The following is a 184,558-nucleotide window of genomic DNA, read 5'->3' on the forward strand; positions in this document are numbered from 1 at the left end:
TCGCCAGCTTCCAGGAGCAGCACGGAAACATCAGGATCTTCGCTCAGGCGGTTTGCAAGCACGCAGCCGGCCGACCCGGCGCCGACAATGACATAGTCGAAAGTTTCCCCAAACGGCATGCACTGTCCTCGGGAGAAGACGGCCCCGCCGAGATATGAGCCGTCAAAGAAACAACTGCGGTACTCAACCATCGCGCAACTGGTGTTGTCAACCACCGGGCGCAGATGTAGATTGGTTGAGTTGGTTGAGTGCTGTTCTCATCGATTCCGTGTCACAACTTGATATCGGGACGTCGAGTCGACCGCTGCCGATCAGACAGGAGATTTGGTTTTGAGCACATTCGAGTCGCAGGTCGTATCGTCGGACCTCGACGACATCATCGCAGCGGTCCGCCAGTTGCAGCAGGGTGGCGGCAAGCTTCCTTCCGAGCGTGACCTTGCCGAACATCTCAACGTGAAACGTCATCAGCTTCGCAAGGCGCTCGAGATGCTGCGCCAATCAGGTGATTTGAAACCGACGCGCGCCAGGCGTGCGCCGACCGCCCTGCCCCGATATGGCGAAGAACTTGTCAGGGTAACCAACCCCATCGAGGTTCTGGAGTTGCGCCTGCTCATGGAACCGGGCCTCGCCCGGCTGGCATCGCTGCGCGCGTCCTCGTTCGAGACGGCCCGGATCATCGATGCGGCAACCACGCCGGAGAATGCCTCGTCTGGCGCGGTCGATTTCGCTTTTCATTCCGCCATTGTTGCTGCCGCCCGCAACCATCTTGCCGCCGAATTCTACAAGATGCTGCGCCAGGTCGGGGTCGATGCGCGGGTGAAGGTCGCACGGACCGCAGCGCCCACCTGCCCTAAGCGGATCGCCGAGCGCGACGGCGAACATCGTCTGATCGCGGAAGCGATCTCGAAACGCGACCCCGAAGCAGCCGAAGCGGCCATGCGCGCGCATTTGCTATCCGTGCAAAGACGAATCACGGAACGGTCGAATGCCGGCGCTTTTGCGGCATGAGCGTCTCGCTTTCTAGCCAGACAGCCTGCTCGCGGGAATTTTCAAATTGATGGGTCATTTCGACGTGCTGGTCGTCGGCGCCGGATCTGCCGGCTCGGTGGTGGCTAGCCGGCTAAGCGAGGACAGCTCGTGCCAGGTCGGCCTGATCGAAGCCGGGGCCATGCCGTCCGATCCCGATATCGCCGACCCTTTGAAATGGACGATGCTGCAGGGCCGCGCTTATGACTGGGCTTATCGGACGGTGCCGCAACCCTTTACCGCAAACCGCGTCCACGAATGGCCGCGCGGAAAGATCGTCGGCGGTTCTAGCTGCCTGCATGCCATGGCCTATGTGCGTGGCCATCCCGATGATTTCCGGCCCTGGGCAGTAGCAGGCGGCGAGCGCTGGTCCTTTTCGGGCTTGTTGCCGGGCTTCGTCCGCAGCGAAGCTTTCACCGCCTTCGACGCGCCGTCGCGCGGCCGCAGCGGACCGTTGGACGTCTATCTGCCGGATGCGGAGGTCAGCCCCGTCGTCCGCGCCTATATAGCCGCTGGACAGGCCATGGGGATCCCCGCCCTTACCGACCACAACAGCGGCGAGCTCGCTGGCACGAGCCCTAATTCGCTGAACATCCGCGCCGGCAAGCGCCTGAGCGTCGCCGACGCCTATCTGCCGCCGGAGGTCATGGTGCGACCGAACCTCGCTCTGCTCACCGCTCACGAAGTCGAGCACCTCGTGCTGGAAGGCCAGCGGGCCACGGGTGTGGCTGTCGTGTGCGATGGGGAGAGCATGACGATCTCCGCCGACAGGATCATCCTTTGTGCCGGCGCGGTGTCGTCGCCGCTCATCCTCATGCGATCGGGCATCGGCGATCCGGATACGCTGAAGCGGGCGGGGATTCGCTGTCGTGCCGACCGGCGCGATGTCGGCCGCAATCTGCAGGACCATCTGCTGGCCCTTGGGAACGTCTACAGCACGAAAAAGCCGCTGCCCCCGTCGCGCCTGCAGCACTCGGAATCGCTGATGTATCTGCACGGCAGCGACCCGACCCGTTCGACGGGAAGCCCCGATATCGTACTCGCCTGCGTCGTTGCTCCATCGGCCGCAGTGGGCTTGGATGCACCGCCCTACGGCTCGGCTTTCACGATACTATGCGGCGTCACCCAGCCGACCAGTCGTGGGCGCATCGCACCGAGCGGGCCGGGCCGAAACGATGCACCGATCATCGATCCGCATTATCTCGAAACCGAACATGACCGAGCCGTTTTCCGGATAGCGCTGAAGACGGCGCGCGCGATTGGCCATCATCGAGCGCTCGACGAGTGGCGCGATGTAGAAATCCTGCCGGGATCACAGGTGCAGTCGGACGACGGGCTTGACGCTTTCATCGCCAGCGCTGCCTCCACACATCATCATCCTGCCGGCACGTGCAGGATGGGCGGGGATGCCGACGCAGTCGTCGACCCGGATTTGCGGCTGAACGGCTTCGACAACGTCTTCATCGTCGACGCGTCGGTGATGCCGACGATCCCGAGCGGACCCATCAATGCCGCGGTAGTCGCCATAGCGGAAACCTGGGCGTCAGCCCCGCCTAAAGCGCGTCGCGTTTGACCGCCGCATTAGCGGATGATCCCAAAAATCGGATCGGCCGGGCATGGCCCGAATCGGATCGATGCCAAACGGCCTATTCCGCCCACAGTTCCCGGCGCAGTTCGCGCCAGCTTGCTTCGTCCGGTGCGACAAGAAGGCCACCGCCGACATGCGAAGGCCGATAGGTGGTACCGTCGAAACGCGCGGCGTAACCACCTGCCTCGGCATGGATCAGCACACCGGCCAGATGATCCCACGGCATCAGCTTGTTGTAGACGATGAAGTGGGCGTGGCCGCTCGCCAGCAGACGGTATTCGTGAGCCGCGCAGCGATAGCCGAATTGCGACAAGGATTTCGTCTGGTTGCGCGCCAGCCGTGACCGTTCCGGCTCGGGCATATATTGCCAGGAAACCGCGCCGGTCATTTGCGAGAGCGGCGCAGGCTCGGCGACATGCACCTTCTCCAAAGTGCCATGCGCATGCCGTATGTGGCTGCCAGCACCGCTGGCGCCGATCAGCCAGTCCTTGCCGATGGGATCGTGAATGATGCCGGCGACGGTCTCGCCCTTCACCACGACGCCCAGCATGACGCCGAACAGCGGCACGCCGGAGGCGAAATTGAAAGTGCCGTCGACCGGATCGATGACGAAGGCGAGATCGGCTTCGCCGAGGCCCTGGAGCAGCGCCGGGTCGTCGGAGCAGGATTCCTCGCCGACGATCATCGCCTGCGGGTAGCGTTCACGCAGCCTGACGGTGATGAGCCGCTCGGCACTCACATCGGCCTCCGTCACCAGATCGGCTGCCGAGGTCTTCTGGCGGATGTCACCCTCATCCAGCCGGCGAAAGCGCGGCATGATCTCGGCAATGGCAGCGTCGGACAGAAGCGTGGCGAGCCAGTCGATCGCGGTATCGTCAAATGTCATCGGGAATGTCTTGCCTTGCGGTCGGGGTCTCGTTGAGGGCGGCGAAATCGAACAGCTTTCTGTCGAGCAGATGCGAGGGCCGCACATTGGTCATGGCGTGGATCATCGTGTCCTTGCGGCCGGGCATGCGCTTTTCCAGGTCGTCGAGCATCGCCTTCATCGCATTACGCTGCAAGCCGTCCTGGCTGCCGCACAGATCGCACGGGATGATCGGGAACTTCATGGCGCCGGCGAATTTTTCGAGATCGGCCTCGGCGCAATAGGCGAGCGGCCGCAGCACCATGACGTCGCCGTCGTCGTTGAGCAGTTTTGGCGGCATGGCGGCGAGGCGCCCGCCATGCAACAGGTTCATGAAAAAGGTTTCGAGAATGTCTTCGCGGTGGTGGCCGAGCACCAAAGCCGAGCAGCCCTCCTCCCGCGCGATGCGGTAGAGATGGCCGCGCCTGAGCCGCGAGCACAGCGAACAATAGGTGCTGCCCTGGGGAAGCTTGTCGGTCACCACCGAATAGGTGTCCTGATATTCGATGCGGTGCGCAATGGCGTATGTGTTGAGATAGTCGGGCAGAATGTGCTTTGGAAAGTTCGGCTGGCCCTGGTCGAGATTGCAGGCCAGCAGGTCGACCGGCAGCAGCCCGCGCCATTTGAGGTCGAGCAGCAACGCAAGCAGGCCGTAGGAATCCTTGCCGCCGGACAAGGCGACCAGCCAGCGATCGCCGGGCCTGACCATCGAAAAATCGTCGATCGCCTGACGGGCGAGACGCAGCAGCCGCTTGCGCAGCTTGTTGAATTCGACGGAGGACGGCACATCGGCAAACAGCGGATGAAAGCCGCCTGCGGCGTCAGTGATCGGTTCGATTGTTTCTGGCAGCATGTTCATGGCGCGGCGGCCCCAAAAATCCTTGTTGCTGCCCGGAGTAGCGCATCGGCCCGAAAATCGAAATCGATTTTCGGAGCCCCAAAGAAAAGGCCGCCTCGAGGGCGGCCTTCGATGATGTCGCAGATGAAAAAAATCGATCAGCGCGAATAGAATTCGACGACCAGGTTCGGTTCCATCTGCACGGCGAAGGGAACATCCGACAGCCCGGGGATGCGCCCGAAGGACGCCGTCATCTTGTTATGATCGACCTCGATGTAATCAGGCACGTCGCGCTCAGCCAGGCCTACCGATTCCAGGACGATCACCAGCTGCTTCGACTTTTCGCGCACTTCGATGACATCGCCCGGCTTGCAGCGGTACGAGCCGATGTTGACGCGCTTGCCGTTGACATTGATGTGGCCGTGATTGACGAACTGGCGAGCGGCAAAAATGGTCGGCACGAACTTGGCGCGGTAGACGACCGCGTCGAGACGCGACTCGAGCAGGCCGATCAGATTCTCCGAGGTGTCGCCCTTGCGGCGGTTCGCCTCTTCATAGACCTTGCGGAACTGCTTTTCCGACACGTCGCCGTAGTGACCCTTCAGCTTCTGCTTGGCACGCAGCTGCAGGCCGAAATCGGAAAGCTTGCCCTTGCGGCGCTGGCCGTGCTGGCCAGGACCGTATTCGCGCTTGTTGACCGGGGACTTCGGGCGGCCCCAGATGTTTTCGCCGAGACGGCGGTCGATCTTGTATTTCGCGGATTCGCGCTTGCTCATCGCATTCCCTTTCAAAAAGACACACCCGGCACCTCATGGTCCGGGTGAAGGAAACGCGCCCTCCTCTGGCCCCCGTTTTCGAGACCTGACAGGGTTCTCCCACGCAACGCGGCGGAAAACCCACGGGACACGTCATTCTAGACAAGACTCCGGGAGGAATAGAGCGGCTTCCCAAATGTCTTGCGCACATAAAGAAACCACCGGACATTGCGGCCCGGTGTTGGTGGGCTGATTAAACGGAGATTTAACTGGTGTCAAGCTCGCGGCAGTTCGCGGCTGGCGTCGGTGATGGCAGCCGCGGCCCGTGCGCGCGTGCTGGACCGCGGCTATCCAAACATGGGACCGATACCGACCTCGGCTGCGGACGAGCGGCTAGTGTTTCGATTTCTTCTCGGGCAGGCCCTTGCGCTTGGTCTCGGCGAACTCCTCGAGCTGCTTTTCGCTCATCGATTTGTACATTCCCTTCGAAGCGCCTTTGAGCTCGCTCTTCTTGGTCTCGCCACGCTTAGCGGACAATGCCGCTCCGGCGGCTTTCTGCTGGGCTTTTGAAGTGGCTGGCATGATCGTTTCTCCCGTCTTGCGACGAGGGAAAAACGCAGCGGTCGGGATGATGTTCCCAGATATCAGGAAATCGCCAGCCCAAACCCCTGCATCAGGCGGCGGGTCGGGAAATCGACCCGCTTCGAGGTGAAGACAGCAAGGTCGGCGCCTTCCGGCAACGTCTCGCCGCGGTGGCTGGCCTCGGCATGCGCGAGCAGCGAGAGCGCCCGTCGCGCGATCGCCTCGGCGGGATCGAGCCAATCGACCGGCCAGGGTGCCGTCTTGCGCATGCGATTGGCCAGAAAGGGATAGTGGGTGCAGGCAAGCACGACGATGTCGGTCCGCAGTTCGTCATGTTCGACGAAGCACGGCGCGATCTCGGCACGCACCGCCTCTTCATCGACAAAGCCATCGCGCATATAGACTTCGGCCAGTCCCGCCAGACGGTCGCTGCCAACCAGGCGGACATGGCATTTTTGCGCCCATTTGCCGATCAGGTCGCGGGTATACTGGCGCTTGACGGTGCCGGGCGTCGCCAGCACCGAAACGAGCCCGGAGCGCGTGCGTTCCGCCGCCGGCTTGATCGCCGGCACCGTGCCGACGAAAGGATGACCGGGAAATCTTTCGCGCAACGCATCGATGACCAGCGTCGAGGCGGTATTGCAGGCGATGACCGAAATGGCCGGCGAAAAACGGTCGAGCAGCTTGCCGAACAGCTCCAGCACATGTGCCCTCAGTGCCGCTTCCTCCCAAGCCCCGTAAGGGAAGGCCGCGTCGTCGGCGACATAGACGAAGCGGCGGTCGGGCATCAGCACCCGCGCTTCGCGCAGCACCGTCAGGCCGCCGATGCCGGAATCGAACATCAAGATCGGGCGGGTGCTTGAAGGATCGGTCATTGTCATCGTCTACAGGAGAAGGCGGAGAAGGCTGCGGGCCTGCGGCGGGAAGATGATCACAAATCCCTGATCCATCATTTTTGGGATGATGGACCACAGCAAATAACATTCGGTTACGGCTAAAAGCCTGTCTCTTAGGCCTAGTCCTTGTCTGTCGCCTTGGCGACGCGGGCCGCTGCCGGAAGCCGCCTTGGATCATCGCCCGGCGATCCGTCGCCGCGCGGCATGGCCGGCGAAAACCTGTCCAGCGATGATATTATCCCCCGCAGCACCTTGAGCTCCGGCTCGGCGAAGCCGGCGCGCGTCAGCACCGCGCGCAGATTGTCGACCATTTTCGGCTTCTTCGCCGCCGGGCGGAAATAGCCGCGCGCTTCGAGCGCGCCTTCCAGATAGGCGAACAGGCCGTGCAACTGTTCCTTGGACGCCGGCATCATGTCGGGACTGGAAAAATTGGTGTTGGTCTCATCTTCCAGGCCCGATTTCATCCACTCATAGGACATCAGCAGGGCGGCCTGGGCGATGTTGAGCGAGGAGAAGGCGGGATCGACCGGGAAGGTGACGATCTCGTCGGCGAGGCCGACCTCGTCATTATAGAGCCCGAACCGCTCGCGGCCGAACAGGATGCCGGTGCGCTGTCCGGATCGCTGCCGCGCTCTCAGCGCCCTGCCCGCCTCGACCGGTCCGCGCACCGGTTTGAAATTATCGCGCGCGCGCGCCGTGGTGGCGAAGACGAAGTTCAGGTCGGCGACCGCCGAGGCCAGATCGTCATATACTCCAGCGGCATCGATGACGTGGTCGGCGCGGCTCGCGGCAGCGCGCGCCTTTTCGCTCGGCCAGCCGTCGCGCGGATTGACGAGGCGCAGTTCGGACAGACCGAAATTCGCCATGGCGCGCGCGACCATGCCGATATTCTCGCCGAGCTGCGGCTCGACCAGGATGATCGCCGGGCCGGGGGCTGGAAGGATGTCGTTGCTGACTTGCATTGTCTCAATGAACTGCTGTTTGCGGCATTTCAGCGTCCCCTGCCATATCCGGCCGCGAAAATGAAGCTTTGGCAAGCAAGGCCCGATGCCAGGGGCGAGCCCGCTGGCGCGGATCGCCGTTTGCGCGGCCAAAAATGCTTTGATATACGGGCCGCATCCCCGGCCAAAGCCATGCGGGCAAGGCCGTTCCGATCCCCAACAATGAGGCATTCTTTCCATGGCGAAGATCAAGGTGGCGAACCCGGTCGTCGAACTCGACGGCGACGAGATGACCCGCATCATCTGGCAGTTCATCAAGGACAAGCTGATCCACCCCTATCTCGACCTCAAGCTTGAATATTACGACCTCAGCGTTGAGCACCGCGACGCCACCAACGACCAGGTGACCATCGATTCGGCCAATGCCATCAAGAAGCATGGCGTCGGCGTGAAATGCGCGACGATCACCCCCGACGAGCAGCGTGTCGAGGAATTCGGGCTGAAGAAGATGTGGAAGTCGCCGAACGGCACCATCCGCAACATCCTCGGCGGCACCATCTTTCGCGAGCCGATCATCATGAAGAACGTGCCGCGGCTGGTGCCCGGCTGGACCAAGCCGATCATCGTCGGCCGTCATGCCTTCGGCGACCAGTACCGCGCCACCGACTTCCGCTTCCCCGGCAAGGGCAAGCTGACGATCAAGTTCGTCGGCGAGGACGGCAAGGTGATCGAGCATGACGTGTTCGATGCGCCGGCCGCCGGCGTCGCCATGGCCATGTACAACCTCGACGACTCGATCCGCGAATTCGCCCGCGCCTCGCTCAATTACGGCCTGCTGCGCAACTACCCGGTCTACCTCTCGACCAAGAACACCATCCTCAAGGCCTATGACGGCCGCTTCAAGGACATTTTCCAGGAAGTCTACGAGGCAGAGTTCGAAGCCGAGTTCAAAGCCAAGAAGCTCTGGTACGAGCACCGGCTGATCGACGACATGGTCGCCTCCAGCCTGAAATGGTCGGGCGGCTATATCTGGGCCTGCAAGAACTATGATGGCGACGTGCAGTCGGACACGGTGGCGCAAGGTTTTGGGTCGCTCGGCCTGATGACCTCGGTGCTGATGACGCCGGACGGCAAGACGGTGGAGGCAGAGGCGGCGCACGGCACCGTTACCCGTCATTATCGGCAGCACCAGAAGGGCGAGGAAACCTCGACCAATTCGATCGCCTCGATTTTCGCCTGGACGCGCGGCCTGGCGCACCGCGCCAAACTCGACGACAATGCCGAGCTGATGCGTTTTGCCGAGACGCTGGAAAAAGTCTGCATCCAGACCGTCGAAGCCGGCTTCATGACCAAGGATCTGTCGCTGCTGATCGGTCCCGACCAGCCATGGCTTTCGACCACCGGCTTCCTCGACAAGATCGACGAGAATCTGCAGAAGGCGATGGCCTGACCAGCGCTGTGAGCAGGCCCGTTGTCTACGGGGCGGACTACAGCGTCTATGTGCGCATCGTCCGCCTCGCACTCGAGGAAAAAGGCATCGGCTACGAACTCGTGCCGGTCGACATCTTTGCGGCGGACGGCATTCCGGGCTGGTATCTCGACCATCAGCCGTTCGGCCGCATCCCGGCCTTCGAGCATGACGGGTTCCGCCTCTTCGAGACCAGCGCGATCGCCCGCTATGTCGACGAAGCCTTCGAAGGCCCCACGTTGCAACCGGCCGAAGCCCGATCTCGCGCACGTATGAACCAGATCATCGGCATGCTCGACGCCTATGCCTATCGGGCCATGGTCTGGGATGTCGCCGTCGAGCGGCTGGAGAAAACGACGCCTGACGAGGCTTTGATCGCCAATGGGCTTCTGCAGGCGGCGACAGTGCTTCGCGCACTCACTTCACTGAAAGCCGCCGGGCGGTGGCTGCTGGGCGAGCAACTGACGCTGGCCGACCTGCATGCAGCACCCATCATCGGCTATTTCGTCAAGGTCACTGAGGGGCAAAACCTGCTGGCGGAGTTTGCCGACATTCAGGATTGGTGGATGCGCATCGCAGGGCGTGCGAGTTTTGCGAAGACCGGGAAGGCCGGGTGACAGCAGGGGCCCGTGCCTGCCCGCTGGTGCGGCGCTCCCCTTCTCCCCTTGTGGGAGAAGGTGGCCTCGCGAAGCGAGGTCGGATGAGGGGNGGATGAGGGGTGTTCCAGCTTGGCACCAAAGCGCTCCGGCCAGCACCCCTCATCCGTCTTGGCGCTGCGCGCCAATCCACCTTCTCCCACAAGGGGAGAAGGCAAGACCCAATCAGGCCGCCTCCAGGGCCGCTTTCACCGCAGCGATCGCGTCTTCGGCCCTTGAGGCGTCCGGGCCGCCGGCCTGGGCCATGTCAGGCCGACCGCCGCCGCCCTGCCCGCCCAATACCGCGGACGCCACACGCACCAGATCGACAGCGCTGAAGCGGCCGGTCAGGTCGTCGGTGACGCCGACCACGACGCTGGCTTTGTTGTCCTCGCTGGCGCCGACGAAGACGACAACGCCGGAGCCGAGCGACTTCTTGCCGGCATCGGCCAACGGCTTCAGATCCTTCGGCGCGACACCCGACACCGCCTTGCCGAGGAAGCCGACACCGGCAATGGTCTCGTTCTCGGCAGGCACGCCGGCTGGCGATCGGTCGCCCAGCGCCAGTTTCTTGCGCGCTTCGGTCAGTTCTTTCTCGAGCTTCTTGCGCTCGTCGAGCAACGCTTCGACGCGGGCCGGCACGTCGGACGGCGAAATCTTCAGCGCCGCCGCTGCCGCCTTCAGCCGCTTGTCCTGCTCGTCGAGATGCTTTCTGGCCGCCTCGCCGGTCAGCGCCTCGATGCGGCGCACGCCGGCAGCGACGGCGCTGTCCGACACGATGCGCACCAGACCGATATCGCCGGTCGCCCTGACATGGGTGCCGCCGCATAGCTCGACCGAATAGGGCCGGTTGGCCTTGGCGCCATGCAAGCCCGTGCCCATCGAAACGACGCGCACCTCGTCGCCATACTTTTCGCCGAACAGCGCCACGGCGCCTTCGGCGATGGCATCGTCAACCGACATCAGCCGCGTGGTGACCGGACTGTTCTGGACGACGATCTCGTTCGCCATCCGCTCGACCTCTTCGATCNCTCTTCGATCTCGTCAGGCGAGATCGGCTTGTTGTGCGAAATGTCGAAGCGCAGACGCTCGGGCGCGACCAGTGAGCCCTTCTGCGCGACATGGGTGCCGAGCACCTCGCGCAGCGCTTCGTGGATCAGATGCGTCGCGGAATGGTTCGCGCGCAGCCTGGAGCGGCGCGCATGGTCGACCTTCAGCTCGACGGTCGCGCCCGTGTCGACCGTGCCGTCGGCCACCTTGCCGAGATGCACGAAAAGCCCGTCGGCCTTCTTCTGCGTATCGGAGATCTCGATTGAGAACCCTTCGCCTGAAATGACCCCGGTATCACCCACCTGGCCGCCGGATTCGCCATAGAACGGCGTCTGGTTGACGACTACGGCAACCGCCTCGCCGTTGGCGGCGCTGTCGACGATCTTGCCGTCCCTGACCAGCGCCTGGATGAGGCCTTCCGCCTCCTCGGTCTCGTAGCCGAGGAACTCGGTGGCGCCATTCTTCTCGCGCACCGGGAACCACACTGTTTCGGTCGCGGCCTCGCCGGAACCAGCCCAGCTCTTGCGCGCCTCGGCCTTCTGCTGCTCCATCGCATTGGTGAAGCCGGCAAGATCGACCGAGATGTTGCGCTGACGCAGCGCGTCCTGCGTCAGATCGAGCGGAAAGCCATAGGTGTCGTAGAGCTTGAAGGCTGTCTCGCCATCCAGCATGTCGCCGGCACCCAGCTTTTCCGTCGCCTCCGAAAGCAGGCCCAAGCCGCGCACCAGCGTCTTGCGGAAACGGGTTTCTTCAAGCTTCAGCGTCTCGGTGATCATCTGTTCGCCGCGCACCAGTTCCGGATAGGCCTGGCCCATCTCACGCACCAGCGCCGGCACCAGCCGCCACATCAGCGGATCACCGGCGCCCAAAAGCTGCGCGTGGCGCATGGCGCGGCGCATGATGCGACGCAGCACGTAGCCGCGGCCCTCATTGGACGGCAGCACGCCGTCTGCCACCAGAAAGCAGGACGAACGCAAATGGTCGGCGATGACGCGGAACGATCCGACGGTATCGGCATCCGGACCGCGGCCGAGCGCGGATGACGCAGCCTCGATCAGGTGACGGAACAGGTCGGTCTCAAAGACGCTCTCGACCCCTTGCAGAATCGAGGCCATGCGCTCCAGGCCCATGCCAGTGTCGATCGACGGGCGCGGCAGGTCGATGCGCTCGTCCTTCGTCACCTGTTCGTACTGCATGAACACCAGGTTCCAAAATTCGAGGAAACGGTCGCCATCCTCCTCGGGGCTGCCGGGAGGGCCGCCCCAGATGTGCTCGCCACGGTCGATGAAGATCTCCGAGCACGGACCGCAAGGTCCGGTGTCGCCCATCGCCCAGAAATTGTCCGAGGTCGGAATGCGGATGATGCGATCGTCGGAAAAGCCGGCGATCTTCTTCCAGTAGTCGGCAGCCTCGTCGTCGGTGTGATAGACCGTGACCAGCAGCTTGTCCTTCTTCAGCCCGAACTCCCTGGTGATCAGGTTCCAGGCAAGCTCGATGGCGCGCTCCTTGAAATAGTCGCCGAACGAGAAATTGCCGAGCATCTCGAAGAAGGTCAGGTGGCGCGCGGTGTAGCCGACATTGTCGAGGTCGTTGTGCTTGCCGCCGGCGCGAACACTCTTCTGAGCTGTCGTGGCACGCGAATAGGGTCGCTTTTCCAGGCCGGTGAAAACGTTCTTGAACTGCACCATGCCGGCATTGGTGAACATCAGTGTCGGGTCGTTGCGCGGCACCAGCGGGCTCGACGCGACGACCTCGTGACCCTCCTTGCGGAAATAGTCGAGGAATGTCGACCGGATCTCATTCACGCCACTCATGAATAACACTGCCTTTTAGCTTTAGAGAGAGCCGTCGGCCCGGCCGACGGCAAATGGACATGGCCTTTTAGCCGCCGCGTTGCACCCTGTCCAGAAACACGGAATTGGGCCAATTTGCGGGGCTTGCCGGTCATCTCGGCGCCACCGCTGAAACGCAAACCGCCGGCGCTAGGCCGGCGGTTCGAACGCAACAATACAGAACTCGATTACACAGGCTGGAGGTGATGAGCCGGAATCATGGCCAAACTCCGGCCACTGCCGAAGCCTACATGGCGCCGGCTTCGTCCTCGAAACCGTCGTCTCCGCCTTCGGAACCACCATTCTCGAGGAACTTTTCCGCAATCAGCCCGGCATTCTGCCGTAGTGCCAATTCGATCTCGCGCGCCGTGTCAGGATTGTCGCGCAGGAACAGTTTTGCGTTCTCGCGGCCCTGGCCGAGACGCTGCGAATTGTAGGAGAACCAGGCGCCCGACTTTTCGACCACGCCGGCCTTGACGCCGAGGTCGACCAGCTCGCCGGTCTTGGACACGCCCTCGCCATACATGATATCGAACTCGACCACCTTGAAGGGCGGCGCCAGCTTGTTCTTGACCACCTTGACGCGGGTCTGGTTGCCGACGACCTCGTCGCGGTCCTTGACCGAGCCGATGCGGCGAATGTCGAGGCGCACCGAAGCATAGAATTTCAGCGCGTTGCCGCCGGTCGTGGTCTCGGGCGAACCGAACATGACGCCGATCTTCATGCGGATCTGGTTGATGAAGATGACCATGGTGTTGGAGCGCGAGATCGAGGCGGTCAGCTTGCGCAGCGCCTGGCTCATCAGGCGGGCCTGCAGGCCGGGCAGCGAATCGCCCATCTCGCCTTCGATTTCGGCGCGCGGCGTCAGCGCCGCGACCGAATCGACCACCAGCACGTCGATGGCGCCGGAACGCACCAGCGTGTCGCAGATCTCCAGCGCCTGCTCGCCGGTATCGGGCTGGGAGATCAAGAGGTTTTCGAGGTCGACGCCGAGCTTGCGGGCATAGACCGGGTCGAGCGCGTGCTCGGCATCGACGAAGGCGCAGATGCCGCCCTTCTTCTGGGCCTCCGCCACAGTGTGCAGCGCCAGCGTCGTCTTGCCTGAGCTTTCCGGCCCGTAGATCTCGATGATGCGGCCGCGCGGCAGGCCGCCGACGCCGAGCGCGATGTCGAGGCCAAGCGAACCGGTCGGCACCGTTTCGATCTCGACGACCTGCTCGTTTGCGCCGAGCCGCATGATCGAGCCCTTGCCGAAGGCACGCTCGATTTGCGACAGCGCCGCATCCAGAGCCTTTGATTTGTCCACCGTTTTGTCCTCTACAAGCCGCAAAGAATTCTGAGCCATGATACATCACCCCTTGGTCGTCAATGAAGGCCGGACAATCCGTAATCCTTACTAATTTGTACCTTCTTTGTTCTCGTCTGGCAAGGGGAGCCAAACGATTGAAAAACCGACAGTATCCGGATTGTTCTTTTTTTGTTTCGCGTTTTCATCCCAGGATGTATCCCGCTTCACCCGCAGGATTCTGCTGGGCATCTTCCGAATCGCGCTTCGGGTTGCCGGGTTCCGCCGGACAACCTAGTCTCCATCCGGGCAACAAGGTCATCTCACCGGGCATGCTGAAGTCGCCGACAGTCCTGGCCGCAGGCGGCGCCTATATCGAGCGGCGCGGCCAGGTTTCGGGCGCCTTCGTGCCGGCGGCGTCGAATCCGGGTACGATGCGCGAGGAAGTCGGCGGCGCCGTCTTCAATGCGCTGCGCTGCGCCGTGCGCCGCGGCGTCTCCGGCTCGCTGCTTTCGGTTCGCGGCGGCGATGTTCTGGCCGATACGGTCGCGCGCGCCGTCGCTGCGGCCGGTATTGCCGATCTGTCCGTGGTGTTCCTCGATCGCACGACGCCGAGCAACACAGTGCTGATCGACGGCAACGGCGGGCTGATCGCCGGCCTTGCCGACATGGCGCTCTACGACCTGGCGCTTGCCAAGCAGATCCGCCGTGCCAAGGTACGCGAGGCGATCAGCACCGCCGATGCGGTCCTGTGCGACGCCAACCTGCCGTCGACGGCGCTCGGGCGGCTGATGACGCTTGCCGCCGGCAAGCCGGTGTTTGCACTTGCCGTTTCGCCCAGCAAGGCGGCGCGGCTGACGCTGGTGCTTGAGTTTCTGGCGATGGCCTTCATGACCCGGCACGAGGCCGGCGCGCTTACCGGCGCCGACGTCGATGCTGACGAGCGTGGCATCGTCGACGGCTTAAGACGCGCCGGCCTGAAAAGCGGCGTGGTCACCGCTGGCGACGGTCCAGTGCTCGGTTTCGACGAAACCGACGCCTTCTCGATCCTGCCGCCGAAAAAAGTCACGGACGGCGCCGCCGATGCGCTGGCGGGCGCAACGGTCGCCGCCCTGCTGCGCGGCCTGACGCTGCGCGCAGCGCTGCGCGACGGCGTTGCCGCGGCAATGCTCGCGATCGAAAGTGCCGGGCTTGTGCCGGGCTTAACGGCGGCAGACTTTGCGGACGCGCTGGCCCTTGTGCCCGAGCCGCAGGAATTGGCATGAGGTGACGACCAGCAGCTACTTGCCGGCCCGCAGCCCCGCCTCATAGGCCCGCCGCGCCCAGACCGCCATCTCATCCGGATCGTCGAAGGCGCTGTCGGGAACGCTCCAATACGGCATCGACACCAGCTTGCCGTGCCGCGACCCCGTATAGGTCCATTGCCGGCAGCCGGCCGCCTCGAATTCGGGCGCGCTTTCCGCGTCGGCTTTCAGCATCAATTCGTCACGAATGACGATGGCGACGATGACGCCGTCGAAATAGATGCCCTTGCCACCGAACATCTTGCGAATGCTGACCGGGCCGAGGCCTTCGAAAAGTTCGGCGATGCGTTCGTTGTCCATGCCGCGATCATGACATCCGGATTTTCCCTTGTCATCGCCGCAACCAGCACCATCCTGACAAGTTGAAAGCCAATTTCGTCGGAGTTTTTCATGCCACTTCTGCTCAAAGGGTCCTGCCGGTGCAATGCCGTCCGCTTCGAGGTGGAAAGCCACACGCCGGTGCCGTTCATGCTGTGCTACTGCTCGATCTGCCGCAAGCAGCAGGGCGGTGCTGGCTTTGCCATCAATCTCGGCGCCGATTTCGAGACGCTGAAAATCAAGGGCAAGCGCCATCTTGGCGTCTACCAGGCCGAGATCGAGGACGACGAGCATCCGCAGTGCGAGATCTCGTCAGGCGAGCGGAACTTCTGCAGGAAATGCGGATCGGCACTGTGGCTCTACGACCGGACCTGGCCGGAACTGGTCCACCCCTTCGCCTCGGCGATCGACACCGACCTGCCGAAACCGCCTGAAAAGGTGCACCTCATGCTGAAATACAAGGCGAACTGGGTCGAGCCCGTGATCGGCAAGGACGACAAGACGTTTGAGGTCTATCCTGAGGAATCGATCGCAGACTGGCACAAACGGACGGGAATGTGGGTGGATTAGGTCTTTCTCCCCGTGAACGAGGAGAAGATGCCGGCAGGCAGATGAGGGGCGGCGCTAACGTTGCAGAAGCTGGCGCTGCCCCTCATCCGGCCCTTCGGGCCACTTTCTCCCCGTAAACGGGGAGAAGGGAAATCAGGCCGATGCGCGCGCCTCGGCCAGGGCCTTCAGATCGGCCGGCTTGAGCTCCACCGATTCGCCGCAGCCGCAGGCCGAGCTCTGGTTCGGGTTGCGGAAGGTGAAGCCGGTGCGCAGCGTCGTCTGCTCGAAATCCATCTCGGTGCCGAACAGGAAAAGCGCTGCCTCAGGCGCGACATAGACATGGGCGCCGTCGCGCTCGATATGATCGTCCTTGGTGTTGGGCTCGGTCACCAGATCGACCGTATATTCCATGCCGGCGCAGCCGCCCTTCTTGATGCCAAGGCGAATGCCATGCGCATTCTCACGGGTCGCGACGATCTCGCGCACCCGGTCGGCAGCCTTTTCGGTCATCGTGATGACGGCGAAGCGTCCCATTCTTTTTCTCCGCGTTCACGCAGGTTCAAGGCCTGCGGAATGAGTCTTCACCTAAAATGGTGAAGTTTTCTGCCTGGCGCAAGTGCGCCTCAATACCAGCCCACCGCGACCTGCGCCTCTTCCGACATGCGGTCGGGCGACCAGGGCGGATCGAAGGTCATGTTGACCTCGACGCCGGAAACGCCTTCGACGGCGCCGACGGCATTTTCCACCCAGCCCGGCATTTCGCCGGCCACCGGGCAGCCCGGCGCGGTCAGGGTCATGTCGATCTTGACCGAGCGGTCGTCCTCGATGTCGATCTTGTAGATCAGGCCGAGCTCATAGATGTCGGCCGGGATTTCCGGGTCGTAGACCGTCTTCAGCGCCGAAACGATGTCGTCGGTCAGCCGCGCCAGTTCGTCGGCGGGAATGGCCGAGGTGGAAACCACCTCATTGGTTGCCGTTTCCGACGTGGTCTCAGCGGTGTGGCCTGCATCATCCATGATCGTCATCCGAAGAACTTTCGCGCTTTTTCGAGCGCATCGGCCAAAGCGTCGACTTCGGCCCTGGTGTTATACATGCCGAACGATGCCCTGCATGTGGAGGTTACGCCAAAACGTTTCAACAGCGGCTGGGCGCAATGGGTGCCGGCACGGACGGCGACGCCTTGCCTGTCGATCACCATCGACACGTCGTGGGCATGAATGCCCTGCAGCTCGAAGGAGATGATGGCTCCCTTGTCAGGCGCATCGCCGAAGATGCGCAGCGAATTGATGGCGCGCAGCCGCTGATGGGCATAATCCCTGAGATCGGCCTCGTGGGCGGCGATGCGCTCGCGGCCGATCTTTTCCATATATTCGAGCGCCGCACCCAGCCCGATCGCCTGGACGATCGGCGGCGTGCCTGCCTCGAAACGGTGCGGCGGATCGTTGTAGGTGACGATGTCTTGCGTCACCTCCTCAATCATCTCGCCGCCGCCCATGAACGGGCGCATGCGCTCCAGCATGTCCTTCTTGCCATAGAGCACGCCGATGCCCGAGGGCCCATAAACCTTGTGGCCGGTGAAGACGAAGAAATCGCAGTCGAGGTCCTGCACGTCGATCGGCATGTGCACGGCGCTCTGGCTGCCGTCGACCAGCACTGGAATGCCGCGCGCATGCGCGATGCGGACGATCTCCTTGATCGGCGTCACCGTGCCCAGCGCATTCGACATGTGCGTGATGGCGACCAGTTTTGTGCGGTCGCTCAGCCGCTTCTCGAACTCCTCGATGTGGAAGATGCCGAGATCGTCGACCGGCACCCAGACCAGTTTCGCGCCCTGGCGCTCGCGGATGAAATGCCACGGCACGATGTTGGAATGGTGCTCCATGATCGACAGGACGATCTCGTCGCCCTCGCCGATATTCGGCATGCCGAAGCCATAAGCGACGGTGTTGATCGCCGCGGTCGTGTTCGAGGTGAAGACGATGTTGTCGGTGCTTGGCGCGTTGAGAAATCTCTGCACTATCTTGCGCGCGTTCTCAAAGGCATCTGTCGAGGCATTCGACAGGAAATGCAGGCCGCGATGGACGTTGGCATATTCCTGGGCGTAGGCGTGCTGGATGGCGTCGAGCACGGCCTGCGGCTTCTGCGCCGAGGCGCCATTGTCGAGATAGACCAGCGGTTTGCCGTAGACTTGCCGCGACAGGATCGGGAAGTCGCGGCGTATCGCCTCGACGTCGTAGGGAATGTTTTCGACTTTCTGGTCCATCACGAAGTCCTTGCCGCTCTACGCCGCGTTCCTTCCAACACCCTCATCCGTCTTGGCGCTTCGCGCCAATCCACCTTCTCCCACAAGGGGAGAAGGAGAGGCGCTCTTCCTTCTCCCCTTGTGGGAGAAGGTGGCCGAGCGGAGCTCGGTCGGATGAGGGGTGTTGGCCGAAGCGCCAAAACCCTCACCCACTGTCACCCGTGCGCCGCGAACCAGCCGTCGAGCCTCGTTTCCAGCGCCTCGACGATCGCCTCGTCGTCGAGTTCCTCGATCACCTCGGCGACGAACGCCTTGACCAGCAGGCCACGGGCGGCCTTCTCGTCGATGCCGCGCGCCATCAGGTAGAACAGATGGCTATGGTCGATCTCGGTGACGGTCGCGCCATGGCCGCAGACGACGTCGTCGGCGAAGATCTCGAGCTCAGGCTTGGTCGAGAACTCGCCGTCATCCGACAGAAGCAGCGTGTTGCAGGCCATCTTGGCGTTGGTCTTCTGCGCGTATTGGTGGACGTTGATGCGCCCCTGGAAGACGCCGCGCGCTCTTCCCGTCACCACGTTGCGGATCACTTCCGTCGAAGCCGTATGCGGCACCGCATGGTCGAGCACCATGGTCACGTCGGTATGAGTGTCACCGGCCAGCAGGTTGATGCCGCGCAGCGTGAAATCGGCACCTTCGCCGGTCGTTCTGACCACGATCTCCTGGCGCACCAGCTTGCCGCCGGCGTTCATCACGAACAGCGTCAGCTTCGCATTCTTGCCGAGATGCGCCTTGAACTGGGCAAGATGCGTCGCCGTATCCGGCTGCTCCTGCACGATCAGCCACATCACCTCGGCGCCCTCGTCAAGCAGAAGCTGGCTGACCGAGCTGACCAGTGCGGCGCCCTCGCCCGCCTGGCGCTCGACGATGACGGCCTTGGCGCCAACGCCGACGCGGACGCTGAGGCGCACATGCGTCTGGCCGCCGGCCTGCAGGTTCTGCAATTCGATCGGTTTGTCCAGTTCGGTACCGTCGGCGATGTCGACAAAATAGCCGTCGGCCACGAAAGCCATATTGAGCGCGCCGATGGCGTCGTCGGCGCCGTAGGGATCGAGGCCCGGTGCGATGCTGCCGTCGGTCAGCTTCTCCGACAGGCGCTGCACGGCGATGCCCTCGATTTCAGGCATTTTCGCAATCGACACGCCGTTGAGAACCGGCAGGACAGCGGATCCTTCGACGACAGGCGCAATGGCTTTTGGGGCGGCTGCGGGATCGAAATCCGGAACCGAAGTCAACAGGCGGCGCAGGTCGGTGTAGTGCCAGGATTCGATGCGCCGCGTCGGCAGGCCGCTCTTGATCGCCTCGATGGCGTCGTCGCGCTTCAGCATCACCGTGCCGTCGCCGGGCAGCAACGACAGCCGGTCGCTGAAGGCGTCGATCAGCGCCGTTTCGGCCGGCGTTCGCTGGGGTGTCGTATGTATATTCATCGGTCTCGCCTTGTTTGGCTTGCCTTCTTGGCCTTCTGGCATCTCACGCAGCTTGGCCGATCACGCCGGCATAGCCATTGGCCTCGAGGTCGAGCGCCAGCGACTTGTCGCCGGACTTGACCACCTGGCCTCTGTACAACACGTGCACACTATCCGGCACGATGTACTGGAGCAGGCGCTGGTAGTGGGTGATGATGACGATTGCGCGGTCCGGCGCGCGCAACGCATTGACGCCTTCCGAGACGATCTTCAGCGCATCGATGTCGAGGCCGGAATCGGTCTCGTCGAGCACGCACAGCTTTGGCTCCAGAAGCTTCATCTGCAGGATCTCGGCGCGCTTCTTCTCGCCGCCGGAAAAGCCGACATTGAGCGGCCGTTTCAGCATCGCCATGTCCATGTCGAGCAAGGCCGCGGCGTCCTTCACGCGCTTCAGGAATTCCGGGATCTTCAGCGGCTCCTCGCCGCGCGCCTTGCGCTGCTCGTTCATCGCCACTTTCAGAAATTCCATCGTCGCCACACCCGGTATCTCCATCGGATACTGGAAGGCGAGAAAAATGCCTGATGTGGCGCGCTCGGCAGGGTCCATTTCGAGGATCGACTGGCCGTTGTAGAGAATGTCGCCTTCGGTCACCTCATAATCCTCGCGCCCGGCGAGGATGTAGGACAGCGTCGATTTTCCCGAGCCGTTCGGCCCCATGATGGCGGCGACCTCGCCGGCTTTCACCGTCAGATTCAGGCCGCGGATGATCTCGGTGCCGTCATCGACGATGCGAGCATGCAAATTTCTGATTTCAAGCATTTCTTCTTTTCCTGAAAATATTTGTCCGGTCAGCCGACCGAGCCCTCGAGGCTGATCCCAATCAGCTTCTGCGCCTCGACCGCGAATTCCATCGGCAGTTGCTGGATGACGTCCTTGACGAAGCCGTTGACGATCAGCGCGATCGCCTCTTCTTCGGGAATGCCGCGCTGCATGACGTAGAATTTCTGGTCCTCGGAAATCTTCGACGTCGTCGCCTCATGCTCGAACTGCGCCGTTGCGTTCTTGGCTTCCATGTAGGGCACGGTGTGCGCGCCGCACTGGTCGCCGATCAGCAGCGAGTCGCAGTTGGTGAAGTTGCGGGCGTTGGTCGCCTTGCGGTGCGCCGAGACCTGGCCGCGATAGGTGTTCTGCGAGAAGCCGGCGGCGATGCCCTTGGAGATGATGCGGCTCGACGTGTTCTTGCCGAGATGGATCATCTTGGTGCCGCTGTCGACCTGCTGGTAGCCGTTCGACACGGCGATCGAATAGAACTCGCCGCTGGAATCGTCACCGCGCAGGATGCAGCTCGGATATTTCCAGGTGATCGCCGAGCCGGTCTCGACCTGCGTCCATGAAATCTTCGAACGGTGGCCGCGGCAGTCGCCGCGCTTGGTGACGAAATTGTAGATGCCGCCCTTGCCTTCGGCGTCGCCGGGGTACCAGTTCTGCACCGTCGAGTATTTGATCTCGGCATCGTCGAGCGCGATCAGTTCGACAACCGCAGCGTGAAGCTGGTTCTCGTCGCGCTGCGGCGCCGTGCAGCCTTCGAGATAGGAGACGTAGGCCCCTTCCTCGGCGATGATCAGCGTGCGCTCGAACTGGCCGGTGTTCTTCTCGTTCATGCGGAAATAGGTCGACAGTTCCATCGGGCAGCGCACGCCCTTGGGCACGAAGACGAAAGAACCGTCGGTGAACACCGCCGAATTCAGCGTGGCGTAGAAATTGTCCGAGGTCGGCACGACCGAGCCGAGATACTTCTTCACCAGATCCGGGTGCTCGCGGATGGCTTCCGAGATCGAGCAGAAGATGACGCCGGCCTGCGCCAGCTCCTTCTTGAAGGTGGTGACGACGGAAACCGAATCGAACACGGCGTCGACGGCGACGCGGCCCGACTTGTAGACATTGTCGCTGGCTTCCTCGAGTTCCGACGCGTCGGTCTTCTGCACACCGGCGAGGATCTCCTGTTCCCTCAGCGGGATGCCGAGCTTTTCATAGACCCTCAACAGTTCGGGGTCGACGTCGCTCAGCGATGTCGGTCCCGGCGTGCTCTTGGGCGCCGCATAATAGTAGAGGTCCTGGAAATCGATCTTCGGATAATGGACGCGCGCCCATTTCGGCTCGTCCAGGGTCACCCAGCGCCGATACGCTTCCAGGCGCCATTCCAGCATCCAGGACGGCTCGTCCTTCTTCGCCGAAATGAAGCGGATAATGTCTTCACTCAGGCCCTTTGGGGCCTTGTCCATCGCGATTTCGGTCTGGAATCCGTATTTGTATTGGTCGACGTCGATCTTTCGGACCCGATCGATCGTGTCCTGCACAGCAGGCATCAGCGTTCTCCATCCACGCCGGGGTCAAGGCCCGGCAGTTTTCAAACTATGGCACCGCGAAACGAGTACCCGCGAGGCACCCGAGGCGGCGTAAGTTCCATATAGTGCGTCCCTGCCGGGAATTCACCCGGCCACCATGAAACGCACGGCTCTACCAGGCCAAAAAGCCTGCGTTTGTTTGCCGCGCTCAGGCGGCTTCTTCCCTGCCTGCGCGGCGTGAGGCAATGCCTGCCAGCGCAGCGCGGAACAGTTCGATGTCCTGCGCGCTCGTTGCGTGGCCGATGGACACGCGCAAAGCGCCAAGGCTGTCATTGTATCCCATGGCTTTCAGTACATGGCTCGGGCCGACCTTGCCCGACGAACAGGCGGAACCGGCCGACAGCGCCACGCCCGCCAGATCGAAGGCGATCTGCGCCGTCTCGGCCTTGATGCCCGCAATAGCGAAGAATGTCGTGTTGGCAAGCCTCGGCGCGCCGGTTCCGAAGATCTCCGCAACCGGCACCAGCGTTTTCACGATGGCCTCGATCTCATCGCGGCGGCTGCCGACCGCATCGATACTCTTCAATCCGATCAGGGCCTCCCGCGCCGCCGCGCCGAAGCCGGCGATCGCGGCCAGGTTTTCGGTGCCGCCGCGATGACCCTTTTCCTGGCCACCGCCGGCGATCAAGGGCCTGGGCATCATCAGGTCCGAGGCGGCGATAATGGCGCCAACGCCCTTGGGACCGCCGATCTTGTGCGAAGACAGAATCAAGTAATCGGCATAACCCGCTGACATATCGAGCGGAATGCGACCGGCTGCCTGCACGGCGTCGACGACCAGGATGCCGCCTGCCGCCTTGACGATTTCGGCGATGCGCCCGACCGGCTGGATGACGCCGGTCTCGTTGTTGGCGGCATGGATCGCCACCAGCGGCAGGCCGTCCGCCTTGTCATGCCGGCCAAGTGCCGCCGCCAGCGCGTCCAGCCTGACAATGCCGTCGGCGTCGACGCCGATGCGTGTTACCCGGGCTGCCGGAAAGCGCCCGCCGTTCAGCACACAAGGATGATCGGCTTCGCAGACATAGAGCCGGCTCATGCGGACAGTGCCGCGCCCCATCTGCCAATCCGGCGTCAGCAGCGTCGAGGCGGCTTCCGTCGCACCGGAGGTGAACACGACATGCTCGACGCCGGCGTTGACCAGCAGCGCCACATCGCGCCTTGCATTCTCGATCAGCCGCCGTGCGGCGCGGCCCTCGGCATGGACCGACGACGGGTTGCCGGCGGTGTCGAGCGCGGCAATCATTGCCGCGCGCGCCGCGGCAAGCAGCGGGGCGCTGGCATTGTAGTCGAGATAGGCGCGTCTTCCGGCCATTTTCGTTTCGATCGGTCCCTTCAAGAGCCATTCCGCGAGGATAGCGCGTTATTTCCTTGAAATTGCAAGGCAAGCCGTCCTATTTACGCGAATTGCGGCGCGGATGGCCGAACCACGACGTTTTGGCCACCCAGTTTTGAACAATTCTAAACTAGCTTCTAAGAAGACGCTCGCCCTGCGTCAAGGCCTGCGGAAGACTGGGGCCAGAGGAAGAGTTGTTCCGGGCGCCGCGCATTCTTATGCCATGTGGAGTATTTTATGCCTGAGGTCATTTTCACCGGTCCGGCCGGCCGCCTGGAGGGTCGCTACCAGCCTTCCAAGGAAAAGAGCGCGCCGATCGCCATCATCCTGCACCCGCACCCACAGTTCGGCGGCACGATGAACAACAAGATCGTCTACGACCTCTTCTACATGTTCCAGAAGCGGGATTTCACCACGCTGCGCTTCAATTTCCGCGGTATCGGCCGCAGCCAGGGCGAATTCGACCACGGCACCGGCGAATTGTCGGATGCGGCCGCGGCACTTGACTGGGTGCAGTCGCTGCATCCGGATTCCAAGAGCTGCTGGGTCGCCGGCTATTCGTTCGGCTCGTGGATCGGCATGCAGCTTCTGATGCGCCGGCCGGAGATCGAAGGCTTCATCTCGATCGCGCCGCAGCCCAACACCTATGATTTCTCGTTCCTGGCGCCCTGCCCGTCGTCCGGCCTCATCATCCATGGCGACGCCGACAAGGTCGCGCCGCCAAAGGACGTGCAGGGGCTGGTCGACAAGCTGCACACGCAAAAGGGCATCACCATCACCCAGAAGACCTTGCCCGGCGCCAACCATTTCTTCTCCAACGATGCGGACCTCTTGCTCCAGGAATAGATCGGAAGAGCACACGTCTNATGCGCGGACTATCTCGATCGCCGTCTGGCGGGCGAGTTGTCCGACCCGCGGCCGAAACGGTTGAGATAGGCCGAACAGCGAAGATTATCTCCGGCATCTCCGTCGGGCTCTGTCGCAGGATATGGCATTCGATTCGAAGCCGTGCGGCGCCGTTACAGCGGTCTGGTGGAAAAACCGGATTCCCCTTTTGCTGACCGCGCTTGGATGCTAAACGCCCGCGTTCACGCATGCCACGCCCGATCCGCTTCGGTTGGGCGCTTTCGGGAAAGAAAAAATGTCCGCCTTCAAATCCGATTTCCTGCGCGTAATGAGCGAGCGTGGTTTCATCCACCAGATTTCGGATGATGCCGGCCTCGACCAGCTTTTCGCCAGGGAAACGGTGACCGCCTATGTCGGCTACGATGCCACCGCGACCAGCCTGCATATCGGCAATCTGATTTCCGCGACCATGCTCTACTGGCTGCAGGAGACCGGCCACCGGCCGATCGCGCTGATGGGCGGCGGCACTTCGATGATCGGCGATCCTTCCTTCCGCGACGACCAGCGCAAGCTTTTGACGCCTGAGGCCATCGCCACCAACATCGAGGGCATCAAGCGCATCTTCGGCCGCATCCTGCGTTTCGGCGACGGTGCGGGCGACGCGATCATGGTCAACAATGCCGACTGGCTGATGAAGCTCAACTATGTCGAGTTCCTGCGCGATGTCGGCCGGCATTTTTCGGTCAACCGCATGTTGACCTTCGACAGCGTCAAGCTGAGGCTCGAGCGCGAGCAATCGCTCTCCTTCCTCGAATTCAACTACATGATCCTGCAGGGCTATGATTTCGTCGAGCTCAGCCGGCGCTATGGCTGCCGCCTGCAGATGGGCGGATCGGACCAGTGGGGCAATATCATCAACGGCGTCGATCTCGGACACCGCATGGGCACGCCGCAGCTTTATGCCCTGACCACACCGCTGCTGACGACGTCGTCAGGCGCCAAGATGGGCAAATCGGCGAAGGGTGCGGTCTGGCTGAACGGCGACCTCCACTCGCCCTATGATTTCTGGCAGTACTGGCGCAACACCGAGGACGCCGACGTCACGCGTTTCCTCAAGATTTTCACCCGCCTGCCGCTCAGCGAGATCGCGCGGCTCGCCGCGCTTGGCGGCTCCGAGATCAACGAGGCCAAGAAGGTCCTGGCCACTGAAACGACGGCCATCGTGCACGGCCGCGAAGTAGCCGAGCGAGCCGAGGAAACCGCGCGCAAGACGTTTGAAGAAGGCGCGCTGGCCGAAACGCTGCCGACCGTCGAGGTCGGCAAGGCCGATCTGGAAAGCGGCGTCGGCATATTGTCGCTGTTCGTTGCCGCCGGGCTTGCCGCGTCCAACGGCGAGGCGCGGCGACACATCCAGGGCGGCGCCGTGCGGCTGAACGACCAGTCCGTGTCCGACGATCGCCGGTTGGTGACGCTTGAGGATCTGGGTCCGGAACAGGTCGTAAAGCTGTCGCTCGGCAAGAAAAAACACGTTCTGGTGCGGCCGGTCTGACCAGCGCTTGATCGATCTCGATGGAATCGGGATGGGGCTTCATTAGTCCTTTCCCGAAACCGGTTTCACATCTTGCTGCGCTGACCTTCGGTTCGGGATCACGGCCCAGGTAAAACCTAATCAGGTAGGTACTGAGAAGGGCCGAGATGGGTGAATATTGCCATTCGTCTCATCTATCGGAGCGAGCAGGTAGCGCCATAAGCCGACACCTTGGATACCGTGATCCTCGACGACTTGTCTCACCTCGATAGCGGACGAGATCATTGTTGACGGCGGCGAGCGCGGATTACGACCGCGAAGCGGTCAGAAATCCAAATCCATATCGTGATGATGATGCTCGTGACCGGGAAGCTCCGGCGGCGGCGGGCCAGGCACTTCGGCCACCATCGCCTCCGTCATGATGAGGAGGCCTGCCACCGAGGCTGCGCCCTGGAGCGCCGTTCGCACCACCTTGGCTGGGTCGATGATGCCCTTTGACACCAGATCCGCGTACACGCCCGATTGGGCATCGTAGCCATAGGCGTTGTCGTCGTTTTCGAGGATCCCGGCGATGACGACCGAGCCTTCCAGGCCGGCATTGATCGCGATTTGCCGAGCCGGCCAGGTGATCGCCTTCCTGACGATCGCGATGCCGACCTGCTGGTCCTCGTTGCTGCCCTTGAGCTTCTTGAGCGCCCTGCCGGCGCGCAGTAAGGCGACCCCACCGCCGGGGAGAATGCCCTCTGCAACCGCGGCTCTTGTCGCGTTCATCGCGTCATCGATGCGATCCTTCTTCTCCCTGACCTCGACTTCGGTTGCACCGCCGACCCGGATAACGGCGACGCCACCGGCGAGCCTGGCCAGCCGCTCCTGGAGGTTCTCGCGGTCGAAATCGGAGGTGGTTTCCGCAAGCTCGAGCTTGATCTCGGCGATGCGGGCCTCGATGCTTTCCCGCTCGCCGGCGCCGCCGACGATCGTGGTGTTTGCCTTGTCGATCATCACCTTCTTGGTGCGCCCGAGCATATCGAGGGAAGCATGTTCGAGCTTGATGCCCAAATCCTCGGAGATCACCGTTCCGCCGGTCATCAGCGCGAGATCCTGCAGCATCGCCTTGCGGCGGTTTCCGTAGGCCGGCGCCTTCACGGCTGCAACCTTGAGAGCGCCGCGCAACTTGTTGACCACCAGCGCCGCCATCACCTCACTCTCGACATCCTCGGCGATGATGAGCAGCGGCTTGCCGGCCTGCACCACCTTCTCCAGCAGCGGCAGTATTTCGTTCAGACTGGACAGTTTCTTCTCGCTGACGAGGACATAGGCATCCTGCATCTCGACCCGCATCTTTGCGCGATTGGTGATGAAATGGGGCGAGATATAGCCGCGGTCGAACTGCATGCCCTCGACGAATTCGAGTTCGGTTTCGAGCGACGTCCCGTCCTCGACAGTGATCACGCCGTCATTGCCGACCCTCTTCATGGCGTCGGCGAGGCAGCGGCCGATCTCCCTGTCGCCGTTGGCCGAGATGGTCCCGACTTGCGCAATCTCGACGTTCGAGGTGACCTTCGTGGCGTTGTTTTTGAGTTCCGCCACGACGGCTTCGACCGCGAGATCGATGCCGCGTTTCAGGTCCATGGGATTCATGCCGGCGGCCACCGCCTTGGCGCCCTCCCGGGCGATCGCATGCGCGAGCACGACGGCGGTGGTCGTGCCGTCGCCGGCCTGATGGGAGGTTTTTGTTGCTATCTCGCGCACCATCTGGGTGCCCATGTTCTCGAACTTGTTGTCGAGTTCGATTTCCCTGGCGACGGTCACGCCGTCCTTCGTGACCCGTGGCGCGCCGTGCTCCCTGCCGATCGCCACGTTGCGCCCCCGCGGGCCAAGCGTGACGCTCACCGCATTCGCCAGGATGTCAATGCCGCGCAGCATTCTGTCGCGAGCTTCGAACGAGAACATGATTTCCTTGGCAGTCATTTCCTTGATCCTTAAGACCAAATCTTCGGGGAACGGCGACGCCTCATTCGGCCGCTCAGGCGAGATTGTCCCGTGGCAGCCCGAGCCGATTCCAGACATCGAACAAAGCTGCCGCGAGCCGATCAATCATGATGTCCTCATGACAGGGTGTCGGCGTGATGCGCAGCCGCTCAGTTCCCTTCGCCACAGTCGGATAATTGATCGGCTGGATATAGATGTCGTGATCGCTCAGCAGCAGGTCGCTCGCCGCTTTGCAATGCGCCGGATCGCCGACTGCCACCGGAACGATATGGGTGTCGCTCAGGATGACCGGCAGCGCAGCGGCACCCAGCGCCGCCTTGACCCGCCGGACGCGATCCTGCTGGCGCTTGCGCTCCCAGTGCGAGGTTTTCAGATGCCGGATCGCCGCTGTGGCCGCGGCGCAGATCGCCGGCGGCAACGCGGTGGTGAAGATGAAACCCGGAGCATAGGAACGAACCGCATCGATCAGCACAGCACTTCCCGTGATATAGCCGCCGAGGCAGCCGAAGGCCTTGGCGAGCGTGCCTTCGATCACATCGATCCGGTTCATGGCGCCGTCGCGCGCGGCGATGCCGCCGCCGCGAGGGCCGTACATGCCCACAGCATGGACCTCGTCGAGATAGGTCATTGCGCCGTAACGATCGGCGATTTCGCAAATGCGATTGATTGGCGCGACGTCGCCGTCCATCGAATAGAGACTTTCGAAGACGATGAGTTTTGGCCGATCCGGACCCGCTGCCTTCAACAATTCCTCGAGATGATCGACGTCGTTGTGGCGGAAGATGCTCTTCTGCGTACCGGACTGACGGATGCCTTCGATCATCGAATTGTGGTTGAGCGCATCGGACAGGATCAGACAACCGGGGATCAGCTTGGCGATGGTCGAGATGCCAGTCTGGTTCGAAACATAGCCGGACGTAAAGACCAGTGCCGCCTCCTTGCCGTGGAGATCGGCAAGCTCGCTCTCGAGCTCTAGGAGCGGATGGCTGGTGCCGGAGATATTGCGCGTCCCGCCGGCCCCCGTTCCCAGGCGGGTAGCAGTCTCCACCATGGCGGCGACCACTTTTGGGTGTTGTCCCATCCCGAGATAGTCGTTGGAGCACCAGATCACGACGTCCTTCGGTCCATGCGGGGAATGCCACACGGCATTGGGAAAGCGTCCGGCGACGCGCTCAAGGTCCGCGAACACACGGTAGCGCCGTTCCTCCTGCAGACGCGCGATCGCATCTGCAAAGAAACCGTCATAACTCGTATTGCCTGGCACCAAGATACGGCCTTGCCCATCGGCCATATCGCCCGCATCTCCGGTCATCGGAGGTCCAAATCGCCGCGGCGCAAGGACGTTCTTTACGCCGCCAGGTTTGCCGGTGTGCAACGCTGTGGGTTCCGCCATCGCCCGATTCCCCTGCTTGCATACGAATTATGTCGAAGCGCGATGCGCGCCGATCCCGCTCGCATAGTTCCTCACGACCCGCGTTCAGGAAGGTCGAAATTGAGCTGCAACATTCGCGCGATGTTTATCAGAATTGTCTCGCAGACCTTATCTTGATTAGGATCCAGATATTTGACAGTCCAGTTTGCCCCGTTCTCCTTGGTTTCGAGCCGCTGAATCACAAAATCAGTGACGTGCTCGCATCCCGGCTCCTTATGAAGATCCGCGAGGATCAATGCCTTAAGCTCCGAAGCCTCCTTTGTATGTCTTTGCATGGCCGCTCTCCTTCCGGATGACAACTTTCTATGGATCGCTTTTCTATGGATCGCTCAACTGCATAATCGTGATGTCCGTCATCCCAGGGCTGGTGTCATCGCACCAGTTCACCCAACCTAGCGGCAATGCCGCTGCTTGGTGTGTCAGAGTCTAGCCCCTCCACGAATTGCCCCTGTGGGTTCATGATGTAGATGTGGGTGCCGTGATCCATTAGGTAGTCGTCGCCGCCCGCCTCGCCCTGGCGCGCCACACCATAGGCGCCATATGCCTCCGAAACCGCAGCGATCTGTTGCGGGCTGCCCGTCAGTCCCACGATGCGCGGATCGAACGCCGCGGTAAAGCTTCCCATCACCTCAGGCGTGTCGCGTTCGGGATCGACAGTGATGAAGAGCGGTTGCAGTTTTGCGGCGTCGGGGCCGAGTTCCTCAATCGCCGCGGCGATTGAGGACAGCGTCGTCGGACAGATGTCGGGGCAAGAAGTATAGCCGAAGAAAACCAGCAGCCATTTGCCGCGATAAGTCTCATCGGTGACCGTTGTCCCGTCCGGCGCCGTAAGCGTGAATGAGCCGCCAACCGTCACGGGCGTGTCAGCCCGCGCGAGCGGTTGGCAGATCGATAGGGCCGCTGCGAATATGATGCAGAAGCGGGATATGGGGGACCGTAGGCCCGGAGCGAGCAGTTCATGCCGTCGGCTCATCAGTACCTCCGGTACCTCGAGAAAGACGCTCCAAAACCCCGCGACGTTTGCAACTAGCAAACTCGCCTAAACTGCCGAACCTTATCATATTTTTTTGCTGAATGGCTAGACATGGTGCTGGTATGGCCCTATTTTTAAAAGTTGCCTCTCATCCTAATGAAGGAGGTGGCGTCCATGACCATTCGCGAATTGATAAGCGGGCTGGCGACGATCGCTGTCGTTGCGATGATGTCCGCGCCTGCGCAAGCCTACGAAGTGGGTCCGGTCACGGGAGGCGGAACGATTGAGGGTACGATCGTCTACCGCGGCGACGTGCCGACAACAAAGATCATCCCCACCAAGGATATCGAGGTGTGCGGCGACCCCCGCGAGGAGCCGCTGATCGAAGTCGGCAGCGATCAGGCCGTGCTGAACGCGGCGGTGCAGCTGGTCGACGTGGCACAGGGAAAGGCCTGGCCAGAGCCCGGAAAGCCGCCTGAGCTTAACAACCTCAAATGTCGCTTTGAGCCCGCGGTTCAGATGATACCGGCTGGTTCGCTGGAGGTGGTCAACAGCGACCCAATGCTCCACAACACCCACGGGTATTATGGCAAGCGCACCGCCTTCAACCTGGCGCTGCCCAATAAGGGCCAGCGGATACCCGTCGAACTGAAGCGGGCCGGCACTGTCCGCATCGACTGCGACGCGCATGGCTGGATGGAAGGCTGGGTCTATGTGGTGGACAATCCCTACTATGCGGTCACCGGCGCCGACGGCAAGTTCAGCATAACCGATGTTCCGCCTGGGAACTACAAGCTCGTGGCGATCCACCCCTTCACCGGGCCCATCGAGCAGCCCGTAACGGTAGAGGAGAATAAGGCCACCAGTCTGACGATTGAACTGAAAAAATAAGAAAATGGGCGACCCACTGATTCAATGGGGTCGCGCTCCTGCGAGAAGACCGACGCTTTAAGAAACGGTCTGCACTGAGGAGGAACCCTGATGTCTGACGAGCTTGACCGCATTCGGCGCGAAATGCATGCGGTGCTGCAGCCGCCCGGAGTACGGCCCGACGACTCGCTCCAAATCACCCGCCGCACCTTCATTCACAGATCGCTGCTGTTCGGCGCTGCTTCCGTCGGCCAGACCTTCGCGTGGTGGCCGCTGCTGAACACCATCGACGTCGCTCACGCCGCCGAAGCGCCCTTCAAGTTTGCCTGGATTTCGGACACCCATCTCTACGAGAGATCCCTCAACACGCGCTTCGTCGACAAGGTGGTGCGCGCCGTGCAAGAGGTCCAGGCCATGGATCCGCCGGCCGACTTCCTGATCTTCGGCGGCGACCTGGCCCAGCTCGGAAAGATCGAGGAACTTGAGCTTGGCGTTGAGCTCCTCAAGGATCTGAAGATCAAGAAGTACTACATCCCGGGCGAGCATGACTGGTATCTGGATATGGGCAAGAAGTGGGGCGAGTTGTTCGGCCAACCCAACTGGACCTTCGATCACAAAGGCGTGCGCTTCATCGGGCTCGATACGGTCAGCCGGGGACCGGACTACTGGACAGCGAAGAAGATGACGCCAGAGGAGCGCATGGGCCACATGGCTACCCTCGACGGCACGGTTGCCGGCGCGTGGGCCGGCGTCGGCCGCGAGCAACTCGACTGGATGCAGAAGACACTCGCCGACTGGGATAAGTCCAAACCGATCGTCATCTTCAGCCATAATCCGCTGTACGAGTACTACCCGCCCTGGAATTTCTGGGTGCGCGACTGGCGCGAAGTGAACGACGTGCTGAAGCCTTATAAAAAGGTCACCAACATCCATGGTCACGTGCACCAGGTGCTCTACAACGAGATCGGCAGCATGCGCTCGATCGGCATGCTGGCGACCTCTTGGCCATGGCCGTATGCCCCGGAAGGCGTCCCCAAGCTGACCAAGCCGATGATCCGGGTCGACCCCGGCGATCACTTCGATGGAGTCGGTTGGGAAACCGTCAACGTCAACGCCGACGATAAGGTCGACGTCGAGTACATCATGTGGGGCCGCAAGGAGGTGCTCGTCCAGTCGCCGGAGGACCACGACAAGAGCATTGAGGAGGTCTTACAGCCACGCATCGCCGACAGACAGTACCCGTGGGAAAATCCATAAAGGGGATGGCTATGATAAACACATCGACATTCCTCTGCATTCTGAGGCGTTCCACCGTCGCCGGAGCAGTCGTCGCAGCTGCCGTCGTCGTCGGCCCGGCCAGTGCCAACAAGGACCCGGTGACGCCAAAGCAGCTGAAGCTCTATCAAGAGGCGTTCATGGAGGAGGTTAGGAAGGGAGACCTCCTGTTCCACGGTGATGCGGCGATGGCGGAGCAGTTGGGCGTCAAGCTGTCGACCACCGGGTGGGCCTGCGCCATGTGCCATCCGATGGCCTCCGATACCCACCCGCATGCGTTCCCGAAGTTCCAGCAGTCGATGGCCAAATTCGCGACACTGCGCGACATGATCAACTGGTGCATCGAGAAACCGAACCAGGGTGAGAAGATCGATCCCGAATCGGAGGCGATGAAGGCGCTCGAGGCGTACATCACCTGGTCGAACACCGGTTCGGTGTTGGTGCCAGGCAAGTACTAGTCTCGTCGATAGCCGGGGCTCGGCTTCACGGGAGCGCGTCCGCCATCGGGGTGACACCTCGATGGCGGGGTTGAAGCAGTCGTGCGGCCCGGGAACCGCGCGGGGAGGTCTATGCGTTGGCAGAGACTGGGATGGAGCTGCGCGGCAAGTTCGCGAATGTGGACCTGGATGCGCTGGTCGACAACCGGGTCGTGCGGACCTGGCTTTATTTCGGCATGTTCTGGCTGATGGTAACGCCATCCGTCGGCGTCCTGATATCGAGCACCTTCAACTACCCCGACTATCTCGGATCGGGGAATCTCGAGCTCACCTTCGGCCGGCTGCGCCCGGTCCACGTCAACGGTGTCATCTTCGGCGCTTTCTCGACGCTTTTCATCGGCCTTTGCTACTATCTCGTGCCGCGTCTGTCGGGGGTGCGGGTAATATGGTCGGAGTGGTCGGTTCTTCTCGCATGGGTCTGGAACGTCGCAACGCTTGCCGGTTTGGTCGGCTTGCTGTTCGGCGACAGTGACGGTTTGGAAGCCGGAGAGTTTCCGCTCTATGCGAAGGTCGCATTCTTCATCGTAGTGGCTGTTGCTACCGCGCAATTCCTGATCACGATCAGTCGAAGGCTCGAGCCGGCGATCTATGTCGCGCTATGGTACTTGATCGCCACTTTCGTGTGGACGACGATGAACTTCGTGCTTGGAAGCTTCATCCTGCCGTACACGATCTCGGGCATCAACAGCGCCGCCTTCCATGGCCTCTATCTCCACTACATCGTCGGGCTGTGGCTAACGCCCGCGGGCTACGTGATCATTTACTATTTCCTGCCGATCAGCGCGCGAAATCCGCTCTATGCCCATAAGCTCTCGCTGGTAGGCTTCTGGTCCCTGGCATTGTTTTACCCGTTCGTCGGCATCCACCACTACCTCTACAGCCCGATCGCGGACTGGGCCGAGACCTTGGCCGTCGTCACGTCGATGCTGCTGATCATTCCGGTGTGGACGGTGCTGGTGAACTTCTTCGGCACCATGATGGGCAAGTGGCATGAGTTCGGCAGGAACTTGCCGGCGAAGTTCCTGATCATGGGCTCGCTTATGTATCTCGTCGGCTGCTTCCAGGGCTCGACCGAGGCGCTGCGGCAGCTGCAGCAGCCGACCCATTTCACCGATTTCGTCATCTCGCATTCGCATCTCACCGTGTTCGGCACCTTCGTCGTCTGGGCGATGGGGGGCCTCGTCTATACTTGGCCGCGGCTGTTCGGGCGCGAACTCTGGTCCTTCAAGCTCGGCAACTGGTCGTTCTGGCTGATCACCGTCGGCATCACGACCATGGGCCTGGTTCTCACAGCGGGCGGACTGCAGCAGGGTTATCAATGGATGAATGGTGTCGAATGGCTCGACTCGCTCGTCTGGGTGAAGCCCTACTGGCTGGCGCGGACCCTGGCAGGCATCAGCATGGATATCGGTATGTCGCTGCTGGTGGTGAATCTGATGCTGACCGCACTGACCAGCCCGGCGGCTGAGGCGCGACGCGTCCGCGGGCCGGTGGAGGCGCCTATCCCGGCCCCGGCGGGGAGGGCCCGCGCAGTGAACGTTCGCTTCTTCGCGCTGTTCGCCGGCGTCTTTTGCATCACCCTTGCGGTGATCACGCAGGGCGTGCTGCCCTTCGTGGAGCCGTCCTCGCGAACTACGCGCGTGACCTCGGTGGTGCGCACGGATTTCGGCCAGCTGAAATGGACGGTTTCAGAGGCGACGGACTACACCGAGCAGCAGCGTCGCGGCCGCAACATTTACCTGCGCGAAGGCTGCTGGTACTGCCATTCGCAATTCGTGCGGCCGGTGACCGGCGAGATCCGCCGCTGGGGACCGGTCAGCGAGGCGGGCGAATACGCCTATGACGTGCCGCACCTGTTAGGCACACGCCGGATCGGGCCGGACCTGACGCGCGTCGGCCTGAAATACAGCGACGAATGGCACCTGGCGCACTTCTACAATCCGCGGATGCTGGTGCCGGACTCGATAATGGCGCCGTATCGCGGCCTCTTCCACGAGCCCGATGCAGCCGTCCGTATCGTTGACGACGGCGCTGGAAATCGGACCCTGGAAAGGACAGAGGTCACCGAAGGCCTGTTCGACTTCGACAGCCAGCAAGCCATCCAGCTGACGCCGAATGCGTACGGGTTGCTGTTCGTGCCGCTGAAGGCGCGCGAAAGAAGGCCGATCATCCTGACGCCGAATGACGAATACACAGGAGAAACCGTCAGCATCGCGGCGGAGACGGAATCGGTGGCGGCGCTCGTTTCCTACGTCCAGAAGCTCGGCACGAACCGGGGTAAATGGCGCGATCTTTTCGAGCCGCAAAGCCTGGAGGTCATGGATGCGACGATGCCGCGCTCCGAGGAATGGATTGCTTATGGCAAGGAAGTCTATGAGCGCCGCTGCATCGGTTGCCACGGTGCCAAAGGCGACGGCAACGGGCCGGCCGCCACCTTTATGTTTAACCAGCGGCCCAGGGACTTCACGTCCGCAGTCTTCAAGTTCAGGTTGACAAAGGAGCCCCTGCCCACGGACGGCGACATGCTGCGCACCATTACTCGCGGCATCCGCGGCACGGCAATGCCCCCTTGGTACGAACTGCCGCTCAACGATCGGCTGGCGGTGATCCAATACATCAAATATGAGCTAGCGGTTGACCGTTCCGATCCCGCCAGTCCTTACGCTTTCTTCGTCGAGGAACCGCCTGGCCCACCGTTGTATATCGGGCGCCCGCCGACGCCGTCCCAGACGATGCTGGACCGAGGTAAGGAGGTTTGGCAGGTGGCGAAGTGCTGGGAGTGCCACGGCCAAGGCGGCAAGGGCGACGGCGAGAAGGCTGCCGGCCTCAAGGATGATATCGGGTTCGCCACCCCGCCGGCCGACCTCACCAGCGGCCAATTCAAGTCTGGCCCGGCCGTCGAAGACATCTTCCGGACGATAACTACCGGCCTCAGCGGCACGCCGATGCCGTCCTATCGGGATTCCTTTCCGGACGAGGACCGGTGGGCACTTTCCTATTTCGTGGTGGCGCTTTCGGCCTATAAAGACCCGCTCTCGCTGCAGCCGCTGTCGATCAAGAAGGAGGCCCGCGCGGCGCTGAACGATCTGGAACTGGTCGCTGACAAGCCTGAGCGAGCCTATGTGCCCGATCCGTCGGTGCCGGCGTCCGGCCCGCCAGCGCCGCCTGGCGAGAAACAAGCACCCGCAGGAGGTTAGCGCATGCTCGGTTTTGAAGTCACCGGACCGTATGCGGGCGCCATGATGATGAGCCTGGCGGCCCTGTTCTTGTTCATCTGGGGCGTCCTATCCGGCGCGTTGAGCGGCACCGACAAAGCAGCCAACGGGTTTTTTGAAAGGGAGATGGAGAATGAGCGATCTGCAGAGCAGCGATCCGGAGAGCCCGACGCACCCTGAACTGGATGTACGTCAAAGCTCGCACCCTGAACTGGAGGACTATGCCGGCGGCCTGATACAGGCGCGTGTGGGATTCATTCCGCTATGGCTTCTCGTCGTCTACGTGCTGCTGTTCGGTTGGGGGCTGTATTACATGTATGTTTATTGGGGCGGGCTCGGCCCCGGCCGTCTGTTCTAAGAGACTTGTCGCAAGGGCTGGTAAGGCAGGAGTGATGGAGATGTTGGTAGCCAAAATTCTCCTTGGGGTCGCCGTATTGAACCTCCTTTTCCTGACCTTCGAGGTGGCGATAAACGTGCTTCGTCTTTATTTCGGCTGACATAGGAGCAGCGGATGCTACAGGACACGGTTTTCAAGCTCGCTGACGCTGGCTTGCCACAGATGCTCGGCTTCCTCATCTATGGCGGCTGCACCGTCGGCTTTATCATCTTTCTTGTCTATCTTGTGCGGCAATAGAGACGCGGACGCGGCGCTGCGAAAACGCCAATGATCTACTACCTCGTGATCTTCGCCGCTGGATTTGCAGGCAGCTTTCATTGCATCGGCATGTGCGGCGGCTTTGCCTGCGCGCTGGGCCGCGATCAGCGAGGCGGAGGCGCAACCGTCCTTCGCCACCTGCTCTATAATACCGGCCGATTGACAACCTATTGCTTTCTGGGCGGGCTCGCGGGTGCGATCGGTCAGGTCATCTGCACCACGCAAGGTCTAACGGCGGCGCCGCTCTTGAACGGCTCCCTCGACACCGCCCAACGAATTCTCGCGATCGTCGCTGGCCTGCTCATGATTGCCATGGCGTTGCAGTTCTTCGGCTTGCTGCAGGTCTTCCATCGCCTTGCGATCGGATTTGGCGGCAGCACATTTGCATTGTCTCTGCGCGGTCTGTTGACCGCCCGGAGCAGCGCAGCACCGCTTGCCTTTGGCGTTTTCAACGGCTTCCTGCCATGTCCCCTGGTCTATGCCTTCGCCGCCCAGGCGGCGAGCACCGCCGGAGCGCTTCCCGGGTTTCTCGTCATGGCATGGTTCGGACTGGGAACCTTCCCCGCGATGTTGATGATGGGCGGCGTTGGCCGGATACTCGGGCCAGCCTGGCGGCGGCGCGGCGTGCGGCTTGCTGGTGGCTTTATTCTTTTGCTCGGTCTCATCACGCTCGGCCGTGGTCTCCTGCCTTCCGACGCGCATATCGGCCTTGCCTGGCTGGGCGGACATCCCGCATGACTGCGCATGGCGATATCCTCTGTAACCATTGTTCGCTGCCCGTCGGCCTGCGCCCGATGGAGCGCAGGCTCAACGGTGAGGCTTGCGCGTTCTGCTGCTACGGCTGTTGCATCGCCTTTCAGGTGAAGAGCGGCAGACACGAAGAGTGGGAAGCCGCCTGGCTTCTGATCCAGCTCGGCGTGGGAGGCTTTCTCTCCATGAATATCATGATGTTCAGCCTCCTCCTCTATTCGGACGCGTTCACCGGCGTCGATGTGGGCGTGCTGCCGTGGATTCACCTTTTGCTCTGGATCTTCGCGACGCCGGCGGTGGTGATCCTCGGCGGACCCTATCTGCGCGAAATGTGGCTCAATGGCATTCAGGGACGAGTGACGTCGTCGGCACTCATCGTGCTTGGCGTCGCTGCCGCTTACCTCTATTCGGCATTTGCCGTGTTCGAGGGCAGCACGCATGTCTATTTCGACACCGCCGTGATGGTGCTGATGCTGTTCACCGTTGGCCGCTATCTCGAGGCTGTTGGCCGCGCCAGGGCGGCGCGCGACCTCGAATCTCTTCTGGCCGCAGAAAGCGAGAGCGCGACCGTGATCGATGGCGCGGCAGAGATCTGCCGTCCGGTGCGGGAGGTGTCGGCCGGCATGCTGGTGCGGGTCCGGCCAGGCGAGCGCATTCCGGTCGACGGCGTGGTTGTCGAGGGGGAATCGAACACCGATGAAGCCGTGATTACCGGAGAAAGCCGGCAAGTGACCAAGGGCGCCGGCTCCAAGGTGATTGCCGGCAGTATCAATATCGACGGCCCGCTCCTGATCCAAAGCAGCGGTGACGGAACTGCAACCCGCTGGGCACAGATTTGCCGATCGGTGCGCGAAGCGTTGGGCCGTCGCAGTCCAACCCAGCGCCTTGCCGATCGCGTCGTTGGCGTGTCCGTGCCGCTCGTCCTCGCCCTCGGCGGGCTGACGATCGTTTACTGGGCGCAGTCATTGCCGTTCGATCGGGCGTTGCTGATTGGCCTCTCGGTACTGGTGGTTGCCTGTCCTTGTGCCGTCGGCCTCGCTGCTCCGATGGCGACATCACTCGGCATCGGCCGGCTGGCGCGGCACGGCTGCCTCGTCCGCGACCCCGGCGTGCTCGAGACCCTCGCGCGTGTCCGGTTGCTCGCCTTCGACAAGACCGGCACTCTGACGGCGGGCAAAGCGCGTCTCGTCGGCGTCGACTGCGAGGAGGTCGGCATCGACGAAGTACTGGCGCGCGCCGCCGGTCTGGAGCGCCTTTCCGAGCATGGTCTGGCGCGGGCCATCGCGGCAGCCGCCGCTCAGCGGGGCATCACGCCGCTCGTCACCCGCGATGTCCGGACGGTTCCCGGCCGTGGCATCCGCGGCAGCGCCGAAGGCCGGCCCGTGGCGGCAGGGAACGGCAGATTGATGAATGATCTGGGCTGGCCGCTTCCCCCGTCGCTGGCCGAGCGTGCGCAGTCGCTGGAGGCGAGCGGTCATTCGGTGGTCTATGTCGGTTGGGGCGAGCAGGTTCACGCCGTGCTGTCGCTCGATGATTCACCGCTTCCCGAGGCGCGGGCCGCGATCGCGGCCCTGCGTGAGCGCGGGCTCGACGCCACGCTGTTGACCGGCGACCTGGCGCCGGCGGCGGAGCGGATCGCGGCCCTGGTCGGGATCAAGGACGTCCAAGCGGGCCTTTCGCCGGAGGCCAAACGGCTGGCCCTGGATCGGCTCCGCCATGACCACGGTTCGGTGGCGATGGTCGGCGATGGACTGAATGACGGGCCGGTCCTGGCCGCCGCAGATGTCGGTATCGCCGTCGGCTCCGCCACCGATCTCGCCCGCGAGACTGCGGCGCTCGTGCTGCCTGCGGACGGATTGTGGATGCTGCCCTGGATCGTCGACGTGGCCCGCGCGGTCCGCAGGACCATCTTGACCAACCTTATGTGGGCGTTCGGCTACAACCTCGTCGCCCTGACGTTCGCAGCATTCGGACTTCTGCAGCCAATCCTTGCGGCGGCGGTCATGGCCGGCTCGAGCATCCTCGTGGTGGTGAATTCGCTGCGGCTGGAGCGGCTGCCTGATCCTGTTCCAGCGCTGATCCCGGAGCAACGATCCGGCGCCGAGGTGGAGCGTGCCCACGATGGCGCCGGCATTTCCGCAATGGCCGGCCCGGCCGTCGAGCGGAGTTGAGTTTCGTTTCAACCAAACACGTCGTGCGTAAAGGCGTCATACCAGCCTTCCGCCGCGCGCGCAGCCTGCCGGCGGACCTCGGAGCTTTCGTCGACCTTGCTGACGAAGCTGATGACGCTCTTGAGCTTCCCGTCGACGGGCTTGAAGCTGATGGCGTTGCTGAACGCATCGTCGGGGGCGAGATAGGTGTAGCAGGTGTTGAACAAATGCGCCGGGAAACGCGCTGATCCGGTGAGATCGGCCGCGATGGCAAAGGCGCAGGCTTTGGCCTGGCTGTTGGCGCAGAAGGCGGATTTCGGCATATCCCCGCCGATGATCGCGTCACCGACCAGATGGACGCCGGGCTGCAGCGCCGATTCGAAGGTGACCGGATCGACCGGACACCAGCCCGACCGGTTGGCGAGCCCCGCCTGCTGCGCCAGGCGCCCGGCCATTTGCGCCGGGATGACATTGGCCACCGCGGCCTTGAATGTTGCGCCCGCGGTGATCACCGACCGGGTCTTCGCGTCGATTGCCGTGACCCCGCCGGTGAACTGAGCCGGTAGCCATTCGATCATTCCCGGATAGTGGCGGTTCCAAGCGTCCTGGAACAGGTCCTGCGCGTTGAAGCTGTCTTTCGCATCGAGGATCAGAATTTTGGCCTTGGGCTTGCTGTGCTGGAAATAGGATGCGACGAGCGAAGCGCGCTCATAGGGGGCCGGTGGACAGCGAAACGGATCCGGCGGAACGACGATGAGGAACAGGCCGCCGTCCTCCATGCTTTCCAGCTGCCGGCGCAGCAGCTTGCTTTGCGGTCCTGCATTCCAGGCGTGCGGCATGATCTCCATCGCCACATCGTCATAGCCCTCAAGCGCCCGGTCCCTGAATGCGATGCCCGGCGCAACAACGAGACGGTCATAGCTGAGCTTCGAGCCGTTGTTCAGCGCAACGGTCTTCGCCGCCGGGTCAATCGCCGCGGCGGACTCATGAATGACGGTGATGCCGTATTGTTTTGCCAGCGCTTCATAACCATGGCCGAGCGATTCGAACGGGCGTAGCCCGGCGAGATAGAGATTGCTGAAAAAGCAGGTCGTGTAGCTCTGCCGCGGTTCGATCAGGGTCACGTCGACGGCCGTGGCGCTGGAGGCGAGATATTTGGCGACCGTTGCGCCGCCGATGCCGCCGCCGATCACGACGACGCGCGCCTTGGCTTGGCCCCGCGCCTTCCGTGGGCTGAGCGCCGTCAACAACCCTGCTCCGGTCAGGCAGCCGAACTCGCGACGCGTCCAGGATTTCATGGCGGGTTACTTTCCCTGCGCTGCGACATAGCGCGCGACGCTCGCGATCTCCTCGTCGCTGAGCGAGAGCGCGATAGCGTGCATGATGTGACTGGGGCTCTGGCTCGCCCGGTAGGAAAGCATGGCGCTGGTGAGCCTCTCCTCGCCGAGCCCGATGATGGGGGGAATGCCTTTGTCGTGGCCATCAAGGCGATGGCAGGACGCACAGGTCGCGGCGAGTTGAGCGCCTTGATTGGCGCCCGCCGCCGCTCCGGATTGGCTGACGAGCAGGACGAAGCCTGTGGCGATCGCACATCCCACGACGGGGCGCATGCTGAACGCCCATCTGTTTCGGAGTTTTGCGGTCACGCTCCCACCCAACTCGTCACACCACAATTCGCGCAGTTCAACTGCCCCACGATCTCAACCAACCGTAAGCTGGTGCGACAATGCATAGACGGCACCGCCGTCTTCTTCCCAGACGAAATCGAGCCGGCCGCTTTCCGTCGCGCACAAGGAAAATTCGAAAAACGGGTTGGCCGAAATCGCCTCGTGGAGATCGACACTGAACACCACGGTTTCGTTGTAGCGGCAGACAAACTTGTTGATGATCTTGCGCGGGATTACATTGCCTTGATCATCATGGCGTAGCCCCGTTTCCATCTCATGGCTGATGATGGTCTTGACCTGAAAAATCTCCCCCATCGCCGCAGCATTTGGCACGATCACGCGTGGTGTCGGGGTGGTCACTGTCTCTCTCCGATCTCAGGCACAGCCATCCGTAGCGACACGGACCCACGTCGTGGTCATCAGCAAGATGCCGTCATTCATTTCAGCGACAGCGACGACGTGTTGCGGTTTGGCAAGCCGGATGCGTGTCGACACGCGGGGCAGACTGCGTTGCGGGACGAAGTGGAAACTGGCCACTTCGATGAGCGGGTTCCGCGGCGCGAACACGCGCATCTGCCTTACATGGTCGGCCTCGGTCATGGGGCTGTCGATGTAAAGACTCATGGGCACGGTGTAGCCGGTCGGGAAGTCCGTCGGCATTATCAGGTGAAGGCGATCCGACACCGTGGCCGTCCGTCCGGTGAGCTGCTCGATGAGATCCAGCGCTTCATCGTTCGCACGCGCGCTCAGCGGCGAGAAGAGCGCGACCCCGGCAAACCCCACACTCCCGGCGATCAACACATCGCGGCGCGTCAAGCTCATCGTCCCGGTCTCCAAACCCTGCCACCTCTTTAGGCCACTCTAAGAACGCATCGGCGGCGGCAGGCGGCGCACTCGGACACATCAGTGCGGCAGCTTCTACCAAATTTAGCACCGACAACCGCTGGGAGCAATCTCGCGGAAGTGCCCATGGCCGCCCTTTAAACCAATGCATTCTGTTTTACCGGCCGTTGGGAGCACGCCGGCGGATTCTGCGACTACCCAACTTCGGTCGCCGGCCTGATCGCTGGAGGCGTTATTGCGGCACCGCTGTCGGGATAGATGGTCAAGGCATTGCGGGAAAGGACGCCATTGCGGGTTGTCGGATCTCTGATCACTCTTGGCCGGCTATCAGATGCTCGAATTAACTGGAGCGCTCGAACCGCGCCAGCGCAATGTCTGATTTACAAGCCTGCGCGACATTCATGATAAGGCTGAAAAAGGACGGGTTAGGGTGGGAAGCGGTCGTTGGTCTCGTCCCAACGAGCAAGTAGCGCCCCTGAGCTGACCCATCCGGGCCGGACCCCGGGGCAGTCTCGCGTGCCGCCCGAGATAACTCGCGAGGCTAAGCCCAGAACGCATCCCAGGCGTAGAGGTCGTAGAAGTGCTCCCGGCCGTCAATCACCTTGCCATTCTTGATGTCGAAGACAATGCAACAGAGCACATCCAGCCGTTTGCCGTTGCGCTCCCCGGTATTGCGATGGACGCCGACCACGCGTCCGTCCTCGCTCGCCATCACATGCAAAAGATCGGCCCTGAAGGTCCCGTTGGTTTCGCCGCCATAGCGGCCGAACTGGCCAAAGGTCGCCTCGCGGCCTTCGTAGTCTCCGGCGATCGGACTTTTCCCCGGAGTATGCCACGTGCAGGATTCGTCGATGATTTGCGTGAGCGTGTCCATGTCTCCCGAGTTGAACGCGGCATAACCGCGCCGAACGAACTCGGAGTTCTGATTCCTTAGCGTCACGTCTGCCATAACTTCCTCCCGTTGCTGACCCGACCCCGCTAGGTCGCGTGAGAGCCTAATGGGCGTCGGCCAAACCCATATCAGCAACATACACCCGGCACGGTGCGCGCGCACGAGGAAGCTTGCCTTCGCTCTTCTCCGCAGGAAGTCAGCTACGGGTCGACTCGAATCCTTGCGCGAAGGTCGGCTCTGGAGAAGCGCCAGGAAAGTAGGCAATTGGCGCGACCGAGCTGGCCGGCGCATGGGCTCGGATTATACCGCGATGGAGCGTTCTAAGTCTCAAAAGGGTGGAAATTTGCCGTCTGGGTCGCTACCGGAACGGGCAAGGAGCGCCACATCTGGGCTTTCGCGGTCCGTGAAACGAAGGTCGTGTCTCGGACCCTTCGAGACGTTTGTCGTCCGTGGCCGCCATTCAACGCTATTATGGCGAAGCACAGTCGGGCAGGCGCAGCGGCTTCTCTATCTTCGCGAGCTCTTCCGCCTTGGCGCAGTCAGGAAAGCCGACGAGCCGCATCGTTTTGATCAACCGCTGGCGCTCCGCTTCATTGAATCCGGGCAGATTGATAAATCCCTCGACGGTCAAATTGGGAAACCGCCTGAGTGCGTCCGCTACTGAGACCTTCGCCTCTTCAGTTCGGCCAAGAGCCGCAAGCGCGCCAGAACGCATCACCCAGTGTTTCCTTCCATAGTTTTCCGGCGTCAAGCGGTCCAGCATCCGCAGGGCATCCTCATACCGGCCCACCATGAAGTAGGCGTGAGCGAAAATCCTGGCACTCCACATCGGGAAACCGGGGTTGAGACTGACTGCCTTGTCGACCAGTTGCGCGACGCGCTCAGGCTCGCCGAAGGTCGAGGCCCAATCGATATAGAAAGTCAGAACTTCGAACTGGCCGGGAGCGAGGCGCAGTGCGGTATCGAACTCTGCCTTGGCGCGTTCGAATTCGCCTCTGTCACCCAAAATCATCGCATACACAGCATGCGCCTCGGCATCGCTCGGGTCGAGCTGGACAGCGCGCTCGGCAGCCTCGGCAGAGAGAGCCCGGTTCTTGTCGCGTTCAACCCCAAAACCGGTCAAGATACCGTGGGAATGGCTAAGTTCGACCCAAGCGCGGGCAAGGCCGGGGTCCAGTTCGACCGCGCGGGTGAGCAGCCTGACAGCCTCCTCGACATCCGCCTGATTGACTTGCTCGAGTTTTTCGGTGCCGAGCAGATAGAGTTCGTAGGCATTGAGATTCTCGGGCGGCCTTCGATGGGCGGTGATGCGGCCCGCCTCCTGGACCAAACCTGCGCCGCCGCCGAGGCGGTTCGAAATCTGCTCAGAAATTTCAATCTGGATTGCGAACAAGTCCTCGTCCGGCCGGTCCCAGCGCTGTGACCAAAGATGTTCGCCCGTTTTGGCGTCGATGAGCTGCGCCGTAATTCTCACGCGGTCGGTCTGACGCTGGATGGAACCCTCGACCACAAATCCTGCGCCAAGCGCCTTGCCCACTTCACTCGGCACGGCTGGTTTGTCCCGGTATTGTTCAGTCGAGTTACGGGCGATCAGCTGGAATTCAGGGAACCCCGCCAGATCGGTGATTATGTCCTCAGTGAGGCCATCGGCGAGGCGTCCGGTCGTCTCGTCGCCGCCATAGTTGTCGAACGGCAGCACCGCTACCGATGGTTTGCCACTTACTGTCGCAGTCGGCCAGAATTGCCAGACCGTCCCGGCCAAAACCAGAATAAGGACTGGCACGGCTGCTGCTGCCAAAACCCAGCGCGGAGGCGATGACCGCGCTGGCTGGCGTGGGGCTTGTCCCTCAAGGATGACGCGGAAGGCCTGCACCGGTTCGGCGATATTCTTCACCTTCTGCTCGCCCAGCGGCTCGAAGCCGAAAGCCAGCTTCTTCTCAACCTCCCTGGCGACCTTTGCCGAGACACAGATGCCGCCCGGGTCTGCCAGCTGCTGAAGCCTGGCCGCGACATTGACGCCCTCGCCATATCGGTCCTCGCCCTCGACGATCACCTCGCCGAGATTGATCCCGATCCTGACCCGGATCCGCTGGTCCTCGGGAACGGCGGCGTTACGTTCCGCCAGCCCGCGCTGCAGCGAGACGGCGCATTCCACGGCGTCCACCACGCTGCCAAATTCGGCTAGCATCCCGTCGCCCATAAGCTTGAAAATCTGGCCTTGATGGCGGGCAATCTCCGGCTCAAACAGTTCCTTGCGTCCCGCACGAAGGCGCTCGAATGTGCCAGCCTCGTCGCGTTCCATCAGCGCGGAATAGCCCACGACATCAGCAGCAAGAATGGCGGAAAGCTTGCGGTCCATTGGTTCGGCCTAACCTCACCGGATTATAGGACTGGTCGCACTTAAATGAAATGACCGACCTCAACAGCGCTTCAGGGGAACCCGCGTTTTATCCAACGCTTCTACTGATCGCCGCAGGCAGTCCCTCGGTGTGGAATGCCCATGTGAGCCCGATTGTTCGTGTGCCTCCCGTAAGTCGTTTGCAGTGTGAGGACCGTCGTCGAACGCAGCCCCACGGATCGGTGGGTGGCAAAGCGGCGCATGGCCTAGCCTTAGCCTAAGTCCATTTCCGCAAGTTTCGAGACATTCGAGCTTGCCTCCCGGAACGGCCGACTTGGGTCAATCCTTCCGGTTTCTCGAACAGGAAGGTAGCGCCATTTGCAGACGTCAGCGAGTGCGGCCACTATGGTCCCAACTCGTGTTCATGTCGGACGTTTCCGGTCTGACGCCGCGCGGATCGGGGCGTCTCCCGCCATCGATGCGATCGAGTTCGCAGCCACCTGGCGGAAAGCGGAAGGTTCTGATCCGCCTTTTAAGCCCAAATTGCTGGATTTGGCAGCCCAGGAAGGATAGGCTTGGTTTTTGGTTCAGGCGATGGAACAGAGACTAGCCGCAATTCTGGCTGCCGATATGGCGGGCTACAGTCGGCTAATGGAGGCCGACGAATCCGGCACGCTCGCACGCCTTCGGACCCATCGCATAGAACTGGTCGATCCCGCCATCGCGAAGAACAAGGGCCGGATCATCAAGACCACCGGAGACGGCATGCTCGTTGAGTTCCAGAGCGTGACCGATGCCGTGAAATGCGCCGTGGAAATCCAACAGCGCATGAAACGGCGCAATTCGGATGTGCCGCAAGAACGGCGTATCGAATTCAGGATCGGCATAAATCTCGGCGACATCATTTTCGACGATGAGGACATTTTTGGCGACGGCGTCAACATTGCCTCGCGCATCGAGCAACTCGCCGACGTCGGCGGTATCTGCGTGACCGCAGCGGTGGCGACCCAAATTGCCGACCGTCTCGAAATTGCCATGGAGGATTTGGGCGAGAAGACGTTAAAGAACATCAGCCGCCCGGTTCGCCTCTATCGCGTTGGGTTTGACAGTCATGTCCTGCCAGAAGTCGAGGCAAAGCGATCCATCTCGAAACCTTCGATAGTGGTGCTGCCATTCAACAACATGAGCGGCGACCCCGAGCAGGAATTTTTCGCGGACGGACTGACCGAGGACATCATCACCGAATTGTCCCGCCATCATGAACTGTTCGTCATCTCGCGCAATTCCAGCTTCGTCTACAAGAACCGCGCCGTGAATGTGCGCGAGGTGGCCGAGAAACTCGACGTCCAATACCTGGTGGAGGGAAGCGTTCGCAAGATCGGCAACAGGGTGCGCGTGACGGTTCAGCTCATCGACACGGCGAATGACGCTCATATTTGGGCAGACAAATATGACCGGAAGCTGGACGACATATTCGCGATTCAGGATGAGGTAACCGCGGCGATCGCAGCCACGCTGCCCGGTCGTGTCGAGGCGGCTCAGCGGGACCAGCTCGCGCGGGCGAAACCTGCAAACATGGCCGCGTATGAATGTGTTCTTGCTGCCAAGGTGCTGCATCACCGAGGCACGATTGAGGATAATGAACGCGCGCAAACCTTGATAGGCAGGGCCGTCGCGCTCGACCCCGATTATGCCCATGCCCATGCCTGGCGCGCCTGCATTCTTGGCCAGGCCTGGGTCCATAACTGGTGCAAAGACAGGGATGCCGTCTGGAACGACATCTTGGCAGCGCTGGACAGGGCGCTGGCGCTGGACGACAACGATGCCGATGTCCACCGCATCCTCGCCGCAGTGAACGTGAACAACAATGAGCTGACCACAGCGCGCTACCATCAAGAGCGCGCCCTCGCCCTCAATCCCAACTACGACCTCGTGGTGGTGCAGCAAGGCGAGTTGTTGACGTGGCTGGGAAGGCCGGAAGAGGGAATTGAATGGATCCGCAAGGCAATGCAGTTGAACCCGCACCACCCGGAGAGGTTCTGGAGCCATCTGGGAAAGGCGCATTTCGCCGCGCGCCAGTATGGCGAGGCGATCGAAGCTTTCATGCATCTGTCAACCATGGACTCGGTTCAGCACGCTTTCGCCGCTGCCTGCTACGGCTGGCTCGGCGACGAAATCGCGGCCGCGGCGCATCTGCGCAAGATCAAAACGCTCGATCCCCAGTTCGACCTCGATTCATTTATCGCCACCCTGCACTATGCCCAGAAGTCTGATGTGCAGCACGTCCGCGAGGGACTGCTGAAAGCCGGTATTGCCAACCTGTAGCCAGCCGGTGACTACGAACCGGATCCAATCGGGGACAGGCAAAAAGACCGGCCCCCACCCAAGGACGAAGCCGCTCGCGCGGCACTGGCGCGCGAGCGGCTCCGTCCAGGGGTCATGGGCGTGAATTCGGCCGGGGCGAGCCAGAGTCCGGCCATGTCAAGACTCGGTCTCTAAGGGATTGGGTTTTGACCTTACCGGTACTCGAAGATCGACCTGAAAATTCCGGGCGCGATCACCGACAGCGGATTGACGTCCAGTTTGGGCTTGTTGGCATTGCCCCTGAGCCGGTAAGTCACGCCGATCAGCCCGCGATCACGGCCATTGCCGAGCAACGCGCCGAACAGCGGCAGTTCGCCAAAGATGCGGTTGATGCCGTAGACCGGCATGAAGGTGCCGGTCATGTCCATGTTGTTGTTCCGGTCATAGAGCGTGCCCTGGAAGGTGGTGCCGATGCGCGGGCCGCGCAGCACGCCATTGGCCAGCTTCAGATAGCCGGCGCCCTTTTCGATCTCGGAAAAGCCGCGCTCGAACTTCACTCTCGACGTGTCGATATTGGCTTTGACGGCTTCGTTGAGGCTGCGGCTGTCACCGGCCGGCGTCGTCGATACGAGCGAGGCGAGTTTCGGCTCGTTGACCACGAAGAAATCATGCGAGTCGACCTGGCCCTTCATCGGCCCATCGCTTGCCCCGGCGAGCGCCAGGGTGATCGAGCCGCCCTCCATATGCTCGTAGATGTTGAGGAACCGCAGGATTGCGCCGGCGTCGGCCGACCGCACGTTGAGGGCGCGCTTGCCGGCGCCGGTCGTATTGCTGATGCTGATGGCAGCACCCGAACTTGCCGTGGCGCTCACCTTGAGCCCATTCACCCTCGAGCCGGCGGCGCTGTAGTCGAGCTTCAGGTTCGACAGCGTCTCGTTGTGGAAGCCGGTCAGCGAATTGACGTCGGCGCTGACCGAAATCGCGTCGGAGCCCGTGGCCTTGGTGGCGGTGTCGACATCGGACGTGAATTGCTTGATCAGCGAGCGCGCGTCCAGCGCGCTGCCGCTGATGTCGATCGCGTAGCCCTTGCCGGATCGTTTCACCGAAACGGCAACGTTGTCTCCCCGGTTCAGCTTGACGTTGCTGAACCGCGCCGAGGACAGGGCGCCTTTGACCAGCACCACGCCGCCATCGATCGAAAAGGTCTTTCCATCCAGGTCGAAGTCGGACAGCGTCGTGGTGTCGCCGGATTTGGCCATGGCAAATGTGACATTGGCTGGAATGCCGGGGCCCTTGCTCCAGCCTGCCCAGGGAATGTCCAGCCTGGCATTGGTCAGGTCCGCCGAAACAGTCTGGTTGCCCGTGCCACTCTTGTCGATCTCAACCTTGACGGTTCCGGAAAGCAGCTCCGACAGGCCAGGCATGGCGGCGGCACGTATCTTGTCGTCGAGCATCAGCGCCACTTTTCGGCTGCGTGGCGGTCCGCCATCCCTGAGCGGTTCGATCAGGTCGAGTTCGGCTGGAATGCCGTTGAGCAGCGCCTTGGCTGATATCACCGCCTTCTCGCGTTCCACCGTGATCGAACCATCCGCGTCCGTCACCGTTTGGTCTTCGAACGGCTTGCCCAGCGACAGGTCTTTGTAATCGAGCGTCACCAGCCAATCGAGTTTCGAGCTGTCGACGCCTGACTGCAGCGGAATATCCGCCTTGACGTGGCCGGTCACCGTGCCGGACAGGTCGTCCGGCAGCAGGCCGACATGGCGCATGGCATTGATCGGCTCGTAGGAGGCGAGCTCGGCGATTGCGGACGCCTCCCCGGCAACATCGATATCGAGCGCGCCGATCACCGGCGGGCGGTTCGCCGCCTTGATCGTCATCGTGCCGTTGCTTGCCGCCACCGTGCGGCCGCTGGCCATATAGACGCTGCCCGAGGACAAGGCGATGTCGACGTCATTACCGTGGAATTCGACGACGCCGACGGCATCGCGTATCGGCGGAATACGACCGGCCGTATCGAATCGCGATCCTTCGACCTGGAACCGGCCGAATATCTCATCCGATGAAAGCGGGATGCCGTTGCCAAGGCGCCCGGGCACGACCTGGAACTGCAGGCTGGCGTCGACGACGCGGCCGCCGAACAGGTTTTTCAGCACCCACAGGCGAGCGTTTCGCGCCGAAAACCAGGGCCACAACTGCTTGACATGCGAGACCGGCATGTCGTGGACGTTGAAGGCTACAGATATGCCCGGCACCTTTCCCCTGGCGAACTCGACAGAAGCCGTGCCCAGCGCCTCGCTGGCGGACCCGGATCTGATCCCGATCTGCTCGGCCACGAGCTTGCGGCTGCGGGTCTGGAAGACGCCGGCCACCCGGGCGATGAAATCGAGCGCAGGTTCGGAGGATTCCGAAGGCGCCAGCGTCGAGCCGTCGCTGGTCAGGTCGTAGCGATAGGACGGCTCCTCGCCCGCTGTTCCAGTCGCCGGCTTCGGCCCGATCGAACCGGCGAACTCGAATGTCGAGCGACCGGTCCTCACTTGCAGCCGGTCCACCTGGACCTTGTTTGCGCCGGCGACAAGCGTCGCAGCGAGATCGACGTCTGCTGGAAGCGAGCCACGCGTGCCAAGATCGAGCACGGCACCGGCGAACGACAACGAGGCCGTCAGCCGCGACGCGTCGTCGCCGGATCCTTCCGATCCCGCCAACTTCAGGGCAATCGCGCCAAGCGTCCCGCCCGGCGCTGCCGCAGCCTGGTCAACCTGTGCTATCTCGACGCTGGCATCCAACGCCGTCACGCGCCGCGTCGTCGTATCGCGGCTGGCTGAGGCGGCGATGGTGAGTGCCCTGCCGTCGACGGCCGCGTCGGATGAAAACTCCATGCCGCCCGGCCCCGACTGCGCAACGGTAGCATCCGCGATCCTGACCAGTTTGACCAACCCGGCCTCGGGCGGAACGAGGTCGACATTGCGCAGCTCGATCCGGCGCATCTGCTCCTCGCGCACCGCATCGAGCGCGTGACCGATGCTGGCAAAGACCGTGCCGGCCAGCCTGTCCGGATCGATGAGGCCGTCATCATTGCGCAGCGCCGCCGTCCAGTCGCCACCCGACGGCAGCGCCGACATCACGATGCGCGCGTCGGAGATCCTGGCGCTGGTAAGCCGCACCTCGCCCGAAAGCAGCGGTATCAGCCTTACGCCGAAGCGGACACGCCCGGCATCGGCCAGCGGCTTGCCGTCGGCGGTCTTGAGGCTGACGTCGCTGACCTGCAGCGCAATGAAGCTCGATCCGTCGAGCGTGAGACGGGCCGGCCCGACCGCGACGTCGAGGTCGACGCCGGCCAATTTCTCGATGGCCGTTTCCGCCTCGGCCCGCAGCCGCTCGGTGCCGAAGCCGGACATGCCGATCGCATACACAGTGGCGGTGGCCAGCAGCACAAGGGCCAAAAAGCCGGCAAACAGCCGCGCAAGAATACCAACGCCGCGGCCCTGGCCGAGCGGCGGTATGCGGCACGCGGACGGGAAGGCCCCCAGGTCGGTGATTTCATCACGCCTGAATCTGATCTTCTCGTGCTGCGGCTGCTCCTGATCCACACAATTTTCCGTTGAACGAACTCGACCGTGGACGACTCCCGGTGCGACAATATATCGATGAGGCTTCGCGCGTAACCACAAACAAGGGCATCGATATGGCTGATCTCGACGTCGGCGACGTTGCGCCGCAGTTCGACCTTCCCCGCGACGGCGGCGGGTGGCTCAGCCTCGCGTCATTGCTGGGAAAGCCGGTCGTGCTTTACTTCTATCCGCAGGACGACACCACCGGCTGCACCAACGAGGCGATCGGCTTTTCGCAGTTGAAGCCGGAATTCGAAAAGCTCGGCGCTGTCGTGATCGGCCTGTCGCCGGACAGTGTCCGAAAACACGACAAATTCAAGTCGAAATACGATCTGACCGTCGACCTCGTCGCCGACGAGGAGCGCAAGGTGATCGAAGCCTATCATCTGTGGGTCGAGAAGCAGCTCTATGGCCGCCGCTATATGGGTGTCGAGCGCGCAACGTTCCTGATCGGCAGCGACGGACGGATCGCCCGGATCTGGCGAAACGTTCGCGTCAAAGGCCATGCCGAGGCGGTGCTGGAGGCCGTGCGCGCGCTTTGACGTCGATTTCGGGACGTCAATTTCGGCTGTGGCCTGAACCGGTGTGAAGCACGGGCGCCGAAGCAATCCGGCTGCAACCCATGGGCTGCAAGCTGGGCGCCAGCAACCGACCGTTAACCTTAATGATGTGTAATCGAGCTTGTCGTTGGTGTCGTAACGAAAGCTTGGTCCTGTGAACGTAGCCAGTCAGTCAACGGTCTTTGGCAGGCGCAATGAGCCCCACACGGTCATTATCGCCCGGGGCAACGAGATCAGGCATTTCACCATACGGCCATGGCTTGCCGCATTTTGCGGCTCGGCGCTGGCGGCGATGGCGATAGGCTATCTGCTGGCGACCTCCTATCTCGTGCTGCGCGACGACCTGATCGGCGCGACCACGGCACGGCAGGCGCGCATGCAGCAGGCCTATGAGGACCGCATCTCCGCACTGCGCGCCCAGGTCGACCGGATCACCAGCCGTCAGCTGCTCGACCAGCACCTCATGGAAACCAAAGTTGGCGAGTTGCTGGAACGACAGACCCAGCTCAGCCTGCGCCATGGCCGCCTCGGCCCACTCCTCGAACGCGCCGAGAGCGACGTCGGAACGCCGCCTGCCGCAGGCCCGGCTGCGTCCGCCATGCCGGATAAACGCGCCGAGGTGACCGACGCCCAGCCGCCGGCCTATGCGGTTGCCAGCGTCGGCGCCAACCTTGGCGCTGGCGACACCAGGCCGTTCTCGCTGTGGTCGACCCGCTCCGATCCGCTGCCGAGTGACACGGCGGCCGATCGTGCCGACAGGCTGTTCGTGTCGATCAACGCCGCGCTCAAGGCCATAGAGAGCCAGCAGCTCACCCGCATCGCCACGCTTGCCGACAACGCCTACAAAAACGCCGATGCGATTTCTCAGGCGCTCGAGGCGGCGGGCCTGCCGGTCGACGGCGATTTCGGCAAGAGCGATGCCGGCGGTCCGCTGATACCACTCGACAGTTCGATGACGTTCGACAGCAAGGTAAGGGAACTCGACGAGGCGCTGGACGCGCTCGACCGGCTGAAGACGGAGGCGCGACGGCTGCCGCTCGCCAACCCCGCGCCCGGCCGCTCGGTCACCAGCCCGTTCGGCGTGCGCCCCGATCCGCTCCTCGGCACCGCCGCGCTGCATTCGGGGATGGATTTCAGGGCGCCGACCGGAATGCCTGCCAAGGTCACGGCGCCCGGCGTCGTCGTCAAGGCCGGCTGGAACGGCGGCTACGGCCGCATGGTCGAGGTCGACCATGGCAATGGCTTTGCGACGCGCTATGGGCATCTCAGCAAAATCGACGTGACCGTCGGCAAGAGGCTCAATGCCGGCGACGCCATCGGCAAGACCGGCAGCAGCGGCCGCTCGACCGGCCCACATCTGCATTACGAGATCCGCCACCATGGCGAGGCCATCGACCCGCTGCGCTTCCTGAGGGTCGGCAAGAAGGTCGCGCGGTATCTTTAGTGGCTGCAGGGGTGCATCTGGCACGTCGTAGGCTTTTCGAACGTCGGTGCAGGACCTTTTCGATGCTGGCGGGACAGCGCCCCCCTCTGTCCTGCCGGACATCTCCCCCATTTGGGGGGAGATTGGCAGCTTCGGCGACAGTGCCCTTTCTTGAACGTTGAAAATTGGCGAAGGCCGAGGGGACGGCCAATCTCCCCCCTTGTGGGGGAGATGTCCGGCAGGACAGAGGGGGGCGCGAAGGAACGCCGAAATTCTTTTTGAATTCCATTTGACTGAATAAATATTCGGTGCCACCCTCTAGTCTCCCAGGGATGCAAGACATGGCACTGCGGGGGACCAATCAGGAGTTTGGGCGGCCTTACAACAGGCGTATCGTCCTTGAGTCCATCCGCCTTCACGGTCCGATCGCCCGCGGCGACATTGCCAAGCGGGTCGGGCTCACCGTTCAAACGGTCTCGACCATCGTTCGCGAGCTGGAAGAACACGGCTACGTTCTGTCGATGCGCGAAGAGCCGCGAGGGCGCGGGCTGCCTCCGGCGACCCTGCGGATCAACCCGGAGGGCGGCTATGCCGTCGGCATCCACGTCACTCCGCTGGGTATCAATGCCGCGCTGATCAATTTGAGCGGGGACGTGATCGAGAGCGCCTACCGCGAGGCCCCCAACGCAACGCCCGACCATGCCTTCGATCTGATCGGCGCGATGGTGCTTGAATTGACCGGACTGCGGCCGGGCGGTCGCGTTCTCGGCATCGGCATGGCGCTGCCCGGCCCTTTCGGCGTGGAGTCGATGAGCTTTGTCGGCCCGACGACGATGACCGGCTGGAAGGACGTGGCGCTTCGGGAACGGCTGGAGGCCTCGACCGGGCTGCCCGCGTTTTTCGAGACCGACATGGCGGCCGCGGCAATGGGCGAGCGCCTCTATGGCCTCGGGATCGGGTATTCCGAATACTACTATCTTTATTTCGGTGTCGGTCTTGGCGGCGTCATGGTCCATGACGGAAGCGCGCTACGCGGCGCCTGGGGAAATGCCGGCGAAATCGGGCACATCCCTGTCGTGCCGGGCGGCGAGCCGTGCCCCTGCGGCAATCGCGGCTGCCTCGAACGATACCTCTCGCTCGAGGCGCTGCAGCGCCGGAACATCAGCGACGCCGATTGGGTTGACGAAGTCGGGCCGATCTTCCGCAACGCCATCACCATCGTCGAGAACCTGTTCGATCCCGAAACCATCATCCTCGGCGGACTGGCGTCCACCGATCTGCTTGAACGGCTGGCCGGTTCGGCTGCCAGGCTTGCCAACTCGATCTCGGCGCGAAGCGACCGCACGGCGCCGCGTCTCACCGTCGCACGCGGCGGCCAGCATGCGGTGCTGCGCGGGGCCGCCGCACTTGCCGTCTCAGGCGTGCTTTCGCCGCGCTTCGGCCAGATATTCACCGCCGAGCGCGAACGCGGGCGAGATATACTGCAAGGCAAGGGGATCGCGGCATGGGCGGAGCTCAGCCTGGCATGAGCCAACCCCTGCTGGTGCTCGACGATGTCACCAAGAATTTTGGCGCGATCGAAGCGCTCAAGGGCATCAGCTTCTCGATCGGCAAAGGCGAGGTGGTGGCGCTTCTGGGCGACAATGGCGCCGGGAAATCGACGCTGGTCAAGATCATCGCCGGCGGCCTGGAGCCGACCTCCGGCCGCATGCTGTTCGAGGGCAAGGAATTCCTCGCCAAATCTCCCGCCGAGGCCAAGGCGGCTGGGATCGAGACCGTCTACCAGGACCTCTCGCTTTGCACCAATGTCGACGTGGTGGCCAATTTCTTCATGGGCCGCGAGATCACCAGGAAATTCCTTGGCGTTCCCGTGCTCGACGAACCGGCCATGGAGCAGGTGGTCGAAAAGGCCTTGGCCAGCGCCGGCACCCGCATCCCTTCGCTCAGAACCAATGTCGAGCATCTCTCGGGCGGCCAGCGGCAGGCCATCGAACTCAATCGATTCGTGCATTTTGGCGGCAAGCTCGTGCTTCTCGACGAGCCGTTCGCAGCACTCGGTGTCGAGCAGACGCGGCGCGGCCTCGACATGATCCGCCAGGTGGCGAGGCAAGGCATCGGCGTCGTCATCATCACCCATATCATGCAGCAGGCCTTCCAGGTCGCCGACCGGATCGTGGTGATCCGGCAAGGCGTCGTGGCCGGCGATGTCGCGCGCAACAAGACAAGTCCCGACGCGGTGATCGACATGATCACCGGAGAGACGCTCGCCGGTGCCGGACCGGCAGGCTGAGGGACAAAATGAGGGGTCCGGCGCAAGAGGAGCGAACGACATGAAGAAAATACTTCTTTCCGTCTTCGGTATCCTGGCACTGGCCTTTGCCACGCTCACGCCGGCATTCGCCCAGTCCAAGGGCACCGTCTACTACCTGGTGCCGACATTGCTCGACGAATTCCAGACCGGCTCGGTGAGCGCTCTGGAGATGTTCCTGAAGCAGGTCGGCTACGAGATGAAGACGCTGAACGCCGACAACAAGACCGACGCTCAGCAATCGCAGATGAACGACGTCATTGCGCTCAAGCCGTCGGCGATCATTCTTGCCGCCGTCGATTTCAATGCGTTGAAGCCGTCGATCGAGGCCGCCCGCGCCGCCGGCATCCCGGTTGTCGAGTTCGATCGCCAGATCACCTCGACGCCATCCGATTTCACCTCGGTGGCGGGAACGGTCGAGATCGGCCAGATTGCCGCCGATCAGGCCGAAAAGCTTTTGAAGGCGAAGCATGGATCGGTGAAAGGCAAGATCCTCCAGGTGCTTGGCGATCCTGGCGACCCCTACACGCTCGACATCCAGAAGGGTTTCGAGGAGAAGATGAAGGCGTTCCCGGACGTCAAGATCATCTCGGTTCCGGCCATGCAATGGGCGGCGGATGCAGCCGGAACCATCGTCAACGACCAGATGCTCGCCAACCCGGATATCGACCTGATCTTCAGCCACGCCGCCCATCTCTCGGTCGCCGCCGTCGCCTCGCTCGAGGCCGCTGGCAAAAAGCCGGGCGACGTCATGCTGATGAGCTCGAACGGTGCGCCGGTCGGCCTCGACCTGATCCGCAAGGGCTGGCTCAACGTCGAAGTCGAGCAGCCGCTCTACGCTCAGGCCGCCGCCGTCGCCATGTTCATGGACAAGGTCGTCAACAAGCAGGAGATCAAGCCGGGCGAGTACGATGTGCTCGGCCTGAAGTCGGCCGTGACGATTGAAGCCTGGGGACCGAACATCAAGATCCCCGGCGCTGCGATCACTAAGGAAAACGTCGACAACCCGGCCTTCTGGGGCAACATGAAGCCGCCCTCGGGCACCGTGAAGCCGGTCGAATAGCAAAGTCGCCCAAGGCTTCGGGCCGCGCTGGCCCGGAGCCCTGGGCGTTCGAACGGACGCGCAGAGCAAGCTGCAGCAATTTTTCCAATCCGCGCGTGATCCTTTCCGGGAATCGATGCGCCAGCCGGATCAGCACATGTCACCCCGCACGCGCCACGCCCTCGAATTCGTCCTCGACAACCTCGTCTGGTTCATGCTGGTCTTCGTGCTGGTGGTCTTCTCCATCTCCATTCCGAACTATTTCCAGCTCGGCATCTTCGCCAACATCATCGAGGCGTCGAGCGTGCTTGGCGTCATGTCGATCGGCCTGGCGCTGGTCATCATCACCGGTCACATGGACCTGTCGGTCGAATCCGTGGCGGCGCTCAGTGCAATGGCGGTCGGCATCCTGTTCTGCTCGGCGGGTATCGGCCTTGGCGTTCAGTTGCACCCGGAATGGCTGATGGTTCCGGTTTCGCTGCTGATTGGGCTTGTCGTCGGCGGCATCATCGGCGCCATCAACGGCTACCTGGTCGTCAAGGTGAAGATGAGTGCCTTCATCATCACACTGGCGTCCTACATCTGGGTGCGCGGCCTCGTGCTGGTCATTTCCGGCGGCCGCTCGGCACAGGACCTCGCGCCGGCAATCCGCTGGTTCGGCATTCAGCGCCTGCTTGGCCTGCCGCTCACCGCCTGGATCGCGATTGCGTGTTTCGTGGTGTTCTCGCTGATCATGGCCAAGACCCCCTTCGGCAGGCACCTGATCATGATCGGCGGCAACGAGACAGCAACCTTCCGCGCCGGCATCCGCGTCAACCGCAACCTCGTCATCGCCTTCGTTCTCGCCGGCGCCATCGCCGGCCTTGCCGGCTGGCTGCTGGCGATCCGCACCTCCGGCGCCACCGCCAATCTCGGCGTCGGCCTGCTGTTCAACGCCTTCGCCGCCGTCGTCATCGGCGGCGTCAGCCTCAAGGGTGGCGTCGGCACCCTGCCCGGCGTCTATGCCGGCGTGCTGTTGCTGTCGGCCATCAACACGGCGATCAACCTCATGGGCCTGCCGGCCAACTTCACCCAGGTGATCCACGGCCTGCTGGTGCTTGCCGCCGTGCTGCTCGACGCGTTCAAGCAAACCATCCGCCAAAGACTGGCATGAGAGGGGGGCTGGCATGACCGGGCGTCCACAGATCGGAAGACTTTCGGACAAGGTCGCGCTGATCGTCGGCGGCGCCCGCGGCATCGGCAAGGGCATCGCACAGCGCTTTGCCGAAGAAGGCGCCAAGCTGGTGCTGGCGGATACCGAGGTCGAGGCCGGGCAAGCGGCCGCGGACGAAGTCGGCGCTGCCTTCATCCGCACCGACATCTCGCAGATGGCCGATGCCGAGGCCGCCGTAGCACTGGCGCTCGACCATCACGGCCGTCTCGACATCATGGTCCAGAATGCCGGCATCTATCCCTGGCAATTGCTGGAAAACACCAGCCCGGAGGATTGGGACCGTGTCATGGCGGTCAATTTGCGCGGCAGCTTCAATGCCGCCCGGGCCGCGCTCGTTCCGATGAAGGCGCAGCACTTTGGCCGCATGCTGTTCACTTCCTCGATCACCGGCCCGCACGTCACCAGCCCCGGTCACGGCCACTATTCGGCGACCAAGGCCGGCATCAACGGCCTGATCCGTTCGGCCGCTCTCGAATTCTCGGGCTACGGCATCACCGTCAACGGCGTCGAGCCCGGCAACATCCTCACCGAAGCCATCCAGCTGCATCGCGGCGCCGCCTATATCAAGAACATGGAGGACTCCATCCCGCTCGGCCGCCTCGGCAGCCCGCGCGACGTGGCCAATGCCTTCCTGTTCCTGGCTTCGGACGACGCCAGCTACATTACCGGCACGACCATCATCGTCGATGGCGGGCAGTTGCTGCCCGAAGGCAAGGATTTCCGGCTGCTTCCGCCATGATCCGCGCCCGATCAACTCGATTCGCCGCCCAATACTTCAACATCGGTTTACCCGAAGCTGGTAACAGCAGCTACGCTGGTTTTCATGATCAAGCAAAGGGCCTGCCTTGCCGCTGCGTTACAGCTCTCCTTTCGACCACCAACGGAGCGAGTGCAATTGTAGATTGCATAGCTGCGGGCAGTTGCCGTTCGCCGCGATGGCCAATGGGGAGCCGGGCCTTGCTATTGTCTGGAAACGCGGGGACTCTGGTGCCGGGAGCCGGGCTTGAGCGTCATTCGCGCCCTGGAAGGTGCCGATCTTCCGGCAGTCGCAGGCATGTTCCAACGCGTGCTGCGCAAGGAGCGGACCGAAGCACCGGCCGCGCTCATCGACTATATGAGACGGTTTTATCTGGAGGCGCCGGGTTGCGGAGGCGATCTGCGGTCGCTTGTCCATGTCAACGACGCCGGCCGCGTCTCCGGGTTCGTCGGCGTTCACGTGTTGCCGATGCAGTTCAACGGCAGGCAATTACGCGCCGCCATCTGCAGTTCGCTCATGGTCGAGGATCATGAACGCGACCCGATGGCCGGCGCCCGCTTGTTGAAGGCTTATCTGGATGGTCCGCAGGATATCTCGTTCAGCGAGACCGCCAACGACATTTCCACAAAATTGTGGACCCGGCTGCGCGGCGTTGTCCTGCCGCAATACAGTCTCGACTGGGTGCGCGTGATGCGGCCGGCGAGCTTTGTGCTCGGCCTTTCCGCCAGTCGCATGAACCTTGCCCGAATGCTCAGTCCGTTTGCCAATACCCTCGACCGGTTTTATTGCAGGCGAATGAAGTCCAGCGAACGACGCTGGTCCGGCGTGGCGGCAGACGGGGCAGGCCATGGAGCCTTTCGGACATCGCAAATCGACGGCGACGCATTTGCCAGGCTCGTCGAACCGTTGACCGCCCAGTTCGCCCTGCGCCCGAACTGGGCGGCAGGCCAGATCCATCATATGCTGACCGATGCGGCACAAAAACCGGAGCTGGGCGAGCTTGTCTATGTTTCCGTGGCATCGCCGGTCGGCACCAATGTCGGCGCATTCGCCTATCACGCACGGGCGGGCGGAATCGGTCGCGTGCTGCAGATCCTCGCCCTCCCCGGCCAGGCGGGTGCGGTGATCGACTGCCTGATCGATGATGCCGCCGTACGCGGCGTCAGCGGCCTGCGCGGCCGCATTCAACCTGCACTTCTGGAAGCAATGCTGGGGCGCCGCATCGCTTTCCTGACCGTTGCCTCGACCGTGGTGCATTCACGCGATCCAGAGCTTTTGAACGCCATGAAGAACTCGCAAGCTTTCCTGAACGGGCTTGCGGGCGAGCAGTGGAGCCGGCTGGGCCGCTTCACCTGAAGCGCTTCGCGTGACCTGGATCGAGAGCCAGCTCAGGCACTGATTTCCTCGACCTCATCAACGAGTTGCGGGCGCAGGTGCAGGTAGCGCGTTGCCTTGCGTTTGGCGGCGATGTCGGCCCAGACGCGTTCCACCTGCGAGGCGTCCAGTCCTGCCGCCTGCCCCACCACTTCGGCCGCCACGCCGTTGTTGAGGCCGCAAAGGCAAAGATCCATGCGGTCATAGGGAAGCGAGAAGTAGAACTCCTCCTGCGTCTGCGCCAGCGAGTAGGTATCGGTGGTCGGCGGCCGGCTGCGGATTTCCTCGGGAACGCCGAGATAGGCGGCCAGCGCATAGACCTGCGTCTTGTAGAGGTGGGCGATCGGTTTGACGTCCGCCGCGCCGTCACCGTTCTTGACGAAGAAGCCCTGATCGTATTCCAGCCGGTTGGGCGTTCCAAGAACGCCGAAGTTCAGCCGGTCGGCATGAAAATATTCGATCTGTTTTCGCGTGCGCTGCTTCATGTTGGTGGCGGCGACGATGCCGAGATAGACTTGGAGCGGCATTCTTAGTTTGGTCTGCTTGCCCCCGGGGTCCTGGACCACCAGCGACGAAATATTGTAGCCCCCATGCTCGAGGGCATTCGCAATCACGATCTTCGAGGCCCAGCCTTCGCCGTAGTCCGGGACCAATTCGCGGATGAAGGCGTCGCGACGCTGATAGCAGCCCATGGCGCGCAGGGTCGGCCCGATATCCTCCACAATGGCCTCGACACCGAACGTGCCGGCGACAAGGCGGCCGAGCCGCAGACTTTCCGGATCGGAATCGTTTTCCGGCATGAACAGGCAGAGGACATTCTGAGGCCCGACGGCTCGCGCGGCCAAGGCGACCGAAACGCTGGAATCGATCCCGCCGGAAAGACCGAGCACGAGGCCGCGCTTGCGAATGCCGCGCAACTGCCGGCGCAAGGCAGTCACGATCCTGTCCGTTTCGGTGCCGGGGTCGATCGCCAGGGCCTGCGCCAGAAAGGTCTGCGCGTCCTGGGTCGGGCGAACACTCATTGCGCGGCCTCCATCATCTCTGCCGCAAGCCGACGGCTGACCTTGCCCGTATCCGTCTTCGGCAATTCCAAAGGGAATTCGATGATTTTGGGCACCATGAAATCCTCGAGGTGACGGGCGCAGTGGCGCATAACATCCTTTTCGCTGAGCTTCGGGTCCGAGCGTATGACGAGCGCGCCGATCGCATGCCCGAGCAGCGGATCCGGCACGCCGACGACAACGGCTTCGGCGATGCCGGGATGGGCGTGAAGCACGGCTTCCACTTCCTTCGGCGCCACCTTCTCTCCCCGCGTCTTTATGATGTCGTCCTTGCGGCCGACGAAATAGAGAAAGCCGTCCTCATCGGTCCTGAACAGGTCACCGGTGTAGAGGACCTTCTCCCAAGGGTTCGGGCCCGGTCGCAGCGCTCGTTCCGTCGCAGCTTCGTTTCGCCAATAACCCTGCATGACGTGCGGTCCACGAATGACCAGCTCACCCGCCACACCTGGCGGCACGCTCTGCCCGTTGTCGTCGACGACAAAGGCTTCGGTGTTCGGAATGGCTATGCCGACCGAACCCGGCCGGCGGTCGAGCTCCTCGGGCGGCAGATAGGTGCAGCGCTTGCATTCCGTCTGGCCATACATCGAATACAGCCTGACACCGGGAAAAAGGCAGCGCAGACGTTCGATATGGGCCGGCGGCAAGGCCGCCGCCGTGTTGGAAATATAGCTGACGCTGGGCAGGAAGCCCGGTTCCAGGTCACGCATCTGCAGGATCATCGCTGCCATCGTCGGCACCAGCGGAAGACCGGTGACGCCCTCCTCGCGGATACGTTCGAAGATCGCTTGAGGAAAGGCGAAGGATTTTTCGAGCACGAGCGTGGCGCCGAGCCTGACGGCCATCAGCAATTGATAGAGGCCATAGTCGAAGGCAAGAGGAAGGACATTCAGAATGATGTCGTCGGACGTGTTGCGCAGATAGGTAGTGATGGAGTCCGCCGCCGCGTCGCAATTGCGGTGCGTCATCATCACGCCCTTGGGCCGGCCGGTTGAGCCCGACGTGTAGATCAGCATCGCAAGATCGACGTCGATGCCGCGGTGGTCGATCTCCCCGGCTTCGAGCGTCAAACAGTCGGTCAGGGATGCAGCCCCCACCGGGCTTTGGCCATCAGCGCCGACGGTCGAAGCCACGAAGATGCCGGTGTTGCCGCCGCAGGCCTCGGCGACCACGGGCATCAGTTTTGCCTGGGTAAGGATTGCCGAAGCGTCGCAATCGGCAAGGATGTAGGCAAGCTTATCGGCCTTGGTGGATGGGTTGACCGGGATGAAGGTCGCCCCTGCCTTGAGCACGGCGTAAATCGAAACCGCGATCTCCCAGCAATTGTCCATGAAAACGACGACCCGGTCGTTGCGCCTGACGCCGTTCAGGAAAAGGGCAGCGGCCAGGCGGCTCGAGAGATCGTCCAGTTCTTCGTAGCTCAGCCTTTTATGCCCGGTGATCAATGCCGTCTTGGCAGGTTGGGCAGCGGCATTCGCGGCCAGAAAATGTTCGATCCGCACGGATGCTCCTCGCCGATCGCGCCTAGACTGCCGGCGCTTTCGCCTTGACGAAGGACGAAATACGGTCAATCGAATCCAGATTGGCCGGCACGATGTCGGAATCGACCATCGCTATGCCGAAGGTATCCTCGATGAACGCCACGAGTTCGACCACGGCGGTCGAGTCGATGATGTCGTTGTCGATCAGCGAGGCTGTATCTGCAAGTTCGTAAGACGTGTCGCCGAACAAGAAATTGTCGACGATAAAGGCTCTGACCTTGTCCTTGATTGTTATCATCATCTTTTCCCTTCCCTGGATTCCTCAAGCTGCTCTTGCTGCACTGGCTTCTTGGCCGGTGAAATTCTTCTGCCACAGCTGCGTCGACAGGATGCCGACGAAGGCAGCGTTGTCGCGGAATCCCGACGCTGGCTGCGTGCGGCATTTCTCATGAAGGCTGGCCACCGCCTTGGCGTTGAACAGTCCGCCGGCAGCGATGTTCGCTTCACTTAAGCAATCACGCACATAGTCCAGTTCCCCGGCTCCAACGAAGGAGCGGGCTTCCGGCGCCCGGTAGGGCTGCTTGGCACGCTCCCGGATCGCGCCGGGAAGCAGATGCCCCGCCGCTTTGCGCAATATGTGCTTTTCGACCAGTCCCTTCAGCTTCATTTCAGGCGGAAGTCTTGCGGCAAATTCCACCAGGCGATGGTCGAGATAGGGAAACCGTCCTTCGATCCCATGCGCCATGGCCATCCGATCGCCTTGGCTGGACAGGATATAGCCCGGCAGCAGGAAGCGGCTTTCGAGATATTGCGCCTGATGCAGCGGGTGCCATAGCGAAAAAGCCTGGGGCAACCGGCTGACCAGTTCCTCGGCCGCATCATAGCCCTTCAACGTCGCGCGCAGGTCACCGGAAAAGAAAATCTTCGCCGCCGCCGTGGTCTTGAAGCGCGGCCGATGCGAGAACAGCGGATCGTCGAGCGCAGCGTTGCCGGCGCCGAAGAACGCCGCCAAATACTCCACGGACTGCTGCTGCAGACCCGGCAGATAGGGATAAAGCCTGCGGAACAGCTGTGGCCTGAAGCGCGATGCCGGCTGCCGTGCGCAGAACCGACGCACACGCGCTTCCCTGAAGATATCGTAGCCGGCAAAAACCTCGTCGGCGCCCTCGCCGGTCAGCACCGCTTTCAGGCCAGCCTCGCGAACGAGGCCGGACAACTGGTAGAGCGGGGCTGGGGCGGTGCGGATGATCGGCCGCTCGGCAAAGCGGATGACTTCGGGGAAGACGCCGGCGATATCGCCGGCCTGGCAGGCAATGGTTCGGTGCCGGGAGCCAATTGCTGACGCCATCTCGATCTGGAAAGCGCTTTCGTCGTGCTCGGCGCTGTCGAACGTCACCGAAAATGTCTGCAGCTGGAGAGGGGTCATGCCGGCGGCAAGCGCCGAGACCAGGGATGAATCGAGCCCGCCCGAAAGATAAGAACCGACCGGCACGTCGGCGCGCATGCGAAGCCTCACCGCATCGCTCAACAGCGCCTGCAGTTCCTCGGCCGCATCGTCCTCGTTGGTGAGCTTCGACGGCGCGTCCCGATGCGGATAATCGAGGTGCCAATAGCGTTTGACCGTGACTTGCCCCGGTGTCGCGATCATCACGCTCGCCGGCTCCAGCTCGTGGATGTTGCGGAAAGCCGTGCGGGGAGCGATCGGCGCCCACAGCGTAAATATCTGGTCGAGTGCGATCGGATCGATTTCGGCCGAGACGCCGGGGACCTTCAGCAGCGCCTTGATCTCCGACGCGAAGTACAGCACGCCGTCCTTGTTCGTGTAGAACAGCGGCCGGACCCCCATCCGGTCTCGTGCAAGCACCATGCGCCGACGCCTGTTATCCCATATCGCGAAGGCAAAATCGCCGTTCAGGAGCGACAGGCAGTCTTCGCCCATCTCGTCATACAGCTGCAGGATGACCTCGGTGTCGCTCGACGTACGGAAGCGCCGGCCCTTGGCGATCAGCCCTTCGCGCAGTTCCAGGTAGTTGAAAATCTCGCCGTTGAACGCAATCGTCAAATTGCCTGAGACGTCGGACATCGGCTGCTGGCCATCGCCGATGCCGATCACCGACAGCCGCGCATGGCCGAGCCCGGCATCGGCTGCTATAAATTTCCCTTGCTCATCCGGCCCGCGATGGGCGATCGCAGCGATCATCCGCGCAAGCAAAGCTTCCGCATCCCGGATCGAACCGAAATAGCCCCCGAATCCGCACATTGCTATGACTCATATATCGGTGAAATACGGAACATAAGCTCGATAGTTTCCTCAAGCGTTAACCGGATAATTTCGGCTTGCAGGTGGTTAATGACGAGTTATACAGCCATGCACGTCTTAAGATTTCTATCTTGCTGGAGACAGAAGTAGGTTTTAAAGCCAAGTGCAACTCTTGTTCGAGTTGCAGCGACGCGGTCGCATTTGCGGACTACGGCCGGTTCAGTGGTTCCGTCACAGATCGCTTGTTCGTTTGATGGATCTGTAACCCCGAGTCGCCCGCTCCAACCCGACAAACTTTGCGGAATTAACAGAGCCTAGCCGCCCGGAAGTAACCCTGCGCGAAAATCCCGCAACACCATCGTCACGCAAATCGCCGACATTCGAGATTGGCTCCCCCTTCTCCCCTTGTGGGAGAAGGTGGCCGAGCGAAGCTCGGTCGGATGAGGGGTGCTCCAACTTGGCACCGACAGTACTCCGGCCAACACCCCTCAACCGTCTCGGCGCTGCGCGCCGATCCACCTTCTCCCACAAGGGGAGAAGGCAAGATTGCGCTGCCGCCACGGTTGCAAACTCTCACGGACATACGCGATGATGGTGTCGCAGACGGCATTAATAAGTGGATATACCAGAGGGTGACAACGAGTTCCACATTTCCAAGTGTGTCTGAAAGGAAACAGTCTCGTCGGTGCATACTTGTTTTAAGATCGTAATCTGCCTTGCTTATATCGAAGATACTCATCCTTAACGGCAACCCAGAATAGACGGGTTGTTAACTGGCGCCTGCTATACCAAGGTTGCCCAGAAATGTCGTCTTCAAGCAAACTCGGAAAGGCTCTGCTTGTGAGGACACTGGCCAAGGCGTGTCGAAAGCCCGGTTCGGTAGGGTCAAACGGCGGTGGACAGCGGTTCTCCGGGGCCAGAACAACGTCCTGCGGCTTACCGTCCACACCCCAACTAAATCCTCCTTCAACACCGATGTCGCTCGTCCTCAGAAACCTGGGGCTCCGCTTGCTTGACGCCCGCTGGCCAGCATCTGCCACTCCAAAACCCATCGGTTCCTAAGCACGGGTCTGTCATCTTTGTGGAGGACCCAGACTCCTTCTTCAACTCGACGATGTGCTACAGGACCTACCGCGCCTGTGGCACTTTCAACGGCTCGCTCGTTTACAATCCAGTCCTCATCGCCGCGAATGAATGTGACGATGGGCAAACTGGGAGCCTCGGTGTCGAACTCGGCGAAGCTAGTGACAGACGGCTTGAAAGAACCGACGCGCAAATTCCACCGTCGCTCGGCCTCTTTCCACTGAGGCTCGGTAATCGGCTTTGAGTGTTCATCCCATAGCATATCAAACCAAGTTCTGATCTCGGCTGTTCTTTCGATCAGAACGCCCGCTTCGATCCACCCCTCCTGCTCCGATCCTTCCAGAGCGAGACCGTTTATTGACGCATTAGCTGATGCAACGACGGCGTGTTTTCGCCCGATGTAGACCTTTGCATGCAGTGTGTCGCATTGCTTAATTTCGGCTCGCACCTTGCGAAGGGCGTACGGGTTTGTGCCGCCCATCCCCAAATTGGCGACGACTTTACTGTCAGGTCCAGTCACCCAGTCTTCGCTACCCCGCCCCCAGAAGGCGACGGCGGACTTTGATCCCGATTCAGCCAGAATCGACCTGATTACGCGAGTTAGGTCAACACCCAACAAGAATTTGGTCAAATCACACCTCCGATAAATCACTGGGGTTGTCGCTCTGTGGGACCGCCCTGAGAGTCGAAGACAAGCGCGTCGATCTGGATTCGTAATATTTCCGCAGCCAGTTATCCCTCTGGATATATCTGAGACCGAGTGCGGATACCATCGCGATACCCCAACAGGGTGAATCCAAGGAGCAACAGCGCCAGGCTCATATCGCGGTTTTCTATAAGGAGTGGTGGGCGATGACGGGCTCGAACCGCCGACACCTTCGGTGCAAACAATGCTCCCGCCCTTGCAGACCAGCATAAGAGCCGGCTTTACAACGTTACAGACGGGGCCGTGGCGGCAGTCGGGACTGCGGGCTACGCCAGCAATGGCGCTGGCATTACCGTTACAGGCATACGTGCGTGTCCCGTCGTGGCTGGAAAGGCTTATAGGGTGGAACACCGTTGCACCAGCACCTGAGGAACGGATGGTTTGGGTGCGGCGGCAGGCTATTCCGAGATTGAAATTTATACCCGCGTCGAATTTTGGCGAAGAGACTGACTGTAGGTCTCCTAGACAAGCTATTCCCGCCTCATCAGCATACAAAAGCCGGCAGATGTGCTGTTCGTCTCATTCCAATATTTCTTACGGTCCCAAACCGCAAGGATACTGGATGGCGAAAAGTCGTGCCTGATCTCTTTCATGCCCTCAAAAAGAAAGCGCATCCCGGAAGGGGTGGCCCGCCAATGGTCGCCAAAATACGGGCCTTCATGAACAGGGTAGAACCAGGGCATAGCGATGAAAAGGTGGCCGCCCGGCCGAATGAGGCCGGTTATGTTCGGAGCGGCAACCCACGGCCTGTCGATGTGTTCGATGACCGAGTTCGCGATTACCAAATCGTAGGTTCCGGCATCTGCCGGAAGATTCATTAAGTCCCCGTGGATATGGCGGGGGTCATCATGCGGGGCCAAGTCCAAGGTTCTGAAATCCGCGCCGGGGAAATAGTCTTCGTAAACTCGGCCTCCTTGTCTATGTGGTTTGGCTTCGCGCCGAGATTGAGAACCGTTTTTGCCCCCAGCGGTGAGCAAAAGTCCTTCAGGCACCGATAACGTGCTTGCGCAAGACTGTCGTCCGGCCACGTCCGAAAATCCAAATCCGATTAAGCATTTGGCTTCGATAGCACTCAACAATGTGAGGGCGCAAGCCAGCGTTGTTCCTAGAATTCGGATTGGCGCATCGGGCTGTCTAACCTTCGTCAACTCCGGACTGCTCAAGCGCCAAAATCAGATTCTTGGCTTTGCCGAGGACGGGGGCTGCGTGGTTCAGACGGCGGCACCGATTCATTATTTCCTTCCATGGCTTGCCTTCATAGCGCTCGGTATTGCGGTCACGGTAACGCGCAGTTCCATCGCCGCCGCAATAGCAACGCTGGTTCCTGCGTACATTTTCTATAAGCTTTTCGAGCTTCACGGCGTGCTTGCAGGAGTGAAACGGAAGTTCGCTTCACTCGGTGTCAGCGACAATACGGCAAAGGTTTACTGACATGCGCCGCTGGAAACTCTCGGCGGCTGCCGTTCTCTTTTCCATGTCGGCAGGCCTTGCGACCATCCACGCTGCCGGCTGCGCCCCCTATGTCGGCGAGTACAGCATGGAGTGCCCGCAAGCCCAGTGCTGGCTTGAGATCGAGAAGGGGAAAGGGAAGACCTACAACGTCCGCTTCATTGCCGCCGACCGCGTGGATGCCTCCAAAGTCCTCTGTCGGGCGGATATCCCGATGGAAAGGGGACCTTTGAGTTTCACCGCGACGGAACAGTATGAGGACGGTCTGTCCGGCTCTTACGGCGACGACCGGTGCGGCAAATTCGATATGCTCGGCGAGTACACCGCCATCGGCGATTGAGGCCTATTCGAACAACCACCAAAAGACGAGTCCCCACGAGCCGGCCGTCGCGGCCCCGGCAACGAAATGTCGCCAGCGCGCCCATTGCCATTGGAGGTATTCCGTACGCGTCAGGGAGGCCCGCCACCTGTGGTAAGCCTCTTTTTCAGCTTCTCCGTATGCCCTGTCTGCCCGCCAGCCCATGCCCCAGTTACCTGTAGCGTCCCGGATGCAAGATCACGGTTAGCGGATTGCCAGTCAAGTACGCTGGACCATCGCCACCATTTCAAGGCTTATATCGGTGGCGGTTTCGGTGGCGGTTGCCGAGGTCACCGGGAACTGGAAGCTGGTATTTATGTGAATTTCCTTAAGAAATTTGGTGGGCGATGACGGGCTCGAACCGCCGACATCTTCGGTGTAAACGAAGCGCTCTACCAACTGAGCTAATCGCCCGCTCCGGCGCGGACCTTTAAGCAGTTAGGACCGGGTTCGCAAGGCCAAATGAGCGCGCAACGCCCTCGCCACTGGTCGTTTTCGGCGGCAAAATCCGGCTTGTCAAAAAACCTTCTCCTGTTTGCTGTTATGCTGTCGCGCTCCGCTTGACACCCGGTGGCTTACGCCTTATCCACCGCCCCAACGACGAACACGGCTGACCGTGCTCGTCTTGCGCGGGTGTAGCTCAGTTGGTTAGAGTGCCGGCCTGTCACGCCGGAGGTCGCGGGTTCGAGCCCCGTCACTCGCGCCATTTTCAATCACTTAGCTGATTGGAAATGTAAAAAACTCTGAATGCCGGACCGGCAATTCAGATATTCGGGTCGACCTTGGCGCCCGATAAATTTCAGCGCTTGGCCTGATTTTCAGAAACCTGTTCGATCTGGCTCATCNTCGGGTCGACCTTGGCGCCCGATAAATTTCAGCGCTTGGCCTGATTTTCAGAAACCTGTTCGATCTGGCTCATCACCGCTTGCGGATCGACGCTCTGAGCTAGCTGAGGCGGTTTCATCATCTGCCGGCGTTGGTACCTTCAAACGCTCCGTCAGGGCGGTTTCGATCAGTCGCGTGGTCTCATGCTCGTTGAGCAGGCCGATCGGCAGATCCAGCTCGGCGCGGTGCTCGCTCAACGCTCTGCGAGCTGATGCTTGGCACGTTCGCGACCAAGCTCGGGCGCGGTTTCCGTGCAGAATTCCGGCCCCCGTGCTTCGGTGATCGGGTCGCCTATTTTTGCCGCGGGTCTTCCAGGCCGATGCCGATCTGACGGAAACGGCCCGCCCGACGTTCGACGACGGCTTCGGCGAGCGCGCGGGCGGCGTTGCGGACCTCTTCCTGGATTGTCTCGTCGGCATCGAGTTCCTCATGGCTTGTGGCGTACGGCTTCCAGTAACCGATGTAGCGGTCGAGCTCGGCGCTCGGGCCGGCCGGCGACAACTTCATGAAGCGTAGCCAGTCAGCGAGGGAATGCCGCACATTCTCCGCACCTTCGACATCCCCGTGCACAATCACAGAAAACAGCCTGCCTGCCAGATGACGCGGATAGTCCCACCCGGCCAGCTCTACCTCCTTTGCCTTTGCCGCATCCTTGCCTTGTGTCAGCGAGGGGTCTGGATTGCCACCGTCAGCGCAGACAAGCCTGTCCATCATCAGTTTGACAGGCGAAGAAACCTGATACCAATTCACCGGCGAGATGATCATGATGCCATGGGCGGCGACCCACATCGGGTAGATTTCGTTCATCCAGTCCTGAACTTGCCCGAGCGAATGGTTCGGATAGCAGGAACAGGGCCAATGGCAGAGCGGAGCGGCCGTCGAAAAGCACGCCTTGCACGGATGGATGTTCCTCCCGTATTCGGAAGCAAGCCGCGACAGATCGAGAATTTCGACCGCAAGTTTCGTTTCCTTGTCGATGGTCTCATGGGCGATTTCGGCGAGCCGGAAACTCTTCGACATCTCGCCGGGACAGGTATGCTCGCTGCGCGACGACCCGTTGATGATCAACAGACGCGGCGGCGCCGTCAGATCCTCGTACCGACGCTGCGCCTGCAGCACCGCTTCGTGCGCCGCAATCCAATCGACGGACAGATCGTAGTCGGGGTCGCTGAACGCAGGTCCGGCTTTCCTGGTGATCGGGCTCTTGCGGGAATCCGCATAAGCCTGCCAGGCGATCGAAGCGATTTGCTCAATCGACCGGGCGAGCGGTTCGAACGCCGGGTCGACGAATTGCTGCTTGTACCTCGCCTTGAAGGCTTTCTCACTCAGCCTGGGACTAGCCATGCCCTTGCGAGGCGCCGGGGCTTTCCCGGCAAACTTGCCCACGAGACCAGCCATTTCCGAAATTCCTTTCCCGAATCTCGTCCAGGAACGCACAAGATTTTGCAGTGGTTTTATTCACCCGTTCCGTCGGCGCCTCCGTGGAAGAAGGATCGAATTTCCTCCCTGTCGATGCTGTCATCGGCGTCCTCGTCGACGGCGCTGAATATCCGCTCGACAAAGTCCTGAACCTCGGTTTGAGAAAGCGCACCATCGCCGTCGGCGTCGACTATGGCGAACATCATTCGCATCCGCGCGCCATGCATCATCCCGCGTCCCATATGGCGCCCGTCAGGCCTTCGGAAATCGCGATGCCAACGGTCGCCACCTCGCCGTTCTGCTCGCGGGCGGCGATGCTCCTGCATTCTCTCCTCCAGCATCTCAGTCATCATCTCACGCATCGTTTGGCGCATGGAGTCTTCGGTTGGCCCGCCTGGCGACGGCTGTGAACCTTGATCCTGCGCAGGTGCGGCGGGCGCAGGCGAGCTCGTCTGGGATAGCGCCGGCGAGGCCAGCATGGCCAAGGCTGCGGCAATTGCTGTGGTCTTGCTTGCTGATGTCATCGTGTTCTCCTTGGAGAATGGGTGGACCGAACGTGTCGTCATCCAAGCGAAACCCGCTGCTCCCCCGCATGGTTCCTGACGAGTTGGTTGATGATCGCTGCATGTTGGTCCCGGCCCAGAATAAGACCGCTCTGTAGCGATCCTTCGCGCCCCCCTCTGTCCTGCCGGACATCTCCCCCACGAGGGGGGAGATCGGCCGTCATCAATGATTTTGCCAACCACCAATCTTGCAAAAAGGGCGCTGCCCGCGAAGCTGCCAATCTCCCCCTTGTGGGGGAGATGTCCGGCAAGACAGAGGGGGGCGCCTCGCTCCGCGATCAAAGGTATCACCGTGCCGAGCTACTAATACAAAAGCTTCAACTCCCAGTTTCCTGGGAGTTTCGACTTTTTGTATCCGGTGCGTCACAAGCCGGCCATATGCGTTTGAGCATTGAATTTTCCCAGGCCCGGTTCCCATTTTCGGGTCCGATGCTCTAACGGAGAACAAGCCTTGGATGCCCTGAAATCGCTCATCGAATCGCGCCGCTTCGACCTCGCGATCATGGTCCTGATCCTGATCAACGCCGTCACGCTCGGCCTCGAAACCTCGCCCGATGCGATTGCTGCCTTTGGCCCGCTTCTGACGGCCATCGACCGCGCGATCCTCGGCGTCTTCGTGCTCGAACTCGCGATCCGGCTGGTCGTCTACAGGACGCGTTTCTTCCGCGATCCATGGCGCATCTTCGACCTCTTGGTGGTCGGTTTTGCGCTGATCCCCACGACCGGGTCGCTCTCGGTACTGCGGGCGCTGCGCATCCTGCGCGTGCTGCGCCTGATCAGCATCGTTCCTTCGCTGCGCCGTGTCGTCACCGGCTTCATCACAGCCTTGCCCGGCATGGGCTCGATCATGCTGTTGCTCGGGCTGGTGTTTTACGTCTTTGCGGTGATGGCGACGAAGCTCTACGGCTCGTCCTTTCCCGAACTGTTCGGCGGCATACCAGAATCGCTGTTCACGCTTTTCCAGGTCATGACCCTCGAGGGCTGGTCGGACGGCGTGGTGCGCCCGGTCATGGAGGTCTATCCGGCGGCCTGGCTGTTCTTCATCCCATTCATCATCGCGACCTCGTTCACCGTGCTCAATCTATTCATCGGCGTGATCGTTTCGGCGATGGAGGCCGAGCATGAAGCCGTGGAATCGGCCGACAGGGCGACGCTGCACAGCGACCAGGCCATGATCCTGGCGGAGTTGCAGGCGCTGCGGGTGGAGGTCCGCGAATTGACCGGCGTTCGCGGCTAGAGCGCCGCCGCCAGCATTGCAAAAGATTCCTGTCCGTTCGGCGGCTTGTGATGAGCCGTGAAAGAGCCCGCCGCTTCATTTGCGAAGCGGCGGGTCCCCCAATACCCCCTCGATTGCCAGGTCAAGATTGCCCCCGGCTTCGCTGACCATGCAATTGCGGCGCCAGACCCAGTGACCCATTACGGGACACCTATGCCAAAGACGCAAGACGGGTTTGGCGATTCATATTCACTGTGGCTAATATGCCACCGTGGTCGGAACGGACTGATGTCACGACGGTGCAGAACCTTTGATGGCGGAGCGAGGCGCCCCCCTCTGTCCTGCCGGACATCTCCCCCTCAAGGGGGGAGATTGGCAGCTTTGGCGCACCGCTCGCTCCTGCAACGGTGGCGTTCGCGAAGGCGGCGGTGACGGCCAATCTCCCCCCTTGAGGGGGAGATGCCCGGCAGGGCAGAGGGGGGTCGGTTCGACCGGGCACGGCCCCTCGCGGGCGAGAACGCCGGAGCTCCACGCGAGGCTACCCCCTCTGTCGCCTTCGGCGACATCTCCCCCTCAAGGGGGGAGATCGGCAGCTTCGGCCTTGGCGAGCAGCGCCTCGACCGCTTGCAGCGTCGGCATCGACGGCGCCGTGCCGGGCCGCGTCACCGAGATGCCGGCGACGGCGCAGGCGAAGCGGACCGCTTGCAGCGGGTCCACGCCTCTCGCAAGTGCTGCAGCCAGGCCGCCATTGAAGGCGTCGCCGGCGCCGGTGGTCTCGACCACGGGACCGGCATTGATCGCGCCGACATGCTCGGAGCGGCTGGCCGTGTGCAGCAGCGCGCCCTGTTCGCCGAGCGTCACGATAACCGCGCCGGCGCCTTTTCCAAGCAAACGATCGGCGGCGCGGCGGGCGTCGTCGATGGACGACACCTTGATGCCGGTCAGTTCCTCGGCCTCGGTCTCGTTGGGCGTGACATAGTCGCAGAGCGTGTAGATGCGCTCGGGCAGGCTTGCCGCGGGCGCCGGGTTGAGGATGGTCGTCACCCCTGCCCCGCGCGCGATCTCCAGCGCCCGCATCGCCGCCTCGATCGGCTGCTCGAGCTGGGTGACGAAGACGCCGGCCGAGCGGATCAGGCCGGCGTTGGCCTCGATGTCGTCGGGCGAAATCAGCATGGCCGCACCCGGGCTAACGATGATGGCGTTGTTGCCGCTCGTCTCCTCGACGAAGATATAGGCCGCACCCGTGTAACTCTCCGGCGTGTCGATGACGGCGCTCTTCACCCCGGCCTGCGTCCAGGTCTGCCTGGCCATATCGGCAAAGGGATCGACGCCAAGGCGCGTCAGAAAGGTGATGTCGGCGCCGAGACGGCCGGCCGCAACCGCCTGGTTGGAGCCTTTGCCGCCCGGGCCGAGGGTGAAGGACGTACCGAGGATCGTCTCGCCCATGCGCGGCTGGCGGGCGGCGCGGTAGGCAGTGTCGGCGACGAAGACGCCCAATATGACGACAGGCTTGATGACCACAGGCTTGCCTGGCATCCCGCTACTCCGCGTCCGGAGGCACGACGCCCTTGCGGAAGGCAAAACAGCCATAGAAGCGGCGCTCGCCGGTCTGGATGACGCAATAGGCCTTTTTGGCACGTTCGTAGAAGGCGTAGCGCTCGACCGAAATCATCGGCCAGGCCTTGCCCTCCGCAGCATCGATCTCGCCTTGCACTTCCTGCTGCACGGCGGGAATCTCGTCCGGCTTGCCGACGATCTCCATGCGAGCCGCGGCATCGTCGACGAAAGTGTCCAGCGGATAAAGCGACAGCACCGCCTTGACCACGTCAGCCGCCGGCGCATCGATGCGCAGCAGCCGGCCGAGCACGGTCTGGCGGGCGACCGAATCGGAGGGGAAGTTGGTGTCGGCGATGATCAGATCGTCGCCATGGCCCATCGCCCGCAACGCCTGGAGCACGTCGGCGTTGAGCAGCGGATTGATCCCTTTGAGCATAGTTCCCTCCCGAACGGGCTTTTTGATGCGAAGCTGGCGCATGATCCCGAAACGTTGTCGGTTTTCGGACAAGATCATGCGCAATTCAAAGTGTTTTAGAGACGATTGCCGGTCTCTGCGTCGAAGAGATGGACCTGGTCGAGCCGCGGTTTCAGATGCAGCGTGTCGCCCGGCTTGAAGTCGTGGCGCTCACGGAACAGCGCCACCATCTCGCCCTCGCCGAAACGCAGAAACACCAGCGTTTCGGAACCGGTCGGCTCGACGACGGAAATCTTCGCCGGCACGCCGTCGGGGTGGATTTCGAGATGCTCGGGCCGGACGCCGTAGACGATATTGCGCCCGTCCTCCACCTTGCTGCTTGCAGCCATCGGGAACGGCGTCCCGGCGATCTCGACGATGGGCTTGTCGCCCTTGCGCACCACGCCCTTGAGCAGGTTCATCGACGGCGAGCCGATGAAGCCTGCGACGAACAGATTGGCCGGCCGGTCGAACAGTTCCAGCGGCGCGCCGATCTGCTCGATGCGGCCGTCGCGCATCACGACGATCTTGTCGGCCATGGTCATGGCCTCGATCTGGTCGTGCGTGACATAGATGGTGGTGGTCTTCAGCCGCTGGTGCAGTTCCTTGATCTCGGTGCGCATCTGGACGCGCAGCTTGGCGTCGAGGTTAGACAGCGGCTCGTCGAACAAAAACACCTGCGGGTTGCGCACGATGGCGCGACCCATGGCGACGCGCTGGCGCTGGCCGCCGGAGAGCTGGCGCGGATAGCGCTTGAGATAGGGGTTGAGATCGAGGATATCGGCGGCGCGCTTGACCCGCTCGGCGACATCGGCCGGATCGGTCTTCCGCAGCTTCAGCGCAAAGGCCATGTTCTGCTCGACCGTCTTGTGCGGATAGAGCGCGTAATTCTGGAACACCATGGCGATGTCGCGTTTGGCCGGCGGCAGATGGTTGACGACACGGTCGCCGATGGCGATCGTGCCGCCGGAAACGGTCTCCAGCCCCGCCACCATCCTGAGCAGCGTGGACTTGCCGCACCCCGAAGGGCCGACCAGCACCACGAACTGCCCGTCGGCGATGTCGACGCTGACACCGTGCAGGACCTTGACGGTTCCGAACGCCTTGGCCACATTGCTGATCGCGACTTGAGCCATCGGCCCCCCTTTCGTTGCGGTGAAGCTAAACAAGGCAAACGGCGAGGGCAAGCCAGTCTTTTATAGATAAAAAACTCTGTTCGCGTTTGACACGGCACCTGGTTGTGAGAATAGTGAAAGGGCTCGGGTTTTGACCCTGTTCCGGGCGCGCTGGCACGCTGGTCGGACCACGGAAGTCGAAGCGTTGCGGAGGAAAACTTGGGCCGCTATTTCTGGGAGCCGCTGTTGTTGGGGAACATTTCCAGCGCTCCAAACACCGGAACAATCACCACAGAGATTCAAGCACATAAGATTCTGGGAGGAACGAAATGAAAGTCAGCCTTTACAACCAATTCATGCGGGCGGGTGCCACTCGCCGCAATGTCCTCAAGGGCGCGGCCAGCATGGCCGCGATCGCAGCGGCATCCGGCGCCGGGCTTGGCGCGCTGACGCGCCCGGCTTCCGCGGCAAGCGAATTGCGCGCGCAGATCCTGCAGATCCCCGGTGTCGGCAAGGGCCAGCCGACCGATGCCGACTTCCAGCAGGTCGGCGAGCTTTGCCTGGAGGCGACCAAGGCCAGCGTCAAGGAAGGCGAATTCGCCGGCGTCCAGCTCACCTTCATGGGGCTCAACAACCAGAACCTGCACAATGTGCTGTTTCGCGGCTTCCTAAAGCCGTGGGAGACCTATACCGGCGCCAAGATTAACTGGATCGACCTGGCGCAGGCGGACTATAACGCTCGCCTGCAGCAGTCGATCGCCACCGGCACCGTCGATTTCGACATCATCGAGATGGGCGCGCCGTTCGAAGGCGACGTCTGCGGCAAGGGCCTGACCTCCGAAATGCCGGACTGGGTCAAGGACCAGATCGACATGAAGGACGTCGTGGCCTATCTGCAGCCACCGGTCGGCACCTGGGACGGCAAGCAGTACCGCGTGACCGTCGACGGCGACGCGCACAATTTCAACTACCGCACCGACGTGTTTGCCGATGCCGACCTCGCCAAGGCGTGGAAAGACGGCGGCGGTGGCGGTGAATGGGGCGTGCCGAAAACCTGGCAGCAGGTGCAGGCGGTGACAAAATTCCTCAAGGGCAAGCAGTTCCAGGGCCAGGACGTTTTTGGCTATCTCGACGCGCCCAAGGCGTGGGGCGGCTTCGGCTTCTATTTCCTCGGCAGCCGCGCCAGCGCCTATGCCAAGCATCCCGACGACAAGGCCTGGCTGTTCGATGCCGATACGATGAAGCCGCGCATCAACAATCCAGCCTGGGTGCGGGCCATCCAGGACGTGATCGACGCGCTGCCGTCGCAGCCTGCCGACCAGATCAACGCCGACCCGAACACCACCGCCTTCCAGCAGTTCCTGGCCGGCACCGGTTCGATGGTCACCTGGTGGGGCGACGTCGGCTCCAACGTCAAGACCAACGACAGTTCTGTCGTCGGCGACGTCACCGGCTTCTCGATCCTGCCGGGCTCGGACGACGTCTACAATTCCAAGACCGGCCAGTGGGATAAACTGGCCAGCGGCCCGAACCATGCGCCGAACTGCGCCTATCTCGGCTGGGGCGTCTACGTCATGGCTCGTGTCGATTCGGATGAAAAGAAGAAGAAGGCGGCATGGTCGGCCGCGGCCCATCTCGGCGGCAAGGACCTGTCGCTCTGGTGCGCGGCGTATCCGTCCGGCTTCCAGCCTTACCGCAACTCGCATTTCGACGTTCCGGAATGGGTGGCGGCCGGTTACGACGAGGCGTTCATCACCTCGTATCTGAAGTCGGAGGCCGACAGCTACAACCATCCGAACGCCGCCATCGAGCCGCGTATCCCCGGCATCTTCCAATATTACAGCGCCGCCGAAGACATCCTGGCCAACACCTTTGCCGGCAAGATGACGGCGCAAGAAGGCGCTGACGCCATCGCAGCCGCCTGGGAGAAGCTGACCGACCAGATCGGTCGCGACAACCAAATCAAGCTCTACAAGGCCTCGCTCGGCATGTAGGTTGAGATTTTGGGAACCGCGGTCCGGCGACGCAAAGCCGCCGGACCCTAGTTTGATCGGCCAGCCGGTCATAACAGTTTGACCGGCCAGCCGGTCATAACAACTTGACCGGCCAGCCGGTCATAGCAGCCTTCAGTGAACGGACGGGACGCGTGGCTGACCAGACCTTGCCCACCAGTGCGTGGCCGGCAAACGCCGCTCCATCCGATCTGATATCGCCGGGCCGCAAGCGGCTCGGCCGGGCGTTGATGGCCGCTGCGACGCTCGGCCTGCTGGCCGTGATCGCAGTCCAAATCCTTTACAAGTCAGAGGTCAACACTGTCGGCTTCGAGACCTGGCGGCCGGTCGTCTATGCCTATGTGCTGTGGGGTGTTGCACTCGGCGTCGGCCAGGTGCTGACACGCGGGGAAGACGGCCAGCGCGCGCTGTTCCTGCTGCCGGCGCTGCTGTTCACCATCGCCATGGTGATCTTCCCGACGCTGTTCGGCTTCTACATTGCGCTGACCGACTGGAACCTCAGTTCCTTCTCCGGCCGCAAGTTCAACGGGCTCGACAATTTCTGGCAGATGCTGGCGGATCCCTATTACCGCAACGCGCTGTTCAACATGGTGCTCTATGTGCTGGCGGTGCTGGTCGAATACGTCATCGCTTTCGGCCTCGCTTTGCTGCTCAACGCACAGATCCGCGCGCGTAAATTCTTCCGTGTCGTCTTCCTGATGCCGTTGATGCTGTCGCCGGTCGCGGTGTCGTGGATGATCGGCAAGTCGCTGATGGAATACCGCTTCGGGCCGGCCGCGGCGCTGGCGCGCCAGCTCGGCTGGGAAAACCCCGCCTTCTTCTCAAACCCGATCACCGCCCGCATCTCGATCATGGTGCTGGACGCTTGGACGTTCATCCCGTTCATGATGATCATGCTGCTCGCCGGGCTTCAGGCGATGTCGCGCGAGGTGCTCGAGGCGGCCAGGGTAGACGGCGCCAATGCCTGGCAGACCTTCTGGCAGGTCACCTTTCCGCTGATGCTGCCGGTATCGGTGACGGCGGTCATCCTGCGCATCATCTTCAAGTTGAAGCTTGCCGACATCATCATCACCGTCACCTCGGGCGGCCCGGGCGGCGCGACCGATTCGGTGTCGAGCTTCATCTACCGCGAGTATCGCGACCGCTCGAATGTCGGCTACGGCACCATGCTGGCGATGGCCTACCTCATCATCATCATCGTGTTCGTGACGTGGCTGTTGAAATTCGCCAATCGCTTCGTGCGCAACGTCAACTGACAGGCGGCCAGATGAGCGTTCAGACCACCGACTATGCCGCTTCCGAAATCCGCTCGCCGGCGAGCTTTTTCGCCAACCGCGTCTTCATCTATGGCGCGCTGGTGTTCTGGGCCTTCATCTGCCTGTTCCCGATCTACTGGACGATAACCACCTCGTTCAAGACCGCGGTCGATGTCACCCAAGGCCATCTCATCCCGTTCGTCGACTTCCGGCCGGACTGGAAGGGCTGGCGCTCGCTCGGCCTGTCGCCGGATGCGATCTTCCGGACCTCGACGGTGCGCGACGAGTTCATCAAGCGCTTCATGAATTCGGTCATCACCTCGGTCGGCGCATCGAGCCTCGCCATCGTCATTGGCAGCCTCGCCGCCTACGGCCTCACCCGCTTCCGCTATCACTTCGCCTGGTTCAAGAACGAGGACATCTCCTTCTTCTTCCTGTCGCAGTTGATCCTGCCGCCGGTGGTGCTCGCCCTGCCCTTTCTCGTGCTGTACCGGGAAGTCGGCATGCTCGACACGCGCATCGGGCTGATCCTGCTCTACACGCTGATGGTGCTGCCGATCGTCATCTGGATCATGCGCGACCAGTTCAATTCGATCCCGGTCGAACTGGAGGAAGCAGCCCTCGTCGACGGCCTGTCGATCTGGGGCGCCTTCTTCCGCATCGTCATGCCGATCGCGCTGCCGGGCATGGTCGCAGCCTTCATCCTGGCGATGGTGCTGTGCTGGAACGAGTATTTCTTCGCCGCACTGCTGACCTCGACCGACGCAAAAACCATTCCCGTCATGGTGGCGAGCCAGACCGGCTCGCAGGGCATCAACTGGTGGTCGATGGCGGCACTCGCCACCGCCGCGATCACGCCGCTCGCCGTCATCGGCATCGCCCTGGAGCGCTATTTGATCATGGGCATGACCGCCGGCGCGGTGAAGTAGGCCCTCGCCACTCCTTCGAGCGTTGCAACTGTGGATGCTTTTGAACGCCGGCGGGACAGCGCCCCCCTCTGTCCTGCCGGACATCTCCCCCACTTGGGGGGAGATCGGCCGTCACGCCGGTTTTCGCTAATCTCCAACGCCGCAGGAATGAGCGGGGCGCTGAAACAGCGAATCTCCCCCCTTGTGGGGGAGATGTCCGGCAGGACAGAGGGGGGCGCGAAGGATCGCTACGGTTTTCATCCTGCATCCTGCAACGCTCGAAATGGCGCATCCGTTAGCGTGACAATATCGCCCGCATATGCTCGAGGATCATCGCGACGCCCTTTTGCCCCAGTTCCGTCGAGGCCTCAGGGGCGGTCGCCGTATACCATCCCGTATTGTCGGCGAAGTGGCCGGCGTCCACCGCTTCTGGGCACAGCGCCAGCATCAGCGACGTCTCGCCGATGCCGGCATGATCGAAGGGATACTGGCCGTCCGTCACCGTCGGCATCAGCGGATGCACTTGTATCCAGTTGAAGAAATTGCCGCCCTCGGCGTGCTCGGTATAGTAGCCGGCCATCGTCTCGGAGGCCCACCAGCCCTCGCCGCGCTCCTTCTCCAGAAAACGGAAGATCGCCTGGCGGCCAGCGGTCTTGAAGGCGAGATCGGTCGGCATGCCGGCAACAAAGTTCTCGGTCTGGTGGTGGATGATGGCGTGGATGTTGCGAAAACCGATGCGCAGCAGGCTGTAGAACAGTTCCTCCGCGAACGGCGCCAGCGCCCTGCCGCCGACCTGAACCGAGCCATTGCCCTCTGGCGGCGCCACCGCGTAGCTCGCCGCGCCATAGTAGAAGGCTGGCAGGATGGCGATGTTGGCTTCCTTTTCGAACAGCTCCAGCATCTTGACCACCGCCAGCGTATCCATGCCGACGGCCATGTGCTCACCATGGTATTCGAGCACGCCGAGCGGGAGCACGACCGGCCAGTTCTCGGCGATCGCCTTGCGGATCTGGTGCGGCAGCATCAGCTCGTAGCGCATGACGCCTACTCCATGTTGGTGTGGGGGGCGGCGTCGATACGGCTTTCGCCGATCCGAGCCAGCACCGTGCCAAGTTCGTCGAGTGCAATCCTGAACAGATCTGTGCCGGCATTCGTCATGACAGACCCACCAGCTTGCTGCCCTCAAAAACCCATCTGGATTGTTTGGTCACATCTTCCCCGAACAGCTTGTTTTTGCTCATGCTATCACCGTGAAAGTTCGTGTCCAACGGCTCGGAGTGATTTTGCAGCGCCTCAGGCATGATAGTCTCGGGACATACGGAAATAAGGAAACGGCAGCATATGAAGACACGGCATTTCGACCGCATCGGCAATGGCGGCATCGCGTTCACGGAACTTGGCTTCGGCACGGCGCCGCTCGGCAATCTTTATCGTGCCGTCCCCGACGAGCATGCCAACGCCACCCTGGAGGCTGCATGGCGGGTCGGCTGCCGCTACTACGACACCGCGCCGCTCTACGGGCTTGGCCTGTCGGAAACGCGGCTCAATCCGTTCCTGCGCTCGAAAAAGCGCGACGACTATGTGCTGTCGAGCAAGGTCGGCCGCATCATGCGCGCCTGCCCGCCGGACCAGCGCACCGGCATCGGCAAGTTCTTCGACACGCCGTCGCGCCGCGAGGTCTACGACTACAGCTATGACGGCGTCATGCGCTCCTTCGAAGCCTCGCTGGAACGCCTCGGCGTCGACCGCATCGACATCCTTTTCGTGCATGACGTCGACGTCTTCACCCATGGCAGCAAGGAGGCCGCGGACCAGCGCATCGAGGAGTTCATGTGCTCGGGCTATTACGGGCTGCTGGCCCTGCGTGACCAGGGCATCATCAAGGCGTTCGGCGGCGGCATCAACGAATGGCAGGTTGCCCAGACGCTTGCCGAGCGCGGCGACTTCGACCTGTTCCTGCTTGCCGGGCGCTATACGCTGCTGGAGCAGGAGGCGCTGCAATCCTTCCTGCCGCTATGCCAGAAGCGCGGCATCGGCATCGTTCTCGGCGGGCCGTATAATTCCGGCATCCTGGCAACCGGTCCGAAGCCCGGCGCCTACTACGATTATACCGAGGCGCCGCAGGACATCATCGACCGCGTCACGCGCATCGAGGCTGTCTGCAAGCGCCACGGTGTGCGCCTGATCGAGGCGGCACTGCAATTTCCGCTGCTGCACCCTTCGGTCGTGTCGGTGATCCCCGGCGGCCAGCGGCCGAGCGAGGTCGAAAGCAATCGGTCGCTGCTCGACGCGAAGCTGCCATCGGCACTCTGGGCCGATCTCAAGCAGGAAGGGCTGATGCGCGCCGATGCACCGACGGCATAGAGCCCGCCAAAGTGGGCGCGAAAGAAAAGCCGGGCATGCCCGGCTTTTCTGGTCTCTGAAAAGGGTACGAAGGCGCTTAGTTGACTGCGTCCTTGAGGCCCTTGCCGGCTGAAAACTTCGGCACGGTGCGCGCCGGAATCTGCACTTCGGCGCCGGTCTGCGGATTGCGGCCGGTCGAGGCAGCGCGTTTTGACACGGTGAAATTTCCGAAGCCGACAAGCCGGACATCGCCGCCCTTCTTCAGTTCGCCGGTGATGACGGAGAACACCGCATCGACCGCCGACTGCGCGTCACCCTTCGAAATACTCGCGGCGTCGGCGACAGCGGACACCAGTTCGTTCTTGTTCATAAAAATTCCCTTCCATGAGAAACCGGAACGTACGACTCATCCGGCAGGAAACGGACTTTAGAAAGAAGCGCTTCCGCAACCAAGTCGAAAAGCGTCAAAAGAGTCGAAAAACCCCGGAATTCCGGGGTTTTTCACATGAAAGAGCCGGGCTCTAGGCCCGGCTCTCCGTTGTGCATTGCAACTTTAGCACGTGCTAATGAGCTAGCGACTTGCTGGCGTCGTCTCCGGCATCCACCGCAGCCGGCGCATTGACCGGCTCGACCCACTCGATCGCCTCCGGCATACGCACCAGCGCATGGCGCAAGACTTCACCGACCCGCCCGACCGGAACGATCTCCATACCGTTCTTCACGTTGTCCGGAATCTCCGCCAGATCCTTGGCGTTGTCTTCCGGGATCAGCACCTTCTTGATGCCGCCGCGCAGTGCTGCAAGCAGCTTCTCCTTGAGCCCGCCGATCGGCAGCACTCTGCCGCGCAGCGTGATCTCGCCGGTCATCGCCACGTCGGCCCTGACCGGGATGCCGGTCAGCACCGAGACGATCGCCGTCGCCATCGCCACGCCCGCCGACGGTCCGTCCTTGGGCGTTGCGCCTTCGGGCACGTGGACGTGGATGTCGCGCTTGTCGAACAGCGGCGGCTCGACGCCGAAATCGAGAGCCCGCGAGCGGACATAGGAGGCCGCCGCCGAGATCGATTCCTTCATCACGTCGCGCAGATTGCCGGTCACCGTCATGCGGCCCTTGCCGGGCATCATGACGCCTTCGATCGTCAGCAGCTCGCCGCCGACTTCCGTCCAGGCGAGCCCGGTGACAACGCCGACCTGATCGTCGGCCTCGACCTGACCGAAGCGGAAGCGCGGAACACCAAGGTAATCGGCGAGATTGTCCGCCGTGATGTCGACCGTCTTCTTCTTCGTCTTCAGGATCTCGGTCACCGCCTTGCGGCCGAGCTTCATCAGCTCGCGCTCCAGGCTCCTGACGCCCGCTTCACGGGTGTAGGTCTGGATGATGCCGCGGATCGCGTCCTCGCCGACGGAGAACTCCTTCGGCTGCAGCGCGTGGTCGCGGATCACCTTGGGCATCAGGTGGCGCTTGGCGATCTCGATCTTCTCGTCTTCGGTGTAGCCGGCGATACGGATGATCTCCATGCGGTCCATCAAGGGTGCCGGGATGTTCAACGTGTTCGCCGTCGTCACGAACATCACGCTCGACAGGTCGTATTCGACCTCGAGATAGTGGTCCATGAACGTCGAGTTCTGCTCCGGATCGAGCACCTCGAGCAACGCCGACGACGGGTCGCCGCGGAAATCCTGGCCCATCTTATCGATCTCGTCGAGCAGGAAGAGCGGGTTGGATTTCTTCGCCTTCTTCATCGACTGGATGACCTTGCCGGGCATCGAGCCGATATAGGTGCGCCGGTGACCGCGGATCTCGGCCTCGTCGCGCACGCCGCCCAGCGCCATGCGGATGAACTCGCGGCCGGTCGCCTTGGCGATCGACTTGCCGAGCGAGGTCTTGCCGACGCCGGGAGGTCCGACGAGGCACAGGATCGGCCCCTTCAGCTTCTTCTGGCGGCTCTGCACGGCGAGATATTCGACGATGCGGTCCTTGACCTTGTCGAGGCCGAAATGGTCGGTGTCGAGCACGTTCTGCGCGAAGGCCAGATCGTGCTTGACCTTGGAGTTCTTGCCCCACGGTATCGACAGGATCCAGTCGAGATAGTTGCGCACGACGGTCGATTCAGCCGACATCGGCGACATCGTCCGCAGCTTCTTCAGTTCGGCTTCCGCCTTTTCGCGGGCCTCCTTGGAGAGCTTGGTCTTCTTGATGCGCGCCTCGATCTCGGCGGCCTCGTCGCGGCCGTCCTCGCCCTCGCCGAGTTCCTTCTGGATCGCCTTCATCTGCTCGTTGAGGTAGTATTCGCGCTGGGTCTTCTCCATCTGGCGCTTGACGCGCGAGCGGATGCGCTTCTCGACCTGCAGGACGGAGATTTCGGCTTCCATGAAGCCCATCGCCTTTTCCAGCCGCTCCTTGACCGAAAGCGTGGCCAGCATCTCCTGCTTCTCGGGGATCTTGATCGCAAGATGCGAGGCAACCGTATCGGCGAGCTTGGAATAGTCGTCGATCTGGCTGGCGGCACCCACCACTTCGGGCGAGATCTTCTTGTTCAGCTTGACGTAGTTCTCGAAGTCGGTGACGACGGAACGGGCCAGCGCCTCGACCTCGACCTCTTCCTCATCCGGTTCGACCAGTGCTGCGGCACGGGCCTCATGGAAGTCGGGACGGTCGGTGAACGAAACGATTTTCGCGCGCGAGGCGCCTTCGACCAGCACCTTGACGGTGCCGTCCGGCAGCTTCAGCAACTGCAGCACATTGGCGAGCGTGCCGATGTCGAAGATCGCATCGGACTCGGGATCGTCATCGGCGGCATTCATCTGGGTCGCAAGCAGGATCTGCTTTTCCTGACCCATCACCTCTTCCAGCGCCTTGATCGACTTTTCACGCCCGACAAAGAGCGGAACGATCATGTGCGGGAACACCACGATGTCGCGCAGTGGGAGGACTGCGAAGACGCCGTCGCTGGGAGCCTTGGATATTTTGGCCATTGTCCAACCTTTCATGTCGCGACCGCCAATCGGCCAACCGCGATTCTCATATTAACGACCGGGGATGGTTCCGCCTACCACCGTTTGTGACGGGAGTTTTACAGCACAGAATTCGGCGCCACGGTCTTCCACCGTTAGTTGGAGGCAAGCGAGGCAAAGATCAAGGGTCGTCACGAAACCGTTCATCCAATCCGTCATAATCCGTTCATCAAGTCGGGCTGTTCATCACAAGTCGGGCCGTTCATCATAGCCTGCCCAGCCGCAAACAGCAAAACGGCGCCTTGCGGCGCCGTTTTAAGAACTCCACTACAGGGCTGGACGTCAGGCGCTGACGTTGCCCTTCTTTTCCTTCTGCTCGGAATAGATGTAGAGCGGCCTGGCGTTGCCCGACACCACCTCTTCCGAAATAACCAAGTTACTGGAAGGCACCGGCCAGNTTCCAGCGCCGGCAGCTCGAACATCGTGTCGAGCAGGATCGCCTCCATGATCGAGCGCAGGCCGCGCGCGCCGGTCTTGCGCTCGATGGCGCGCTTGGCGATCGCCGACAGCGCATTCTCGTGGAAGGTCAGGTCGACATTCTCCATCTCGAACAGCCGCTGGTACTGCTTGACCAGCGCGTTCTTCGGCTCGGTCAGGATCTGGATCAGCGCCGGCTCGTCGAGGTCCTCCAGCGTTGCCAGGACCGGCAGACGGCCGACGAACTCGGGAATGAGGCCGAACTTCAACAGATCTTCAGGCTCGACCAGACGGAAAACGTCGCCGGTGCGGCGATCCTCGGGCGACGCGACGGTGGCGCCGAAGCCGATCGAGGTCTTGCGGCCGCGATCCGAGATGATCTTGTCCAGCCCAGCGAAGGCGCCGCCGCAGATGAACAGGATGTTGGCGGTGTCGACCTGCAGGAATTCCTGCTGCGGATGCTTCCTGCCGCCCTGCGGCGGCACGGAGGCGACCGTGCCTTCCATGATCTTCAACAGCGCCTGCTGGACGCCCTCGCCCGACACGTCGCGGGTGATCGAGGGATTGTCCGACTTGCGCGAGATCTTGTCGATCTCGTCGATGTAGACGATGCCGCGCTGCGCGCGCTCGACATTGTAGTCGGCCGACTGCAACAGCTTGAGGATGATGTTCTCGACATCCTCGCCGACATAGCCGGCCTCGGTCAGCGTCGTCGCATCGGCCATGGTGAACGGCACGTCGATGATGCGGGCCAGCGTCTGCGCAAGCAGCGTCTTGCCGCAGCCGGTCGGGCCGATCAGCAAGATGTTGGACTTCGCCAGCTCGACGTCGTTGTTCTTGCCGGCATGCGCGAGGCGCTTGTAGTGGTTGTGGACGGCCACCGACAGCACGCGCTTGGCGTAGGGCTGGCCGATGACGTAGTCGTCGAGAACCTTGAGGATCTCCTGCGGGGTCGGCACGCCCTCGCGTGACTTCACCATCGAGGTCTTGTTCTCCTCGCGGATGATGTCCATGCAGAGCTCGACGCATTCGTCGCAGATGAACACCGTCGGGCCGGCGATCAGCTTGCGCACTTCGTGCTGGCTTTTGCCGCAAAACGAGCAATAAAGCGTGTTCTTGGAATCACCGCCGCTGTTGCCGACCTTGCTCATTTTCATGTCCTTTCATAGCCGCCCGCCGATGGTCTGGTTGAAAGGGCGCATATCTCAATCTATCGCGGGAAATCGCCGCCGCCAGTAGTCCGGCTCCCGCAACGCATTCCATACGAAACACATATCAGAAAACGTCGCAATGATTCGCATCAACCCCGCACAAAGCTAAGCCGTCGAAAATCAACATAGGCTTAACGTAGGCAATCGCTCCCGTCGAGGGAACAGCCAATTGTGGCCGAAATGCCGCAAGCGGCATCAAAAGAGTGTTTTCGCACCATCCAGCTGCCACCGGGCTTATGTGGCAAGACCCTCGATCGGCTCACGCGACGAAATGACCTTGTCGATGAGGCCGAATTCCTTGGCCTCGTCGGAGGTCATGAAATGGTCGCGGTCGAGCGTCCTTTCAATCTCGTCGTAGCTCTTGCCGGTGTGCTTGACATAGACCTCGTTGAGACGGCGCTTCAGCTTGATGATGTCCTGGGCGTGGCGCTCGATGTCGGAAGCCTGGCCCTGAAAACCACCGGAAGGCTGGTGGACCATGATGCGGGCGTTCGGCGTGGCGAAGCGCATGCCCTTCTCGCCGGCGGTGAGAAGCAGCGAGCCCATCGAGGCGGCCTGGCCGATGCACAGCGTCGCCACCGCCGGCTTGATGAACTGCATGGTGTCGTAGATCGCCATGCCCGAGGTGACGACACCGCCGGGCGAATTGATGTAGAGGTTGATTTCCTTCTTCGGATTCTCCGCTTCGAGGAACAGGAGCTGCGCGCAGACCAGCGTCGCCATGCCGTCCTCGACCGGACCGGTGATGAAAATGATGCGCTCTTTCAGGAGCCGCGAGAAAATGTCGTAGGCCCGCTCGCCGCGATTGGTCTGCTCGACCACCATCGGAACGAGGTTCATGTAGGTTTCGACGGGGTTCTTCATGGACTATCCCTTATTGAAGATGGGATTCCGGCGCCGGAGATGAGCAAGTCGGGCAGAATCGGTTCTGGATCGTTATCCCTGTAAATAGGATGTCGGCTCACCCTAGCGCAAGGCCGCCCCTCCTAGCCATCCGGTTAAGTCGAATCAAGGTTTCTGCACAGAATTCGCCCGAAGCTGCGCCGGCTGCTGTTGAAGCGGCGCGGCGCCTCCGCCGTGTAACAGTTTCTTAACCGCGTCGCTTAACGAAATGTGCCGAAACCGCTTTCCCGGGACACGGCTTCCCCTACAATTCAACGTTGAGCTTGCGTGGAAAGTTCAAACTGGGGGAGTGCAATGATCGGGAAAACTGCTTCCTCGGCCATCGCCAGCCTCGCCGTCCTCGGCATGGTGTCCGAAACGGCTGCCGGCGGGCGCGCCGTCGAATGCTACGAGCAGGTCAACATCCGTCTACGAGACGGTCTACGAAAACGTGCTCGTCAGCCCGGCCGGTCAGCAGGTGGAATCCGTTCCGGCGATCTACGGGACGCGCGAGCGGGTGGTGCAGATCGCACCGGCGCGTGTCAGCTACGAGATGGTGCCTGCCATTACCCGCACCGTCTACCGCACGGTGAAGGTCGATGGCGGCTACTCCTGGGAATGGCGCGTCATCAACGGCCGCAAGGTGCTGTGCAAGATCAGGCACAAGGCGCGCTATCAACGGCTGGCCGAAACCGTGGTGGTGCAGCCGGAGCGCCAGCGGCGCATCGTCAGTCCCGCCGAGTACGAGAGCGTCGCCGAAGAGGTTCTGGTGCAGCCGGAGCAGCGGCGGATCGTCAATTTTCCCGCCACCTACCAGACAGTGGCGCGCCGGATTCTGGTCCGCGAGGGCTCGTCGCGCTGGCGGCAGGTGCGAATTCCGCGGCACTGCCGGTATTAGGTCAGACCGCTTCGGCCCGCAGCCACGCTTTCAAGCCGCCGACATCGCCATTGCCGACGGTCGCTGCGACACGCCTGCCGACCGCCGCGCCGAACTTGTAGCCGTGGCCGGAGCAGGCCGAAACGACAAGGCATTTGCCCTTCTCATGCGCCAGGAACTTTTCGTCGGCGGTGAAGGTGTAGGCGCAGGTGACGACCTCGGTGACCTTGTATTCTTCGACACGGGCGATCGGCGGCGAAAACAGGTCGCGGATCGCCTCGCCCTCGCCCGCCACCGGCTGGCGGTTCCAGTCGGCATCGCTGGTCGGCACCCTGTGCAGCCCTGAGCCGAATTTCATGCCGGCGCCGCCGGACGGCGGGATCACGTAGCCGTCGACGGCGCCGCCGACATCGAGGATGACCGGGGCCGAATGCCACGCCGCTTTCAGATCCGCCGGCGGTTCGACATAGGCGAGCGCGGTGCGCCAGGCCTTCAGCTCGCCGCCCAGCTCCGGAAACACTTTCAGCACCCAGGCGCCAGCGGTGACGACGATGCGGTCGGCCTGCATCGTCTCGCCGCTTTCAAGCACAAGGCGGCCAGCCTCGGCGTCGACCTCCACCACCTTGCTGTTGTCGTAGACATTGGCGCCGGTTCTCCGCAGCCATTCGGCGAGGCGGGAGGCAATCTTGCGACAATGCAGCGCACCACCCTCCGGCGAAAAATACGCGTAGCGGAACGAGCCGGGCTGCAGGAACCGCCAGCGCTTGGCCGCGGCGTCCGGCTCGAACAGCTCGATCGGGTAGTTCCCGGCCTCCATGCCCTCGCGGTATTCCTCGGCTTCGTCTCCCGGCTCGCGTGAAATGCAGATGAAGCCGCGCGGGTCGAGATGGTTCTCGCCGAGATCGGCCCACATCTCGTCCCAGGCCTCGTAGGCTTCGGTTATCAGCCGGCCATAACCCGAGGCTGCGCCATAGGCGCGGCCGATGATGCGGTGATGGTCGCCCGAGGCGGCAAGCGGATTGGGAATCGGTCCCTGCTCGACGATCGAGACCCGGTGCCCGGCCTTGACCAGCGACCAGGCCGTCGACAGCCCCGCAATGCCTGCGCCAACCACGATCACATTCATCAAGTCAGTCTTTCCGCAGCCGCGCCGGCTGGCTAAATGCGCTTTTGTGCATGTCTGGCGCCAGGCTGGCAAGCCTTGGAGCGCCGCGTGTCGTTGGGGCGCGCAAAGGACGCTCCAACACTTTTGAATCTGCGCATGATCCTTTCCGAAAACCGATTCCGGTTTTTGGGGTCATGCGCTAATGATCCACAATGACCGATTTGGTGCCACCAACTTACCTGGCCTTCGATCCGGCCACCCGTCATGTGCGGCTCGATCCACACGAGGCGGCTTTCTTCCAGAACCCGTACGCGGCCTATGCTTTCATGCATGGCGCATCGAATGTCTTCTTCTGGGAAGAGTTCGGCTTATGGTGCTTTGGCGGCTTCGACGACGTCAGCCGGCTGCTGCGCGACCGGCGCTTCGGCCGCCACAACCCGGCCGGCATCCCTGACAGAAGCGGCGTCGGCGAGGACCGCACCCATCTCGGCAGCTTCGACGGCATCGAGGCCAATTCGATGCTGGAGCTGGAACCGCCCGTTCACACCAGGCTCAGAACGCTGGTCAACCGCGCCTTCGTCTCGCGTCAGGTCGAGCGGCTGAGGCCGCGCGTCGAGGCGTTGGCCAACGAGCTGATCGACCGTTTCGAACCGGGGCAGGTCGACCTGCTGCCAGCCTTCGCATCGCCTTTGCCGATCACCATCATTGCCGAGATGCTCGGCGTGCCGGTCGAGATGGGACCGCAACTCCTCGACTGGTCGCATCAGATGGTCGCCATGTACATGCACGGCCGCACACGCGAAACGGAAGAGACGGCCAATCGCGCAGCACATGATTTTTCGAATTTTCTGCGCGGCTATGTCGCTGAACGACGGAAGAAACCCGGCGACGATCTGCTGTCGCTGCTGACCTCGGCGCAAGATGATGGCCAAAAACTCTCGGAGGACGAACTGGTGTCCTCGGCGATCCTGCTGCTCAATGCCGGCCACGAGGCGACCGTCCACCAGACCGGCAATGCGGTGCGCGCGATCCTCGCGCAAGGCGGCGACCCGCGCCGCTTCTTCACCTCGCCGCAAACGACCACCGCCACGGTCGAGGAATGCCTGCGCTTCGACGCGCCGCTGCACATGTTCACGCGCTATGCCTATGAAGAGATCGAGGTCGTTCCAGGCATTCTGGTGCGGCCGGGCGAGACGATCGGCCTGCTGCTCGGCATGGCCAATCACGACCCGGCGGCCTTTGCCGAACCCTTCGCCTTCCGGCCGGATCGCGCCGACCAGAAAAACGTCTCGTTCGGCGCCGGCATTCATTTCTGCATCGGCGCGCCGCTCGCCCGGCTCGAATTGCAGCTATCGCTGAAAACCTTGTTCGACCGGCTGCCGCGGCTGCATCTGGCCGAACAGCCGCGTTTTCGCGACACCTATCATTTCCACGGGCTGGAAAGACTCGTCGTGCACACCGGGCAATGATCAAAGCTTGATCACATACTCCTTGCGTGTCGTTTCAAGCACTTCCCAGCTTCCCTTAAAGCCCGGCCTGAGCACGAAACTGTCGCCGGCGCTGACGGTGCGCGCCTCGCCGCCCTCCTCTGAAATCACCGAAACGCCCGACAGGATGTGGCAAAACTCCCACTCGTCGTATTCGATGCGCCATTTGCCTGGCGTCGCCTCCCAGATGCCGGCATAGAGGCCGCCGTCGCGTTCCTCGACATTCCAGGTGCGGAACTTTGGATCGCCTGAAATCAGGCGATCCGGCGCCGGCGCGCCAGGTTCCGGGTCAACGCTTTCAACATCGACGGAGAGGAATTTTGGCGCGGTCATGGAAACTCCTTGCAGCAGGGGTCAGACCTTGGCGAGAGCCTGTTCCAGATCGGCGACGATGTCGTTGACATCCTCGATGCCGACCGAGAGCCTGACCGTATCCGGCCCAGCGCCGGCGGCGACCTTCTGTTCGTCGGACAATTGCCGATGCGTGGTCGATGCCGGATGGATGACCAGCGACTTGGTGTCGCCGACATTGGCGAGGTGCGAGAACAGTTCGAGCGCCTCGACGAATTTGATGCCCGCCGCATAGCCGCCCTTCAGGCCGAAGGTGAACACCGCGCCGGCGCCAAGCGGCGAGTACTTCTTCTGCAGCGCATTGTTGTTGTCGCTGGGCAGGCCGGGATAGGACACCCAGGCGATTTTTGGGTGGTTGGACAGCCACGCGGCGACGGTGACCGCATTGTCGCAATGGCGCTGCATCCTGAGCGGCAGGGTTTCCAGGCCGGTCAGGATCAAGAACGCATTGAAGGGCGAGATCGCCGGGCCCATGTCGCGCAGGCCGAGCACGCGCGCGGCAATGGCGAAAGCGAAATTGCCAAATGTTTCGTGCAGGACGAGGCCGCCATATTCGGGGCGCGGCTCCGACAGCATCGGATATTTGCCGGATTTCGACCAGTCGAAGGTACCGCCGTCGACAATGGCGCCGCCGATCGAATTGCCGTGGCCGCCGATGAACTTGGTCAGCGAATGCACGACAATGTCGGCGCCATGCTCGATCGGCCGCACCAGATAGGGCGAGGCCAGCGTGTTGTCGACGATCAGCGGCAGGCCATGCTTGCGGGCGATGTCGCCGATCTTTTCGATGTCGACGAAGACGCCGCCCGGATTGGCCAGGCTCTCGATGAAGATCGCCTTGGTCCTGTCGTCGATCTGGCTTTCGAAGGTCGAGATGTCGTTGGTGTCGGCCCATCGCACCTGCCAGCCGAAATTCTTGAAGGCGTGGCCGAACTGGTTGATCGAGCCGCCGTAAAGCCTTGTCGCGGCGACGAAATTGTCGCCCGGCTGCATCAAGTTGTGGAACACAAGCACCTGCGCGGCATGGCCCGACGCGACGGCCAAACCCGCGGTGCCGCCTTCGAGTGCCGCGATACGCTCTTCCAGCACCGCCTGCGTCGGGTTCATGATCCGGGTGTAGATGTTGCCGAAGGCTTTTAGCCCGAACAGCGAGGCGGCATGGTCGGCATCATCGAAGACAAAGGAGGTCGTCTGGTAAATCGGCGTGGCACGCGCGCCAGTCGCCGGATCGGGCTTGGCGCCGGCATGGACGGCGAGCGTGTTGAAACCGGGCGTGCGGGTCATGGATTACCTCCCCTGAATGCTGAATGGTGAATGGTGAATGGTGAATGGTGAATGGTGAATGGTGAAGACAACGTCGGCCAGCCCCATCCTGATTGCAAGCGGCTCATATGCCGCTGTGGCCGCCTTCCCGAAAAATCCTTCTATTCACCATTCACTATTCACCATTCACCACCTACTTCCGGCGGACGCCAAAACTCTGGAATCCCGGCCGCATCAGCGGCTTCTTCGACGACAGCACGCCTGAGTTGACGCCGGTCCAGCCGATCTCGCCTGACAGCTTGCCATATTCGATCTTGGGGCAGCGGTTCATCACCACCTTGATGCCGGCGGCCTCGGCGCGTGCAGCCGCCTCGTCATGGCGCACGCCAAGCTGCATCCAGATGACGTTCGGCAACGGATCGAGCCGCAAGACCTCGTCGACGACGCCCGGCACCGCCGCGGAGCCGCGAAAAACGTCGACCATGTCGATCGGCTCGGGAATATCGGCGAGCCTGGCGTAGGTCATCCGGCCAAGGATTTCCTTGCCGGCCTGGCCGGGGTTGATCGGGAACACCGAAAACCCCTTGCCCAGCAGGTATTTCAGCACGAAATAGCTCGGCCGCACATCGTTGGCGGACGCACCGACCATGGCGATGGTCTTCACCGAATTGAGGATGCCGGCGATATAGGCATTGTCGTAGGCGTCATGGTTCATGCGGCGTCCTCATACAGAGCTTCGGCGAGAAAACCATCCGGACCGTAGCAGAAACTGCGCATCATGCGGAAATGGTCGTATCGTGGAAAGCCGTGGGAAACGCGGTCAACCCGGCAGCGAGATGCTGCCGTCTTCCGCGATCGGAAAAGCCGGATTATGCGCCACTTCCCAGATATGCCCTTCGGTGTCGGCGAAATAGCCATACCAGCCGCCCCAGAAGGCGCGGCCGGCCGGCTTGACGATCCGGCCGCCGGCCTTCTCGGCCATCGTCAGCACGTCATCGACCTCCGCGTCGGAGCGCGTGTTGTAGGCGAGGTAGATCGCCGACGGCGCCCTACCGAACGTAACGCCTGAATCGGCTTCGGCGCTTTCGCGCGGGAACAGCCCGAGAATGACGCCGCCCATCTGGAAGAAGGCGACGCCCTCGGTGATCCCGGCATGGCGGGTCAGGCCCATCGCCTCGTAGAAGCGCGTGGCGCGCTCGAGATCATCGACGGCAATGGTGATGATGGAGATGCGAGGCTCCATGTCTATTCTCCGTCCCTATTCCTCCGTCCATTCCGGCTTGCGCTTGCCGATGAAGGCGCCGATGCCCTCTTCAGCGTCGCGCGCCAGCATGTTCTCGACCATGACGCGGCCGGTATAGGCATAGGCGTCGGCCAGCCCCATTTCGGCCTGCGCGTAAAAGGCTTCCTTGCCGGTCTTGACGACCAAGGCCGATTTTGCAGCAATGGTTTGCGCGTATTTGGTGACAATCTGATTGAGATATTCGCGCGGCACGACGCGGTTGATCAGGCCGAATTCCTTGGCCGTCGCCGCATCGATGGTCTCGCCGGTCAAAAGCATCTCCATCGCCTGCTTGCGCGAAACGTTGCGCGACAGCGCCACCATCGGCGTCGAGCAGAACAGCCCGATATTTACGCCCGGCGTGCAGAAGGTCGCCTCGTGCGAGGCGATCGCCAGATCGCAGCTCGCGACCAGTTGTGCCCCGGCCGCCGTCGCCAGGCCATCGACCTCGGCGATCACCGGCCTGGGATGGCGCACGATCGCCTGCATCAGTGCCCCGCAGGCGGAAAACGTCTCCTCGAAGAACGCCTTGCCGCGATCGGCATCGGTGCGGCGCGCGGTCATTTCCTTGAGGTCGTGTCCGGCGCAGAACATTTTTCCGGCGGCCGCCAGGACGATGACGCGGACGGATCTGTCGGATTTGGCGCGGTCGAGTTCCGCCGTCAGCGCCGCCATCACCGCCAGCGACAGCGCATTGGCCGGCGGATTGGCGAGCGTCAGGCGGAGCACGCCCTTGTCCAGCCTCGTGACAACAGGACCTTCGGCAACAGCCGGCTTGATGGCGACGATTTCAGCCATTTTTCAAACCTCTTCCCATGTCTCCAACCTCATCATTGGCCAGCGGCATCGGGTTCGCGGGGCCATGGAACAAAAGAACTAGCACGCTGTCGATTGAAGAACAGGCTTAAGGCGTGTTTTCTCAGGCCACGGCACATACAGGAAACCGCCTATGCCTGCGCAAAAAAATCTCAAGCCGGTGCTGACCGCGGCGCAGGTCAATGCGCTGATGGAGACCGTCTATCCGCAGCTCAACGACCAGTTCACCTTCTACGAAGCGATCGAGGTGTTTGCGGGCGGCTGCACGGTACGCCTGAATGCCGACGAGCGGCATTTGCGCCCCGGCGGAACCGTGTCGGGCCCGTCGCTGTTCACGCTGGCCGACATAGGCGGCTATGTCTGCGTGCTTTCGCATGCCGGGCCGGACGCGCTTTCGGTCACCACCAATCTCACCATCAATTTTGTCCGCAAGGCCGAGGCCGGACCGATCGATGGTCATTGCCGCATCCTGAAGCTTGGCAAGAGCCTGATGGTGTTCGAAATCGACATCGTCGCCGGACCGGACGGACACACGGTAGCGCACGCCACGGGAACCTATTCAATCCCGCCGAAGCGGTTTGATCATGTGGTAAAATAATACCTTTATCTCAAACCTTTGTTTTTACTGTGTTTTCTCCGCCCTGTTGGTTTTCATCAGCCTTGACGTGATACCTCCCCCTCGCCTATAAGCCCTCACGGAACAGCGGCCCGCAAAGGCCGCCGTTTTGTTATTGGCGGCGGGCGAGCGCTCGGCGTCAATCCAAGCAACAAGAAACGCCTTTCCTTGTCGTTCGTCGATGGGGAAGGTCCGAACCGAAAGCAACAATCCATGGCAACCTTTTCGCAGAAGCCTGCGGATGTGGTGAAGAAGTGGGTGCTGATCGACGCCGAGGGTCTCGTCGTCGGCCGTCTCGCCACTGTCATCGCCAACCATCTTCGCGGCAAACACAAGCCCACCTTCACCCCGCATGTCGACGACGGCGACAACGTCATCGTCATCAATGCCGACAAGGTGGTGTTCACCGGCAAGAAATTCACCGACAAGGTCTATTACTGGCACACCGGCCACCCCGGCGGCATCAAGGAGCGCACCGCGCGCCAACTGCTCGAGGGCCGTTTCCCCGAGCGTGTCGTCGAGAAGGCCGTCGAACGCATGATCCCGCGTGGTCCGCTCGGCCGTCGCCAAATGAAGAATCTCCGCGTCTATGCAGGCACGGAACATCCGCATGTCGCCCAGCAGCCCGTCACGCTCGACGTGGCCAAGCTGAACGCCAAGAACAAGAAGGTTTCGTAAAATGGCTGAGCTTTCCTCGCTCGCAGAACTCGGAACTGCCACCGGCAACACCAACACGCAGCCGGCTGCACCCGTCCATGTCCAGAAGCTCGACAAGTCGGGCCGCGCCTATGCCACCGGCAAGCGCAAGAACGCCATCGCGCGTGTCTGGGTGAAGCCCGGCTCCGGCAAGATCGTCGTCAACGACAAGGTGTTCGCCGAATATTTCGCGCGCCCGGTCCTGCAGATGATCCTCAACCAGCCGATCATCGCTGCCAACCGCGCCGGCCAGTACGACATCGTCGCCACCGTCATCGGCGGCGGCCTTTCCGGCCAGGCCGGTGCGGTGCGCCACGGCATCTCCAAGGCGCTGACCTATTACGAGCCGGCGCTGCGTCCCGTGCTCAAGAAGGGCGGCTTCCTGACCCGCGACAGCCGCGTCGTCGAGCGCAAGAAGTACGGGAAGGCGAAGGCCCGCCGCTCGTTCCAGTTCTCGAAGCGCTAAGCACTGCTTCAGCTCCAGACAGTCGAAACGGCCGCCTCCGGGCGGCCTTTTCTTTTGGTGAACCTGGCCCAAATTTAGGAACGATCGGCCGGTACCTTGATGAAGTCGATAAACGCCCGCAACGGCGCCGGCACGAGACGCCGGCCGGGATAATAGAGGAACGGCCCGGGGAAGCTCTGCCACCAAGGTTCGAGGACGGGTTCGAGCGCACCGCTCTCAAAGTGAGGGCGAAGCCAGTCCTCGAACAGGCTGACAATGCCGGTACCGGCGATGGCTGCAGCGACGGCGAGATCGGCCGCTCCGCCCAGGGTCACGAGAAGCGGCCCCTTCGGATCGACCCGCACCACCTCGCCGTCGCGCTCGAATTCCCATGGCGGCATTGCCCCGCTGGCGAAGCGGCCGCGCAGGCAGGCGTGGCCGAGCAGGTCGCGCGGGTGTTGCGGCCGGCCATGGCGATCAAGGTAGGCAGGGCTGGCGGCGGTGGCAAAGCACTGCAGGCGCGGTCCGATCGGCACCGCGATCATGTCCTGTTCCAGCCGCTCGTCGTAACGGATGCCGGCATCGCAGCCTGCCGCCAGGACGTCGACAAAGCTCTCCTCGGCAATCACCTCCAGCCGGATGCCGGGATAGGCAGCGAGAAACCCCGGAACGATGCCGGGCAGCACCAGCCGCGCTGCGCTGACCGGCACATTGAGGCGCAACGTACCTGCCGGCCTGTCGCGGAAGCCATTCACAACGTCGACGGCCGATTCCACCTCGGTCAAGGCTGGGCCGAGCCGAGCCAGCAAGCTCGCGCCCGCTTCGGTCAGCACGACGCTGCGGGTCGTCCTGTTGAGCAGCCTGACACCGAGCTGCGTCTCGAGGCGGCGCACCGCCTCGCTCAAACCCGACGCACTGCCGCCGCTGGCGCGGGCGCCACCGCGAAAACCCTTGGCCCGCGCTACGCCACGAAAGCGTTGAGGTCTCCGAGGTCGATCTTCATTGTTCGACATTCCGTACAGCCCGTGCGGAATGTACCCAATTATCGTGAGATCGGACAGCGCCTATCTCAACCTCAACTGAACGGAGATAGACCATGTCCAGCATTGACCTTTCCGGCACGTTCACTCTCGGCGACCGCACCGTGAAGCGGCTCGGCTACGGCGCCATGCAGCTCGCAGGACCCGGCGTCTTTGGTCCGCCCAAGAACCATGGCGCGGCATTGGCCGTGCTGCGCGGAGCTGTTGCGCGCGGGGTCAATCACATAGACACCAGCGATTTCTACGGCCCGCACGTCACCAATCTACTCATCCGTGAAGCGCTCGCGCCCTATTCCGACGATCTGACGATCGTCACCAAGATCGGTGCCCGTCGCGGCGCGGATGGCTCGTGGCTCCCGGCCTTCTCGCCCGAAGCGCTGACGGAGGCGGTGCACGACAATCTGCGCAATCTCGGGCTCGACGTGCTGGACGTCGTCAATCTCAGGATCATGTTCGACGCGCATGGCCCCGCCGAAGGCTCGATCGAGGCGCCGTTCACTGTGCTGGCCGAGCTTCAGCGACAGGGCCTGGTGCGTCATATCGGGCTCAGCAATGTCACGCCGGCACAGATCGAAGAGGCGCAACGGATCGCCAGGATCGTCTGCGTCCAGAACCAATACAATCTGGCGCACCGGGGCGATGATGTCTTGATCGACAAACTCGCCCGCGACGGTATCGCTTATGTGCCGTTCTTTCCGCTCGGCGGCTTCAACCCGCTGCAGTCGTCTACCCTGTCCGGCGTCGCTCAGCGCCTGGGCGCCACGCCGATGCAGGTCGCGCTCGCCTGGCTGCTCGGTCGCGCGCCCAATATCCTGCTCATCCCCGGCACGTCTTCCGTTGCGCATTTGCGGGAGAATCTTGCCGCGGCCGAACTTGAACTGCCGGAGGATGCCGCGAGGGAGTTGGACGGCGTGGCGATGGCGGTATGAGGATTGGCGAAAGCGGCAACGAGCCAATCTCGCCATGATCGACAGGCTGGCGGGACAGCGCCCCCCTCTGCCCTGCCGGGCATCTCCCCCACAAGGGGGGAGATTGGCAGCTTCGCGGACAGCGTCCTTTTTGCAAGGTTGGTGGTTGGCGAAATCAGTGATGAAGGCCAATTTCCCCCCAAGTGGGGGAGATGCCCGGCAGGGCAGAGGGGGGCGCGAAGGATCGCTACAGAGCGCTTTTATTCTGAGCCGCTGCATTCTTCGGCGGATGTCACGGAATGGATCCCAGGGTCTGCGGCGCGTCGCTTCGCTCCTTGCTCCGCCCTGGGATGACGAAGGCATGGTGGCCTGTGGCTAATCCCCAGCGTCAGAGATGGTGGTTGCAGGCCGGCCGGCAGCGCGACCGCCGGTCAAAGAACCAAATCCACGGCGCAGAGGAACTAGTTGATGCTCGCCGTATTCGCCGGCTCCGCCGGCCGCGCCGCATCCGAATAGGGCACGCGATAGCCGTTTGCCGCCAGCCAGTCGATCGCCGCTTTCGGCTCGTCGGTCTGGATGATGGTGGCGCCGCGCTCGGCCCAGAAGCCGTAGGTCTCGCGCGGCAGGCTGGCGAACACCGCCAGTTCATCGCCGCGACCGCCGGCAAGGAAGCCGCCCGGCTTGTTGACGATGGCGTAGGTATTGGCCCAGATGTGCCAGTCGCCCCTTATCGCCGCGGCGCGCATGCGCGGGCTGAACAGCGGACCGCCGGTCTCGGTCAGCGTCTCCGCGCCGTCCCGCCAGTTGATCATCTCGACCGCGCGCGGCGAAAAGGCGCCGCTGACCTTCTCGGCAAAACCGGCGTCGCGAACCGCGTCGTCGGCAATGATCGGCATGAATTGGAAACCGCTGCCGATCGCGCCCATGGCGGCCTTGACAGTGGTGATCCTGGCCGGGTTCCACAGGTTCTCCTTGACGATCACCTGTTCGGCCATGCCAAGGTCACGCGCCACCGCGATCATGCCGGCCAGGCTGTCGACGTCGAGCTTGTTGTCGATGTTGACGAGGATTCTGTCCCTGGTCGCCATCAGCATCTCGCGCAGCGTCGAAACCGGCTCGTCGGTGACGGCGCCGGTGCCTTCGATCACCAGCCTGCAGGTTTTGAGTTCGGCCAGCGTGCGCTTGACCACCTCGCCCGTGCAGTTCGTCGTGCGGTCGAGCCAGCTGTCATGCATGACGACGAACTGGCCGTCCTTCGAGCGCCTGACATCGACCTCGACGATTTCGGCGCCAAGCGCGATCGATGCCTCGAGGGCGGCGATCGAGTTCTCCGCAAACAGCGTCTTGCGGGCCTGCAGGCTGCCGGCGCGGTGTGCCGCCACCATGACATGGTCGCGCCACTGGTTGGCGTGTTCGAAACGGTCGAGAATCTGCCTGGCGCGTGTTTCGCCAGCCAATGCCGAGCCAGTGAGCAGCACCGAGGCGGCGGCAAGCACAAGTTTCAGCCAGGTCGTTCGCATGAGAATCGCTCCTACCGGATGCAAACCCGGATAAGCGACGCGCGTGACAGCCCAGTGAACGAAGCCGGCTTCGCAAATGCCGGAAAGTGAGGTCAATGCCGGCTGAAGCGCCTGTTCTTCAATTCGAACGACGCAATCGACTTGCCGAGATCAAGTACCGCCGTCCTGGCGGTCGGTGGCCGGCTTGGCGTCCTGAAATCTGCTGCGTTCCCCGGCTGACAACCATCCCGCGCAAGGACGGCTGGCTACTTTCGGTTGTATTCATGCATATCTACGCAAATTCCGGGTTGGCCATGCGGGCTCACCTGGCAAGCAAGAAGTTGTGACCGAGTTCGAACGGCCATGGCCCTCGGAAGGGGTCGCATTTCCTGGAATTATATCCAATAAGGTGGCGCTCGACGCACAGGAGACCGCTTCATGCCGAACACCAACATCGACCACGCCTTCACCGCCCGGGCCAGGACGGGTGCGTCCTTCGAGCCGACCTATGCCGGCGCGCTGTCGTTCATGCGACGCAAATACTCGAAGGACGTGAAGGGCGCGGACGCGGTGGTGTGGGGCATCCCCTTCGACGCCGCCGTCACCAACCGGCCGGGCGCGCGTTTCGGACCGCAGGCGATTCGCCGCGCCTCGACCATCCTCGACAACGACCCGCAATACCCGTTCTCGCGCGATCTGTTCGAACATCTCGCCGTGGTCGACTATGGCGATTGCCTGCTTGACAGCGGCAACCACCAGAAGACGCCGGGGACGATCGAGCGCGAGGCGGCAAAGATCCTGAAATCCGGCGCCTTCCTGCTATCGCTCGGCGGCGACCATTTCGTCACCTGGCCGCTACTCAAGGCGCATGCCGCCATCCACGGTCCGCTGGCCCTGGTGCAGTTCGACGCCCACCAGGACACTTGGCCGGACGACGGCAAGCGCATCGATCACGGCTCCTTCGTCGGCCGTGCGGTCAAGGAGGGGATTATCGATCCCGACCGTTCGATCCAGATCGGCATCCGCACCCATGCGCCCGACACCTTCGGCATCAAGATCCTGTACGGCCACGAAATCGAGGACATGCGCGCGTCCGATATCGCCTATGCCATCGTCGACCGCACCGGCGGCAAGAAGGCCTACGTCACCTTCGACATTGATTGCCTCGACCCGGCCTTCGCCCCCGGCACCGGCACACCGGTCGCCGGCGGGCCGTCCTCGGCAAAAATCCTGTCGGTGCTGCGCCAGATCAATCAGCTCGACATCGTCGGCGCCGATGTCGTTGAGGTTGCGCCGGCCTATGATCACGCCGATATAACGGCAATTGCCGGGTCGACGGTGGCCATGCACTATCTCGGGCTGCTGGCGGAACGAAAGGCCCGGCTCGAAGAGATGAACAACGGCAATCACATTGTTGCCGGATTGAACCAGGCAAGTGGCATATAATTTCGAACTATCAGGGAATTCAGGCAGGCAAATGAAACCGAAAATCTTCATCGATGGCGAACACGGCACCACCGGTCTCCAGATCAGGGCGCTGCTTGCCGAGCGCGGCGACCTGGAGATCATCTCGATTCCGACCGAGCGCCGCAAGGAACCGGCAGCCAGAGCCGAGTTCCTCAACGCCGCCGATGTCGCGATCCTGTGCCTGCCGGACGCAGCCGCGAAAGAAAGCGTCTCGCTGATCAGCAACGACACGACAAGGGTTATCGACGCCTCGACCGCGCATCGCGTGGCAGAAGGCTGGGAATATGGTTTTGCCGAAATGGACAAGGCTCAGGCGCGCAAGATCGCTTCGGCGAAGCGCGTTACCAATCCAGGCTGCTGGCCGCAAGGGCCGATCGCGACGCTGAGGCCGCTGGTCGCGGCCGGGCTGTTGCCGCCGGATTTTCCGGTCACCGTCAACGGCATTACGGGCTATTCGGGCGGCGGCCGGCCGATGATCGAGGACTATGTCGCCAAGGGCGAGGAGGCGTCGGAATTCCTGCCCTACGGGCTGACCCTGCAGCACAAGCATGTGCCGGAGCTCAGGACCTATGCGAAGCTGTCACATGATCCGATCATGCAGCCGGCGGTCGGCAATTTCGCGCAAGGCATGATCACCGTGGTGCCGCTGCAACTCGGCGGCCTCGACTATGTGCCGACCGGCGCCGAGCTTCATGCGGCGATCGCCGACCATTTCGCCGCCATCGATGGCGGCGTGGTCGAGGTGGCGCCCTATTCCCATCTGGAGCGCGTGCCGGATATCGATCCGGAAACCTACAATGGCACCAACCGGATGATGCTCCATGTCTTCGCCAACGACGACAGGGCCCAGGCGCTGCTGTTCGCCGTCTACGACAATCTCGGCAAGGGCGCCTCGGGTGCTGCCGTGCAGAACATGGATCTGATGCTCGGCCTCAAGCACTGAATGGACGCTCCGGCATTCCCAGGCCGCTGGAAGGTCAGCGCGCCAGAACTGATTGCCGAGACGTTCAGCAGCCGCATCTGGAAGGTTGTTCGCGAGGACGGCTCGCCGGCGATCGTCAAGGCTCTCAAGGCTTTCGACGACGTCGAAGACGAGTTGCGCGGCGAGCATTTTCTCGCCTGGCGGCGCGGCGAAGGCGCGGTGCGGCTGCTCGGCCGCGACGGCCACTGCATGCTGCTCGAACATGCCGGTGAAACCTTGCTGTCACAGGTTCTCGCCGAGCAGGGCGACAATGCCGCTACAGCAATCGCGGCCGAAGTAATGGCAAGACTGTTCTCGCCATCCGACCACCCTGCCCCACCAGACCTTCAGCCGCTGCGGGTGCGGTTTTCCTGTCTGTTCAACAAGGCGAAGATCGATCGCGACGCCGGCGAAAAGAGCTTTTACGTCGAAGCGGCTGCGACTGCGGAACGGCTGTTGGCCAATCCTGTCGAGGTGCTGCCGCTGCATGGCGACCTGCATCACGACAACATCATGCTGGGAGCGCGTGGCTGGCTGGCGATCGACCCGAAGGGCGTTCTCGGCGATCCCGGCTTCGATGCGGCGAACATGTTCTACAATCCGCTCGACCGCGACGACCTTTGCCGTGATCCCCGCCGGATTGCCGACACGGCCGAAATCTTCGCCAGAACGCTCGGCCAGACGCCGCCAGCCATTCTGGATCACGCCATCGCCTATGGCTGCCTGTCGGCATCATGGCATCATGAAGACGGCAATGCGGTCGAGGAAAGCCGCGAATTGTCCATTGCCACGGCGATCAGGACGGTGCGGCTCAGCCTCTGACGGCGATCTGGTTGGGCATGGGATAAGCGCCCTTGGTGCCGCGCCAATGCGCTGCGGCAAAGCCCAACAGGACAAGCGCGAAAACCTGATGCGTCAGCGCCATGTGCAGCGGTACCTGCATCAGCAGCGTGCCGATGCCGATCAGCGCCTGCACCAGCACCAGCAGAAACAGCAGCGTCGCGCGGCGCGCATGGGTGGTGCCGGGCTGGCGCCGGTGCGTCGCGATCATGTGCCAAAGTGCTGCGACGAAAATAGCGTAGGCGCCGAGCCGGTGGATGAACTGGACCGTCTTCGGGCTCTCGAAGAAGTTGCGCCATGCCGGCTCGAGGATCAACAGGTCGCCGGGGATGAGCTTGCCGTCCATCAGCGGCCAGGTGTTGTAGCTCAGGCCGGCATCGAGCCCGGCGACCAGCCCGCCGAAATAGATCTGGATCAGCGCCAGCAGCACCAGAAAGCCGGCCAGACGCTGGGTCGAGCGGTCGGCCGCGGGCTCGGAATGCGGGGCCAATCCACGCGCGACCACCATGGTCGCGGTGAAGATCAGCGCCGCCAGCGTCAGATGCGTCGCCAGCCGGTATTGGCTGACGGAGACGCGGTCGACCAGCCCGGACGCCACCATCCACCAGCCGATCGCGCCCTGCAGGCCGCCGAGAAGAAGAATGCCCAATAATTTCGGACCAAGACCGCGTTCGATGCGGCGCGTCGCCCAGAAAAACACCAGCGGCACGGCGAAAACCACGCCGACACCGCGCGCTAGGATCCGGTGCAACCATTCCCACCAGAAGATCGACTTGAACGCTTCGAGGCTCATGCCCTTGTTGAGCTCGGCATATTGCGGGATCTGCTGGTAGCGCTGGAATTCCTCCTGCCATTCGGCGTCGTTGAGCGGCGGGATGATGCCGTGGATCGGCTTCCATTCGGTGATCGAAAGGCCGGATTCGGTGAGCCTGGTGGCGCCGCCGACCAGCACCAGCACAAACAGCACCAGGAGCACGACGTAGAGCCAGCCGCGCACCAGCGCCCGGTTGCGCAGGTCGCGGTCGCGGGTCACGAAAGGCGCGGCAGCTATGGCAGCCATGGTCTTGTCCCGGCAGGTTGCAGTCGCGGATTGGTGAACCATCGCAATCCAACTGGCAAGACCGGACAGCGCGGCACGCCGTCGCGCCGCTTCTTGGCTGTTGCGTGCCTCTTCCGTTGGGCCTAAGCGATAGGGATCAACCGGATCGCGAAATGCCCATTCGCCTGAAAAAGCTGATCGGAACAATCCTGCTGGTGGCGCTGGTCATCGTCTATGCGCTGGTCGCATCGATCGTGGCGGTTGCGCAACTGGCGGAATCGGGACCGTGGGCGCATTTCCTGTTCTTCCTGCTCAGCGGCATGCTCTGGGTGCTGCCGGCCATGGGCATCATCAAATGGCTGATCCTGGAGCCGCCGCGGCCGAAGAATTGAAGCTCGCTCGCCGCCGCGGTGAAAGCCTGACGCTTGCTACCCGAGGTGTAGGGCAGCTCAGGGTGGTTTTCTGCCTTCCGTGTCGCCGATCGGAACGCGCCGGCGGCACCAATTGTTGTCGTTCGCTTGCTGCCCACGGAACGACCGCTTTCCACCGTTGCGGTCATTCATGCCGACGGCTTGGTCCGCCCGCGGGTCACTCATTGGGCTGCGTTCATAAACTTGACCGGCCAAGCCACCGGACAATTTCGTAAGCCAGCATAGGGCGGCGAAACCCCTTCAGTGTCAGTTCGCCAACTGGAACGGATTCGACCAATGATTCGACGGCGCCAAGAACCCGTTGGCTGACGAGAATCTGGCGAGACTTGGCCTCCTCGCACAATCGGGCCGCATGGTTCGACACAGTGCCGATGACCGCATAGTCCGCGCGCTGATCGAAACCGATCCGCCCGATGGTGGCGTGTCCCCGGGCGATACCGATGCCGAAGCCAAGCAAGTAGTCCCGTTTACGCCATCGCTCTGAATGCTCGTCAATTGCGTCACGCATCGCCGCAGCCATTGAGACAGCCCTCTCGGTGTGATCGGCACAGGGCAGCGGATCGTTGAAAACAACAACGATACCGTCGCCCACGAACCGCTCCAAAGTCCCCTCGTGACGGACGATCTGTTCGCCGAGACAGGAATGGTACTCGCCAAGAACCGTCATTACCTCCTCGGGCTCGGCAGTCTCGGCGAAGGCTGTAAAGCCGCGCAAATCGCAGAAAACGACGGTCACCTCGCGACGATGGCTTTGAAGAAGCGCGTCGCCATTGCCTGCCGCAACGACAAGGTCGGCGACCTGCGCGGGAAGAAACCGTCGGAGCCGGCCCATTCGCTCGATCTCCGTAACCTGCTCCGCAACTGTTTGTTCAAGAGAGCGATTCCATGCAGCCAATTGTGCTGCCTGACCCTCGAGGAGCCGCGTCTGGCTCTCCACGGTGTCGTAAAGCGCCTTCTGGCGTAGCATCGACCGCACGCGCGCCACTAGCGCTCTGTGCTCGAACGGCTTGGTTAGATAGTCGTCGCCGCCGGCATCCAATCCCTCGACTACATCCCGCGTATCGGCTTTTGCGGTGACAAGGATAACCGGGATCGATCGCAGCGAAACGTCTGCCTTGAGCATCCGCACGACGCTTATCCCGTCGAGCTTCGGCATCATGATGTCGAGGAGGATGAGGTCCGGCCTGAGGCTGCGCACCTTCGCAAGCCCCTCTTCGCCGTCGGCTGCTGTTACCACTTCGTAGCCATTCGCCTCGAGGCGCATACGCAGGATTTCGAGGTTTTCCGGGGTATCGTCGACGGCGAGAATGCGAGGCGGATCGTGCAAGGCCCTGTCTCCTCTAGGAAAGCAACTCCCGGATCTTGGCAAGCAGCTGGCGCGGACTGAATGGCTTGGCAATGTAGCCATCGCACCCGGCAGCAAGGGCTTTCGCCTCATCGCCCGACAATGCGTAGGAGGTGACGGCGACTATCGGAATGTGCCGGAGCGCCGGGTCAGCCTTTATGCGGCGGGCAGCTTCATATCCGTCGATCACCGGAAGCTGAATGTCCATCAGGATCAGGTCTGGCTTCTCAGCTGCAGCGGCAGCGACACCGGCAGCACCGTCCGCGGCCTCGATCAGTTCGTATTCGGTGGTGGCGATGAGATCGCGTACGATCTGCCGGTTGTCCTCGGTGTCTTCCACCATCAGGATTCTCTTGCTCATGTTGCCTTCACATCCTCTCCCACCCGGATCGGTATCGCCATGCGGAATGTCGAGCCTGAACCGGGCACGGATTCGACGCCTATGGTTCCACCGTGCATTTCCACGATACGCTTCGAGATCGCTAGGCCGAGGCCCGTGCCACCCTTCTGCCTGGTGCTGCTGCTGTCGACCTGTTGGAATTCGTCGAAGATGAGCGCCTGGTCTGTGGGTGCAATGCCGGGACCCGTGTCGCGCACGATGATCTCAAAGTGCCCGTCGACCGCATCGGCAAGAATGTCGATCGCGCCCCTCTCGGTGAACTTGACGGCATTGCCGGCAAGATTGAGCAGGACTTGGGTCAGGCGGCGTTCGTCCCCGCGACCCAGCGGAAGATTTTCGGCGACGGTCGCAGCGAGCGAAAGCCCTTTTGAACGCGCCAGCGGCTCCACAGCTGTAACGGTCGATCGAACAATTTGCCCAACGGAATAATCCTCCAGCGCCAGCGTGAGCTGGCCCGCTTCGATCTTTGAAAGATCGAGCACGTCGTTGATGAGCCCCAAGAGATGACGGCCGTTTGCTTGCACGCGCGCAATAGTCGTCTTGGCCTTGTCCGGGAGCTCGCCGTAAATCCCGTCGACCAGCAATTCGGTGAAGCCCAGAACTGAATTGAGCGGCGTCCTGAGTTCGTGGCTCATATTCGCGAGGAACTGAGACTTGTGGCGGCTGGCCGTCTCCAGCTCCCGGCCTTTTTCCTCGATCTCGCGGAACAGCTTGGCATTCTGGATTGCGAGCACCGATTGCGCTGCGAACGTCTCCAGCAGATGAATGATTTGCTGGTCGAATTCACCTGGCTTGCGGCGCCTGACGACGAGCGCGCCGACGAGCTTGTTCGGCCTGAGCAGCGGAACCACCAAAACGCTGCGATATCCGGCGTCGAGGACGATCTTCTGAGCGGGAGACGGCGTTCCTTCGCTGAGATCCGGTACCTGGACAGGTGCACAGCGCCGTGCCGCGTCGCCAATTCCGGGATCGTTCAGCCCGATGGCCTGGTCGGAAATCGCGGCGATGAGTTCGTCGCTCATCCCATAGGTTGCGCGCGGGCGAAATTGTTGCCTGGTGCTGCTGAACACATAGATGGTGCCCGCATCCGTGTCCGACAATTGAACCGCCTTCGCAACGATCGTCTGTAGCACCGTGTCGAGATCGAGCGTCGAATTGACCGCCTTGCTGACTTCCCCGAGCGCCTCCAGTTCGCCGACCGAGCGCGCAAGCTCGGCCGTGCGCGCCTGCACCTCTTGATAAAGCCGCCCCAGCTGTTCGGACGTCTGGTTGACATTGCCGGCAAGCACTCCGAGCTCGTCCCGGTTGGTGACGGCAACCTGTTGGGCAAAGTCGCCGGCCGCTATCTGGCGCAGACGCGTCTCAATCTTCTTGACCGGCTCGATCAACGACCAGGAGATGATGTAGCCCAGCCCCAGCGCCAGCAGGATGCTGCCCACCGCAAAGGAGAGCACAATCAGTCGGGAGGTCCCGTACGCCCCCTCGGTCGTTTCGATTGCCGCCACCATGTCGGCTTCGGCCATATTGACCAGTTGATTGGTCAGCCGCTCCAGGCGGTCGGCCGAGGGCATGATCTCAGCCTGCTGAACCGTACGCGCCTCCTCCGTGCGGCCGGCACGGAAGAGCTCCGCGACATGTGTCACGCCGGCCGTAACCCGTTCGTACTCCTGCCGGACTTCGCCGAGTACTTCCGCCTCACTTTCGGCGACGAACTCCATGCGGTCGAGGTCGTAGCCAAACTGATTGAGCTGGCGCAGCGCCGCATCCAGCATCCGGTCGTCCTGAAGCAAAAGTGCGGTCGAGATGCCATAGAGTTGGTTCGTCGTATCGTGCTGCACCTGGCGATAGGCTGCGATCCTGCGCTGCAGCTTGATCAGCTCGGTCGTCTGATCGTTCACCCCACTCAGCACCTGTAACCCGACAGCCCCGAGCACGATCAGCAGCCCGACGATCGACAGGAATGCGATCAACAGCTTGGTCTGGACGCGCGCCGGCAGCCGCGCAACCCAGCCGACCAGCCGGTTCGTGATTTTATTTGGATTCGTCCAAGAGGCTGAGAAGGTCACCCCGGAACTCCTCCAGGTCGAACCGAACGCCAAGATACTGTACACGCAAGATGCCATCCGGGTCTACGAGTGACGTCAGGAAGGTGTGGTCGACGTCTCCCCCCGTCGTCTTCCTCGCGAAAACGCCATATTTGCGAACCACTTCGCGGATGGCGGCGGGCTCTCCGGTAAGGAACGCCCAGCCCTTGAGATCGGCGCCGAAATTTTCGGCATACTGCCTCAAGACCTCGGGTGTGTCCCGCTCCGGATCGACGGTAATGGAAACGAAAGCGATCTTGTTGCCGAACGCAGATCCCAGCTCGTCCTGAACCCGCACCATCAAGGCGGTCAGGATCGGGCAGGTATCTGTGCAGGAGGCAAAGATGAAGGTGACGGCGACGACCCTACTGCGATAATCGGCAAGCGCTACTGGCCGATTGTCCTGAGAGGTGAGCACGAAGTCGGGCGCGGGGCCGATCACCGGCAACCGTTCGTTGTGCATCGAGTCGTGTGAAAGCCCCTGCGTTGGAAAGACGAGCACGGCCAGCACCAGGACACCCGCCGGCCACGCGCTCACGTCTTCAACTCGCGCTTGATCTCCTCGAGGAAGCGCCAGTCGGTGAATCCGGAGATGACTTCCTTCGGGGTCTTCTTGATCATGCCCAGCTCGTTCAGCCGAAGCGCAAAGAAGCGGACCGAGTCTTCCGGATCGTACTCTCGCCAAAGCCCATAGCGGCTATCGTTCAAAGTCATCAGCACGCACTCGTGCGAGAAACCGAGGGCAGCCATCCGCTGCGCCACCTGTTCAGGCTGCTGGTGACAGATGTCGGTCGCCTTGAGGATGGCACGCAAAGCGCGCTTCGTCGCCACCGGATTAGCCCGCATGAAATCGGCATTGGCGGCAGCCATGCAGCAGAAATAATTCGACCACGGGCGATCATGGGCGATGTTGACGACGACATGACCGACATTTCGCGGGCACGGCTTCTCGGGCCCGAGCGGAAAGCCGATGAATGCATCGACCTCACCGGCGATGAAGAGCTCGGCCTGGCTGACCGACGCGTTCACGACCCAGTTGATGTCGGAGGCAGGTTTGAGCCCGACATAGGCTGCCATCATGCTGACCAGCATATGGTCGGTAGTACCGAAGTCGTTTATGGCTACCCTCTTCCCGCGCAAATCCGCAACACTCTGGATGCTCTGATTGGCACGCAGTTCGTAGCATCCCACCTGGACGCCGGAGAGCACCGTCAATGGCCTTCCAGCGTCCGCCAGGGGCAGGTAGTCGGACCAGGCAGGCATGTCGAAATCGACCTCGCCGTCCGTCAGCATGGCAGCCCCAGTGAGGGGCATCGGCACATACTGAACTTCCCTGAAACCCTCCTCGTGAAGAAACTCCTCGGCCATCACTAGCGGAGCGATACAGGCGGCAGCAGGCATCGCGAGGCGGATAGTGGTCGTCTCGGGTGGCGGCTCGGCCTGGGCTCGCGTCGCGGTGCCGATAAGGCCCGCGGCGCCGACCGCCGCGGCGCCGGCCAGGAAGCGGCGGCGGTTTTGGATGATTTGCATGGGGCTCTCCTTCCCTTGGAAAACGGCACTGCATGCGGGCCACGCCCTTACATCTTCAACTCGCGCTTCAGCTCGTCAAGGAAGCGCCAGTCCGTGCCTGCGGCGATGATCCTCTGCGGATTTGACTTGATCATGCCCGTCTCCTGCATGCGGAGCGCGAAGAAGCGGATTGACGCTTCGGCATCGTAGTCCCGCCAAGTGTCGTACCGGGTGTCGCTCAGCGTTTGCAGCGCGTAGTCATAACTGGGCAGGAAACCTCGATCGACTAGCTGACTGGCACTCCATGACGGATCGGACGCGCAAAGATCGGCGCCCTTCAAGATGGCCCGCAGCACACGCTTGGTTGCCACCGGGTACCTGTTCACATAATCGTCAGTGCCGGAAACCATGCAGCAGAAATGCTGCGACCAGGGGCGGTCGAGGGTCGTGTTGAGGATCGTGTGGCCAATCTTCTTGGCGCGCAGTTTCTGCGGCTGCGGCGGCGTGAAGAGGTACGCGTCGAACTTTCCTTCGGCGAAGCTCTTCGCCGGATCGCCTTGCTCGATGACCCACTCGATATCGTTGACGGGATCGAGCCCGACATAGGCGGCCATCAGGGCAACATAGACGTATGACGGCGTATCGAAGGTCTTCGTGCCCACCCGTTTGCCGCGCAGGTCCGTGATGTCTTTGATCCTGTCGTTGGCGATCAGTTCGAGGCATCCGGAATGCAGTCCGGTAAGGACCTTGATCGGCACGCCGGCCTCGATCGAGGCGATATGGATCGGCGCGTAGTTCACACTGAAATCCGTCTCGCCGCGCGCAATCCACTTCCACTGGTCGACGCTCTTGTCGCCTTGCACATAACGGACGTCGGTGAAGCCCTCCGCGCGCAGCAGCTCTCCGGCGATATACAAGCCGGCCCAGCAGTAGGCGCCATCGATCCACCGCGGCAAGCGGACGGAGGTCGTTTCCGGGGGTGGCTCGGCCCATGCCTGTGTCGCGGTCCCGATGAGCCCCGCGGCGCTGGCTGCAGCCGCGCCCGCCAAGAAGCGACGGCGGTTCTGGATGATTTGCATGGTGCTCTCCTTCCCTGGAAAGGCACTGAGTGCCCGCCCCCCGCTCACGTCTTCAGCTCACGTTTCACCTCGTTGAGGAAGCGCCAGTCCGTTCCGTTGGCGATAATCTGGTGGGGGCTCGTCTTGATCATGCCGGCCTCATGCAGGCGCAAGGCGTAAAACCGTACGGTGTCCTCGGGCTCGTATTCGCGCCACTTGCCATAAGGCACTTCATTCATCGTCTGCAGGGCATAGTCATAGTTGGCGGTGAACCCGTTATCGACGATCTGTTGCGCGACGCGCTGCGGCTCTGCGACGCAGAGGTCTGCCGCCTTGAGAATGGCGCGCAAGACGCGCTTGGTGGCGACAGGGTTGTTCCGAACGAACTCCGCATTGCCAGCCAACAAGCAGCAGAAGTACTGCGACCATGGACGGTCCACAGCGCTATTGACGATGACGTGACCGATTTTGCGGTCGCGCAACTCCTGCGGATCGGGTGGAAGGCCAAGGAATGCATCGATTTTGCCCTCAACAAAGAGCTCCTTTGGCTTGATGGATGGACTGGCAACCCAGTTGATGTCCCTCACAGGGTCAAGCCCGACATAAGTGGCCATACTTGCCAAGAACAGGTGGGGCCCTGATCCTATACTTGGCACGCCTACGGTCCTGCCCTTCAGGTCTGTGATGCGGTGGATCCCTTCGCTCCCGAAGAGCTCGAAGCATCCCGTGTGCACGCCGGAAACCACCGTGATCGGTATTCCAAGATCCATCGGCACGATGAGATTTCCCGCGTAGTTCAGGCTAAAATCCACCTCGCCTGCTGCAATACTCTTCGTCGTTGCGTCACCTAGCTCAACTGCAACATAGCGAACTTCGGTAAAGCCCTCTGCGTGCAGCAACTCCTTGGCGGCGTACTGTGGCGCCATGCAGATGGCAGGGAGTTTTGCGAGCCGGACCGTGGTCGTTTCGAGACCGCCCTCTTCGGCACGTGAATTTCGGGTGCCGACAACTCCGGCGACTCCTGCCGCCGCCATATTGGCCAAGAAGCGGCGTCTGCTTTGGACCTTCTGCATGGATATCTCCATCGTTAGCTTCGGCCAACGGGCAGTCGAGTCATCCGCGGGTCAAATCTGATGTCGGACTGAATCACTGAACGCGCATCCACTCGGCCGCCCCTTCAGTTGGACGCTGTTGTTGGAGCGAGTTGCTGTGCCGGCATCGATTGCGATGACGATGGCACTGGCGAACTCAAACCCGAAATCCGCTTCGCCGTTTGTCATTTTCATCGGCGTATTGACGCCCGCATCCACGTCCACATAGGTGAGGCCGGTAAAGCCGTCGGCGCGCAACAGTTCCTCGGCGAGGTAGAGAGGTGCGTTGCAGGTGGCGGGGGTATGGGTGAAGCGGACGGTGGTCGTATCGAGCAGGGCATTCTCGGCGGATGAATTGCGACCGCCGGCAAGTCCAACGGCGCCGATTGCACTCATACCGGCTAAGAAGCGGCGGCGGTTCTGGATGACCTGCATTTGGGCGCTCCCTTCCGTGGATACGGCACTGCGTGCCGGCCACACGCTCACAGTTTCAGCTCGTGCTTCAACTCGTCGAGGAAGCGCCAGTCTGTTCCCTGGGCGATAATCTGTTGCGGGCTCGACTTGATCATGCCCGTCTCCTGCATTCGCAGCGCATAGAAGCGGACCGAATCCTCGGAATCGTAACCTCGCCACCTGTCGTGCTGGGCCTCTTTCAGCGTTATCAGAGCGAGGTCATAGCTGGGCAGAAAGCCTCGATCGACGAGTTCGCGCGCAGCCGATGCCGGATCCGACGCGCAGAAATCGATGGACTTCAGGATGGCGCGCAATATGCGCTTGGTCGCAGCAGGGTACTTGTCCACGTAATCAGTCCTGCCGGCGACCATGCAGCAGTAATATTGTGACCAGGGCCGGTCGACGGCGTTGCTGATGATCGTGTGGCCGATCTTCTTCGCGCGCAGGCCGGGCAACTCGGTGATGCCGGCGAGGAAGGCGTCGACCTTGCCTTCGATGAAATCCTGCATCGGAGAGATGCCCAACACCCATTCGATCTCGTGAACGGGATCAAGCCCAACATAGTTGATCATCAAGCTGAGAAAGACATGCGGGTGGTCGTTGAACGCCCAAATCCCGACCCGTTTGCCCTTTAGGTCGGCAATGCCGTTGACGCTGTCATTGCCCCGCAGTTCCCAGCAGCCTGTGTGCACGCCGGTCAGGATTTTGATACTTGCCCCTGATTCGATGCTCCGGATGTGCATCGACGGCATGTTGAAATCGAAATCCGTGACGCCGGCGGTAAGCCACTCGGTGTTGTCGACGTTGGTGTCGCCTTGCACGTAGCGGACATCGGTCAATCCGTCGGCGCGCATCAACTCGCCCGCGAGATAGAGCGACGCCCAGCAATAGGAGCCATCGATCCACCGCCCCAGACGGACGGAAGTCGTTTCCGGCGGTGGCTCCCCCGCAGCTTTGGATGGACGAATGTTGAAGAGTTGGGCTCCGCCGGCCGCCGTCAAGCCGGCCAGGAACGTGCGGCGATTTTGAATGATCTGCATGGGATCGCTCCCTCTCCCGAACTGCAAACGACAATTCCGGTCGGAACCGAGCAAAAAGAGGTTCCGGCAGAGGCAGATAGTCTCGTGGGCGCGCCGAACAGCTGCAGGTTGGAGCGCGCCTAGTCTGATGCGGGAGTCTTGCGCTCTCAGTCGCCGGCCCCGTGAGGTCCCAGCCAGCGATACGCAACTATACTCCCGATTGGCCCGCGTAGCGAGGGTAAAGCTCACTCAGCCTCAAACGATTATCCTTTACGCTGCCGCAGCTCCGCCAGACTAGCCCATCTGTCAGCCTACCGGTCGCGACCTCGCGCTGGCACAGTCTCTTCTTGCAAAGAGACCTTCGACAATAGGGCGTTGAACGTCCGCCCTGATAGTCGATTCAGACCTTGGGCGGACGGTTCGGGAATGACCGCCTTGGGTCACGACGTTCCCTTGACCTCCCATCAGGGATGGTCCGCAAAGGGTTTGCCCTCCACCGGAGTGTCTCACCGCTAGATGGTGACGAGCATCTTGCCGGCGTTGGCCAGCGGCGTCGTCACGCCCGACAGCATCGTGCGGATATGGGCAACGCTCTGATAGCGACCGTTGACCGAAATACGCGGCAGCGCGTGCAGGAAGCCGGCATGTTTGGCGCGCAGCACGCCGTGGCGTGTCGTCACCGCCGAGACATAGCCGGCGTCGCGGGCAAAGCCGACTTCGCGGTCACCAACGGCGCTGGCATAGCCATAGGGATAGGCGAAATGGCGCGGCGCCTCGCCAAGCTCGGCCTGCAATATGCCGCTGACGCCGTCGACCTCGTGCCGCGCATCGGCTTCGGAAAGCCGCTTCAGATTGCGATGATTGACGGTGTGCGCGCCGATCGTCACCAGCGGATGCCCTGCCATGGCGCGGATCTCGTCCCAGTTCATCAACAGGCTCTGGCGGTCGCCCAACTCGATACCGTTCGACCGCGCCAATTCGCGCAGCACCGCGCGCTGGTCCTCCTCGCGGACCTCCAGCGTCAGATAATCGTGCAGGCGCGCAAAGGCCTGGATTTTCTTGCCCGGGGTCGAGCAGTCGATCGTCACCGGACCGTTCGGTGTCGTCAAAACCAGCCGGTTGCGCGCGCTGACGATGTCCTCGACCACCTCCCACCATAGATCGGCGGCGCCGTTTATCAGCCCCGGCGCGACATAGATGGTGATTGGCGCGCCGTGCTTTTCCAGCACCGGCAGCGCCTCGGTCTTGTTGTCGCGATAGGCGTCGTCGGCGGTGATCGCCGCGAACTGGCCACCCTTGCCGCCGGCCTTGATGCGCTCGATCGCCTCGTCCAGGGTGACGAATGCATAGCCGTGCGCCTTCATGTCGGCGATGACAGCGTCGAGGAACTCAGGCGCGATGTTGAGATGCCGGTTGACGCTATCAGGCTTTTCCGGCGTGGCGGTGACCCGGTGCAGCATCAGGATGGCGCCGATGCCGCCGACGAACGGCTTGGCCAGCGGGGCAAGACCGGTATAGCGCACGACGTTGAGCGCCAGTTTCCGGATTGCCTCGCCCCCGTCGATCATTCATTCACCTTTTGCGCCTAGGCTCATCCAAGCACGGAATGCGCCTATGTGCGCCCCCAATCGCGGTGAATACGCCCTAAAGGATTGAGGTATGGTTGACGCCACCGCGTCATTTGACGGCAATCGGCTCGAGGCCATGCAGGCGGCGCCGCGCGCGGTACCTGCGGATCATGGCGGCCTGTCGGTGTCGGTCGCCGACGGTGCGGCACTTGCGGCCTATGCCGAGTTCTGCGGTTCAGCGCTGTTCGCGCCGGCGCAGAGCCCGGCCTGGATCCTGAACTGGGCCAGACATGCCGAAGCGGACACCGTCTTGGCGACGCTGAGCGCTGACGGCCGGCCGGTTTTTTGGTTGGCGCTGGAAGTCACCAGCCGCGGTCCGTTACGCGTCGCCCGTTTCATGGGCGGCCGCCATGCCAACGGCAATTTCGCCGCCGCCGACCCGTCCTGGCTGACCAGGGCGGATGGCGCGGCGATCCGCTCGATGCTGGCGGCGATCGCCAGGGCGCGGCCGGACATCGACCTCGTCTCGCTGGAACGGCTGCTGCCCGATCTCGACCGCGTTGCCAATCCGCTTCTGTCCCTCCCGCATTTTCCCAGCCCCAACCTGTCGCTGGCCGTCGACCTGGCGGGAGGTTTTGATGCGCTGCTCTCGCGCGCGAGCGGCAAGCGCAGGCGCAAGAGGCACCGCTCGCAGGCGCGCAAGTTTGGGGCCGTCGGCAGCCACCGCCGCATCGAGGCCCGGACGGCGGACGAGGTGAACAGGCTGCTCGATGCGTTTTTCGAGATGAAGGAGTTCCGCTTCCGCAAGATGGGCATCGCCAACGTCTTCGGCGAGCCACAGGTTCGCGCTTTCTTCCGCGCCTTGTTCGTCGAAGCGCTTTCCGACGAAAAGCCGTCCTTCGTGCTGCATGGGCTCGAAGTCGCCGGCAAGCTTCGCGCCGTCACCGGATCGAGCCGCTCGGGAAAACGCCTGATCTGCGAATTCGGAGCGATCGCCGACGACGACCTTGCCCATGCCAGCCCCGGCGACTTCCTGTTCTTCGACAACATCGAGGAAGCCTGCGAGAGCGGGTTCGATGTCTATGATTTCTCGGTCGGCGACGAACCCTACAAGCGGCTGTGGTGCAATATCGAGACCCGGCATTTCGAGGTCCTGATTCCGCTGACGGCAAAAGGCCGCGCGCTGGTGTTTGTCCTGCGGCAGGGCGCGCGCCTGAAAGCCTTCGTCAAGAACAGCCCTACGATCTGGAAGCTGACCAAGATGCTGCGCCGCAAGACGGCCGGACAGGCTGTGCCAGCAAGGGCGAAGACGACAGCTGAACGCTGCCGAGATTCCGGGACGTAAGTGATTTGGCTCCCCTATTACCGCCACGGCTGCAAACTCTGGTCGCCGACATAAGCGATGATGGTGTCGCAGACGGCGTTCAAATCGCGCAGCACGTCGTCGTTCCAGAAGCGCAGCACACGAAAGCCCCTCGCCTTCAATTCGGCGTCTCGCTCCCGATCATAGTTTGAATCCGCATGCTGGCTGCCGTCGATCTCGACGATCAGCCTGGCCTCGGCGCAAACGAAATCGGCGATGAATCTGCCGATAGGAACCTGACGCCGGAATTTGATGCGGTCGAGCCTGCGTCCGCGCAGTTCGTGCCACAGGCGGTCCTCCGCCTCCGTTGACTCGCGGCGCATCGAGCGGGCGAAACGACGTTTGGTCGGAGCGACGGGCTGATGCGGCATCGGGCGAGATTACCCGGCCTGCGCGTCCAGCACCATCGTCACGCAAATGCTGACGTTCGCGATTGGCTCCCCCTTCTCCCCTTGTGGGAGAAGGTGGCCGAGCGAAGCTCGGTCGGATGAGGGGTGTTCCAGCTTGGCACCAACAGCGATCCGGCCAACACCCCTCAACCGTCTCGGCGCTGCGCGCCGATCCACGTTCTCCCACAAGGGGAGAAGGCAAGAGCACGCTATTGCCGCCACGGCTGCAAACTCTGGTCGACAACGTTCAAGAGAATTATCGAACTGTCTCAGGCGGCGGAGCGCCGTCCGGGTAGCGGCGTCCCTGGCGTCTGATGGCCGACCGGCGTCACCAGCGTCAGGTCGGGATAGCCGCTCTCGATCAGTTCGACCGCGGCCTGCGCCACCTCGTCGTTCGGCTCCAGCAGCGACAGGAAGACTTCTGTGCCCTCGCCGACAAGGCGGCTGATGCCTTGCGCGTCGGTGGGTCCGCATTCGACCACGACCAGATCGTAGGCGGTGGTCAGCGACTGCATGATGATCGGCAGCCGGTCGGCGGCGCGCATGGCGCGAACCGGATCGGCGTTGCCGACGGGAATGACGTGGCAGTCCGAATAGAGATCGGCATGGATCACGTCGCTGAACTGCGCTTCGGAGGCGAGCAGATCGGTGATGCCCGGGAAAAGCCTGCTGTCCAGCGTCGGCCGCGAAGCGGCGCCCGAAGCGGTGAGATCGAGCAGGAGCACGCGCAGGCCGGTGTCGGAAACCTCACGCGCCACCAGCACCGCCGAGGCGGCCGCCTCGTCGCCTTCCGGCGACACGAATATGGCGCGTGCCGCACCGCTTGTGATCAGTTTCTCCACCGCCTTGTCGATTTCGACCTCGCCAAGGCTGCGGCGCGCCGGCCCGACGTCGTCACCAGTTGCGGGGCCAGTTGCTGGCGCCGCGGCAGCCGCTTGCGGCTCTGCCTGGACTTCCGCCATCCGATCCCCAAGGTCTTCGATATCGGCCGATTCCTGATTGGGTGGCTCGTGATCGGGCGGTTCGTGATCGGACGGTTCGTGATTGGGCGGTTCGCGGGCAACCGGCATCGCGACCTGTTCGATCCGCTCGAAGCGGGCGCCGGCGGCCGGCCGCATGGCGCGACCCGAAAACAGCTCTTGCAGAAGCGTCACGATCGCCATGACCAGCAGCGAGCCGACGAAGGCCGCACCGATGATCGGCAGGATTTTTGGATAATAGGGTTGGGACGGCGCCACCGCGCTGGAAAAGACACGGGCGTCGACCGGCGGATAGTTGCTGTCCTTGCGCGAGGACGCCTCACGATAACGGGTCAGGTAGGATTCGAGCAGCTGGCGCTGGGCGGTCGCTTCGCGCTGCAGCGCGTCCAGTTCGACCTGCTGGTCGCCGGCGCGCGCCGATGCGGCCTTTAGCGTGTTGACGTCGGCGACAAGCTGGTTTTCGCGGGCCTGGGCGGTCTGCGCCTGCGTCATCAGCCCTGTCATGATCTTTTCCGCCTCGTTGCGGATCTGGCGGTCGAGATCGGCAAGCTGCGACCTCAGCGCCCGGATACGCGGATGATTGTCGAGCAAGGAGGTGGAAAGGTCGGCGATGTTGGTCTTGAGCTCGACCTGCCGCTCGCGCAGCCGCTGGATCAGTCCGGACGACAGCACCTCCGGTACCGCATCCAGCGAGCCGCCATTCTGCAGCGCCCTGCGCACGCTGTCGGCAGTCGCTGCCGCCGAGGCGCGATTGGCCCGCACCCGCGACAATTCGCTGGACAGTTCGGAAAGCTGTTGCGTGGCGAGCACCGAATTGTTGCCGCCCATCAGAAGATCGGACTGGGCGCGGTAGCTTGCCACCTTGGCCTCGGCATCCTTCACCCGCTTCGACAGGTCGGCGATCTCCGGCGCCAGCCAGTCGGTTGCGGCGGAATTCGATTCGATGTTGGCATTGCCCTGGACGGAGATGTAGGCGTCGGCGATGGCGTTCGGGATTGCGGCGGCGAGCCGGGGATCTTCCGAGGAGAATTCGATGACGATAACGCGAGATTTTTCAACGCGATAGACGTTGAGCTTCTCACGCATCTTCGTCAGCACGCGTTCTTCCGGCGGAATCTCGTTGGGGTCGCTTTTCAGGCCGGCGACGACAAGCAGACGGCTCAACGCCGGCATATCCGCCGTCTCGTCGAACTCGGGCAGCCGCGACAAATCAAGCTTCTGCGCCACCTGCTTGAGGATGTCGGTCGAGGAAATGACCTCCACCTGGCTGGTCACGCCTTCCTCGTCGAGTATAGGCTTGTCGTTGTCATTGGTGCCGTCGGGGCGCGTGTAGACCGATTCGCGCGTTTCGATCAAAAGCCGGGTTTCAGCCCGGTAATGCGGCGTGGCGAGCCAGGTGAGCGCGAACGCCAGGCCGGTTACGACAAGCGCGACGACAAGAATGCGCAGCCAATTCCTCGCAAGGCTGGCGAAGAGCTGCCTGAGATCGACGTCGACATCTGCGGCCGCGGATTGAACGGACATGCATCCTGCTCCGGTATTTTAGTCAGTATACACCGTAAACAAATATGGTAACTCAGCCGTTAATATTGCGGTAAGCACCTGTCAGGTTTTACGCGCACGCGGGCAGCTAAAAGCACCGGAACCGGCCGCCTCCCGTCGGTTGCCGTCGCTTCGGCCGCCCGCCTTTACCGGCCATTAACCCTAACCGGATGATAACGGGCCTCGATCTCCAGCGTTTGCCGCGGTGTTGCGGCGGCCAGTCGAAGGTACAAGTCCGGTCATGAAACCCACTGCTCTCCTGTTCCGTGCGCTGCTCGCCGTGTCATTGCTTGCCGGTTGCTCCAGCTACCGGCCGGCGCCGGCCGCCTTTCATAAAATGCTCGATCAGCCCTATCGCCTCGGCGCCGGCGACCGGGTCCGCGTCACCGTGTTCGAGCAGGAAGGATTGACCAACGTCTACAGTGTCGACCAATCCGGCTATCTGTCCATCCCGCTGGTCGGCGCCGTGCCGGCGCGCGGCCACACCGCACAGCAACTCGAAGGCGAAATCGCCGATAAATTACGCCAGGGTTATCTCCGTGATCCGGACGTTTCGGTCGAGATCGACCGCTACCGGCCGATCTTCATCATGGGCGAAGTCGGTGCTGCGGGCCAGTACTCCTATGTTCCCGGCCTGACCGTGCAAAAGGCGATTGCCATCGCCGGCGGTTTCAGCCCGCGTGCCAACCAGCAAAGCGTCGACATCACCCGTGACATCAACGGCAAGGTCATGACCGGCCGCGTTGCCACCTCCGACCCGCTTCTGCCCGGCGACACGGTCTATGTTCGCGAACGCCTGTTCTAGACCACGTGGCGGACACACTCAGGATCGTCCACTGCTTTCGCTCACCTGTCGGAGGGATTTTTCGTCACGTGCGCGACCTGACCGAGGCGCAGGTCGCCGCCGGGCATGCCGTCGGCATCGTCTGCGATTCGACGACGGGCGGCGACTTCGAGGAACATCTGTTCGAACAGATGAAGGGCATAATGGCGCTCGGCATCCATCGCACGCCGATGCAGCGGCATGTCGGACCGGGCGACCTCGCCTCGGCCTGGCGCACATTTGAGATCATCAAGGAATTGCGGCCGGACGTGCTCCACGGGCACGGCGCCAAGGGTGGCGCCTATGCCCGCCTGTTCGGCTCATTGTTGCGGGCATCAAGGTCTCGCGTAGCCCGCCTTTATTCGCCGCACGGCGGCTCTCTTCACTATGACGAGACCACCGCCACGGGGAAGCTGTTCTTCGCGCTCGAGCGGTTTATGGCGCGCTTCACCGACTATCTTCTGTTTGTCTCCGACTATGAAAGGCAGACCTATCGCAGGAAGGTCGGCGAACCGCCGATCCCGAACAACCTTGTCTACAATGGACTGAGCGCCGCCGAGTTCGAGCCGGTGCGAGCCGAGCCGAATGCGGCCGATGCCCTCTATATCGGCATGATGCGCGACCTCAAGGGACCGGACATCTTCATCGATGCGCTGGTTCTTGCCGGAACGCGGCTCGGCCGCCCGGTGAATGCGGTGATGGTCGGCGACGGCGACGACCTGCCGCGCTACCATGCGCAAGTGAAGCGGCTCGGGCTCGAAGGCCATATGCGCTTCCTGCCGCCGATGCCGGCGCGCAAGGCCTTCGAGTTGGCCGAACTGGTCGTCGTGCCCTCGCGCGCGGAAGCCATGCCCTACATCGTGCTGGAGACGCTCGCCGCCGGCAAATCGATGATCGCCACCGGCGTCGGCGGCATCCCGGAAATTTTTGGCGCCGGCTCCCCTGCCCTGATCCGGCCCGATCCGCGCGAGCTTGCCGACAAGATGAGCGCGGCGCTGGCCGACCCCGATGCCTATGGTAGGCTGATGCCCGATACCGCCGACCTCAAGGCGCGATTCGGCGCCGACGTGATGGCCGCCGCGATCGAGACGGCCTATTTCGCCGCGCTCAAGCGCTAACCCGAAATGGGCGCTAACCCCAAAACGGCGCTGACTTCAAAGCTTCTCCAAAACCTATTTGTTGTTTCAAGGGTTTCTTAGCTCTCTTTCGCTATTCACTTGCGTGAAGCTTTGCGGATGCATCATGAGCGACTTCGATCCCAAACGCCGCTTTTCGAAAGACGCGGTGCGCAATTTCAACGGCCCGGCCGGCGACGATAGCCCCGGCGGCATGAACGACGTCGCCCGTCAGGTGGCGTCGCAATACCGGCGCGACACCATGTCGCCGATCATGGTCAGCGGCGTCTTGCGGATGGTCGAATTCGCACTGCTGTTCCTGTCGGGCCTGTGCATCTATTTTTACTATGTCGGCTTCTTCAACCATCTCGCCTGGCAATATCCGCTGGCGATCGCCGCCGCTTCGTCGCTCGCCGTGGTGCTGCTCGATGTCACCGACTGCTACCAGATCGTCTCGTTTATGCGGCCGCTCGCCAATTTCGGCCGACTGCTGATGGTCTGGGCCGGCACCTTCGCCCTGATGGCGCTGACAGCATTCGCCGTGAAGATGTCGCAAGATTATTCGCGCCTGGTTTTCGGCACCTGGTTCGTCGTCGGCTTCATGCTGATCTTCGGCCTAAGGCTGCTGATGTCGAAGCTGATCCGGCGCTGGGCGCGCGACGGGCGCATGGAGCGCCGCGCCGTCATCGTGGGCGGCGGCACGACGGCGGAAGTCCTGATCCGCTCCGTCGAAAAGCAGCCCTACAACGACATCCGCATCTGCGGCATCTTCGACGACCGCGGCGACAAGCGCTCGCCGCCCATCGTCGCCGGCTATCCAAAACTCGGCACCGTTTCCGAGCTCATCGAGTTCGCCCGCATCGCCCGTATCGACATGCTGATCGTATCGCTGCCGCTGACCGCCGAAACGCGCGTCCTGCAGCTTTTGAAGAAGCTGTGGGTACTGCCTGTCGACATCCGGCTCTCGGCGCATTCGAACGCGCTGCAATTCCGGCCGCGCGCCTATTCCTACATCGGCTCGGTGCCGATGCTCGACATCTTCGACAGGCCGATCAACGACTGGGATTCGGTCGCCAAGCGCGCCTTCGACATCGTCTTCTCGATCATCGGCATCATCGTGTTCTCGCCGGTCATGCTGGCGACCGCGATCGCCATCAAGCTCGACAGCAAGGGACCGGTGCTGTTCCACCAGAAGCGGCATGGCTTCAACAACGAGATCATCGAGGTCTACAAGTTCCGTTCGATGTACACCGACAAGGCCGACCCGACGGCCAAGCAGACGGTGACCAGGAACGACCCGCGCGTCACCCGCGTCGGCCGCTTCATCCGCAAGACCTCGATCGACGAGTTGCCGCAGTTCTTCAATTCGCTTTTCGGTTCGCTGTCGCTGGTTGGCCCGCGCCCGCACGCCATTGCCGCCCAGTCGCACAACCTTCTCTACAATGAGGTGGTCGACGGCTATTTCGCACGCCACAAGGTCAAGCCCGGCGTCACCGGCTGGGCGCAGATCAATGGCTGGCGCGGCGAGATGGATACCAACGAGAAGATCCGCATGCGGACGGAATACGACCTCTATTATATCGAGAACTGGTCGCTGCTGTTCGATCTGAGGATCCTGTTCCTGACACCGATCCGACTGCTCAATACGGAAAATGCCTATTGAGCGCAGTCGCGCATGAACTGTCGCCGGCCGCGGTCAACGCCAAGCTGATCGCGCTGATTGCGTCGGGCGCGGTTTTCCTCGGCGTCTTCCTGTCCGGCTTCGTCATCGCCGAGCCGGCGCCATACGACCTCTATATGGTCGCGCTGATGGCGGTGTGGGCCCTGTTCGGCCTGCGCATATCGCGCGCGGCGGCGCCGCTGCTGGTGCTGCTGGTGGTCATGAACATCGGCGGCATGATCGCGATGACCCAGATGTCGGATATTGCCGGCACCCCGCTCTATCTCGCCGTGTCGCTGTTCCTGGCGTTTACCGCGGTGTTCTTCGCCTCGGTGACATCGGTCCAGCCAAATCTCTACCGGGTGATCTTCCGGGCCTATGTGATGTCGGCGGTGCTGACCTCGCTGCTCGGGATCGCCGGCTATTTCCATGCCTTCCCGGGGGCGGAGATCTTCACCAGATACGACCGCGCCACCGGCGCCTTCCAGGATCCGAACGTGTTCGGGCCGTTCCTGGTGCTGCCCGGCATCTACCTGCTCCATCTCCTGCTGACCGGCCCCGTCTCCCGCATGCCGTTGCTGGCGATGCCGCTGCTGATCATCACCGCCGGGATTTTCTTCTCGTTTTCGCGCGGCGCCTGGGGCATGTTCGGCGTTTCGGCGATCCTGCTCACCGGCGCCCTGTTCCTGCAGAGCGCCAGCGGAAAATTCCGGCTGCGTGTCGTCGTCATGACCATCGCCGCCATTTCGCTGCTGGTCATCGCGATGCTCGTCATCCTGCAGCTGCCGGGCGTCTCGGAAATGTTCTCCAGCCGCGCCCAGCTGGAACAGAGCTACGATACCGCCCGCCTCGGCCGTTTCGCCCGCTATATCTTCGGTTTCCAGATGGCGCTGGAGCATCCGCTCGGCATCGGCCCGCTCGTCTTCGGCACGATTTTCGGCGAGGACACGCACAACATCTGGCTGAAAATGCTGCTGGACTATGGCTGGCTCGGCTTCGTCTCGTTCCTGACGCTGACCTGCTGGACGATAGCGGCCGGATTCCGCATTCTCCTGCGCGACAGGCCGTGGCAGCCCTACCTTCTGTGCGCCTATGTCGCCTTTATCGGCAATATCGCGCTGGGCACCTTCATCGACATCGATCACTGGCGCCACGTCTATCTGCTGCTCGGGCTGATCTGGGGCGCCATCGCGCTCGAGTACCGCCATCAGCGGCAATTTCGGCCGGCGGCTAAGGCATGATGAATTTCTGGGGCAAGTCTAAGTCTTGAAAATGGTCGGAGTCCAGCACTGGGGGCAGCGAGTGGTGGTCTTAGCCATTGCCGTCGAATATGGCGGGAACTCGCTGCAGGGCTGGTGATGGGCATAGGCATAGCCGTCGGCATGGCGCTGGCCGGATGAACTTAGGCGAGCGTTGCGCAATCTAACGTATAGCCGGCAACGCCATCACTACGACCGCGGCAACGGCCGTATCCGGGGGCGAAACGTTGATCGTCATCTAAGCACCCCACCAAACGATGGCTGCACACAGCAAAAACACGAGCATGGCACACGCGATGAACATACCTCTTCGCGTTCGCCACCTTGGCGGCTCAGCCGGCACAAGCCTGAACCGCTGGGCATGCTCCGTTGCGATTTTCAGTAGGGCTGCAGCCGTTTCGCGCGGCGTCCACCCCTTCGCTTCCGAGGCAGTCACCAAGGCTGCAAATGCGGCTTCCAAGGCGACTTCACAGTTGACGTCCCGATCTGGGCTACCCTTTGGCAATATGGGTGGTTGCACGGCTTGGGACATGCACACAAAGCGGCTCCCGGATGAAAGGTTCCCGCGTTTCGAAGCCCTTCACTTTCGAAGGTCGGCTTCCAGGTGCGGTTCCGCTCTCGCTGCTGGCCTTTGTCGTCGGGAATGAACGTGAAGAACACCGGGCGGCGGTCGCGGCCTTCGGCCTTGCATTTGAGCAGCCAAACAGCCCGACCAGATCCTGATGCATCGATCCGTGATCTGATTCGAGCCTGTCGATCAGCGCTTGGCCGCCGATCGTCGGCCCGTTCACGGCGCGATTCGGGCGGCATGGCCCTAGACTGGCACGGCCCAGAAAAGGAAAGGGGCCAGAAAGGCCCCAATTTCTCGTTTTCGCGGCTCAGCTAGTTTCCCCGGATTTCAAATAAGCCTTAGGGTTCTAAGGGCTTATTTGGTCGGAGTGGCCGGATTCGAACCGACGACCCCTTGACCCCCAGTCAAGTGCGCTACCGGGCTGCGCTACACTCCGGACCGGTCGCGATGTATCGTGATAACGCGGTTCGGGTCAACCGAATTCGGCGGCCATCACGCCGATGCCCGGCATGGTGGATTTGAAGTTCCTGCTCTGGTGGATGTCGTCAGCATTCAGGAACTTCAAATCCAGAACACACCTCGCTTGTTGGCTTGATCCTCTGGCGTCGCTGCTATGAGACGGGTCTTGGATTTTCCACGGATTGTGTCAGCGCGGCCGTATCGATCAGCGCGCTTTCCGGAAGCCGGAGCGCAGAGGCTATTCGCCTGAGCTTCGACAAATCGGCATTCCTGCCGTTCTCGATGTCGGCGATCTCATCGACCGACAGTCCGCACGTCAGGGACAGCTCTTCCATGCTGTATCCCCTGGTTTCTCGGATGGCCTTAAGGGCGCTGTGGTCGGGCGCAGCTTCGGTCGCCGACAGTTCGGAAAAAGCTTCGCTTGTTGCTATTTGGGGCATTTGGCAACTCCGTGGATTTAAAGAGTTTGATCAAATCAAGAAGTTGCCTGAGACGGCGCAGAGAATGCCCTCTCGATGGTGATTTGCCAAGCGCCAAAAACGCCGTCACGGCATCGTGATTCCGATCGGCGCAGCCCGGCACAGGCCTCGGCGGCAGCGGCACGGGACCGTCATCTCGATCGGGGTCTTTGACTGGCCGATCGCCGAATTGTTCGACGGTTCTGAGCCGCTCCCTTGTCAAGCGGCTGTCGCTGGCCCGTCAGCCGTTTTGAGCGGATCGAACCTCAGCGGCAGGAGCACGCTGAACGCGTCAGGGGGCTGCGAATTTTCTTGAACCGACGCGTGAACCTTTTCTCTCCGGGCCGCACCAACACGGCATGGACGCCACAAAGGCGGTCCCAACCGGAAGGACGCCCTGACGGCGATCCTCGATCAAGAGAAGGAAATGCTCAAATGACCAACATCTCGAACTTCAAGCGCCTGTCGCTCGCCGCTGCCATCGTCGTCTCGGCCTTCGGCTCGATTTCACTGCCGGGCTCGGCCTTCGCCAACGGCACGCATCCGAGCGGCGGCGGCGCGGTTTGCAAGGGCGCGGGTCACTGCCTGGTGCTGCAGCTCGACTGCAAGGGTACTTATACGGACGCCACCGACTCCAACGGCACCGTCTACGGCAAATGCAGCCAGACCGCGCAGGTCAGCCCGAAGAACAAGCTCAAGCTCGCGCGCTGATCGACCTTTTGGTCAACGAAAATGGCGACCGTCCGCGCCGCCATTTTCTTGGCTCAACGTGCCGATCTCGATCTCGTCCGCGACGTTTTCTGCTGGCGGCTGAGGAACAGGCTGGCGACGAGCCCGACCACAACCAGACCGACTGCGGCGGCTGTCGCGGGATGATCGCGGGCTGTCTTCTCTATCACCCTGCCATGCCTCCTGATCGCAGGCAGAGCGTCACTGAAACGCTCGGCGAGGTCCGAGTAATAGTCCGACGCGGTGTCACGCCCGTCCTCGTAATAGGCGCTGCCGCGCCTGGAAACGGCTTTCCTCAACGCCGCCAGTTCCCTGGAGAGAGCCGCGACCTGTTTTTCAAGATCGATGTCGGAGAGGGTCGAAAATGATACCATGACAGGCTTCCTTCTTTTGCGAAGGAACGCACGATCGCAAAACCGGTTCCGGTTTTTGCCGCGACCGATCGGGGCCCAGAGCGCGTCGCGTCAGAAGGGATTCATGCGACCCGCGTGAAGTTCTATGCAGTCGCTATCCCAACATGCACTACAGCGCGGCGCGTCCTATCGGAGGCGCAAGGTGTCTGCAGCATTTTTTGCGCATTTTTCGGGGCCATGCGCTAGACTAGCGCACCTGATCGAGCAGGCGCTTGCATTCCAGAAGGTCGAACAGCGCCTCCTGCAGCAAAGCGCGATTGTCGCGCGAGAGTTTCGACGTGCCCGGCTGCACCGGGCCTTCTTCCTCGGTCTTGCCCAGGCCGAAAAAGCGCCGGCTGGGTTTCACCTTGGGCTCGCCGACCAGCATCTCGTCATCGGCGCCGCGCGGCTGGGCCGCCGGCGTCAACGGCACCGCATCGGCCTGCCGGCGCTGCGAGATCGCCTCGACGGCCGCCATGTCGCCATTGCCGATGGCGACCAGGAAATGATTGCCGTTCTCGCGCAACAGCTTCTGCACACCCTTGATCGTGTATCCCTGATCGTAGAGCATGTGGCGGATGCCCTTGATCAGTTCGACATCCTGCGGCCGGTAGTAGCGGCGGCCACCGCCGCGCTTCATCGGCTTGATCTGGTTGAAGCGCGTTTCCCAAAAACGCAGCACATGCTGCGGCAGGTCGAGATCTTCTGCGACCTCGCTGATGGTGCGGAAAGCGTCGGGGCTCTTGTCCATGGGCGAAATCCTCACGCTGGAGCATGGTCCCGAAAAGTGGGAAAACGGTTTTCGGCCAGGATCATGCTCAACAAAGAGTCATTCCGATCCGGCTTGTTGTGCCGAATCGAGCCTTATTTCAGCGGTTTATGAAACAATATTCAAGCCCGGCGTCAAAGCAGGCGACCGTTTTCAACCGGGCTTTGAAGCGCAGGTGCTATTTGCTGCCCTTGGCCTTGCTGATCTGGTGCGCGCGCAGGATGCGGTTCTTTAGCACATTCGACGATTTGAAGGTCATCACGCGGCGCGGCAGGATCGGCACTTCCTCGCCGGTTTTGGGGTTGCGCCCGATGCGCTCGTTCTTGGAGCGGACATGGAAGGTTGCGAACGACGACAATTTCACCGTCTCGCCGCGAACGATCGCCTCGCAGATCTCGTCCAGAACCGCTTCGACGAGCTCGGCCGATTCAGTACGCGACAGGCCAACCTTGCGATAAACGGCTTCAGCAAGATCGGCGCGCGTAAGTGTCTTTCCCCCCATGCGAACCGTCCCCATCAGCTCAAAAAACATAACTCTATATAAGCAAAGATAGAGCCTAAGTAATTGATCCGGCAAGGTCAAGGACCGAACCGGTCCGTTCGGCACTTACCAGCGAACCAGGACCGCGCCCCAGGTGAAGCCGCCGCCCATCGCCTCGATCAGCACCAGATCACCCTTCTTGATGCGGCCGTCGGCGACCGCCACCGACAGCGCCAGCGGCACCGAAGCAGCCGAGGTGTTACCGTGCAAATCGACGGTAACCACCACCTTTTGTTCCGCTATCCCGAGCTTCCTGGCGGAAGCGTCGATAATCCGCTTGTTGGCCTGATGCGGGACGAACCAGTCGAGATCTTCAGCGGTGATCCCGGCAGCTGAGAACGTCGCTTCGATGACGTCGGTGATCATGCCGACCGCGTGCTTGAACACTTCGCGGCCTTCCATCCTGAGATGGCCCACCGTTCCGGTGGTTGACGCTCCACCGTCGACGAACAGCTTGTCCTTGTGAGCCCCGTCGGAGCGCAGGCTGGCAGCCAGCACGCCGTGGTCGGCAATGCCGCCCGCCCCCTCGCCTGCTTCCAGCACCATCGCGCCGGCGCCGTCGCCAAACAGCACGCAGGTCGAGCGATCGCTCCAGTCGAGGATGCGCGAAAAGGTTTCGGAGCCGATCACCAGCACGCGTTTGGCCAGGCCGCCGCGGATATAGAGGTCGGCCGTCGTCACCGCGTAGACGAAGCCCGAGCACACCGCCTGCATGTCAAAGGCGAAGCCGTGATGCATGCCGAGCCGGTTCTGGATGTCGACGGCGGTCGCCGGAAAGGTGTTGTTGGGCGTCGAGGTCGCCAGCACGATCAGGTCGATATCGGCCGGCGTCAGGCCGGCATTGTCGAGGGCTGCGCGCGCCGCCGCCTCGCCGAGCGAAGCCGTCGTCTCGTCGTCGGCCGCGATATGGCGCTGGCGGATGCCGGTGCGCTGGGCAATCCATGCGTCTGACGTCTCGACCATGCCTTCGAAATCGGCATTCTTCATGATGCGGCGGGGCAGCGCGGAGCCTGTGCCGCGCACGACTGATCTGATCAAGGCTCTTTCCTATTCCTCTGCGTCGGCAACGACGTCGGATTTCCTGGATGTCTGGGCATGCGGATTGCGCGCATGGAACAGATCAAGATCGGCTTCGATGCGATCGAGCAGATTGTTGCGCACCATGTCGTAGCCAAGCTCGATCGCCGCCGCGAAGCCGTCCGAATCGGCGCCGCCATGGCTTTTCACCACGACGCCGTTCAGACCCAGGAAAACCCCGCCGTTGGAGCGGCCGACATCCATCTTTTCGCGCAGGCGATCGAAGGCGCCCTTGGCGAATACATAGCCGATCCTGGCCATCAGCGTGCGGTCCATCGCGGCGCGCAGGTAACCGGCGATCTGCCGTACCGTGCCTTCCGCCGTCTTCAGCGCGATGTTGCCGGCAAATCCTTCGGTGACGACCACGTCGACCGTGCCCTTGCCGATGTCGTCGCCCTCGACGAAACCATGGTAGTTCATCGAGGCCATGTTGGCCTCGCGCAACATGCGGCCCGCCTCCTTGACCTCTTCCTGGCCCTTGATCTCCTCGACGCCGACATTGAGCAGACCGACGCTCGGCCGTTCGATGCCGAAAACCGAGCGCGCCATGCCAGTGCCCAGAATGGCAAAATCAACCAGTTGATGCGCATCCGCGCCGATGGTGGCGCCGACGTCCAGCACCACGCTTTCCCCACGCAATGTCGGCCACAGCGCCGCGATCGCCGGACGGTCGATGGTCGCCATGGTGCGGAGGCAGAATCTCGACATCGCCATCAGCGCGCCGGTGTTGCCGGCCGAGATGCAGGCGTCGGCAGTGCCTGCCTTGACCGCCTCGACCGCTTTCCACATCGACGACTTCCAGCGGCCATGGCGCAGCGCCTGGCTCGGCTTGTCGTCCATCCGGACTGCTATCTCGCAGTGGATGAACTCGCTCACTTCCGCCAGCTTGGGCAGCTTTGCGAGTTCGGGGCGCACTGCCTCCTCGCGACCATAGATGACGAAGCGGATGTCGGGACGCCGGGTCGCGACCGTCATGAGCGCCGGGATGACCACGCTTGGTCCGTGATCGCCGCCCATGGCATCGATGGAAATCCTGATCACGCGGTGTTCATCTCACAGTTTGCTTGAGCGAGCGCCTGGCGCTGGCAACGGGTTTGGGGCTCGCGAGGGTTCGGCGAAAATAGCGTTTTTGGGCTGCCGCACAACCGGCTTTCTCCGATTGGGTCGGGTTTTCAGGATTTCCCCAGCAGGGAACGCAGCTTTTGCTGAAATTCGCTTTCCGCAGTCCCGGCATCGTCGGCAGCCTCCATCGAAACGCCTTGCTTGCGCGGATAGGGATCGATCGCCAGTCCAAAGAACTGTTCGGCGAGCGCCCCGACATCGATTGAATTGCCGGAAAATGTTTCCGGGCTGTCCGGCCCTTCGGCATCGAGCATTATCTCGCCACCGCCCTCGAAACCCTGCCGCCCGAGCTTCGACTGCTCCGGCAGGAACAGTGCGTCGACCGCCTCGTCGATATGCGCCTCGATCGGGTCCAGGGTGACGATGCAGGCCTGGGTGATATCGGCCTCGACGCGGCCGCTGACCTTGACGCCGTTGCGCTTCCATGGCGCCACCAGCAGTTCGGCGCGATAGTTCTCGACCGACAGCAACTCGTGCTCGCCTGCCAGCGCGGCGCGCTGCGCGGCGTCGGCCTCGATTAGCACCGGCAGTCCCTTTTGCGGCAGCCGGGCGACGTTGGCCACGAAGGACACGGGGCTCTGGCGATCGGGGCTCTGGGAATCGGCGTGTTTCATATTTTCCTTTAAATAGGCTTGTTTTCTTAAATAGGTTTGGCCGCGGGGAATGCCACAGTGCCGGAAACAATCGATTCGGTCGGCTGTTCCGCGAGTCGCCTGGAGACATCGGCGACGTAGCCGGCCAGACGCGTCGCCTGCGGCCAGATGCCGGCATCGGGCCTGACATTGCGGGCAAGCGCCGCGACGAGTGCGTCATGGTCGTTTCGTTCCAGCGCATCGTCATAGGCGGCGGTGCGGCCATAAAACATCTTTGCCAGTTTCTTCATGCGCTTCGGCACGCCGACGTCGCCGATACCGAGTTCGCGCAGCGAATGCTCGACATCCATGAAGAACTCGTCGATCAGCACCTGCGCGACCTCCCCGGCAACACCACCCTCGCCGCGCAGCCGGTGCTGGAACAGGAACATGTGCAGCGACAGCATCTCGAAGCGGCCAAGCGGCGTGTCCGGGACATCCCAGTCGGAATAAAACACGGTTTGCCGCGCCGCTGCCACGATTTGTGCGTAAAGCGCCTCGGTGATAGCGCGGTTGGCGTGACGTTCGCGACCAAAAAGGCGCTGGAACATTGAGGGTGGTCTCCCGGGGACCGTTTGTTGAATTGGCCTTGTTGCATCGGCGAGCAAGCTGGTTTACCGGTTTTGCGGCCCAGCGCAAGTTGCGGCCAGCTAATGGAGTTGTAGTTGCGCGCGCTGAAAATCAAGTCGACTTTTCTGCCCAGGTCCGCTTTTCCGAGATCCGCCGGCGCGATCTCGCTGCTGGTGGTCGCTTCGGCGCTTTGCGGCTGCAACTCGTCGAAGATGATCGGTGATCTCAATCCGAGCGAGACGCTGACGCAGGGCTACGTCATCGACCAGCAGGCAATCGACCTGGTGCCGGTCGGCTCGAGCCGCGAACAGGTGCTTCTGGCGCTCGGCACCCCGTCGACCAAGGCGACTTTCGACAACGAGGCCTTCTACTACATCTCACAGACGCGCAAGCGTTACGTCGCCTTCGACAAGCCGAGGCTGGTCGACCAGAAGGTGCTGGCCGTCTATTTCGGCGAGGACGGGCGCGTTACCCAGATCGCCAATTACGGCCTGAAGGACGGCAAGGTGTTCGACTTCATCTCGCGGACCACGCCGACCGGCGGCAAGGACCAGAACTTCCTCAGCCAGATCATGGGCGGCGCCAGCAAGCTGGCGCCTGGCCTCCCCGGCGGCGGCGGCGGCGCCTCGCCCGGCACCTGATCAATCCCGGCAGAATCGGCTTCTCATCCTTTTTTTGCTTCCCTTCTTATTAACTTCGAGGGGAAGCAGCAACATCTCAGGCGACCGAAAACCCGCGGGAGCGATCCTGCGGGTTTTTGTTTTGAGACAGAAAGCCATTGTCGCAGGCTGCGGGCCGCAGACGACTTGAACGCGAGCTTTTGGAGCTGTCACGGGCGTCAATTCCCTGATGCTGGGCGTCCAAAATAGACGAACCCGCGGGATCGCTCCCGCGGGTTCGGTTGTGGATCTCGGCCTCGGAAGGCCAAGCCGCCTCAGCCGTGCGCGAGCACGGCCAGCAGCAGCAGGGCGACGATGTTGGTGATCTTGATCGCCGGGTTGACTGCCGGACCGGCGGTGTCCTTGTAGGGATCGCCAACCGTGTCGCCGGTCACCGAGGCCTTGTGCGCCTCGGAGCCCTTGAGATGCTTGACGCCGTCCTTGTCGGTAAAGCCGTCCTCGAACGATTTTTTTGCATTGTCCCAGGCGCCGCCGCCAGAGGTCATCGAGATGGCGACGAACAGGCCGTTGACGATGACGCCGAGCAGCGAGGCGCCAAGTGCTGCAAAGGCGGACGCCTTCGAGCCCGAGATCAGCAGCACGCCGAAATAGACGACCAGCGGCGCCAGCACCGGCAGCAGCGATGGAATGATCATTTCCCGGATCGCCGCCTTGGTCAGAAGATCGACCGCACGCGCATAGTTCGGCTTCGAGGTGCCGGCCATGATGCCCGGATCCTCGCGGAACTGCTTGCGCACCTCCTCGACGATGGCGCCCGCCGCACGGCCGACAGCCGTCATGGCGATGCCGCCGAACAGATACGGAATCAGACCGCCGAAGATCAGACCGGCGACGACATAAGGGTTGGAGAGGTCGAAAGAGACGTCGCCCATGCCCTGGAAGTAAGGGTATTTGTCGCCATTGGCGGCAAAGAACTTCAGGTCGTTGGAGTAAGCCGCAAACAGCACCAGCGCGCCGAGACCGGCCGAACCGATGGCGTAACCCTTGGTCACCGCCTTGGTGGTGTTGCCGACGGCATCGAGCGCATCGGTCGACTGGCGTACTTCCTTGGGCAGGCCGGCCATTTCGGCAATGCCGCCGGCATTGTCGGTGACCGGGCCGAAGGCGTCGAGCGCAACGATCATGCCGGCAAGGCCGAGCATCGTGGTGACCGCGATCGCCGTGCCGTAGAGGCCGGCGAGCTGGTAGGTCGATATGATGCCGCCGACGATGACGATCGCCGGAAGTGCCGTCGATTCCAGCGAGACCGCAAGGCCCTGGATGACGTTGGTGCCGTGACCGGTGACCGAGGCCTGGGCGATGGAGTTCACCGGGCGTTTGTCGGTGCCGGTGTAGTATTCGGTGATCACCACGATGAGGCCGGTCACCGCGAGACCGATCAGGCCGCACATGAACAGGTTCGCGCCGGTGATGGCCATGCCGGCGACCGTGCCGATCTCGCCCCAGCCCAGCGTTGCCGAGGTGGCGATGCCGAGGCCGACGATCGACAGCAGGCCGGTGACGATCAGGCCCTTATAGAGCGCGCCCATGATCGAGCCGTTGGAGCCGAGCTTGACGAAGAAGGTGCCGACGATGGAGGTCAGGATGCAGGCGCCGCAGATGGCCAGCGGATAGAGCATCGTGGCGCTGAGAACGGCGGTGCCGCCGAAGAAGATGGCGGCGAGGACCATGGTGGCGACCACGGTCACCGCATAGGTCTCGAACAGGTCGGCGGCCATGCCGGCGCAGTCGCCGACATTGTCGCCGACATTGTCGGCGATGGTGGCCGGGTTGCGCGGATCGTCTTCGGGAATGCCGGCTTCGACCTTGCCGACGAGATCGCCGCCGACGTCGGCGCCCTTGGTGAAGATGCCGCCGCCGAGACGGGCGAAGATCGAGATCAGCGAGGCGCCGAAGCCGAGCGAAACCAGCGAGTCGATGACGACGCGGTCGTTGGGCTGGAGGCCGATGAATTGGGTGAGGATCAGATAATAGATCGAGACGCCGAGCAGGGCCAGGCCAGCGACCAGCATGCCGGTGATGGCGCCCGACTTGAAGGCGATCTCGAGGCCGGCTGCGAGGCTGTTGGAGGCCGCCTGCGCGGTGCGCACATTGGCGCGCACCGAGACGTGCATGCCGATGAAGCCGGCGGCGCCCGACAGAACGGCGCCGATCAGGAAGCCGATGGCGGCGGTGATCGAAAGCAGCCACCAGGCGAGCAGCAGGACCACGACGCCGACGATGGCGATGGTGGTGTACTGGCGCGCCAGATAGGCCTGCGCGCCTTCGCGGATGGCCGCGGAAATTTCCTGCATGCGTGCATTGCCCTGATCGGCCGCGAGGACCGATTTTGTCGCCCAGATGGCGTAAAGGACTGAAAGCAGACCGCAGGCGATGACAGCTAAAATTATGGTCATTGCCGGATTTTCCTCGATTGATGACCCAAAAGAACCCCTCCCTGGGCCGTTGAGACAGGGAGCGGATTCCGCGCGCCGAATCCGCTCCCCTCGCATCGGCTTATGCGAAACAGGGCTGCGAACGTCAAGATATTGTTCGGTTTTTGCCCGGCTTTCGCTCAAAAGCCCCGGCCTTCGCCCAAAAGCAATGGGCGGCAACACGCTCGCCAGCGCCGCCACCCGATCAGATCGATTGAAATCGGCTGGCGGTTGTCAGCCTTTGCGCAGGTCGCAGTCCAGCCTGACGGCGAAGATCGGCACCGCCAGCGTGGTCATGTAGAACATGAAAGTCTTCTGCTGGCCGTTGCAGACGTTGGACTGCCACACCCGTCGCGAGCCTGATCAGGCAGGCAGAACTTGCAGATAGACAGCGCTCATGCAGCTTTGCAAATATCGGCGGCGCAGCCTATCTTCAGGGTGGAGTTGGAGATGACCGATGAAGTTCAAGGCGATCATTCACGAAGCCGAAGAAGGTGGCTACTGGGCCGAAGTGCCGGCAATTCCCGGCTGCGCGACCCAGGGTGAAACCTTGGACGAACTTGTCGAGAACTTGCGTGAAGCAATCGAAGGCTGCCTCTCGGTAGAGCCGCTATCTTTCACTTCAGAACCCGGCCGGGTCATGGAAATCGCTGTTTGAAGTCCATTTCCGGCAAGGAGCTTGCGCGTGCCATCGAGCGGCAAGGCTGGAAGCTTTTGCGTGTTGCCGGCAGTCATCACATCTACGGCAAGGAAGGCATCGTGCGCCTTTCGATCCCGGTTCATGGCAACAGGCCGCTCAAAACAGGACTCTTGCGACATCTCTTGGCGCTGGCCGAGATGAGCGAAGGCGATATCTGAGTTTTGCTAATTACGCCGTCTCCTGCCCCATGCGGCGTGCGGTATAGCGCTCGATCGCCGACAGCCCGTCATAGATCAGCACGGCAAGCGCGGCGACGATCAGCCCGCCCTGCAGGACGAAGGCGAGATTGTTGGACAACAGGCCGGCGATGATCACCTCGCCGAGCGTCCTGGCCGCCACGGTCGAGCCGATCGTCGCGGTGGCGAGGCTGATGACCACCGAAAGCCGGATACCGCCGAGAATGATCGGCGCGGTGAGCGGCAGCTCGACCTTGACCAGCCTTTGCCAGCCGGTCATGCCGGCGCCGCGCGCCGCCTCGACCACATTGGCCGGCAGCGTCGTCAGCCCGGTCAGCGCGTTCTCGAAGATCGGCAGCAGGCCGTAGAGAAACAGCGCGATCAGTGTCGGCTTCTCGCCAAAGCCGACGGCCGGCACGGCCAGCGCCAGCACCGCCACCGGCGGAAAGGTCTGGCCGATATTGACCAGGCTGCGCGACAGCGGCAGGAATTCGACGCCGGCCGGCCGGGTGACCAGGATGGCGAGCGCCACGGCAACGATGGTTGCCGCCACCGTCGCGATCAGCACGGTCCTCAGGTGCAGCAGCGTCAGCGTCAACAGGCTGCCCTGGTTGTAGATTGCCGGCGCGTTGCTCTCGGTCAGCGGCTTCAGCAGCGGCTCGAACCAACCCGGATTGGTCACGAACGCAATGAGCAGCACCACCAGGGCAAGCCTGAGCAGTGACGGAAGCCAGGCTTTTACACCGGCCTCTTTCATGCCGGCCTCGCCGCGCGTTTCACCAGCCCATCCACAGTCACGCGGCCGAGCGGCTTGCCATCCGCGCCTGTCACCGGCAGCGCCGGGCGTCCCGACCACAACAGTTCGGCCAGCGCATCGCGCTGGCTGGCGTCGGCGGGGATCGCCTCGCCTTCGGCGATGCCCGTCTCCACGGCGTCGCGCACCCGGCCGAGCGACAGCAGCCTGAACGGTTTTTCGCTGGCGCCGACCAGGGTCTCGACGAAGGCGCTGGCCGGCTTCGCCAGGATCTCGGCGGGCCTGGCATATTGCACCAGCTTGCCGGCATCCATCACCGCGATCTTGTCGCCCATACGCACCGCCTCCTCCATGTCATGGGTGACGAGGATGATGGTGGTGCCGAAGCGCTTCTGGATCGCCAGAAGGTCCTCCTGCGCCTTGTTGCGGATGATCGGGTCGAGCGCGCCGAACGGCTCGTCCATCAACAGCACGTTCGGCTCCGCGGCAAGTGCCCTGGCGACGCCGACGCGCTGCTGCTGGCCGCCGGAGAGCTCGTGTGGATAGCGTGGCCCGAACGCCTGGGGATCGAGCTGGTAGAGCGTCATCAACTCGTCGACACGGCGCTTGGTGCGGGCCGCGTCCCAGCCAAGCAGCACCGGCACGGTGGCGATGTTCTGTGCCACGGTGCGATGCGGAAACAGCCCATGGCCCTGAATGGCGTAACCGATGCTGCGGCGCAGCTCGTAGCCGGGCAACGAGCGGTTGTCGGCGCCGTCGAGCCTGATCACGCCGGCGGTCGGCTCGACCAGCCGGTTGATCATGCGCAGCAGCGTCGTCTTGCCGGAGCCGGAGGTGCCGACGATGACGGCGATGGTGCGCGGCTCGATCACCATCGACACGTCGTCGACGACGATCATCGCGTCATAGCGCTTGGTAATGCCTTCGATCTCGATCATGCCGGTTGTGCCTCGCGTCGCCGGGTGGAGGTCATTTCGATCAATGCGTCGAGAATGATGGCGGCAGCAAAGGCCAGCGCCACCGTCGGCACGGCGCCGAGCAGCACCAGGTCCATCGCCGTCTGGCCAACGCCCTGGAACACGAACACGCCGAAACCGCCGCCGCCGATCAGCGCGGCAATGGTGGCAAGGCCGATGTTCTGCACCAGCACGATGCGGATGCCGGTGAGGATCACCGGGAAGGCCAGTGGAAATTCGACGCCGAACAGGCGCTGGCGCTCGGTCATGCCCATGCCGCGCGCGGCGTCGTTGGCGGCGCGCGGCACACCGGCAAGGCCGACCACGGTGTTGGCCACCACCGGCAGCAGCGAATAGAGGAACAGGGCGACGAAGGCGGGCGCGGTGCCGATGCCGCGAATGCCGAGGGAGGCCGCGCCGGGCACATGCGTGGCGACCCAGCCGAGCGGCGCGATCAACAGGCCGAACAGCGCGATCGAGGGAATGGTCTGGATAATGTTCAGCACGTTGAGCACGCCGGCCCGCAATTTTTCGACGCGGTGGCAGAGGATGCCAAGCGGCAAGCCTGCTATCACCGCCGCCGCCAGCGAGCCCAGCGCCAGCGTCACATGCTTGGAGCCTTCGGCCCAAAAACTGTCGGCACGGTTGGCGTATTCCTTGAGGATCGACAGACTGTTCCAGCTGCCCGAGACCAGCAGCAGGCCGATCGCCGCTGCCGCGACGACGAGCACGCCGATCCGCGCCGATGGCGACAGGTTCAGCCTCGTCAGCCCATCGGCGAGCAACAGCGTAAAGGCGAAGATGAGCAGCCAGAAACCCGAAGCCGGCGAGATGCGGGCAAAGCTGTTGCCCTCAGGCGTCAGGAAGCTGCCGGCGACGCCGATCAGCAGCGCCAGTGCGGCAAGCGCGACCACGCTGGCGGCCAGCCGCAGGACCAGCGGCGTTTTCAGCAAGGCGACGACCGCCGCAACGACGACGACTGCAAGCAGCAGCGGCCCCAGCGTCGGCGGCAGCGCTTCAACAATCGAGCGCGCCTCGCCCGGCACGATGCGATTGGCGCGCAAGGTGGCAAAGGGCGCGGCGAAGGCGGCATAGGCAACGATCGCGGCGATGACCACGCCGAGCTTGTCGAAGCGGAGAGTCATGGCGCGCCTCGCACCGGCGTCACGACAGGGAACGGCCTACTTCAAGAACCCGTTCTTCTTCAAAAAGTCTTCGGCGACGCCCTTGACCGGCTCGCCGCCGACCTGAACGCGGCCGTTCAGTTCCTGCAGGGTGACGAGGTCGAGCTTGGCGAAGACCGGCTTCAGCAGCGTCTCGATTTCGGGATGCTCCTTCAGCACCGCCTCGCGGATGATCGGCGCCGGCTGGTAGACCGGCTGCACGCCCTTGTCGTCTTCGAGCACGACCAGGCCGGACGGCGCGATGCCGCCATCGGTGCCGTAGACCATGGCGGCGTTGGCACCGTTGGTCTGGTTCGCCGCAGCGGCGATGGTCGCCGCCGTGTCGCCGCCGGAGAGCGTGATCAGCTGGTCCGGCTTAAGCGTGAAACCATAGGTGGTCTGGAAAGCCGGCAGCGCGGCAGCCGAATTGACGAATTCGGCCGAGGCCGCCAGCACCACCTGGCCGCCGCCGGAGACATATTTGCCGAAGTCGGACAGAGTCGCCAGCTTGTTGGTCTCGGCGACATCCTTGCGCAGCGCAATCGCCCAGGTGTTGTTGGCCGGCGACGGCGACAGCCAGACGATCTTGTTGGCGTCGTAGTCTAGCTTCTTGGCCGTTTCATAGCCCTTGGCGGCATCCTTCCACACCGGATCGTCGGCCTTTTCGAAGAAGAAGGCGGCATTGCCGGTGTATTCCGGATAGATGTCGATCTCGCCGGCGGTGATCGCCTTGCGCACCACAGGGGTGCCGCCGAGTTGGATGCGGTCGGTGGTCTGGATGTTGTTGGCGTTCAGCACCAGCTGGATGATGTTGCCGAGCACGCCGCCTTCGGTGTCGATCTTCGACGACACGACCACCTGAGCGCTCGCCGAGGCTGCGGTGATGCCGAGCGCCAGTGCCGCGCCGGCCAGAACCTTGACTGAAAACATTTCACAAATCCCTTGCTGAGAACCGGACTGCGGCTGCCGCATATGAGCATGGCTTCAATGCCCCGTCGGGGCACACGGTTTCATAAGAAGGGGGATGGGGGCAATAATTTTGTTCGGATGCGGGTGAATCCGCTGCTGTCCGATCCCGACAGCGTCATGTCACTACAGCGCGTCGCGTCCGTTTGGACGCGCAAAGGACGCTGTAGCACTATTGATTTGCGCATGGTCCTTTCCGAACCTTCGGATCGGGGTCATGCGCTGGTCGGCCGCGCGGTCATCTTCAGCACGCCCAGCGCCACGAAGCACAACACCGTCACCGGGAAGATGATCCAGTTCAGCATCTCCCAGCCCCAGGCGTTGTAGACCGCGCCCGACATCAGCGAGGCGAAGGCGACGGAGCCGAACAGGACGAAGTCGTGAAAACCCTGGACCTTGGCCTTTTCCGATGGGCGGTAGCTGTCGGCGACCATGGCGGTGGCGCCGATGAAGCCGAAATTCCAGCCAAGGCCGAGCAGGATCAGCGCCGTCCAGAATTGCCACAGCGCCAGGCCCGACAGCGCCACCACGGCGCAGCCGATCAGCAGCACAAGGCCGGTTGCGACAATCCGTTCGGCGCCGAAGCGATAGATCAGCGAGCCGGTGAAGAAGCTCGGCGCGAACATCGCCATGACATGCCAGGAAATGCCGAGCGTGGCGTCGTCCGTCGACAGGCCGCAGCCGACCATGGCGAGCGGCGCGCCGGTCATGACGAAGCTCATCAGCGCGTAGCTGCCGACGGCGCAAAACAGCGCCGCAACGAAACGCGGCCTGGTGACGATCTCGGCGAGCGGCCGCGCGTCGCTGTCGGCGATTTCCGCTTTGCCCGTCGCCTTGGCCGGGATGCGCAGCAACGACAGGATGGCGGCGCCGACCGCCGCCAGCACCAGGATGGAGGCAAACGAGCCGGCAAACATCACCGGCGCAAACAATTCGCGGGTGAAGATGACGATCTGCGGCCCGAGAATGGCGGTGACGATGCCGCCGGCCAGCACGAAGGAGATGGCGCGCGCCTTGAATTCAGCCGGTGCGTTGTCGGCGGCGGCGAAGCGGAATTGCTGGACGAAGGCACCGCCGATGCCGATCACCAGCAGGCCGAAGGCGAACAGCCAGAAGCTGGCGTAAAATAGCGCCAGCGTGGCGACCAGACCGCCGAGCGCAGTGACGATCGTCCCGGTCATGAAGCCGTCGCGCTGGCCGAGCCGGCGGATGATGGCTGCGGCCGGCAGGGCGCCGAGCGCCACGCCGACGTTGAAGCCGGTGATCGGCGCCGTCGCCAGCGACTTGTCGGAGCCGAGCAGATAATATCCGGCCAATCCACCCACGGAAATGGCGATAGGTGCGGCCGAGCCGATGATCGCCTGCGAAGCGGCAAGGATGAGCGCCGTGCGGCGCGCTTCCCTGCCGGCCTCGGCGATAGCGACGGCCGTCATGAAGCGTCCTTGCCACGCCCTTCGCCGCGCACCCGGCGCGACACGCGATCGAGCACTGCGTTGACCAGCTTCGGCTCATCTTCTTCGTAAAACGCCTTGGCGATATCGACATATTCCGAGACGATGACAGCCACCGGCACGTCCTCGCGCTTCATCAGTTCGTAGACGCCGGCGCGCAATATGGCGCGCAGCGTCGAATCGAGCCTGGACAACGGCCAGTCCTCGGTCAGCGCCTGGCGGATGATCGGGTCGATGGTCTTCTGGTTCTCGACGACGCCGGCGAGGATGGCGCGAAACCATTGCGCGTCGGCCTCGCGATAGAGCGCGCCGTCGACTTCCTTGCCGAGCCTGAACGCCTCATATTCGGCGGTGATCTCGAAGACGCCGCTGCCGGCCACATCCATCTGGTAGAGCGCCTGCACGGCAGCCAGACGGGCTGCACCGCGCTTGTTGGCGTGGCGCACCGCGGGCTGGCCGGGCGATGCGGGCTCGCTCACGATCGCTCTCCCAACTGTTGCTTGAGGGCAATCATGGTCAGCGCCGCACGCGCGGCAAAGCCACCCTTGTCGCCTTCCGAACGCCTGGCCCGCGTCCAGGCCTGCTCGTCATTTTCGGTGGTCAGGATGCCGTTGCCGATGCAGACCGCTTCCTGGACGGACAGGTCCATCAGGGCACGGCTCGATTCATTTGCGACGATGTCGAAATGATAGGTGTCGCCGCGCACGATGGTGCCGAGGGCGACAAAGCCGTCATACCTCGACCCGCCTTCGGCGGCGCCGTCGAGGGCGAAGGAAATCACTGCGGGAATTTCGAGCGAGCCCGGAACGGTGACGACGTCGTATGTCGCGCCAGCTTCCTCGAGCGCGCTTGTCGCGCCTTCGAGCAGCGCGTCGGCAAGGTCGTCATGGAAGCGTGCCTCGATGACAAGAAGGTGGGCCTTCTTCTTCGGGCGAATGAACGCTTTGCCGTGTTGGGATGTGCCAGCCATAGATGTCTCCGGGATCGCCGGTGACTTAGGCCGAAGCCGGTTTGATCGCAAGCAGAAGATTGGTGGAGATGCGGACGTGCCTGATTATTGGTTTCATGGTTTCCTCCGAAGCCGGCGCTGCCCCTCATTACCCTGCCGGGCATTTCTCCCCGTAAACGGGGCGAAAGAGGCTGGCCGCATCGCCGGCGCCCTTTTTGGAACGCTGGTGATTGGCGAAACCATCGATCACAGCGCCCCTCGCCCCGTTTACGGGGAGAGGTCGCCGGCAGGCGGGTGAGGGGCAGCGCCAACGGAACGGAACAAGGCGCTAATCAGATCCGAGGTGCTCGTCCTGTTCGGACAACCGTATGAATCCACGCCGCTCTCCGGCAGGGCCATCAAAGTCCCTCTTTCGCGGCCACGGCCAGGCGGGCCGCGTAGCGGGCCATGGTGTCGATCTCCAGATTGACGCGGTCGCCGACCTGGCGTTCGCCCCAGGTGGTCACGGTCAGCGAGTGATGGATCAAGAGCACGTCGAAGCGTGTGCCGTCGACCTTGTTGACGGTGAGCGAGGTGCCGTCGAGCGCGACGGAACCCTTGGGTGCGATGAATCTGGCCAGATCGCGCGGCGCTTCCAGCGTAAAGCGCACGGCATCGCCCTCCTCCTTGCGCGCAACGATCTCGGCCATGCCGTCGACATGGCCTGAAACGATGTGGCCACCGAGTTCGTCGCCGATCTTCAGCGGCCGCTCCAGATTGATCCTGGTGCCGGATTTCCAGCCCATGGCCGTCGTCAGCCTGAGTGCCTCTTCCCAGGCCTCGACCTCGAACCAGCGCGCGTTGGCGCCGCTTTCCGGCAGCGCCGTCACCGTCAGGCAGACGCCGCCGCAGGAAATCGAAGCCCCAATGGCGATCGTCTGCGGGTCATAGGCCGTGTCGATGCGCAAGCCGACGCCCTCTCTCAGCGGCTTGACGGCAGCGACGGTGCCGACATCGGTGACAATCCCGGTAAACATCAGACTCTGGTTTCTTGGTTGGCCATGATCTTTTCCAAAAACCGGTTCCCACTTTTCGGGATCATGTCTTTCAGTTTGACCATGTTGTTGTCCAAAAACCGGTTCCCACTTTTTGGGATCATGGCCTTATCCACTCGGCATAGCTGTCTTCGCCGAAACGCATGTCGCGCAATTTGCGAAATCCTGCCGGGATATGGTCGGCGTCGATGGGCGATACAATGCCGCTCCTGCCGATCGGCTCCTGTCCCTGGAACAGCACGATGCGGTCGACCAGCCCTTCGGCGAGGAAGGCCTTGGCCACCTTGGCGCCGCCCTCGACCAGCACGCTCGCCATGCCGAGTGCGGCCAGATCCTCGAGCAACTCCGGCAGCGCAATATCGCCTTCATACGTCTCAGTGCCGATGAAGCGCACGCCGGCGCGTTCGAGCGCGGCGCGCCGATGCGGGTCGGCTTCGGCACAGGCGGCGACGTAAAGCGGAACCCGGTCGACGCCGGCTATCAGTTTCGACGTCTCCGGCAGCCTGATCTGGCGGTCGAGCACAATGCGCGCCGGCGAGCGGTTCTCCAGCCCCGGCAACCGCACCGTCAGCGCCGGATCGTCCTCCAGCGCCGTGCCGATGCCGATCAGTACGCCGTCGGCTTCGGCGCGCATCAGATAGACTTCGCGCCGGGCGATGTCGCCGGTGATCGAGACCTGCCCCGCGCCTCCCATGCCGATCTTGCCGTCGCTGGAAAGCGCAAGTTTCAGGATTACTTCCGGACGTTTTTTCAGGGATCGAATGAGATAGCCGGCCATCTGCTCGGCGGCTTCTGCCACGAGCACCTTTTCGACCACTTCGACACCGGCGGCACGCAGGATCGCATAGCCGTTGCCGGACACGCGTGGATCGGGGTCGCTCGCAGCGCCAACCAGCCGCGCGACGCCGGCATTGACCAGTGCTCTGGCGCAAGGCGGGGTGCGGCCATGGTGGGCGCAGGGCTCCAATGTGACATAGGCGGTGGCGCCGCGTGCGAGCTCGCCGGCCTCCGCCAGCGCCTCGGTCTCGGCATGCGGCCGGCCGCCGACAGCGGTGACGCCGGTGCCGACGATCATCGGCCCGGTGCCGTCGTCGCGCACGATCAGCGTGCCGACGGAAGGGTTGGTCGAGGTTCGCCCGGCGTTTTTCCGCGACAGCCTCAGTGCTGCCGCCATGAAGCGGCGATCAAGAACCTCTTGCTCGGCCTGGCTGCGCCTTGCCATGCTCAGCCGGCGTCCTCTTCCTTGAGCTCGTCACCTTTGAGCTCACCCAGCACGTCGTGAAAATCCTTGGCCTCGCGGAAATTGCGATAGACCGAGGCGAAGCGCACATAGGCGACGTCGTCGAGCGACTTCAGTGCCTCCATCACCAGGCGGCCGACCTCGCCCGAGGCGACCTCGGTCTCGCCGGAGCTTTCGAGCTGGCGCACGATGCCGGTCACGGCGCGGTCGATGCGCTCGGGATCGACATTGCGCTTGCGCACGGCGATCTCGACCGAGCGCAGCAGCTTGTCGCGGTCGAACGGCACCTTGCGTCCGGATTTCTTCACCACCACGAGGTCGCGCAACTGCACACGTTCGAAGGTGGTGAAGCGGCCGCCGCAATCGGGGCAGACGCGCCGCCTGCGGATCGCCGCGCCGTCTTCGGCGGGGCGCGAATCCTTCACCTGCGTATCTTCGGACTGGCAGTAGGGACAGCGCATGGGCAGCCTTGTGTTCGCGATTCTCGTGGAGCGAAGGCTTAGAGGTTTTTGCCGCGATGGCAAAGTATCGGGTCGCGCCTCAGAGATAGCGAGGCGCGAGGAAAATTGCCAGCATCAACGGCAATACCGGCCGATTACGGCGCGACGTCAGCAGTCGGGAACCCACATGACACGCCGAGGCTGCGATAGGCCTTGGTGAAGCCGTCCATCGATACGGTCGCGACCGGCGTATCGGAGAAGACAATATCGAGGGCGCTGGCGCGGCGCATGGCACGCAGCAGCGCCAGGCTGATCTCGGGCTTGTTGTTCAACATCCATTTTCCGCCGGCACCGGCCATGGCATCGACGGTCGCCTTGACCTTGCCGTTGCCATCGCCGAACACCGCCGGAATGTTCTCGCCAGTCGGCAAGTCCTTGTTCTTCATGGCGATGACGAGGGTCGGATAGCCATTGGGCGGCAGTGCATCCCCGTTCGAGATGGCAAGCGTGAGCGTGCCGCTGGTACCGCTCGCGTCGAGAAAGGCGGTCGAGGCGACGCAGGTTTTGCGCAGATCCTCACCGGTATCGATCTCGTCGACAGTGGTGGACCAGTTGCCGAAGGTTTCGGTCTTCGGTGCGGCTGGGGTGGGCGCAGACTGTGCCAGGGCGGCGGACGACAAGGTGGTCAATGTGACCAACAACACGCCAAGCGCGCCAAAGCCAGCGACACCGAAAATCTGCATCATCGTCAAGGCTCCTGTCCGGACTCCGTCCCCGCTGAAAAAGTGCTTCTCGTCCGGCGATAAGGGACGACACTTTGCGTGAGTTCAACCGAGATAGGGATAGAGCGGAAAACGATCCGTCAACGCGGCCACCTTCGCCTTCACCGCTGCTTCGACGGCTGCATTGCCGTCGTCGGAATTCGCGGCCTTGAGCCCGTCCAGCACCTCGGCGATCAGCTTGCCGATCTCGCGGAACTCGGCCTGGCCGAAACCGCGCGTGGTGCCGGCCGGCGTGCCGAGGCGCACGCCCGAGGTGACGAACGGCTTTTCGGGATCGAAAGGGATGCCGTTCTTGTTGCAGGTGATGTTGGCGCGGCCAAGCGCTGCCTCGGCACGCTTGCCGGTGGCGTTCTTCGGCCTGAGGTCAACCAGCATCAGATGGTTGTCGGTGCCACCGGAGACGATGTCGAGGCCGGTTTCCTGCAGGCTGGAGGCCAGCGCCTTGGCATTGGCGGCAACGCCCTCGGCATAGATCTTGAAGCTTGGCTTCAGCGCTTCGCCGAAGGCCACCGCCTTGGCGGCGATGACATGCATCAGCGGACCACCCTGCAGGCCTGGAAACACCGCCGAGTTCATCTTCTTGGCGATGTCCTCGTCATTGCACAGGATCATGCCGCCGCGCGGGCCGCGCAGCGACTTGTGCGTGGTGGTGGTGACCACATGGGCGTATGGCAGCGGCGACGGATGCACGCCGCCGGCGACCAGGCCGGCGATGTGGGCCATGTCGACCATCAGATAGGCGCCGATCGAGTCGGCGATCTCGCGAAAACGCTTCCAGTCCCAGACGCGCGAATAGGCAGTGCCGCCGGCCAGGATCAGCTTCGGCCTGGTCTCGTGGGCGGTCTTCTCGATCGCGTCCATGTCGAGCAGGTGATCGTCCCTGCGGACGCCGTAGGAAACGACCTTGAACCATTTGCCGCTCATGTTGACCGGCGAACCGTGCGTCAGGTGGCCACCGGAATTCAGGTCGAGCCCCATGAAGGTGTCGCCGGGCTGCAGCAGCGCCAAAAAGACCGCCTGGTTCATCTGGCTGCCGGAATTCGGCTGGACATTGGCGAAGTTGCAGCCGAACAGCTTTTTGGCGCGCTCGATGGCCAGTTCCTCGGCCACGTCGACGAACTGGCAGCCGCCATAGTAGCGCTTGCCGGGATAGCCCTCGGCGTATTTGTTGGTCATGACCGACCCCTGCGCTTCCAGCACGGCGCGGGAGACGATGTTTTCCGAAGCGATCAGCTCGATCTCGTGGCGCTGGCGGCCGAGTTCGTTGCGGATCGCGCCGAAAATCTCCGGATCGGCATCGGCAAGCGTGGTTTCGAAGAAGGATTCGAATTTGTTCGACACTGCCGCTGCTGTTGCCATGCTTGAAATCCTTGTCGTCCGGGGGGCCTGCCGCGCCATTAACACAGTTGCTTTCGCCCTGCCACGTTTGCGGCGCGAAATTTGCTGGTCGGATTGCGGCAGCGAGGCGAAGAGCCACCTATTTTCCATTCCTGCCGGCCGTTCAGCAAGGCTTGGCGACGCCCTTGCTGTTCGGCTAACGGTTTCCATCACCAGGGCCCGCAGAGGACTTTCACCCCCAAGTCATCGACCGGCTGCCATCCCGGCCAAACGGTGCTTGCCCACCACGCGCCATGCGTGGCGGACGATACAAAAAGGCCGCCCTCAGAGGCGGCCTTTTCAGCTAAAAAATCAGTGGCTTAGAGCGCAGAGGTGATCTGCAGCTCGTTGGCTCCGTCGAGCCCGTAGATGTCGTCGCGGAACTGCACGACGCCAGGCCCCGTCGACCAGGCCGAGATGTAGAGGAAAAAGACCGGCACCGGATTGGTGACCTGCACCGGGATGTTCTCGCCGCTCTTGATCGACGCCTCGAAATGCTGGCGGCTCCAGCCCGGCGTGTCGCGCAGGATCCAGGTGACGAGGTCGCGCACGTTCTGGACGCGCACGCAGCCTGAGGAATCGAAGCGCATCATTTTGCCGAACAGGCTCTGCTGCGGCGTGTCGTGCATGTAGACGCCGTCCGGACTCGGGAAATTGATCTTGACCGAGGCCATCGCATTGCCGGCGCCCGGATCCTGGCGAAAGCGGTATTTCTCCGCGTCGTCGGTCGACCAGTCGACGGTCAGTGGATCGACCTCGCTGCCATCCGGTGCGAACAGCCGGATCTTGCTGTCCTTGAGATAGTTGGGGTCCTTCCGCATCAGCGGAATGATGTCCTTGCGCACGATCGAGACCGGCGCGTTCCAGTAAGGATTGACGATGATCTCGTTGATCTTGGAATCGACGATCGGCGTCTGGCGATCGATCTTGCCGACAACGGCGGTGTGGCGCAGCACGACGCGGTCGTTCTCGACCGCTTCGATCTGGGCGCCAGGGATATCGACCAATACATAGCGGTTGCCCAGCGTACCGGCGCGTTCGTTCAGCCGCTGCAGATTGGTCTGCAGCTGGCCAAGCCGGACCTGCGCCGAGACATTCATCGCCGCATAGCTATATTGGCCCAGGGTGCCGTCGGAAGGCAGGCCATGACGCGCCTGGAAGCGCTTGACCGCCGCATCGACATAGGAATCGAAGGCCTCTGAAAGGCCGGCGCTCTGCGCCAGGTCGCCCGAAACCATCAAGCGCCTGCGCAATGGCACCACATCGGGATCGATGACGCCGAGTTGCAATTTCTTGGTGTCCGGGACCCGCTCCCAGCCGCCCTGCGCGACAATATTCTGATACTGCGCGATAGCCTGCTCGGTGTACGCAACGGTCTGCAGGCTGACGATCGGCAGCGTCGAGGCCACCTTGCCGCCCTCGCTGGCGCGGGCGTCGAACTGGTCGTTCCAGTTGCCGCGGCCCGAGGATTTCAGGATGTCCGCGATCACGTCCTGCGCGCTGGCGCCACCGGCAACCATCGTCGCGGCCAATGCGGAGGCTCCGGAAAGGAAGAAACGGCGACTGGTTCTCATGTACGCTCCAGATAGTCCTGTAACAGTTTTTTCACCGGGCGATCCGCCCGCATGCTAGGCTGGCCCACTCTAAGGGTGGCGCCCTTAACAATTAGCCAACCATGCCCCAATCGCTTCTGTGCGAGAACGCGACCGGGCGCGACGCCTTCACAGAGGCGGTTGGCGGGGAGATGGATTGGCTCGCGCCGCAACATCACCCGCGTTCTCGCTTCCACCGGGAATATGGCGGCAACGTGACCCTGACCGCGATTTGGATCGGCTGGCCCTCACGAAACGCAAAGACCGATGCTTTTCGGCACCGGTCTTTTGGATCGCTCCCCGACCGCGCTTGTGGCGCAGTTGCCCCTTCATGCGACGGACATGCTTACATCCGGTAGGCGATGGTGTCGTTCCAGAAGCGGTCGAGGCGCTGCAGGGCGCGGTTCATTTGCTTGAATTCTTCCGTGTTGATGCCGCCGACCTGCTCGATCGAGCCGACATGGCGCTCGTAGAGGCCGGCGACGACTTCCGCCACCTGACTGCCCTTCGGCGTCAGCGAGACCCGCACCGAACGGCGGTCGATGCGCGAGCGCTGGTGGTTGATGAAGCCGAGATCGACCAGCTTCTTCAGATTGTAGGAGACGTTCGAGCCGAGATAATAGCCGCGCGAGCGCAACTCGCCAGCGGTCAGTTCCGAATTGCCGATATTGAAGAGCAGCAGCGCCTGGATGGCGTTGATATCGGAACGGCCGTTGCGGTCGAATTCGTCCTTGATCACGTCAAGCAGGCGGCGGTGCAGCCGTTCCACCAGCTGCAGCGATTCCATGTACAGCGAACGGATCGCTTCGCGGCGGTCGTCGGATACGTTGGCGGTCTTCGCCGCCGGACGGGAATTGATCATTGTCTTTGCCTCTCGTTTGTCGCCTGGTGATTTTTTGTTTTTCACCTTGATCGCGACACTATCGAATACTCATAAAATTCGACTTAAACGCTAGGGCTAACAAGAGCTTACCGGTAATAGGTTTCGAAAGAGGCTTAACGAAGGGTCACCCGAACAAGGACGATTAACCTAAAGATTTAGCCAATGAATCCGGGCGGTAATTTGCCCGTCCAACCGGACGCGTGGGTTATTCTTGTTGAGCATCGATCCGATGCTCTATTGCCGGCTCCGGCGCTTCTGCACCCAGTTCACCACGCGAAAGACGATGTAGAGCAGCGCCACCGCCGCATGCGAGGCGACGATCAGCGGCCGGTGACCGAAGAGCTCGGGAAAGCCGGCATGCATGACCGTCTCGGTCGCCGCGCAGATGAACCAGATCACCGGCCCCCAGGAGGCCAGCATCCACAGACCGGCGGCAGCGAAGGGAAAGAAGACGGCGAGCGTCACCGCCGCCAACTGCCAATGCACCGGCATCAGGTCGAAGCGCCACAACGATCCGGGATAGAAGCCGATCAGCCGGATCCAGTACAAAATCCCGAACAACAGACAGTAGGCTGAGATGACGCGCTGAAACCAGGCGAAGATGACCTCGGCCGTCGAGGGCTGGAGCACGACGCGTCTCGACGTGACCTCGCTCACAGCGTGAGTTCCCGTTCGCCGAGCGGAGCGAAATAGGCATCGACGTCGGCAGCACCGACGTCGTCGATACCAGCCGGCCGCCATTGCGGCGACGAGCCCTTGTCGATGATGGCGGCGCGGATGCCTTCGTAGAAATCGTGGCCGGCAAGCATGCGGTTGAGGATGCGGAACTCCATCCGCATGCACTCGTCCATCGACAGCGTCAGCCCGGCGCTGATCTCGCGCCAGGCAACATGCAGGCTGGTCGGCGAGCGGGTGCGGATCGTCGCCAGCGTCTTCGCCGCGAACGCGTCTGCGGGTGCGGCGCGCTCCAGGCTGCCGATGATGTCGCTCAGCGACGGCTGCGCGAAATGGCGGGCGATGGCTTCCAGTGTCGGACTGTCCGTTTCGCGCCGGGCCGGGACGGAAAAGCCGCGCAGCGCTGCTTCAGGGTCGCCTGTCGCAACCAGCCGGTCGAGAAAGCCGGCCTGGTCCTGCGCCTTGATCGTGTTCGTCGCCAGGCCCGACCACAAAGCGTCGCCATAGCGGATGCGGATTCCGGTCAGGGCCAGATACATGCCGAAGCTGCCACCGAGGCCCGGCAACAGATGACTGGCGCCGACATCCGGGAAAAAGCCGATGCCGACTTCCGGCATGGCGAACTGGGCGTTCTCGGTCAGCAGCCGATGCGAGCCGTGGAACGAGATGCCGACGCCGCCGCCCATGACGATGCCGTCGATCAGCGCGACATAGGGTTTTTCGAACCGCGCGATGCGGGCGTTCAGCCGGTATTCGTCGGCGAAGAAATCGACCGGCGGCTTTCCCACCCGGCCGGCCTCGTAGATGTGGAGGATGTCGCCGCCGGCCGAAAACGCCCTGCCCTCGGCCTTGACGACGACAACATCGACGCCGTCGTCGCGCTCCCAGGCGCGCAGCGCCTTGTCGAGCGCCTTGACCATGCGATGGGTGACGGCATTGAGCGCCTGCGGCCGCGTCAGCGTGACGACGCCGGCGCTGCCCAGTCGTTCGAAGCGGATCTCGTTGCCGCCGCCAAAATCCATCGCCTAAAGAATCCCTCGCCCAATGCCGCCAGGACTGAAGTGCTAAAGCGTGGCGCATGGCTGCGTCAATGCCAAGCCGCCAATCCTGTCCGGCAACAACGGTCGGGAACTCGTATACCGGTATCCAGCTTGTGCCTGGCACTATCGTGCCGCATTGGTCAGCGGCGGAGGCTCGTGTTAAAAGCCGCCAATCCGGAGTTTTGGCGATGAACAAATTCACCCCAGCAAAGCCTGCCGCCGCGCGCAGCGTCGACGAGATCACCGGCAGTCGCCGTTTGCGCCGCATGCGCAAGGCCGACTGGTCGCGCCGCCTCGTGCAGGAGAACCGGCTCTCCGTCGACGATCTGATCTGGCCGATCTTCGTCGTCGATGGGAACAATATCCGCGAACCGATCGCCGCCATGCCTGGTGTCTTCCGCCTGTCGCTCGACCTTGCCGTCAAGGAGGCCGAGCGCGCGGCAAAGCTCGGCATTCCGGCGATCGCCACCTTCCCCAATGTCGAGCTCGGCCTGCGCGACCAGACCGGCTCGCACATCCTCGATCCGGAAAACGTCATCAACCGCGCCACGCGCGCCATCAAGCGCGCAGTGCCCGAGATCGGCATCATCACCGATGCGGCGCTCGATCCCTTCACCTCGCACGGCCACGACGGCATCTTGCGTGACGGCATCATCGTCAACGACCAGACCGTGGAGCAGGTGACGGCGGCTGCCGTCATCCAGGCTTCTGCCGGCGCCGATATCATTGCCCCTTCCGACATGATGGACGGCCGCATCGGCGCCATCCGCGATGCGCTCGACGCCAATGGTTTTCAGGATGTGGCGATCATGTCCTACGCGACGAAATTCGCCTCCGCCTTCTACGGACCCTATCGCGAGGCGGTCGGCACCGCCGGCCTGCTCAAGGGCGATAAGAAGACCTACTATCTCGACCATGCCAATTCCGACGAGGCCGTGCGCGAGGCCGAGCAGGACCTCGCCGAGGGCGCCGACATGCTGATGGTCAAGCCTGGCCTGCCCTATCTCGACATCATCCGCAGGCTGAAGGACGAATTCCGCATGCCGACCTTCGCCTATCAGGTGTCGGGCGAATATTCGATGATCAAGGCGGCCGCCGCCAATGGCTGGATTGACGGCGACAAGGCGATGCTGGAATCGCTGCTCGCCTTCAAGCGCGCCGGCTGCGACGGCATTCTCACCTATTTTGCGCCTGAAGTGGCGGCGATGCTGAAGGGGTAAGCATCGTTTTGGGATTCTGCTGCAATCCGCTAGAATGGACCCATGAGCAGGAACCGAGGTCATCGAACGGTTGCAGAGAAACGCAGATGCCATCAAAGGCATGGGCGCGACTTCGCTGTATCTGTTCGGGTCGGCAGCGCGGGACGATGCCCAGCCGGACAGCGATCTTGATCTGTTCATCGACTATGACCCGGCGCGGCGCTTTTCTCTGATCGACCTGGTCGGGATCAAGCAATTTCTGGAAGAGAAGATGTCAACGGAAATCGACATCACCACGCCTGACAGCCTTCATCCCATGTTGTAGGCCGAGATCGAACGATCGGCCGTGCGGGTATTCTGATGGCCGTCCGCCGGATCGAGCCTATCCTGGCCGAGATCATGGCGGCTTTGGATGGCATCAGCACTGCCACCACCGGCAAGACTCTGGACGACTTTCGTGACGACTGGCTGCTTCGTCATGGCGTGGAGCGCGGCATCGAGATTATCTCCGAAGCCACCCGGCACATCCCGGACGATTTGCTCGCTCTTGCTCCAGAAATTCCCTGGAAACAGATTCGTGGAATTGGCAACGTTTTGCGTCACGAATACCACAAGACTTCCGACGCCATCGTCTGAACCGTAGTGACAGACAGTCTGTCGCCGCTCCGCCTAGCTGTCGAGCGCATACTCGAGGCGTCGCGGCGCAAGTAGCTGCTGCAACTACCGCTTCTTTGCGAGCCAAACGAGCCGCTTTCTGCTCGGCAGCGAAATACCGCTTGCAAAACGCAATCGGTCTAGATAGAAGCAACTGCTTGCATTTCACAACTGGATTAGAGGGAGGTCCTCATGTCAAAGCTTCGCGTCAACGCTTTCACCGTATCTATCGACGGCTTCGGCGCCGGTCCCGACCAGGACCTGAAAGAGCCGCTGGGCGTCGGCGGGGAAGCCCTGCACACATGGATGTTCGGCACCCGAACCTTCCGCAACATGTCCGGCGAAGATGGCGGGACCACGGATACCGACGACGCGTTCGTAACGCGCAGCTTCGAAAACACCGGCGCATGGATCATGGGCCGCAACATGTTCGGACCGATCCGCGGCGCTTGGCCCGATGACACCTGGAAGGGCTGGTGGGGAGACAATCCGCCCTACCATGTGCCGGTCTTCGTGCTCACCCACCATCCGCGGGATCCTATCGTCATGGAGGGCGGCACGACCTTCCATTTCGTGACCGACGGCATTCACTCGGCGCTGGAAAAGGCGAAAGCCGCGGCTGACGGCAAGGATGTCCGGCTCGGCGGCGGCGTCGCCACGATCCGGCAATATCTGAGGGAAAAGCTCATCGACGACATGCATCTGGCGATATCGCCGATGCTGCTCGGCTCAGGCGAGAACCTTTTTGCCGGCATCGACATGGTCAAGCTCGGCTACCGCTGCAGCGAGCAGGTGGGCACGCCGAATGCCATGCATGTCACCATCGAGCGCGATTAGGGAGTTTCGTCTGCCCTGTTGGCGAAAGCCTCGGTGCAGGCCCCTTTCTCCCCGTCACTATACGGGGAGAAATGCCCGGCAGGGCAATGAGGGGCGGCGCAATCGATGAAAGGTTAAGCTGCCGGACAACACGCCCTCTCGCAATATGCATCAGAATAATTTTTGTCCCCACGCAGTGACATTGGGGGGCAAATTGTCGAGGTTGGCGCAGCCCCTCATCCGGCTGCCGGCACCTTTTCCCCGTATAGTGACGGGGAGAAGGGGAGACATGAATCAATACTTCTCCGGAACATACAGCTCGCGCGGCAGCACCTGGCGCTCGTATTCTGGATTGAAGACGCGGTCGGGCAGCGTGATCTCTTCATGCGGCACTTCCTCGTAAGGCATCTGCTTGAGGAGATGATCGATGCAGTTCAGCCGCGCCCGCTTCTTGTCGTTGCCCTCGACGATGAACCAGGGGGCTTCGGGAATGTTGGTGCGGGCGAAGGTCTCTTCCTTGGCCTTGGTGTACTGTTCCCAGCGCACGCGCGACTGCAGGTCCATCGGCGACAGCTTCCACTGCTTCATCGGATCATGGATGCGCATCTGGAAGCGCATCTGCTGCTCCTCGTCGGTGATGGAGAACCAGTATTTGACCAGGGTGATGCCGGAGCGGACCAGCATGCGCTCGAACTCCGGCACGTCGCGAAAAAACTCCTCGACCTGGTCCGGCTCGGCGAAGCCCATCACACGTTCGACGCCGGAGCGGTTATACCCAGGAGCGGTCGAACAGCACGATCTCGCCGCCTGCCGGCAGATGCGGCACGTAGCGCTGAAAATACCATTGCGATTTCTCGCGCTCGGTCGGCGCCGGAAGTGCGACGACGCGGCAGATGCGCGGATTGAGCCGCTGGGTGATGCGCTTGATGACGCCCCCCTTGCCGGCCGAATCGCGGCCCTCGAAAACCACCACCAGCTTCTTCCTGGTGTAAGCCACCCAGGACTGCAGCTTGATCAATTCGGATTGCAGCGTGATCAGGTCGCGAAAATATTGCAGGCGATCCATCGAGGGCGGATGCGCGTTCTTGTAGATCTTGGCGATTTCCAGCGACAGCGCCGGTTCCGACATCTCCAGCTCGTAGTCCTCGTCGAGCGTGTCGGCGAGTTCCGCTTCCAGCCAATCCCTGGCGGGAGAATTCTGTTTTGCTTCGGTCATTTATGCTGCTCCGCGTGCACGCCCGCGTCGGCCTCGGCCTGCCGGCCGAGATCGGACACCTTGAGCCGACTTGCATATAGGCCGGCAATGACGGTTTTATTGCAGCCGGCCCGCACGCCGGTCGCCCAACTCCGCGAGATGTGATCGATCAGCCTGCCTGGCACGCACGACAAGCGGCTCGAATTGTCCTACAAATGCCAGGTTTCCCCGAGCAACCTTCAAAGCACCCTTTTCAACGCAATCGCGAGGATCTGACATGGAATACCGCACACTCGGCCGTTCCGGGCTGAAGGTTTCGACGCTGACCATGGGCACCATGACTTTTGGCGGCGCTGGCGCATTTTCGGCGGTCGGCAAGACCGATCTCGACGAGGCACGCCGGATGATCGACCTCTGCATCGATGCCGGCATCAATCTCATCGACACCGCCAATGTCTATTCGAACGGGCTTTCGGAAGAGATCATCGGCGAAGCGCTCGGCGGCAAACGCAAGGGCGATGTGCTGATCGCCTCCAAGGCGCGCATGCGGATCGGCGGCGGTCCCAACGATGAGGGCCTGTCGCGCTATCATCTGATCCGCGAGTGCGAGAAGAGCCTGAAGCGCCTCAGGACCGACGTCATCGACATCTATTTCCTGCACGAATGGGACGGCACGACGCCGCTCGAAGAGACCATCGCCGCGCTCGACACGCTCGTCAGCCAGGGCAAGATCCGCTATGTCGGCTGCTCCAACTATTCCGGCTGGCAAGTGATGAAGGCGCTGGGGATCAGCGACCGCCAGCACCAGCCGCGCTTCGTCACCCAGCAGATCCACTACACGCTGGAAGCGCGCGAAGCCGAATATGAACTGCTGCCGATCTCGGTCGACCAGGGGCTTGGCGTGCTGGTATGGAGCCCGCTCGCCGGTGGACTGCTGTCCGGCAAATACCACCGCGACCAGGCCACCGCCCGCCAGATCAGCGGCTGGACCGAACCGCCGATCCGCGACGAGGACCGGCTGTGGCGGATCGTCGACGTGCTTGCCCATATCGGCGAGAACCATGGCGTTTCGGCGGCGCAGGTGGCGCTTGCCTGGCTGCTCGGCCGGCCCGCGGTCAGTTCGCTGGTGATCGGCGGACGGACCGAAGCGCAGTTCAAGGACAATATCGCCGCAGCCAGCCTGGTGCTGACCAGCGATGAGCGCGCACGCCTCGACGCTGTGAGCCGCCCGCCCGTTCTCTACCCCTATTGGCACCAGCAATTCACGGCAAAAGACCGGTTTGGTCCGGCCGATCTGGTTCTTGACCGGGAGGACATCTGACAACGATCCGGATCAGGGTCGAAATCGCCGCGGGCTTATCCTGAAATAAAACGCCAGACCTCGGGATCAGGCTCAATCTGGCCGCTGAGCACGAAATATTTGTAGAGCACGAGCAAGCAGATCGCCTGCTCGGCCCGCTCGTCGGCGAACTTGCGGCAATAAGCGTTGGCGGCGGCAACGATGCGTTCGGCCTCAGTCGGATGCCGTTCGAGATATTGCACCCGCTCGGCAAGATCCGTGAAATCGGGTTCGAGCGGCACATAGTGAACACCAGCCACGAGTTCGCTTTCGGCGAACCATGTCTCATATGTCGACGGTGGCATCAGGCACAGCGAATTCGAACTCATGACCCATTTCAAGTTGGTCGCCACATCGTTGCCTTCGAGCGAAATGATGTAGCGACAGCGCCGCTGCTGGTCGATGCTCAGATAAGGCTTGCGATATTCCGGCGCTGCCGTCGGTTTGGGCGTTCCGACATCGCAAAAGGGCAGATCGCGCGCAACCTCCAGAAGCAAGGTCCTTATCGGGTTGTTGAGCTCGCCGCGCCACACCGCAACCGGAAGCTTGTCCGCGAAGGCTACATCGTCGGCGGGCATGTGGAAGTGGCGGAACTTGTTGAGCTTGAACAGCACCCCGTTGCTGTTGTCGCCGGCGATCGGCCGATCCTTGACGATCGACGGCATCGCAGGCACGTCGACGACGTCGCCGAATTCGAGATCGATGCGCAAGTCGGGATCGAAGTAGCGGGTAAATTCCTTCAGATCGTAGTAATACATGCTCCGGCCTCTCGGTAGCCGGCTGACCGGCACGGCCCCGCCGCTCGGCGCGAAAGCGTCCTGCAATCTGCTATAGCAGTTGAGACGCGCGCGGACCGATCCGTCCGAAAGCCTGGCCTGATCGAGCAACCCGGCGAGCCTGCGGCGGAACAGCGCCTGCGGTGCGATATCGCGCACGGCATTGCGCGCATAGTAGAATAGCTTCTGTGCGTTTCTTTGAAGGGTGGCCATCGGTCACTTGGTGAAAAATCGGCTTGTGATTTGCCCCCCGGTCCCTCCTACACCATTGTGCCGGCTATCTTGCAAGCCACAAAACCGTGTTCAGCCGGCCTGCCTGGCTGTCCATGGAGCCGATCGCTCTTTGCGGTGTTGTGTTTGTAGCCCAATGCTCCTAGGCAGGGCTAAGAACCTTTGGGATTGTGAAAGGAAGAGATATGGCGCGAGCACCGAATTACGGCCAGGAACGCAAGGAACGCGACCGGCAGAAGGCTGCCAAGAAGGCGGAAAAGCAAGCGGCCAAGGTTGCAGCCAAGGAACGTTCGAAGCCGGAAGACGAGACCACGTCCGAGACCGAAACGGAAACCGCAGAGTAAACTGCAGGGCAATCGCTTCATAGTGACGGCGAGAAGGGAACTGGCCGCAACTTTGGCGCGCTTTCTGCAACGCCGGAGATTGGCGAAACCCTTGGTGCAGGCCGCTTTCTCCCGTCCGGTGGGAAATGCCCGGTCCACCCTCCGCAGCTGCAGCGCAGCTGCTGCGGAGGACGGGCAGGGCAAGAGGGGCAGCGCAAGCTGAAGCGATTGCCCCTTAGTAAAAGCGCACCCGGCCCGCGAGGCGGATCAGATCAGATTTCGCTGCGTCTTCAGACCGGCGCCTTGTCGCTGACGAAAACGTTCACTTCGCGGGCGGCGGCGATGAAGGCACGCCTTGCGATCATTGCCGGTTTGTCGCCGGCCAGCGCATCATGGCAGGCCTGCAGCGCTTCGCGATGCTTTGGACTGCGCTTGCCGGGCCAGTTGTTGAGGAGGTAGTCGGAAGCCTCGCGGGCCGTGCGCAAGAGCTGAGTGGTTCCCGCCGCGCCCTTGACGGTCACGGGTGTTTCAAATCGGTTGTTTTCCATCGCCGCTCTTACGCCATCGCCGCTCGCGAAGCGAGTGCGAAAGTGGTTGCCACCGCAATCACCCCGCGACGCTGGCTAGTCCCCTGGCAGGCAGGCTGCGCCAGTTCTTGTGCAATGATGCCGTCGAGAGACTGCCGGACAGGACAGACATGCCGCAAGACCCTGCCACCCAAGGCGCCCACAATATCCATTGGCGCCGCAATCTCGCCGTGTGCTTTGCCGGCTCGTTCAGCACGCTTGTCGCCATGACGCTGCTGTTGCCCTTCCTGCCGCTTTACGTCGAGCAGCTGGGCGCCGAGGGCCACGCGGCTGTTGTGCAGTGGTCCGGCATCGCCTATGGCGCGACCTTCTTCGCCGCCGCGCTGGTCGCGCCGCTGTGGGGACGGCTTGGCGACCGCTACGGCCGCAAGCTGATGCTGGTGCGCGCCAGTTTCGGCATGGCCGTCTGCATGTCGCTGACCGGCATGGTGGAGACCGTCTGGCAATTGGTGCTGCTACGCCTGCTGATCGGTTTCGCCGGTGGCTATTCCTCGGGCTCGACCATTCTCGTCGCCATGCAGACGCCGAAGGAGCGGTCGGGCTGGGCGCTCGGCGTGCTGTCGGCCGGCATCACCGGCGGCGCCCTCGTCGGTCCCCTGCTCGGCGGCGCGCTGCCGCCCTTGATCGGCATCCGCGCCACCTTCCTGGTCGCCGGCGGCATGATTTTCCTGGCGTTCCTGGCAACGACCTTTCTCATCAAGGAGAACCCTCGCCCGGAAACCGACAAATCGGCATCGACCGAGAAGCCGAAAGGCGGCTGGTCGCAAGTCCCGGACAAGCGCCCGATCGTCGCCATGCTGGTGACCGGCACGCTGCTGAGTTTCGCCACCATGTCGATCGAGCCGATCATCGCTGTCTATGTGCAACAGATCATCGAGGACCAAAGCCGGGTCACGCTGATGTCCGGCGTGGTCATGTCGGCGGCGGCACTTGGCGCCATCCTGTCGGCCTCGCGTCTCGGCAGGCTCGCCGACCGCGTTGGCCACTGGAACGTCATCATCGCGGCGCTTGCCGTTTCGGCGCTGCTGCTGATCCCGCAGGCTTTCGTCACCCAGGGCTGGCAGCTCGTCGGCCTGCGTTTTCTGATGGGACTGGCGCTTGGCGGCCTCTTGCCCTGCATCACCAGTGTCATCCGCCATAATGTTCCGGACGGCGTCGGCGGCAATGTGCTCGGTCTGTCGATCTCGGCGCAGTATGTCGGACAGGTTGCCGGCCCGCTGCTCGGCGGCTTCGTCGGCGGTCATTTCGGCATGCGCACGGTGTTTCTCGGCACATCCGTGCTGATGGCGGGCGGAGCGGCGTATAACTGGCTGGTCCAGTCGCGCCGCGCACGCGACATGCTGGTGCAGGCGGGCAAATCCTGACACCGTTTGCGGGCCACTTCACGGAGTCCAAGCCATGAGCACAGCCGACCACCCAGCAAGCGGCATCGGCCGCATCCTTGTTTTCGCCGGCGGCCTGTGCGGCGCGGCCGGTGTGGCGCTTTCTGCCGCGGCGGCACATCTGGGCGGCGCTTTCGTCGGCACGGTCGCGACCTTCCTGCTCATGCATGCACCGGTCTTCCTTGCCGTCGGCCTCGTTGGCGCAAACCGGATCATGCGAACCGCAAGCCTTATTCTTCTCGTCGGGCTTGTCTTGTTCTGCGGCGATCTCCTTGCCCGCGACTTCCTCGGCTCGCGGCTTTTTTCGATGTCGGCGCCGATCGGCGGCACCTTGCTCATCGCCGGCTGGCTGGCCGTTGCGGCCTCGGCGCTGAGGCGCCCGCGCTCCTGAGGCGGCCGGATTCGGCTTCCGCCAAACGACGGTCAGTCAGACGATGGCCACTCTTGCCGGCGCTCGGGCCGGACCGGCAGGTCGCGATTGCGTGCCGCCCGCTTGGCCAGGCGCCGCCGCTCCGGCCTGTCGATGGCCGGCGAGATGCCCCAATAGTTGCGATAGATCTCTTCGAACAGATGGTTGATCGGGTGCATGGCTTGGTTTCCTCTTCGACTTGAGGTTTGAATCGATCCAATCGACAGGCATGAAAAAAGCGCTGCCGATCAGCTCCGCTTGCGCTCCACGAGAAATTGCAGATCGCGGATCCAGCCGGCGCTGCCTCGACGCGTCCGGGTCTCCGGCTTCGAAATTATGCTCCAGTCGTTGCGATAGATGTCTTCGAACAGATAATTGACGGGGTGCATGGCTCGCTCCTTGCTGAATCGATCCAATGACGATACTCAATTGGATCGATTCAAAAGTAGACTTGGACCGCGCTGATGTCAAGCAAAATTTGAATCGATCCAACAAAGGTGCTAGATAGCAGGCTGGAGCAGAAAAATGGCATCATCCAGCGAAAGCAATACTAGACCCATCCGGCTGGCCGACATCGCCAAGGCCGCCGGGGTTTCGCACGGCACCGCCTCCAACGTGTTCAGCCGTCCCGAGATCGTGCGCGAGGAAGTCCGCGAACGGGTCAAGGCGGCGGCCGAGGCGATGGGCTATGCCGGTCCCGACCCGAAGGGTCGGCTGCTGCGCGCCGGCAAGGTCAACGCGATCGGCGTCGCCACGACCGAGCCGCTGTCCTATTTCTTCGACGATCCCTTTGCCCGCGCGATGATGGCCGGCATTTCCGAGGCCTGTGACGCCACCGGCGCGGGAATAGCGCTGGTATCGGCCGGCAACCAGGAAAAACTTGCCTGGAACATCCAGAGCGCGCTCGTCGACGGCTTCATCCTGTTCTGCATCGAGGGCGGTTCACGGCTTGTCGAACTGACGCGCGAACGCAAACTCCCCTTTGTCGCGCTTGAGCTCGGCTTCGACGACGACACCGTTTCGGCAATCGGCGTCGACAATGTCGCCGGCGCCCGCCTGGCGGCGCAGCATCTCGCCGAGCTTGGCCATCGGCGCTTTGCCGTGCTGGCGCTGCCCTTCGCCGACGGCAGCACCGGCCTTGTCTCGCCGGAGAAGGTCCGGACGGCCCTTTACACCGGCACGCGCGATCGCCTCGTCGGCTATTTCGAGGCGTTTTCCCGGTATGGCGTCGATACCGCCGGGATACCGGTATACGAGACCGAAAACGACGAAGCCAGCACAAGGGCCGGCCTCGAAACGATCTTCGCCTCGGCAGCGCAGCCGACCGCCATCCTGGCGATGTCGGACCGGATCGCCATGGTCGCGATCGAATGGTTGGCCGCGCGTGGCATTGCGGTTCCCGGCGACGTCTCCGTCGTCGGCTTCGACGGCGTGCCTGACGCCGCACTTTGCGATCCTCCGCTGACCACGGTCGCGCAGCCAATCGCCGAGATCGGCCGCCGGGCGGCGCGAACGATCCTCGATTTCGACGGCACGGTGCGGCGCGAGACGCTTGGCGTCGAGCTTGTCGTCAGGGCATCTTCGGGACCGCCGCCCAAGGCAGCCTGAGCCTGGCGTCTACCTATTAACGCCTGCCGCCATGGTCCCCACGCCGAAGGATGCATGGATCGGCGGCGCCTGGCTGCGGACCGGCTTGCTGTTGCCGCCAATAGAAGACAGCCATTCGAGATAATAGGCGAGCGCGAACTGCACGGCGATGCCGGCGGCGATCAGCAGGCTGTCATAGGCAAATCCGCCCGGGTTGATCAGTTTCATCACCTGCGCCGCCATGGCAATCACCGTGCCGGTGATGAAAACCGGCAGCGATCGCTTGCCCAATATGGCGAGCGGATGGTCGCGGCTGGTGCGGAACAGGTTGGAGACAGAAGGAAACGCCACAATCAGATAGCTCACCGCCAGGATGTGCAGCAGCCTCGGCAGCGACAGGAAGGTCTTGTCGAAGCCGGTCAGCACCACCGGCAGGTTCAGCCACGACACGTGCCCCCATAGCGGGCTGTGCACCCAGACCAACGCCGTCGCGACATAGGCCGCCGACGCGCCGACCAGCCAGCGATTGACCGGAATGACGCCGCCGCGCCGGATGTGCAGCATGCTCGCCAGGCCGATGTTGAAGAGGAACTGCCACGACAGCGGATTGAGGAACCAGAAGCCCGGCTCCGGATAATTTGGCGGGGCGATCTGGTAGATCCCGGCAACCAGCCACAGAGTTCCGGACAGGGCGAGCGCCGTGAAAGGCCGGTAGCTGATGAACAGCAGGAAGGTTGGCGCCATCAGCAGCAGCACCGCATAGACCGGCAGGATATTGTTGTAGCCAAGCTGATGGCCAAGCGTGACGATGCCGATCAGCACATGTTGCGGGTCCCAGATCAACGGCTCGATGTTGATCAGCGTCAGCATGTCCGGCCGCTTCGCGAACATCGCCGCCGCGCAGAAGATGGCCAGCACCGCCATCGTCGTGACGATGTGGGCAACATAGAGCACTCCGGCGCGGCGCCACAATTTCAGTGTCGCCAGGAGCCGGTCTCCGGACTGGAATTTTGAGCCGTAGGCGAGCGCGACGGACATCCCGGAGATCAGCACGAAGGCCTCGGCGGCATCCGAAAAGCCGAAATTCTTGTAGGTCAGAGTCTCGAAAACCGTGCCCGGGACATGGTCGACGAATATGATCAGCAGAGCGAGAGCGCGGAACACATCGATGCGCGTATCGCGATCCGGGATACGCGGCCCGCGATCCGGGATACGCGGCCCGCGATCCGGTGAAATTGGCATGGTCATCGATAAAAGGCCTCAAAGCTGGTTGTTCATGCCGCGATCGATGCGACCGCCGGACGCACCGCTTCGATTCCTCCCGCAGGAGCATATCGGCAAACAAACGGACTGAAATGCGCCCGGTTCAATCAACTTTGAAGGAGCTCGAAAATATTCCGTTTTGAAGCCGGCAAATGAATAAAAACCACACGAAATCAATAGGATGCAATATGGCCGAAAAACCTCCGGAAGACGGCTTTTTGCGGCGCGACCTGCCGTTTTTCTACCGCCTTTACCGGCCCGTGGATGCGAGCGGCGAATGCCTTTTCCTGCTGCACGGGTCCGGCGTCGACGAGACGACGCTGGTGGCGCTGGCGCGGCAAATCGCACCGCGCGCCGTGCTGGTGGCGGTGCGCGGCCGTATCGCCCAGGAGGACGGTTTCCGCTGGTTCGCGCGGATCACGCCGACGCGCTTCGAACAGGAGAGCATCCGCACCGAGGCGGACGCTTTCGCCGGCTTCATCACCGCGGCCGCGAAGCGCCACGGTCTCGATCTCGCCCGGACGAGTTTCCTCGGCTATTCAAACGGCGCCAATCTGGTTTCGAGCGTGATGCTGCTGCATTCCGGCCGCATCGAACGGGCAGCGTTGCTGCGCCCGATGCCGGTGCTCGACGACGTGCCCCCGGCCGATCTGTCCAAAGCGCGCGTGCTGATCATCGCCGGCGCAGATGACCTGACCTACGCGCCCTTCGCCCCGGCGTTGGTCGCATTGCTCGAATCGCATGGCGCCGCGGTCGAGGCCCACACCATCGCCTCCGGCCATGAAATCGGCGACCGGGATGCTGAAATCGTCAGGCAGTGGCTGGCGGGCCCGGCAGCCGCCATCGCGCTGGCGAATTGATGAGCCCGTCGCCCTATCCCCGCCCCATCCGGTTCCAGGCATCCAGCCCGGCGATCTTGTAGGCTTCGGCCAGCGTCGGATAGTTGAAGGTGTTGTTTACGAAAAAATCGACGGTGCCACCGAGATTGATCACCGCCTGGCCGATGTGGATCAGTTCGGTTGCGCCCTCGCCGACGATATGCGCGCCGAGCAGCCGGCGCGTTTCGATCGAGAACAGAAGCTTCAGGAAGCCGGTGTTGACGCCCATAATATGGCCGCGCGACGTTTCGCGGAAGCGCGCCACGCCGACCTCATAGGCGCCGCCGCCCTCGCGCACCTGCTCCTCGGACTGGCCGACGGTCGAGATTTCCGGCACGGCGTAGATGCCGTAGGGAAAGGTTTCCGGCGGCGGTGGCAACGGCACGCCGAAGGCATGGCAGGCGGCCACCCTGCCCTGCTCCATCGAGGTCGAGGCGAGGCTCGGAAAGCCGATGACGTCACCGGCGGCATAGATGTTCGGCGCACTGGTCCGGAAGCTCTGCGGGTCGACCTTGATGCGGCCCCGGGAGTCGGCCTCGATGCCGACCACATCGAGGCCGAGCGCGCCGACATTGCCGGTGCGCCCCGCCGCATAAAGCACCATCTCCGAGCGTATGCTGCGGCCTTCGGCAAGCGTCACCTCGGCATAGTCTGGTTTCGAGGCGATCTCCTTGATCGCACTGCCGAGCCGGATCGTCATGCCGCGGTCGCGCATCTGATGGATGAAATCGTCGACGATCTCACGGTCGACGAAATCGAGGATGCTGTCGCGCGGCTCGACCAGCGTCACCGGCACGTCGAGCGCCGAAAAGATCGTCGCGTATTCGACGCCGATGACGCCGGCGCCGATCACCGTCAGCGTCCGCGGCAGGCGCTCGAGTTCCAGCATTTCGTCGCTGTCGAAGACACGGATCTTGTCGAAGGGCACGTCGCGCGGCCGGTGCGGGCGGGTGCCGACCGCGATCAGCGCATGCGCAAAACCGACCTCGCTGTAGTCGCCGGTATCCGTCGTCAGGCTGGCTCTGTTGGGACCGAGAAACTTGACTGTGGCGCGCGCGCTTTTGACCGTGTTGCGCATGAACTGGTGCTGCAGCACCTCGACCTCGTGATCGAGCGTTTTGTGCAGGCGTTCGATCAGATCACCGACCGATATATCCTGCTTGACCCGGTAGCCGCGCCCGTAGAAGCCGCGCTCGCGCCAGCCCGAGAGGTTGAGCACGGTTTCCCGCAAGGTCTTCGACGGAATGGTGCCGGTATGCACGGACACGCCGCCAAGGCGCCGGCCCCTGTCGGCCACCAGCACGGATTTGCCGAGCTTGGCCGACTGCACCGCGGCGCGGCGCCCTGAGGGCCCGCTGCCGATGACCAGCATGTCGTAGTCCATATTGGCCCTGTCCCTCGCCCCTTGGGCGCATTTTGCCGTATTTGTTGCGCTGCAGCAAACTAACGTCATCCGTGCTGCAAATTCAACCGATCCAGTCTACATTCGGCGTTGCCTCCGGTAGCAGGGCCGAAAAAAGGCTCGATCTTGATTCCGCCGCAGGACTTCACCATTTCAACACCAGGCGGCCCGCACCCTATGCCGGGCCTGATTGCGAGGAAATGACATGAACGCGCGCGTTCTCGACGGCGAAATCAGCAGGCTCGATGATGTCAGGGCCTATGATGGCGTGCGCACGCGGCGTGTCCTCGCCTTCATCATCGATTATTGCATCGTCGCGCTGCTCACCATTCCGTTCGCGATCCTGGTGTTCTTCCTCGGGATTTTGACGCTTGGCCTTGGCTGGATGCTGTTTTCCATCCTCGTGCCGGCCGTCGCCATCCTTTACATCTGGAACACGCTCGGCAGCGCCGACCAGGCCACGACGGGCATGAAGATGATGGGGATCCGGCTCGACCGTCTGGACGGCACCCGCATCGACGGGCTGACGGCGGTGGTGCATTCGGTTCTGTTCTGGGCCGGCAACGTCATCCTGACGCCGCTGGTCCTTCTGGTGTCGCTGTTTGCCGACCGCAAGCGCACGCTGCACGACCTGCTGCTCGGCACGGTGGTCAGCCGCAGTGACCGCTGAAACAGCTTTTCACCAGCCCCAGCGAGCATTTATGTGCAAAGTGAAGGCGTCCGGTAGCCACGCTTTCACAATCCTGTTGAATTTTTCGCCGTGCGCGCCAAAGGTATGATGATTCGCAGGAGTGTTTCCAAGGGTCGATGACGCAGCATCCAACCCAGTCGCCGCAGTTCTTCCTGACCGCGCCGTCGCCATGCCCGTATCTTGAGGGCCAGTTCGAGCGCAAGGTGTTCACGCATCTGGTCGGCGACAAGGCATCGGAGATGAACGACCTGTTGACGCAAGGCGGCTTCCGGCGATCGCAGAACATCGCTTACCGGCCGGCCTGCGAGACCTGCCGCGCCTGCGTTTCGGTGCGCATCCTGGCGCAGGAATTCACTGCCAGCCGCAATATGAAGCGGGTGATACAGCACAATTCAGACCTCATCGGCGCGATGCACGACGCGCAACCGTCGACCGAGCAGTATTCGCTTTTCCGCAGCTATCTCGATGCCCGCCATCGCCGCGGCGGCATGTCCGACATGACGGTGCTCGACTACGCCATGATGGTCGAGGACACGCATGTCGACACCAAGGTCATCGAATACCGGCGCCGCGGCCCCGACAGCTTTATTACCGGCAAGGGCCAGGGCGAGCTGATGGCAGTCGCCCTCACCGACAAGATGGCCGATGGCCTGTCGATGGTCTATTCCTACTTCAACCCGGACTTCGAGGACCGCTCGCTCGGCACCTTCATGATCCTCGACCACATCGCTCGCGCCAGGGCGATGGGCTTGCCCCATGTCTATCTTGGCTACTGGGTCAACGGCTCGCGCAAGATGAACTATAAGATGCGCTTCATGCCGCAGGAGCATCTCGGCCCGAAAGGCTGGGAACGCTACGACCACGAAGCGGTTTCGCGCTGATCCGCTCTTTCGCCAACCATCCTTAAACTGCTTCAAGGGAGGATGCTTCTGGTTTTCGGCTGCGTGGCTGAAACGCCAGACGCTGGGCCAATTTTGCGCCTGCCTCCAAATTCATTGCGGGAACTGCCATGTCGTCCCACAACGATCATCAAAAAGGCCTTCTCATCACCGCCATCGGCGGGCTGACGCTGACCATCGACATTCCATTGATCCGGCTCGCCGACGGCGGCGCATGGACGATCCTCCTGCTGCGCACCGGCACCACCCTGGTCGCGGCGCTGATCATCTGGGCCGTGTGGCGCTCGCTGAGCCGTAACGCGCCGCAGCTCATCCCCGGCTGGTCAGGGCTCGTCGTCGCCCTGTGCTACGGCCTGACCTCGGTTACCTTCGTCATCAGTATCTATCACACCACGACCGCCAATCTGGTCTTCATCCTGGCCTTCAACGCCGTGTTCGCGGCGCTGCTGTCCTGGCTGTTCCTGAAGGAGCAGCCGCGACTGGTCACCGTGATGGCGATGCTGGTCATGATCGTCGGCGTCGCGATCATCGTCGGCGATTCGATCGGCACCGGCCACCTGTTCGGTGATCTCATGGCGTTGTGCTCGGCTTTCTTCATTGCGCTGGCCATCACCATCTCGCGCGCCAGCGGCAAGGACATGGGGTTCACTTCGCTGATCGGCGTGATCCTGCCCCTGGCCGTCGCGGTGTTCATGGTTTCGGGCGAAGGGTTCCAGGTGAACGCGCCGTGGTGGATCATCTTCAACGGCGCCGTCATCATGCCGATCTCGTTCTTCTGCCTCGCCAACGGACCGAAATATATTTCGGGACCGGAAGTGGCGATGTTCTATCTGCTCGAAACCGTGCTGGCGCCGGTCTGGATGTGGATGATCTTTGCCGAGATGCCGTCGCGCAACAGCCTGATCGGCGGTGCGATCCTGATCGTCACGCTGGTCGCCCATTCGCTATGGCAGCTGCGTGAGGGGCGAAAACGCCGCGCCACCCTTGCCGTCCGTCACCCGGCCTGAGACTTCTTCTCGGCAACGATTTCGATTTGCGGCGGCGCCCCTTCGAGTTCCGCCGGCGCTGCGGGGGCAAGCTCGTCGGCCAATTCCACCTCGCGCAGCCATTCGCGCCAGATCGCGACCAGCAACGCCATCAGCACCGGACCGATGAACAGGCCAAGAAAGCCCATCGTCTTGACGCCGCCGACCAGGCCGAAAAAGGTCGGCAGGAACGGCAGCTTTATCGGGCCACCGACCAGCTTCGGCCGCAATGTCTTGTCGACGATGAACAGTTCGACGCTTCCCCAGATGAACAGCGCCAAACCGGCCATCGGCGAGCCGCTGGCGGCGAGATAGATCGAAACAAGCGTGAAGGACAGCGGTGCGCCGCCGGGGATCAGCGCCATGATGCCGGTCAGGGCGCCGAGCGTCACCGGCGACGGCACGCCGGCCAGCCAGTAGGCCACGCCCAGCACCACCCCCTCGCCGATGGCGATAATGGTCATGCCGGTCACCGTCGAGGAAATCGTCGCCGGCACGACGCGTGAAATCCGCTCCCACCTGGTCGGCAGGATGCGTTCGCCGAGACGGTCGACCTGCCCGGCGAAATGCTCGCCGTCGCGATAGGCAAAGAACAGCGCGATCATCATGAACAGCAGCGCCAGCAGAAGGCCGAAGGCGCTGCCGCCGGCGGCCAGCACGCCGCGGTAGATGCTGCCGATGTTGGCGCCGCTGATCAGCTGGATCAGCTCGCCGATGCCGCCGGGATGGCCGAGATTGCGCGTCCACTGCTCGTTCAGCCAGTCGCCGACCACCGGCAGCGTGGCGATCCAGTGCGGCGTCACCGCACCATGGCGGTTGGTCTCGATCGCCCAGCCAACCCATTCGCGGACTTCGTTGCTGGCGTAGGCGCCGGCGAGCGCGATCGGCACCACCAGGAAGGCGAGGATGAACAGGATCGCCAATGTCGCGGCGACCGTGCGGTTGCCGCCGACGGCAGCAAGCAACCGCCGATAGAGCGGCCAGCTGGCAAAGGCGATGACCAGAGCAGCCAGCACCGGGACCAGGAAACCATGAAAGAAATAGACCCCGGCGGCAACGATCAGCACCAGCAGCCACCGCGCCGCCGACAGCGGCGGAATCACGGCGGATCTGACCGGCGTCGACAGGCCGAACAGGCGTTGCTGCCCTTCCGGTTTCCGAACCCTGGCTTCTTTCAAATGCCCATTTCTCCCAAACGCGTGTGTCCGCGCCTAATGTAGCGATGCTTATGCACCGACATAGTGCAGCAATCGTGACGACATTCCAAATGTTTGGATGGAGCTGCTAATCTCCCCCCTTGAGGGGGAGATGGCCGGCAGGCCAGAGGGGGTCGGAACGTTCAGACGCGCCCCTAACAGAGGAGGCTGGAGCTTCACGCGCGACGACCCCCTCTGTCGCCTTCGGCGACATCTCCCCCCTAGGGGGGAGATTAGCAACTACCCGAATTTCCCCGTCCTCGGGAATCCCTTCGGCACCATGCGTCCAGCCGAGGCTCGGGCGCCGATCCATTCGACCAGCTCTTCACGTGATTTGATGAAGGTGCGGTCGGCAGAATCCTGCCAGGAGAGACCGCTTGCGAGCGTGAAGGTCTTGAGGTCGAGGACGCCGCCATCCTTGTATTTCTGCAGGCGAACGCCCTTGCCGCGCCCCATTTCAGGGATCTCGGCGAGCGGGAAGACCAGCATCTTGCGGTTCTCGCCGACGATGGCGAGATGGTCACCGGCGACCGGCATACAGCGTTGGGCCTCGTCGGGCGCCTTGACATTCATCACCTGCTTGCCCTTGCGGGTGTTGGCGACGACTTCCTCTTCCGGCACGATGAAGCCGTTACCGTCGTGCGACACCAACAGCAGCTTGCGCTTGGGATCATGGGCAAAGGCGGTGACGATGTCCTGGTCGTTGTCCATGTCGACGATGATGCGGATCGGTTCGCCATGGCCGCGCCCGCCCGGCAGCCGGTCGGCGCCGATCGTGTAGAACTTGCCGCCGGTGGTGAAGACCAGCACCTTATCGGTGGTCTGGGCGTGGAAGGCCAGCTTGAGGCTGTCGCCCTCCTTGAAGGTCAGCAACGAATGGTCGGTCAGATGACCTTTCATCGCCCTGAGCCAGCCCTTTTCCGAAACGACCACGGTGACCGGCTCGCGCTCGATCATGGCATGGGCGATGTCGGTCAGGTCATGTTCGGGTGCGTCGGCGAACTGGGTGCGGCGCTTGCCGAGCGCGGTTTCCGGTCCGAATTTCTCGCGGATGCTGGAGACCTCCCACTTGATCATCGACCACTGCCGGGCGTCGGACGCGAGCAGCGCCTCGATCTGCTTCTTCTCGGTGGTGAGACCGTCGAATTCCTTGCGGATCTCGAATTCCTCGAGCTTGCGCAGGGCACGCAGCCGCATGTTGAGGATGGCTTCGGCCTGGTTGTCGGTGAGCGACCAGCGCGCCATCATCACTTGCTTGGGCTCGTCCTCCTCGCGGATGATCCTGATCACCTCGTCGATGTTGAGATAGGCGATCAGATAGCCGGCGAGGATCTCCAGCCGCCTTTCGATCTCGCCGAGGCGATGCCTGGAGCGGCGGATCAGCACCTCGCGGCGGTGCTCCAGCCATTCCTTGAGCACGCCTTTCAGCGACAGCACGTTGGGTATCTTGCCGCGCGACAGGACGTTCATGTTGAGCGGAAAGCGGCTTTCGAGCTCGGTCAGCTTGAACAGCGATTCCATCAGGATGCCGGGATCGACCGAACGGCTCTTCGGCACCAGCACGACGCGGACGTCTTCGGCGCTCTCGTCGCGGATGTCCTCGAGCAGCGGCAATTTGCGCGCCATCAGCAGCTCGGCGATCTTTTCGATCAGCCGCGCCTTCTGGACTCCATAGGGGATTTCGGTGACGACGATGCTCCAGGTGCCCCTGCCCTGGTCCTCCTGGCTCCATTTCGCCCTGACGCGGAAACCACCGCGACCGGTCTCGTAGGCTTCGAGGATCGAGGCGCGGCTGTCGACGATGATGCCGCCGGTCGGGAAATCCGGGCCTTGGACGAAATCCATCAACGTCGTCACCGGCGCATCGGGTTGCTCGATCAGATGCAGGGCGGCGTCGCAGAGCTCGGCGGCATTGTGCGGCGGGATCGAGGTCGCCATGCCGACGGCAATGCCGGACGAGCCGTTGGCGAGCAGGTTGGGGAAGGCGCCGGGCAGCACGACCGGCTCCTCGTCCTCCTCATTGTAGGTCGGTCGGTAGTCGACCGCATTCTCGGTGATGCCGGACAGCAGCTCGGTCGCCACGTCGGTCATGCGCGCTTCGGTGTAGCGCATGGCGGCAGCGTTATCGCCATCGATATTGCCGAAATTGCCCTGGCCGTCGACCAGGGGATAGCGCATCGAAAAATCCTGCGCCAGCCGCACCAGCGCGTCGTAGATCGACTGGTCGCCATGCGGATGGAACTTGCCCATCACCTCGCCGACGATGCGGGCGCATTTGGCGAAGCCCTGGTCGGGGTTGAGCCTGAGCAACCGCATGGCATGCATGATGCGGCGATGGACCGGCTTCAGCCCGTCGCGCACATCCGGCAGCGCCCGGTGCATGATGGTCGACAGCGCATAGGCGAGATAGCGCTCTTCCAGCGCTTTCTTCAGATCGACCGGCTCGATGTTGTCGCCACCGCCATCGCCAGGCGGCAAAAGCCTTTTTCCCATAGGTTGGGACTAGCCGAGCGGGTGATTCGCGGCAAGAGGCGCCTGAATGGGGCAGCCTCTTGCGCAATACGAACTGGATGCCAGCAACATCACTCGGTTACATCCCGCTTCTATGGCAATGGATCGGATTTGCCTTTCGCCGTGGTTTTCGACCATTGTGCGGCGGAACGCCTTTTTCCCGTCCAGTTCGTCACGGAAGGGTGACGGCGCAACAAATTGAAAAATCTTCAGCACACTCTCAGGGAACCGCGATGACGATCAGACGCTCGACACTCAACAAACTCGCTTTTTCGACCTTGCTGCTGACGCTGCCGCTGAATGCGGCCCTCGCGCAGGATGCGGCGGTCGCCGACCGGCTGAAGGCGGCTCTCGCCGCGCAGGGCGTCGAGATCTCCTGGACCGGGGTGACGGGCGATGCCTCCAGCATGGTGCTGCAGGGCGTGGCCCTCAAACCGGCGGCCGAAAAGGAAGCGCTCAAGATCGGCGACATCAAGCTCGAAGGCGTGACCGAAGCCAATGGCGGTTATGAAATCGAAACCGTCTCGACTTCGGCATTCCAGCACAGCGAAAACGGCGTCACGCTCGACCTCAGCCCCTTCATCATCCACGACATGACGGTTCCGGCCGACGGCGCCACAGGCCCGCTCGGTTCAATGATGATGTATGAATCGGCCGAGCTCGACAACATGACGGTCAAGGTCGCCGACAAGACCGCCTTCTCGATGGACGGGCTCGCCATCGAAATCACCCCGCCAGCCGACGGCAAGGCGATGGCGTTTTCCGGCACCACGGAAAAGTTCAATGCCGACCTGACGCTGGTCGAGGACCCGAAGTCCAAGGACGTGATCAACGCGCTCGGCTACCAGAACATCACCGGAAACCTTGCCATGGAGGGCACCTGGCAGCCTGCGGACGGCAAGATGGAGCTGTCGAAATACGACATCTCCGTCGACAATGCCGGAACGCTCGGCATGACCTTCGGTTTCGGCGGCTACACGCTCGACGTCATCAAGTCGCTGCAGGAGATGCAGAAGAAGATGGCGGCGCGGCCCGAAGGCGCCGACAATTCGGCGCAAGGCATGGCCATGCTTGGCGTTTTGCAGCAGCTTTCGTTCAACAGCGCTTCGATCCGCTTTGACGACGATTCTCTGACCAACAAGGTGCTGGACTATGTCGGCAAGCAGCAAGGCATGTCCGGCAAGGACGTCGCCAACCAGGCCAAGGCGGTCGTGCCTTTCGGCATGGCGCAGCTCAACAATCCGGAATTGACGGCGCAGGTGTCGGCTGCGGTCGGCAAATATCTCGACGATCCGCAGAGCATCGAGATCCTGGCCGAGCCGCCGGCAGCGGTGCCGTTCGCGCTGATCATGGCAGGCGCCATGTCCAACCCGGCGGACCTGACGAAGACGCTTGGCGTGACGGTCAAGGCGAACGAAGACTGATTGGGGCGGGGGCCTCGGAGCGTCAGCGCCGCCCCTCACTGCCCTGCCGGGCATTTCTCCCCGGATAGTGACGGGGAAAAAGACACCGTCACAAATGATTTCGCCAACTGGCAGCGTTGCAAGACGGGTGCCAACGTCGCGGCCATCTGTCCTTCTCCCCGTCACTATACGGGGAGAAGGTGCCGTCAGGCGGATGAGGGCAGCGCAAAACGACAGCGTTTAGAGTCGGTTGCGGGAGGTTTTTTAACCCTCTTTCTTGGTCACTGCGACGCGCAGCGACAATTCGCGAAGCTGTTGCGGGCTGGCTTCCGACGGCGCGCTCATCAACAGATCATAGGCCTGCTGGTTCATCGGGAACATCGTCACTTCACGAAGGTTCCTGGCACCGACCAGCAGCATGACGACGCGGTCGATGCCGGCCGCCATGCCGCCATGCGGCGGTGCGCCGTACTGGAAGGCGCGGTAGAGGCCGCCGAAGCGCTCCTCGACCGTCTCGCGATTGAGCCCGACAGTCTCGAATGCCTTGACCATGGTTTCCGGCAGATGGTTGCGGATGCCTCCGCTCGCGATCTCGAAACCATTGCAGACCATGTCATACTGAAACGCTTTGATGCCGAGCAGATCCTCGCCGTTGAGCACATCGATGCCGCCCTGCGGCATCGAGAACGGGTTGTGGGCGAAATCGATCTTTTTCTCGTCCTCGTTCCATTCGAAGAAGGGAAAGTCGACGATCCAGCACAGTTCGAAACGGTCGCGATCGACCAGGTTCAGCTCCTCGCCGGCGCGGGTGCGCGCCGCGCCCGCGAACGAGACGAACTTTTTCGGGTCGCCGGCGACGAAGAAGGCGGCGTCGCCATCGGCAAGACCGAGTTGGAGGCGGATTGCCTCGGTGCGCTCCTCGCCGATGTTCTTGGCGAGCGGACCGGCGCCTTCGAGTTTTTCGCCCTCTTTGCGCCAGAAGATGTAGCCGAGACCCGGCTGGCCTTCGCCTTGCGCCCAGGAATTCATGCGGTCGCAGAAAGCGCGTGAGCCGCCGGTCCTGGCCGGAATGGCCCAGACCTCGGCCTTCGGGTCGTTGGCAAGGATGTTGGCGAACACCTTGAAGCCGGACTCGCGGAAATGTTCGGAGACAGCCTGCATCTCGATCGGGTTGCGCAGGTCCGGCTTGTCGGTGCCGTATTTGCGCATGGCGACGTCATAGGCGATGCGCGGAAACTCCTGCGTCACCGGCTTGCCGGCGGCAAAGGTTTCGAACACGCCCCGCATCACCGGTTCCATTGTTGCCAGAACGTCGTCCTGCTCGACGAAGCTCATTTCCAGATCGAGCTGGTAGAATTCGCCCGGCAGGCGGTCGGCGCGCGGGTCCTCGTCGCGGAAGCAAGGCGCGATCTGAAAATAACGGTCGAAGCCCGACACCATGATCAATTGCTTGTATATCTGCGGCGCCTGCGGCAGCGCGTAAAAGGTGCCGGGATGGATACGTGACGGCACCAGGAAATCACGCGCGCCTTCGGGCGACGACGCGGTCAGGATCGGCGTCGAGAATTCGGTGAAGCCGACCTCGCCCATGCGCTTGCGCATCTCGGCAATGATCTTCGTGCGCGCCACGATGTTCTTGTGCAGCGTGTCGCGGCGCAAATCGAGGAAGCGGTATTTGAGACGGATGTCCTCGGGATAGTCCGGCTCGCCGAACACCGGCAGCGGCAGTTCCTTGGCCGCCGACAGCACTTCGATCTCGCGCGCGAAAACCTCGATTTCGCCGGTCGGCAAATTGGCGTTCGCGGTCTCGGCCAGGCGGGCCTTGACCTCGCCGTCGACGCGGACGACCCATTCGCCGCGCACGGTCTCGGCAATCTTGAAAGCCGGCGAATCCGGGTCGGCGACGATCTGCGTCAGGCCATAGTGGTCGCGCAAATCAATGAACAGCAGGCCGCCATGATCGCGTACGCGATGCACCCAGCCCGAAAGGCGAACGGAAGAGCCGACGTCGCTTTTCCTCAACTGGGCACAGGTATGGCTGCGGTAACGATGCATTGTCATGGGTAAGTCCGGATGTCTGATTGCGGCCAAGGCATGATGGCCCGGCCCGAAAATTTGCGCGAAAAGCACATGAGAGGCCGCCTTTGTCAAGGCAGGCGTCGCCCGGGCAGCATCTTGATTCGAACTTCGGCATTCGTCCGTGGCTGTGTGAAAACTCCGCACCACAGTCAAAGTGTAGAATTTCCTCCGCCTGATCGTGATCAGCGTGGCCGAGCCGTGTACAATGGCCGTCACATTGGCGGGAGGACTACCATGCGCATTCGCACATTGACTGTCCTGGTGATGCTGCTTGTCGGCACCTGCGCATTTGCACACGCACAGACAAAGCCGATGTCCATCGAGGTGTTTCCTTTCGAATTGGAAGACAAGAGCGCTGGCGCAGGCATAATTCCGCCGGATGAACATGATAGGCGCTATCTGTCCGAGTCGGCACAAATGGCGAAGGACATGCTCTCCCAGTCAGGGCGTTTTACAGTGCTTGATGTGCCAGCCGGGGATGAGCAGGCGGTGGCGCCGCACGGATTGCGCAATTGCGGCGGCTGTGAAAGCAAGATCGCCAAAGAGCACGGCGCGTCTCTTGCCTTGCTGGGCGTCGTAACGCGCGTCAGCCGAACAGAGCATACGATGTTCATTCGCATCCTCGACGCTGATACCGGGCAACCTGTTTCGCAGGGGTTTACCGACCTGCGCATGGGTGCGAATTACGCGTGGCCCCGCTCCGTCAAATGGCTGATGAAAAACAGAATTCTTCGGTAGGGTGGCAAGCCACCCGAGTGCGCCATCGGCAGCGCGAAGGATTCCCAGCTAAAATCAAACTGATACGTTGATAGCCGGCGCTGGCCTGCTAACCGCCGGCAATTGCCGCTGGCATTGGCGTGGGCGATGGTTCAAGAAGGATCAACGACAGGCCCTCCTTCATGTCCTCCATGCGCCCGCTGATCCCGCTCCTTATTGCCGCCGGCATCCTGCTCGGCGGCAACGGCCTGCAGAGCACCTTGATCGCATTGCGCGGGGCGCAGGAGGGGTTTTCGGCCTCGACCATCGGCCTGATGGGGACGTTCTATTTCGCCGGCTTCCTGCTCGGCTGCCTCGCCGTCACCCACATCATGAAGGCCGTCGGCCATGTCCGCGCGTTTTCCGCGCTGGCGGCGATCGCTTCGGCCGGGACATTGCTTTTGGTGCTGGTCGTCGACCCGGTCATGTGGTGCGCGTTGCGTCTCGCCGGCGGCTTCTGCTTCGCCGGCCTGTTCACCATCATGGAAGCCTGGCTCAATTCCGGGGCCGCCAACAAGGACCGCGCGCGGGTGCTAGCCATCTACCGGATGGTCGACATCGGTTCGGTCACCGGCGCACAGTTCCTGATCCCGATCGTCGGCGCCGGCGGTTTCGCCATCTTCGCCGTCATGTCGATCATGATCACGCTCTCGCTGGTGCCGGTGTCGCTCGGCGATCGCTCCAACCCGACCCCGCCCGAAGACGTCAAGCTCGACCTCGCCCGCGTCTGGCGGATCTCGCCGCTCGGCTGCTTCGGCTGCATTGCCGTCGGCGTCACCAACAGCGCTTTTCGCACCTTGTCGCCGGTCTATGCCGAACAGATCGGCATGTCGGTCACCGACGTCGTCACCTTCGTCAGCGTCGGCATATTCGGCGGCGCCATCATCCAGTATCCGCTCGGCTACCTGTCCGACCGCTGGGACCGGCGTTCGGTGCTGCTGATAACGACGTGCTGCGCGCTGCTGGCGTCGCTGGCGCTGGTGTTCTGGGCGCGCAGCGATCCGTCCCTCAACTTCGTGATCGTCTTCATCTTCGGCTGCTTCGCCATGCCGCTCTATTCGCTGTCGGCGGCGCACTCGAACGACCGCGCCGACAAGGGCGAGTTCGTGCTGATCAACGCGGCGCTGATGCTGTTCTATTCCTTCGGCGCCATTGGCGGGCCGTTCGCCGCCTCGACGGCGATGCAGTATTTCGGGCCAAGCGCGCTGTTCGTGTTCACCGCCACCGTCTACGCCATCTTCGTCGTGGTCATCCTGTACCGGATGCAGGTGCGATCGGGCGTGCCGGCCGGCCATCGCAGCCGTTTCATCGGCCTTTTGCGCACATCGACGGTGTTCGCCCGGCTGGCCAAGCGCAACGATGATTCCGACGGGCCTGCCAGGCAATGATGACGGCCCGCCAGGTCTTGAAACCCGGACAGCGGCTTGACGAAAGCCCGCGCGGCTGAAATTGAAGGAGACCTTACACTTTGCCAAAAGCGATTTGATGCACGTCATCACTACCCAAAAAGAACTCGAGACCGCTCTCGCCGCGTTCGAAAAGTCGGATTTCGTCACCGTCGACACCGAATTCATTCGCGAGACGACCTTTTGGCCGATTCTCTGCCTGATCCAGATGGCAGCACCCGGGGTGACAGCGCTGATCGATCCGCTGTCACCCGATATCGACCTGAAGCCGTTCTTCAGGCTGATGGCCAACGAGGCGGTCGTCAAAGTCTTCCATGCGGCACGCCAGGACATCGAAATCATCGTTCATCTCGGCGATCTGGTGCCGCATCCGGTGTTCGACACTCAGGTGGCGGCGATGGTTTGCGGCTTCGGCGACAGCGTCTCCTATGACCAACTCGTCCAGAAGGTCACCGGCGCCCGGCTCGACAAGTCCTCACGTTTCACCGACTGGCGCCACCGGCCGCTTTCCGAAAAACAGCTCGACTACGCGCTTGCCGACGTCACCCATCTGATCGAGGTCTACCAGCACCTCAGCGCGGAGTTGGTGCGGGAAAACCGCGCCCACTGGCTGAACGAGGAGATGGACGTGCTGACCGCCCGCGAAACCTACGATCCGCATCCGGAGGACGCCTGGAAGCGGCTGAAGATGCGGCTGCGCAAGCCGCAGGAACTGGCGATCGTGCAAGCGGTGGCGGCATGGCGCGAGCGTGAGGCGCGCGAACGCGACGTGCCGCGCGGCCGGGTGCTCAAGGACGACGCCATCTATGAGGTGGCGCAGCAGGCGCCGCGCGATGCGGCAGCACTCGGCAAGCTGCGCACCACGCCGAAAGGCTGGGAACGCTCGGCGACGGCAACGGCGCTGCTTGGCGCGGTCAACAGCGCGCTTGCCTTGCCCAGGGAAGAGATGCCGAAGCTGCCGAAGAGTTTTCAGCCGCCCGAAGGCTCCAATGCCGCCGCGGAACTGCTGAAAGTGCTGTTGCGGATCGTCGCCGAAAAGGAGGGCGTCGCTTCGAAGGTGCTGGCCTCGAGCGACGACATCGACCGCATCGCCGCCGAGGGCGAGGACGCCGACGTGCCGGCCTTGCAAGGCTGGCGACGCGCCGTGTTCGGCGAGGCGGCGCTCAAACTGGTGCGCGGCGAGCTCGCCATCAAGTTCGACAAGCGCAAGATCGCGCTGTTCGATTTGTAGCGTCTGCGACGTCCTTCTCCCCTTGTGGAGAAGGTGGATCGGCGCGTTAGCGCCGAGACGGATGAGGGGTTCTGGAAGAAACGCCGCGTTAAAATATTGAATGATTTTAACGATTTAATGGCCGCGATCCTTCCAACACCCCTGCCATGTCACTTCAAACTCTGTTTCATTTCAATCGGATAGCGGCTTGGGCCAAGGGCTCGATTTCAAAGCGATATATCAGAGAAAGCGCCCGCGCACCTTTCATCTACGATGGCGCCCGGCGCCGGGCGATGTGTCTCATCCGACCGAGTTGAGCCTGTCCTCGGGCTTGCCAAAGGCATGACCCGTGGGCTCGGCCACCTTCTCCCACAAAGGGGAGAAGGGCAGTCAGCGCTGTTTCTGAGCGGCCAGGTGAAATACCGCGATGACGATCACGGGTATCGCCAGAAGCGCGAATTTGATGACGATCAGCGCAGAGGCGAAGGACAGCGAGTCCGGATTGGCCGACAGGAAATCGGAGAGCATGCGGGCCACCGCGATGTTCTGCGCATAATCGGCAAGCGTGTAGGGCAGCACCAGGACGAGCGCGAACAGCGACTGAAGCTGGGCGGACAGAGCCCGGAAGTTCTTCAGCCGCCGCCCGGCGGCAAGGATCAGGCTGACCAATGTCAGCGACAGCAGCGCCGGAAATAGCAGGTCGAAGGTCAGGTAATGCCAGACCAGGATGATCTCGCTGCCGCGACGCCCGAGTGCCGTCAGCCAGGCCATGCCCTCGTCCGGGGTGAACCCGGCAAAGCGCAAATCGAGCGACGGCAGGCCGCCGCTCAGCTGGCGGAAATAGAGGAACTCCATCGCCGTCATGGCGACGAAAACCCCCGCGCAGACAAAACAGAGCGCGGCAGCGTGGCGCGACAGCCGCAGCATCATTGCCGTCAGGCTTCGTGCGAACTGGTTAGGCTCCGCCGGGGTAATTCGGGCTTTCGCGGGTGATCGTGACGTCATGGGCGTGGCTTTCACGAAGTCCGGCGTTGGATATGCGTACAAACGTGGCGCGGTCGCGGAAATCGGCAAGGTCGCGCCCGCCGACATAACCCATAGCGGCTTTCAGGCCGCCGGCAAGCTGGTGCAGCACGCCGGACACAGGTCCTTTGTAAGGCACCTGGCCTTCGATGCCTTCCGGCACCAGTTTCAACGTGTCGCGAACCTCGGCCTGGAAATAGCGGTCGGCGGAGCCACGCGCCATGGCGCCGACCGAGCCCATGCCGCGATAGGCTTTGAACGAGCGGCCCTGATGCAGATAGACTTCGCCCGGGCTCTCGTCGGTGCCGGCCAGCAGCGACCCGATCATGGCGGCACTGGCGCCGGCGGCGAGCGCCTTGGCGAGATCGCCGGAATATTTGATGCCGCCATCGGCGATGACCGAGACGCCCGATTTCTGCGCCGTCTCGACCGCCGACATGATCGCGGAAAGCTGCGGCATGCCGACGCCGGCGACGATGCGGGTGGTGCAGATGGAACCCGGCCCGATGCCGACCTTGACGGCATCGGCGCCGGCATCGATCAGCGCCAGCGTGCCTTCTGAAGTGGCGACGTTGCCGGCCAGGATGCGGACCGAATTGGACAGTTTCTTGGCCCGCGTCACCGCATCGAGCACGCGTTGCGAGTGACCATGCGCGGTGTCGATCACCAAAAGGTCGACGCCGGCATCGATGAGCCGCTCGGCGCGCTCAAAACCGTCATCGCCGACGCTGGTGGCGGCCGCCGCGCGCAAGCGCCCCTGCACGTCCTTGGTGGCGTGCGGGTTGAGCTGCGACTTCTCGATGTCCTTGACGGTGATCAATCCGACGCAATTGCCGCCGCTATCGACCACGACCAGCTTTTCGATGCGGTGCTGGTGCAGGAGCCGCTTGGCCTCGTCCTGATCGACATTTTCCTTGACTGTGATCAGGTTCTCACGGGTCATCAACTCGTAGACTTTCTGGCCCGGGTCGGAAGCGAAGCGCACGTCGCGGTTGGTCAGTATGCCGACCAGCCGTCCGACCGTGTGCCCGCCAGCGCCGCCATTCTCGACCACCGGAATGCCCGAGATGCTGTAGTTGCGCATCAGCCCCAGGGCGTCGGCCAGCGTCGCATCGGGGCCGATGGTGACGGGGTTCACCACCATGCCGGATTCGAATTTTTTGACTTGCCGCACCTGCTCGGCCTGTTCGGCAGGCGAGAAATTGCGGTGGATGACGCCGATGCCGCCGGCCTGGGCCATGGCGATGGCAAGACGCGCCTCGGTGACGGTATCCATGGCGGCGGACAGGATCGGCACGTTGAGGTCGATGTCGCCGGCAATGCGGGTGCCGATATCGGTTTCGCCGGGCATGACCTCGGAATGACCCGGCTGCAGCAGCACATCGTCAAAGGTCAGCGCCAATGCGCCCGTGGACGTTTCGATAATCTTTGCCATGGCCAGCCCTCGGAATGCATGAAAAGCGCTGGACCGGATGGACAGCGCCGACTCGTCTTCTTCCCTTTCAGGATTGGCGCTGGCTCGTAACACGTCCCGTCGCCGTTGAAAAGCCGATTGCTTGTGCACGACAGGGCCGCGAACTCAGCTTGATGCCTTTCGCGGTGACGGATGGCGACCGGCATTCACCGCTGGTGATTGGCGAAAGCCGAAGCGGCCGCCTCGCCGACGGCGCTGCTCCGGAGTTTTGTTGGGCATGCCCGCTGCCAGGTCGCTCAAATGTGACAGCAAGTTAAGGCGACATCCAACGCAACCCGTGGTAACCGCCCTGCCTGTCGGCTTGCCCGGTCGGCAACAATCGAATCCGGACGCGCTCCATGAACCGCACCATTCCGCTTATCCTGGCGGTCGCCCTTTTCATGGAAAACATGGATTCGACCGTTATCGCAACGTCGCTGCCGGCGATCGCCGTCGACCTCCAGACCAGCCCGGTGGCGCTCAAGCTGGCGCTGACCGCCTATCTGGTGTCGCTGGCGGTGTTCATTCCGATTAGCGGCTGGATGGCCGATCATTTTGGCGCCAAGACCGTGTTTCGCGCCGCGATTGCCGTGTTCATCGTCGGATCGGTCGCTTGCGCGGTGTCGAATTCGCTGCCGGCCTTCGTGGTCTCACGCTTCCTGCAAGGCATTGGCGGCGCCATGATGACGCCGGTGGGACGGCTGGTGCTGGTGCGCGCCACGCCGAAGAGCGAGCTCGTCGCCGCGATGTCGTGGCTGACCGTTCCGGCATTGGTCGGGCCGCTCGTCGGGCCGCCGGTCGGCGGTTTCATCACCACCTATTTCAGCTGGCACTGGATCTTCCTGATCAATGTGCCGATCGGGCTGATCGGCATCTGGCTGGCCACGCGCTTCCTGCCGGAGACCGAAGCGGCGCCAACGCCGCCGCTCGATTTCATCGGCTTCGTGCTGAGCGGCCTGGCGGCATCGGGCATCGTTTTCGGCCTGTCGGTGGTCAGCCTGCCGGCCTTGCCGCCGATTGCCGGCTTCCTCACCGTGGCTGTCGGGCTGGTTTCTGCCGTGCTTTACCTCCTGCATGCGCGCCGCGCCAAAAATCCGCTGCTGGCGCTCGAACTGTTCCGCAACCAGGTGTTCCGCGCCTCGGTCCTCGGCGGCGGGCTGTTCCGCATCGGCATCGGCGCCGTACCCTTCCTTTTGCCGCTGATGTTCCAGATCGGCTTCGGGCTGACGCCGTTCCAGCCGGGAATGATCACCTTCGTGGCGGCGATCGGCGCCATCGGCATGAAATTCGTCACCGCGCTGATCTTCCGGGTCGCCGGCTTCCGCCGCGTGCTGATCTTCGGCTCGCTGATCGCGGCGGCGTCGATTGCCATCAACGGCCTGCTGACGCCCGAGACGCCATATCTGCTAATCCTCGCCGCCTTGCTCGCCGGCGGCTTCATCCGCTCGATGTTCTTCACCGGCATCAACGCGCTAGCCTATGCCGAGATTTCGACCGCCGACACCAGCAGGGCAACGCCGATCGCCGCAGTGTTCCAGCAACTGTCGATCGCGCTCGGCGTGGCGCTGGCCGGCGGCGTCCTGGAAGTGTCGACGACAATCCATGGCGGGGCGCTGACGCTGAGCGACTTCCACGTCGCGTTCTTCATCGTCGCGGCGGTGTCGGCCGCTGCATCGCTGTCATTCATGCGGCTGGCGCCCGATGCCGGCAACGCCGTATCGGGACATGGCGGGCTGACGGCGCCGAAGACGCTGGGGGTGTCTGGTCCGCAGGGCGGTTGAGGGCGGGCGGTGCAGAACCTTTTGGTGCCGGCGGGACAGCGCCCCCCTCTGTCCTGCCGGACATCTCCCCCACTTGGGGGGAGATCGGCCGTCATCCCGGCTTTCGCCAATCGCCTACGCTGAGGAAGAAGGTGCGGCCGACGAAGCTGCCAATCTCCCCCCTCGTGGGGGAGATGTCCGGCAGGACAGAGGGGGGCGCAAAGGATCGCTACAGAGCGGTTTTACCCTGCCCCGCTTCCGCCTTTAAAATCCTTCGCCAGCAGATAAAGCTCCACCGACTCGTCGCGCGAGGCCGGCGGTTTGACGTGGTGGACCGAGCGGAAATTCTGCTTGAGCCTGGCGAGCAATTCGTTCTCGGCGCCGCCCTGGAAAGTCTTGGCGAGGAAATGGCCGCCCGGCTTCAGCACCGAGAGGGCGAAATCGGCGGCCACCTCGCACAGATACATGGTGCGGATGTGATCGGTCCGGCGATGGCCGGTGGTGGGTGCGGCCATGTCGGACAAAACGATGTCCGGTTGGCCGCCGAGCGTTTCGGCGAGCTTTTGCGGCGCCTGCGGGTCGAGAAAATCCATCAACAGCACCGGCGCGCCGGGCACCGCGTCCATTTCCAGATAGTCGATGCCGACGACATGCGGGTGTTCGGCCGTCGATTTCGTGCGCGCGGCGGCGACCTGGCACCAGCCGCCGGGTGCCGCGCCAAGGTCGATGACTTTCATGCCGGGCTTGAGCAGATGGTGCTTGTCGTCGATCTCGATCAGCTTGTAGGCCGCGCGCGAGCGGTAGCCGTCGGCCTTGGAACGCTGGACATAGGGGTCGTTGATGTGGCGCTGCAGCCAGCGGCGCGACGATTCCTTCAGGCCGCTTTTCTTCTTGATCCGCGTCTTCAGCACGCGAATGCCGGCAGAGCCTGGTTTTTCCGGTTTCCTGGTCATTGCCTGACTTCTTGTTTGAGCATGATATTTTCCGAAAACCGGTTGCCACTTTTCGCTGACGCGGTCCTGCGGTTCGGGATCATGCATTCTGGTCTGAGCATGATCTTTTCCGAAAACCGGCTGCCACTTTTCGGGATCATGCTCTGCCCCGCCCATTGTTGCGCCAGACACCGTCGTCGGCCATCAATTCGCTCAATATGCCCTCGCGCAGGCCGCGGTCGGCGACGCGCAGCCGCTCCGACGGCCACACCGCGCGGATCGCTTCCAGGATGGCGCAGCCGGCCAGCACCAGATCGGCGCGATCGGCGCCGATGCAAGGATTGGCGACGCGCTGCTGAAAATCCCAGCCGACCAGTTTTTCGACCATGCGGTCGACGCTGTCGCGATCCATCCACAGCCCGTCGACGCGGCGGCGGTCGTAGCGGTCGAGGTCGAGGTGGACGCCGGCCAGCGTCGTCACCGTGCCCGAGGTGCCGAGCAAGTGGAATTTCGGGCTGGCGAGCACATGGCTCAGCCGGTCGCGCCCGTCGAAGGCGTGCAGGCGCACAGCCACATCCTCGACCATGGCGGCAAAGATCTCACGGGTGACGGCGCGGCCGCCGAAGCGCTCGGCCAGCGAGACGACGCCGACCGGCAGCGACGTCCAGGAGACGATGTGGTTGGCGAGCCTCGGCGAGCGGTGGCCGGTGAGATCGATCAGCGCGATTTCCGAGGAGCCGCCGCCGATATCGAACAGGACGACGCCTTGCGTGTCGCGGTCGACCAGCGAGCCGCAGCCCGACACCGCCAGCCGCGCCTCGGTCTGGCGGTCGATGATCTCGAGTTTCAACCCTGCCTCGCGCTCGACGCGGTCGAGGAACTCGGCGCCGTTGGCGGCCGTGCGGCAGGCTTCGGTGGCGATCAGCCGGGCCTTCCTGATCTTGCGGTTGCGCAATTTGTCACCGCAGATCTTCAGCGCCTCGACCGCACGGTCCATCGCCGGCTGCCCGAGCCGGCCATTGGCGGTGAGGCCCTCGCCCAGCCTGACGATGCGCGAGAAAGCGTCGATGACGCGGAACTGGCCGTGGCGCGTCGGCACCGCCACCAGCAGCCGGCAATTGTTGGTGCCAAGATCGAGTGCCGCAAACACCGGCAGTTCCTGCAGCGGCGGGCGGCGAGCAGCCGGCTCCGGCCGGCCTGGCGGCAAGGCCGCGACGATCGCCGCGGGC

The 184,558-nt window shown here is 62.5% G+C and carries 172 protein-coding genes, 3 tRNA genes and 6 pseudogenes (1 of these 181 cut by a window edge); 73 read left to right on the plus strand and 108 right to left on the minus strand.

Translation table 11 applies throughout. The features are described 5' to 3' along the window. On the minus strand, positions 1-119 hold the 5' end (the start) of the coding sequence (locus X738_RS53175) for a GMC family oxidoreductase (protein WP_023798272.1). Its footprint begins 1,510 nt before the window's first position; 119 of the gene's 1,629 nt are visible here — the first part of the coding sequence; its start codon is at positions 117-119; the stop codon falls past the left edge of the window. A 211-nt stretch (positions 120-330) separates the two neighbouring features. Between X738_RS53175 and X738_RS53180 the strand changes: the two genes are divergently transcribed. Together X738_RS53180 and X738_RS53185 are read left to right on the plus strand one after the other, a co-directional pair. Further along, the gene (locus X738_RS53180) at positions 331-1,008 is read left to right on the plus strand and encodes a FadR/GntR family transcriptional regulator (RefSeq protein WP_023798273.1); all 678 of its coding nucleotides are present in this window, start codon (positions 331-333) and stop codon (positions 1,006-1,008) included. 46 nt (positions 1,009-1,054) lie between these two features. Further along, a complete protein-coding gene (locus tag X738_RS53185) occupies positions 1,055-2,599 on the plus strand; it encodes a GMC family oxidoreductase N-terminal domain-containing protein (protein WP_198032790.1) in 1,545 nt (514 codons plus the stop codon). 73 nt (positions 2,600-2,672) lie between these two features. Here the strand turns inward: X738_RS53185 and X738_RS53190 are convergent, their stop codons facing one another. From X738_RS53190 to X738_RS53215, 6 genes are all read right to left on the minus strand, one after another. After that, positions 2,673-3,500 (minus strand): inositol monophosphatase family protein, encoded by an 828-nt coding sequence (locus X738_RS53190; protein WP_023798275.1) that lies wholly within the window; start codon positions 3,498-3,500, stop codon positions 2,673-2,675. Further along, positions 3,490-4,377: a tRNA 2-thiocytidine(32) synthetase TtcA gene (gene ttcA, locus X738_RS53195; RefSeq protein WP_023798276.1), complete on the minus strand. Its 888-nt coding sequence runs from the start codon at positions 4,375-4,377 to the stop codon at positions 3,490-3,492. Before ttcA ends, X738_RS53190 begins: the two co-directional genes overlap by 11 nt. Positions 4,378-4,514: 137 nt before the next feature. Continuing rightward, positions 4,515-5,132, minus strand: coding sequence for a 30S ribosomal protein S4 (gene rpsD, locus X738_RS53200; protein ID WP_023798277.1), 618 nt, complete (start codon positions 5,130-5,132; stop codon positions 4,515-4,517). A 372-nt stretch (positions 5,133-5,504) separates the two neighbouring features. Next, entirely contained in the window at positions 5,505-5,693 is a 189-nt protein-coding gene (locus X738_RS53205) for a DUF3008 family protein (RefSeq protein ID WP_023717374.1), read from the minus strand. Between the two features lie 62 nt (positions 5,694-5,755). After that, entirely contained in the window at positions 5,756-6,568 is an 813-nt protein-coding gene (gene murI, locus X738_RS53210; RefSeq protein WP_023798278.1) for a glutamate racemase, read from the minus strand. Positions 6,569-6,708: 140 nt separating this feature from the next. Next, a complete protein-coding gene (locus X738_RS53215; protein ID WP_023798279.1) occupies positions 6,709-7,551 on the minus strand; it encodes an RNA methyltransferase in 843 nt (280 codons plus the stop codon). Positions 7,552-7,768: 217 nt separating this feature from the next. Here X738_RS53215 and X738_RS53220 point away from each other — a divergent pair, with 217 nt between their 5' ends. Both X738_RS53220 and X738_RS53225 read left to right on the plus strand, forming a co-directional pair. Then, the gene (locus tag X738_RS53220) at positions 7,769-8,980 is read left to right on the plus strand and encodes an NADP-dependent isocitrate dehydrogenase (protein WP_023798280.1); all 1,212 of its coding nucleotides are present in this window, start codon (positions 7,769-7,771) and stop codon (positions 8,978-8,980) included. 8 nt (positions 8,981-8,988) lie between these two features. Further along, positions 8,989-9,615, plus strand: coding sequence for a glutathione S-transferase family protein (locus X738_RS53225; RefSeq protein ID WP_023798281.1), 627 nt, complete (start codon positions 8,989-8,991; stop codon positions 9,613-9,615). A gap of 204 nt (positions 9,616-9,819) precedes the next feature. On the opposite strand, the pseudogene alaS reads toward X738_RS53225, so the two are convergent. Both alaS and recA read right to left on the minus strand, forming a co-directional pair. Further along, a pseudogene (gene alaS / locus X738_RS53230) lies at positions 9,820-12,497 on the minus strand (alanine--tRNA ligase). A gap of 265 nt (positions 12,498-12,762) precedes the next feature. Further along, a complete protein-coding gene (recA, locus tag X738_RS53235) occupies positions 12,763-13,860 on the minus strand; it encodes a recombinase RecA (protein ID WP_023798282.1) in 1,098 nt (365 codons plus the stop codon). Positions 13,861-14,132: 272 nt separating this feature from the next. On the opposite strand from recA, the gene X738_RS53240 reads away from it, so the two are divergent. After that, positions 14,133-15,065, plus strand: coding sequence for a PfkB family carbohydrate kinase (locus tag X738_RS53240; protein WP_023798283.1), 933 nt, complete (start codon positions 14,133-14,135; stop codon positions 15,063-15,065). Positions 15,066-15,080: 15 nt separating this feature from the next. Here X738_RS53240 and X738_RS53245 read toward each other — a convergent pair whose 3' ends face one another. Further along, positions 15,081-15,404, minus strand: coding sequence for a TfoX/Sxy family protein (locus tag X738_RS53245; protein WP_023798284.1), 324 nt, complete (start codon positions 15,402-15,404; stop codon positions 15,081-15,083). A gap of 90 nt (positions 15,405-15,494) precedes the next feature. Here X738_RS53245 and X738_RS53250 point away from each other — a divergent pair, with 90 nt between their 5' ends. Continuing rightward, positions 15,495-15,992 (plus strand): GFA family protein, encoded by a 498-nt coding sequence (locus X738_RS53250; RefSeq protein ID WP_023798285.1) that lies wholly within the window; start codon positions 15,495-15,497, stop codon positions 15,990-15,992. A gap of 132 nt (positions 15,993-16,124) precedes the next feature. On the opposite strand, the gene sufA is transcribed toward X738_RS53250, so the two are convergent. From sufA to X738_RS53285, 7 genes are all read right to left on the minus strand, one after another. Then, positions 16,125-16,505 (minus strand): Fe-S cluster assembly scaffold SufA, encoded by a 381-nt coding sequence (gene sufA, locus X738_RS53255; RefSeq protein ID WP_006206001.1) that lies wholly within the window; start codon positions 16,503-16,505, stop codon positions 16,125-16,127. A gap of 89 nt (positions 16,506-16,594) precedes the next feature. Further along, a complete protein-coding gene (locus X738_RS53260) occupies positions 16,595-16,987 on the minus strand; it encodes an SUF system Fe-S cluster assembly protein (RefSeq protein WP_023798286.1) in 393 nt (130 codons plus the stop codon). A 5-nt stretch (positions 16,988-16,992) separates the two neighbouring features. Continuing rightward, positions 16,993-18,234 carry a cysteine desulfurase gene (locus X738_RS53265; protein WP_023798287.1) on the minus strand — a complete coding sequence of 414 codons (1,242 nt, stop codon included), beginning with the start codon at positions 18,232-18,234 and terminating at the stop codon, positions 16,993-16,995. 194 nt (positions 18,235-18,428) lie between these two features. Then, a complete protein-coding gene (gene sufD, locus X738_RS53270; RefSeq protein ID WP_023798288.1) occupies positions 18,429-19,697 on the minus strand; it encodes a Fe-S cluster assembly protein SufD in 1,269 nt (422 codons plus the stop codon). Positions 19,698-19,740: 43 nt separating this feature from the next. Next, entirely contained in the window at positions 19,741-20,496 is a 756-nt protein-coding gene (sufC, locus tag X738_RS53275; RefSeq protein ID WP_023798289.1) for a Fe-S cluster assembly ATPase SufC, read from the minus strand. A 29-nt stretch (positions 20,497-20,525) separates the two neighbouring features. After that, complete coding sequence (gene sufB / locus X738_RS53280; RefSeq protein ID WP_023798290.1) at positions 20,526-22,043, minus strand: Fe-S cluster assembly protein SufB; 1,518 nt, start codon at positions 22,041-22,043, stop codon at positions 20,526-20,528. Between the two features lie 187 nt (positions 22,044-22,230). Then, entirely contained in the window at positions 22,231-23,394 is a 1,164-nt protein-coding gene (locus tag X738_RS53285; protein ID WP_023798291.1) for a cysteine desulfurase family protein, read from the minus strand. 258 nt (positions 23,395-23,652) lie between these two features. Between X738_RS53285 and X738_RS53290 the strand changes: the two are divergent. Both X738_RS53290 and tyrS read left to right on the plus strand, forming a co-directional pair. Further along, positions 23,653-24,351 (plus strand): annotated as a pseudogene (locus tag X738_RS53290) (alpha/beta hydrolase). 205 nt (positions 24,352-24,556) lie between these two features. Then, positions 24,557-25,810 carry a tyrosine--tRNA ligase gene (tyrS, locus tag X738_RS53295; RefSeq protein ID WP_023798292.1) on the plus strand — a complete coding sequence of 418 codons (1,254 nt, stop codon included), beginning with the start codon at positions 24,557-24,559 and terminating at the stop codon, positions 25,808-25,810. A gap of 303 nt (positions 25,811-26,113) precedes the next feature. Here the strand turns inward: tyrS and groL are convergent, their stop codons facing one another. The 4 genes from groL to X738_RS53310 form a co-directional block, all read right to left on the minus strand. Further along, positions 26,114-27,757, minus strand: a complete 1,644-nt coding sequence (gene groL / locus X738_RS53300; protein ID WP_023798293.1) for a chaperonin GroEL — start codon at positions 27,755-27,757, stop codon at positions 26,114-26,116. A 55-nt stretch (positions 27,758-27,812) separates the two neighbouring features. Further along, entirely contained in the window at positions 27,813-29,069 is a 1,257-nt protein-coding gene (gene hemA, locus X738_RS0141085) for a 5-aminolevulinate synthase (protein ID WP_051407760.1), read from the minus strand. Between the two features lie 173 nt (positions 29,070-29,242). Further along, the gene (locus X738_RS53305) at positions 29,243-29,485 is read right to left on the minus strand and encodes a hypothetical protein (protein ID WP_027154144.1); all 243 of its coding nucleotides are present in this window, start codon (positions 29,483-29,485) and stop codon (positions 29,243-29,245) included. 95 nt (positions 29,486-29,580) lie between these two features. Next, positions 29,581-30,066: an SCO family protein gene (locus X738_RS53310; RefSeq protein WP_245277618.1), complete on the minus strand. Its 486-nt coding sequence runs from the start codon at positions 30,064-30,066 to the stop codon at positions 29,581-29,583. Positions 30,067-30,408: 342 nt separating this feature from the next. On the opposite strand from X738_RS53310, the gene X738_RS53315 reads away from it, so the two are divergent. The 9 genes from X738_RS53315 to X738_RS53355 all read left to right on the plus strand — a co-directional run bounded on the left by X738_RS53315 (position 30,409) and on the right by X738_RS53355 (position 39,616). After that, positions 30,409-31,074 carry a carboxypeptidase regulatory-like domain-containing protein gene (locus tag X738_RS53315; RefSeq protein WP_051407762.1) on the plus strand — a complete coding sequence of 222 codons (666 nt, stop codon included), beginning with the start codon at positions 30,409-30,411 and terminating at the stop codon, positions 31,072-31,074. Positions 31,075-31,164: 90 nt separating this feature from the next. After that, on the plus strand, positions 31,165-32,310 hold the full coding sequence (locus tag X738_RS53320; protein WP_023798297.1) for a metallophosphoesterase family protein: 1,146 nt from the start codon (positions 31,165-31,167) through the stop codon (positions 32,308-32,310). Between the two features lie 11 nt (positions 32,311-32,321). Continuing rightward, on the plus strand, positions 32,322-32,786 hold the full coding sequence (locus X738_RS53325; RefSeq protein ID WP_023798298.1) for a c-type cytochrome: 465 nt from the start codon (positions 32,322-32,324) through the stop codon (positions 32,784-32,786). A gap of 116 nt (positions 32,787-32,902) precedes the next feature. Continuing rightward, entirely contained in the window at positions 32,903-36,022 is a 3,120-nt protein-coding gene (locus X738_RS86885; protein WP_245277619.1) for a cbb3-type cytochrome c oxidase subunit I, read from the plus strand. Between the two features lie 3 nt (positions 36,023-36,025). After that, positions 36,026-36,220: a hypothetical protein gene (locus X738_RS82400; protein WP_084833660.1), complete on the plus strand. Its 195-nt coding sequence runs from the start codon at positions 36,026-36,028 to the stop codon at positions 36,218-36,220. Further along, positions 36,174-36,398, plus strand: a complete 225-nt coding sequence (locus tag X738_RS53335) for a hypothetical protein (protein ID WP_023798299.1) — start codon at positions 36,174-36,176, stop codon at positions 36,396-36,398. Before X738_RS82400 ends, X738_RS53335 begins: the two co-directional genes overlap by 47 nt. A 153-nt stretch (positions 36,399-36,551) precedes the next feature. Continuing rightward, positions 36,552-36,674, plus strand: a complete 123-nt coding sequence (locus X738_RS88325; RefSeq protein ID WP_023798301.1) for a hypothetical protein — start codon at positions 36,552-36,554, stop codon at positions 36,672-36,674. 30 nt (positions 36,675-36,704) lie between these two features. After that, positions 36,705-37,433, plus strand: coding sequence for a sulfite exporter TauE/SafE family protein (locus X738_RS53350; RefSeq protein WP_023798302.1), 729 nt, complete (start codon positions 36,705-36,707; stop codon positions 37,431-37,433). A 56-nt stretch (positions 37,434-37,489) separates the two neighbouring features. Further along, a complete protein-coding gene (locus X738_RS53355) occupies positions 37,490-39,616 on the plus strand; it encodes a heavy metal translocating P-type ATPase (RefSeq protein ID WP_031254610.1) in 2,127 nt (708 codons plus the stop codon). Positions 39,617-39,624: 8 nt separating this feature from the next. On the opposite strand, the gene X738_RS53360 is transcribed toward X738_RS53355, so the two are convergent. From X738_RS53360 to X738_RS53375, 4 genes are all read right to left on the minus strand, one after another. Next, positions 39,625-40,893, minus strand: a complete 1,269-nt coding sequence (locus tag X738_RS53360) for an NAD(P)/FAD-dependent oxidoreductase (RefSeq protein WP_023798304.1) — start codon at positions 40,891-40,893, stop codon at positions 39,625-39,627. A gap of 6 nt (positions 40,894-40,899) precedes the next feature. Next, positions 40,900-41,205 (minus strand): c-type cytochrome, encoded by a 306-nt coding sequence (locus tag X738_RS53365; protein WP_023798305.1) that lies wholly within the window; start codon positions 41,203-41,205, stop codon positions 40,900-40,902. 90 nt (positions 41,206-41,295) lie between these two features. Further along, positions 41,296-41,622 (minus strand): thiosulfate oxidation carrier complex protein SoxZ, encoded by a 327-nt coding sequence (gene soxZ, locus X738_RS53370; protein WP_023798306.1) that lies wholly within the window; start codon positions 41,620-41,622, stop codon positions 41,296-41,298. 15 nt (positions 41,623-41,637) lie between these two features. Then, positions 41,638-42,084, minus strand: a complete 447-nt coding sequence (locus tag X738_RS53375) for a thiosulfate oxidation carrier protein SoxY (protein WP_023798307.1) — start codon at positions 42,082-42,084, stop codon at positions 41,638-41,640. Between the two features lie 168 nt (positions 42,085-42,252). Between X738_RS53375 and X738_RS86890 the strand changes: the two are divergent. Further along, a pseudogene (locus tag X738_RS86890) lies at positions 42,253-42,484 on the plus strand (sulfite exporter TauE/SafE family protein); the annotation flags it as partial. 162 nt (positions 42,485-42,646) lie between these two features. On the opposite strand, the gene X738_RS85960 reads toward X738_RS86890, so the two are convergent. Beyond that, entirely contained in the window at positions 42,647-43,054 is a 408-nt protein-coding gene (locus X738_RS85960; protein WP_023798308.1) for a nuclear transport factor 2 family protein, read from the minus strand. Between the two features lie 412 nt (positions 43,055-43,466). Further along, a complete protein-coding gene (locus X738_RS53385) occupies positions 43,467-45,356 on the minus strand; it encodes an adenylate/guanylate cyclase domain-containing protein (protein WP_023798309.1) in 1,890 nt (629 codons plus the stop codon). Between the two features lie 573 nt (positions 45,357-45,929). Between X738_RS53385 and X738_RS53390 the strand changes: the two genes are divergently transcribed. After that, complete coding sequence (locus tag X738_RS53390; protein ID WP_023798310.1) at positions 45,930-47,660, plus strand: adenylate/guanylate cyclase domain-containing protein; 1,731 nt, start codon at positions 45,930-45,932, stop codon at positions 47,658-47,660. 191 nt (positions 47,661-47,851) lie between these two features. On the opposite strand, the gene X738_RS53395 is transcribed toward X738_RS53390, so the two are convergent. Continuing rightward, on the minus strand, positions 47,852-51,226 hold the full coding sequence (locus X738_RS53395) for a YhdP family protein (protein WP_023798311.1): 3,375 nt from the start codon (positions 51,224-51,226) through the stop codon (positions 47,852-47,854). A 95-nt stretch (positions 51,227-51,321) separates the two neighbouring features. On the opposite strand from X738_RS53395, the gene X738_RS53400 reads away from it, so the two are divergent. The 8 genes from X738_RS53400 (at position 51,322) to X738_RS53435 (ending at position 59,906) form a co-directional block, all read left to right on the plus strand. Next, the gene (locus X738_RS53400; RefSeq protein ID WP_023798312.1) at positions 51,322-51,789 is read left to right on the plus strand and encodes a peroxiredoxin; all 468 of its coding nucleotides are present in this window, start codon (positions 51,322-51,324) and stop codon (positions 51,787-51,789) included. Between the two features lie 172 nt (positions 51,790-51,961). Beyond that, complete coding sequence (locus X738_RS53405; protein ID WP_023798313.1) at positions 51,962-53,251, plus strand: M23 family metallopeptidase; 1,290 nt, start codon at positions 51,962-51,964, stop codon at positions 53,249-53,251. A gap of 320 nt (positions 53,252-53,571) precedes the next feature. Continuing rightward, complete coding sequence (locus X738_RS53410) at positions 53,572-54,759, plus strand: ROK family transcriptional regulator (RefSeq protein ID WP_023798314.1); 1,188 nt, start codon at positions 53,572-53,574, stop codon at positions 54,757-54,759. Beyond that, complete coding sequence (locus tag X738_RS53415) at positions 54,756-55,520, plus strand: ATP-binding cassette domain-containing protein (RefSeq protein ID WP_023798315.1); 765 nt, start codon at positions 54,756-54,758, stop codon at positions 55,518-55,520. Before X738_RS53410 ends, X738_RS53415 begins: the two co-directional genes overlap by 4 nt. A 40-nt stretch (positions 55,521-55,560) precedes the next feature. Continuing rightward, positions 55,561-56,601, plus strand: a complete 1,041-nt coding sequence (locus X738_RS53420; RefSeq protein WP_023798316.1) for a sugar ABC transporter substrate-binding protein — start codon at positions 55,561-55,563, stop codon at positions 56,599-56,601. Positions 56,602-56,737: 136 nt separating this feature from the next. Further along, positions 56,738-57,733: an ABC transporter permease gene (locus X738_RS53425; RefSeq protein WP_031254616.1), complete on the plus strand. Its 996-nt coding sequence runs from the start codon at positions 56,738-56,740 to the stop codon at positions 57,731-57,733. Between the two features lie 13 nt (positions 57,734-57,746). Next, the gene (locus X738_RS53430; protein WP_031254617.1) at positions 57,747-58,532 is read left to right on the plus strand and encodes an SDR family oxidoreductase; all 786 of its coding nucleotides are present in this window, start codon (positions 57,747-57,749) and stop codon (positions 58,530-58,532) included. A gap of 264 nt (positions 58,533-58,796) precedes the next feature. After that, a complete protein-coding gene (locus X738_RS53435) occupies positions 58,797-59,906 on the plus strand; it encodes a hypothetical protein (protein ID WP_023798319.1) in 1,110 nt (369 codons plus the stop codon). Between the two features lie 32 nt (positions 59,907-59,938). Here X738_RS53435 and nadE read toward each other — a convergent pair whose 3' ends face one another. From nadE to X738_RS80770, 6 genes are all read right to left on the minus strand, one after another. After that, complete coding sequence (nadE, locus tag X738_RS53440) at positions 59,939-60,946, minus strand: NAD(+) synthase (RefSeq protein ID WP_023798320.1); 1,008 nt, start codon at positions 60,944-60,946, stop codon at positions 59,939-59,941. Beyond that, positions 60,943-62,484 carry a class I adenylate-forming enzyme family protein gene (locus X738_RS53445; RefSeq protein ID WP_023798321.1) on the minus strand — a complete coding sequence of 514 codons (1,542 nt, stop codon included), beginning with the start codon at positions 62,482-62,484 and terminating at the stop codon, positions 60,943-60,945. Before X738_RS53445 ends, nadE begins: the two co-directional genes overlap by 4 nt. A 22-nt stretch (positions 62,485-62,506) precedes the next feature. Beyond that, positions 62,507-62,764 (minus strand): acyl carrier protein, encoded by a 258-nt coding sequence (locus X738_RS53450; protein WP_023798322.1) that lies wholly within the window; start codon positions 62,762-62,764, stop codon positions 62,507-62,509. A gap of 21 nt (positions 62,765-62,785) precedes the next feature. Then, the gene (gene asnB, locus X738_RS53455) at positions 62,786-64,723 is read right to left on the minus strand and encodes an asparagine synthase (glutamine-hydrolyzing) (protein ID WP_023798323.1); all 1,938 of its coding nucleotides are present in this window, start codon (positions 64,721-64,723) and stop codon (positions 62,786-62,788) included. A gap of 988 nt (positions 64,724-65,711) precedes the next feature. After that, a complete protein-coding gene (locus X738_RS80765; RefSeq protein ID WP_023798324.1) occupies positions 65,712-66,437 on the minus strand; it encodes a phospholipase D family protein in 726 nt (241 codons plus the stop codon). 545 nt (positions 66,438-66,982) lie between these two features. Beyond that, a complete protein-coding gene (locus tag X738_RS80770) occupies positions 66,983-67,540 on the minus strand; it encodes a class I SAM-dependent methyltransferase (RefSeq protein WP_306454939.1) in 558 nt (185 codons plus the stop codon). On the opposite strand from X738_RS80770, the gene X738_RS84650 reads away from it, so the two are divergent. Together X738_RS84650 and X738_RS53470 are read left to right on the plus strand one after the other, a co-directional pair. Beyond that, positions 67,512-67,943, plus strand: coding sequence for a hypothetical protein (locus tag X738_RS84650; protein WP_156942569.1), 432 nt, complete (start codon positions 67,512-67,514; stop codon positions 67,941-67,943). The genes X738_RS80770 and X738_RS84650 overlap by 29 nt on opposite strands. 1 nt (position 67,944) lies before the next feature. After that, on the plus strand, positions 67,945-68,301 hold the full coding sequence (locus X738_RS53470; protein ID WP_023798328.1) for a hypothetical protein: 357 nt from the start codon (positions 67,945-67,947) through the stop codon (positions 68,299-68,301). Between the two features lie 356 nt (positions 68,302-68,657). Here X738_RS53470 and X738_RS53475 read toward each other — a convergent pair. Continuing rightward, positions 68,658-68,733, minus strand: a tRNA-Val gene (locus tag X738_RS53475). A 215-nt stretch (positions 68,734-68,948) separates the two neighbouring features. On the opposite strand from X738_RS53475, the gene X738_RS53480 reads away from it, so the two are divergent. Then, positions 68,949-69,025 (plus strand) — tRNA-Asp (locus X738_RS53480). A gap of 187 nt (positions 69,026-69,212) precedes the next feature. Here the strand turns inward: X738_RS53480 and X738_RS82420 are convergent. The 3 genes from X738_RS82420 to X738_RS82425 all read right to left on the minus strand — a co-directional run bounded on the left by X738_RS82420 (position 69,213) and on the right by X738_RS82425 (position 71,102). Next, positions 69,213-69,401 carry a hypothetical protein gene (locus X738_RS82420; protein ID WP_198032791.1) on the minus strand — a complete coding sequence of 63 codons (189 nt, stop codon included), beginning with the start codon at positions 69,399-69,401 and terminating at the stop codon, positions 69,213-69,215. 94 nt (positions 69,402-69,495) lie between these two features. Then, positions 69,496-70,602, minus strand: a complete 1,107-nt coding sequence (locus X738_RS53485) for a flavodoxin family protein (protein WP_036269506.1) — start codon at positions 70,600-70,602, stop codon at positions 69,496-69,498. 56 nt (positions 70,603-70,658) lie between these two features. Beyond that, on the minus strand, positions 70,659-71,102 hold the full coding sequence (locus tag X738_RS82425) for an EF-hand domain-containing protein (RefSeq protein ID WP_245277623.1): 444 nt from the start codon (positions 71,100-71,102) through the stop codon (positions 70,659-70,661). A gap of 535 nt (positions 71,103-71,637) precedes the next feature. On the opposite strand from X738_RS82425, the gene X738_RS53495 reads away from it, so the two are divergent. Beyond that, a complete protein-coding gene (locus tag X738_RS53495; protein ID WP_023798331.1) occupies positions 71,638-72,423 on the plus strand; it encodes an ion transporter in 786 nt (261 codons plus the stop codon). Positions 72,424-72,975: 552 nt separating this feature from the next. On the opposite strand, the gene rbsK is transcribed toward X738_RS53495, so the two are convergent. From rbsK to X738_RS53510, 3 genes are all read right to left on the minus strand, one after another. Next, a complete protein-coding gene (gene rbsK / locus X738_RS53500; protein ID WP_031254625.1) occupies positions 72,976-73,938 on the minus strand; it encodes a ribokinase in 963 nt (320 codons plus the stop codon). Between the two features lie 4 nt (positions 73,939-73,942). Then, a complete protein-coding gene (locus X738_RS53505; protein WP_023798333.1) occupies positions 73,943-74,395 on the minus strand; it encodes an RbsD/FucU family protein in 453 nt (150 codons plus the stop codon). Positions 74,396-74,490: 95 nt separating this feature from the next. Next, positions 74,491-75,549, minus strand: a complete 1,059-nt coding sequence (locus X738_RS53510) for an ABC transporter ATP-binding protein (protein WP_023798334.1) — start codon at positions 75,547-75,549, stop codon at positions 74,491-74,493. A gap of 308 nt (positions 75,550-75,857) precedes the next feature. Between X738_RS53510 and X738_RS53515 the strand changes: the two genes are divergently transcribed. From X738_RS53515 to X738_RS53525, 3 genes are all read left to right on the plus strand, one after another. After that, entirely contained in the window at positions 75,858-77,522 is a 1,665-nt protein-coding gene (locus X738_RS53515; RefSeq protein WP_023798335.1) for an ABC transporter substrate-binding protein, read from the plus strand. Between the two features lie 152 nt (positions 77,523-77,674). Then, complete coding sequence (locus tag X738_RS53520; RefSeq protein ID WP_023798336.1) at positions 77,675-78,796, plus strand: carbohydrate ABC transporter permease; 1,122 nt, start codon at positions 77,675-77,677, stop codon at positions 78,794-78,796. 11 nt (positions 78,797-78,807) lie between these two features. Continuing rightward, complete coding sequence (locus tag X738_RS53525) at positions 78,808-79,725, plus strand: carbohydrate ABC transporter permease (protein WP_023798337.1); 918 nt, start codon at positions 78,808-78,810, stop codon at positions 79,723-79,725. Between the two features lie 274 nt (positions 79,726-79,999). Here X738_RS53525 and X738_RS53530 read toward each other — a convergent pair whose 3' ends face one another. Both X738_RS53530 and X738_RS84660 read right to left on the minus strand, forming a co-directional pair. Next, positions 80,000-80,743: a creatininase family protein gene (locus X738_RS53530; protein ID WP_023798338.1), complete on the minus strand. Its 744-nt coding sequence runs from the start codon at positions 80,741-80,743 to the stop codon at positions 80,000-80,002. A gap of 115 nt (positions 80,744-80,858) precedes the next feature. After that, a complete protein-coding gene (locus tag X738_RS84660) occupies positions 80,859-81,005 on the minus strand; it encodes a hypothetical protein (RefSeq protein ID WP_023798340.1) in 147 nt (48 codons plus the stop codon). Between the two features lie 40 nt (positions 81,006-81,045). Between X738_RS84660 and X738_RS53535 the strand changes: the two genes are divergently transcribed. Continuing rightward, positions 81,046-82,068 carry an aldo/keto reductase gene (locus X738_RS53535; protein ID WP_023798341.1) on the plus strand — a complete coding sequence of 341 codons (1,023 nt, stop codon included), beginning with the start codon at positions 81,046-81,048 and terminating at the stop codon, positions 82,066-82,068. Positions 82,069-82,144: 76 nt separating this feature from the next. Here X738_RS53535 and X738_RS53540 read toward each other — a convergent pair whose 3' ends face one another. From X738_RS53540 to clpP, 4 genes and pseudogenes are all read right to left on the minus strand, one after another. Further along, entirely contained in the window at positions 82,145-82,417 is a 273-nt protein-coding gene (locus X738_RS53540; protein WP_023798342.1) for an HU family DNA-binding protein, read from the minus strand. Positions 82,418-82,610: 193 nt separating this feature from the next. Continuing rightward, positions 82,611-85,022 carry an endopeptidase La gene (gene lon / locus X738_RS53545; RefSeq protein WP_023798343.1) on the minus strand — a complete coding sequence of 804 codons (2,412 nt, stop codon included), beginning with the start codon at positions 85,020-85,022 and terminating at the stop codon, positions 82,611-82,613. Positions 85,023-85,343: 321 nt separating this feature from the next. Next, positions 85,344-86,629 (minus strand): annotated as a pseudogene (clpX, locus tag X738_RS53550) (ATP-dependent Clp protease ATP-binding subunit ClpX). A 294-nt stretch (positions 86,630-86,923) separates the two neighbouring features. After that, positions 86,924-87,553, minus strand: a complete 630-nt coding sequence (gene clpP / locus X738_RS53555) for an ATP-dependent Clp endopeptidase proteolytic subunit ClpP (protein ID WP_023798344.1) — start codon at positions 87,551-87,553, stop codon at positions 86,924-86,926. Positions 87,554-88,049: 496 nt separating this feature from the next. Between clpP and X738_RS53560 the strand changes: the two genes are divergently transcribed. Continuing rightward, entirely contained in the window at positions 88,050-88,469 is a 420-nt protein-coding gene (locus tag X738_RS53560; protein WP_306454937.1) for a hypothetical protein, read from the plus strand. Position 88,470: 1 nt separating this feature from the next. On the opposite strand, the gene X738_RS53565 is transcribed toward X738_RS53560, so the two are convergent. Further along, complete coding sequence (locus tag X738_RS53565) at positions 88,471-89,574, minus strand: NAD(P)/FAD-dependent oxidoreductase (RefSeq protein ID WP_023798345.1); 1,104 nt, start codon at positions 89,572-89,574, stop codon at positions 88,471-88,473. Between the two features lie 191 nt (positions 89,575-89,765). On the opposite strand from X738_RS53565, the gene X738_RS53570 reads away from it, so the two are divergent. After that, positions 89,766-91,022, plus strand: a complete 1,257-nt coding sequence (locus X738_RS53570) for a cytochrome P450 (RefSeq protein ID WP_023798346.1) — start codon at positions 89,766-89,768, stop codon at positions 91,020-91,022. Here the strand turns inward: X738_RS53570 and X738_RS53575 are convergent, their stop codons facing one another. From X738_RS53575 to X738_RS53595, 5 genes are all read right to left on the minus strand, one after another. Further along, positions 91,023-91,373 carry a cupin domain-containing protein gene (locus X738_RS53575; RefSeq protein WP_023798347.1) on the minus strand — a complete coding sequence of 117 codons (351 nt, stop codon included), beginning with the start codon at positions 91,371-91,373 and terminating at the stop codon, positions 91,023-91,025. It lies immediately after the preceding gene. 21 nt (positions 91,374-91,394) lie between these two features. Further along, a complete protein-coding gene (locus X738_RS53580) occupies positions 91,395-92,675 on the minus strand; it encodes an O-acetylhomoserine aminocarboxypropyltransferase (RefSeq protein WP_023798348.1) in 1,281 nt (426 codons plus the stop codon). 172 nt (positions 92,676-92,847) lie between these two features. Continuing rightward, the gene (locus X738_RS53585) at positions 92,848-93,369 is read right to left on the minus strand and encodes a CoA-binding protein (protein ID WP_023798349.1); all 522 of its coding nucleotides are present in this window, start codon (positions 93,367-93,369) and stop codon (positions 92,848-92,850) included. A 105-nt stretch (positions 93,370-93,474) separates the two neighbouring features. Then, positions 93,475-93,897, minus strand: a complete 423-nt coding sequence (locus tag X738_RS53590) for a VOC family protein (RefSeq protein WP_023798350.1) — start codon at positions 93,895-93,897, stop codon at positions 93,475-93,477. A gap of 15 nt (positions 93,898-93,912) precedes the next feature. Next, positions 93,913-94,734: an enoyl-CoA hydratase gene (locus X738_RS53595; protein WP_023798351.1), complete on the minus strand. Its 822-nt coding sequence runs from the start codon at positions 94,732-94,734 to the stop codon at positions 93,913-93,915. A 151-nt stretch (positions 94,735-94,885) separates the two neighbouring features. Here X738_RS53595 and X738_RS53600 point away from each other — a divergent pair, with 151 nt between their 5' ends. The 3 genes from X738_RS53600 (at position 94,886) to rpsI (ending at position 96,530) form a co-directional block, all read left to right on the plus strand. Beyond that, positions 94,886-95,350, plus strand: a complete 465-nt coding sequence (locus X738_RS53600) for a PaaI family thioesterase (RefSeq protein ID WP_023798352.1) — start codon at positions 94,886-94,888, stop codon at positions 95,348-95,350. A 231-nt stretch (positions 95,351-95,581) separates the two neighbouring features. Further along, the gene (rplM, locus tag X738_RS53605; RefSeq protein ID WP_023798353.1) at positions 95,582-96,046 is read left to right on the plus strand and encodes a 50S ribosomal protein L13; all 465 of its coding nucleotides are present in this window, start codon (positions 95,582-95,584) and stop codon (positions 96,044-96,046) included. 1 nt (position 96,047) lies between these two features. Beyond that, the gene (rpsI, locus tag X738_RS53610; protein WP_023798354.1) at positions 96,048-96,530 is read left to right on the plus strand and encodes a 30S ribosomal protein S9; all 483 of its coding nucleotides are present in this window, start codon (positions 96,048-96,050) and stop codon (positions 96,528-96,530) included. Between the two features lie 74 nt (positions 96,531-96,604). Here the strand turns inward: rpsI and X738_RS53615 are convergent. Further along, a pseudogene (locus X738_RS53615) lies at positions 96,605-97,512 on the minus strand (LysR family transcriptional regulator). A gap of 93 nt (positions 97,513-97,605) precedes the next feature. Between X738_RS53615 and X738_RS53620 the strand changes: the two are divergent. Next, the gene (locus X738_RS53620) at positions 97,606-98,478 is read left to right on the plus strand and encodes an aldo/keto reductase family oxidoreductase (protein ID WP_023798355.1); all 873 of its coding nucleotides are present in this window, start codon (positions 97,606-97,608) and stop codon (positions 98,476-98,478) included. 440 nt (positions 98,479-98,918) lie between these two features. Here the strand turns inward: X738_RS53620 and X738_RS53625 are convergent, their stop codons facing one another. After that, a complete protein-coding gene (locus X738_RS53625; RefSeq protein WP_023798356.1) occupies positions 98,919-99,977 on the minus strand; it encodes a glycerophosphodiester phosphodiesterase family protein in 1,059 nt (352 codons plus the stop codon). Between the two features lie 417 nt (positions 99,978-100,394). On the opposite strand from X738_RS53625, the gene speB reads away from it, so the two are divergent. From speB to X738_RS53645, 3 genes are read left to right on the plus strand one after another with little or no spacing between them, the layout of a single operon-like run. Continuing rightward, positions 100,395-101,402 (plus strand): agmatinase, encoded by a 1,008-nt coding sequence (speB, locus tag X738_RS53635; protein WP_023798358.1) that lies wholly within the window; start codon positions 100,395-100,397, stop codon positions 101,400-101,402. 31 nt (positions 101,403-101,433) lie between these two features. Beyond that, complete coding sequence (gene argC, locus X738_RS53640; protein ID WP_023798359.1) at positions 101,434-102,366, plus strand: N-acetyl-gamma-glutamyl-phosphate reductase; 933 nt, start codon at positions 101,434-101,436, stop codon at positions 102,364-102,366. Continuing rightward, a complete protein-coding gene (locus X738_RS53645) occupies positions 102,367-103,206 on the plus strand; it encodes an aminoglycoside phosphotransferase family protein (RefSeq protein ID WP_023798360.1) in 840 nt (279 codons plus the stop codon). It abuts the gene before it with no gap. Here the strand turns inward: X738_RS53645 and X738_RS53650 are convergent. Continuing rightward, the gene (locus X738_RS53650; protein WP_023798361.1) at positions 103,196-104,284 is read right to left on the minus strand and encodes a COX15/CtaA family protein; all 1,089 of its coding nucleotides are present in this window, start codon (positions 104,282-104,284) and stop codon (positions 103,196-103,198) included. The two genes, X738_RS53645 and X738_RS53650, sit on opposite strands and share 11 nt — an antisense overlap. 152 nt (positions 104,285-104,436) lie before the next feature. Between X738_RS53650 and X738_RS53655 the strand changes: the two genes are divergently transcribed. Then, complete coding sequence (locus X738_RS53655) at positions 104,437-104,655, plus strand: DUF2842 domain-containing protein (RefSeq protein WP_023798362.1); 219 nt, start codon at positions 104,437-104,439, stop codon at positions 104,653-104,655. 214 nt (positions 104,656-104,869) lie between these two features. On the opposite strand, the gene X738_RS53660 is transcribed toward X738_RS53655, so the two are convergent. From X738_RS53660 to X738_RS53700, 10 genes are all read right to left on the minus strand, one after another. After that, the gene (locus X738_RS53660) at positions 104,870-106,063 is read right to left on the minus strand and encodes an adenylate/guanylate cyclase domain-containing protein (protein WP_306454940.1); all 1,194 of its coding nucleotides are present in this window, start codon (positions 106,061-106,063) and stop codon (positions 104,870-104,872) included. Then, the gene (locus X738_RS53665; protein WP_023798364.1) at positions 106,035-106,400 is read right to left on the minus strand and encodes a response regulator; all 366 of its coding nucleotides are present in this window, start codon (positions 106,398-106,400) and stop codon (positions 106,035-106,037) included. The genes X738_RS53660 and X738_RS53665 overlap by 29 nt, the downstream gene beginning before the upstream one ends. Further along, positions 106,397-108,211: an ATP-binding protein gene (locus X738_RS0141125; RefSeq protein WP_210163888.1), complete on the minus strand. Its 1,815-nt coding sequence runs from the start codon at positions 108,209-108,211 to the stop codon at positions 106,397-106,399. The genes X738_RS53665 and X738_RS0141125 overlap by 4 nt, the downstream gene beginning before the upstream one ends. Positions 108,212-108,470: 259 nt before the next feature. After that, positions 108,471-109,061: an SCO family protein gene (locus X738_RS53670; protein ID WP_051407750.1), complete on the minus strand. Its 591-nt coding sequence runs from the start codon at positions 109,059-109,061 to the stop codon at positions 108,471-108,473. Beyond that, positions 109,058-110,053, minus strand: a complete 996-nt coding sequence (locus X738_RS53675; RefSeq protein WP_023798367.1) for an ABC transporter substrate-binding protein — start codon at positions 110,051-110,053, stop codon at positions 109,058-109,060. The genes X738_RS53670 and X738_RS53675 overlap by 4 nt, the downstream gene beginning before the upstream one ends. A 47-nt stretch (positions 110,054-110,100) precedes the next feature. After that, entirely contained in the window at positions 110,101-111,111 is a 1,011-nt protein-coding gene (locus tag X738_RS53680; RefSeq protein ID WP_023798368.1) for an ABC transporter substrate-binding protein, read from the minus strand. A 44-nt stretch (positions 111,112-111,155) separates the two neighbouring features. Then, on the minus strand, positions 111,156-112,163 hold the full coding sequence (locus X738_RS53685; protein ID WP_023798369.1) for an ABC transporter substrate-binding protein: 1,008 nt from the start codon (positions 112,161-112,163) through the stop codon (positions 111,156-111,158). Positions 112,164-112,214: 51 nt separating this feature from the next. Next, entirely contained in the window at positions 112,215-112,616 is a 402-nt protein-coding gene (locus tag X738_RS53690) for a hypothetical protein (protein WP_023798370.1), read from the minus strand. A 47-nt stretch (positions 112,617-112,663) separates the two neighbouring features. After that, positions 112,664-113,674 carry an ABC transporter substrate-binding protein gene (locus X738_RS53695; RefSeq protein ID WP_023798371.1) on the minus strand — a complete coding sequence of 337 codons (1,011 nt, stop codon included), beginning with the start codon at positions 113,672-113,674 and terminating at the stop codon, positions 112,664-112,666. Positions 113,675-114,165: 491 nt separating this feature from the next. Beyond that, positions 114,166-115,221 (minus strand): polysaccharide deacetylase family protein, encoded by a 1,056-nt coding sequence (locus X738_RS53700; RefSeq protein ID WP_023798372.1) that lies wholly within the window; start codon positions 115,219-115,221, stop codon positions 114,166-114,168. A gap of 91 nt (positions 115,222-115,312) precedes the next feature. On the opposite strand from X738_RS53700, the gene X738_RS53705 reads away from it, so the two are divergent. After that, positions 115,313-116,566, plus strand: coding sequence for a GNAT family N-acetyltransferase (locus X738_RS53705; protein WP_023798373.1), 1,254 nt, complete (start codon positions 115,313-115,315; stop codon positions 116,564-116,566). Between the two features lie 17 nt (positions 116,567-116,583). On the opposite strand, the gene X738_RS53710 is transcribed toward X738_RS53705, so the two are convergent. Both X738_RS53710 and X738_RS53715 read right to left on the minus strand, forming a co-directional pair. Continuing rightward, positions 116,584-116,955: an endonuclease domain-containing protein gene (locus tag X738_RS53710; RefSeq protein WP_023798374.1), complete on the minus strand. Its 372-nt coding sequence runs from the start codon at positions 116,953-116,955 to the stop codon at positions 116,584-116,586. A 287-nt stretch (positions 116,956-117,242) separates the two neighbouring features. Continuing rightward, entirely contained in the window at positions 117,243-119,477 is a 2,235-nt protein-coding gene (locus X738_RS53715) for a GumC family protein (RefSeq protein WP_023798376.1), read from the minus strand. A gap of 259 nt (positions 119,478-119,736) precedes the next feature. Here X738_RS53715 and X738_RS53720 point away from each other — a divergent pair, with 259 nt between their 5' ends. The 4 genes from X738_RS53720 (at position 119,737) to X738_RS53735 (ending at position 124,334) form a co-directional block, all read left to right on the plus strand. Then, entirely contained in the window at positions 119,737-120,300 is a 564-nt protein-coding gene (locus tag X738_RS53720) for a polysaccharide biosynthesis/export family protein (protein WP_023798377.1), read from the plus strand. Between the two features lie 5 nt (positions 120,301-120,305). Continuing rightward, positions 120,306-121,436 (plus strand): glycosyltransferase family 4 protein, encoded by a 1,131-nt coding sequence (locus tag X738_RS53725; RefSeq protein ID WP_023798378.1) that lies wholly within the window; start codon positions 120,306-120,308, stop codon positions 121,434-121,436. A 124-nt stretch (positions 121,437-121,560) separates the two neighbouring features. Next, positions 121,561-123,096: an undecaprenyl-phosphate glucose phosphotransferase gene (locus tag X738_RS53730; protein WP_023798379.1), complete on the plus strand. Its 1,536-nt coding sequence runs from the start codon at positions 121,561-121,563 to the stop codon at positions 123,094-123,096. After that, entirely contained in the window at positions 123,093-124,334 is a 1,242-nt protein-coding gene (locus X738_RS53735) for an O-antigen ligase family protein (RefSeq protein WP_023798380.1), read from the plus strand. The genes X738_RS53730 and X738_RS53735 overlap by 4 nt, the downstream gene beginning before the upstream one ends. Before the next feature lie 948 nt (positions 124,335-125,282). Here X738_RS53735 and X738_RS53740 read toward each other — a convergent pair. Both X738_RS53740 and X738_RS53745 read right to left on the minus strand, forming a co-directional pair. Then, a tRNA-Pro gene (locus tag X738_RS53740) sits at positions 125,283-125,359 on the minus strand. A gap of 175 nt (positions 125,360-125,534) precedes the next feature. Continuing rightward, positions 125,535-125,822 (minus strand): helix-turn-helix domain-containing protein, encoded by a 288-nt coding sequence (locus X738_RS53745; protein ID WP_023798383.1) that lies wholly within the window; start codon positions 125,820-125,822, stop codon positions 125,535-125,537. A 453-nt stretch (positions 125,823-126,275) separates the two neighbouring features. On the opposite strand from X738_RS53745, the gene X738_RS53750 reads away from it, so the two are divergent. Next, positions 126,276-126,551, plus strand: a complete 276-nt coding sequence (locus X738_RS53750; protein WP_023798384.1) for a hypothetical protein — start codon at positions 126,276-126,278, stop codon at positions 126,549-126,551. Between the two features lie 53 nt (positions 126,552-126,604). Here X738_RS53750 and X738_RS53755 read toward each other — a convergent pair whose 3' ends face one another. Further along, a complete protein-coding gene (locus X738_RS53755; protein ID WP_023798385.1) occupies positions 126,605-126,943 on the minus strand; it encodes a hypothetical protein in 339 nt (112 codons plus the stop codon). Between the two features lie 226 nt (positions 126,944-127,169). Beyond that, entirely contained in the window at positions 127,170-127,712 is a 543-nt protein-coding gene (locus X738_RS53760; protein WP_023798386.1) for a MerR family transcriptional regulator, read from the minus strand. On the opposite strand from X738_RS53760, the gene X738_RS84665 reads away from it, so the two are divergent. Further along, positions 127,711-127,965: a hypothetical protein gene (locus X738_RS84665; protein WP_156942570.1), complete on the plus strand. Its 255-nt coding sequence runs from the start codon at positions 127,711-127,713 to the stop codon at positions 127,963-127,965. The genes X738_RS53760 and X738_RS84665 overlap by 2 nt on opposite strands. Here X738_RS84665 and X738_RS53765 read toward each other — a convergent pair. The 5 genes from X738_RS53765 to X738_RS53785 all read right to left on the minus strand — a co-directional run bounded on the left by X738_RS53765 (position 127,909) and on the right by X738_RS53785 (position 131,653). Continuing rightward, positions 127,909-128,232 carry an integration host factor subunit alpha gene (locus X738_RS53765; RefSeq protein WP_023798387.1) on the minus strand — a complete coding sequence of 108 codons (324 nt, stop codon included), beginning with the start codon at positions 128,230-128,232 and terminating at the stop codon, positions 127,909-127,911. The genes X738_RS84665 and X738_RS53765 overlap by 57 nt on opposite strands. 105 nt (positions 128,233-128,337) lie before the next feature. Further along, the gene (locus X738_RS53770) at positions 128,338-129,309 is read right to left on the minus strand and encodes a beta-ketoacyl-ACP synthase III (protein ID WP_023798388.1); all 972 of its coding nucleotides are present in this window, start codon (positions 129,307-129,309) and stop codon (positions 128,338-128,340) included. Between the two features lie 9 nt (positions 129,310-129,318). Then, complete coding sequence (gene plsX, locus X738_RS53775) at positions 129,319-130,389, minus strand: phosphate acyltransferase PlsX (protein ID WP_023798389.1); 1,071 nt, start codon at positions 130,387-130,389, stop codon at positions 129,319-129,321. Positions 130,390-130,520: 131 nt separating this feature from the next. Further along, complete coding sequence (locus tag X738_RS53780) at positions 130,521-131,084, minus strand: YceD family protein (RefSeq protein ID WP_023798390.1); 564 nt, start codon at positions 131,082-131,084, stop codon at positions 130,521-130,523. A gap of 26 nt (positions 131,085-131,110) precedes the next feature. Further along, on the minus strand, positions 131,111-131,653 hold the full coding sequence (locus X738_RS53785; RefSeq protein ID WP_023798391.1) for a ubiquinol-cytochrome C chaperone family protein: 543 nt from the start codon (positions 131,651-131,653) through the stop codon (positions 131,111-131,113). Positions 131,654-131,767: 114 nt separating this feature from the next. On the opposite strand from X738_RS53785, the gene X738_RS53790 reads away from it, so the two are divergent. Further along, entirely contained in the window at positions 131,768-132,313 is a 546-nt protein-coding gene (locus X738_RS53790) for an outer membrane protein assembly factor BamE (protein WP_023798392.1), read from the plus strand. A 293-nt stretch (positions 132,314-132,606) separates the two neighbouring features. Here the strand turns inward: X738_RS53790 and X738_RS53795 are convergent, their stop codons facing one another. After that, positions 132,607-134,748 (minus strand): sodium-translocating pyrophosphatase, encoded by a 2,142-nt coding sequence (locus X738_RS53795; RefSeq protein ID WP_023798393.1) that lies wholly within the window; start codon positions 134,746-134,748, stop codon positions 132,607-132,609. Between the two features lie 475 nt (positions 134,749-135,223). On the opposite strand from X738_RS53795, the gene X738_RS53800 reads away from it, so the two are divergent. Beyond that, the gene (locus X738_RS53800) at positions 135,224-135,424 is read left to right on the plus strand and encodes a type II toxin-antitoxin system HicB family antitoxin (protein ID WP_023798395.1); all 201 of its coding nucleotides are present in this window, start codon (positions 135,224-135,226) and stop codon (positions 135,422-135,424) included. Then, positions 135,421-135,624 (plus strand): type II toxin-antitoxin system HicA family toxin, encoded by a 204-nt coding sequence (locus X738_RS53805; protein WP_023798396.1) that lies wholly within the window; start codon positions 135,421-135,423, stop codon positions 135,622-135,624. Before X738_RS53800 ends, X738_RS53805 begins: the two co-directional genes overlap by 4 nt. A 10-nt stretch (positions 135,625-135,634) precedes the next feature. Here X738_RS53805 and X738_RS53810 read toward each other — a convergent pair whose 3' ends face one another. From X738_RS53810 to X738_RS53885, 16 genes are all read right to left on the minus strand, one after another. Further along, a complete protein-coding gene (locus X738_RS53810; RefSeq protein WP_023798397.1) occupies positions 135,635-136,399 on the minus strand; it encodes an ABC transporter permease in 765 nt (254 codons plus the stop codon). Beyond that, positions 136,396-137,334, minus strand: a complete 939-nt coding sequence (locus tag X738_RS53815) for an ABC transporter ATP-binding protein (protein WP_023798398.1) — start codon at positions 137,332-137,334, stop codon at positions 136,396-136,398. Before X738_RS53815 ends, X738_RS53810 begins: the two co-directional genes overlap by 4 nt. Then, positions 137,331-138,497 carry an ABC transporter permease gene (locus X738_RS53820; RefSeq protein WP_023798399.1) on the minus strand — a complete coding sequence of 389 codons (1,167 nt, stop codon included), beginning with the start codon at positions 138,495-138,497 and terminating at the stop codon, positions 137,331-137,333. The genes X738_RS53815 and X738_RS53820 overlap by 4 nt, the downstream gene beginning before the upstream one ends. 36 nt (positions 138,498-138,533) lie before the next feature. After that, complete coding sequence (gene osmF, locus X738_RS53825) at positions 138,534-139,445, minus strand: glycine betaine ABC transporter substrate-binding protein OsmF (protein ID WP_023798400.1); 912 nt, start codon at positions 139,443-139,445, stop codon at positions 138,534-138,536. A gap of 251 nt (positions 139,446-139,696) precedes the next feature. After that, positions 139,697-140,914: an MFS transporter gene (locus X738_RS53830; RefSeq protein ID WP_023798401.1), complete on the minus strand. Its 1,218-nt coding sequence runs from the start codon at positions 140,912-140,914 to the stop codon at positions 139,697-139,699. Then, the gene (nusB, locus tag X738_RS53835) at positions 140,911-141,411 is read right to left on the minus strand and encodes a transcription antitermination factor NusB (protein WP_023798402.1); all 501 of its coding nucleotides are present in this window, start codon (positions 141,409-141,411) and stop codon (positions 140,911-140,913) included. Before nusB ends, X738_RS53830 begins: the two co-directional genes overlap by 4 nt. Continuing rightward, complete coding sequence (gene ribH, locus X738_RS53840; protein ID WP_023798403.1) at positions 141,408-141,902, minus strand: 6,7-dimethyl-8-ribityllumazine synthase; 495 nt, start codon at positions 141,900-141,902, stop codon at positions 141,408-141,410. Before ribH ends, nusB begins: the two co-directional genes overlap by 4 nt. A 377-nt stretch (positions 141,903-142,279) precedes the next feature. Then, on the minus strand, positions 142,280-142,897 hold the full coding sequence (locus X738_RS53845; protein ID WP_023798404.1) for a riboflavin synthase: 618 nt from the start codon (positions 142,895-142,897) through the stop codon (positions 142,280-142,282). Between the two features lie 118 nt (positions 142,898-143,015). Next, entirely contained in the window at positions 143,016-144,137 is a 1,122-nt protein-coding gene (gene ribD, locus X738_RS53850) for a bifunctional diaminohydroxyphosphoribosylaminopyrimidine deaminase/5-amino-6-(5-phosphoribosylamino)uracil reductase RibD (protein ID WP_031254637.1), read from the minus strand. A gap of 2 nt (positions 144,138-144,139) precedes the next feature. After that, a complete protein-coding gene (gene nrdR, locus X738_RS53855) occupies positions 144,140-144,616 on the minus strand; it encodes a transcriptional regulator NrdR (RefSeq protein WP_023798407.1) in 477 nt (158 codons plus the stop codon). A 134-nt stretch (positions 144,617-144,750) separates the two neighbouring features. Next, positions 144,751-145,341 carry a hypothetical protein gene (locus tag X738_RS53860; RefSeq protein ID WP_306454938.1) on the minus strand — a complete coding sequence of 197 codons (591 nt, stop codon included), beginning with the start codon at positions 145,339-145,341 and terminating at the stop codon, positions 144,751-144,753. Positions 145,342-145,422: 81 nt separating this feature from the next. Further along, complete coding sequence (gene glyA, locus X738_RS53865; RefSeq protein WP_023798409.1) at positions 145,423-146,736, minus strand: serine hydroxymethyltransferase; 1,314 nt, start codon at positions 146,734-146,736, stop codon at positions 145,423-145,425. Positions 146,737-147,074: 338 nt separating this feature from the next. Beyond that, entirely contained in the window at positions 147,075-148,328 is a 1,254-nt protein-coding gene (locus X738_RS53870; protein WP_023798410.1) for a L,D-transpeptidase family protein, read from the minus strand. A gap of 364 nt (positions 148,329-148,692) precedes the next feature. After that, positions 148,693-149,208 (minus strand): transcriptional regulator LdtR, encoded by a 516-nt coding sequence (gene ldtR / locus X738_RS53875; protein ID WP_023798411.1) that lies wholly within the window; start codon positions 149,206-149,208, stop codon positions 148,693-148,695. Positions 149,209-149,463: 255 nt separating this feature from the next. Then, a complete protein-coding gene (locus X738_RS53880; protein ID WP_023798412.1) occupies positions 149,464-149,886 on the minus strand; it encodes a DUF6163 family protein in 423 nt (140 codons plus the stop codon). Beyond that, positions 149,883-150,926 (minus strand): enoyl-CoA hydratase/isomerase family protein, encoded by a 1,044-nt coding sequence (locus X738_RS53885; protein WP_023798413.1) that lies wholly within the window; start codon positions 150,924-150,926, stop codon positions 149,883-149,885. The genes X738_RS53880 and X738_RS53885 overlap by 4 nt, the downstream gene beginning before the upstream one ends. A gap of 206 nt (positions 150,927-151,132) precedes the next feature. On the opposite strand from X738_RS53885, the gene hemB reads away from it, so the two are divergent. The 4 genes from hemB to X738_RS53905 all read left to right on the plus strand — a co-directional run bounded on the left by hemB (position 151,133) and on the right by X738_RS53905 (position 153,634). Beyond that, positions 151,133-152,164, plus strand: coding sequence for a porphobilinogen synthase (gene hemB, locus X738_RS53890; RefSeq protein WP_023798414.1), 1,032 nt, complete (start codon positions 151,133-151,135; stop codon positions 152,162-152,164). 100 nt (positions 152,165-152,264) lie between these two features. Further along, a complete protein-coding gene (locus X738_RS53895) occupies positions 152,265-152,468 on the plus strand; it encodes a nucleotidyltransferase family protein (RefSeq protein WP_051407752.1) in 204 nt (67 codons plus the stop codon). A gap of 35 nt (positions 152,469-152,503) precedes the next feature. Beyond that, positions 152,504-152,779 carry a HepT-like ribonuclease domain-containing protein gene (locus X738_RS53900; RefSeq protein ID WP_084833668.1) on the plus strand — a complete coding sequence of 92 codons (276 nt, stop codon included), beginning with the start codon at positions 152,504-152,506 and terminating at the stop codon, positions 152,777-152,779. A 210-nt stretch (positions 152,780-152,989) separates the two neighbouring features. Then, entirely contained in the window at positions 152,990-153,634 is a 645-nt protein-coding gene (locus tag X738_RS53905) for a dihydrofolate reductase family protein (RefSeq protein ID WP_023798415.1), read from the plus strand. Between the two features lie 273 nt (positions 153,635-153,907). Here X738_RS53905 and ppk2 read toward each other — a convergent pair. Then, positions 153,908-154,829, minus strand: a pseudogene (gene ppk2, locus X738_RS53910) (polyphosphate kinase 2). Between the two features lie 256 nt (positions 154,830-155,085). On the opposite strand from ppk2, the gene X738_RS53915 reads away from it, so the two are divergent. Then, positions 155,086-156,129, plus strand: coding sequence for an aldo/keto reductase (locus tag X738_RS53915; RefSeq protein ID WP_023798417.1), 1,044 nt, complete (start codon positions 155,086-155,088; stop codon positions 156,127-156,129). A gap of 35 nt (positions 156,130-156,164) precedes the next feature. Here the strand turns inward: X738_RS53915 and X738_RS53920 are convergent, their stop codons facing one another. Then, positions 156,165-157,136: a glycosyl transferase family 90 gene (locus tag X738_RS53920; protein WP_023798418.1), complete on the minus strand. Its 972-nt coding sequence runs from the start codon at positions 157,134-157,136 to the stop codon at positions 156,165-156,167. Between the two features lie 203 nt (positions 157,137-157,339). Between X738_RS53920 and X738_RS82455 the strand changes: the two genes are divergently transcribed. Then, complete coding sequence (locus tag X738_RS82455; RefSeq protein WP_023798419.1) at positions 157,340-157,498, plus strand: hypothetical protein; 159 nt, start codon at positions 157,340-157,342, stop codon at positions 157,496-157,498. A gap of 269 nt (positions 157,499-157,767) precedes the next feature. On the opposite strand, the gene X738_RS53925 is transcribed toward X738_RS82455, so the two are convergent. Beyond that, on the minus strand, positions 157,768-158,025 hold the full coding sequence (locus tag X738_RS53925) for a DUF982 domain-containing protein (protein ID WP_023798420.1): 258 nt from the start codon (positions 158,023-158,025) through the stop codon (positions 157,768-157,770). 149 nt (positions 158,026-158,174) lie between these two features. Here X738_RS53925 and X738_RS53930 point away from each other — a divergent pair, with 149 nt between their 5' ends. After that, a complete protein-coding gene (locus tag X738_RS53930) occupies positions 158,175-159,428 on the plus strand; it encodes a multidrug efflux MFS transporter (protein ID WP_023798421.1) in 1,254 nt (417 codons plus the stop codon). A 34-nt stretch (positions 159,429-159,462) separates the two neighbouring features. Beyond that, complete coding sequence (locus X738_RS53935; protein ID WP_023798422.1) at positions 159,463-159,837, plus strand: DUF423 domain-containing protein; 375 nt, start codon at positions 159,463-159,465, stop codon at positions 159,835-159,837. A 32-nt stretch (positions 159,838-159,869) separates the two neighbouring features. On the opposite strand, the gene X738_RS85965 is transcribed toward X738_RS53935, so the two are convergent. Together X738_RS85965 and X738_RS85970 are read right to left on the minus strand one after the other, a co-directional pair. Then, positions 159,870-160,034 (minus strand): hypothetical protein, encoded by a 165-nt coding sequence (locus tag X738_RS85965; protein WP_023798423.1) that lies wholly within the window; start codon positions 160,032-160,034, stop codon positions 159,870-159,872. Positions 160,035-160,103: 69 nt separating this feature from the next. Then, a complete protein-coding gene (locus X738_RS85970) occupies positions 160,104-160,244 on the minus strand; it encodes a hypothetical protein (RefSeq protein ID WP_023798424.1) in 141 nt (46 codons plus the stop codon). Positions 160,245-160,380: 136 nt separating this feature from the next. Between X738_RS85970 and X738_RS53940 the strand changes: the two genes are divergently transcribed. Beyond that, positions 160,381-161,463, plus strand: a complete 1,083-nt coding sequence (locus tag X738_RS53940; protein WP_023798425.1) for a LacI family DNA-binding transcriptional regulator — start codon at positions 160,381-160,383, stop codon at positions 161,461-161,463. 9 nt (positions 161,464-161,472) lie between these two features. Here the strand turns inward: X738_RS53940 and X738_RS53945 are convergent, their stop codons facing one another. Further along, positions 161,473-162,690, minus strand: a complete 1,218-nt coding sequence (locus X738_RS53945) for an OpgC family protein (protein WP_023798426.1) — start codon at positions 162,688-162,690, stop codon at positions 161,473-161,475. Positions 162,691-162,893: 203 nt separating this feature from the next. On the opposite strand from X738_RS53945, the gene X738_RS53950 reads away from it, so the two are divergent. Further along, the gene (locus X738_RS53950) at positions 162,894-163,565 is read left to right on the plus strand and encodes an alpha/beta hydrolase (protein WP_023798428.1); all 672 of its coding nucleotides are present in this window, start codon (positions 162,894-162,896) and stop codon (positions 163,563-163,565) included. 13 nt (positions 163,566-163,578) lie between these two features. Here the strand turns inward: X738_RS53950 and sthA are convergent, their stop codons facing one another. After that, complete coding sequence (sthA, locus tag X738_RS53955; protein WP_023798429.1) at positions 163,579-164,967, minus strand: Si-specific NAD(P)(+) transhydrogenase; 1,389 nt, start codon at positions 164,965-164,967, stop codon at positions 163,579-163,581. Between the two features lie 223 nt (positions 164,968-165,190). Between sthA and X738_RS53960 the strand changes: the two genes are divergently transcribed. The 3 genes from X738_RS53960 (at position 165,191) to X738_RS53970 (ending at position 167,582) form a co-directional block, all read left to right on the plus strand. Next, on the plus strand, positions 165,191-165,655 hold the full coding sequence (locus X738_RS53960) for an RDD family protein (RefSeq protein ID WP_023798430.1): 465 nt from the start codon (positions 165,191-165,193) through the stop codon (positions 165,653-165,655). A gap of 137 nt (positions 165,656-165,792) precedes the next feature. Then, positions 165,793-166,557 carry an arginyltransferase gene (locus X738_RS53965; RefSeq protein ID WP_023798431.1) on the plus strand — a complete coding sequence of 255 codons (765 nt, stop codon included), beginning with the start codon at positions 165,793-165,795 and terminating at the stop codon, positions 166,555-166,557. A 128-nt stretch (positions 166,558-166,685) separates the two neighbouring features. Next, on the plus strand, positions 166,686-167,582 hold the full coding sequence (locus X738_RS53970) for a DMT family transporter (protein ID WP_023798432.1): 897 nt from the start codon (positions 166,686-166,688) through the stop codon (positions 167,580-167,582). Here X738_RS53970 and X738_RS53975 read toward each other — a convergent pair. Beyond that, entirely contained in the window at positions 167,570-168,778 is a 1,209-nt protein-coding gene (locus tag X738_RS53975; RefSeq protein WP_023798433.1) for an AI-2E family transporter, read from the minus strand. The two genes, X738_RS53970 and X738_RS53975, sit on opposite strands and share 13 nt — an antisense overlap. 258 nt (positions 168,779-169,036) lie before the next feature. Beyond that, positions 169,037-171,289, minus strand: coding sequence for a DNA topoisomerase IV subunit A (parC, locus tag X738_RS53980; protein WP_023798434.1), 2,253 nt, complete (start codon positions 171,287-171,289; stop codon positions 169,037-169,039). A gap of 251 nt (positions 171,290-171,540) precedes the next feature. Between parC and X738_RS53985 the strand changes: the two genes are divergently transcribed. Continuing rightward, positions 171,541-172,731 carry a hypothetical protein gene (locus X738_RS53985; RefSeq protein ID WP_023798435.1) on the plus strand — a complete coding sequence of 397 codons (1,191 nt, stop codon included), beginning with the start codon at positions 171,541-171,543 and terminating at the stop codon, positions 172,729-172,731. A gap of 243 nt (positions 172,732-172,974) precedes the next feature. On the opposite strand, the gene aspS is transcribed toward X738_RS53985, so the two are convergent. Then, entirely contained in the window at positions 172,975-174,765 is a 1,791-nt protein-coding gene (gene aspS, locus X738_RS53990) for an aspartate--tRNA ligase (RefSeq protein ID WP_023798436.1), read from the minus strand. A 258-nt stretch (positions 174,766-175,023) separates the two neighbouring features. On the opposite strand from aspS, the gene X738_RS53995 reads away from it, so the two are divergent. The 3 genes from X738_RS53995 (at position 175,024) to rnd (ending at position 178,182) form a co-directional block, all read left to right on the plus strand. Continuing rightward, the gene (locus X738_RS53995) at positions 175,024-175,527 is read left to right on the plus strand and encodes a DUF3280 domain-containing protein (RefSeq protein WP_023798437.1); all 504 of its coding nucleotides are present in this window, start codon (positions 175,024-175,026) and stop codon (positions 175,525-175,527) included. 161 nt (positions 175,528-175,688) lie between these two features. Next, entirely contained in the window at positions 175,689-176,933 is a 1,245-nt protein-coding gene (locus X738_RS54000) for an MFS transporter (protein WP_023798438.1), read from the plus strand. A 97-nt stretch (positions 176,934-177,030) separates the two neighbouring features. After that, a complete protein-coding gene (gene rnd, locus X738_RS54005) occupies positions 177,031-178,182 on the plus strand; it encodes a ribonuclease D (protein ID WP_023798439.1) in 1,152 nt (383 codons plus the stop codon). Positions 178,183-178,551: 369 nt separating this feature from the next. Here rnd and X738_RS54010 read toward each other — a convergent pair whose 3' ends face one another. Together X738_RS54010 and guaB are read right to left on the minus strand one after the other, a co-directional pair. Next, positions 178,552-179,091: a hypothetical protein gene (locus X738_RS54010; protein ID WP_031254642.1), complete on the minus strand. Its 540-nt coding sequence runs from the start codon at positions 179,089-179,091 to the stop codon at positions 178,552-178,554. Positions 179,092-179,116: 25 nt separating this feature from the next. After that, positions 179,117-180,619, minus strand: coding sequence for an IMP dehydrogenase (gene guaB / locus X738_RS54015; protein WP_023798441.1), 1,503 nt, complete (start codon positions 180,617-180,619; stop codon positions 179,117-179,119). Positions 180,620-180,996: 377 nt separating this feature from the next. On the opposite strand from guaB, the gene X738_RS54020 reads away from it, so the two are divergent. Further along, entirely contained in the window at positions 180,997-182,418 is a 1,422-nt protein-coding gene (locus tag X738_RS54020; RefSeq protein WP_023798442.1) for an MFS transporter, read from the plus strand. A 221-nt stretch (positions 182,419-182,639) separates the two neighbouring features. Here X738_RS54020 and X738_RS54025 read toward each other — a convergent pair whose 3' ends face one another. After that, positions 182,640-183,350: an RlmE family RNA methyltransferase gene (locus tag X738_RS54025; RefSeq protein WP_023798443.1), complete on the minus strand. Its 711-nt coding sequence runs from the start codon at positions 183,348-183,350 to the stop codon at positions 182,640-182,642. A 136-nt stretch (positions 183,351-183,486) separates the two neighbouring features. After that, positions 183,487-184,558, minus strand: a 1,072-nt coding sequence (locus X738_RS54030) for a Ppx/GppA phosphatase family protein (RefSeq protein ID WP_023798444.1), incomplete at its 5' end; no start/stop codon positions are given.

The organism is Mesorhizobium sp. L48C026A00 (assembly GCF_000502375.1).
Taxonomy (GTDB): domain Bacteria; phylum Pseudomonadota; class Alphaproteobacteria; order Rhizobiales; family Rhizobiaceae; genus Mesorhizobium; species Mesorhizobium muleiense.

Coding starts and splice junctions, on each gene's coding strand:
- X738_RS53190 (WP_023798275.1), bottom strand. CDS start 3,500: ATGACATTTGACGATACCGCGATCGACTGGCTCGCCACGCTTCTGTCC.
- ttcA (WP_023798276.1), bottom strand. CDS start 4,377: ATGAACATGCTGCCAGAAACAATCGAACCGATCACTGACGCCGCAGGC.
- rpsD (WP_023798277.1), bottom strand. CDS start 5,132: ATGAGCAAGCGCGAATCCGCGAAATACAAGATCGACCGCCGTCTCGGC.
- X738_RS53205 (WP_023717374.1), bottom strand. CDS start 5,693: ATGCCAGCCACTTCAAAAGCCCAGCAGAAAGCCGCCGGAGCGGCATTG.
- murI (WP_023798278.1), bottom strand. CDS start 6,568: ATGACCGATCCTTCAAGCACCCGCCCGATCTTGATGTTCGATTCCGGC.
- X738_RS53215 (WP_023798279.1), bottom strand. CDS start 7,551: ATGCAAGTCAGCAACGACATCCTTCCAGCCCCCGGCCCGGCGATCATC.
- X738_RS53220 (WP_023798280.1), top strand. CDS start 7,769: ATGGCGAAGATCAAGGTGGCGAACCCGGTCGTCGAACTCGACGGCGAC.
- recA (WP_023798282.1), bottom strand. CDS start 13,860: ATGGCTCAGAATTCTTTGCGGCTTGTAGAGGACAAAACGGTGGACAAA.
- X738_RS53240 (WP_023798283.1), top strand. CDS start 14,133: ATGCTGAAGTCGCCGACAGTCCTGGCCGCAGGCGGCGCCTATATCGAG.
- X738_RS53245 (WP_023798284.1), bottom strand. CDS start 15,404: ATGGACAACGAACGCATCGCCGAACTTTTCGAAGGCCTCGGCCCGGTC.
- X738_RS53250 (WP_023798285.1), top strand. CDS start 15,495: ATGCCACTTCTGCTCAAAGGGTCCTGCCGGTGCAATGCCGTCCGCTTC.
- sufA (WP_006206001.1), bottom strand. CDS start 16,505: ATGGGACGCTTCGCCGTCATCACGATGACCGAAAAGGCTGCCGACCGG.
- X738_RS53260 (WP_023798286.1), bottom strand. CDS start 16,987: ATGGATGATGCAGGCCACACCGCTGAGACCACGTCGGAAACGGCAACC.
- X738_RS53265 (WP_023798287.1), bottom strand. CDS start 18,234: ATGGACCAGAAAGTCGAAAACATTCCCTACGACGTCGAGGCGATACGC.
- sufD (WP_023798288.1), bottom strand. CDS start 19,697: ATGAATATACATACGACACCCCAGCGAACGCCGGCCGAAACGGCGCTG.
- sufC (WP_023798289.1), bottom strand. CDS start 20,496: ATGCTTGAAATCAGAAATTTGCATGCTCGCATCGTCGATGACGGCACC.
- sufB (WP_023798290.1), bottom strand. CDS start 22,043: ATGCCTGCTGTGCAGGACACGATCGATCGGGTCCGAAAGATCGACGTC.
- X738_RS53285 (WP_023798291.1), bottom strand. CDS start 23,394: ATGGCCGGAAGACGCGCCTATCTCGACTACAATGCCAGCGCCCCGCTG.
- tyrS (WP_023798292.1), top strand. CDS start 24,557: ATGTCCGCCTTCAAATCCGATTTCCTGCGCGTAATGAGCGAGCGTGGT.
- groL (WP_023798293.1), bottom strand. CDS start 27,757: ATGACTGCCAAGGAAATCATGTTCTCGTTCGAAGCTCGCGACAGAATG.
- hemA (WP_051407760.1), bottom strand. CDS start 29,069: ATGGCCGATGGGCAAGGCCGTATCTTGGTGCCAGGCAATACGAGTTAT.
- X738_RS53305 (WP_027154144.1), bottom strand. CDS start 29,485: ATGCAAAGACATACAAAGGAGGCTTCGGAGCTTAAGGCATTGATCCTC.
- X738_RS53315 (WP_051407762.1), top strand. CDS start 30,409: ATGATGTCCGCGCCTGCGCAAGCCTACGAAGTGGGTCCGGTCACGGGA.
- X738_RS53320 (WP_023798297.1), top strand. CDS start 31,165: ATGTCTGACGAGCTTGACCGCATTCGGCGCGAAATGCATGCGGTGCTG.
- X738_RS53325 (WP_023798298.1), top strand. CDS start 32,322: ATGATAAACACATCGACATTCCTCTGCATTCTGAGGCGTTCCACCGTC.
- X738_RS82400 (WP_084833660.1), top strand. CDS start 36,026: ATGCTCGGTTTTGAAGTCACCGGACCGTATGCGGGCGCCATGATGATG.
- X738_RS53335 (WP_023798299.1), top strand. CDS start 36,174: ATGAGCGATCTGCAGAGCAGCGATCCGGAGAGCCCGACGCACCCTGAA.
- X738_RS88325 (WP_023798301.1), top strand. CDS start 36,552: ATGCTACAGGACACGGTTTTCAAGCTCGCTGACGCTGGCTTGCCACAG.
- X738_RS53350 (WP_023798302.1), top strand. CDS start 36,705: ATGATCTACTACCTCGTGATCTTCGCCGCTGGATTTGCAGGCAGCTTT.
- X738_RS53355 (WP_031254610.1), top strand. CDS start 37,490: ATGGAGCGCAGGCTCAACGGTGAGGCTTGCGCGTTCTGCTGCTACGGC.
- X738_RS53360 (WP_023798304.1), bottom strand. CDS start 40,893: ATGAAATCCTGGACGCGTCGCGAGTTCGGCTGCCTGACCGGAGCAGGG.
- X738_RS53365 (WP_023798305.1), bottom strand. CDS start 41,205: ATGCGCCCCGTCGTGGGATGTGCGATCGCCACAGGCTTCGTCCTGCTC.
- X738_RS53375 (WP_023798307.1), bottom strand. CDS start 42,084: ATGAGCTTGACGCGCCGCGATGTGTTGATCGCCGGGAGTGTGGGGTTT.
- X738_RS85960 (WP_023798308.1), bottom strand. CDS start 43,054: ATGGCAGACGTGACGCTAAGGAATCAGAACTCCGAGTTCGTTCGGCGC.
- X738_RS53385 (WP_023798309.1), bottom strand. CDS start 45,356: ATGGACCGCAAGCTTTCCGCCATTCTTGCTGCTGATGTCGTGGGCTAT.
- X738_RS53390 (WP_023798310.1), top strand. CDS start 45,930: ATGGAACAGAGACTAGCCGCAATTCTGGCTGCCGATATGGCGGGCTAC.
- X738_RS53400 (WP_023798312.1), top strand. CDS start 51,322: ATGGCTGATCTCGACGTCGGCGACGTTGCGCCGCAGTTCGACCTTCCC.
- X738_RS53410 (WP_023798314.1), top strand. CDS start 53,572: ATGGCACTGCGGGGGACCAATCAGGAGTTTGGGCGGCCTTACAACAGG.
- X738_RS53415 (WP_023798315.1), top strand. CDS start 54,756: ATGAGCCAACCCCTGCTGGTGCTCGACGATGTCACCAAGAATTTTGGC.
- X738_RS53420 (WP_023798316.1), top strand. CDS start 55,561: ATGAAGAAAATACTTCTTTCCGTCTTCGGTATCCTGGCACTGGCCTTT.
- X738_RS53425 (WP_031254616.1), top strand. CDS start 56,738: ATGTCACCCCGCACGCGCCACGCCCTCGAATTCGTCCTCGACAACCTC.
- X738_RS53430 (WP_031254617.1), top strand. CDS start 57,747: ATGACCGGGCGTCCACAGATCGGAAGACTTTCGGACAAGGTCGCGCTG.
- nadE (WP_023798320.1), bottom strand. CDS start 60,946: ATGAGTGTTCGCCCGACCCAGGACGCGCAGACCTTTCTGGCGCAGGCC.
- X738_RS53450 (WP_023798322.1), bottom strand. CDS start 62,764: ATGATGATAACAATCAAGGACAAGGTCAGAGCCTTTATCGTCGACAAT.
- asnB (WP_023798323.1), bottom strand. CDS start 64,723: ATGTGCGGATTCGGGGGCTATTTCGGTTCGATCCGGGATGCGGAAGCT.
- X738_RS53470 (WP_023798328.1), top strand. CDS start 67,945: ATGCGCCGCTGGAAACTCTCGGCGGCTGCCGTTCTCTTTTCCATGTCG.
- X738_RS53485 (WP_036269506.1), bottom strand. CDS start 70,602: ATGGCTGGTCTCGTGGGCAAGTTTGCCGGGAAAGCCCCGGCGCCTCGC.
- X738_RS82425 (WP_245277623.1), bottom strand. CDS start 71,102: ATGCTGGCCTCGCCGGCGCTATCCCAGACGAGCTCGCCTGCGCCCGCC.
- rbsK (WP_031254625.1), bottom strand. CDS start 73,938: ATGCCAGGCAAGCCTGTGGTCATCAAGCCTGTCGTCATATTGGGCGTC.
- X738_RS53505 (WP_023798333.1), bottom strand. CDS start 74,395: ATGCTCAAAGGGATCAATCCGCTGCTCAACGCCGACGTGCTCCAGGCG.
- X738_RS53510 (WP_023798334.1), bottom strand. CDS start 75,549: ATGGCTCAAGTCGCGATCAGCAATGTGGCCAAGGCGTTCGGAACCGTC.
- X738_RS53515 (WP_023798335.1), top strand. CDS start 75,858: ATGAAAGTCAGCCTTTACAACCAATTCATGCGGGCGGGTGCCACTCGC.
- X738_RS53525 (WP_023798337.1), top strand. CDS start 78,808: ATGAGCGTTCAGACCACCGACTATGCCGCTTCCGAAATCCGCTCGCCG.
- X738_RS53530 (WP_023798338.1), bottom strand. CDS start 80,743: ATGCGCTACGAGCTGATGCTGCCGCACCAGATCCGCAAGGCGATCGCC.
- X738_RS84660 (WP_023798340.1), bottom strand. CDS start 81,005: ATGCCTGAGGCGCTGCAAAATCACTCCGAGCCGTTGGACACGAACTTT.
- X738_RS53535 (WP_023798341.1), top strand. CDS start 81,046: ATGAAGACACGGCATTTCGACCGCATCGGCAATGGCGGCATCGCGTTC.
- X738_RS53540 (WP_023798342.1), bottom strand. CDS start 82,417: ATGAACAAGAACGAACTGGTGTCCGCTGTCGCCGACGCCGCGAGTATT.
- lon (WP_023798343.1), bottom strand. CDS start 85,022: ATGGCCAAAATATCCAAGGCTCCCAGCGACGGCGTCTTCGCAGTCCTC.
- clpP (WP_023798344.1), bottom strand. CDS start 87,553: ATGAAGAACCCCGTCGAAACCTACATGAACCTCGTTCCGATGGTGGTC.
- X738_RS53565 (WP_023798345.1), bottom strand. CDS start 89,574: ATGAATGTGATCGTGGTTGGCGCAGGCATTGCGGGGCTGTCGACGGCC.
- X738_RS53570 (WP_023798346.1), top strand. CDS start 89,766: ATGACCGATTTGGTGCCACCAACTTACCTGGCCTTCGATCCGGCCACC.
- X738_RS53575 (WP_023798347.1), bottom strand. CDS start 91,373: ATGACCGCGCCAAAATTCCTCTCCGTCGATGTTGAAAGCGTTGACCCG.
- X738_RS53580 (WP_023798348.1), bottom strand. CDS start 92,675: ATGACCCGCACGCCCGGTTTCAACACGCTCGCCGTCCATGCCGGCGCC.
- X738_RS53585 (WP_023798349.1), bottom strand. CDS start 93,369: ATGAACCATGACGCCTACGACAATGCCTATATCGCCGGCATCCTCAAT.
- X738_RS53590 (WP_023798350.1), bottom strand. CDS start 93,897: ATGGAGCCTCGCATCTCCATCATCACCATTGCCGTCGATGATCTCGAG.
- X738_RS53595 (WP_023798351.1), bottom strand. CDS start 94,734: ATGGCTGAAATCGTCGCCATCAAGCCGGCTGTTGCCGAAGGTCCTGTT.
- X738_RS53600 (WP_023798352.1), top strand. CDS start 94,886: ATGCCTGCGCAAAAAAATCTCAAGCCGGTGCTGACCGCGGCGCAGGTC.
- rplM (WP_023798353.1), top strand. CDS start 95,582: ATGGCAACCTTTTCGCAGAAGCCTGCGGATGTGGTGAAGAAGTGGGTG.
- rpsI (WP_023798354.1), top strand. CDS start 96,048: ATGGCTGAGCTTTCCTCGCTCGCAGAACTCGGAACTGCCACCGGCAAC.
- X738_RS53620 (WP_023798355.1), top strand. CDS start 97,606: ATGTCCAGCATTGACCTTTCCGGCACGTTCACTCTCGGCGACCGCACC.
- X738_RS53625 (WP_023798356.1), bottom strand. CDS start 99,977: ATGCGAACGACCTGGCTGAAACTTGTGCTTGCCGCCGCCTCGGTGCTG.
- speB (WP_023798358.1), top strand. CDS start 100,395: ATGCCGAACACCAACATCGACCACGCCTTCACCGCCCGGGCCAGGACG.
- argC (WP_023798359.1), top strand. CDS start 101,434: ATGAAACCGAAAATCTTCATCGATGGCGAACACGGCACCACCGGTCTC.
- X738_RS53645 (WP_023798360.1), top strand. CDS start 102,367: ATGGACGCTCCGGCATTCCCAGGCCGCTGGAAGGTCAGCGCGCCAGAA.
- X738_RS53650 (WP_023798361.1), bottom strand. CDS start 104,284: ATGGCTGCCATAGCTGCCGCGCCTTTCGTGACCCGCGACCGCGACCTG.
- X738_RS53655 (WP_023798362.1), top strand. CDS start 104,437: ATGCCCATTCGCCTGAAAAAGCTGATCGGAACAATCCTGCTGGTGGCG.
- X738_RS53665 (WP_023798364.1), bottom strand. CDS start 106,400: ATGAGCAAGAGAATCCTGATGGTGGAAGACACCGAGGACAACCGGCAG.
- X738_RS0141125 (WP_210163888.1), bottom strand. CDS start 108,211: ATGCTGGATGCGGCGCTGCGCCAGCTCAATCAGTTTGGCTACGACCTC.
- X738_RS53675 (WP_023798367.1), bottom strand. CDS start 110,053: ATGCAAATCATCCAAAACCGCCGCCGCTTCCTGGCCGGCGCCGCGGCG.
- X738_RS53680 (WP_023798368.1), bottom strand. CDS start 111,111: ATGCAAATCATCCAGAACCGCCGTCGCTTCTTGGCGGGCGCGGCTGCA.
- X738_RS53685 (WP_023798369.1), bottom strand. CDS start 112,163: ATGCAGAAGGTCCAAAGCAGACGCCGCTTCTTGGCCAATATGGCGGCG.
- X738_RS53690 (WP_023798370.1), bottom strand. CDS start 112,616: ATGCAGGTCATCCAGAACCGCCGCCGCTTCTTAGCCGGTATGAGTGCA.
- X738_RS53695 (WP_023798371.1), bottom strand. CDS start 113,674: ATGCAGATCATTCAAAATCGCCGCACGTTCCTGGCCGGCTTGACGGCG.
- X738_RS53700 (WP_023798372.1), bottom strand. CDS start 115,221: ATGATCGACGGGGGCGAGGCAATCCGGAAACTGGCGCTCAACGTCGTG.
- X738_RS53705 (WP_023798373.1), top strand. CDS start 115,313: ATGGTTGACGCCACCGCGTCATTTGACGGCAATCGGCTCGAGGCCATG.
- X738_RS53710 (WP_023798374.1), bottom strand. CDS start 116,955: ATGCCGCATCAGCCCGTCGCTCCGACCAAACGTCGTTTCGCCCGCTCG.
- X738_RS53715 (WP_023798376.1), bottom strand. CDS start 119,477: ATGTCCGTTCAATCCGCGGCCGCAGATGTCGACGTCGATCTCAGGCAG.
- X738_RS53720 (WP_023798377.1), top strand. CDS start 119,737: ATGAAACCCACTGCTCTCCTGTTCCGTGCGCTGCTCGCCGTGTCATTG.
- X738_RS53730 (WP_023798379.1), top strand. CDS start 121,561: ATGAGCGACTTCGATCCCAAACGCCGCTTTTCGAAAGACGCGGTGCGC.
- X738_RS53745 (WP_023798383.1), bottom strand. CDS start 125,822: ATGCCCCAAATAGCAACAAGCGAAGCTTTTTCCGAACTGTCGGCGACC.
- X738_RS53750 (WP_023798384.1), top strand. CDS start 126,276: ATGACCAACATCTCGAACTTCAAGCGCCTGTCGCTCGCCGCTGCCATC.
- X738_RS53755 (WP_023798385.1), bottom strand. CDS start 126,943: ATGGTATCATTTTCGACCCTCTCCGACATCGATCTTGAAAAACAGGTC.
- X738_RS84665 (WP_156942570.1), top strand. CDS start 127,711: ATGGGCGAAATCCTCACGCTGGAGCATGGTCCCGAAAAGTGGGAAAAC.
- X738_RS53760 (WP_023798386.1), bottom strand. CDS start 127,712: ATGGACAAGAGCCCCGACGCTTTCCGCACCATCAGCGAGGTCGCAGAA.
- X738_RS53765 (WP_023798387.1), bottom strand. CDS start 128,232: ATGGGGGGAAAGACACTTACGCGCGCCGATCTTGCTGAAGCCGTTTAT.
- X738_RS53780 (WP_023798390.1), bottom strand. CDS start 131,084: ATGAAACACGCCGATTCCCAGAGCCCCGATCGCCAGAGCCCCGTGTCC.
- X738_RS53785 (WP_023798391.1), bottom strand. CDS start 131,653: ATGTTCCAGCGCCTTTTTGGTCGCGAACGTCACGCCAACCGCGCTATC.
- X738_RS53795 (WP_023798393.1), bottom strand. CDS start 134,748: ATGACCATAATTTTAGCTGTCATCGCCTGCGGTCTGCTTTCAGTCCTT.
- X738_RS53800 (WP_023798395.1), top strand. CDS start 135,224: ATGAAGTTCAAGGCGATCATTCACGAAGCCGAAGAAGGTGGCTACTGG.
- X738_RS53810 (WP_023798397.1), bottom strand. CDS start 136,399: ATGAAAGAGGCCGGTGTAAAAGCCTGGCTTCCGTCACTGCTCAGGCTT.
- X738_RS53815 (WP_023798398.1), bottom strand. CDS start 137,334: ATGATCGAGATCGAAGGCATTACCAAGCGCTATGACGCGATGATCGTC.
- X738_RS53820 (WP_023798399.1), bottom strand. CDS start 138,497: ATGACTCTCCGCTTCGACAAGCTCGGCGTGGTCATCGCCGCGATCGTT.
- osmF (WP_023798400.1), bottom strand. CDS start 139,445: ATGTTTTCAGTCAAGGTTCTGGCCGGCGCGGCACTGGCGCTCGGCATC.
- X738_RS53830 (WP_023798401.1), bottom strand. CDS start 140,914: ATGACGGCCGTCGCTATCGCCGAGGCCGGCAGGGAAGCGCGCCGCACG.
- ribH (WP_023798403.1), bottom strand. CDS start 141,902: ATGGCTGGCACATCCCAACACGGCAAAGCGTTCATTCGCCCGAAGAAG.
- X738_RS53845 (WP_023798404.1), bottom strand. CDS start 142,897: ATGTTTACCGGGATTGTCACCGATGTCGGCACCGTCGCTGCCGTCAAG.
- ribD (WP_031254637.1), bottom strand. CDS start 144,137: ATGGCAAGGCGCAGCCAGGCCGAGCAAGAGGTTCTTGATCGCCGCTTC.
- nrdR (WP_023798407.1), bottom strand. CDS start 144,616: ATGCGCTGTCCCTACTGCCAGTCCGAAGATACGCAGGTGAAGGATTCG.
- X738_RS53860 (WP_306454938.1), bottom strand. CDS start 145,341: ATGATGCAGATTTTCGGTGTCGCTGGCTTTGGCGCGCTTGGCGTGTTG.
- glyA (WP_023798409.1), bottom strand. CDS start 146,736: ATGGCAACAGCAGCGGCAGTGTCGAACAAATTCGAATCCTTCTTCGAA.
- X738_RS53870 (WP_023798410.1), bottom strand. CDS start 148,328: ATGAGAACCAGTCGCCGTTTCTTCCTTTCCGGAGCCTCCGCATTGGCC.
- ldtR (WP_023798411.1), bottom strand. CDS start 149,208: ATGATCAATTCCCGTCCGGCGGCGAAGACCGCCAACGTATCCGACGAC.
- X738_RS53885 (WP_023798413.1), bottom strand. CDS start 150,926: ATGGATTTTGGCGGCGGCAACGAGATCCGCTTCGAACGACTGGGCAGC.
- hemB (WP_023798414.1), top strand. CDS start 151,133: ATGAACAAATTCACCCCAGCAAAGCCTGCCGCCGCGCGCAGCGTCGAC.
- X738_RS53895 (WP_051407752.1), top strand. CDS start 152,265: ATGGGCGCGACTTCGCTGTATCTGTTCGGGTCGGCAGCGCGGGACGAT.
- X738_RS53900 (WP_084833668.1), top strand. CDS start 152,504: ATGGCCGTCCGCCGGATCGAGCCTATCCTGGCCGAGATCATGGCGGCT.
- X738_RS53905 (WP_023798415.1), top strand. CDS start 152,990: ATGTCAAAGCTTCGCGTCAACGCTTTCACCGTATCTATCGACGGCTTC.
- X738_RS53915 (WP_023798417.1), top strand. CDS start 155,086: ATGGAATACCGCACACTCGGCCGTTCCGGGCTGAAGGTTTCGACGCTG.
- X738_RS53920 (WP_023798418.1), bottom strand. CDS start 157,136: ATGGCCACCCTTCAAAGAAACGCACAGAAGCTATTCTACTATGCGCGC.
- X738_RS82455 (WP_023798419.1), top strand. CDS start 157,340: ATGGCGCGAGCACCGAATTACGGCCAGGAACGCAAGGAACGCGACCGG.
- X738_RS53925 (WP_023798420.1), bottom strand. CDS start 158,025: ATGGAAAACAACCGATTTGAAACACCCGTGACCGTCAAGGGCGCGGCG.
- X738_RS53930 (WP_023798421.1), top strand. CDS start 158,175: ATGCCGCAAGACCCTGCCACCCAAGGCGCCCACAATATCCATTGGCGC.
- X738_RS53935 (WP_023798422.1), top strand. CDS start 159,463: ATGAGCACAGCCGACCACCCAGCAAGCGGCATCGGCCGCATCCTTGTT.
- X738_RS85965 (WP_023798423.1), bottom strand. CDS start 160,034: ATGCACCCGATCAACCATCTGTTCGAAGAGATCTATCGCAACTATTGG.
- X738_RS85970 (WP_023798424.1), bottom strand. CDS start 160,244: ATGCACCCCGTCAATTATCTGTTCGAAGACATCTATCGCAACGACTGG.
- X738_RS53940 (WP_023798425.1), top strand. CDS start 160,381: ATGGCATCATCCAGCGAAAGCAATACTAGACCCATCCGGCTGGCCGAC.
- X738_RS53945 (WP_023798426.1), bottom strand. CDS start 162,690: ATGACCATGCCAATTTCACCGGATCGCGGGCCGCGTATCCCGGATCGC.
- X738_RS53950 (WP_023798428.1), top strand. CDS start 162,894: ATGGCCGAAAAACCTCCGGAAGACGGCTTTTTGCGGCGCGACCTGCCG.
- sthA (WP_023798429.1), bottom strand. CDS start 164,967: ATGGACTACGACATGCTGGTCATCGGCAGCGGGCCCTCAGGGCGCCGC.
- X738_RS53960 (WP_023798430.1), top strand. CDS start 165,191: ATGAACGCGCGCGTTCTCGACGGCGAAATCAGCAGGCTCGATGATGTC.
- X738_RS53965 (WP_023798431.1), top strand. CDS start 165,793: ATGACGCAGCATCCAACCCAGTCGCCGCAGTTCTTCCTGACCGCGCCG.
- X738_RS53970 (WP_023798432.1), top strand. CDS start 166,686: ATGTCGTCCCACAACGATCATCAAAAAGGCCTTCTCATCACCGCCATC.
- parC (WP_023798434.1), bottom strand. CDS start 171,289: ATGGGAAAAAGGCTTTTGCCGCCTGGCGATGGCGGTGGCGACAACATC.
- X738_RS53985 (WP_023798435.1), top strand. CDS start 171,541: ATGACGATCAGACGCTCGACACTCAACAAACTCGCTTTTTCGACCTTG.
- aspS (WP_023798436.1), bottom strand. CDS start 174,765: ATGCATCGTTACCGCAGCCATACCTGTGCCCAGTTGAGGAAAAGCGAC.
- X738_RS53995 (WP_023798437.1), top strand. CDS start 175,024: ATGCGCATTCGCACATTGACTGTCCTGGTGATGCTGCTTGTCGGCACC.
- X738_RS54000 (WP_023798438.1), top strand. CDS start 175,689: ATGTCCTCCATGCGCCCGCTGATCCCGCTCCTTATTGCCGCCGGCATC.
- rnd (WP_023798439.1), top strand. CDS start 177,031: ATGCACGTCATCACTACCCAAAAAGAACTCGAGACCGCTCTCGCCGCG.
- X738_RS54010 (WP_031254642.1), bottom strand. CDS start 179,091: ATGATGCTGCGGCTGTCGCGCCACGCTGCCGCGCTCTGTTTTGTCTGC.
- guaB (WP_023798441.1), bottom strand. CDS start 180,619: ATGGCAAAGATTATCGAAACGTCCACGGGCGCATTGGCGCTGACCTTT.
- X738_RS54020 (WP_023798442.1), top strand. CDS start 180,997: ATGAACCGCACCATTCCGCTTATCCTGGCGGTCGCCCTTTTCATGGAA.
- X738_RS54025 (WP_023798443.1), bottom strand. CDS start 183,350: ATGACCAGGAAACCGGAAAAACCAGGCTCTGCCGGCATTCGCGTGCTG.